The organism is Neobacillus sp. NPDC097160, from assembly GCF_044762155.1.
GTDB lineage: Bacteria > Bacillota > Bacilli > Bacillales > Cytobacillaceae > Neobacillus.
Map to the genome: position 1 here is coordinate 57672 of NZ_JBIWDU010000002.1, position 230686 is coordinate 288357.

Genomic DNA, 230686 nt, shown 5'->3' on the forward strand with positions numbered 1-230686 from the left:
ACAGGCACCATTACTCCTATTTTCATATTAGTAAATACGTTATTGGTGTCAGGCACCATGTTTTTAGACAAGTTTGTGTGATGTTTGTCCCTCATTTGGCATATGGTTTTTATTAAGGGGGAGTGACATGAACACGTCTTTTTCAACTATAAAACTTATACGATATGCTGTGGCATATGTTTTTATTACGTCCGGGTTTATGAAACTGATTAGTACTGAGTTAGCCAATGTCTTTCTCAATTTAGGACTTCCCTATCCCCACATCATGTTATATGTGGTAGTCTTATTGGAGATTGTTTGCGGGATGTTCATTTTGCTAAATAAAGCGGTAAATACTGCGGTGATTCCGCTAATTGCCATCATGATGGCTGCCCTTTTATTAACAAAATTATCATCCTTACACACAGGCTTTCTCCAATTCGCCTTCAACGCGAGATTAGATATCGTCATGATCATCCTGCTTGTCATTCTATACAACCGGTCCCTTAAATAGTAATGAGGATGTCAATGTGACATCCTCTTTTATTTGGGATAACTGTGATAAAATACAGTTAGTAATGGGGGAATTTACATGAACCTAAAAGAAAAAGTAAAGAACCTTCCCTTAACACCTGGTGTTTATCTTATGGAAGATTCCCAGGGAAACATTATTTATGTTGGGAAGGCTAAAAATCTTAAGAATCGTGTCAGTTCGTACTTTCAAAATTCAAAGGCACATTCTCAAAAGGTAAAAAAGCTTAAGGCAAACATTGCTGACTTTAATTACATCCTTACAGATACCGAATTTGAAGCTTTTATGCTTGAATGTAAATTGATTAGAAAAATAAAGCCAACTTTTAATAGAATGATGAAAAATCCAAAATCATACAGCTTTATTTTGATTCAATTGGACGGTAACCATCAGAAGTTCGAAATTACCAATAGTGTTAAAAAAGACGGCAAACATTATTTTGGGCCCTATACTAGTAAACATTTTGTAGCAAAAGCTGTCCAACGGTTAAAAGAATTCTTTAAAATCAGCTGCAGTAACCCAACCCATAAGAATACTCCCTGCTTAAACTATTCATTAGGCCAATGTATAGGGATATGCTTCCAGAAGACCGCAGTTGAACAGTATAAAAACATATTAAACAAGATCATCGACTTACTAAATGGCACTGATACGAACATTCTTGAAGAAATAGAACAAAAAATGGTTGCGGCATCCTTAAACTTTGACTTTGAAACAGCTGCAAAATACAGAGACACTCTAGATGCCATATGTTCCCTCATTTATAAAGAAACAGTGATTGAATTTACTGAAGCGAATAATAATATAGTCATCCTAGAACCCCTAGAAGACAATAGTAATAAACTTTTCTTAATTAAGGGGAACAAGGTTCTTTTTAGCAAAAAATTTAACACTGCCGACTATAACATGGAGCAGCTCGTTAAGATAATCAAAACAAACGTATTGGCCTATTTCAAGAATGATACACATACCCACATAGAAGTTAGCAGGAATGATATTGATGAAGCACAGATTATTTATTACTATTTAAAAAGCAGTACCTGCAATTATATAGTTATGCCTGATAATTGGAATGGGATTGATCCCTATATAAAAATTGAGGATTTGCTTACCAATACTTTAGGTAAAACGATAAGCAATCTGGCCCCTTCCACGACTAAATCATAACCCTATCAATCTGTATTTAATGTTAAAGCCCTCGGTGAGATGTTTCGCCGAGGGCTTTTCATTTTTTCATTTTATAGGAAGACCTGCCGCCAAAGTGTCTTTCCTATTAATCTCTAAGAGTGAAAAAACACCCTAATCAGAATAAATTTACTATTTTAAAAAAACTTTCTTTTACCTACCATTACACATTATTATGTTGAAATATCAAGGTTTTTAACCATTAACCATCTATACTTCAAAAAAAAGTTTTTGACAATTCAAACACACAAAAAGTATTATAGAATAACAAAAGGAGGTTATCTAATGTCAAACACAAATAGACAGAAAATTGTGGAGAGTGTACCTCAGAAGGGATTTTTTGGACATCCTAAAGGACTTTTCACTCTTTTCTTTACAGAGTTTTGGGAGCGTTTCTCATATTATGGAATGAGAGCAATCCTCGTTTTCTACATGTATTATGAGGTCACTAAGGGTGGCTTGGGGATGGACAAAACCCTCGCACTTTCGATCATGTCCATTTACGGATCACTTGTTTATATGTCCGGAATCATTGGCGGCTGGTTAGCTGACCGAATTTTCGGTACTTCGAAGTCCGTTTTTTACGGTGGAATATTGATTATGTTTGGTCACATTGTTCTAGCTATTCCTGGAAGTGTAAGCATGTTCTTCGTATCCATGGTATTGATTGTCCTTGGTACAGGATTGCTTAAGCCAAACGTTTCTAGCGTTGTCGGTGAATTGTACAGCGAACAAGACAATCGCCGTGACGCAGGTTTTACCATTTTTGTTATGGGTATTAACATGGGGGCATTTATCTCTCCACTAATTGTTGGGGCAGTAATGGACTATAGCTTCCACATTGGTTTTGGTATTGCTGCAGTCGGTATGTTTTTAGGACTATTACTTTTTACTTATACAAAAAAGAAAAACCTTGGCCTTGCAGGTACAATAGTAGCAAATCCATTATCATCAACTGAAAAGAAAAAAGTCTTTACTATTTTTGGATTGAGCGTAGTAGTTATTGCTATTTTATGTGCTATTTTAATCCCAATGGGACTTATAACGTTTAAAGGTTTCGTTAATCTAGTCACCATTCTTGGTGTTTTGATTCCAACAATCTATTTTGTTGTTATGTATCGCAGCCCTAAAACAACAGCTGTCGAACGTTCACGTGTTCTTGCGTATATTCCACTATTTATTGCATCGGTTATGTTTTGGTCGATTCAAGAGCAAGGCTCAACCATTCTTGCCAACTATGCAGACGAACGTACGCAGTTAGACTTTGCAGGAATTCATATTTCACCTGCATGGTTTCAATCATTAAACCCATTATTTATTATTATATTCGCACCTATTTTTGCCTGGTTGTGGGTAAAATTGGGGAAACGCCAGCCAACGATTCCTCAAAAGTTTTCGTTCGCCCTAGTTTTCTCAGGGATATCATTCCTAGTGATTCTACTGCCGGCTTACCTTGGCGGATCTGATTCATTAGTAAATCCTTTATGGCTTGTACTTAGTTATTTAATTTGTGTATTCGGGGAATTATTGTTATCACCTGTTGGATTATCAGCGACTACAAAATTAGCACCTGCAGCCTTCTCAGCACAAACGATGAGCTTATGGTTCTTATCAAATGCTGCTGCACAAGCACTCAATGCACAAGTCGTTAGATTTTACACACCTGAGACCGAAATGACTTACTTTGGTGTCATCGGTGGAGCTTCGATTGTACTAGGTATCATTCTATTCATGTTAGCACCAAAAATTCAAGGCTTCATGAAAGGCGTTAGATAATTAAAAAAGGTGCATTCCTCAAAACACATTCAATTGTGTTTGTGGGAAATGCACCTTTTTTATTATCGATTCAACAAATGCTTCACAGAATAGATGGGATGATAAATCATCATCCAAGGCCCTGCGTAACGCATGACAGCTTTCATCTTTTGACGGTATTTTAATTTATAGCAGTGGACTTTACAGTTGGAGCAGGCGGTTTTTTCCTCGCCAAAACGGCAGAATGAGAGTCTTAATAATGCATAAGTTTTTAATTCATGACAGTCTTTACATAGCTCATCACGATGGTGGTTCTTTCGGCAGTAAAGCTCAATCATTTCCTTGACAATTTCTTTTTCCTTTTGGATATTTGGGCCATTATTTGGTTCAATTAAGCGAGCCTTCATGTTAGTAAACCTCCTTTTTAGGATTTACTAAAAATACCTTCTTAATTAAACCCTACCATAAGATCCTTCTTTATAATGGAAGATAAATTACAAATTCAGCACAATTTATTCAAACGAGGCTAGTTATGAAGCCACTCCTCTTCGATGTGCTCTAACCTTCTCAAGCTCTGGATGGGCCTTTATTACAACAGAGGGCCTTGCTAGTATAAGGGTCACACCCACGAACAATGAAGCCGATATAAGAAGAATCCATTGCGCTGGAAAAACATCATAGAGGAACCCATATAGAACCATTCCTAATGGCATCAATGCCATCGACATCGTTTCAAGTATTGAAAAAACACGTCCTTTATAATCATCATCTATTTTCTTTTGCATCATGACCATAATGGGTGTGTTAACGGTGATGACCAATGCACCAAGACTGAACATAATCATCAGATAATACACGAAAATAGAATTATCGGTTAAGCTCATCAATAATGGCCCTGCAACTGCCCCCATAATGACTCCCATGCCAATGATCGCCCTTTTTGATACGAGAAGTGGATAGTTGACTTCCTTTCTTATCGAGAAATAAATCGACAGTAACAGCATTCCGATGGCAAATGCCCCTTGCGTAAAACCAAATCGCTGGGAAGCCATTTTCATTTTTTCTATCAAGATGAAGGAATAGCCAACCTCAAACGCGCCAAAAAGGAAGTTAATGAGCAGGGAGATCCAGATAATTGTCATAAGCAGCGGCTGCAATTTTAAGTAGGAAATCCCAGCCTTTATGCTTTGCCACATTGTTTCTTTAGGCTCCCCTTCTACCTCTTCTTTTCGGTGGGCAAACAGGTTAAAATTCATGGTTGATTCTAATACGATTGCTAAACTCGATGCAGCGATATACATAATTAAAAAAACAGGCATGGAAACTGCACCATATAGAAGCCCCCCCACTGCCGGGCTGGCTATAGCAGCAAATGAAATCGACATTTGATTCAATGACATTGCTTTTTGAATTCTTTCTTTATCGACTAGTCCAGTGATAGATGAAGTAAACGCAACGCCGGAGAACATAGAAGTAAGGGACAAAATGCATGAAGTGGTATAAATGGCGATGAGAGATAGTCCTGATGATAGGGTCACCACTAAGAGCCCCGTGATGGCCACAGTTGTGGCAATTTGTGCAGTGATTGCAATTATCTTGCGTGAATATTTGTCCGTGATGTAGCCTGCAAATGGGGCTGCAAGCGTGCGCGGCAAAATATTGCAGATCAGGTTCGCAGCAAAACTTGTTGCCGATCCCGTCAGTTGTAAAATATAGAAGCTGACAGCGAATGAATATACTTGAGCCCCAAAAGACGAAATCAGCTTACTAATTGTGAAGGTCCACAAATGATATGTGGCTTTTTTCAGCTTATTACTATCTTTCATAAAAACCCCACCTTAAAAGTTTAATCTTATTAAACAAATAATAACATGGAAGCCCCTTCCATTACAAGCAAAAGTTTAATATAATTAAACATAATAAATAACTAAAGGGTGGCTTTTTTGCATGTTAGGTGAACGAATACGAGAAATAAGGAAAAGGAAGAAGATGACATTAGAGGTCCTAGCAGGAAAAGAACTGACAAAAGGGATGCTAAGTCTGATTGAAAATAACAAGGCCAAGCCTTCAATGGAAAGCTTGGCCTACATCGCGGAACGTCTAGGAGTTGAAATCGGGGATCTCTTAGAAGAGGTAAGTACACAGGAATTAAGAGGGATTCTAGAAAAGGCAGAGAAGCTTTATAATGTAGATTCTGAAACAGATAAATACAAACTGCTCATTGGCCTTACCGAACCCTATTTTGAAAAGCTTACACAAGGATATGAATCGGCCCGATTATTAGATATTTATAGCCGGAGTCTTTACCATGAAAAAATGGATGGCTGGCGGGATATTTCCAAACGTGCAGCCAAAATGTATGATGAGATGAACCTTACAGCAAAACGGGCAAACATCGGCATCTTTTGGGCAATGGAGAAATTTGTCGAGCATGATTATACAGAATCATTAACTATCTTATTGCGTGAACGCGCAGAAATCGAGTCAAATCATGTTTATATCGACCCAATGACTCGAGTCGACCTTGATTATCATGAGGCGATCTTACATTTTGCTGTCGGTGATTCTGACGCAGCTACTTTAGTTATGGAAAGTGCCATTCATTTTTCAAAAGAGCATCGCATCTTTTATCGGATTGATGATTTATATAGACTTGCAGTGGCCCATGCATTAATGACACATGACGAGGAAAAGAAAGCCCATTATTCCAAAAAGTTAAAACAATACGGGGAATTTGCGGAAGACATGCGCTCCACGCTTTTTCATGATCTTTTCAATATCATGGCCCTTATTTATGAGAAGGATTATGTAAAGGCATTAGAAAAAATTGACCAGTATTTGTCAGATCCGAAAATGACTGAGGTCTACGAAATATGGTTTCTGCTTGAAAAAGGAAAGGCTTTTTATGGTCTCAGACGCTTTAATGAGGGACTTTCATTTCTCGAAAAAATAAACATCCCTTCGTGGGTACATCATCCGTTTGATTTCACGCTATTATATGTAACGGATTCATACAAAGCGCTTTGTCACTTTGAACTTGGAAATGGGAATGAGGCCATAAAATTGGCGAAAAAGGCCGTGGAGAATTATTCCACACTGGTACATACACCTTACCAAGATTTCGCTAATGAAACGTACAATATGATTAAAGCGAAAATAGAAGTCGACCTGCCTAATGGCAATTAACAGCGTAAGAGCCCGATATATGTATATCAGGCTCTTTCAATGGTTTAAGACTTTTCTTCATTTAATTCATCAATCAGCTGTTTCGTCCTTTTCGCATTTCCCTCGGCAAAGTTTTCAAGGCGTTCCTTTAGTTCATCATCATCATGGATCCGTTCAGCAGTGATTAGGTACGTCCGCATTAAATCTTCTTCGATTCCGATTGAAGTTTTTAGAACCTCTTCCAGTTTGCCCTTTTCTTCTTTATTCTTTCCATTAAACGCATTTAAACCCATTGGGAAAACCTCCTTTTTATCATTATCGTTCACCATTCTATCTTCAGATATCCATTAATGGCGACAACGATATGAAAATGTAGTTCCCCTAATCAAAGAGTTTAAACCCCTATTCATATTGTGATTTATCAACAAAAGCCGTATATAATAAATAGATGACGATACAAATTGCAGTTGTAACAAACCCCCATCCAAGAGTGATTTGCTCAATGACAAGGTAGTTGTTACATAATTGCACAGGTGTTTCAATATATAACCATCCCATTGCTGTGAATAACGCGATAAAAAAGTAAAAAATAATATTTTTTCCGATTGGTTTAAGTTTCTTCCAACTATCATTAAGCGGGATTCCAGCCAAGATTGGTAAACTGATAAATTTAAAGACTTCCATACCCTGTGACGTTAAGGCATCATCCATTGCCCTTGGTATCGTCCAATAGGACACCATGATAAGAAATAATAATATTCCCGGAACACCATTACCATTCCATTTTTCAAAAAAGGACGGGAAACGGATTTGAAAAAATCGTGCCATTAGAAATCCTGCAAATACCAATATAGGCATTTGCATGTGCATGTGAATAATCATAACTGATTCCATTAAATTAGCTACAGGAGGAACCGCAAGGAATAGGATAATAAGTAAGCCGTATACTAATTGCTTCATTCTTACTCCCCCGCTTCCTTATCCAGAATGCTTGTTACCGTATGGTCGGCTTCATCAATTTTTTTATAGTCCATGACATTAATAAGACTGCCTTTTTTATCAACTAAATAAAACGCCGAATTATGCGCGAAATTGCCGTTTTCATCGGGAATCACAATGACTCCAAACGCTTTTAACAACGAATCCAACTCAGCTTTATTTTTAATTCTTGCCATACGCCATGTTTCACCATCACTATTAAAATAGCTCCGGTATTTTTCTAATGTGGCTGGGTCATCTCGTTCAGGATCAAAGCTTATACTTAAAAAGACAATATCTTTGCCGATATATTTGCTTGGTATCTTATCATAAACTCTAGACATGTTCATTTCTAATTGCGGGCAAACCGTTGTGCAGGATGTATAAAGAAAGGTAATAAATACATATTTGCCCTTAAACTCAGAAATAGAATAATTCCGTCCTTTGCTATCCTCAAAAGTCACATCAGGGAATTTAGGTTTATCGTCAATTAGTTTATTGACCCGTGCTGTTTCCGCAGTAAATGCCTGGAAACCATCGGTTCCGAAAAAGAACAGCGCACCTCCAAATAAGATAACAAGCAAACATGCAAATGTAGTATGCCAATTTTTGATCATGAAGACCACTTCCCAAATCTATTTTTTTGCAGTTGTATTAAGCATAAAGAGATAGCCCTGACCAAAGAGCTATCTCTTTTTTAACTTTGATAACTGTCTAGCTGCAGCGCCTAGGGGCTCGGGGTCATAAGCCAATCAGTCAAGAAGGCTAAAGGGCAGCCTTTTCGCCTGCTCGTCTTATGCCTGTCGCCCCTGGGCAAGGCGCTTCCGCTTTTCTGTTTACCATGTTTTGAACGGTGGCGATCCTGGAGGTGCATTTACGATAAACTCTGATAATGGGATGACATATGCCATGGCAACAACCAATAGCATGACGACAATCCACATACCCCAACGGTCTGTCCAATATGGTGTTTTGGTTGCATTTTCTTCTTCTTCTGCAATTGGGAATTCTGTTTCCCCTTTTGGTGCAAAGAACATCATATTGATAATTGCGTACACTTGAAGTAGCACACCAATGATTAATAATGTCCCGCCAACAGCTAAGCACAATAAATATGGGTTCCAGCTTAACGCTGTTGCATTGTCTCCATAAGTTGTAAAAGAAGTTCTACGCGGTGAACCAAGTAATCCAACCGCGTGCATTGATCCAGACATAAAGATCATACCAATTGTCCAAATCCATGTTTGAATGACACCTAAGCGATTGATTTGTGGTGTTAATACTCGTTTAGAAATATACGGAACCAACCAATAACTAATTCCGAAGAATGTCATAACAACGGACATACCTAGTGTTAAGTGGAAGTGTCCAACAATCCACATTGTATTATGAACAACCTGGTTTAATTGGTTGGTGCTTTGCGCAATACCGCCGGCACCAGCTGGAATAAAGGCAATCATCGCAATCATCGGAGCTAAGAAACGAACATCGCCCCAAGGCATTTTTTTATACCAGCCGATTAGTCCTTTTCCGCCTTGTTTTCTTGCAGTCCGTTCAAATACGGCGAACATAGCCCATGCAGTCATTAAGGATGGGAAGCCAATCGCTAAACTCATAAATACGTGCATAAATTTAACAGATGGTGAAATTCCCGGGTCAACGATTTGGTGATGGAATCCACCAGTAATATTCATAACTACTAATGCAATGATAACAACACGAGTTAATGTATCACTCCAGCGTTTGCCGCCAATAATTTTTGGTACGATAACATACCAGGCAGAAACGGCTGTTAAATACCAGATATTAACCAACGTATGGCCGAAAGCCCAGAATAGTGTACGTGCAACCATAACGTTGATCGTCTTAACCCAGCCGAATGACCAAGGAATAATCATCACGATTACTTCGATTGCCACAGGCAGTGAACCGAAGAATAATAGTACAAATACACCAGTTGCAAAGTAAGATAGAATAGGAACATGCTGTCCTTTATGATTTTTTCTCCAATTGGCAACTTGGATAAAGGCTCCGAAAGCACACATCCAAACGCCAACTACAATTAATGCTAAACCAATATAAAACATTGGTGCTGCAGCCATTGGCGGATAGAAAGTATACATAACAGAGGCATCACCCATAATGATTGGGATGACGGCTAAAACAAAACCGACAATCTTCAATCCATAGCCGATCCAAGCCATCGTTCGAACCTTTGGAAGCAGACCGCCTAATGTATGGGAAAGGCCTGCGTAAAAATATCCAATCGTAAAGAAGGCAGTTAATACAACAACTAATAACAAACCATGTGCGGTTAACACTTGATAATAGTTTACCCATGAAGGTAATTCCAACAATCCTGCACGATTCAGCCCTTGCACAAGGCCCAAAATCCCGCCAAGAAGTATTGCCATAAATGCTACAAAAATATATGATTTCGTTAATAAGGCGTCTTCCTTGCTAATCCCCATTACCTTATTTGCTTTATCTTTAAAATTTTGCGATTTTGCTGTTTGCATTTTGCTTCCCCCCCTTTATTTAACCGTAATAGTGGTGCTCATCATTTGGTGACCAGCACCACAATATTCATTACACAACACTAGGTATGTGCCTTGCTTATCAAATTTTTGAGTAATCTTTTGAACATGTCCTGGCACGACCATTGCATTTAAATTCATTTCTGCCACTTCAAATCCGTGAACGACATCTTTAGAAGTTAAGGTAAAATGCACAGTAGATCCGGCAGGCACTTCAATATTTCCCGGGCTAAAACTAAATACTTGCAATGTCATGACGACTTCATATTCATTTTCACCAATCTTAGTAATCCCCGGCTTATCAAATGGTGCTGTTTGATCTACTTTTTGCGGGTCAATGATTTCTTTATTACTTGGCGGCTCCATATCGTAAGCAAATGCCTGGTAGCCTGTGATAAACATAAAAATCATGATCATACCAAAACTTAAGGTCAGCCATATCTTTTCATCAAGATGCATCTTCATCTTTTTTCCCCCTATAATCTAGACATAAAAAGTCCGTACAACACTAAATACGTAAGAAGAATAACTACTCCTACAACGCCCACGGAAATCCAGGTTCCTTTTAGCGGAGCTTCGAACACTTCATTTTTTTTGTTACCCTTTGTAGCTGCCATCCCAGTTCATCTCCCTTAAATTCTTTATACTTACATCATAATTGCGAAGAGTTATCAAAGAAGTGAACTGCATCACGGGAATGAGAATTATTTAAAGAGGATGAAATTTCTTTATTATTTTATTTGCATCAGAATATGAAAAATGAAGATATCTCTTAACGCACTCAAAAGCATTATTATCACTGTTTCAAACTCATTTTCCACGTATTCCCATTATTGTAAAATAGGTTTTTATTGTAAGAATGGACGAAAGCAATAATGACAAATTTGTGAACAACGTAAAAATTTCAAAAAAAAAACTGCCCCCTTGTATGGCAATTTTCTTCCATACTTTGGAGACAGCTTTGTGTTATTTCTTTAGAAAATTAGGTGTTTATCTAAATACCGGCAATGTAACAATAATCATCATCAGAAACATGATGGTTATATAGTTTACAGAATAAAGAAAAATCACATGAGCCCATTTAAGATCGTTCTTCGTGAAAAATCCGGATATACTCACAGCCAGCCAGCCAATATTAAGCAAAGTGGCAAGAACAACAAATGTTGTCCCAAGCGGAGCCAGATAAAATGGTAATGGCAGTAAGCAGGCTACATAGACTACCATTTGCCGCTTTGTCATCGGCAGCCCATATACAACTGGCAGCATAGCAACTCCTGCCGCTTTATATTCATCGTATTTTTTGATCGCAATTGCGAAGGTATGAGGCATTTGAAAAATAAACAAAATGAGTGCCAGCATAATTGGGATGATATGAAAACCAGATTCTATTGCTGTCCAGCCAATTAAAGGAGTAACAGCCCCGGAAACACTCCCAATAACAGTATTAAGTGTATATCTGCGTTTTGACCACATCGTATATAAGATTACGTAGGTAAACCATCCCACAAACCCATAAACAGCTGCTTCAACTGTTGTGAAAAGTAAGAGGATGAACCCAATTATAGATAAGGATATTCCCAAGGTTAAAACCATTTTTAGCGAAAAATGCCCTGTTACTGTTGGTCGGTTCTTCGTTCTGTCCATTACTGTGTCAATATCAACATCGTACCAGTTATTAATTACAAGAGCCCCCGCCATAACAAGCGTACTGCCAATAACCGTTAGTAAAAAGACACCCCAATAATCTTTAATGGAAACATCGGTAAAATAAAGTGCTAACCAAAATCCTGTAAACACAGGCAATACGTTTGCGATTAACACAGGCGCTTTAAAAAGTGCCCGTAAATCAGCAAATAAGGTAGAACTCGATAAAGCAGCTCCCCCACCACTTTGTAGAGCAGCAATGCTATTCTTATGCATCAATAATCCTCCCCAAAAAATCCTTTACTCCTATACTATTTTTCCTCTCTACTATATTAACATAAATCGATGCCTGTTATGCCCTGGTAGCATTATGTAATTATCCCAATTGTCATTTCTTTATAGGACGATATCAGTATCAATGGGATCACTGAACATAATATTGACCTTCAAGCAATTTAATCTCACTATATAGTTCTTTATTTGTTGGTGTAGGAATTCCATACTTTTCACCTAAACTTACGACTGTACCTGCAAATAATTCCACTTCACTTAACCGTCTCGCGTCCACATCTTGAGCCATAGACGGTTTTCCTTCGGGACTTAATGTGCTCAATACTTTTAGCCAATAATTCAAATCTTCTTCAGTTAAACAAACCCCTTCTTTTTCCGAAAGTGCGATAACCTCTCTCATAGCTAAAATCATGGTTTCCCTTGCTTTTCCACTTTTTTGAACTTCACCATAATTACTTTTATTGACGGCAACCGTTTGATTTACCCCTACATTCAGCATAAATTTCCCCCATTGCCTTCTAACCATATTGGAATCGGCCTCATATGGAACGTCCATTTTTTCAAAAAACGCTGCCAACATTTTTACTTTCTGGGAGACATAACCGGATTCTCTTTCTCCAAAGCAAAGCATTCCCATATGGTCATAAGTCAGTTTATTCCCCACTTTAACTGCATCCATACCCTGTGCCACACAATATAGGACTTTGTCCATTCCATAGGTGTCTCCAATAATCGCTTCACTCGTAATCCCATTCAATAAGGATAAAATAATGGTGTGTTCTCCAACATGATGCCTCACCGCTTGAATTGCATCATTCAATCCATTAAATTTAACGGCAAAAATAAGCAAATCCGCTGGTTCGCAGACTTCCTCGGGGGTAACATAGTGGAAATGACAACGTTCCCCATTACAATAAATCTCGTCCTCTTCATATCTTTTGATGCGATCTTTATCCGCAATAATTCTTAAATCCTCAATCTGCATTTTCTTACTTAATTGATTTCCAAATAGTATTCCTAATGCCCCTAGCCCAATAATAGAAACTGTTTTTATCGCCATATGCGCTCTGATTCCCTTTCATTTTTTAAATAATTTGTCGAGTATATTTGTTAATGTTATAACTATTTTATCACATATTTGAATTCTTTCATTTACGCAAAAAAAAGCAAGTAGACTTGTCTAAAAAAAGACCTTGTCTCCTTGCAAGTATCATAATCTATTATTTTTCAATTCTTTTGGACCTGTTGCTGTTTTTACAGGCTCTTCTTTATTAAGTTAATCCAAAACCTTGGCAATGATTCCGATAACAATGACTACAATTATGGCACCAATCAGCGCTGGAACTAGTGAAAAACCTGCTACTATAGGACCCCATGTCCCAAATAAAAGCGGACCAATCCACGCACCGATGAAACCAGCTACTATTGCTCCAGCCCAGCTTCCAGGCATTTTAACAGGTGATACCTTATCCGCAACAGTACCGATTATCAGTGCAATAATAGCAGAAAGGATAAAAGTAATAATACTCATACAACAATCCCCTTTTTGTCAGCATATGCAAGCCCATTCCTGAGTGTTCTACTAACAAAATAGAATCCGCAAGGGCAATTGTGGTTGCTTATCGTTACCCCTATTTCCAGCTTCAGCCCTAAACCTAATGGTCCCGGTTCACAATATAATTCAATAAATGCTTCAGAAAAGCAGTATTCCGCGGTACCTCATGCAACGTTTCCATTGCAAGACAGTAATGTTCCCACATCTCTTTTCTAGCACCCTCCTTACCAAGAATTGAGACAAAAGTCGAATTGTTATTTTCAGCATCTTTGCCAATGGGTTTTCCCATTAAGAGCAGATCCCCTTCAACATCGAGCAGGTCATCTTTAATTTGAAACGCAATTCCGGCATGGCGGGCAAATTTTTTCAAAGCCTCCATTTCGAACTCCTTTTTATTGGCGAGTATTGCAGGCATGATCAGAGAAGCTTCGAATGCTATACCCGTTTTATAAAAGCACATCATGTTCAATTGTTCCAGCGTCAATTGTTTCCCTTTCGACTCCAAGTCCATCGCCTGTCCCTTGCACATCAGCTCTGTCATGTGAGCTGAATATTGAATCAGGTTTAGCACAGTTTTCGAATCGAACTCGTCAAGAGATGCTTGTTCTTCAATAGCCTTCTGGGTAAGGAAGAGACCCGTTAATTCTGCTATTGCAATGTTGTATACCTTGTGTAAGGTTGGACGCCCCCTGCGGGTGGACGCATTATCCTGGGCTGGCAAATCATCGAAGATTAAGGATGCGGTATGCATATATTCCAACGATCTCAAAAGCGGCACGATTGCCGATTGGTTTAATCCATATTCGTTAACACCCATGACCCATGTCATTATCGGTCTTAATCGCTTTCCGTCCCCTTCAAGGCTGTAATTTGCTGCATCGATTATCGGATCTTTCAGCAGAGATACATTCTCGACCTTAGGGATTTTCAAAATGTTGTTGATTTGATCGCGTACCGTTTCAATCGTATCTAAAAAGTCGTCCTGTTCCTTCCGTTCATTTTTCAGAATGACAATCATATGGTCCCGTAGCAATTTATCAAAGAAATCCACATCATCTGCTTTTCGAACCATCCTTTGAATAACACGATTGAATTTAGGATTTTCTGAAGCAAATAGGTTCATCACTTCGTTGTATTTTTCAGTTCCCATCCGTTCTTTAAATCGTTTAAGACCATTTATTGCACGATCCAGAATCACTTCGCAGGTTTTGGAATCTGAGTGATACACATTATGGATCAAATTAGAGATGACCGCCCAGTATAATTCAAAGGGGTTTATCAGATCTGATCGCTTATCATGATATTTCAGATAATATGTATAGGGGGTTACCGCACCTTCCTTCATGTCATCAAACATATCTGCAAAATCATCCGCCAGTTGATTGTAAAGGCCATAAAAGAATGTTCGGCTGTCAAAGCCCTCATCCTCAGGAGCACTGATGACTGAACGGACAATCAAACGTGAAGATGAGGATTTTAAAATGATCGGTATATAAAGCTCTTCATTGGTGTAATTTGAATTGGATAGATCCTTTTCACGATCCACTTCCTGGGAATGGAAAAATACATAGGATTGCTCGAAGAATGATTTCAGTGTCTCTGGCCGCTGATGGGACTTAATATACTCAAAGGCAGATCGAAGTTCCGAATGGATATAGCGGATCAGATCTTTTGTTTTCCCAGTCCATTCGCCTAATTTCGGTACAGACCCTGTGATAAGGGTGGTACGTATCAAAGTGGAGTATTGTTTTTTCTCTTTATCGGATAAGATTTCTGAATCGAGAAGATCGTCAATGAAGGGATATGTCAGACCATAGGAATAACCAAGCCTAATAGCGTTATCAAGTTTCTGAGTACGTTCTACAGGAGTTATCTCCGAACTCATCTCTTCAATCACGTGCATAAGTACACCGGCAATGATTTTGATAAGCTTTCGCTGGGCATGTTCTGCATTCATCCCCTTTGGAATATTGGCGGAAACCGTTTTTAGTTTGTTCATCAGCCAGATAAAGGTGGTTTCAATGCCTTCCTTCTGGGCCCACCGGTACAACCCGGCCACGCTAAAGTCTTTAGATTTATCTCCTCGGCCTGTTGTCAGGTGAGTTTTTAAACTGTCGACTACTCGTCGAATTCTATTCTGAGTGTTAATTGAATCGAGAGATTTGCCCAGATCCCGCATGAAAATATACGAGATGCTTCGATCCAAGTAAGGCTCGAGTTTGCCTGTGTATTCTAGCCATTGAATATAATTGTGGTACTCCTGTGGGTCAGGTTTCTTCTTACCACGCAAAAAAGAGGATAATAATGGATAATGGTGAATATGGTTGTGTTTCCAGGAGTGGAGATCATTTGTTAGGGTAGGAATATAGTTCTGTTGTGAGACCTGGACATAAAGTGATTGAAAATAATGAGCAGCCTTCTGCTCAGCCAGTTCATAGCATGTATCCGCATTTTTTATTAGCTCCTGATTCATACTCTACATTCCTCTTCATAATGGTTTCTTTTAAACTAGCAAATATATATAAATATAGTACTAAAAAAACAACTTTATAACCAATTTGAATAGTAAATTAAAAAATAATAAGCCGAATTTCCACCTGCGACATTAGGAAATTCGGCTTGCGAGTCTTGTTCTTATTAAAGATCATTCCTTGTTTTTGTTCCCTATGCGTCTATATCATGTACCGCAAAATGTTCGGTAAGGACTAGATGATGGCAAAGCTGGTGTGGAATATTCAGCTTGAGCGGAAGTGTGAGCGTACGGGCTTGAAAGAGCCTCAAGAAGCTTCTCCATCACGCAATAGTCCCCTTCTTTCACTGCGGCATCTAGCGCGGCTTCTACCCGGTGGTTCCGAGGGATTAGGGCAGGATTACTGTTCTGCATTAACTCACTTGAGGAGGCTTTCGATTCCTCCTGCCGTTGCAGTCTTTCCTTCCACCGTTCATTCCACTGAGCAAATTCTGGCGTCCCGGGCAGGATCGTTTCCTCCAGCGTATCAAAGGTTAATGCCCGGAAAGTATTGGTATAGTCCACGCGATACTTTTGCATCATACTAAGGAGATCATCTATAAGAGTTTCATCCTGTTTTTCTTCGTTAAATATTCCTAGTTTTGCTCTCATTCCCGCGAGCCAATTATTTTTATACAACTCCATAAAATTTGAAATCGCATCCTGGGCAAGTTTGATCGCCTGTTCCTGATTGTCATGCAGCAGCGGCAATAGGGTTTCAGCAAATCGCGCGAGATTCCACCCGGCCATATACGGCTGATTACCATAGGCATAACGCCCTTGAACGTCAATCGAACTGAATACTGTTTCCGGATCATAGACATCCATAAAGGCGCAAGGACCATAATCAATGGTTTCTCCGCTAATAGTCATGTTGTCAGTGTTCATCACCCCGTGGATAAAGCCAACCAGCTGCCATTTGGCAATCAGGGCAGCTTGACGCTTGATCACTTCTTGAAGAAGTGAGAGATATCGACTCTCATCAGCTTCAACATCCGGAAAATGGCGCGTTAGTGTATAGTCAGCCAGGATCCGAAGTTCCTCAACTGTTCCCCATTTTGCAACGTATTGAAAGGTTCCAACACGGATATGACTTGCCGCCACACGGGTCAGTATGGCACCAGGCAGGTCGGTTTCACGGATGACTAGCTCGCCGGTTGACACCACTGCCAGGCTGCGGGTGGTAGGAATACCAAGCCCATTCATTGCTTCGCTAATGATATATTCACGCAGCATCGGTCCAAGTGCCGCTCGACCATCGCCTCCACGGGAGTATGGCGTTCTTCCTGGTCCCTTTAGCTGAATATCAAAACGTTCTCCCAAAGGAGTGATCTGCTCCCCAAGCAGCACGGCACGACCGTCACCTAACATTGTAAAATGCCCGAATTGATGTCCGGCATATGCTTGTGCAAGCGGCAAAGCTCCTTCAGGAATCTGGTTGCCGGCAAACACCGCTACTCCCTCTTCGCTCTGCAGCCCCTCAACATTCAATCCCAGGGATACTGCCAATGGGCCATTGAGAATGATTAACTTTGGTGAGCGTACAGGGACCGGGCTCTGACTGGAATAGAATGATTTCGGCAGACGGGCGTAACTGTTGTCAAAGTTCCAGCCTAGTTCTTTTATTTCTTTGATCATCATTTCACCTTCCCTTCTTTTTTCTTTCTCTTTCCTAAAAAAATCATAGTCATTCAAACATCTATTTATTACTTTACATATCAACATAAGGCAGCCCTTTTTAATGTCTACTTCTGCCAATTTATTATACCGTTTCCATGCAAAGATGACGACCTATACCAATTTTTATGTTTGCACTGAAATTAGCGATAAAATTATAGATAAAAAAACTTCCCCCAAACCATTCGTCTGAGGGAACAAAAGGAAATTATTAACTTTTTTCTAAAGGATCTTTCAATATTTAAGTTTACACTTCAAAAAATTGCCCCCATTAAGGTAATATTCTAGCAGCACTAGAAAAAGACGAAGGATTATAAGAAGAAATTTTCACAACATCACCCGTTTGCGGGGCATGTATATATTGCCCATTTCCAATAAAAATGCCGACATGATGGGCAGGCGAACCCCTGAATACTAAATCTCCCGGCTGTACTTGACTCGGAGAAATTCTCGTTCCTACATTTTGCTGGTCACGTGATACTCTTGGGAGATTAATGCCCACTGCACGATACACATATGAAGTGAATCCCGAACAATCAAATCCGTTTGGCGTTGTCCCGCCCCAAACATAAGGAACACCCAAAAATTGTTTAGCATACGCAATCACTGCACTTGCCGTAGCAGCGTCAGGTGGATTGGGAGCAGCAGCCGATGATGTTGAATTTGTAGCATTGTTTGCTGAAGATTGCTGTCCGGACTGTTGTTGCGCTTGTTGAGGTTGTTGAGGTTGTTGAGCTTGTTGCGCTTGTTGCGCTTCAAGCTGCTGTTGCGCTAATCGTGCCTGCTCTTCTTCCTCTTGTTTAGCCAGCTGATCCTTTTGGTTTTGTAATTTGTTATTCGCATCCGCTAATTCTTTTGCAACTTCATTTTTAACTTCTTCAATGCTTTTTTGTTCAGCAGCTAATTGATCCTGGCTCTTTTTTAATTTGTCAAATTCATTATGTAATTTTTCCTCTGCATCTTTTAACACCTGTTCTTTTTCGTTTAAACCATTCAGTAAGTCCGTGTCACTTTCCATAATTTGCGAAATGGCAGTAAAACGAGTTAAAAACTCTGAAATATTATTTGAAGAAAGCAAAAGTTCTGCGTATGTAACGATTGACTGTTTCCCCTCTAACTGAATGCTTTTTAGTCGTTCAGAATAGACTTTTTTGTGAACATCTAAGGATTTTTTGGCTTTTTCGATTTCAGCCTCTGTTTCTTCAATTTTTCCTTGTTGTGTTTTAATTTGATTATTCAGATTGTCACTTTTCTCCATTGCTAAGATGATGCGGTCGTCTAATTGTTGAATCTTTGTTTCAAAGTCTTCAATTTGTCCTTGTGTCGCTTCGATTTGTCCTTGTGTTACTGGTGAATCTTCTGGACTTGCAAAAGTAGGTGTTGCTTGAACCATAGTAGCGAGAACCGCAGCTGAAACCGTATATTTAATTAATTTTTTTATCATAACAAAATCTCCTCTTATTCCCTAACTTTATTTCCGTTTCTTAATATATTACTAGTTTATAGTCTAAATAGACTAAAAACAATGAAACTGTCGGTAATGTAATATAATTGTAATTTTTTGTAGAAAAATCGATAGAGAATTATTGGGGAATTTTCAGCACTTGAAGCATTGCCGTAACCACTAAGAAAAAGCCGCCAATAATGGCAGCTGAGAAATTTTAATATTTAGATTTCATATTTACTTTTAAATTCAAAAATTTCTTCAACAGCTTGGTGATATCCACCTGATTTTTTAAAGGATTCCATTATATTTGAAACAGCTTTACGGAAAGATGGGGTGTTTAACACACGATCTGCGGTTTCACGCAGTTGATTTGCAGTCAAGCTTTGCATTTGTAATTGAATACCGGCACCGATATTGGCAACTTGCCCGGCAATGATCGGCTGATCCGCGCTTTGTGGGATTACAATGAGTGGAACCCCGTAATAGAGTCCTTCATGTGTACTGTTCATTCCACCATGTGTAATAAATAATTTAGTACATTTCAGCACCTCAGTTTGTGGAACATAATTTTTTACAATGAAGTTTTCAGGAATCTCCCCCAAATAAGATATTTGAGCTTTTTCCCCAATCGACATGACAACGGTATGGTCAGTGTTCCCAAATGCCTTAAAACAAAGCTTATAAAAATCAATGGCTTGGTTAAAGACAGTACCAAGTGAAATGTAAATAGAGTTTTTCCCCTTGATTGCAGTTAGGTCGAAGTTTTCTTGCGTTAATCGTGAAGAGATGGATGGACCTACAAATTTATAAGTTTGGTCGAATGCTTCTCCGGAAGGTTGAAACTTCCTAGTTGTATAAACAATTGTTAGTGGTGCAGGATTACAAAAAACTTCGTATGGTGAAAGGATTTCGACATCATATTTTTCCTTCACCATTGCCGTCAAGCTTTGATATTCATCGTATATTTCTGCAGGAATTTTTTTAGAAAGCTGTTCCAACATTTCATCGAATGCTGCTTTAGTCTGCGCAAAAGAAGTACACGAATTGATTGCCGGAAGCTTTAGGATTTGGGCAAGTAAACGGCCGCAGCCAAACATGGAATCGTGGATGATGTAATCAAAATGCTCTCCTTCGATTTGCTCTAGTACACTTGGTATCACGATATCCGCAGTACGTAATAGACCGTTGATTCTTTCGAGTAAATAATTTCTTCCACCCGAGATAAAGGCTTTTATAAATTTTTGACCGTCCAATGTTCGTACAGTAGCTCCCGTCTTCTCAATACGCTCTCGAAAATCTTCGATTGTAAAGTACACTACCTCTTCTCCACGCAAAATAAGCTCTTGCACAACACCAATAGTCGGATTGACATGTCCTTCAGATCCAGCATTAATAAATAAAACTCGTGCCATTTTCACCACTCCTTAGCTAAATGAAACTTTCCTAATGCTTAAAAAAGCGCTCCAAACTTACTGAATAATATTTTTTTTGGACGTTTATAATTTTTACACAAACCAACCATTTATATTAGAAAAGCAATTCATTTGAAGTGTAAAGAGTATCACCATAATAAAGGAGATTGTTTTTCAATTATAAATTAAAAAAGGATGGAATTCCTGTTCCCACCCTTTTTCTTCTGCAACTTTTTCACGCTGCCTATATAAAGTTTATTTACTTGTCTCTCTTCGAACGATTGGAGCAATTTTCGTTGCTAACAATTCAATGCCTTCTGCTACATTCTTAAACGGTTGACCACCTATATCTAACTGTGCCAAGAACCGTTGGTGCCCAAAGAGTTCGTGTTGTTGAAGGATCTTTTCGACAATTTGCTGCGGACTCCCTACAAACAATGCAGTATCCGGACTAGCCATTTGTTCGAAATCATTTCTTGACATTCTTGTCCCCATTCCACGCTGACGATTTACATATCCCCAATAATTAGAGTAATAAGGATAAAACTCGTCCTTCGCTTGTTGGGTTGTCTTAGCTATATAAGCATGGCCGGTAACACCAACCTTCAATGTTTCTAGTGAGTGTCCCGCATCCAATCCAGCTTGACGATAAAGATCGACAAGTGGCTTAAAGCGTCTTGGATTTCCACCCAAGATAGCTAAAGCCATTCCCACCCCAAATCTTCCAGCACGAACGGCACTCTCGGGTGTACCTCCAACTCCAATCCAAATTGGTAATTTTTCTTGTACCGGTCTTGGTGAAATTTCAGCATTCCTTAAAGAAGAACGGAACTTCCCCGACCATGTGACGGTCTCATTTTCGGTTAGTTGTAATAAGAGCTCCATATGTTCTTCAAACAATTCATCATAATCGTTTGTACTATAACCGAAAAGAGGAAATGATTCTATAAATGCTCCTCTACCAGCCAGTATTTCTGCTCGACCATCCGAAAGTAAATCCAATGTAGCAAAATCTTCGAATAGACGAACTGGATCAAGTGTACTTAAAACACTTGTTGTACTTGTTAATCTAATTTGATTTGTTACTTGAGCAATAGCAGCCAATAGAACCGCGGGAGATGAAGAAGCATAATCCAATCGATGATGTTCTCCTACGCCAAATACATCTAATCCTGCCGCATCGGCAAGTTTTGCGGCTTGAATGATTTCTTTTACTCTTTCCTTAAACGTTATCGTCTTGGAAGTCAAGGGGTTCGGACCAATATCCGCAAGTGTGTAAATACCAATTTCAATACCGGCACTTTCTTTAGTAGCCAATCAAATACCTCCCATCTTATACAGCTAACTCTATTGCGTTTCCAGAAGGATCAAAGGTGATAAAATTATTGTTTTCTTCTAATACCTCCGCACCAATCTGCTTCAAATTCGTTACTGCTTGATTACGAGCCCCTTCATTATCAAAAATGAGCGTAAACGATTCGAGACCTACACTATTTTTGGCGGGAGCTTTTGCCCCTAAGCCATTCCATGTGTTGACCCCTACATGATGGTGATATTTTCCGTAGGAAAGGAATAAGGCCTGCCCTCCAAATCGATTGACTACGTCCATTCCCAGTCCTTTTTTATAAAATTCTTCTGTCTTATTTAGTTCTGACACATGTAAATGAATGTGACCCATTACTGTTTCAGCAGGCATTTTTTGCCAAGGCTTACCCGGTGTAGCATGTTTTAGCAAGTTTTCAAAATTTAATGTATCAACAGCCATTTCCACTTCAGCGCCATTCCACTTCCATTCTGAAGGAGCCCGATCACGATAAATTTCAATCTCATTTCCATCTGGATCGTGTAGGTACAATGCTTCACTGACAAGATGATCAGAAGACCCAAAGCGAATTCCTTTTCCCACCAAATGAACTACAATATTGGCTAAAGCAGATTGATCTGGTAATAGAATTGCAAAATGATATAAACCAGTAGTTCTTTCCTGTTTTGGTATAACATCTTCAGGTTGTTCTAGTGATAAAAAACTTGTTTTCCCATCCGTTGTTAGTTTTACTGTTGAAGTTGTTTGTTCTAAAATATCGAATCCCAGGACATCTTTATAAAATTCTATTGAACGTTGTAAATTTTCCACTTTAACTTTTACATGCCCAACAAATGTTGTTGGCTTCTTGTGAAATCCCATGGATAACCCTCCTAGAGTATATTTTTTATGATTGAAAAAACATTTGATCTAATGAAATTTTTGATTTCTCAGCAATAATGAAATAAATTGAAATGGCTAATAAATTAAGTTACTTTATGTAAGTAAGTATATTTGTTTAATTAAATAATGTCAAGTAACTAAGTTTTAAATTGTAATTTAATATCTGATTTGTGGTACAATATAAATCAAGAGAGGTGTATTTAATAAAATGAAGCAACCAACAATTTGCCCAAAATTTGAAAAGGCAATTTCGCTATTAAGTCAGAAATGGACAGCCTTAGTTATCTATCAATTATTATTGGAATCACAAAGGTTTAATGAAATTCAATCTTCTATTGGTATAAGTGGCAAGGTATTATCAGAACGTTTAAAGGAATTGGAACACCAAGGGATAGTAAAGCGTGAGGTTATACCCGAAACCCCAGTTATCATTGAGTATTCTTTAACAGAAAAAGGACATTCCATGGAACCCATTATAAGAACTATTGAGAACTGGTCTCAACTTTGGGTTAAGGAGGAATCCGATTCATCTGAAAATAATTAAAGGGAATATACAGATATTTTGAAGTTAATTGAAAATTAAAAAGAGACATTAACATAGTACTCCTTATTGGAGTCGCTTTGCTAATGTCTTTTTCTTTTTTCTGGAGAAGTATTTAATCTTGCAATAAAGGTAGTTTTTTATGGAAGGTTTGAATCATGTGTTTTTTGGGGAGATAAAGAGCAATTCATAAGATTGAATTAAGCTGAAAGGAAAATTGTTACATATGAAATCAATTAATACTAAAGTAGTTAGAAGGATAAAGCTTTGAAACCGTAAAATTCAGTGAAGTGTCTTAAAACACATTAGCCAAAATACACTCTTACACTCTCTTCTTTTTGTGCTGTTGCTAAACAGTTTAGTATAAAATTTAGGATTTGTTTTTGATCCCAAGTTAAGACATCACTTTCTGACGGAGATTCACCATTTTTATAAAATTGTTTGTAGACATTCAAAGCCTTTTCAATTTGTTGTATCGAGAAGGTAGAACTATCGCCCGATCCACTAACTCCTGCATAGTAATTATTTGCATCAAGTACACTGTACAGTATTTTTGCATTATAATTCCCCATGCTAAAACGGGCATAAGCAATTTCTTCTCCTGCTTTATTGTATCCTGATATATCATGACCCATTTATTATCCTCCTTCATACAGGCTGGATGAAAGTGAATATACCTACAATAAAGATTCAGATGAATGGCAGTGCAGCCAAGGAAACACTACGGTAGACAAGAAACGTTACACATCAAAAAGAAAAGAAGGAGTGAGAGAAGGTTATAAATACTACTTCGATAAAGATCAATGTAAGGCTTGTCCTTTACATGATATGTGCGCAAAGAAAAGCGCAAGACGAATACTCGTGGTAGGGTTGAACACATCTGAGTTTTATGAGATATCTCAATATCAAAAAACAGAGGAGTTCAAGGAAAAATATAAAAAGAGAGCGACAATTGAAGGGAAAAATGCGGAGCTCAAAAGATTTCACGGCCTATCTCGAGCAAGGGGGTATGGTCTATTAAGCGTGTCAATTCAATCGAAACTAGCTGCAATAGCAGTCAATATAAAAAGGATAGCCGCAATAGTATCCTAAAAATAGAGAGGATATGAACAGAAATATCCCCTCAATTAGTAGATTTATTGAAAAAAGCCCCTACTTTTCAGATTCAAACTAAAATATTCAAACATTTCATAAAAACTGGAGCAAAAAAAGGTTAGTTTTTCACTGGTCTCAAACCATCCCCTTGCTTTATCCCTTAAAGAAAACAGATTCTTTCATCTTCCATTAAAGCGCCCTCCAAAGACCGTTCAACATTATTAAGGGCCTTCTAACTACTTACATAAGATATTGCAGAAAAGCATCCTAGAAAGTTTAAGAGAAACTATCCTCTCATACCGTCTTTTGGGTTCCATGAATCCTGTATCCACCCAATATTCCCAACAAGCAGGACAGCAAATTCCTGTTTCCTTGAAAGAAATGATACCAAACTAGTCGAAAATACATAAATCATTGCTACTAATAGATTACAAACAATTAATCCGGTATACCCCAGCTTAGTTTCTGTAAAAATCCCTATGGCAGCTCCAATTTTGATCCATGGCTGCTCAATCCATCCTAGTGCTTTATGTTCCTTAACCTTTGAGATATTTAGTCTATTAATTTTCCAGTGATTTTAATGGAGCTGGAAATATGTCATAAAAACTTGAATGTAAATTACTGGTTTGTTTCCAACCTTTAAACTGAATTTCTAATTGTTTCCTGTATAATGTATATACAGCTATAATTTGGTTTTACTATCGGCGGAGGTCTTTAAGGGGATGGTTATTTGAGTAAAACGAATGTAACAGGCAGCAAGAAAACCTATTTGGGGATATTTGCTGCAATAGGGGCATTTTTATTTGGTAAATTAAAGTTTGTTTTAGTAATTTTTAAATTTTTAAAACTCCAAACACTTGTGAGCATGTTCATTTATCTTGGCACCTATGCCCTTTTTTTCGGTTGGAAGTTTGCAGTTGCTCTAGTCTATTTATTGTTTGTTCACGAAATGGGGCATCTATACGCTGCTAAAAGGATTAAACTTCCCGTTAGCCCTGCTGTATTTATTCCTTTTGTCGGAGCGGTAATCGGCCTAAAGGAAATGCCTAAAAATGCAAAGGAAGAAGGATTCGTAGCGTACATGGGTCCTTTATTCGGGTTATTATCCTTCTTGCCTGGCATTCCATTGTATTATTTTACACATGAACCATTCTGGGCACTTCTGATTATTTTGGGAGGGATGCTCAATTTATTTAATTTAATCCCTATTACCCCATTGGACGGCGGAAGAATTGCTGCGGGAATCAGTACTAAACTATGGGGGTTAGGCATCATCATATTATTGGTTTTTTCAATAATGAAACATATTTTTATAGGGTTTATAATTGTCATCTTGGGCGGAATAGAATGGTACAAATTATTTAAAAAACAAAAAGGTCTGCATCACGAGAAAATGGAAGTACAAGAACTTGAACATTTGATAGTAAAAATAAAGCAAGGATCAAATGATTTAGATTTCGTTCAAGAAATTACCGGAAAGGCAAAACAGAAAGTCTCAAACCAGGAAATTACTAAAATATTATATACACTGAATACAGAAATTGAAAAAATGAAAAAGGATCGCTATCTTCAACAATTATCGGGTGTCCCAGTATTAAATGAAGATGACCTTCATCATAATCAACAGGTAATAGAAAATATTCTCATCATATTGGAAGAAAAATTACTAGATTATAAAAAACAGGTACAGATAACGGAAAGTTATTATAAAACTAGCAAAACAACAAAAATGCAATTATTTTTAATTTATATTGGTCTCATCATTGCTCTATCTATCAGTTATTATTATGGCAATGAAATTCTTATGAATCACCCAGAAATACAAGAAGTCATGGGGAAATGAGTATCCCCATAACTTTAGTTAGGGGTTTCGAAAGAGTAGGCTTTAAAAGCCCATTGTCTTTTCGCGGGCTACCACAAGTCCCGCTACTACATCAGGCCAAGGCCTTCAGCTTTGCTTTTTTACTCATTATGATGATTTTCTTAGGGGCTTGAAGGAAATGTTTTCTTTCAAGTCCTTCAAAGGCATCCTTTACATGTTTGCGGACAATATTAAAGGCGCCATTTACATCTGCATGAATGAGAACTTTTGAGCCTTTTATCTTATAAAAAGCTCTACTACATCGATACCCACTAAAATTAGGATGATTTTCATCTCCGAATGTCGGGATTGGATCCTGATCCAAGAAGCTAGACTTGCTGGTGTAGCTTTCTTCACGGTCGATGACTTGAATTCCTTGACGTTCAGCCTTGTATCGAATCATTTCTATGAAAGTTGCATACGGAATTTGAATGAAAGTTTGCTTATCAGACTTCTTCATTTCTGCTCCCGATTTCCAATCAACATTTCTTCCTATAATGATGGTATCGATCGTTCTTTCTAAGGCAACCTCCACCACTTTTGCGCTTGCTTTATGTAAAAAATCCATGACGCGGTTATTCCTTTTTCGATCCAAGGAAAGCAACCGGTTCGTGGTATAGATCCCCTCTTTTGGGCCTTTCCCATTTCTTATAATACACATGTATTTGGCTCTTAATTTGTTATAGTATTGATTGGTTGATTTTAACCCTGTGCCCTTGATAAGCAGAGGTTTCATCCCCGTGTTATCGACGATAGTTGCCAGGTTACTCACACCTAGATCAATACCCATTACCCGTCTGGGCATAAATAAAAATTCATTTTTTTGTTGATCCGTTCTTTTGATTTCCTTTTCTGATTCGCCTTTAAAAACAATCTCTATTACATAGCGACCATAGGACGGTACAATCCGAACCTGTTGTAATTTTCCTTCAGAATGAGAGATTTTCCCCAGGTTTAGTTGAAGATGGGTTCCAGGTAATTTTAGTATATTCCCATCCATTATTTTAGTAATTTGATTCGTCAAATAGCACGTTGTCCGACCATTCTTTGGTTTATATTTTGGGATCTTTGGTTTACCGGAAAAGCCTTCGGGATTGAGTTTATATTTATAAGTAGCTTCAAAATAGCTTTTCCAATCATCATAAACTTTCTTCATTGTTTGTTGATTGGACTGAGAGGGCATTGAGGTGTAATCAATTTGGTTCATGACCTTAAATAGCGCTTCTACAAAGGTATATCCTATGAATGATTTCTCTTGGGTTGGCATTTTGAAGGGTTTCAACTTTGGTTCTATAATTTTGCCTTTTTTATCTACCTTCCTAGGCCTTGCTTTTGCTTTTTCATAGCTTTTTAGACGAATATCATTCATTTGAGGTAAATGAGTTTCAATATCCCTTAACACTTGAAGTTGATTATCATTTCTTATTTCTATTTTTAATGATGTAAAGACCTGACGAATATAGTAATTAGTGATGTTGTACAAATTTTTTGCCTTAAAACATAGAGAATCACAGTATTCGAACAACTCATGTTGAGGATGAATTTGTACTTTATAGGAGCTATACACTGTATTCACCTCCTCCTGACCAGGAACGTGTGTTCTGTTCGTAGTTTAATTATACCAGATTACACCAAAAAGTATAGTAGGTTATTTGGTTTTCAATAAAAAAATAACAAAAAAAAGCTTATATCCCCATATATTAAGAAAGCTAGGGGTTTTACGCTACTTTTTGATAAAATTTAATCATACCCAAAAACCGACAATGTTCGAATATGGCATTTTGTAGAATAGTAGTATACATTACTTGTTTTTAAACCGTGGTAACCATTACTACAATATCAATTGCTTATGGCTAAGATGTTTACGACTGAAGGTCAGGTATGGGGGGAAACTTTATGGAGAGTCCGGTAAATGTTCAAGAAATGGAGAAACAACAAGTAAATTCAGCTAAGTGGTATGCAAACTGGAGGTTTATTACAGCAAGTATCATTCTTATTATCGCGCTCTTCATTGCAGCAGGCAGCTATTATCAGGCAAACCATTTTAATTCACAAATCAAGATTAATGGCATCAAAGTCGGTGGAATGACTGCTGATCAGGCACAAAAAAAATTAAAAGCAACCGTATTAAAAAATTTTGTCTATGTCGGAGATCAGCAAATTTTAGATGGAATCGATACAAAGATGGTATTTTCGGATAAGGACCTGCCCGATGTCAAGAAATTATTAAAGAGCCAGTGGACTTTTTTTCCCTCCTCAAAGGCTAAAGATTATTCAATAATGCCCAGCAATCAGGATCAGTATCGAAATCAGACGTTGAAAAAACAGGTAGAAGAAAAGCTGTTAGCCATGAATCAAAGTTTAAAAGCGCCACAAGATGCCGTGGTTCGTTTGGAACAAGGCAAAATTGTTGTCACTAACAGCATTGACGGAGAGCAGTATGATGTCGCCAGTCTTTTGAAGGACTTCGAAAAGCAAGAATATATTGGTGAAATCCGTCTCAATCCAGCATACATACAGCCAATTAAAGAAGACAGCGAGTTTATAAAAAATCAACAGAAAAAGCTGGAGGAATTCCTTGCACAGACCGTCGATTATCAGGTACAGGATAAAGTTTTTACGCTAAAGGCGGGCGAATTAATTAAAAATGCTTCTATTTCAAAAGATTTGCAGATTAAGCTTGATGATGCTGGTGATATTAAGAATAAGATTGCTGAGATTAACAATTCCCAATCCACATTAAATAAGGATTTCACATTCACAACCCATTCAGGTTCGATGATACCGGTGAAAGGTAAAGGCTATGGCTGGGCCTTAGATGTTGATAAAGAAATACCGAGCATTATGAGCGCTTTTGAAAATGGGGAGAAATCAGTTTCTGCGTCTAATATTTACGGACATGGCTGGAAGGGTGAAGGCTACGGATATGACACAATCGCAAACAATGGTATTGGTGATACGTACGCTGAAGTCTCCATTGCCGAGCAGCGAATTTGGATATACAAAAATGGAAAATTAGTCGTCACAACGAATGTTGTTACCGGCAAACACAGTTCCGGACATGATACATCGCCAGGGGTGTGGTATGTCCTTTATAAGCAAACTAACGCCGTACTAACGGGCAGGGAAAACGGAAAAATCATTTATCAGACACCTGTTAACTATTGGGCTCCTTTTACAAATGATGGTCAGGGGTTCCACGATGCCAGCTGGCGGGGCAATTGGGCAAGTAATGCTTATCTTAACGCAGGGTCGCATGGCTGTGTCAACACACCGCCAAACATTATGAAAACTGTGTATGACAATCTCAGTTCTTATGAGCCGGTAGTTATTTACTGATACATGGATAATTTTCCCAAAAGTATAGCTTTTTAGGAACAGCTGGCTCTTTCATTTCAAAGAATGATTGGTTTTTATGAATAAGAAGGCAACGTCCGGTTAGTTGCCTTCTTTTAAATTGAGTTGCGCGATACACTGGACGTGCGTCAACTTCCTCTTCTTCAACACTCCTGTCACATACTAGATAAAAAAAGCGAGCAATCGTTATTGAAGAATCCGCCCGTTAGCCACCCATGCAGCAAAGCTTCACCACAGAAAATGGAATATACATCGTTCTTCCATGGTAGTTGAAGAAAACAAGGCTATTGAAACAGCCTTGTTAATGAAATTAATACGTAGATTTTTGTAAATTATCTATCCGTTTATATCATTACTGGTTCTTTCAAAACATAAATTAACTGTGCGTTCATTTGAACGAGTTCGATGCATTGTATTTGCTGGAATCGTAAATATTTCACCTGGTTTAAGAGATACTGTTTCATTGTTTTCTAAGTCTATAAATAGTTCACCTTCTAATACATAAAATAATTCATCGCAATCCTCGTGTTTATGCCAGTGGAATTCACCATTTATAACGGCTATTCTAAGAGCGTGGTCATTAATTTCACTTACGATAAAATTGGTATAGTCCGTTTGGTCTTGAATTAATTTATGTAGGTTAAAAACTTCTAATTGACCTTTTTTCATACTGTTTCCCCTTTAGAATTTTTATTCTTAATTGGACTAATTTCGACAACAATTTGAAATAATCCTTCTTCAGCTATTCTGCTCCGTTAGTGCAACAAGAAAAAAGCCCGCACTAGCCTGCTCCTTAGTTCAATAAGAAAAGGCTGCCTTTTTATTAGCAGCCGGCTATTTAAGGAAAGCACCCTATTGTTTAGATATATTTTGTTCACAAAAGAGGATTAATTTCACTAAAGTACAAATACGCATCCAATTAGTTTAAACACGTTCAAGCTTTTTAAAAGGTTTAGGTGGAAATTCAACACGAATGGTATCACCTTGTTTCACTAGTCCACTCTGCAATACTACTCCCATTAACCCTGCTTTTCTTATTAGATTTCCAGCTGAATCCTTATCCAAAACAGCCTTTAATAGACCAGGTTGAAAATGATCAATTTGAGCACAAGGGTTGCGTAAGCCTGTGACTTTAACTGCGGAAGATTCACCTGTATATAGTATTGTATCAGTAGATAATTCAAGAAGATTTATTCCAACAGTTGTAATATTTTCACCCATTTGTCCAGGTTTAATATTAAAACGGTCTGTTAACTCTTCGAATAACTCATTTTGAATTAAATGCACTTGTCTTAGGTTCGGTTGGTTTGGATTTTGTGCCACTCTCGAACGATGTTTAACCGTTGAACCAAAGTGTGCATCACTTTCTACTCCTAACCCCTTAACCAATTTTATAATATCTTGATTTTCTTTACTAAACGTATGCCTCTTACTTAAACTAACCGCTATGACTGTTCCTAAAATTGAACTTTCTTGTTTTTCATCAAACATTCAATCCTCACAGCCTTTCTTTTTTTTCCTTGTTTGTTCATATTCAATAAAAGTTTATTTATTCCTTCTTATTCACTAACCTAGCTCTGTTTCTCCATTATATAACCCTTTGTTTAGGTCGTAAATCCTTTCGAGGAACAAGAATAGGAAACAACCCCAAGGGTTAGTTGCCTTTCTTTAAAATGAGTTGCGACACGCACTCCACATGTCCAGAGTGTAAGTGGCAACACATGGGATGCTGGTGAGACCATAACAAAAATCCCCCCAAACTCTTAGTCTGGGAGAACATAAAACGCACTTTAATATTCTTCTAAAATCCGCTAAAAATATTGATTCCTGCGGGCAGATCCAATTATATAATTAGTAAATTCCCACCGCATCAAATCCGGAATTAGTTGCAGCCACTTCCGCGCTGCCTTCACCATAAAGATCGATTGCAGACTGAACAGCCGCCTTACGCGCGTCGCTAAAATTGGAATTTGGAGTTAAATAAACAGATAAAGCACGATAGAAAATTTTCCCTAATTTTTCCCTGCCGATATCTTGTGCAATCAAGTATGCGGCATGGTTTGTAATCGAAGAGTTAACATGGACACCGCCGCCATCAACTGAAGTTGGCATTTTATAAAATTCATCCATATGTTTCGGATAGACACCGCCATTTGTGCTATATGCCCTTCTTTGCTCGTTTTGTACAATAACACTATGTGGATCTCTTAAACTGCGCAATACTCCATTACCCTTAGCTTTTTCAGCAGGCGCCATAATATCCTCGCCCATTTCCCAATCATCATCGTCAACGAGTGCGCCAAAGATGTCAGCGAATGATTCGTTTAGTGCTCCAGATTGATTTTGGTATACTAAATTTGCTGTATTAGTGATGACGCCATGAGTCATTTCGTGGGCAGCAACGTCAAGGCCGGCTGATAAAGAAATCATGAACTTACCGTCACCATCACCATAGGTCATCCAACGCCCATTCCAAGAGGCATTGTTATAATTGGTTCCATAATGGACTCTGGAGATGATGGCCATCCCTTTACCGTCAAGGGAATTGCGACCATGCTGATTAAGGTAATAGTCATATACCTTTTCCGAATTATAGTGTGCATCGACAAGAGCCCGATCATAGTCGCCAATAAATGCAGCTGAATTTCCAACATATATAGTATCGTTACTGGAAGTATTATCATTTTTAGCATCATACGTGATAATGCCTTGAAGACCCTCATGAGAATAATCAGCCAACGCAAACTTAGTCCCAGAATTCGGTTCCTTCACTTGGGTAATATGTAATTCCCTGTGAGCGCCATGTACCCCTTTCCCAGCACCTTTTTGTGTTTTCATTTCATCCGCATGCATTAAGCCATTATACTTATCGACGACTTCTCCCGTTTTTGCATCCACAAAGACAAACCAGTTTCCAGGCTCATCCCCCATGAAGTTAACATTCACTTTATAAGCCGTATGATTTTCCCCTTCAAAAGGATAGACAACAAGCTCAGAAGTTGGCTCATATGTCAGCTCTTCGGGAGCATTGACAGAGGATAATGCCTTCTGAAGTGCTGCATCACTACTTAAGGTGGCAGTCGTGTCCACTGCATCATCGGCAATCGTCTGATTTACTCTTCCGTTGACGGATACGACTTCATTATCCCTATTAAAATGAACAATAACTTCGGACCCTTCTACATTAACGCCATTGATTGACTGATTAAAGCGGACATGAGTCATACCCAATTCATCTGTTTGTGTATCTTTTACTTTTAGATTTTTACCCGGATTTTTAATTCCGGTTTTACCTTCGTTTTTCTGCAAATAATTAACTGCATTGGAAGGATTGCTAGAAGAGAATTTCTCGGCAAATCGCTCCGTTACAAATAATGGGACGCTTGCCTTCTCATTCCATTTTTTAGAAGCTTGTACACTACTAACCACACTCGAATCAACCGGTTTCGCAAATACATTACTAGCTGGGATAGAACCTACCAACAACGCCGACGACAGAACTGCAGGAACAATAAACTTCTTCTTCAACATTTGATACCCCCTATTATTATCAGTCGGTTTTATTATAAATTAATAAATATAAATTTACATGAATAGTTGTAATTATTTAAATTTTATAAAAACTAGTTATAAAAGCCCAGATGCTATTTTATGGTAGATACAATTCACCACTTGACATGGCGATAAAATTAATATTTCTTCTAAATTTATTGGATTTTCTATACTTTTGTTGTAGTTAATTTAAACTAATTATAAAAAGTAGGATCCTAGCTAGTTAATTTGGAATATGCATTATAATATGTAGAATGATAGTCGATTTGACACTAAAGCTCTGCGTGCATGATGCACGGCCATGCCGCCAGGTTTTAGGAGAGTTAGTGACATTAGGGGCAGCCCAAAGAAAAAAAGTGCCTAGCACCTTCCATTTTAGTTGATTTTCTTCAAATTAATAGAGTATTCGAAATGAAACTCGAATACTCTTATTTTTTCGAATGGAGAATAAGTAATGGCAAATTAAAAACTAATAAATATCTCCTTTTTCAAATTCAAACAGCCCAGTCCTAAGACTGGGCATTATTATTACATTATTTTAAAATGAGCTTCGACACGCACTCGACGTGCGCCGTCTGCGGGAACATGTCTACCGGCTGAATGTATTTGACATCATATTTTGAGCTCAAGGTTTGGATGTCCTTTGCCAATGTCGACGGATTACATGAGACGTATATCAGTTTCTCTGGTTTGACTTGTAAGATGGTTTGAATCAGTTGGTTGTCGAGGCCGGTTCTTGGCGGATCCACCACAATGACGTCCGGCTTCCAGCCTTTTTTGACCCATTTAGGCAGTACTTCTTCTGCTTTTCCTGGAACATACTTGGTATTAGTGAATCCATGACGTTTCGCGTTTTTCTTGGCGTCCTCAATTGACTCAGGGATCACGTCCATGCCACGGACTTCCGCTGCTTGGTCAGCAAGCCATAGCCCAATCGTTCCCACACCGCAATAGGCATCGACCACTTTTTCTTTGCCTGTCAGTGCGGCTGCTTTTTTCACTTCATTATATAGCTTGACCGTTTGAACAGGATTTAATTGAAAAAATGTTCTCGCTGATAGTTCAAATTGCAGATCTCCCAATGTTTCTTGAATAAAATCTTCGCCAGCCAGCTTTACTGTTTCCGCGCCGAAAATAAGCGATGTTTTTTCACCATTTATGTTTTGGACGACTGATTTTACATTTGGAAGCCGTTTTTGAATTTCCTCTATGATGAGTTCCCTTTTTGGCAGTTCTTTTTTTGTTGTAATGAGAACAATCTGCAGTTCCCCCGATTGCACACCGACACGGGTAACAATGGTTCGGACGATTCCTTTTCTAGTTTTTTCATTATAGATTGGAATCTGTAAATCCTCTAAAATCCGTTTTACCTTTAATGTTGCTTCATTTGTTTGCGAATGCTGGACTGCGCATTGATCAATGTTGATCAACTGATGCGAGTTAAGTCCGTATAGTCCTGCAAGTACTTTGCCGTCTTTCTGGCCGACCTGAAAGCTGCTTTTATTTCGGTATCCCCATGGATCTTCCATGCCAATAGTTTCACGGATGTCGAGCTTGTCTAAAAACAGTTTTGTATGGCGTTCAAGCGATTGGATAACGATATCCCGTTTTTCCTTGAGCTGCTGATCGTATTGCAGGTGTTGCAGCTGACAGCCGCCGCATTGATCATAAACAGGACAAAGCGGTTTGACACGATGCGCGGATTTGATGCGGATCTTCTTTATTTTTGCTTCGGCAAATTTGGGGTTAATTCTCGTTGCCTCGACAACAACCTCTTCACCTGGCAGGGCACCCGGCACAAAGACCACTTGTTTTTTAAAATAGCCGACGCCTTCGCCATTAATGCCAAGTCTTTTTATCGTTAACGGGAATGTTTGATTTAGTTGAATTTTAATACCTTGTTCGGTTTTCATATTGTTCACTCCAAATTTTCATCAAGCATAAGTTCCCCGTATTATAGCACGATTTATGGTAAAAAGCCGAATTCCTAAGCGAAATCCGGCCCCTTTGGAAATTATTTAAACTTATCAAGGCTTTTGAATTTGTAGCCTTTTTTCTTCAATTCTTTGATAGCTCTTTCCAGCGCATCTGCGTTGTCTTTGGAAACGGAATGAAGCAGCAGCACGCAGCCGGGATGGATTTGCCGCATGATATTGGCATATGAGTATTCCCAGCCTTTTTGCTGGTTAATATTCCAGTCGACGAAAGCTAGTGACCAGAATACATGCGTGTAGCCCTCTTCCTTCGCGATTTGCATCGTTCTCTCACTAAAAACGCCCCGAGGCGGGCGCAAGTACTTCATTTCTTTTTGCCCCGTTATTTCTTTTGTTTTGATTTTTACCTTTTCGAGCTCTTCGCGAATTTTTGCATCATTGACCGCAGTGAAATCGGGATGACTCCAGGAATGGTTGCCAATGATATGCCCTTCTTTTACCATTTGTTTTGCAAGTTCTGGTTGCGAATTTAAAAAATGCCCCGTTACAAAGAAAGTAGCAGGTACTTTTTCCTTTTTTAAGACCTTAAGAATTTTCGGAGTATAGCCATTTTCATAGCCGCTGTCGAAGGTAAGGTATAAAATCTTTGTGCTGGGGTCACCTTTGTAAAATGCACCATATTTTGCGAGAATCTGGTCATAATTTGCACCTGCTTCCGGCGGCTGCTCATTAACCGCTTTTTTGAATCCCCAGTGAATCGGTTGATTGGAAATGGCTGCATATGTAACATTCGAAATCAATAAGAGCAGCATACTAATGGTGCTTAGTATTCTTTTCATCCATGTTCCCCCTATTTGTTTTTTATAGTGTTTGTATTATGGGGGGAAACATAATTGGTGGATAAAGGAAATGATTTTGGTTGATGGTAGATACTTCCTCTTTTAGATCCTGTGGAGGGTAAATTTAGTAAAGTTAATACGTAGGTAGAGGCTCTTCTAGTTGGAAGATGAAGTAACTCACGTAACTCTGAATTTGTGATGGTAGCTTTAATTATAAGGAAGTGGTCATTAATTGCTTCCAGGTGGGCATTATTTGAAATATGATTACATTTTGGGCACTTCCAATGATTCCTTTTATATTTCATTGGACCAAACTCACATTTTGGGCACCGAACTCCTGTTACAATATCACCTTTATCTATCCCCATTGTTTTCAAAAAATCTGATCTAAATGGAGTGTGTTTATTTAGTAATAGTCTTTTAATTTTTCCGATTGTCTTTTGATCGACACTCTCCTTTCTATAGTATCTCTCTATTTCCTCAATTTTCTTCAAAAGGTTACTGGCCTTACATATCTTTTTCTCTGCTTCTGTATATCCTGGAGCAATGTTTATTTCTGCAGAAGATTTAGTAAACACGACCAGAGTTTCAATTGGAATTGGAGGAATTTGATACTTCTCAAAAAAATAAAGCAAAAGTAATTTATGCCTATTAACTTGTGCTAATGGATTTTCGTAAACCAACTTTGTATCATTTATTTCTTGGGTTAATTGAAGTTTTTCAATAGAGAGTTTTCCAGAGTAGTTTTTCGATTCAATGAGGATGATTAATTTTGTGGACAGTAGATGAGCGTCCGTCTGGAAGAAAGATTTTTCAGCTGGAAGTCGAAGGCCATGAAAAATATGATACTTTTTATCGGGAATTAATCCAAGAAAATAGTGTAACTTTTTCTCTCCTTGATATCCCGAAGCTAATTTCCTTACTTTTACCTCAACTTCATTCCTCATTACATGATTAAAAGATAATCTTCTTTGGGTAGCTTCTGCTTGCTCCAATGTTATTGGTTTCATTAAGTCTAAATCAATCAAAATATTCCCTCCTTTTCTAAATTATTGTATATTTCGACATGTTTTTCACGGATTCCTGCATTAAAAATAAGAAATACAATACTCTTCATTTTATTGTCAAAATTTATCAACAAATTTTGTGTTGATATGAACAAATAATTAATTATATGAACAAATCTTGGAAGGTTATGGACAAATTCACTTAAGTTATGAACAAATTTCATCGACATATGAACAAATGACCCCACTCAAGCGTAAAAATACGCAAAAAAAGGATAGACGCCACAAGCCCGCGCCTACCCCTCATAATCTTATTTAAAAACTGCTTCCTTAAATTGTGCCAATTTTTCCAATGAAGACTTGTCGACGTCAGCGTGCAGACTATTTCCGTGTGAATCCATTGTCACAACGGCTGTGAAGCCCTCGACACGAAGATGCCACATCGCTTCTGGAATACCAAATTGCATTAAATCGACGCCTTCGACACCCTTAATACAATCAGCATAATATTGTGCCGCACCGCCGATTGCATTCAGATACACACCCCCATGCTCCTCAAGTGCTGCCAATGTCCTAGGACCCATGCCGCCTTTACCGATCACGGCGCGAATTCCAAATTTCTTCATGATGTCGCCTTGGTATGGTTCCTCACGGATACTTGTTGTTGGGCCGGCAGCCTTCACGTGCCACTCCCCAGCTTCGTCCTTAAGCATAACCGGTCCGCAGTGGTAGATTACTTGGCCATTTAAATCAACTGGTGCATCGTGGTCGCTTAAATACTTATGAATCGCATCACGGCCTGTATACATTAATCCGTTAATTTGAACGACGTCGCCGACTTTCAACTCACGGATCTTTTCTTCCGTAATCGGCGCCTCTAAAGTAATCACTTCTTCAGACAATGAAGCGGCTGTTTCTTTTTCAGCCTCAGTCTGAGCAAAATCAATGAACTCACCATCTTGGTAGGCCCACTCTTTGATTTCCCCAGTCACAGCATCCACGCTGACACCTAAGCGACGGTATGCCCAGCAATTATAGGCTACGGAAACATAGAAGCTGGCAGGAATTCGGTTCATGACACCGACTTTACATCCAAGCAAAGTTGCTTCGCCGCCAAAGCCCATTGTGCCGATACCAAGTTTGTTAGCATTTTCCATCACGTATTCTTCTAACCGCCGGAGATCTTCATTTGGATTGACGTCATCAACAGAACGGAATAACTGTTCTTTTGCTAAATCATAGCCTGATGAACGATCGCCGCCAATTCCAACACCGATAAAACCGGCGCTGCAGCCTTGACCCTGTGCCTGGTATACGGAATGCATGACACATTTACGGATGCCATCAAGGTCGCGGCCCGCGCGTCCTAGCCCCTCTAACTCACATGGCAGGCTATATTGAATGTTTTTGTTTTCACAGCCGCCGCCTTTTAAAATAAGACGGACGTCAATGTAATCTTTTTCCCACTGGTCAAATTTGATAACCGGGACCCCTGCACCAAGGTTATCACCGCTGTTTTCCCCTGTTAAGGAATCAACAGAGTTTGGACGCAATTTGCCTTCTTTGGTAGCAAGAACTATGGCATTGCGAATCGCTTCTTTTAATTCTAATTGGTTGACACCAACGGGCGTTTTAATTTTAAAAGTAGGTAATCCAGTATCTTGGCAAATTGGTGAAACTTGATCATCCGCCATTTTGATGTTATTTGTGATGGTAGCAAGGCTCATGGCAGCACTTGTACCGGCATTTTCCTTTTCTTTCGCCGCTAAAACAGCCCGGCGAACGTCCTTTGGAAGTTTTGTTGAAGTTTCAACGACAAGCTTGTACATGCTTTCCTGGAATTTTTCAATATTCAATTCGAGTACCCCTTTCCCTTTGTTCCCCAAATTATCTATTTAAATTTTGCAACTTTTTACACGCTTACATTATACTCCTATAACCACTAGATTTAAAGGATAAGCTTGTTAGTGAGGACATGGGATTTCGCGGTAATTTCCGATTAACAGCCGCAAAAAAAGAGCCTGCAATTAAACAGACTCACTTTCTTCACGATTATTGAATTCTCTACATTTCGATTCCATATCATCAAGCATAGAAATTAAACGATCAATATCCTCAAGATCCGCATCTTCCGGATCAATGGCATCAAGTACATCAATAAACATATTTAACCGCTGTTTCAAAAAATCAACCTGCGAATTTTTATCTTGAATTGGATTTCCCAAGCTGTATCTCTCCTTTCACTAACGTTTTCATCCTACCGAAATATTCGTACTTTGACAATTAGTTTATCCTATTTTTCAAAAATAAAAGACCCCTGTTGCCAGGAGTCATTCTACCTTCCGCCCAAATCAACGCGGTCGTTCTGATGCAGCGAAACCAAACGAAACGTAATCCTGAACAGGAATCCAGGCGCCGATCCCTTGTGAGGTAACATTTTTAATCACGATAAACTTTTTGTTACCTTTTAGCATTAAATACACTTCTCCGTAGGTTACTTTTCCTTTTTCATTGACACCGGGTGCATACGCATATAAGTAGCCTAAACGGTTAGCAGGGATGTTATAGATATGATCATTTTTCGTTCCGGAACCGATAATCGTTTCAAATGCGAGCGGGAGTCGTGTCTTTTCCATTGCCTTTAGGAGCATCATTTTTTTCACGTCTTCGGCATTGGCAATTTTGGCTGTCAGCCCGCCACGGACAATTTTTTGTGTCTCTTGAACATACTTAATTTGATATGGCACCTTTCCGCCCCGATTATCAAAGTAATTTGTATTAATCTTTTGGTACTCCCAATTTGGGGAGGTTTCTGATGATTCGTAGTTCAACGGCCACTGGCCAAGGTAAATAATTGCACGGTAGCCAACCGCAAATGGGCTGCTGTTAATACTCGATTCATTGAGCATACGGATCAAATCAGGGTTTTCGATTTTTTCCTTGGATGAGTTGATTAACTTTTTAGTTAAATCACTCGGTTTCAGTAATGGCAGGTCCTGAGTCGAATTCGGATACGTATTTTCCTTCGAAATGTTTCGAACTGATGCCGGGACTTGATATTTTACTGGAGCTGGGGCCTTTTTCACCGGTCCTTTTTGAGCAAAAGCAGACGGAATAAAGGTTAGCATTAATAGCAGTGTCATAAGTAAAGAAATATGTTTCTTCACAATTTAAACTCCTTTCACTAGTAACATTAATAAGTCACTACGTAGTTTTTTCGGAGTTCATAAATATTATCCATTCTAGCAATTATTTTCAAAAATTCGGCTATTAGACTTAATCAATATTTTGCCTGAAGGCGCTTTATTAATTTTTCAAAGTATGGAAAAAACAGTTGGATCGCGGGTCCTACTGTAAATGTAATAATAATCGTTCCGTACGAAATAGGTCCTTTAAGAAAAAAGGCGGGAATTAAGGCTGTAATTTCACCTATTGTTTTTGCTGCCATTAAATTCACATGGAAACGTTCCTTTATTGCTAACATAAAATTATCGATTGGACTTTGCGGGAACTTAGCCTGTAAATAAATTGCCGCTCCAAATCCAATAATCAAGATGCCCACCAGCAGCATTGCCAATTTAACAATAAATTGGTCCACTTTAAATAGGTCAAAAACTGTAATCAGCCAAAAATCAACTAATGACCCGATGAAAATGATCGTTAAGAAAGAAAGTAAATCGGGTCTCTTTTTTGCTAACAGGACATTGACAAAAATTAAAACCGCCCCATCAATCATGACCCATTTTCCAACAGATAACCCTACCTTTTCAGTTAGGACTACATTTAAAGCATCCCAGGCACCGACACCGATATCCGCAACTTTAATTGTCATACATACGCCGAATGTCATAATCGATAATCCGATAATAAAAAATAATAACCGTATAAAAAATTTCATTTGTTGCTCCTTATAAATTGGTAAAAAAGTAATGAAAATGTAATAATCAGATTATTTACAAAATTCCAATTTTAACTTATAATATACTTAACCTTTCAAAAAAGGAGGGCTGTAATCAATCGGCTAACCATTTACTTATTTGCATTTAAGGAGGTTGGGATTCCCGTCTTATATGAAATTCAACACTCGTGTTTTTCTTGGCTTTAACTAACATGAAGGTTGGTGATTGATGGTCCCAAAGAAAACGATTGATTTTTAACCCTAATAACTGTTACATTATAGCACAGCAATGGGGAATCACCCTGTACATTTTAATAAAATGAATAGTATAAAGGCAAAAGAGACTCTACGCCATTTGGCGTAGAGTCTTTATTTTTGGTGCCTTATTTTTGGTGCCTGACACCAATAATGGTATTCCTAAGTTATTTATAGTAGAAAAAATCCAATTCCCATGATGACATAGGCTGCGAGCAGAGTTAAACCTTCAAACCAGTTGGATTCACCGTCGTTAGAGATGACTACCATCAAGAGCACGGATGATACCATTGCAATCAATTCCTGCCAGGTGAATATCAATGGCATCGATTCATCAAAGAAAAGGGAAATTAAAACAAGCACGGGTAATACAAACATAGCCACTTGTAAGGTAGATCCGATAGCAATCTCAACTGCAACATCCATTTTATTTTTAAAAGCCATTAACACTGCTGAGGCGTGTTCCGCAGCATTCCCCACAATGGCGACAATGATTACCCCGATAAAGAGCTCCGTCCACCCGAAAGTCTTTCCTACATACTCAAAGGTATGAACCAGATGCTCGGAAATATAGGCAACAGCAAGTGTTGCGATCAAAAGCACAGCGATCGCCTTGCCTTTCCCCCATTCCGGTGTCTCTTCTTCATGAGCCTCTTTTTCCGTCCCAGACTGATAAACCCCTCGATGGGTGACGAGTTTAAAAAATAATGCCGCTAGATACAGAAGAATAAGGATTACCGATATCCCGATACTTAATGAAAGAGTTTTTGTTTCATTCATATTCATGGAAAAAACCTCTGGAATGACGAAAGCAATCATTACTGCAAACATCAGCAGTCCGGAATTGTGCCTGGCATCAAACACATTAAATTCCTGGCGTTTGAATTTTAATCCGCCGACAAAAAAGGAAAGCCCGGCGACCAGCAGCAAGTTCCCCAGCACGGAACCAGTTAAAGATGCTAAGACAATTCCTACTAATCCCGCTTTTAATGAAAAAACCGAAATTATCAGCTCTACCGCATTTCCGAAGGTTGCATTTAACAGTCCCCCAATTCGTGGGCCTGCCACAATCGCAAGGCTTTCGGTTGCCCTCCCCATATAGCTGGATAATGCAATAATCGTTAAACAATAAAGAATAAATAGAATGATACTTGGCCAATGCATCAGTGACCCGATAACGGAAACTGGAACCCCGATGAACGTTAGCAGCATAAAGATTTTTTTAATCAAAGCATTCCCTCCATCTTCTATTTTTTATCTCATCTTTTTTCTACCCTATATGTTGTTTTCACATGCACCTAAAATTACCGAAAAGGCCATGAGTAAAATGAGCAAAATAATCCAGGCATCTACTTCATGATTTTTCACCGAAATGGCATTTATCTTGTTATAATAAATTTTTGGATACCCAACAAATTTATTTTCTAAAGAGGTAAAAAATGATAAATGCAAATACAAATTATAGATTTTGGATTTTAGTTAGTATCGTAGCTGTTTCAGGATTCAGCCAAGGTATGCTCCTTCCCTTGATTGCCGTTATCTTTGAACACAGTGGTGTTTCGTCATCATTAAACGGATTAAATGCTACTGCGCTTTATATAGGAATTCTTTTCATATCCCCATTTATGGAACAACCACTTCGAAAATTTGGTTATAAGCCGGTTATCATTTTTGGAGGCTTGTTGGTGATTGTTTCATTGGCATTGTTTCCGTTATGGAAAACATTTTGGTTTTGGTTTATTCTCCGACTTTTTATAGGAATCGGGGACCATGCTTTGCATTTTGCTACCCAGACGTGGATTACTTCTTTTTCACCTGAAAAAAGACGCGGAAGAAATCTTTCTCTATATGGATTGTTTTTTGGCATCGGCTTCGCAACGGGACCATTAATGACACCGCTCGTCAATGTAAATGAAGCTCTTCCTTTCATTTTATCTTCTGGATTATGTTTGGTAGGCTGGGTTTTCTTATTTGCTCTAAAAAATGAGCATCCGGATCAAGAAATAAAGGTTAATTCATTCACCGCTACTTTAAAAAGATTTTCGCAAGCATGGAAATATGGCTGGGTTGCATTCTTACCTCCACTTTCATATGGGGTATTAGAGACTTCTCTAAATGGCAGTTTCCCCGTTTATGCATTACGAATTGGCCTTGATGTGAAAAGTGTTTCGTTTCTTTTGGCTTCCTTTGCCATAGGTGCAATTGTATTTCAGCTTCCTTTAGGTATTTTAAGTGATAAATTTGGCCGAAGGAATGTTCTAATTGTCATCCTATTCCTTGGCTCCATATGCTTTACTGCGGCAAGCATCTTGGAGCAATCCTTCTTTTCACTTGCTGTCTGTTTATTTGTAGCAGGAATGTGTGTTGGCTCGACTTTCTCACTAGGTATTTCCTATATGGCTGACTTAATGCCGAAAAATTTATTTCCAACAGGAAATCTCATGTGCGGGATCTTTTTTAGTATGGGTAGTTTAATCGGTCCGACCTTGGGGGGACTTTTTATCCAGTACTTTAAAAATATTAGCTTCTTTCATATTATTAGCACATTATTTTTTATTATCTTTTTAATCATTTCTTTAAATAAGGAAAAGTCTTTGGTTACGGTAAATAATTAATTGTTGAATTAAGCATAAAAACCGTCCCACTAATTGAGCAAAATCATATCTTACAGCATAGTATGTGTGGTAAGATGAAAGAAAATATATGAACCTGCGAGATTTTTTGCTGTCATCACTCTGATGACAGCTTTCGTGTTTTTTAGGGGTAATGAGGTTGATTATCCTTATCAACGGCAAACAAGCCAAATGATAATTATTATTATTTATAATTAACCAAAATTATCATAAATCCATATATTATTAGTAAATCAATCGATACTTATTCTCAATTAAATCTAAATTTTATCAATTAGAATTGACGCAACTTTTTTCTTAGAGTACAATTATATTAATTGGGGGGGATACAAGATGAGTACAAATGCAAAATCACTTACAAAAGAAGTACAGAATATTCGTATCATAGAAAAAATCAAACTACATGCTGAACTGATTGCCGCTGGATTAAGTGGTGTATTGATTTTGGCTGGCTGGCTTTTTGATAAATATGGAAGTGGTGCCGATTCCATCATTGCTTATCTTCTGGCATTTGTCATTGGCGGTTTTGCCAAAGCAAAGGAAGGCATTGAAGCCACATATGAAAATAAAGAACTAAACGTAGAAATGTTGATGATTTTTGCAGCGGTTGGTTCAGCCATTATCGGCTACTGGACAGAAGGTGCTGTGTTAATCTTCATTTTTGCTGTCAGTGGTGCCTTGGAAACCTATACCATGAATAAAAGTCACAAGGAGATTTCTTCTTTAATGAAGCTGCAGCCGGAAGAGGCATTACTTATCACAAATGGTTATGAAAAACGGGTTGCCGTTTCTGAGCTGCTTGTTGGTGACCGAATCCTAATTAAACCGGGCGAGCGTGTACCCTCAGACGGAATGATTATCAAAGGACAAACAAATATTGATGAAGCTGCCATTACAGGTGAGTCGATGCCCGTCTCTAAAGGGGAACAAGCGGATGTATTTGCCGGAACCGTTAATATGACAGGCTCGATTACTGTTCAAGTGACAAAGGCAAGCAATGACACCCTTTTTCAAAAAATCATTCAGCTCGTTCAATCAGCGCAAAGTGAAAAGTCACCATCCCAGCTTTTTATTGAACGCTTTGAAGGAACCTACGTAAAGGTTGTCCTGCTTGTCGTGATGGCCATGTTCTTCCTGCCGTACTTTTTACTTGGATGGAGCTGGCATGAGTCCTTTTATCGCGCGATGATTTTATTAGTAGTTGCTTCCCCATGTGCCCTTGTCGCTTCAATCATGCCTGCTACCTTATCGGCCATTTCAAATGGAGCAAGACACGGAATATTGGTAAAAGGCGGTGTCCATCTTGAAAATTTAAGTCATATAGAGGCCATCGCTTTTGATAAAACCGGAACACTCACAAAAGGAAAGCCCGAAGTCACCGAAGTAATTGTAAAAGAGGGCTTGGAAAAAGAAAATCTAATTTGGAAAGCGGCCTCGATTGAGAGCCATTCAAACCATCCGCTTGCAAATGCGATTGTAAAACACGCGAAGAAGAATATCCGTAAAGAACTATTCCATCCTGACAGTCTTGAAGATGTTCCTGGCTGGGGTGTAAAAGCAGAAATGAATGGAGAACAATGGAAGATTGGAAAAGCCGCTTTCGTTGGAACTGAAAAGGCCGACAGCTTCGCCGATGGTAAAGCTAAGGCTCTCGCAAGCCTTGGCAATACGCTCGTGTTTATTGAAATAAACGGTGAACTAAGTGCTATGATTGCGATGAAGGATGTGGTTCGTGAGGAAACAAAGCTTGGGATCGATCATTTAAAGAAACAAGGAATTCGGACGGTGATGCTTACCGGTGATAGTGAAAAAACAGCCCGCGCTATCGCTGCTGAAAGTCATGTGGATGAATTTTTTGCTGAATGCCTCCCGGAAGCGAAAGTGGAACAGCTGAAACAGCTGAAAGAGAAATATAAAACAGTAGCCATGGTCGGTGATGGTATTAATGATGCACCTGCATTAGCGATTGCCAATGTTGGGATTGCTATGGGGGAAGGAACTGATGTAGCCCTTGAAACAGCTGATATCGTGCTTATGAAAAATGACTTGCCGCGAATTGCAGAAGCTATCCGTCTTTCACAGCGAATGAATAAAATTATCAAACAAAATGTCATTTTCTCCATTACGGTCATCATGCTGTTAATTTCATCTAATTTCTTTCAAATGCTTGATCTGCCTTACGGAGTAATCGGCCATGAAGGTAGTACCATTCTTGTTATTTTAAATAGCCTAAGATTATTAAAATCATAAGGTTCATTTTATAAGCCGGGTGAGAGTATCACCCGGCCATTTCTTTATATGTCGAATCCACTTAGTGGTATCCGTTAGAGCCGTTTGCCGAACTGGACGTTTTATTTCCTTTACTGCCTTTACCTTTTTGCTTTGTACCGCCATCTTTTTTCGTATGCTTTGTCATCGCGTAAAACCTCCCTTAATGTTGGGTTGCCCCTCCATCATAGTTTGGACAGATGAACGTTTTTCATGACGGAAAGTTTTAGCAGTTCGTCCGATTTTTTTCAGTATAAAAGGCATTGATTTCTCCGCCAAGTATAATAATGAACGCGGAAATGTATAGCCAAATCATTAAAATAATAATCGCCCCAATACTGCCATAGGTTAGTGAATAGTTACCAATTTTCCCAACATAAAAGGATAAGCCCATTGATGATATTATCCAACCTAATGTCGCAAACGCTGCTCCGGGAAATGCACTTCGACAGCGCAGCTTCACATTTGGGGCAACCCAATACAATCCTGTAAAAATAAGGAATAAAATAATCGCGCTAACAAGCCAGCTTAACGTATTCCAAAGCTTGATAAACTCAGTTGTATAGCCTAATTTTGTGAAAAGAAAAAGTCCGATTTCCCTGCCAAATACCGGTAGAACAACCGCAAGAATAAACACAAAAATCATTCCAAAGGTTAATAATACGGACATTCCTCGTGAGACAATAAACGAGCGGCTTTCCTTCACATTGTAGGCTTTATTAAAAGCTCTTACAACAGCATTTATTCCATTAGAGGCTGACCAGATCGTCCCAATAATTCCAAACGAAAGCAACCCGCCATTTCGCTGACTCATGATTTCATTAACATTTTTTTCAATTAACTCCATCGCTTCGGTTGGTGCGAAATCTTTGATCATCCCAAGCATATCCTGATGTGGTATCGGAAAATAAGGTAAAAGCGTAAATATGACAATTAGAAGTGGAAACAAGGAAAGAAGAAAAAAGTAGGCCAATTGTGCACTTAATCCTGGCAGGTCATTTTCCTCAATCCGGTGCCAAAGCAGCCTTATCAATGAAGAACGTACATTCGCTTCTTTACCCATTTTCTACCACCTCCATTAAGTTAATTTTTCCCCTTCCACCAATACTTCTTCTAACAATTCTGATTCATCACTCTCTGAGAACGTTTCTTTTGTTTCTTTTAGAATATCCGTAACCTGAGGTGTCAGCTCTTTTAACTCTTCCACCTTATCTGTAATATAAGAAATATCTTCACTAACCTGTTCAAAGGCTGTTTTAATTTTCGCTGCCGTTCCCTTTACTTTATCGGTTATTTCTCCGGGATTTCGAACAATATAGGCAACCTTACTAGAAGTTTTTTGAACGTTTTCCTTCATAGCCTCACGGGTTTGTTTGTCTAATAAGCTAATAGCTCCACCAGCGAGGGCTCCGAGCAGCATGCCCTTCCAAAATTGATTTTTCCTCGTCATCTTAACCTCTCCTTATAGCATATAAATATCATCAAGCGCCCTTCAAAAGGATCTTATCATTATTTTGCTTTATGTAACCTTCCTATGCAAGTCTCACCCGATAACTTTTATTCCCTTTCTTTGGTTAAACTAAACTATACAGAAAGTATGTATTGACAGATACTTTTTAACATGAAAAGATGGGATTATTAATTCGGAAAGGGTGCCCGAAATGAATTTATCAGTAAAATCCGTAGAAAATGTCGAGTATATGATTGAACAAATTAAGGATAAATTAAAAGTGCTAAACCTTGGAGCGATTAAGCCTTCTCACTTTGATGAAGAAATGTATGAAGAATTAAAAGAGATTTACGATATGGTCATGAGAAAGAATTCATTTAGTCCGAATGAAATGCAGGCATTGGTGGAAGAGCTTGGGAGTCTAAGAAAAAAGTAAGGAAAAAACCCGTTATTACATTTGAATAACGGGTTTTTTTTTATTTTTGTTCGGTTAAGATAATGGGGCCATCTTTTGTGATCGCAAGTGTATGCTCATATTGTGCCGAATATTTACCGTCAAATGTTCTTGCCGTCCAGCCATTGTCGTCCATCTTCGTTTGGTATCTGCCGATATTCACCATTGGCTCAATCGTAAACACCATACCTTCTTTAATTCTTGCCCCTTTTCCAGGTAGTCCATAATGGGGAACATCCGGTTTCTCGTGAATCACGGCACCAATACCATGGCCAATAAAGTCACGAACTACAGAAAGACCTTCACTTTCAACATATGTTTGGATTGCATGGCCAATATCCCCAATTCGATTCCCGACAACGGCCTGTTCAATTCCCTTGTATAAGGCTTCCTTTGTTACTTTCAATAAATGATCTGTTTCATCGGTAACTTTGCCAACTGCATAAGACCATGCTGAATCGGCCAAGGCTCCATTGTAATTAACCACCATATCAATTGTTACAATATCACCATCTTTTAATGGTTCCTTTCTAGGAAAGCCATGGCAAACTTCGTCGTTGATGCTTGCACAAGTAGCATATTCATAGCCTTTATAGCCTTTTTGTTCCGGTGTCGCTCCACTTTTACTTAGAAATCCATTAACAAATTCCTCTATTTCCCAGGTTGTTACACCTGGTTTTATTAATTTAGCAATTTCTTTATGGCAGGCTGCAAGTATATCTCCAGCCTTTTTCATCGCTTCAATTTCACGTTGTGATTTAAGGACAATCATTTAGCAGTATCCCCTTCCATTTTTGTTTATTTTTATGTATGTTTAACAATATGGTTCAACGCAGCATCATTATTCGTAAAAAAATAATACTTTAGGTTGGCAACACTTATAATATTACCTCTATCTGCTCATTTTTTCAAAATATCTTAGTTATGAAACGATCTTTCCCAATGTTCATTATATTGTAATATTAACATGTTCTTAATATGGTACTTTTCCATTCTTTTTGGTAGAATATATATATTAATATTAAAAATAGGTGTGTGAGACCCAATGATCGGTGACCGCGTTAAAAAATTTCGCTTAGAAAAGAAAATGTCATTATCCGAACTTGCTGAACAAGCAGGAGTTGCTAAATCTTATTTAAGTTCGCTTGAAAGGAACCTGCAAAAGAATCCATCCATTCAATTTCTCGAAAAAATTGCTGCTGTATTAAATCTTCCAGTTGAGTATTTAATCCATGAGCAAATTGACAAGGATGAATTAGATAGCGGTTGGATGAACCTAGTCAAAGAGGCTATGAATTCAGGTGTTTCAAAGGAACAATTTCGTGATTTCCTTGAATTTAATAAGTGGCGGATCAATCAAAATAATAACGATTAAATAAGCCTTTTTGCTCAAAAAGAAAAGCATTCTACAAAAATGTCGTTTTTTGTAGAATGCTTTCCTTTTTTTAGTATGTACTTGGTGATTCTTGGTGATGGTCTCGATTAAGAAAATCCCGTACATCTTCAATTGATAATCCAAGTTCCTTTGCCTCAAATATGAGTGCCATCCATTCCTGATCGATTACATCCACATCTCTTTCTGTAATAACCATTTTTCTCACCCCTAAAATACATATCGTATTCCAGGTAGCCCGGCCACCGTAGCAAGTTTGATTCTTGCCTTAGATCCTCGGCTTTGCGTCCCTGTTTTTCAACAGGTTTGCCTTTTTCTGTCTCCAGTACAACTTAAGCATTACCGATTACCTTATTTGCTTTTCTCCCGCTAGGTCGATTTACTTAATTCTATATGATATGTTCATTATATCTAGTCCTTTTATAACAGGGTGTTATATTTTGTCACTTTTATTAACTTTCTAACTACTTTTTCATACAAAATATTCCAAAAACCAACATAAAAATCCCTTAATTTAACTTTAACGTAACTCAATTACTGAAGTATTTCTTGAAAGATTCCTGTAATGATTGTTGATTTAATTCAGAACTTACTGTATCACTCGTCTGAAGGGTAATCAACGAACATGATACACCAATTTTACAGGCGTCTTCCGTGCTGAGACCTTTTAAATAACCAAATAAAATCCCTGCAATAAGTGAATCTATTGAGCCAGTCACATCCACAACCGGGACACTTGGCGGTACGATTGCTCCTGCTTCACCATTGTTTGTAAAATAAATGAGGCCTTTCTCCCCTCTTGTGATTACGACTTTCTCAACACCCTTTTTCATAATCACTTCTGCGGCACGGTAGAAATCTCCTTCTGAGGTAATTTCTAGTTTTGACAGGGCCTCAGCCTCTTTATGATTGGCGATTAACCATGTAACACCTTCTAAGGAATCAGGTAATTTATCAGCTTTAGAAACGGATACTGGGGTAATACAAATAGGAATACCTGTATTTTTACAGCTAGTTATCACTTGCCCGATTACTTTTGCAGGAAAATTCGTATCCAGTAAAATCATTTTTGCACTTTGAATATGGCGTATATTGTTTTCAAAGAAATATTCCTTCACTTCATTGTAAATTGACATATTTGCAAAGGCGACCGCCATTTCACCGTCATCATCAAGTACCGCTGTATAGGTTCCTGTGCTTTCTCCGTGGATTATTTCAGTGGGGCTCACATCTACAAAATCTTTCGTGTTTTGCATGAGCCATTCCCCTTCAGTGTCTGCTCCTACATAGGATAATAAAGATGTTTTCAGTCCGATCCGTCCCGAATTTTCCGCAACATTTCTTGCTACCCCGCCTTTAGTTTTCGCACTTATGGCTGGGTTTGATGTTCCGTACGCTAACGGTTTCAATGTTTGAATTTTCCAATCCACATTAGCTCCACCGATACAGATAATATCTATTATTTTTGTTTCCTTCATGTTCATGTCAGCATAACCCCTTTGGAAACATATTTAATTAAGTCAGAGTCTGATTTGCAATCATTTCACCACTATATAACAATTACGCTACTTATCCTTAAAATCCTTTTGAAAAATAATGGAAGAACAAAAAAGTGGGCAGAAAATGAATTTGGAGTCGTGGATTGGTTATAGATAATTTTTATGCTATTTAAATTTGTCTAATTTGTGACCTTTAGCATATAATATAAACAACTTATAAATATACTAAATATTATTAATATTCAATTAATGGTGGTGAAGCATCGCTATGACGATTATTCATGTTTTAAACTATTCGATTCCCATTGCGTTTATTGTGTTTGCCGGTTTTCTGCTTGACCGGATGTGCAAACCAGATAAAACGGAAGAAAAAGCTGGTGAAGAGTGAAAATAAAATTCACTCCTTCAACCAGCTTTTTTAAAAAAAAGATAGAATTCTCTTTTGAAGGTAATTATTTTTCTACTGATTGGGAATGCTACATGCGAAGACGAAAGGAGTGTTGAGTTTGGCACGCGGAGAACATTTTGAACATAAAAAGAAGAACCACCCCGGTAATTTTCCAGAAGACAGTTTAACTGAAAAACATGTAAAAGAAGCCATAGGTGATGAGGAATTCCTTGTGACCCGGGAAGCTTTTAAAAATAGGGTTGAGGAAGATGAAGGGCGAGGAGATACTGCTCGTTTGCTTCCGGAACAGACAGAGTAAAAGGCGTGAATAGTTTCACGCCTTTTTCCTATTAATATTTTTCCGCGCTTAGATTTCTAATAAATTGCGAAAATTCAATAGTCTTTAACCACTCAGCCGCTTTTTCGATATCCTTCGAAAAAATGCGGTCCTGCTTAATTGATGGAACCTGTTCCCGTCCTTTTTCATAGAACATTTTTGTGTGGGATGCCATTTTATCAACACCACGGATTTCTACTGCTTGCATCGCACAAATCAGTTCGATCGCAAGGACTCTTCTGACATTCTGGATAATTTGATAAGCATGTCTGGATGCGATTGTCCCCATACTCACATGATCCTCCTGATTGGCTGATGATGGAATCGAATCAACGCTCGCAGGATGGGCAAGTGTTTTATTTTCTGATACAAGTGCGGCAGCGGCATATTGCATGATCATCGCGCCTGATTGCAGTCCCGGTTCAGGACTTAAGAAAGGCGGCAGGTCATTTAATTGCGGGTTGACTAATCGTTCAATTCTTCTTTCAGAAATATTGGCTAGTTCTGCGACAGCAATTTTCATAAAATCCATTGCAAAAGCGATTGGCTGTCCGTGGAAGTTCCCTCCTGAAATAACCTTTTCACCATCATCAAAAATTAATGGATTATCTGTTGCCGCATTCATTTCTATTTCTAGCTTTTCTTTTACATAATCAAGTGCCTGCCAGGAAGCTCCGTGAACTTGCGGGATACAACGCAGTGAATAGGCATCTTGAACCCTTAATTCGCCCTGTTGGGTGGTTAGTAAACTGTCACTTAAATAGCGGCGAATTCTAGCTGCTGTATCGATTTGCTGTTTATAGCCCCTTGCCACATGCACCTCTTCGGCAAAGGCATCAATAATCCCATTCAGCCCTTCAATGGTCATCGAGGCAATCAGTTCACTTTCATGTGCCATCTGCTCGGCTTCCAAGTAGCCGACAACGCCCATTGCCGTCATCGCCTGGGTACCGTTAATAAGGGCCAGACCTTCCTTTGCATCTAAGGTTACTGGTAAGATTCCCTCTTGCTTCAATGCCTCAAGGGAATCCATACGTTCCCTTTTATAAAAAACTTCGCCTTCGCCAATTAACACTAAAGCGAGATGGGATAGTGGCGCTAAATCACCGCTTGCACCAAGGGAACCTTGCTGTGGAATGACTGGGATTATGTCCTTGTTAACCAATTCCAATAGCTTTTCAATGACAAGCGGTCTAATTCCGGAATATCCTTTTAAAAGTGCGTTTGCACGAAGAAGAACCATTGCTTTAGCAACAACCTCCGGGAAAGGGTTGCCCACACCGCATGCATGGGAACGTATTAAATTAAGCTGTAAGTCTTGTACATGATCTTTATCGATCAGCACATCGCTAAATTTTCCAAATCCAGTCGTTATCCCATAAACGACTCTTGATTCTGAAACGATTCTTTCTACTGCTTCCCGGCTTTTTTGGGCAGCCTCCATACTCTTTTCAGATGCCGTGACCTTTTGTTTGCGGTATAAAACATCTTTCATTTGCTCTAGCGTTAAACTATTCCCTGTCAGCGTTATCATATTTCGCGCTCCTCTACCACTTTAGTATAATAAAGAAAGAGGCTGGATTCCTAATCACATTCGATTTGGATTCCAGCCTCTTTTATAAAAACAATTGAATTTTGAACAATTTTTTGGTGATGCCTCATTGGTATCATTCCATTCATAAAACTATTGGTTTGATAATTATTGTATGTGATGAAAACCTTAATTGTCAATAAAATTTTCTGAATTTTAGCACGATATCACTTTAGCAGGATAATATAGAAAAGCGGAAGCGCCCTGGTCAGCGGCGTATGGCCTGGAGCGCTCCAACTGAGATAAAGGAAACACGAAGAGCCGGAGGCGATTCGATGTTGACTTATCGTAGGGCGGAGAGCGAAGGACACTAGCCGCTAGGGCGCTGGAGCTAGACAATTCTCAAAGTCAATATTTATGCTTACTTATCATTAAGTTAAAAAAGGCTATTCATAAAGATAGTTAATCTTCGTGAATAGCCCCAAGTATGCTGTTAATCAAACTTCAACCCTTTTAATGCTTCGGCTAAAGCATTGTTCAAAGGCTCTTCTTCCTTTTGCTGGTTTTTCAAATACTTTTGTACAGTCCGCTTATCGACTTTACCACCAGATTCTTTTTGGCGGCGAGCTTGGAAGGCAGATAGTTTTTCGCGATATCCGCATTTACATGCAAAAACTTGACCTTCACCTTCACCACGCAGTTCAAGTTTTTTATGGCATTTTGGGCAGCGTGCGTTTGTGACGCGGGCAACATTTTTCCGATGGCCGCACTCACGGTCTTGACATACAAGCATTTTACCTTTTTTGCCATTCACTTCAAGCATCGGTTTTCCGCAGTCTGGACAATTCTTCGTCGAGATGTTATCGTGCTTGTACTTTTTATTACTTGATTTAATTTCAGCAACAATTTCTTTGGTGTAGTTTTTCATTTCGCGAATAAACACATCTTTTTTCAACTTGCCATGTGCAATTTGATCAAGCTTTTGTTCCCACTCAGCAGTTAATGTCGGAGATTTAAGCTCCTCAGGAACTAAATCAAGCAATTGACGGCCTTTAGACGTAATATGAATATCTTTGCCACGATGCTCGATTAAAAATGAATTGAATAGCTTATCAATGATATCCGCTCGTGTCGCAACAGTACCCAGTCCACCTGTGGATTTTAAGGTTTCTGCCAGTTGTTTATTTTTCGTATCCATATACTTCGTTGGATTTTCCATTGCCGACAGTAATGTCGCCTCATTAAAACGGGCAGGCGGCTTCGTTTGACCTGATGTTTGGGCGATTAGTTTGACGTTTAATGTATCACCTTTTTCAATCCGAGGTAAGATCTGTTCTTTCAGATCATCATTTTCATCGTCCTCTTCAAGTCGGTTATTATAAACTTCTTTCCAGCCAAGTGATAAAATTGTTTTTCCTCTAGCAACGAAGTTTTCATCACCGATTTTTGCACGAAGCGTCAATTGCTCGTACTCAAATGCCGGGAATAATACTGCTAGGAAACGTTTAACAACTAAGTCATAAATTTTTCGTTCTTTATCTATAAAGGCTGAAACATTCACATATCCTTCTGTTGGAATGATGGCATGGTGGTCGGATACCTTGCTATCATCAACAAAAGATTTAGAAGCCTTGATCGGCTTTTTTAAGATTTTATTTGTTAGTACGCGATATTCACCAATTCCACATGCCTTCAGACGCTCTGGTATGGTTGGGACAATATCTGATGAAATAAACCGTGAGTCTGTCCTTGGATAGGTTAAAACTTTATGTTGTTCGTACAGCTTTTGCATAATATTTAGTGTCTCTTTAGCGGAGTAACCGAATATTTTATTGGCATCTCGCTGTAATTCTGTTAAATCATAAAGGCCTGGAGAAAAAGACTTCTTTGGCTTCTTTTCAATTTCCGTAACAATTGCATTTTGTTTGCCCAGTTTTTTTACAATCGCATCGATTTTCTCTTTTTCAAAGCTGCGACCGTTACCTTTTGTATCCTGCCAAGTCAGCTTTAATTGGTCTGCCGTTTGGGCTTCGATGCCGTAATAGGTTTGGGCTTTGAAGTTCCTAATTTCATCCTCACGGGCAGCGATGATTGCAACAGTAGGTGTTTGGACTCGACCACAGTTTAATTGGGCATTAAACCTGGTTGTTAATGCACGTGTTGCATTAAGACCGATATACCAGTCAGCCTCCGAACGTGCGACAGCTGATGCATATAAATTGTCATAGGCCTTACCCGGCTTCAAGTTTGCAAAACCGTCTTTAATCGCTTTATCTGTAACAGAGGAGATCCATAGACGTTTAATCGGTTTATTGACTTTTGCTTTATCAATAATCCAACGTGCGACTAATTCTCCCTCTCTCCCTGCGTCTGTAGCCACGATTATTTCATTGACATCATTTCTAATCAGTTGACTTTTAACAGCATTAAATTGTTTTCCAGTCTGCTTAATGACGGTCAATTTCAATTTCTCAGGCAGCATAGGCAGATCTTCTAAATTCCATGTTTTATATTTGACATCGTAACTTTCAGGGTCAGCAAGTGTGACTAGGTGCCCAAGTGCCCATGTAACGATATATTTATTTCCTTCAAGATACCCGTTTCCTTTTTTATTACAATTAAGCACATGTGCAATGTCACGTGCGACAGAAGGCTTTTCAGCAATTACAACACTTTTTACCATTTTAAAAACATCCTTTCGAATTTCCATAAGTTAAATATAGCATACGTCCCTAATGGATTCAGTATTTCCGAATTTTCCAATCCCGGACGTTGAACCGTTATTTTCCTTTTTTTCTTGTATAACATTCCATCTGGATAGTATGATATAATGGCAAACTATCGAAACGAGGATACATAATGAGGATTAGGGATTGGGATACAAATTTAAAGGTGCGCTTGTTTGCTGAAGCGATGATGAATATTACCTTTTGGATGTTTTTTCCGTTTTTGACGATTTATTTTGCCGAGGAATTCGGTAAAAATAAAGCTGGTTTATTATTAGTTTTTTCACAGGTTTTTTCTGTTTTGGCCAACCTAATGGGTGGGTATTGTGCCGACCGTTTTGGAAGAAAACGAATGATGGTGCTTTCCGCAATCGGGCAAGGTCTTTCGTTTTTATGCTTTGCACTTTCAAGTTCCCCATGGTTTCAATCACCTTGGTTAGGGTTTCTCTCTTTTGCTGTTGCAGGGGTGTTCGGTTCTTTTTACTGGCCTGCAAGTCAAGCTATGGTAGCGGATGTCGTGGACGAAAAAGATCGCAGCAATGTCTTTGCCATTTTTTATACATCTATTAATATAGCAGTAGTTGTAGGGCCAATATTGGGAGCCATTTTCTATGTTCACTATCGCTTTCAGCTGTTGCTTTTTGCGGGTGCCGTTTGTATTTTACTAGGTTTGATTCTAGCAAAATGGACACGGGAAACTGTCCCTGTTCAAAAATCAAATTCATTATCCGGCGACGGGAAGTGGTATTACTTTTTACAAAATCAAATAAGGGATTATGCGCTTATTGTAAAGGACAAAACGTTCCTTCTCTTTATTATTGCAGGTGTTCTAGCCGGGCAGACATTTATGCAATTGGACTTATTAATTCCCGTTTATATTAAGGATTTTGTAAAAAGTCAAACCCTCTTTTCCATCGGTGAATGGGCGTTTACTGTCAAAGGTGAGCAGGCTTTTGGGATTGTCCTGGCTGAAAATGGTTTCCTTGTCGCACTATTGACTGTTTTTGTTACAAAGTGGATGGGGAAATATTATGAAAGAAACGTGTTTGTCCTTTCCTCAGTCGTCTATGCCATTTCAATCGTTCTCTTTAGTCAAACACATTGGATATGGGGCTTAATTATCGCGATGGCGGTTTTCACCTTTGGAGAATTAATGGGCGCCGGGCTCCAGCAGAGCTTTGTTTCTAGGATTGCACCGGAACATATGAGGGGACAATATTTTGCTGCAGCAAGTTTGCGATTTACTCTTGGACGGACAATTGCCCCACTGTCCATTCCCATGACGGTTTGGATCGGCTATGGATGGACATTCTTTGTACTCTTTCTGTTGGCACTGGTGAGTGCGGGATTATATTGGGTTATGTTTACTGTGTTTGAAAAGCAAAAAGCGGAAGCGACCGTTATCTAAAAAAGCACTTTATAGTGCTTTTTTTATTTTATCTTCAAAAATTCAAATATTCGTCAAAAAATTGTACTAAATTGTTCACATTTGCCTCTTTTAATTTTATAATTAACGTATTAAAGGTTTCTATTATAAGGGCGGTGGAATTAATGGAATTGTCACAGTTCATGGCTCCAACCTCATTGTCAGGCATTATTACATTCCTAGTATTATTTTCCGCGGGTGTTTATTTTAATATAAAAGTGTACGGCAGCAAGTTACAGTAAAGATGACAATCTTTACTGTTTTTTTGTTTTTAAGGAGTGCTGCTTTCGGTTTCTTTTTCCAAATAAAAACGCTACAATATAAAAAGATTCTGAAAAAGGAGATATACATATGAGCGAATTTCAAAAAAAACTTGAAAAATATGCTGAGCTTGCTGTTAAGGTCGGTGTTAATGTCCAGTCAGGACAGACATTAGTCGTACAGGCAACTTTAGATGCTGCAGAATTTGTCCGTCTGGTGGTCAAAAAAGCATACGAAACTGGTGCCCACAATGTCGTTGTAAACTGGAATGACGATACTGTGACAAGAACAAAATACGACCTAGCTCCAGATCAAGCATTCCAAGAGTACCCTGTTTGGCGTGCAAAAGAAATGGAAGAACTTGCGGACTCAGGCGCCGCCTTTATGTCTATCATATCTAGCAGTCCCGATCTACTTAAAGGTGTGGATCCTGAACGGATTGCCAACTACAATAAAGCTGCCGGTAAAGCATTAGCAAACTACCGCAAGGCATCACAAACCGATAAGGTGAGTTGGACCGTTATTGCAGTGCCTTCCGAGGCTTGGGCTGCTAAAGTATTCCCTGATGAGCCTGCGGAAGCCCAGGTCAGCAAGCTTTGGGACGCTATCTTTAAAGCTGTCCGTGTGGATGTTGAAAATCCGGTTGAGGCTTGGAAGAAACATGACGAAACCCTTCATGAAAAGGTTCAATATTTAAATGAAAAACGATACCAGAAGCTTCATTATACAGCACCTGGCACGGACTTAACGATTGAGCTTCCGGATAAACATCTTTGGATTGGAGCCGGCAGTGTGAATGAAAAAGGCGTTGAATTTATGGCCAATATGCCGACAGAGGAAGTTTTCACCGTTCCATTAAAAACGGGTGTAAATGGAACAGTTGCGAGCACAAAACCATTAAGCTACGGCGGGAATATTATTGATCGTTTTTCCGTTACATTTGAAAATGGGAAAATTGTTGGTGTTAAGGCTGAGGAAGGCGAAGAAATCTTAAAGCGTCTTGTCGATACAGACGAAGGTTCTCATTATCTTGGTGAAGTGGCACTTGTTCCGTTTAATTCACCAATTTCACAATCAAATGTTCTTTTCTTTAATACTTTGTTTGATGAAAATGCATCAAACCACTTAGCGATTGGAAGTGCTTATGCCTTCTGTATTGAAGGCGGTAAGAAAATGACATCGGAAGAATTAGCAGAAAATGGGCTAAACGAAAGTATTACTCACGTTGATTTCATGATTGGCTCAGCAGAAATGGACATCGACGGCATCACTGCCGATGGAGCATCAGAACCAATCTTCAGAGCGGGAAATTGGGCTTTTTAGTAAACATTTAATAAGTAACTCAGAGCAGGTGATGGTGACATCTGCTCTTTTCTCTATAGTAAAAAAGAAGGATTCTAAAGGATAGATATTGCAATTAAATATAGTAAGGGTATAAAATGGACAATTAAGAAAATGACCAATCATTTTGGAGGAAATTAAATATGTGGAATGAATTTAAAAAGTTTGCCATGAAAGGCAATGTTATTGATTTAGCAGTCGGGGTCATTATTGGGGCTGCATTTGGGAAGATTGTTTCCTCACTTGTCGCGGATATCATTATGCCATTAATCGGCATGATTATTGGGGTGGTAGATTTTTCTGATCTTGCCTATGGAAAATTAAAATATGGTCAATTTATTCAAACGATTGTTGACTTCTTAATTATATCCTTCTCGATTTTCCTGTTTGTAAAATTCATCACCCGCTTTAAAAAGAAAGAAGAGGCAGCGCCTGCTCCTGTAAAGGTCGACCGCAGTGAAGAGCTACTAGCTGAGATTCGCGATTTATTAAAAGAAGAGAAAGAAATTTTAAGAAAAAATGAAACATCTTGACCATTTCATCGTATATCTTAAGTAACAAATTAATTTAGAGGTGAACAAATTTGTATACTCAAACGTCAACAGAATATATGCCATCCGTCTTACGTACCTTTGCTCTTTCACTTGCGATTGCCTTCCTTGGGACAATGGCGGGAGTTTATGTACCTCCAAGCTTATTTTTACCGTTAGCCATTTTGGAATTTGTGATGATTCTCGCTGCGGTCTTTTTCAGACGTAAAAAAGCAATCTCTTATTCATTTTTATATATTTTTACGTTCATCTCAGGGATTACGCTGTATCCAATTGTCGCCTATTATGCTGCAACTGCAGGTGCAAATGTCGTCATCATGGCCTTTGCCACCACAACGGTTGTGTTCTCTGGTATTTCGATTTATGCGGCAAAATCAAAACGGAACTTTTCTTTCTTAGGTGGTTTCCTGCTTGCTGCCTTGCTCGCATTAGTGGCGATTTCACTTTTTAATATTTTCTTCCCGCTGAGCACAACGGGAATGCTTGCCTATTCCTTTATTGGCGTAGTAATATTTAGCGGCTATGTTCTCTTTGATGTCAGCCGCATGAAACACCACGGTGTAAGAGCAGAAGAAGTGCCATTAATGGCATTAAGCTTATACTTAGATTTTATTAACTTATTCGTCAGCATCCTTCGTATCTTAGGAATTCTCAATAGTAGAGACTAAATAGAAAAAGGAGCTTGGAATTCTTTCCAAGCTCCTTTTTCTATTTGCTATTATCGATAAGGATTAATCCTCGTTGAATCATTTGTTTAACAGACGAACCCCAGTCTGTCGTCTGCAGCCTTTCTTCAATAAGGGCGATTTGAGGATGGCCACTATGGTGCAATTTATAGAGCTCTAATATTTCGAGCCGCAATAACCATTCCTTAGGATATTGATCATCTAAAATAGCTAATACCTGCGTTAATCTTTCTTCATTCCAATTAGAATCCTCACGTAAACTTCTTATTTCATCATATAAGGTTTCTAATTCATTCCAAGACTGATGCTCCACGACTTCTTCTGTTTCTTCCATTAATGGAAATACATAATAATTGTTCGGGTCAGCAGCCCCCGCAAAGACTGATGTCACCCCAGCCCCAACAGCCATATCAAATGTTCCCCAGGATTTTTCAAACAGCACCATATCCTTATAGGTCACTTTACAATCCTTAAAGGAAATTAAAATGGGCCTCCCCTCTGCTAGCAAAATACTTTTTACAGTCCCCTTTACTTTTACACCACTTTGGAATATTAATTTCGCTGCCTTTTCTTCTATGATTTCTAATTCTCGTAACTGCTCCAAAGAGCAGTCCTCCAGAGCTATATTACCTTTTAATCTGCCAATCGGCGTTCCAAAGCCTTTATGATGCGTTACTTTCCCGTGCCCATCCAGCTGCTTATTATCAAATGATAATGCTGTAGGCCCTTTTGTGCGAAAATAAACTGCTTCGCCCTTTTTATCCTTCAAAATAGTTCCCAGTATACCGGTTACTTGCAGCCCCGATGAAAAAGCCATCGTCGCAACACTTTCCGTTTGCAGTGCTTTATCAAGACTTTCCGTTCCACCTTTTCGAAAGGCCATTGTCGCAGCAAATTGATCAACTTCTGCTACTAAGTCAGCAAAGCTTTCACAAACAAATAACTGCGGTTGAGGCTTGGTCACATCATATGGTGTCTTCGTACATTCTTCAATCGAAAAAGGAATTTTTCGAACATCCTCTTTCAAACAGCTTTGGCTTTCCCCGACTGATGAAAGTAAACCCGCTCCATATATTTTAGGGTTTACGACCTCCCCAATTAACCCATATTCAACTGTCCACCAAAATAGCCTTGAAACCTGATCCGCTTCCGATAACCCTTTTACCTTCTTTCTTGCTTCAGCTACCTGTATCTCCGCTTCTTTTACCTGCTCTGAAGTTGAGTTAGGATCTTCTGCAACGATCGTTAAATGGCGGACTGCCATAAATACTTTCAGTTTTTCTTTACTGGAAAGTGCCTTAGAACCTATTTCTCCAATTTTCCTCACAAACTCGCGGTAAGATTCATCCAATAGTATCGGTGCATGTCCGGCAGCTTCATGAATCATATCGGGGGCAGGTGTATAGGCAATGTTTTGGATGTTCCTTATTTCTGTTGCAATCGGGAGAATCCTATTTGCTAAAAAGCCATAAAATGCTGAACCGGGAATGAGCCCATCAATCGTAACAGCACCCCAGCCTACTTTTGCCAGGCTCGTATTCATATCATCCACCTTCGGAATTGAATCAGTCTTGATCCCCGAATCCATTAAGCCATTTACATAGGCAGGATGGGCAATATCTTTTAAAAAATAATGATTTTGCTTCATGACAAATCGCCAAACTGCATGTTCAATCGGTGTATAGCGATGGTAATATTGCTTTGAAATATATGGCTGTAAATGTGCAGGAATATTCTTTGTTCCTTTTCCAGTCATCTTGACCCTTCCCCTTTTCATAAAAGAGTTGTTCGGAGCCTTTAAGCAAGTGACAGCATTTTTGGTCGTAATCGTTCTTTCGCCCGTTTCATTCTCGTTTTTACGGTCGACATGGGCAGGTTGCTTTTCTTAGCAATTTCCAGAAGAGATAAATCTTGATAGTAATATAGATAAATAGGATAACGGTAAATTTCCGGTAATGTCCTCACTTTTTCAGCCATTTGTTCTGCAGAAAATTTATGTAAGACTTCGTCTTCAGGAATGGATGTTGGCTCGCATGAGGTTGAGTAAGTATAAACCTCTTCCTTCCAAAATTGCTTTGACTTATTTTCCTTCCGCCAGTAATCACGGCATTTATTGACTGCAATCGTAAACAACCAGCTTTTGTATTTACATTGCTCCTTAATGGAAGGATATGCTAAATAGGCGGAGAGTAACACCTCTTGATAAAGGTCCTCTGCCAATTCTCTATGTTTCACTAACGATAAAATATATTTATATATGGCTGTTCCATATTCATTCACTAAGTCCTCAAATGTATTTTTCTTCATTTTCCTTTGTCCTTTCCCTCTGTTAATTCGTCTTCATATTATTAGACGGAAAGAACAGCCCGCCCCCCTACACTTCGAAAAACTTTTTTTAAAAAGAAATTTTTACCTCTCAGTTGCATTTGGAATAACGCCCTTCATAAAAACCGTGACACCGATCTTTTTACAAATCGTTAAATAATGCATCATTGCTAATAAAACAGAGCCAGTATTCATCCCAATAATGACCCCGTTCATCCGCCATTCTGGTGAGGAACCAAGCCAGAGAATGAGCCCAAAGGATATGATCGTTGACCAGATAATATGAATAAAGGCCTCTTTTAACAAATCAAGTCCAATCAAAAAGGCCTGAAGGGGCATGATGAAAAAGTGAAATAAGAAAAACGGCCAAAGCAGCTGCAAAAATACAGCAGAAGTAGCTGATTTAAAAAATAGTGACGTTAATTGCGGTGCAAAAAGGTAGAAAATGGTCACAGCCGCAATACCATATAAAAGGGTAAGCTTCATCACTTGCTGCAGCATCTTTTGTAAGGTTGGAAAATCTTTTTGTGAATGGGTTTTTGAAACAGCCGGGATTAGGACAATCATTAACGAATGAGCAATAAATGCTGGGAAGAATCCGATGGATACCGCAACACCCATTAGCATTCCAAATTGCTCTGTGGCGAGCGTATCGGTCATGCCAGAGTGAACCAAGGCAGCCTTTATAATGAATGGTTGGATTGCACCAGTGAAGGCTGAAAACAAGCGTAAGCCTGTCGTCGGGATTGACACCGCCATTAAATTTTTCCGAACGATCTTTTTATTAATATTGGAAAAAGGCTGACGTTTCAGCTGCTGAAATTGAATGATAAACATGTAAACTAAATAAAGAAATACCACAATCTCACTGCCAATCAGTGTACCAATAGCAATTAACAACGATGATTCTGCATTAAACGCAAAAAAGCGGAACAGGACAAACAGCACTCCAAGCTGAATAATTTTCCGTAAAAAATTCGACACGGCTATTTTCCCCATTTGCTGCAACCCCATAAAATAGCCCCTGGCAACAGAGGTAAAGGCAATCACCGGAATGAGAATCATCACAAGCCATCTAACATATGGATGGTACGTATTAAATACCGGAATATACGGAATAACCGCTGCGGCGACTAAAAATAGAATACTGGTGAAAACAATCGTAATCGTAAGCGCGTGATAAAGGATATTCCGGTGATAGCGTTCCTCTTTTTCAGCAATGAATTTGGAAATCGATACAGGCAGCTCAAAGCTTGACAGTAACACAATTAAAAAGATGGTTGGCAGAATGGACATATAAAGCCCTAATCCATGTGATCCCAGCTCCCTCGCAAGAATCATATTCACCAAGACTTCAATTCCTTCCCCTAAAAAAGCAGCAGCAGCTAAAAAGAATATTCCTTTATAGTAAATAGCCAATTTTACAATCTCCCTTTTATTCATCTCTTTTAAACTTATGAGACAAGTTCCATGAATAGTAGGAGATTTTTTTCTTCCCATAAAAAAAAGAGCTTTGGCAGCCCTTTTAAACATTTGTGGTAATGATTTGTTTACCCTCATTTTTTTTAACCAAGTACGTCATGAAAACAATTACCGCAAGTAATAACAGTTGCGTAATCGTTGTTTCCCATGTAGGATACAATCCGATCCAATCAATAAACGGTAAGTTTTCAACTGTCGAAGTTGGAAGCACATTAGAAATCTGCAAGGCATGAATGCTGATTCCAAGGATTTTAAAGGCCAAGAAGTAAATTAACAGGGTGGCCGCCCTAAAAAACAGACGGATTGGAATTTTTACACTGTACTTAATAATAAGAAAGCCCACTACAACTAAAATACCAACGGCCAGAAGGATTCCTGCAGTTAGCTGGGCCAAACTAATATATGGAGTAATACCGGTATAAAAAATAATCGTTTCTGCTCCTTCACGAAAGACAGACAGAAAACTTATGAAGCTGAAGGAAAGAAGGCTTCCCTTTGCAATTGCCTGCTGCATTTGCTGGTTAATGTATTTATTCCAGTTTCCGATACTCGATTTATTATGAAGCCATGCCCCTACTGTCAGCATCATGACAACCGCGACAACACCGGTTATCCCTTCAATATATTCCCTGCTTGAGGCGGCAACGATTTGTGAAAAAACGATGTTGATGATGACAGCCAGGACCGCACTGGCTAAAATCCCGGCAATGACTCCGGACCAAATCCACTTTTGCTTTGATGACTGCCCCATTTTTTTCAAAAAGGCAATTAACGTAACGACAATTAATAAGCCCTCTAAGCCTTCACGTAATAAAATCAGCGCCGCATCCCAGAAGGAATAATCGGTCTTACTTATTAAGGGTTTAATGCGTGTATTCAGTTCCTTCACGATATCAGAAGCCTTTTCGGCTTTTACTTTTTCAGAATTTAGGATACTAATAGCAGTAGGAATTTTCGTTTCAATATCACTATATAGCTTGCTATCTCTGGTAGAAACATCCCCTTCCACCATCGGCCAAATAGTAAGGAGTTCATTTAATTGGCTGCTGGCTCCTTGATAATCTTTTTCAGAGATTTGCTTTTCTGCTTGAGTTAATAGGTTCGATACATCTGTCAGCGAATAATTTCCTTCAAGCTCTGTCGAAACTTTCCCCGCTAAAAAGTTTTCTACCTCTACTGTTAATTGCTCTGCGTTTTGCTTCGCCTTTACCAAATCGGCGGGCTCCTGGGTAATCGCTATTCGGATGAGTGCCGTGTATTTTTCAATATTCCCGTATGCGGCAATGCTCTCATCATGGACCATTTTTTCTGATGCAGTCCATCCATTCATTAGTTGTTGGTATTGGCCTTTTAAACTAGCAGTATCTTCTTTTTCAATCGACGCCTTCAGATTGTTAATGAGCGGGAGTAACTGTTTTACCTGTTCTTTAGCTTTTTCCTTATCTTGAGGATTTTGTTCCTCCTCATACAGAACGACTGCACTTGAAAGGGACGAAAGGCTTTTTGAAAGTTCCTCTTTTTCTACTTTCCCTGCTGCTAGTAGTCTTTGAACCACTTTCAGTTCATGATCCACTTTTTTCGCCTGTTTGCTGCCTGCTTTCTTTATACTTTTCCATTCATTCGCAAACTGCTCTATGTTTTTCTGAACGACAGCCTGTTCGCCATCCTTGACCTTCATTAAACTATCGCCAATCAGGACGAAAAGTTCATCATGATTTTCTGCTGCTTCCGCCGGTTGTATTGTTTGAAACAAAACTAAAAATGCAGCTAAAAATACTATTTGTTTAACTATCTTCGTTAATCGTGGCATCTATCTCTCTCCTCTGTAAAAAGGCAAACCATTAATTAAAAAGTGTCTCACCTATAAATCCACCCTGCTTTGCTCCAGGTAAGCAAGCAAAAATGGCGCTTCCCCTATGGGATGTATATTCATTTAATTTATCCATTTTGGCTAACCTATTTTGGATTGGGATAAATTGTTTACTTGGTGTGCGCTGGAAACAAAGGAATAGCAGGCCGGCATCAAAGCTCCCCGTTTTCATGTCCATTCCATCAGAGTAGGAGTAGGCCCGGCGCAGTATTTTTTCAGAACCGTTCCCATGTGATAACCGTGTATGTGAGTCAACAGGTATGCTGTATTCTCCTTGTTCATTTTTCTTCTGTAAATCTAATGTTTCAAATTCATCTTTTTGTCCTAATGGCGCGCCGCTGTCGCGATTCCTTCCAAATGTGTTTTCTTGTTCTCTTAAATTCGTCCTGTCCCAAACCTCAATATACATTTGAATCCGGCGGACAACGAGATAGCTGCCATTAACGAGCCAATTGGGGCCATCTCCCGGCTGCACCCATACAGTCTGGTTCATTTGTTTTTCACTGTTTACGTCCGGATTAGCAGTCCCATCCTTAAACCCAAAGAGATTCCTAGGCGTTTCATTTTTCGTATCTGACTGTTTGGTTCGCTGAAAGCCAGTTTGTGCCCATCGCAATGCTGCCTTACCTCTGGCAATTCGAATCAGGTTTCTTACTGCGTGGAATGCCACCTGCAAATCATCTGCGCATGCTTGGATACAAAGATCCCCGCCAGTCCATCGCTCTTCCAATGCATCAAGCGGAAATTTCGGTAAATCCACTAATTCTTTAGGTTGTTTCTGTTTTAAACCAAAGCGATCCTGATTGTCTTTTATAAAAAGACTTGGACCTACCCCAAAGGTAATCGTTAGGTTTGATGCGGATAAGCCTGCAGCCTCCCCGGTATCCTTCGGCGGCATAAATTCGTTCCCGGATAATTCCCCGACTGCCTCTCCCGCTGTCATTAGGGCTGCCGCCTTTGTCCACTCCTTAAATAGTTTTACCAAGTCTTCCTTTTTGGCTGTTGTCACATCTAAGGAGACAAAATAAACATGATTCTGAGTTTTCGTGGTGATTCCGCCTTGATGCATCCCATAAAAAGGCACGATTTCATTTGTATCTGTTGTCGCCGCATTCCCCTCTTTAAGCGAAAGGAAGCCACCCAGCCCTGATGCGCCGAGGATTACACCTACACCACCGACACCGGCAGTTTTAAGGATATCTCTTCTTGATATCTTTGTTCCATTAAGGACAGAATCATCTTGGGTGTTCGTTTTCTCTGTCAATTAAGACGCCTCCGTAACCATTCCTATTTGAGACAGCGGTTCTGCAAGCGCATCAATCGCTTGGCTTAGCTCTTTCACTTGTGCTTCTGTTAATTCTGTATAAAGCTTATAGCCATCACCACTTTTTTGCTGGTTCAATAAAAGATAGATCTCATCAAAACGTGTTTGAATTTCCTTTGACAGCTCATTATCTTTTTTCGTTAATTCCGGATTTAACAGCTGATATATTTTTTCCGCTCCCTCTACATTCGCGGCAAAATCATATAAATCAGTGTGTGAATAACGATCCTCTTCACCCGTCACTTTTGAAGTTGATACCTCATTTAAGAGGTCCACTGCCCCTGTGATCAATAAATCCGGTGTAACCTTAACCGTATCTACTTTGGCTCTTAGCAGGTTAACATCTTTCATCAACTGATCGGCATATTGTTCATATCCCTTTGTTGTGTTTTCCTCCCATAATCCTTTTTCAATTCGGTGATATCCGCCCCACTCTGCCTCTGGGACATCTCCCGCGCGGGCATCGATTTTCGGATCAAGATCGCCAAACACCTCTGCAATCGGTTCTGCGCGCTCATAGTGCATCCGTGCCGGTCCATATAGAGCTTTTGCTTTATCGATTTCACCATTTTTTACAGCCGTGGTAAATGCTTCAGTTGCCTTTACAAATTCTTCAATTTCGCCAATAGCATACTCTCGGTAAGCTTTGGTTATCTCATCAAGAGCGTTTGAAGCTGTATTCTTTGCTTCTTTCACCTTTTCTGTTGATGCTGTTTTATCCGTATTTGCACATCCAAATAATAGACTGCTAGATAACAATAAAATCCCAGATACTTTTAATAGCTTCATATGTAATTAGTTCCCCCAATAAGGTTAATAATGATAATCATTTTCATTACCTATAATAACAGCAATTGAGAATATTTTTCAATTACTTTTTTAAAAATACAAAAAAAAAGACTCTCCAAATATCGGAAAGTCTCCATCCTTACTTTATTAATGAATGCTTAAAGGCATAGATCACTGCTTGGGTACGGTCTTGGACGCTTAGCTTGCTTAATATATTGCTTACATGGGTTTTGACGGTTTTCAAGGCGATGTATAAATCATCGGCAATATCCTGATTGGTTTTGCCCTCGGCCATTAAGAGTAAGATTTCCAGTTCACGGCTTGTTAAATCCTCATGTGGCAGATGTGTATTCTTTTGGCGCATTTTCACCATCATTTTTCCGGTTACTTCCGGTTCCAGGACGGATTGCCCATGGTATGTAGCGCGGACAGCATTGGCGATTTCACCTGCTTTAGAGGTCTTCAGCATATAGCTTGTGGCCCCGGCTTCAAGCGCTGGATATACCTTTTCATCGTCCAAGAAGCTTGTTACGATAATGACCTTTGCTTCAGGCCATTGTTCAATTATTTGCCTTGTTGCTTCAATCCCGTCCATTTCCTTCATCACTAAGTCCATAAGAATGATATCTGGGCGAAGCTCAAGTGCGAGTTCCACACCTTTTTTTCCATCAGCTGCCTCACCTACAACTTCAATGTCAGGCTGCGCCGATAAATAGGAGGATACACCAATCCTCACCATCTCATGGTCATCAACAAATACGACTCTAATCATGGGCACCATCTCCATTTATCATCACTGGAACTTTTACCTCCAGCCTTGTTCCCTTATCTTTAACACTAATCACTTTTAATGTCCCGCCTACTTCAACGGCTCGTTCATGCATATTTTGCATCCCATAGGAACCCGCTTTCATTTCGTTTACTTCAAAACCGATTCCGTCATCGACAATCCTTAAGATGACAAGATCATCTCGTTTGACCATTAGAACCTCGAGTTTACTTGCTTTCGAATGCCTTAAGGTGTTCGATACAGACTCTTGGAGGATGCGAAAAAGGTGATCTTCTACCCCTTTGTCTAATGGAAAAGCTTCCACCTTCCATTTAATGTCCATTGTTACCTTTTGAGATAATTCGATTAAAAGCTCTTCAATTCCTTCTTGGAGTGTTTTATTTTTTAAGGCAACTGGTCGTAAGTGTAAAAGGAGTGCCCGCATTTCGAGTTGTGATTGGTGGATCATCTCTTCGACCAGCTTTAGCTGCTTTGCTTCCCGGTCCGTTTCTGACTGGAGTTTTGTTTCATTGATCGCTGACATCATCATCGATGCAGCAAATAATTGCTGACTCACAGAATCATGCAGTTCCCGGGCAAGACGGTTTCGTTCCTGCTCAATTATTTGCTGGATTCTTTCTTCCGTATCTTCTACCTTTTCGGTTGCTAACCGTTGTGAAAGCTTTGCCTGTTCCGACATTTGTTTGCCGATTTTCTCGATTCGTTCGGCAATCATTTGCATTTCCGTGACGGACGGCTTCTCTTTTACTTCCAATTGTCTGCCTTCCTCCAATTGGTGCAACGCATGTTCAATAGAGAGAAACTGCTTTCGCCAAAAAAATCCTTGCCCTCCGCCTAAAAGAATCCCTATCGCAATGCTAAAGGCAGGCACAAAAATAACAATCGGAATGTCCATGAAATGCCTGCTCCATAATTCTGACCAATCGTTTATTGGGAATACAAAAATAAAAACGGCACCGACAATGATGGCAATGAGAAAGGAAAAGCCGACGCTCCAGACAATTTGACGCCCAGTCGTACTCATATCCGGCTCACCTCTAAATTCCCCACAACGAGCGAAGTGAAAATTTTCACTTTTTGCTCGGACTGATCAAAGCCGGGTGTTTTTAGCTGGAACACTTGATTGAAAATCTTGGATTCGTGGCTGCCGAAAATCGTTGTCGAACCGATCACACAAGAATGATGGATACTTACATCAATTTCATATGGGACAAGGATCTGGACATTGCCAATGATATTTCGGATAAAAATAACTGTTTCCCCTTTTGGCAGCATCGTATAACTGAGATCAATGATGGTATCACCGACCCCGGTCTGAATGTTTACGTCCTTCCATTCATAAACGCCAACAGGAGTTTTTTGCTGTCCTAAAAAGATATTTCCAAACAACGGCTCCGATTTAATCAATGTTTCTTCTTGCTGTGCCGGTTCTGGTTTGATGAAATCAGGAGAGATCCTTTTAGGCTGCTTTTTAGCTGTTAAGAACTGAATGAAAAAGTGCAGTAAAATAGCTAACAATAAAAACTTGAAGGTCATCATATTGACGATGCTAAGGACAAAGAAAATAATCCCGCCGATAAAAAGGATTTTTCCAAGCTTTTTACCTGCCCTTTTCCGCCCTAGATAAATCATTCCACCAGAAATAAAAAGAGAGAATATAAGCCCTCTGTTGAAAAATAATATCTCAAGGAGCAGTATGACAATACCGATGATGGCTAGCCATCCAACATAATCATTTTTTGTATTTTTAAACATTGGCCACCCTCCCTTTTTATTTTTTCTTTTGCCAAAAAGGCGTACAACCTACGCCTTTTTAGCCTATCATATCATATTTGTTATTAAATGGACTTGCTTTCTTCCAATTTCATATCTTTTTCTAATTGGACAATCTTTGAATCAATCGTATTGCGGTAAAAAGAGCTGTTCACTTGGTGCTCTAAGCGGTCCAGGTAGTTTTCAATATCCTTAAATTTTGAGTAGGATTTATCTGAGTAAGTATTGGAATCAAGCACTTGATTGATACGAAGGTTGGCACGAGTGACATTTTCCCGGCCCATTAATTCCATCCTTCTTAGGTTCATATCCTTAAGTTTGTGCTTCATTTCTTCATATTTTTTTTCTAAATCCCCTAGCTGCAGCTTTGTTTGTTCAAGTGATGCACTTAAACGGCTGACACGGTCTGTATATTGCTGATGCTCTGCTGCAGCGAATTGATAAAGCTCCGTTTCCCCTGCTTTAGAAGCGACCTCTGCTTGATACTTTCTTTTTTCGGCTAATTCAACCGCCTGATGGTACTCTCTTGTAAATTCATCCTTCAATGTATATTGACGTTCCAAAAGCTTTCTTACCTTCTCAGTCTCTTGCTCACATTGGCGAAGGTATTGATTAAGTAAAGCTATTGGATTTTGCTTTTCCTTTTGATCAAGAGCCTCGTGTATATCAGCTGTAATTGAGTTTTTAATTCTTGTAAATAAGTTTGTCATTGTTATTCTCTCCTTTTATATTACTAATTTTTTAATTCATTCCATTGTTTTTCAAAATTGACGAACGGATCAGATTCTTGGTTGATTTTAGTGTGCTTGTTCTCGTTCCATTTTTTATAAACGAGGTAAAGCACATAGGCTGCTGCAACGCCAATGATGGCTGGTGCGTTATGGATAGAGGCCATAAGGACGATGAAACCGATGACCCCAAGACCAATTTTTCCACCTGTAGATTCAGCTTTTAAAAATTGCTTAAATATGAAATACAGGAGCACTAGGCTAACAAGTAACCCCACCATTGGACCAATTGTTGAAAGCAGGATGACAGCTGCAATCCCTCCAGCTACCAGTAAACCAAATTTTTTCATTTTGTTTTCACTCCTTTCTTTTCTTGTTTTCATCTTACCTTTTTTCGCTAATTTCCATAATTGCGCCTGAGCTTGATTTTTATATCAGTCTCAAGACGTAGAAAGGGTCAGCCCATTAAGCACCATGCTTAAAAGACTGACCCTTGACTTTATTTTGATATAAACATCTGTACCCAATAATACCGATAGGACCCACCCGTGGCATAACCAACTCCAATACGGGTGTTCGAGCTTAAAATATTGGCTCGATGACCGGAACTATTCATCCATGACTGAACAACTGCCTGTGGTGTGGTTTGCCCGGCTGCTATATTTTCAGCTGCTGAACGGTAGGAAATACCAAAGTTCTTAATCATGTCAAATGGACTGCCATAGGTTGGGCTCGTATGTGAAAAATAATTTTTATCCCTCATGTCCGTTGCCTTATATCGGGCCACCCTTGAAAGCTCCCAATCTGCAACAAATGGCTTCAGTCCATTTTTCGCCCGCTCCTGATTGGTCAGCGAAATGACCTGGCTTTCAATCGATTTAACACCGCCTAAATCAGGAATGTTTACCTTTTGACCGGGATAAATCATGTTAGGATTTTTGAATTGCGGATTTGCTTGAATAATCTCGGTGATCCCAACCTGATACCTGACGGCAATTTTCCAAAGTGAGTCCCCTGGCTGAACAGTATAAATTTGTTGGGCAAAAGACACGCTTGGAATACAGAAAAGAGATAGTAAGAACAGAAAACTAAACCAAAAAGATTTTTTCATTTTTTTCGCCTCCTCCGAATATATAATTTTGATTTCAAGCTCAAAATATACAAGGAAGAATAAATAATATTTCGGCTGTACATTGGCAGAGGTTTCGGAGGCTCAAAATGTGAGAGATATTTCTTGGATGACCTATATCATGTTAATTTTAGCAAGCTATCGTTTAACCCATTTAATTGTTTTTGATAAAATTACCGAGTTTATTCGTAAACCTTTTGTGAAAAAGGTAAAGATTGAAACGGAAGATGGTGTAGAAACAAAGGAAGTTCCAACATCAATGTTTGGGTATCTATTGAAATGTTATTGGTGTGCCGGTGTGTGGAGCGCCATTTTATTGGGCGGAGCGTATTTGCTTTTTCCAAGAGTAACATTTGTGTTCATATTGATTTTCTCGATTGCCGGCGGCCAGTCCATTATTGAAACGTTTGTCGGCGTCAATATTAAGAAAGTCGATTACTATTCAGAACTTAAGAAAAAAGACTAGATAATTGGCAAAATGAGTCCCCCTAATGCATATACCTTTAGAAAGCTTAATTAATCGGTAAGCTTGAAAAGGGGGATGAATAATGACTCTTTTGTGGACGATGACGCTCGGTTTTCTTATTTGTCTTGGTGGTTTCGCCTGGGTAATTTTTCATTTCATAAGAGAGGCGCTTGATTCGGAGGATGCAGTACGGATTGATAAAATAAACACCGATCATGAATAGATTAGCCAAAACCCTGAAAAAACAGGGTTTTTTTGTTACGCCGGAAATTAATATTTTTCCTCCATGACATTTATTTTTCATTTTGGGAAAAATTAAACAGGAGATTATTTTAAAAGCTGGAGGCGTACATATGAGTTCATCCGAAAAAATCCACCAATTTCCAAAAACGTATTGGCGTGAAATTGATTTACCGACTTTTGAGGAATTAAACGAGGATATATCAGTTGATGTGGCGATTGTTGGAGCCGGAATAACTGGTATTACAGCGGCCTATTTTCTGTCCAAGGAAGGACTAAAGGTAGCAATTTTAGAAGCAGGTGGTGTCTTAAATGGGACAACTGGACATACAACTGCAAAATTAACTGCCCAGCACGGCATTATTTATGATGAATATATTAATCATTTTGGAAGAGAAAAGGCCAAGCTTTATTTTGATTCCCATATAAATGCCATACAATTCGTTGAAAGTAAAGTGAAGGAGGATGGAATTGACTGTGACTTCAGCAAGGAAGATGCCTACATTTATGCAACATCCGAAGAATACGCAGGTAAGCTAAAAACAGAATGGGAAGCATATAAAAGTCTTGAAATTGACGGAGGCTTAAAAGATACGATTCCATTTAATATTCCGGCAAAAGCCGCCCTTGTGATGCGCAATCAAGCACAGTATCATCCGCTTAAATTTCTAAAATCACTTTTAGATGATGCCGTTAAAGCGGGCTGTTCTGTTTATGAACATACTGTCGCTTCCGACATTGAGGACGATGATAATGAACCAAAAGTAGTAACCAAGTCTGGCCATAGGGTAACATGCAGGCATGTGATTATTGCATCTCATTTCCCATTTTATGATAAACCTGGTCTATATTTTGCAAGAATGTATGCGGATAGATCCTACGCAATCGGAATAAAAACGGATAAAGACTACCCTGGCGGCATCTATATTAGCGGCGACAGTCCAACCCGTTCGATTCGCACGACACCATATAATGGAGAAAAGTTACTGATTATCGGCGGCGAAAATCATAAAACTGGACAGGGAATCGACACGTTGAAGCATTATGAAGCACTGCAAGCATTTGCAGACGAAGTCTTTGGATTGAAAGAATACCACTACCGCTGGTCTGCACAGGATATGGTCACATTGGACAAAGTTCCCTATATCGGCCATTATACTGAAGGCCGTAAGAACGTTTTAATTGCCACCGGTTATAAAAAATGGGGCATGACAACAGGTATTCTTGCCGGACACTTGTTAACCGATTATGTGATGGACCGGGACAACCCCTACATGGAGCTCTATTCACCATCACGATTCCAGGCCGATCCCGCCTTAAAAAGTGTCATCACCACCAATGCAGATGTTGCTAAGCATCTGCTTAAGGGCAAGCTTGAATATACAGATAAGACTCCTGATGATTTACAAGACGGCGAAGGTTCTGTCGTCGTGTATAACGGAAAAAGAGCAGGAGCCTATAAGGACGAGAATGGTAAAGTGTATGTCGTCGACACCACCTGCACCCATTTAGGCTGCGAATGTGAATGGAATCGCGCTGAAAAGTCATGGGATTGCCCGTGCCATGGTTCACGGTATTCCTATTCTGGTGATGTGATTGAGGGGCCGACAAAAAAAGCTTTGGAATTACTTAAAGAAGAGTAGTGCTGTGGCTTGATTTTGAAGATATGAACAAATTTTTAGCGATATGAACAAATTTCTGGCGATATGAACAAATTTTTCGATGATATGAACAAAATAATCGAAGAAATAAACAATTTTCTATAATTATGAACAACTCCCTTTCTTTTATAAAAAAACGCCTCCTAACTCTACAGGAGGCGTTTCCGTTTATTTACTATTAGGACGGTTTCGTTTTATATCTTCCCCAGGTGTAAATTCAACCAACTCGGAGCTCTCCCTCATCGGCTTTTTCGCGTTGTTGTTACGTTGGGCATTGGCGTTGCCTAGTTTCGTTCTTCCCACACATACCATCTCCTTTTTGAGAAATTCATTGATAGTATGGATATAAAGGAGCTAACTTATTCTAGGACAGGCGCTTTACGGAAGCCTGTCATTTGTTCAAAAGCATACGCTACTTGAATTAAAAGCGGTTCACTAAATGCGGTTCCAGCAAAGGTTATCCCAACCGGCTCACCATGAGACGTAAAGCCAGCCGGAACAGCAATTGTTGGATAGCCTGCTTTAGCGCTGATATGTGAGCCTTCATCGCTTGGAAAAACAATGGCATCCAAATCATATGTTTCTAAAGCAAAATCAATTCCTTGCTGCGTCGAATGGTAAAGGTCGAATTCCAATGCATTGATATAGGCAGCTTCTGTTAACGAACCACTCGTCTTTTCCGATTCCAGCAGCACGGCCTGACCATACTTGAGCATTTTTTCTTCATTCCTTTTATTAAACTCAATCAGATCCGCCAAAGTTCTCACTGGGATTGACGGGTGAAGGCTGCCCAAATATGAATTTAAGTCCGGCTTAAATTCATAGGTTAAAACATCATACTTCCACTCGGCTTTATTAGAAGGGATTTCAATATTCTCAATGACTTCTGCCCCTGACAATTTCAGCGATTCTAATGCTGCCGCTACAACCATTTGCTTTTCCTTACTTAAGAGCTCCATAAATCCTTCAGAGGCGATTCCGATTCTTTTCCCCTTAAGTCCATCCTTAAAAAGAAATTCAGTAAAGTCGAAATCCATGAACGGGTTTGTTTTGGTAATGAAATCTTGCTCATCTTTTCCACACAAAGCAGTTAACAGGATGGCAGCATCTTCAACCGTTCTAGCCATCGGACCTGCTGTATCCTGTGTATGGGCAATGGGGATAATTCCTCTGCGGCTAATAAGACCAACTGTAGGCTTAATTCCCACTAATGAATTTTGGCATGAAGGATTTAAAATAGAGCCCGATGTTTCGGTTCCGACTGCAGCTGCCGCAAAATTGGCGGCAATCGCTGCCCCTGAACCTGAACTAGAGCCGCCGACATCAAATTTCCCCGGTCCGTAGGGATTCAAAACTTGGCCGCCTCGGGAGCTATAGCCGCTTTTCATCCCGATTGCCATGAAGTTTGCCCACTCTGTCATATTTGTTTTTCCAAGAATAACGGCACCAGCTATTCGCAATTGCTCTGCCACAAACGAGTCATTGAGAGCGATTGAATCCTTTAATGCAAATGAACCAGCACTTGTATGCATTTTGTCATGGGTGTCAATATTATCTTTTATTAAAATTGGGATTCCATGCAGCCTGCTGCGTGGGCCTGTTTCTCTCCGTTCCGCATCAAGAGCTTCCGCTATTTGAAGAGCATCAGGGTTTACTTCAAGGATTGAGTGCAATTCTTTATCGAAACGTGAAATTCTATGTAAATACATTAAAACCAGTTCTTTAGATGAAAGCCGGCCGTTCTCCATTTTTTCTTGAATTTCGCTGATTGTTACTTCCTCAAGCCATTCTTCGAGACATTTTTTTAATTTAGAATTTTCCATCGTCATCTCCCCCGTTTCTCTTTTACAATTCAAGATAAAGGCGGGAATTCCTTTTTCTTTTGTTGGTTTCGCAAATAAACTGGCGGGTTTCGCAAATAAACAACGAGGTTTCGCAAATAAACTCCCAATTTCCGCAAATAATGCAAAAAAAGCAGTGGGAGGGGTCCCAGCTGCTTTTATTTTCTCAGTTTTTGGTTTCTTTGTTCTTCTGCAACAATTTGCCCCTGATAAAAAACCCTTTTATGGAGCGGGACATCCAACTCCCGGCAATAGCGTTTAAGTTCACGTTCTTCGCGTTCGGTAACCAGTGAAATAATCGTACCATTTGCGCCCATTCTTCCTGTTCTTCCCGCTCTGTGCACATATTGTGAAATATCCTTTGGAGAGTCAATCTGAACAACATGGGTAACCCCTTGAATATCAAGGCCGCGGGCCGCAATATCGGTAGCAATCAGCATTTTCATTTTTCCATCGCGGAAAGCCTTTAAAGCGGCCTGACGCTCTAGCTTTTTCATGTCACTATGCAGGACCCCGATTGATAATTCTTTAAAAAGCAATTTTTCTTTAAAAACTTGGATTTCTCCAATGTCATTAATAAACGCAAGAGATTTACTTTGATCAATTCGGGTAATTTTTTCAATCAGCTTAATTTTATCTCGTGGCTCACATGAAAAATAAATATGATCTACTTTCCCCGATGAAGCCATTTCATCTTTTTCAATTCTTACTACTTCGGGTTCGTTTATCATTTCTTTTGCCAGCTTTTCTGTCGCTTGTTTCATCGTTGCCGAAAATAATACGACTTGACGGTCGCTCATCGTCGATTTAACAATATGTTGCACCGTGTGCAAATGCTCTGGAATCAGAAGCTGGTCACCCTCATCGAGGACAACCATTTTCACTTCGTGCATTTTTACCTTTTTCTGTTTAATTAGTTCGAGCAAGCGGCCAGGTGTCGCAAAAATGACATGTGGGCGTTTTTTTAATTTTTCCAGCTGCCGCTTTAAGTTTGCTCCGCCAATAATCGAAGTGCCTCTCACTCCGCTTCCTTCCGACCATTTTTGAAATTCTTGATAGACCTGCATAACCAGCTCTTGTGAAGAGGCGAGCACTACAGCTTGTAGGGATGGTACATTCGCATCAATTTTACTTAATAGTGGTAGTAAGTATGCAAGTGTCTTTCCGGTACCAGTCGGTGATTCGGCGATGACATCTTTTCCTTCCAAAATCATTGGAATAGCTGCTTCTTGAATCGAAGTCGGTTGTTGAAAACCGGATTTTTCCCACGACTCTTGTAAAAATGGTTTTAAATTATTTAACATGTTGTACTCCTTATATCCTTTTTCTTATTATTTGTTTTAAGATATCGTATTGATACTATCGTAATAACCTTTGGGTGTCTAGTTGGGATCATGTTGAAGTATTGAAGTAGAGGATAATCCAAACCATATGATAGACAAGAACAGTGAGGTAAAGAACACAGGTCGAGACGATGAGGGTTCTGATCCATCCTTTCAAGGGCCGAAGGTAAAACAAACCAAGCAACAGAAGGGGCAGGAAGATTTTTATCATATAAAAATAGGACCAGCTTTTTTCAATGATATGCTTCATTATCGGATTCCCTTCTTCAACAAAACCTGAAGAGATTCCAAAATGAGTCAACACAGCATCCAGTGCACCTGCAAATAGCAGGAATAAACAGAGTTTCATAATTCCTCCTTACAAATTTTTTCACATAATCAGTGTTTCATTAAATTTATACGCTCATACATTCTTAATTAAGAACTCCTAAAGAACAATTAAGGCTGCTTGTGATTGGCAGCCTCTAAAAACTTCTTCAATTTACATACCTGCCGCTATCCGGCCGGGCAGATTCACCAAAACGATCTTTTACCATTTCTTTTATTTCATCCGCCGACCTAGGCATCCCCGTTTCAATCAGTACAATTTGATTATTATTTGACTGGAAGGAAAAATTATTACTGTCGCAAATATTATCATACCATAAATATGAATTATAACGAACCATAACGTTCTTAATAAAGTCAATTTTTATAAAAAAAACGGCTCCATATAAGGAGCACTTGTTAATCAAATGTTCGTAATGTCAGTTTATAAAGTTTTCGATTAATTTCCTCCGATTGAATGATGTCTTCATTAAAATTAATTCGAATTTTGCCGCTTCCGGATAGTATCTTTACTTTTTCTATCCCGTTGGTTCTTTGTATCTGTCTTTTAATTTTCCCGATACAGCCGCTGCAGGCCACATCATTCAATGCTAATTCGATCATACTCATTTGAACCAAACTCCTTTCAAGCTAAAATGATTTTTCTACAAAAGGATAGGAGTGGTGGAATATGGGCTGTGAACATTGTTGCACTCATCAATCATCATGTATCACATCAGTTCCAGTATTTAAAGGGATGAAAGAGGAGGACCTTCAACTATTACAAAAGGTAACAAGGAGTCGCCACTTTTTAAAAGGGGAATTTATTTTTCGAGAAGGCGAGCGCTCCGAAACGCTATTTGTTGTGAATGAAGGTCTGATTAAATTAACTAAAACGTCAGCTGAAGGAAAGGAGCAAATTGTCCGTTTGCTGTTTCCGGGGGATTTCTTCGGGTTAATTTCGTTATTGAAAAATGAAAAACACTATGTAAATGCGGAAGTTATTGGGGGCCCTACAGTAATTTGTTATATCGAGAAACAGGATTTTCTGAGGACGATGGAGAAAAATGCGGATTTATCATACCGCTTTTTACTGGCAGTTAATGACCGTCTGTATGAGGCGGATGAGTCAGTGGGATTTTTGAGTTTAATGGAGGTCGAACAGAGGCTTGCAAGGGCTTTAGTTCTTTTTCATGAAAAAATGAATGCAGCCAGCGGGGCCTTTACATTACCAATATCGAAGAAGGATTTAGCCAGCTATATCGGAACAACTCCAGAATCGGTAAGTAGAAAGCTGTTAGCGTTCATGTCGCAAAAATTGATTGCCACGGATCGACGCAGACAAATACAAATTCTAGAGTTGGGCCGACTTAAACAAATGGCTGAAATGGATTAAAACTCACCTAATTTTACAGCCATAAGTCTGAAATGCATAGAGTCAATTTCATTGACAATCACGTTCATACCAAAAGATTGCAATGTAGCGATTAACGGCTCCCCGCGATGTGGCAAATGAATTTCAAAAATAGTTCCTATTGGTGCCGCTTTAATAAAATTTAATATTTCTCTTCGAGGATGCTCCCCCTTCGCAACTCGTTCCCGGACATCCATAACCGCTTTTTTATCGATAATTTCAAACATCATTTCCGCTCCCCTTTGGTTATCGTTTATAGTTTATGCTTTAGTTTATCACCCTTTTTAACTATTGAAATTGATATAAATCAATATTGAATCTTAGGGAAAAACTGCAAAAAGCGGCTTGAAGCATTGGGGATACTGGATTGGGATGAATATTTGATTATCTATAATTTCGAAAGGTTTGTGAACATTGCTGGCAATTCGATAAACCATGATGTGAATGATGATAGAATGAACAACAACAAGATAACAATATAACGGAGTTGAAAACGATGTTTAGCAAGATTTCTCTTATCGCTTCGCTGTTGTTTTTTCTATTTGGTTCGAATATTTTTGCCGATTCACATCTAGAAGAATCAGCTCCTATTAACGGTACTGTGCTCACAGATTCATTTCATAGTAAGACAGCTTTTACAGTTGCAACCGTCACAAATAATAAAGCAAATACGGAAGTCTCAGCCACTGATGCCTCCAAAAATGAGACGGAAAAAGCAGCTTTGCTTACGGAAAAGGCAAAAACTGTTGAGCCCTCATTTAAAGACTACATTGTTCCAGTATCTGTTGGACTCGTATTCATCATCGGCTTCGGAAGCTACTGGATCATTTTCAGACGAAAACACATATAAAAGTTTGCTAATTCTTGGTGCCAATTTTGGTGCCTGACACCCTTATTACTACGTAAGTAGTAATAAGGGTGTCAGGCACCTTTTTTCACTTTACCATTGTCTTAATATAGCTCGGACGGGGCTGCCGTCTCCTTCGACTAGTGGCAGCGGGAGGGCGATTAGTTCGTATTCACCCGGTTCGATTGCATCTAGCATTAGTGACTCTAGTATGTGGATCCCGTTTTCATTCAAACTGTGATGGGCCGGCAGTTCCTTGCTGTCAATCGGGTCCACGGAGGGAACATCTAATCCGATTAGCTTAACTCCCTTCCTGGCTAAATACGGAGCAAGGTCTGGTTCAATATGTGGGATTTTCTCAGGGAATACGCTTGGATTTATCCATGAAAGCGTTCGAAATAACACCCTTTTACAGCCATCAAGGTCAATGCCGTTCAAATCCCTAGCACCAATGCTTTCCTTTCCAATCATATCGATGACTCTCGCCGGGCCAATGTAAAGTTCAAGGTCCAGATCAATAATCCTTTTTCCGTTGTTATCAAAATGAAAAGGGGCGTCCACATGTGTTCCTGTGTGCGTACTTAATGCGAGCCTCCCCACATTTACAGATTCACTTTCCTCCATTGGCCACGAAACCTCATATTGAAAAGCGGTATCTCCCGGCCAAACCGGCATCCCGTTTTCCATCTTCCGTGAAACATCGAAAATCCTCATCCTAATCCACTCCTATCCTTCATTTTCCATTTACCCCCATTATTTCATATTGTCCCAGTTCCTTAATACTATTTTTATGAAATTCTAAAAAAAAACGCCAATTTCTTTTGAATGGGCTGCGTAATATAGGAAAAAAGAGGCAATACAGATCGTATCACCTCCTTTTCCTAATTAAATTTATACATAATGACAGGCTACAAAATGACCGCCGCCCGTGTCCCGATAATCCGGAGCTTTTTCCCCGCAAAGGTCTGTCGCCATTGGACACCTTGTCCGGAACTTACAGCCTGAAGGTGGATTAATGGGACTTGGAATATCCCCTTTTAAGATAATTCGTTCTCTCTTAGCCGTTGGATCTGGAATCGGAATGGCTGAAAGCAGGGCCTTAGTATATGGATGAAGCGGATGATCGAATAGCTCTTCCTTAGGGGCTAATTCGACAATATTTCCTAAATACATAATCGCAATTTTCGTACATAGATGTTCCACCACACTTAAATCATGCGAAATAAATAGATATGATAAGCCATTTTCCCGCTGCAAGTCACTAAATAGATTAATAATTTGCGCTTGAATCGATACATCAAGGGCCGCAACAGGTTCATCCATCACAATAAACTCCGGATTTAACGCCATCGCCCGGGCAATCACGATCCGCTGGCGCTGGCCACCGGAAAATTCATGTGGATAGCGATCGATATGGAATGGGGATAGACCGCATTTTTCCATTACCTCCAATACACGCTCACGGACTTCCATTTTGGAGACAAGACCATGCTCAACCATCGCTTCTCCAATTGCGTCACCAACACGGAGTCTTGGATTTAACGAACTAAATGGATCCTGAAAAACCAGCTGTGTTTGGACACGGAGACTGCGCAACTCCCTTTTCGATAATGAAAAAACGTCCTTCCCCTTAAACTTCACTTCACCATCTGTCTTATCATGAAGGCGAAGGATTGTTTTACCAATGGTCGATTTGCCGCTGCCGGATTCACCAACGAGCCCAAACACTTCCCCTTTGGCAATCGAAAAACTAACTCCGTCAACGGCTTTCACTGAGTCGCCAAGTTTCTTAAACATTCCTTTAGAGGCAGAATAATATTTTTTTAGATTCTGAACTTCTAATAATGCTTCGTTCATTGATTTGCACCGTCCTCATATAGCCAACATGCTGCTTTTTGGCCTTTCATAATTTCAGTTAAAGCAGGCTGCTTCATTCGGCAAATATCCATTGCATGCTCACAACGATCCGCAAAATAACATGCCTCATGCAAATCTACTAAATTAGGAACCTGCCCGGCGATCGTATAGAGCCGATCTTTCCGTTCGCCAATTACTGGTTTAGCCTTCAACAACCCTTTTGTATACGGATGCTGCGGATTCTTAAAAAGTTCAAGAACCGGCCCTTCCTCGACTACTTTTCCGGCATACATGACAACCACATAATCAGCCATTTCAGCTACGACGCCAAGGTCGTGGGTAATCAACAATATAGAAGTATTAAACTCCTTTTTTATCTCGCGTAACAGATCTAAAATTTGTGCCTGAATGGTTACGTCAAGCGCTGTCGTTGGTTCATCAGCAATAATGAGCTTCGGATTACAGCTGAGTGCGATAGCAATCATAATCCGCTGCAGCATCCCACCGCTTAATTCATGGGGAAAGAGATTGACAATTTTTTCAGCATTCGGAATTCCAAGCATGGTAATCAGTTCCATTGCCTTTTTATAGGCATCCTTTTTGCTTAGTAATAAATGCTCCTGTATTGGCTCAATCATTTGTTCCCCGATGGTAAATACCGGATTTAAGGAGGTCATTGGCTCCTGAAAGATCATACCAATTTCATTTCCCCTTAGACGGCGTATATCCTTTTTATTCAGCTCCAGCAGGTTTTTCCCGGCAAAATTGATTTGCCCGCCTTCCACCTTGCCGTTTTCCGGAATTAACTGCATTAATGATAATGCGGTAATACTTTTCCCACAGCCTGACTCGCCAACAATACAAACCGTTTCCCCTTCATGGATTGCAAAGCTGACGTCATTTACTGCCTTAACGACACCGCTTTCCGTGTAAAAATTTGTTTGCAGGTGATTTACTTGGAGCAGCATCTCATTCATACAATATCCCTACCTTCTCATTTTCGGATCAAGTGCGTCCCTCAATCCGTCTCCTAGTAAATTGATGGAAACGACTGTTAGAAAAATAGCTGTTCCCGGTGGAATCCAAAGCCATGGCCGTTTCCTAAAATCCATGAAGTTATTGGCCGCATCCATCATATTCCCCCATGAAGGTGTTGGCGGAACCACGCCAAGCCCAAGAAAACTAAGTGCCGACTCACTCAAAATCGAGCCTGCCACATTTAAAGTCGCCACAACCAAGAGAAGCGGGACCGTGTTTGGAATGAGATGATGTAAGATTTTACGGCGGTCACTTAAACCAAGTACTTCAGTTGCCTGCATAAAAGGCTGTTCTTTCAATGATAAAATCTGTCCTCTTACCAAACGGGCAAGGCCTGGCCAGCCAACGAAACTAAGCATTATCATAATAATATAAAGACGATATTCAGCCGGAACCTTCCATTCTGATAATATAGCGGCAAGTATCAAGAGAAGCGGTAAGCCGGGAATAGACATAAGAATATCAGCTACACGCATGATGACCATATCGACAACACCACGATAAAACCCGGAGATTGCCCCTAACAAGGAGCCAATAAGTACCGATAAGAACATCGCGGCAAGTCCGATGGTTAGCGAAATTTGACCCGCCATCATTAATCTTGTTAGAACATCCCGCCCATAATTATCTGTGCCTAGCCAATGTGCAGCACTCGGTGGCTGGTTCATATCTGCTACATTCGTTCTGTCGAGAATGTACGGAGAAAAGTGCGGGCCGATAAAACTAAGCAAAAACATAAATAGTAGAAAGAACAAGCTAATCATAGCTAATTTATTCTTTTTCAACCGACGATAGGTTTGCTTCCATAATGAAGGTGATTTTACAACCATCACTGTCTTTTGTTTCGTAACAATGGGATTTTGTGTTTCCACACGAATTCCCTCCCTTATTTCAATCTAATTCTTGGATCTACAGCAGCGTAGGTTACATCCGCTAAAAAGTTCCCAATAATGGTTAAACACGATAAAAACATCGTAAAAGCCATCAATACAGGGTAATCCCGAAAACTAACAGATTCCAGCTGAATTCTGCCGACACCAGGCCAATTGAAGATTTGTTCCATAATAATCGCTCCGGAAAAGAGACCCGGCAATTCAAAGGCTAGCAGCGTGATCGCTGGGAGAATCGCATTTTTTAATGCATGTTTAAAAATAACAACACGTTCCTTCAAGCCTTTCGCTCGCGCTGTTCGAATATAGTCCTGGCGAATAACCTCCAGCATCCCTGTTCGAAAATAACGTGTTAACGATCCAATGCTAAGCAGGGTTAAGATGATCACCGGCAGAATCATATGCTTGCCTACTTCAAGAAGATAGGCAAGCCCCGTACTATTACTTCCCGTATCAATCATTCCGCCAATCGGTAATATTTGCAGGTCGACACCGAACCATTTAATAAACAGCAAACTGATAAAAAAGGACGGGAAGGACATAGCTGCAAACACAAAAAAAGTTACAAAACCATCAAACCAAGAATATTGCTTAATGGCGGAAAATACTCCCGTAACTAAAGCAATGGACCAAGTTAAAATTAGAGCGAAGATGGCCACAAAAAAGGAATTCCAAACATACTTATTTAACAGCGATAGAACCTTTTCCTGATGTTTTAGTGAATAACCAAAATCACCGTGTAAAGCATTTCCCAGCCATGTAAAGTACCGATGTAACACTGGCTGATCTAACCCATAAAGTGCTTTTAATTCTTGAGCTCTTTGTGGGGTTAAATTGATATTAGAATCAATGTAGTCACCGGGCAGCATCGCAAACAAGAAGAAAATGATAAAGGATGTCCCGAATAAAATAACAATCATTTGTAAAAATCGCTGTAATACATATTGTTTCATGTATTCTCCCCCTTCACAGAACAAAGTGCCCAGCTTAATCCGCTAGGCACTTTATCGGTTACTTTTTAATCGAGATATTCGGCAAGCTAGCACTTATGCCTGTATAGTTATCAGGATTTAAGCCTTGAATTTGACCACTAATTGCTCTTGCACTTTGACGGTAGTGAATTAGAATCACTGGTGGGTTATCATTTAATTCTTTGTAAAGATCGTGATAAATACCTTTACGTTTTTCAATATCCAATGTATTTAATCCCTTTTGGATTAACTCGTCTACTTTTGGATTTGAATAGGCAGCAGCGTTGTTCGGATTATTTGTCGCAAATTCTTCTACCGGATCACTTGGATCTAAAATTTGTGAAGTTGACACTGCGGCAAGGTCATAATCCTTGTCGTTTAATTTTGCAACTAATGCATTAAAATCCATAATTTCAGGTTCAAATTTAATGCCAATATCTCCATAGTTTTCTTTTGCTATTGGAATAATTGGATCTTCCGCTGTTCTCGTTAGGTAACGAATCACGAATGGCTTGCCATCTTTTTCACGGATACCATCTTTGCCGACCTTCCAACCAGCTTTATCAAGTAATTCCTTTGCTTTTTCAGCATTAAATTCATACTTGTTAATTCCTTCATCATCATATGCCCACGAAACTTTAGAAACTGGAACGTTAGCAACCTCACCATAACCTTTAAATTTCACATCAACAATCTTTTGGCGATCCAATCCATAAATAAGGGCTTGTCTTACTTCTTTATCCTTAAATTGTGGACGTGAATTGTTTACATAAATAAAACCAAAGTCATTTACCGGGCCAACTTGGATATTAGCAAATCCTAAGCTTTTTAATTGTTCCACTGTATCATCATCAGCAGAGAAACCTGCATAATCAAGTTCGCCTGTTTCAAACAATTGCAGGGATGTTGAAGTATCAATAACTTTAAAGATTAAATTTTTCGTTTTTGGCTTGCCAGCGTAATAATTTTCATTTGCCACATAACGGACTTCTTGACCAGGAACATATTTTTCAAACTTGTATGGTCCTGCACCAAGTGGTTTTGGATAAAGGTCTTTTAAATAGTCGAGTTTACCATATTGATAGTCTTTACCATAATAGGCTTTAGATAATACTTGTCCGCCCAAGATAAGCAAGGACTTCGCATTCACTTTTTCAGTCGTAATTTCAATTGTTTCTTTATCGATTACCTTAATTCCTTCAATCGATTGTGCCTTACCTTCTTTATACTCTTTCCCGCCTTTGATTGCAGCAAGAGAAATATCCTGGTATCCGGCATATGCTGGATCATGTAATAGCGTTAATGTAAATGCAACATCATCCGCTGTCAGCGGTGAACCATCACTGAATTTCAAACCTTTTCTTAAGTGGAAAGTGTATGTAAGCTGGTCATCAGAAACATCCCACTTTTCGGCGAGAATTCCTACTGGCTTTCCTTCTTTATCTAGATTCACTAATGGAGCAAACATTGGGTCTGTTACGTTTCCATCCCAGCCATTTTCATAGAAATATGGTAAGAAAACTCCACCTGGAGCGGAAATTCCTGCAATGAACAGATCTTTTCTTGCTTTTGCTTTTTCCGGTAGTGCTGCAAGGTTTGTTGCTTTATATTCTTTTACTTCAGTGCTCTTTACGCTAGCACTTTCAGCATTTCCTTTCTTTTCCGGTGCTGATGACTCTTTTTGACTTGAACTATCTAAAGCACAAGCGGAAAGAATCATAGAAAGGATAATCACACTAAATAAACCTTTCAAACTCTTTTTCACCTTATTCACCCCTGTTTACTTGGTTTTTGTTTTTTATAAAAACCAATCATCATTGTGGTATTAGCACAAAACCGACAAATCCGATTGGTTTTATATCACAATAAAAGATTACTAATTCTTTACACAATTGTCAATCAGTATTTTACAAAAATATTATTCTATATCACTAAAGTACTAGAAAGGGCGATTCTTCTTATATCTTTTGACCCAATAAAAATAGCACACATTGTCTAGTGTGCTATTTTTATTATTCTATTATATTTGGTAAAAATCGCCTAAAACGGTTCCCTAATATTGTATTTTCTTAGTATGGTTTCGATTTTCATACCCTTACCAATGTCGCCTTTTGCCTTAACCTTTCCGGTCAACAATGCCACAGCGCCACTCTGTTTTCCCAATAGGAATTTTTTAAAGTTATCATAGGATAATGCCATGGTCACTGTAGGAGCGGCTTCTATTCCTTCTTTAATCGTGAGATTTCCATCATGAAAAAAATGTTGGTATGTACCTTCCGCCTCACCGTGAATGTCGTACTGTACAATTGCTTCAAACCCTTGAATGGGTCCTGGATTTGCATTGAAGATTTCCTCAATTCTATTCATTAGCTCCGGTAAAGAATACTCATCAACTTTTTTAGCCACGTGTTTTTCCTCCTCAAAAAGTAAAAATAGTAAAATATTCCCTATAGTACTATAATACTAATTTGTGTCCATTCCTACAATAACTAATTTTGAACTTTTGCAAATATTTCTACAGTCATTAAGAGTTTGCAAATGGATTTTTGTCTAATGCCCTATATACCGTGCCTCTGGAATCAATTCTTTCCATTCTTGATAGGAAATGATCGTATCCCAGTGGCCTGTCATTTTTGCGATCCCGATGACGATGAAAAACAGAACAAAGAAGGTAACAGGAACGAACCATTTATTGACCTTTTTATTGGCAACTGTCATATTCAAGGTATCCTTCACCGGGCAGGCTTCGACACACGACATGCATGCTGAACAATTAAGCGAATTTACTTTTTCCACCTTATGAACTTGTAATCTTTGCGGACAAACCTTTGTACACATTTCGCAGTTTGTGCAGGTATCTTCATTTCGCTGGATTTTGGTAATTCTAAAGATGGAACCGAGACCAATCAAGGCACCGTACGGGCAAAGGAACCTGCACCAAAAGTTTCTAAAAAATAACGATAGGATAAAGATGACAATAATAAATTTCAAGGTAAAGCCGCCAATGTTAAGGAAAAGCAATAACATTTTTACATCGGAAACTTTATTATAGGGATCCACTAGAAAGCTTTTTGCGCTAAATGTATCCATTTGAATTACCATAGCTATAAAGAATAATAGTAAGACATATTTTATTGGCGTTAAAAACCAGACAAGCCACTGAGGTATGTCAAAGTTCTTTTTAAATATTTTCCTGCCAAGCCAGGCAATCAATTCATTCGCTGTTCCAACGGGGCAAATCCAGCTGCAGAATGATTTACGAAGAAGGATGCCTGCCCCAACAAAAAATGCGAGCAGCACGAGTCCTGCAGGGTGAATCACATCAAACTCACCACTCGTCAGCCAAACCTTCAGCGCCACCAAAGCACTGATTGGCAAAAATCCTTCCACCGCAGATGGCCTTTCGGTAAAAGGCGTCTTTCCAAACGTTTCAAAATGCTGATAAAACTGATAAAACTGCAGACCTACATATAATAAAAACAACAGAAACACTGCCTGAACGGTATATCTTGTGATTTGTATTGGCTTTCGTTTCAACTGTTTTTTATACCAAGCTTTTGACTTCATACCGTTTCCTCCATTTCTTTCGTTACCTTAACTATAAATAACGTAAAAAACAGGGTATGTGATATAAATCATCGAGAAGATTCATTTCATAAAGATGTCACATAAGCAACTTAAATCTGTCAAAAATTTTTTTTATTATTGTAAAATCTTTTCTATTTCTCTGAGTCAAAAATAATGTTATTTTGCTTCCTTGCCTCTTCTGTAATGCGAAGGACGATTTCACTCCATTTTTTTAGCTGTTTATACTCGTCATTATTTTTCGTTTCAATGATTTTAGCCATATTCATACACTCGTACACCATGTTTTGTTCTTCTTGAGTGGTACTCAATATTTTACTTTCCTTAGTATGGCTATCAATGAATTTAATTTCCGAAATTGGCGCAGCGTCTTCAAGGACAAAGGTTCCACCCTCCCCGTGAATTTCGCATGGGAGAACGGAGTGAGATATTTTTGAACATAGAATCGTACAAACAAAATCTTCATAATCCAGCAACAGCGTTCCGCTTCCATCGACACCGCTTCTTAACACCACCGGATGATAGGAAACCTTGTTCGGCTCCCCAAACAATCCAACCGCTAAATACAGTGGATAAACACCTAAATCAACGAGCGCTCCGCCTGAGTATTTGGCAGAGAAGATATTAGGCTCCTCCCCTTGTAAAAATAAATCATACCTTGATGAATATTGAATGTACGGCAGCATAGCGCTTCTAAGCTTTCCCGCCATTTGCAGCTTATTCTTTAAAATATGGAAATTGGGCGTATGGATATTTCGAATCGCCTCGAATAAGTAAACACCATTCTCCTCTGCCGTCCGGTAAGCTTCTCGTAATTCAGCTGTATTTGAAAAAATCGGCTTTTCACAGATGACATGTTTTTTATTTTTCAAAAAGGCTATGGTTTGTTCAAAATGGACAGAGTTGGGAGAGGCAATATAAACTGCCTGAATCTCTTCGCATTTTGCCATTTCATTCAAATCCGAATAATAATGTAGTACGTTATATTGATTGGCAAGTTGTTTCGCCTTTTCCTCTGTCCGCGAATAAACCCCCGCTAAATGCAGCTGTTGGCTAAGACTTGCAGCCTTGATAAAGGATTCGGTAATCCACCCTGTTCCCACTGTAGCAAAGTTAATCATTTCACTACCTCTTTCTTTTATTACTTTCAAGATACCATTTTAGCCTTTTTATTCCTCACTTACCAATGATTAAATTGAAAATTTTTCATATTACGCCTGTTTTGTTCATGATTTGTTGGGAACAATGGAAAAATATCAGTTTTTATGTTATTTATAAGTAATAGAGATTTGTGAAAAGAGGTTGAACAGGGTGGACAATCAAACATCAAATTTTATTAAAGATATTATGATAAAAGATTTGGAATCAGGAAAGCACCAAGAAATCGTAACTCGCTTCCCACCGGAGCCAAACGGTTATTTACATATTGGACATGCAAAATCGATTATTATCAATTTTGGCTTAGCAGATGATTTTAATGGAAAAACCAATTTACGCTTTGACGATACCAACCCGTTAAAGGAAGATATCGAATATGTAAATTCGATCAAAGAAGATGTAAAATGGCTTGGTTTCGAGTGGGATAACTTATTATTTGCCTCCAATTATTTTGAGGAGATGTATAACAAGGCTGTTCTATTAATTAAAAAAGGTCTGGCATATGTAGACGACTTATCAGCTGACGAAATCCGTGAATACCGCGGCACGCTTACAGAGCCTGGGAAGAATAGCCCATACCGCGATCGAACCATTGAGGAAAACCTTGATTTATTTGCCCGAATGCGGAAAGGTGAATTCGCCAACGGTCAAAAGGTCTTGCGGGCAAAAATTGATATGGCCTCACCAAATATCAATTTACGTGACCCCGTCCTCTACCGAATCTCCCATGCTACACATCATAATACGGGAGATAAATGGTGCATTTATCCGATGTATGCTTTTGCCCATCCTCTTGAGGATGCGATTGAAGGGGTCACTCATTCGATTTGTACGATTGAATTTGAGGATCAGCGTCCCCTTTATAATTGGGTTGTGGAACAAACTGAAATGGAGAACACACCACAGCAAATCGAATTTGGCCGCTTAAACGTGTCCAATACCGTTATGAGCAAACGGAAGCTTAAGCAGTTGGTAGATGAAGGATATGTTGATGGCTGGGATGACCCAAGGATGCCTACAATTTCCGGGATGAGAAGAAAAGGGTTTACTCCTGAATCAATTCGGGCCTTTGTTAGTGAAACAGCAATTACGAAAAACAACAGTACCGTTGATTCGCAAATGCTCGAACACTTTGTCCGTGAAGATTTGAAATTAAAAGCTCCTCGAACGATGGGTGTGATTAACCCATTAAAGGTTGTCATCACAAATTATCCGGAAGGCCAAATTGAACTATTAGATGCCGAAATTAATCCGGAAAATCCGGAAATGGGCATGCGGAAAATTCCATTTTCCCGTGAAATTTATATCGAAAAAGATGATTTCATGGAAGAACCACCAAAAAAATATTTCCGCTTGTTCCCAGGCAATGAGGTTCGCCTAAAGAATGCGTATTTCATTAAATGTGAAGATTTCATTAAGGATGCAAACGGCGAAGTAGTGGAGCTGCACTGCACATATGATCCGGAAACAAAAAGCGGTACTGGTTTTACCGGCAGAAAAGTGAAAGGAACGATTCATTGGGTAGAAGCAACCCATTCAGTTCCTGCTGAATTCCGCTTATACGAACCGTTAATTTTGGACGAAACAGAAGAGGATAGTGATGAGGGGAAAACTTTCCTTGACTATGTAAATCCTAACTCATTAGAAGTGCTGCAGGGCTTTGTGGAACCAAACATGCGTGAGAGCAGACCACAGGAAAAATTCCAATTCTTCCGACACGGCTACTTTAATGTCGATCCAAAAGACACAACAGTCGATAAGCTTGTATTCAATCGAATTGTTAGTTTAAAGAGCTCCTTTAAACTATAGAAAAAGGGTGTCAGGCACCAATATGGTGCCTGACACCCTTTTTAATTTTTATACGGTATTGGTATTTCTAATATTATCTTTGTGCCTTTTCCTGGTGAGGCGGAAATCGAAAGTTCGCCTCCGACTGATCGTGCCCGTTCATCCATACTGAAAATCCCAACACCAGGAGAATGATTTTTCATGTCGAACCCCTTCCCATGATCTTCCACCAGAACTCTGACTACATCGTCTATCTCCCTTACCATGACCATTGCCTCTGAAACATTCGCATATTTTCGGATATTCGTTAACGCTTCCTGTATAATCCGATAAATCGTCAGTTCAATACTGATATCAAGGCGGCGGTTTAATACGCAATCAAAATAAACATCAATATGGTAGTTGTCTGAATAGCGGGATAAATAAGAACGGATGGCCGGTACTAAACCAAGGTCATCTAAAACTGATGGACGCAGCTCCCAGGATATTTCGCGGATTTCTTCAATTAATTGTGTCGCTTCTTTTTGCATCTGCTCTAGTAATGGATGCTCCATTTCAGAAAGTAGCCGATTGATGGTTATGAGGTGACTATAAAGATTCTGACCGATTCCATCATGTAAATTTCGGGACAAGCGCTTTCGTTCCTCTTCTTGCACATCAATGATGGTCGTCATCATCTTTTGTAATTCTTGCTCAACAAGTTTTTTTTCTGTAATTTCATAGCGAATCGCTAAATATTGATAGGGCTTCCCCTTTTCGGTTAAGAATGGAACGATTGTTGTATCAACCCAATAAAAAGTTCCATCCTTTGCCAGATTGCAAATTTCACCTTTCCAAACGTTTCCGCTACCAATTGTTCGCCACATCTCTTTAAAAAAATTTTTAGAATGGTGACCGGAATTGATAATCCGATGGTCCCGTCCCAATAGTTCTTCCCGTGAATATTTGGAGATATGACAAAATTGATCGTTCACATATGTAATTATGCCCCGTGAATCAGTGATGGCGACAATCGATGATGCATCAAGGGCAAATTTATAATCTATCAGTTCGTTTTTTGTTTGCTGAATTTCTCTATCCATAATACATCCCCCGCAACATTATAAATGCTCTTTTACTATTTGTTCCAAGGATAACGCAGCTTCCTTTACCAGTTCCTGTTCCTCCTCGGTAAAAGAATATTTCACCCTTTTTCCTACGAGCAATACCCCTTTAGGAACAGTATTGAAAAATAAAGGAACCGCATATGAGGACACAAGTTTTTCAGCAAGTGCGATTGGATAATCGGTCACTTTTCCCAAAATATCCTGCGGAAAGTTTGTCATCATCATCGGACCTCCACTTGAGATAACTTTCCCAGCAATACCTTTCCCGAAACGGACCGTTATTCTTTGGTACTTATCATTTAAATTGCCAGTTGCATAAAGCCATCTGACATCAGGGCCAGATTCATTTTGGAATGCAAGAGCGACAAAATCGCTCTTCACCACAGTCATTAACTTGTGACACACTTCGGTAACTGCTTCAAGTTCCTTAATCTCTTTCATCCCACGTAAATCCCCTTAAATCCCATAACCTAACAACCCTTTTTTAACGGCATATTCCACTAATTCGGGCCGGGTTTTCATTTGTAGTTTTTCCATCAAATTGCCTTTATGGGTTTCAACTGTTTTCACACTAATGATTAGCTGCTCCGCTATTTCCTTATTAGAATAACCCTTAGCTATTAGTGTTAGAACTTCTTTTTCGCGATCAGATAAGAGATTGTACGTATCACTGCCATCTTGTTTGAGGCTGCCCAAATATTCTTCCATTAACCGCTTCTGTGCTGAGGGATGAAGATAGGCATCACCTGCTGCCACGGACTCGATGGCCGACATTAATTCATCGTGGGGTGCACTTTTTAGAATACAGCCAGATGCTCCACCTTGAATTGCACGGAATAAGTATTCCTCATCATCGTGCATGGTTAAAATCAAAATATTGATTTCTGGTTTTAATTTTTTCAATTCTGTCGTTGCCGACAATCCATCTTTTCCATGCGGCATACTTAAGTCCATAACCACAACATCTGGCTCGAGCCTTAAAGCTTTCTTTATTCCTTCATTTCCTTCTGAGGCTTCACCGACTACTTCCATTTCAGGAATCGTATTCAACAGCATTTTTAATCCGCTTCTAACAACAGCATGATCATCAACCAAAAGGATTTTTATCAATTTTTAACTCTCCTTTAATTTCTAAAACGGTAGATATAGTTCAATAGATGTACCTTCCCCTATTTTAGATGATATGGTGCATTGCCCGCCAGTTAGAAGCATTCTTTCTTTCATTGCCGCAATACCGGATGAATGATATTGATCATTATGTTCTTCTAGTTGAAATCCTTGACCGAAATCATGGATCGTAATTTTCAATTCAGCTTTGTTCCAGAAAAAATTCATTTTCACATTTGATGTGTCAGCATATTTCGCAATATTCGCAAGGGCTTCCTGGCAAACACGGAAAACAGCGATCCTGTTACGCTCTGGTATTAATTTTTCCTCACCTGTCGATTCTAAATCAACCAGAATGCCAAATGTCGAAGTATATAACCTAATATAGCTTTTCATTGCCGGAAGTAAACCAAGGTTTGTTAATGCAGGCGGATACAATTCAACAGAAAGCAGCCTGATTTCCTGAATGGTCTTTTCAATAAGCGATTCCATTTCACGCACATAATTTTTCATATTTGGCTCTTTTGTTGTTGATTCTACAAACTGCAAGCCTGTTAAAATACTGTACAGGTTTTGGCCGACACCTTCGTGAAGTTCCAATGCAATCCGTTTAATTTCTTCTTCCTGGGATTGAATAATATAAGAGCTGATCTGCTTAGTGTGCAAATGATCCATTTTACATCCACCTTCCTTCTAAAAAAAAAGGCAGGTTCTTAATTAAAAGACCTGAACCTTTTTTATTATTGTCTAGCTTCTGCGCCTAGGGGCTTACGCTTTCCTTATAGTATAAGTTAATCCACTTTCAGGGTCTGATGCAGACCATTGTTTTTCAGTCTTAGTTACACGACTTGCACGAGGCACTGCGAGAAAATAAAAATCATCAAAATAAAAACGAATGTGGGTGTTGTCAGGACAAAGCTGGACTTTTTTTACTGTTTTCATCACGGCTGGCGCCTGATCGCCTCCCTCTTCATCATGAATGATAATTTCCACCGGTACACCAATAAAACGCTTTACATCTTCTACTTTAATGAGTTCCACAGCTGTTACATCCTCTCTTGGCAGGATAGATGAACAGTTTATATCCCTGCAAATACTCCCAAAACCTCTCTCCGGCATTCTCCTCGATGTACTGAATCGTTTCTTCTTCTGAACCCCAGTCGCTCATTCCCTTAATTTCAGCCACAACCATCTGGGCGCCATCGATTGTTTTTTCTTCGAGAAACCAATTCAGCCGTTTTTTTGCAAAGGTTTGTTTCAATAATTCATCAATTTCCGCTGCAAAACCGCCTGATTCTGGCCGTACAAAACAAAAATCAATATAGGTCTCACTAGTCATTAACATTCACACCTTTTTTATAAATAAGGAAGGCCGTCGGAAATAAGATAACGTTGATGACAGCAGCAATGATTGTGTTTGTATAATTTTCATAAAAGTATTGATGAACCATATATTGCGTAAAAATAATGTTTAACATTAACACAGCAAGAAGGAGCGCGACAGGTACATAACTAAACTTCATAACGTTTCACCCCCACGGCATACACAGCACCGTTTTCAACCTTAACGTGGATTTCCGGAAGCGGGCGTCTTGGTGGACCTGCTGTAGGTGCACCCGTTTCAACATCGAATTTCCCGTGATGGCATGGGCAAAGCATTTCTTGCTCATCCTTTTTCCAAAAAACCGGGCAGCGAAGATGGGTACAAGCATTTTGATAGGCCACGTATTTATTTTCAGAAAGCCGAATTAGAATGGCACTGTCATGCTCTCCTGGGAAGGCAAAATCCACGGCATCACCGATTGGCAATGCGCTAACATCAGTAATTTTATGTTTCGGATATTTTTTATCCCCAAGTCCGTTTAATTCTTTTGCCGCCAGTACTCCCCATGGAAGGGAGGACACTGCGAAAACTCCCGCAGCACCAACCAAGGTTTTCATGAACCCGCGGCGGTCTAGCTTTCTTTCATTATTGCGATTGATATTATGTGTATAGTTATCTTCATTGAACGGGATTTTATTATTTTTATCTGTCATGTTAATCCCTCCTAAAACAATTTCGTGACGCCCTGCAGGATACCAGGGAGATTCACTTTAACGTTAGTTTCGCCTTCTAAGTAAGACATGCTTGTTACCCATTTACCATTATCTAAATTAAATTGCTTTTGTTTCGCTTCTATTTCTTCATCCGTTAACCATTGCAATGTATTCGATGGACATACGCTCGCACACATTGGCGGGATGCCATCCTTTGTACGGTCGATACAAAGATCACACTTATACATTAGATTCTGCTCTGTATCAAACTTCGGTATACCATACGGGCAAGCGATCGTACAGTTTTGGCAGCCAATGCACTTTTCCACAAGCGCTGAAAGCACAGCACCTGTTTCGTGAATTTGGATTGCCTGAGCCGGACAGCTTCGTGCACAAGCCGGATTCACACAGTGAAGGCACATGAGAGGCATCGTTTGACGGTTAACAAGCGGGTTCACATCGTAAACATAGTTACGGTTACGCTCCTCATGCCCTCCGCACTGTGTACAAGCCGCTAAACAAGAGCGGCATCCTATACAGTTTTCAAGTTCTAAATAAAGCCTCTTTTTCATTTACTGCACCTTCTTTATTTTCAGTTTTTCTATCTGAGCGGCACATGCTTTGAATTCCGGCATCCGTGACATTGGATCAAGTGCGGCAATCGTTAAGAGATTAATAGATTTGTCGTGACCAAAGTGGTATGGAACAAAGACTGTATCTTTTCTTATGGCTTCTGTAATTTTCACTTTATATTCTGCTTCGCCTCGACGTGTAAATAGGCGCACATATTCTTCATGCTCAATGTTATATTTTGCCGCTGTTTCCGGATGAACTTCAACATAGGGTTCAGGGCACATATCGCGTAAAAATTGAATTCGGCGAGTTTGGTTCCCTGATAAATAGTGATAAACGACACGTCCAGTTGTTAAGCGCAATGGATATTCTGCATCAGGCTCTTCTGCTGGCGGACGGTACGGAAGGGCACAAATTTTTGCCTTTCCATCTGGATGATAGAATTTTTTGTCTAAAAACATATGCGGTGTTCCTTCGTCGTTTTCATCTTTACAAGGCCAGAACACGCCGTCTTGCTTGTCGATTTTATCCCATGTTGCACCATAATAATCAGCATAACCGCCCTTTGATGCTAAACGGAACTCATCAGCAACATCTCTTGCTGTTTTTAAATGAGAGAAATACTTTCCTCTTCCAAGGTATTCTGCAAGCTCTGCTTGAATCTGCCAATCAGGCTTTGATTCGCCAAGCGGCTCTTGGGCTTTATTTATTTTAATAATCCGTCCTTCTAGGTTTGTAACTGTACCTTCATCTTCTGACCACGTAACTGTTGGAAGTACGACATCAGCAAATTCCGCTGATTCGGAAAGGTAAAAGTCGGCACAAACCATGAAGTCTAAACCTTTCATTGCTTTACGGACAAAGTTTAAGTTTGGTGCTGATACGGCTGGATTGGAACAAAGAAGATACATAGCTCGAATCGTTTTTTGTTCCATCAATTCAAACATTTCATATGCTGAAACACCTGGATGTGGCATTTCCTCTGGTGTAATACCCCAAACCTGACATACTTCTTCAACATGTTTTGGATTGGTAATTTTCCGGTAGCCTGGTAGTAAATCTGACTTCTGACCATGTTCACGGCCGCCTTGACCGTTTCCTTGACCAGTAAAAGTGGCAACCCCTGATTTTGGACGGCCGATTTTTCCAGTTACTAACGCCATGTTTGTATAAGCAGATACGTTGTCGACCCCTTTATGCTGTTGCTCGATTCCGCGGGCAAACATCACGACGGCATTTGGTGCTTTTCCGTATATTTCAGCGGCACGAATGATTTTTTCAGGTGCAACACCAGTAATTTCACTTGTATATTCTGGTGTGAATTCTTTCACTAATTCTTTAGTTTCTTCAAAACCATTTGTATGGTTGTTTACGAATTCTTCATCGGCATAGCCGTTTTGAATTAATAGATTTAAAATTCCATTTGCAAGAGCTAGGTCTGTTCCTGGTCTTAAATCTAAATGAACATCCGCTCTTCTGGCAATCGGGGTTTCACGAGGATCGGCAACAATTAAGTATCCGCCTCTTTCCTGTACTGCCCAAACGCGGAACATCGAAGTTGGATGGCACTCGGCAGTGTTGCTTCCAGCAATGAATAAACAATCTGTTTCATGAAGATCTGTCCATGGTAATGTCGAACCACGGTCAACTCCGAAAGAACGAAGGAAGCCACCAGCCGCACTCGACATACAGAAACGGCCATTATAGTCGATGTAGCGTGTTTGCATTGCTACCCGCGCAAATTTACCTGTTAAATAGCACTTTTCATTTGTCATCGATACACCACTGAAAACAGACAATGTATCTTTTCCGTACTTCCCTTGAAGCTCAGAAAATTTCTTCGCGATTAATTCATAAGCTTCTTCCCATGTTGCTTCACGGAAGCCCTCTTTTGTTCCTTTAAGTGAGGCATCATCACGAATTAGTGGTTTTAATAAGCGATCATCATGGTTCGTTTGCTGGTAAGCGGTAACCCCTTTTGGACACATTTTTCCGACGGTAACCGGCCAGTCATAACGAGGCTCAACCCCGATAATTTTGTTTGTCTTTGTATTAACACGTAAATTCATCCCACATTGCATCCCGCAATAGCTGCAGTGTGTTTTTACGAGAGTTTCATTTGGATGACGCACATTTTCGATTTCTTTAAAAAACTTATCCCTTTGCATTCTGGTTTGCCTCCTTGACTTTCACTTGATGCGTCGCGAATCCTGAGAATCTTGAAATCCGGTATTTCCTGCGGCATGGCAGGCATAATTCAGCAAGATTAAAGCCATCTTGCATATTAAAATCTATCTCATTTACACCTAATACTTGAATGACATCATTTGATTGCTCCACAGATACGAAATGTTCACCGCATACCTTACATTCTTTCATATGTTGTTCCCCATAATGTTCACGGTAATTTCTTGCAAAAACACTCATTGGACGGAAAGGAATGTGCGCAAGCTTTCCGAATGGTAAATAGATTAACGTCACAATGACGGAAAATTGGTGGATCAGTGACATCTGCGGTTGCATCCAGCCATGTAACACAACGTTTTGGAACGTTAATAAAAGTCCAGTAATCGAAATGAACAGTAACAGGTAAAGTGGTAAGAAGTCATACATGAATTTTTGCTCTGATCTGGCCTGCATATTTTTCAAACGGCGGTAAAGCGCCATGCAAACGCCTGCCGTAACCATAATTGCGGCGATGTTAAGGGCATTGTAGGAAAACCAGGCGATAATGCCATCAGCTTTTACATGCATGACATTCATTCCAAATAACACGATTGTATAGTAACCATTGTCTTCCATCGTAAAATACATCCAGCTGAACACGAGTGGGAACGTGACTAAGCAAGCAAGTACACAGCCCCAGCCGATTAAGATATGCTGTACCCAGCGGTAAATTCCACGATTGCGAATGAAATCGTAAATCGCTAAATGATTTACAGCTGTTTTAGGAGTGCTTTTTCTAAAAAGCAGCTTTAATCCTTTTTTGATAAAAATTTTGGTTGGCGGTCTTTCGCCCCAGGCGATAAATCGGTAGAAAAATCCTCCGATAAACACAATGGTTCCAACCATATATCCATAAAGATTCAAATCGACATGTGTGAACATTCTTGTTCCGATAAAAGTTAAGATCAGTAGTCCGACAACTGTTAGAAACATTGATTTCGCAAAATGGGATGCAAATGCATCATTGACAGAGCTTCCCGGTTTTTTAGTTGTTGAAGTATTCGCCTGCATTTCATGCTCCTCCTTATAAAAAAAACACTTCCGTTTTCTTACCTTTATTGTAAGAAAAACCGAAGTGTTATCTTAATAGGGGAACTCCCCCATCCTCGGGGGAAAAAACCCCTAGAAAAATTATTTTAGACAAATCCCTGTCACAAATTAAGTTTTGAGGTATTTTTTACGCCAGGAATTCAACAGCAACAGTAGGAAGATGCCGACCTGCAATGAGAAAACCACAGCATCCCAGAAAACAAGGCTTGTTGGTGATTTAAAATATCCTGGTAGCAGCAGTTTTGCAGCATGGATTATTTCCGGAATATAAAATTTTGCATATAAGAAAATAGTTAATACCACCCCAACAAAACAGAAAATGGCATAATAGAAAATCGTCTTTCTTTCGCTTGCAAATTCGACTTCATCCTTAGACGGATCTTTAAGAAACGGGAACCATTTGCGAATTGTCTGATTAGCATTTTCCATCAAATTATAACAGCCTGAGATATTTTCAAAGACAAAATAGAGATCCGTTTTCATATAAAAGCAGCATTGGAAAGCTACTCGCATAAATATATCAAAAACAGCAAGTGTCGATAATCCCAAGATAAATCCATTTGGAATAACTAATTGACAAATTAGAAAAATGAAAAGGATTACCGTATCGAAACAAAGGCCTGCTAAAAATAACACATTCCGATCTTTAGGCGATAGTTTCCAAATCGATGACATATCCGTTTCAAAGACAACAAAAAATAAACGATGACCAATCTCTAATTTTGTTGGCAAATTATAAGCTCTCATTGCCAAAATATGCCCAAACTCGTGGATTAGCACAAGTAAAAATGTAAACGTCATCCATAAAATCACATTTAGTACCATAATATCAAAAACAAATATATCTTCATGGTGAGGAAATAAGGAAGGATTGATAATGAAAAGGACGATATTTGCTGCGAATAAAGTTATATATATAGGATATGAAAACTTATTAAAGAAAAATTTTCCTAACTTTGGAGAAATCGATAAAAAGCCTAAGGTTTCCTCTGGCCGAAATTGTTTTTCAACCTTGACACCCTCAATTTCATCAATCAAATTCAACTCAAGAAGCTGTTCAGCAAAATCTAGAAGATCAACTTCATCCATAGGATATTTCCCCTTAAGTCTTCTCTCAATCTCACCTAAATGCTCACCTTGATTCATTAAATTGATTGCTTCAATACAAACCTCTGGCATTTCATAAAACTCACCTGAAGCTTTATCTTCAATAATATAGTGTTTTTTATCTTTGCGAATATCAACTGGAACCAACATAAGTTGTGAATCGAGTGTAATGTTCATTTTAACACCCTTTATTTTGTTTTTTTAAACATTAAAGAAGGATGCTTAGCAAATTGCTAGCATCCCTATACATTATGGTTTTACTCCTACCCAAGAACACCACCAACAAGTGGTCTTAACCTTTTTTAATTTCCGGATTTTCATAATTCCACCTCCTTAGGAAATTCCCATCCTTTTTTCCATGGATATTTTTCATGAAATTCAACCCAAGCAGGGAATACTTTTTTGAATACCTCCACTAACGTTGGATCAAATTGGGAACCCTTTCCTTCAATAATACGTTGATAGGCCTCTTCAACCGGCATCGCTGCACGATATGATCGTGAAGATGTCATCGCATCAAAAGCATCAGCAACAGAAGCCACTCGAGCAAGCAAAGGAATTTCCTCACCCTTTAATTGATCGGGATATCCTCTTCCATCCCAGCGCTCATGATGGGAACGAATGACGCAAAGACAATCATTTATTCCTTCGACATTCCTAACCGCTTCAGCCCCTACTCCAGGATGTGATTTAATGATTTCAAATTCCTCTTTTGTCAGCTTTCCTGGTTTCATTAATATTTGATCAGGAATATGAACCTTTCCAATATCGTGTAGTAAGCAGGCATAATAAAAGGATTTTTGTTCATCCTTTGATAATATTCCTAATTCTTGGGCTAATAATAAAGCATAGCTAGCAACTCGTTCACTATGCCCCCTTGTATAAGGATCTTTCAACTCTAGTGTCGCAATAACCCCTTTTACTATTCCCTGCAACTGATTATCATATGAAGTGCTAATCGCACGAACATAACCTTGAAAACGAACTAATAAGTAGAATGACATACTAGATAATATAACAATAAAAACACTTGCAATAGCAACTAAAGAGGAGTTCAAAATAACACCAATTAAAACATATTTTGTGGTAATTCCTAAACTAACTGTCCAAAAAAATCTTTTATCAAGGAAAAGAGGTAAGGAAAAAATTAAAAATATCTCTACTACATTCCCATTTGTATAGGAATCATTACTTCCTACGTAGGTTAAAATATCAACAATAAAAACGGTTATTAAATAGATGATAACAAACACATATTTTATCCAAGATATCTTTTTTACTTTATTTAAATAAAGCGAAACCGGAATAAGTATCAATAAAACAAAATAGGTAATATACCAAAAATTACTAGGTAAACCACTCTTCTTATCTGTTACAAATGCAGGTAAGAGGTAATAATAAAAAAAGTCATATCCTATAAAAATTATATAGAAAAATAAAAGAAACCATTTAAGAGTTCGCTGTTCTTCATGCGGTATCATATAAACCTCCAAGCGTATCTAACACATACTCATGACAGAATTTACAAATATTCGTTATTTTTTAGTAACCATTTACAAAATCTATCAAAAACAAGTATTCTTCTACATTATATCTCATTGAAAAAGACCTTGGAACACTTTATTTTGCGGATTTTTGTATAATTATAGAACTATTTATTGCTATCAGTTTTTATGTGATATCGGTAATGAAACATTAACCTTTGTTCCTTTTCCAATCTCACTTTCTATTTTTAACTCACCACTGTGATCCTTGATAATCTGGTTGGAAACCATTAAACCCAGACCAGTTCCATCCTTTTTCGTAGTAAAAAATGGTTCTCCTAGATTTAGGATATTTTCATCAGATATACCGTAGCCTTCATCCTGAATGGATACATTCATGTTTTGTCCCTCAATCACTTTAACTAGAACCTGAATCCTTCCCCCTTCAGGCATGGATTCAATGGCATTTTTGATCAAATTAAGAAAGACCTGCTTCAGTTGTTTCTCATCACAATCGAGAGGTGGTAATGGACCAACCATAGTTGTTTCAACAGCCACCCCTTGCCTTTCAGCCTGCTGCTGGGTAATGGATAAGGTATAGGCAATAACTTCTTCAATACCCGCCTTTTCAAATTTCATTTCCTTTGGTATTCCCAGATACATTAGGTCATCAACAATAGAATTGATCCGATCAATTTCTTGGATCATTATCGGATAATATTCATTTCCAACCGGATTTCTTTCCTGCTGTAGTTGAGTAAAACCTTTTAAGGAAGAAAGTGGATTCCGAATTTCATGTCCAATTGCTGTAGCCATTTGACCGACAACCGCTAGCTTCTCTTTCTGGTAAAGTTCTTCATAAACATGGGTTAACGAATTAATATATGAATTAAACCGTGTTAATAAAATATAAGCAATTATGGACAAAATCAATAAAACCAAAGCCGGAAAGAAGGGATAGAAATCATGCAAAACTAACCCAATTATTACATCCTTACTGATCAGCCCTACTGCAACAGTCCAAAAGTATTTTTTATTAACAAAAATCGGACTAAAAAGAATAAACAAGATCTCAACAACATTCCCTGAAGCAAATTGTTCTGTTGTTCCAAGATATCTAACAAGATTATCCACTATATCAATACATAGATAGCTGAATATATAGATGTATTTTATAAGATAAGGATTTCCTTTTTTAAGAAAATAAAATGCAATTAGAAGTAATCCAATGATTGGAAGATACAGCCATCCCCCTAGTCCGTCTCTTTGGTTACCATTAAAATTTTTATGTGAATAGAGTGGCAAAATGTAATAATAGAAAATATCAAAAGAGAAAAATATTACATTAAACAACCACAAAAATAGCTTTATCGCCTTTTTCTCTTCAAATATTAGTTTAGGACTATTGCTGCTTTCTTTCATGCTAAGTAGCTCCCTTGGCCTAGTTCTTTGAACAAATAGTCTGAAAACATTAAATAATTATTTCTCCTACCATCTTACCATCTTTTCGAGAAAAAAATGACATAAAATATGAAAAAACTATGATTTTCGACATATTTCGATCTTTTTTAAAAGAAAAAGTGCTAAGAAAATCCTCTCATAAAAAAACATTGACAAATATCCCAGTATCCTGTAATATTAATATTTGTGCTTCACATTTAAGTAACTTGTAATAGATAAGATAACGCAATGGTAGAATTTTTTTCTGGCATTCTGCTTATGTTTTAAAATAAAAACTTATTCACACTGGATCGGCTTCGGAGCCGTTAGGATGTAAGAGAGGTAGGGCTTACATCGTTTAGGTATAAAACCATCAGGTGGAAGAATAACCGCGGCAAACTTGTTTTTATTAACAATTACAATAAATAATGTTTTTACCTTGCGATGGATTTTAAACAATACAACCCATTCACAAGTTACGATATGGATTCTAATTGAATCAAGAGCTAAGAAGGCAGAGGGAAATCCCTCTGCCTTCGTCCAATTTATTCGCCACTTCGTCATTTTTATTTTTCAATCACAATTGCTTGTTTGCCCATTTGCTCCCATGCCTTAATAAAACTCTCACGGTTCAATTTTTTATTTTTCTCCCCATATGGATCATTTACATAAATATAATTTTCATCGTAGCCGGTAATAGCAACACTATGCTCACTAAAGGTAATATCGATTTTTCCCTGCGGAGTATCCCACTTTTGAAAGACAGAGACTGGGGTGAAGTTAGAGGTTGTAATAATCCAGACAGGTAACCCTTGTCCCACTTTTTTTAGTAAATCTGTAAAGGAACTATTGGTTAGATTAACTGCTCGATTGCCAACATATTTCTGCGCCAATTCCAATACTGGACTATTGTAAACCCCTAATCCTGGACCATTTACCATATCTCCGACAAATCCAGCATTAGGATTTCCTTTTTTCCCATTACTATAGTTTAAAGGGACTGTTTTTATATTTTCAGCCAATTCGTTTTTTGTCACTTTTACCCCGTGATAATTGAGAATCATCGCCAAACTCGTTACCTCACAGCCATTGTAAAGTTTAGGTTTGTCCATTTGATTCAAAAGTGGCACATCGAGCTGCATACGATCTGGAAAAATTGGCTCTGTATTATTTTTTGTAACTTCTCTTAAAGGTTCTACTTCATCTTTAAGAAAGTCTCCATTTGCATTTTGCAGCTTAGCGTCTAATTGAGATCCAATCTCATTTGTCTTAGTATGCACAGTCTCCTTCAATTGAACGACAGTCTGCCAGTTAAACTTTCCTTCTATTATCGTTTTTGCACCAATAAATGATATCAATAGGATAATAATAATAAAAAACATTTTTTTCATAGATATGTATACCATTCCTCGTAAAATAATTTGCAGGTAATAGGCAATTAGACTTATAATATACAACTATATTAACCATACCAAAAGATACCTGATCTATAAAGGAAAAGATTTTCCAACTAAATCATATTCCTTCTATCTTAAATTTTCCTTAAAAAAACCTCTTTTAGAGTTTTACTAAAAGAGGTCATGTTCGTATCTTATTTTGATTAATCTTTCTTATAACTTGATTAATAACTTCTGAAAAGACAAGTCCAAAGGCTATGGAACCTGCCAGCATAAGTACTTTTGCTGCTAAGCCTATTGCGGTATTATAATCATTTTCAACAAAGTTCCGCATCGCATCATAGGCCAAACCACCTGGAACTAACGGAATAATCCCTGCGACGCTAAAAATAATCACAGGTGTTTTATTAAACTTCGCCAATTCTTGACTTATAACGGCAACAAAAATAGTTGCAGCCAGGGTTGCCAAAATCGCATCGTCTAAATAGCCATTGAGAAGATAATAAATCAACCAGCCACCCATTCCAATCAGTCCACATTTCACTAATGTTTCTTTAGGTGCGTTAAAAATGATTCCAAACGCACCGGTTGCAATAAAGCTTGTTATTAACTGGGCAAAAATCGCCACCTGTCATCCACCTCACCTTCATAAAAACGATACTACAACGGCAATTCCTGCACCGATGGCGAAGGCCGTCAGAAATGCTTCCGCTCCTTTAGACAATCCTGAAACCAAATGTCCCGCCATTAAATCTCTGATCGCATTGGTAACTAAAAGGCCTGGTACAAGCGTCATAACCGAGCCAATGATGATTTTATCCAATTGATGGCCGACACCCATTTTTACAAATAAAAAAGAGAGTAACCCAATCACAAAGGATGCCAAAAACTCAGAGAAAAACTTGACTGGGACATAGCGGTGGAAGTGAACAAAGCTATAATAACCCATTCCGCCTGAGATCATTGCCGGGATAAAATCATTCCAGCCACCCTTAAACATAATCATGAAGCAACCGCTAGCTAAAGAAGCAGCCGCTACTTGAATTCGAAAAGGAAACGTGACGTCCAGAGAATCAATTTCCTTTAACTCCTCCCAGGCCTCCTTCAGATTAACATCACCACTACTAATACTTCTAGAAATACTATTCACCAAGGCAACCTTCTTCAGATCTGTGGAACGCTCTAATATTCGGATAAGTTTGGTCCTTGTTGGCCCAGAGCTTTCTGCCGAAAAAATAATACCTGTTGGGGTCACATAGCTATGTGTATTTTCAATACCGAAGGAGGCGGCAATCCGCATCATCGTATCTTCGACACGGTACGTTTCCCCGCCGCTTTGCAGCATAATTTTCCCCGCAAGCAGGCAGACCTCCATCACTTCGGATGTTTTTTCAACTTGTTTTTCCATCTATCACTCACCACATTATCTCTACATTTGTTATCTAGTTTAAATCAAAACAAAGGTACGAAGCAATTCGGAGCATGATTCTTGGACATGAGAACGGTGATTTTTTTTTAAAAATGAGGAAAAGTAATTATTTAAAATTTTCTAATTATTAAATATACTTATAGAAATAATAGAGAAAAGGGGGAGAGTTGATTTGAAAGCATTAAAATCAATTATTATCTGGGGCTTAGTTGCAGCACTTGGAGCAGCAGGTTTTGCGGTGATGGCCTTAAACACCGGGGAAAGCATTAATGCCATTTGGCTATTAACTGCTGCTGTTTGTGTCTATTCAATTGCCTATCGTTTTTACAGTAAGTTTATTGCAAATAAGGTTTTCCAGCTTGATGATAAACGGAAAACACCTGCAGAAATACATAATGACGGAAAAGATTATGTTCCAACAAACAAGTGGGTACTTTTTGGGCACCACTTTGCTGCCATTGCCGGTGCCGGTCCATTAGTTGGTCCAATCCTTGCTGCGCAAATGGGCTATTTACCAGGGACTCTTTGGATTGTAGTCGGTGTTGTTTTAGCCGGTGCGGTTCAGGATTTTATTATTCTTTTTGGTTCGATGCGTCGAGATGGTAAGTCCCTTGGTGAAATGATCAAGGATGAGATGGGTAAGGTAACGGGCATTATTTCCATGATTGGTATTCTAGGTATTATGATTATTTTATTAGCTGTATTAGCTTTGGTTGTTGTAAAAGCACTTGTGGGAAGCCCATGGGGAATGTTTACGATCGCAGCAACGATTCCGATTGCTGTTTTCATGGGTATTTACATGCGCTATATTCGTCCAGGCCGTGTTGGTGAGGCTTCTATAATTGGGATTGTGTTATTGCTTCTGTCACTAATCTTCGGACAAACAGTCGCAGAAAATCCAACCTTAGCAAATATGTTTACCTTTAAAGGTGAAACCATTGCGATTATGATGATTATTTATGGTTTTGTTGCATCTGTATTGCCGGTTTGGCTTTTACTTGCACCACGTGATTATCTAAGCACCTTCTTAAAGGTTGGGACAATCTTGGCACTTGCATTAGGAATTATCATTGTTGCCCCTAATCTTGAAATGCCGGGTTTAACAAAATTCATTGATGGGACAGGTCCGGTATTTGCCGGAAATATTTTCCCATTCTTATTTATCACCATTGCCTGCGGTTCTGTTTCCGGGTTCCATGCGTTGGTTTCGTCAGGTACCACACCTAAAATGATTGAACGGGAATCCCATGCCCGGCCAATCGGCTACGGGGCAATGCTGACAGAATCATTTGTTGCCGTTATGGCAATGATTGCTGCCTGCGTTCTTCATCCGGGCATTTACTTTGCGATTAACAGTCCGGCAGCCTTAATCGGTACAGATGTAATTCAAGCTGCTAAAACCGTAACAAGCTGGGGATTTACTGTGACTCCAGATGATTTAAGTACCATCGCTAAACATGTCGGTGAGCAAACGATTCTATCTAGAACCGGCGGTGCACCAACACTTGCCATTGGTATGGCGGTAATTTTTTCAAATATAATTGGCGGTAAGGCCTTAATGGCATTTTGGTATCATTTTGCTATCCTTTTTGAAGCATTGTTCATTTTGACGACAATTGATGCTGGAACTCGTGTGGGGCGTTTTATGATTCAAGATCTAATTGGAACAGCTTATAAGCCCTTCGCAAAAACAGATGCGTTAATTCCAAACATCATTGCCACTGCATTATGTGTCACCTTCTGGGGTTACTTCTTGTATCAGGGTGTGATTGACCCGCTTGGCGGAATTAATACCCTATGGCCGCTCTTTGGGATTGCCAACCAGATGCTCGCCGGAATTGCGCTGATGTTGGGAACAACCATCCTTTATAAAATGGGCAAAAAAGCATATGTATGGGTGACTTTGCTGCCAACAACCTGGCTGTTAATTGTTACCTTAACTGCCGGCTGGCAAAAGCTTTTCCATGAGAACCCGAAAATTGGCTTCTTATCACATGCGAAAATTTTTAGAGGAGCATACGAAGATGGAAAAGTACTTGCACCGGCAACAACAGCTGCTCAAATGAAGCAGGTTCTCGTTAACGACTATGTCGATGCAACACTAACTGCTATTTTCATGTTCGTAGTCATCGTAGTCTTAATTTCAGCTCTAAGGATTTGGTTTAAAGTTTTAACAAACCACAAACTACCATTGCACGAGTCACTCTATGTGCCTCACGATGAAGGAGATTTGAAAAAATATGCTTAATCGGTTAAGGAAGATCAATTCTTACAGAAAGCAATTCCTAAGTCTGCTAGTAGGAGTTCCAAGCTATGAAGTATACGTTCAGCATATGGAATCACACCATCCTGAGGAAACTGTGAAATCACGGAAGGAATTTTTCTGTGAAGCACAAGAAGCTCGTTACAATGCAAAGGGTGGAAAAGTGTCTAGGTGCTGTTGATTAGAAAAGCGCAAGTGCCCTGATAGCGGTGTATGAACTGAAACGCTGATTGTAGTATTCCAAATACGAAAAAACAGTCTGTCACCATGGATACAGGCTGTTTTTTATTTTATTGATGCCAAATCTTCATTAAAACAAGATTTATAACTACCATCAGCCCGTAAATATAGGCGAGCGATTGTTTTTCGATAAAAAACAAAGCAACTGCAGGCAGCCCAAAAATAATAATTTCTAATATAAGGAATGGGAATCCCGTTAATAAATATGATGCCTTAGGAGCTCCAAACATTCCCCATATTGCCGCTGCAAGTAAGGGTGTACCGATTCCTGTGATGATTTTCATAATGGTACCTTGAGAAACTCGAAATCCCCAATATCCCAAAATAATGAGAGCCATGATTTCTAACAAAAATCGCACCCCTAAATTCACTACTTTGATTCCTTCCATTTGTTCCCCACCCCTTTAGATAACCGACTATCTATTTTATATATTTACTCTGCAGCTGGAGTATTCACTAAAGTTAATTCCGACTTCTTCTTTCTTTCCCAAAAAACGAACCCCGTTAAACAGCATACTAATACAAACGGTATACTTGATTTATACAGATCGGCAAAACTAGTGGAAATGGTCTTTTGAGCATAGTCAGTAACTTGATTTCCATAAGTTTTTACCAATTTTCCTTCCTTCGCTATTTCTTCATCCACTTGTTTTTCAACCGTTTGATAAATCTGTCCTTTTGCTAAAGGTCTTTGTTCTTCAGGAATAGCAACCAAGGCCGCTTGAACATTGGCATCGATGATTTGTAGGCGCTCCTTGCTTGTTATTAAAGCAGGATTTGGTTTTAAGTCCTGTTTTCCTGCGTTAATTGATTTTTGCGTTTCGCGTAAAATTGTTTCTTTTACGGACTCGGGCACATCTAGTTTTTCTAGCTTTTGGGCCGCAAAAAGGGCAACATCTTGTTTTTTATCATGAATATTGTTGGATAATCCAGCGACAAAGATGGCGACCGCTAAGACCACCCCTACCTGCCTAAGCATCGAAAATACACTTTGCGAAGCCGTGAGCATCTCCCCTTCAAATGAAGATGTGCTTGCAATTGTCGCCGAAGATATAACAAAGCTAAACCCTAAGCCAAGCAGACTGCAGAGCAGAATGATTTCTTTTGGCGTGCTATTGATCGTTAAATTGTGTAACAAGTAGTAGGCAATTCCCATAATTCCAAAGCCAACAATGACTGGGATGGTATATCCAATTTTTTTTGAAAGCAAACCGGCAAAGTTGGAAAATACAAAGATGGCGGCAGATACAGGTGTGACGAGTAATGCGGCTTGAAGCTCCGTCTTATGCTGGAAGTTAGTTAAAAACTGAGGTAGTAGGACCATAACACCGATGAGGAAGATGAAACCTGTTGTCACTGTTACAACTGAGCCTGTAAACAAGCGGTCTTTAAAGAGAGTTAAATTGACCATTGGTGCCTTTGACTTTTTCTCTGCCACGATGAACAAGACGATGGAGGCGGCTGTCATTAAATAGCAAATGACTGCAAGCGTACTTACCCAGCCCCATGTATTCCCTTTGATCAATACAAGGTTAAGCGGGAAAATAGCCGATACAGAGAAAAATAAACCAAACCAATCTATTTTTGATTTTACACGAGTTTCTTTTTTTAGTGTTAAGATAATGAAGGCTGCGACAATTGCAAGTAAACAAATTGGAACATTGACGTAGAAAACCCAATGCCAGCTTAGTTTTTCAGTGATGATTCCTCCAACCGTTGGACCTAAAGCTGTGGCTAAACCTTGAGTAGCACCAAGCAGTGTTAACGGAAGGATTCTTTTTTCAATTGGCATGGAAGCAATTCCGATCACCATGCTGCCTGGAATTAAGATCGCTGCGCCAATGCTTTGAATAAAACGGGCAGCGATTAAGAAGTCCCCGTTATTCGCGAGCCCGCAGAGTGCTGATCCAAGTCCAAAAACAAACAGTCCTACAATATAAAATTTATTTCTGCCGAACATTTCGGCAAACCTTGCCATCGGAATCGCTAAAACGGCAATTGTCATTGTATAGACATTGAGCATCCATGAGCTCGTTTCCAACGTCGTATGCAGACTATCCTGAATCGCTGGAAGCGTTATGTTCATAATCGTTGAATCCAGCATACAAACAAATACCCCTATACACATGAGCAAAACTACCTTCATTCCACCTGTTCCCTTCATTCAATTACCCCCCTTGTTTTTCATTCAAATTTTTTAGTTCTTCGTCAACCATTCTCAAAATCATCTCAGCTTGGCGAATCCCAAATTCTAAAGTAAATCTTTTGTGGTGTTCCATATCTGAACCACACATATCAGCTATTCTTGTTAAATTGTCATACATCGCCTGGCTCTTATCGCGTTCTTCCTCTAACCAATCTTTAATCTTATCCTTTGTGGTAAATCGTCCAAAAAATATGCGGATGAGGACATCTGACCTTGTAATCGTCGGATTGATTGGACTGTTTAGGTAATGTTGAAACTGTTCCTTTCCCTTTCCTGTAATTACAAATAAATTCTTGTTCGGCTTTCCGTCTTGCTGGATGACCTGTTTTTCCACAAGTCCTTCCTTTTCCATTTTCCTTAGTGCTGGATAAATTGCGCCAAATGAAGCATCAAAAAAGTAAGAAACGGAATTCTCCATCATTTGCTTGATATCATATCCACTCATTGGCTCCTCATATAAAAAGCCAAGAATTACGTCTTGTATGTTCATTTCGTTTTCACCTCATATTATTTATGTTTATATTATCATTGTTAATATTATTGTTGTCAATATGTAAAATGGATATTTTTATCAATTTTTTGCTAAGGACCAAGGAGTAAATCAACTGCTGCAGTTGCTTTATCCCTGAAGTAAAATTTGTAAATACTTTTTTGGGTAAAAAATAAACCTATCCACAATGTGAATAGATTTATTTTTGCTTATAGTAGGTAATCGCCAAGGCAAAGGCCAATACTGCCCCTTTAACAATATCCATGGCATAATACGGAACCGACATCATCACAAGGCCATTTTGCAAAATTCCAATTAGAACTGCCCCAATAAAGGTGCCAAATGCGTTGGGTTTGCCGGCCCCAAGGACAGAAAAGCCGATAAACGCAGCAGCAACAGAATCCATCAAGTAAGGTGCACCAGAGTTGATTTCTGATGTCATAACGCGGGATGCAAGCACAATTCCGCCAATCGCAGCAAAAAGGGCCGAAAGCAAGTAGGCAGCTACCTTATATTTATTGACGGGTATACCGGAAAGCCGAGCGGCCTCTTTATTTCCGCCAATCACATACATATAACGGCCATGCTTAGTGTAGGTCAAAAAGATATGAACAATAATAACTGCCACAGCCATGATGATTATAATCCATGGAACCGCTCCAATTTTTGCAAAAAAAGGGCTGATGAGACCTGTTGCCATCGAGCCATCCGGCATCACCATATTTTGCGAAACCGATGCCCCTTTTGTATAGGTAAGTGCCGTCCCTTGAATGATAAACATCGTTGCTAACGTCATCAGCATATCCGGAATCCTCAGCTTCACGATCATGAATGAGTTTAATGCCCCAACTAATAATGATGCGAGAATGGCAGAAATGATGGCCACTACTATATTTTGCGAAAACCAGACAAACATCGAAATGACGATGGCGTTTGATAACGATGCTACCGAACCGACCGAGAGATCGAAACCGTCGACGGACAACGAAATCGTAATTCCGATGGCAATAATCGTCACAATCGAAATCGATCGTAAGATATTGATGATATTACTTCCTTGAATAAAGGTAGGATTCGCTATTGAAAAAATAACAATAAGTGCAAGAATCGTGATGATCGTTCCGTATTTATATAAAAAATGAAACAGCTCAAATCCCTTTTTCACTGGGGCTCCTTGATTCTTAGCTGAAATTTTTGCTTCCATTCTACCTGCCCCCTGTTGAATAAAATAATACTTCCTCTTCATTCGTTGCCTTTGTAACCAATTCCTTTACTGACCTGCCATCATATAAAACATAGATTCGATCCGTGATTCCGATCATTTCGGATAGTTCAGATGAAGCGTAAATGATGGCCTTTCCTCTTCTTGCCAATTCGATGATTAATTCAAAGATGTCCTTCTTTGCTCCTACGTCAACACCTTTTGTTGGTTCATCAAAAATATAAACATCTGCCTCAGCAACAAGCCACTTCCCGATTGCCACCTTTTGCTGATTTCCACCTGATAGATTTTGCACCTTCGTTTCTTCCGATGGTGTTTTAATACCAAGAAGACTGATCAACTGTTTTGCCGAATTTTTTTCCTTTTTTCTGTCTACAAAACCAAATACCTTTGAAAAACTTCCTAGATTCGCAGCGGACAAATTAGCTTCAACGGATTCAAGAATGAGAATTCCTTCTTTTCTCCGTTCCTCCGGGACTAAGGCAAGCCCGTTTTTTACCGCATCATATGGGCTTTTTAAGGATAATTTGTTCCCATTAATGATGATTTCTCCGCCTGTTAGTTTCTCCGAACCAAATAATGCTTTGCACAGTTCTGTCTTTCCAGCCCCTACAAGCCCTGCAATACCAACGATTTCTCCTGATTTAACGTGCAAATGTAAATCTTTAATTTTTTCCTTATCTGTAAGTCCCTTTACTTCAAAAACCGTGTTTCCAATTGCCGTATTTTTTTCTGGGAACTGTTCCTCCAGCTTTTGCCCAAGCATATGCTCGACAACTTTATTTTGGGTAATAGCGGCAATCTTTTCTTTTTCCACAAATTCACCGTTTCTCATGATGGTTATCACATCACACACTTCAAAAATTTCCGGTAAGCGATGGGAGATAAAAACAATTCCTACATCTTGCTTTTTTAACACTCGAACAATCCGAAAAAGTTCGTTCGTTTCCAGATGGCTCAATGGTGCTGTCGGTTCATCCAAAATCAGAAACTTACATTGATTCGAGATTGCTCTGGCAATTAAGATCATTTGTTTTTCCGCAAGTGTCAGCTCACTCACAAGCTTCTTTGTCGAAAGTGTGATGTTCATCCCCGTTAAAATTTCTGCTGCTTTTTGATGAAGCTTCTTCCAGTTTATCCACTGGCTATTCCCCATGTTATGGACGGTGTCGAGCAGCATGATATTTTCCGCGACAGTTAAATACGGTATGAGGGCAGTATCAACTTCCTGGTATACAATTTGAATTCCGGCATCCTGGGCACATTTTGGCGAACGGATATTGAGATGTTTCCCGTCCAGCGATATCTCCCCTGTGTAATGGTCATAAGCCCCTGATAAAACCTTCATTAACGTTGATTTCCCAGCACCATTTGCCCCAATCAATGCCTGAATAGTTCCCGTTTCCGTTGAAAAATTTACTTGATTCAATGCCCTTACACCTGGAAATTCAATCGAGATGTTTTTCATTTCTAATGTTGAGCCCATCGAACTTCCACCCCCTTATTAAAACGGCACCCCCTTAATCTAGCGAAAAAGAGAGTGCAGCTCACGATTACTTCTTATAATGCTTCTTTAATGTTTTCATCCAATCCTCTTCAAATGCTGTGGACTCGCCCCAGCCTGGAATGATTTTTGAAAGATTAACCATGTTTATAGGATCCTTTGACTTCTGAAGATTTTCTTGTGAAACAAGCGATGCTTCTAAATCATATGTTTTCGGTGTTTCTTCACCGGCTAATTTTTTCGCAAGTAATCTCATATCAACAGCACCGATTAATTTAGGGTCAACCGCAGCTGTATATTTCCAAGCACTGCCTTTTCTTTGGATATCTTGGAGGTCGGCATTCGACACGTCAATCCCATAGATTTTTACCTCTTCACGCCCTGCTTCTTTAAGTGCACGTGCTGCACCGATGGCAAAGGCATCCCAAGTAGCAAAAATCGCATCCAATTTACCTTTCGGATATTTATTCAACATCGCGGCCACTGCATTTTGCGTTTGGACACTTGTATCAGCAGCAGCTACCCCGAAACGCTCCACTTCTTTGATACCAGAGTTTTTTGCAAGCACATCCTGGTAAACTTTGTTGCGGCGGACCATTGGCGGGAAACCGTCTACCCATAGGTAAGCAATATTCGCTTTACCATTCGTTTCCTTTACAAGCTGGTCAAGCGCTAACGTCGCTAATGCCTCGTCATCCTGCGAAGTAATGGTTACACCCTCTACATTTGCTAAGTTTGGATTTGAATCAAACGCTACAACACTTTTTCCTTTTTCAACAATCTTCTTCACATCGTTAATTGTCGCATCATCATCGCCATGGGAGATGATAAAGCCGTCATAGTCTTGGTCTAGTGCCTGATTAATGGCATCATGGAATTTTGCTGTGTCGCCATTTGCCGTAAACACGTCCACTTTTAAACCTAATGCTTCTCCCTCTTCCTTTGCCCCTGCTAGGAATTGGGCAGTATGATCGTCACCGCCAATTTTGCGGATGACCTTGATTTTTAACTGATCCCCTTTGGAAAATGCTTCTGGTACCCCTACAAGCGAAACCTTTTTGTTGCCGCCTGCCTGCTTTGTTTCTCCTCCAGATGCACATCCTGTGAGTAGTAGTGTTGCTGCCAATGCTGATACGAATGTACTTTTTAAAATATTTCTTTTCATTTTAAAACTCCTTCTCTTTGTTTTTACTAATTCTCCGTTTCTCCTATAGGAAAAGTTTGTTTTTATGTAAAATAAAAAACCTCTCCAGAAAAGAGAGGTTTCATCACAAATAGAAGGACTACTCCTCTCTTATCTTTCAAACAAATAATTTGTTTGCAGGATTTAGCACCAATTCCTTTCCGGAACGGTTGCTGGGCGTCATCGGGCCAGTCCCTCTGCCACTCTTGATAAGAGAACGTAATATTCATTTAAAGTATTAAACTTAATTTAAACTCCTATTAATAAGTTGTCAATAGTATTTTGAATATTTCTAATTAAAAATATCCAAAATACTCGTATTAGATTTTCAATTTCCTTGTTTTTTACTTTTGTATTCTATTTTTTCTTAAGCTAAAGTCACAATCTCGATAATAGCTATTTTTTACTAAGATGTTGGGGCCGAGGCAGGAAACTGCTGGACAATGGCAGCTCAAATCTTTAGCCAATGTTGATGATTGCCAAGTTTCGTAGGCATCTTTCAGCTTCGTAGTTTGGATATTTCCTAGCGATGGTGTGTCACCAAAATCAGTGACAATTATGTCACCGTTAAATATATTTACATTTAAACGGGAACGGCCGTCCGGATCGTTTCTGACGGTGACATTCTTACATTCATACAGTCTTTTTAAAAGGTCTAAATCCTCTTGGTTACTGCTGCATGCATAGAATGGCAGTGTTCCAAACAGCATCCATACCTTTTCATCCCGTATATCTAGTAAGTGATGGATAGCCTCTCTAATTTCATCCAATGATAAGGTTTCAAGATTACTAGCAAAGTCGCTAGGGTACATAGATTGTAATGAATCTCTTGGCATTTGGCAATAAAAAAAAAAGAGCGTTACCCTGTTAAAGAGCTAACGCTTTGTTGACTAGTTTATTTAGATTAAGTTCGCCCTCTACTACAACTATAACGCCATTTTTACCTACGAAAATATTCTCTTGCTGCGGCTGCGGTCTTCCTAGTAGCTTTGCGATTTTAGAAGTTTGCTTATCCATCCTGCTAACGCCCTCTTTCGTTGTAATTTACAAAGATAGGCGCAGCCCTTCGCAATATTTGGTATCAATGGACAAAAAAAGAGCGCTAAGGCTGTTAATGCCCTGCGCTGCTTCTTCGTTATTACCTTTTCTCATAATTCGCTAAAACTAACTCTTTGTAACGCTTGTATGCGTTCGCTGCTGCCTTATTACCTAGCCCCTTTTCGTATAGCTTATAAAGGTCGTCTAAGTTAGGCGCTGCCGTGTTATAGCCTGTTAGGTCGGTGGTCATGTAGTCGGCGGTCGTATGTTTTAATACATTTTCGTCTCCTAGGATTAACATATTGTTAGTTATAATAACTCGCAAAATGTCACCCCCTTTCGCTGCTGCTGCGTTATTACATGCCCATTTCTACACGTTTAACAAATTCGCTTTTAGACGTGAAATAAGCGTATGAATTATTGGCATAGTGCTGTGTGTCTCTGCTAATTTCGCCTAATTTTTCCGCTAGAATGGAAGGCACAATGCCCGAATTTAACATAGCTTTTGCTCGTCCTAGTGCCTCTGTAGCCGCCTCTGCGCCTTGTGGCTGCGCTCTCTTGAATAACTCCGAATGAATGGCGCTTAGCTGCCGTTTAGCTTGGTGGCGGTCTTCTACCGTTCCAGTTAGCGCATAGCTTGATAGTTCTAGTACGCTTTCGGCGGCTTGCTTGGCTAGCGTTGGTTGTTCAACCTCTGTTAGCGTTTGAAGCGCCTCTAGTGCCGTCTTAGCGCTGCCTGCAAAGATTACCTTCGCTTTGACTTGCTGCATTTTACTATTGAATAACGCTTGCTCTACGTCGGAAGGTTGTGGCGTTCCTTTCGCTAATAGTCGTTCTGCGTCTACTTTGGCAGATACAACCGCCTCGTCATGCAACCGCTGCATGGCGTGTAAATCCTTCATCGCTTTTACTTCGAATTGGTTTTGTAGCCTCGTTAGTTTGTGCTGCTTGCCTTCGTGCGATAGTAGACGGTCTGAATTAATCTTGGTTCGTTCCGCTCGGTATACATCCATTACAAACGGTCTCATAACTGGAATAACGCTGTCTCGGATTTCTTGTGCCTTCGCTAAGCTTTCGTTAATTTTTTCTACTGTCATAGTGTTTTCGCTCCCTTTTCGTTTTTATAAGTCTGCTTGCTGCTGCAACTTCATTTTTAGGCGTGCATGGCTGCGCTTGTCTGCATCGCCTTCTAATAGTTCCGCAATCGTTACTAGGTCTTCCTCGGTATAACGTAGCGCCTTTTGTAAGCGTCTTATTGTGCTAGGCTGCGGCTCTTGTCTGCCTTTCTCATAACGGTTGATTGTTACAAGCGATACCTCTACCTTCTCCGCCAATTCTTTTTGTGATAAATTAACCGCTCTGCGAATATAGTTTAGTTGTTGTCCGTTCATGTTATCGTTCCTTTCGTTTTTGGTTGTGTAATTTCTATCGTTCGTTAGTCGTCATAGTGTAAATAAAGAAGGGCTAGCTAGCGAACGACTAACGCTAACCCTTTGCGCATATGATACACACATAGAGGGACGAAGCTTTCCCTATTACTAGGTACGACTAATTCCGCCTAACTTGGCGTGTATATGAGATATTCTTATCGTTTCTTAGCTGCTGCTGCGCTTGCCTGCCGCAAACTAAAACGGTAAGTCTTCGAAGTCTGTTGCTTCGCCTGCCTGCGTATCACTCTCACTATTGTGAACGCTCTTAATCTCGGCAAAGTAGCGCTCTTTTTCTTCCCTGCGCTCTTCTACCTTCTTGTATCGCTTGTCATATTTCGCTTTCACTTCGGGGAACTGCGTAAAAAAGTCCTCTCTGCTTAACGGCTTCATTGGTACGTATAAATTTCCTTTTGGTCTACGCACCACTTTAAGCAGCCCTAACGATTCTAGCGACTGAATATGCTTGTCTATCGTGCTTTCTGTTGTGGCGCAATCCGCCGCCAATAGCTTCATACTAGGGAAGGCGCATTTCTTCTCTGAGTTGTAGCGGTGGACAATCATCATATATAAAGTCTCTGCTCCCTTCATAAATTTGGGGTGGTGGCGGTACTGTAGTAAGTCTAGCGGAAAAGGTACGAATCCCTCTTTCTCTTTCCTTTTCTCGGTCTTGTCGAATACTCTCTGTTTCATGCTATTACCTCCTATTTGTTTTCGCAGCCTTTCGTAGCTGCTACGGGGATATAGGCGCAATAAACTTTATAATTTGGTACTCTAATTTTTAGAGTGTGGCTATAATTCTTATCATTACTTCTTTCTCGTTCTTTCGCATTAATCCCTTATGTTTATAATAGTTATTGCGTTAGCTCTTTTGCGTTAGCAAATGACAATATATTCTTTAATTTTTATTCATTAATTCTTATTTAGTAATTCTTATTTAGTGCTAGTCTTACAAGTAGATAACTATAGAAATTAGAGTATGTTCTTATAAAGTTTAGAGTAAGCAATTTAAAAATCTATAGTATCGATAGCCAACTAAAAAAATGCAAAAAGGCTATAACGGTGCCATTTATCCACCCCTTGACTTTTAACCATATTTACGCTTATTGACAATTCACACATTCTGCGCATATCGTATTTCCAGCGTCTCCTCTATCGAAAAAAGACCGCAGCTATAAAATGCCACGGTCGCCAATGAGGGAAAAACTGCCGTGCTAGTGACGGTAAACATATAGGCGCAGCCTTTCGGAAAAATTGGTATAATCATTGTAAATAGTTTGCGATAAATGAAAGGAGTTTTACGAATGAATGAGCGAATGAATGAACCGCAGGACGTACGGCAGCTAATCGAAGAAATAAACAAAAGCCTCGATAGATTTGAGGCGAAAATGAATAGTGGCTTTGACCGCATGGAAAGGCGCTTAGATAGAATTGAGGCGCAAGTCGGGCGAATGGCAGCGCACACGGAACGCATAGACGAACTAGTGGATAGATTGCGGAATAAGTACGATAGAACTAACGGCAGCTAAACGTAAGCTAATATGGAATCTAATGCCATGAGTTTGAAAAATTGTAGCGAAAATATTTAGCAGTTAGCGTAATGGCTGCGTTTAATTACATTGGTAAAATATAGGGTATCGAGTTAAAAAATGAGTTGCGCTATTTTCATACGGTAGATGTAGAGGCGTGGCGCCCCGTGGTTGGGGGGTAGGCGTTTCCCTTGGTCGCTATCGCTCTCTGTGGCTCTCTCTGTGGCTGATTCCTGCGCTTGCGCTCGCTCGTTAATAGCTTCCGGTCACTTCGTTGGTGAAAAGCTTTAGAGCGCTTTTATTCGATTCTCTTCATGCATTAAATACTAATGAACGTTAACGAACTTTTGCGCTGCTTCTCTCGAATCAATCGAAAACAATCGCATATATAACGGCAGCATATCCCCGTAAGTACGGCAGCTATAACGCCCTAGTGCGGTGTGTTGGTGCGCCCTGTTAAACGTGGTCAATTCGTCTAGGTATATAAAGACTATAAAGCGCTAACGTGCAGCTATAGCCGTTGTAGGCGCTAGAATAGGCACTGTAGCCTTGTGAGCCGTTGTTTAGACTTAGCTATCGCATGTATGTATAAGCGCCGTATAACGTCCGTATGTGCAGCCTATAACCCCATATGCGCCCTATCTAGGTATGTGCGGCGTGTTGGTATATGTGACGCCCTATAGCCCCGTAGACGCAAAAAAGAGCGCTATTGGTTAGCGCCCTGTTTTCTCTTCGCCCGTGTTAACGTACTCTTACTAATGCCTGTCATTTTCTCTACTTCCGTATATGAGTTATCGTTTAATAGTTCTAGCGCATGTTCTAGCTGCTTCTTATTAAACTTGTTCGGTCTGCCTTCTCGAAAGTCGTCTCGCTGCTTCGCTATCGCCTTGCCTTCTTGTGTACGTTCGATAATTAGATTACGTTCCATTTCTGCGACGGCTAACAATGTTTGAAGGAAAAAGCGCCCCATTGTCGTATTCTCCAATAGTCCGACGTTTAACACATGAACTTTGACGCCTTTAGCGAATAGCTGCTCTATAACTTCGATTCCTTCTTTTGTGTTGCGTGCTAGGCGGTCTAGTTTCGTTGTTATTAGCGTGTCGCCCTCTTCTAACTTCGCTAGTATCTCTTTAAATTGTGGGCGGTCTGTCTTCGTTCCTGTGAACTTCTCCGAATAAATATTACTATCCTCGCAGCCTTCCGCTTTTAGCGCCTGTAATTGCGCCTCTAGGTCTTGGCTTACCGTGCTTACTCTCGCATATCCGTATTTCATATAAAAACGCTCCTTTTATCGTATGTATTTATGACTATGAGTTATGATTACGGCTCATGTACTGATACTATCACACTCTCTAATCGTGGTCAAATCTATTAAGTTATGACACCGATACAGGCACAGGAACTTGAATATTAATTTTCAATAGTTAAACGCTACCCCATGAGTTATCGACCCCTCGCCTAAAACAGATTTCCAGTGGCTGTTTATTGACGCTATGAGTTCGATATTTGTAAAGCTAGGTACACTGATGCGCCGTTACTTCGATAGCCTTCGTCCTTACAGTGATAACGATTCTCAATAAGATTAGCCATTTTCAGCACTGTTTACAATTCACTATACGTAACTATACTTCGCTATCCCCCACAATTAGCGCTAACCTACTGGCTTATGTAGTGTCTTCGTAGTGTTCGTTGTCTTCGTAGTGAACTCATTCGCAAATAGAAAAACGACGGCTTACATACCGTCGCTTAGTTTCGTTAATATTGCCTTGAACGTGCTACCCTTTTCGCTTAGCAGCGTCTTTCTAGCATAGTAGAAAAGCGCTCCTGTGCCTAGTCCTGCGAATAGGTATATTATGTCCAGTCGTGCGGCTGCTGCGCCTGCTGTGGCGTTTATGCCTGCGAATAATAGTAGTAATTTAGAAAGTCTCTCCGTTCCCATGTTAACGCCCCTCTTCAAAGTTGTTAAACTAAAGCACCCGTTAGTGAAGAAGATACTTTATTCCTTCTTTTTTAACAACCAGACCCTTTACTTAAAGAAACGAAAATAAAGTGCAATAAGATAATTAACTGCTATAAGAACACAATAAATTTTGTACAAAGTAGCAAAAAAACCTTTTTCGTTTCGATTGAAAATTAAATATCCAATAGACATTACTAAAATAATAATGTACAAAGGTGATACTGCAAGGTTTGAATATGTTTCTGTTAAGGTCATTATCTTTCTCCCACTTTTTTATATAAAAAAAAAAATATTACTATACTAATTCCCGTCTTTTATTAGGACACGAGTAAATTCTTCTTGCATAAAAACTATCCCTTTTCTTCCAATCAATTACTACTAAAATTCGACAATATAACAAGGTTCTCCTTCTTCAACTAAACTGCACGTTAGTTCAATAAGTATCACTCAATATCCTCTATGCGTATTACTAACGGTAACTCTTCGATTATGTCCTCTAAGCATACAAGGGGTGGCTGCTCAAATCCCTGCTCGTTCGTGCGCTGCCAGTCCGCATATGCCTTTATAAAGAGTTTAAATTCCCTGCGTACTTCTTTAGGCGCTCCGTCTCTTAAACGCATATTACCGCTTTCATCATAATAAAAATACTCGCTATCTATAAAGTTAGGTCGTGCCATGTACATATGTGCCGCCCCTTTCGGCTTTTAGTCCATTATAACGCAAATTGGCGGAAGCTTTGATAAAAAAAGAGCGCTACTTTGCGCCCTATCTCTTAAACTCTATTAGTATTTCGAAAGGCTTCTCGCCGTTACTGTCGTTCTGCTCTTTCCAGTAATAAACCTTGTCGATAACTTCGTGAAGTAACTTATTCGTCTTAACGGGGTCTGTTGTATCCATTGAAAGAAGTCGCTCTATTTTGAGCTTGGTCTGCTTCTTGCGGTCTACTTCGGCTTTTACGCTAGCGCCCTCTAGGTTCTTTAGCTCTTGCGATACTGCTAACTGTTGTTCTCTGATAGCCTTAATCTCATTCATAGCTTCGTCGTCTGAATAGATACCGATTTTATGCCCGTTCTGTACTCGCTTTTTCTGTTCTTCAAGTGAGCTATATCTGTTAGATAGTTCCTGCTGCTTCGTTTCTACTGAGCTTATGAACGTATTAGCGCCCGATAGTACTGCTTCTATCTCTTCGTCAATTTTAACTAACTGCGCCCGTAGCTTCATAAAGATGGCGTCTTCTACTCTACTAGCTTTTACGCCGTTATTAGAGCAGCGTACTTCTGTCTCTCGCTTTCCTTTCGAAGATTTCGAAGAGTAGCAGTTCAATACGTATAACTCTCGCTCGTCTTTATTAAGCGAATTTCTCGCAGACCGTTTATTATACTTCATACAAAAAGAAAGCGTCTGTCCGCATTTAGGGCAAATCAGCAGCCTAGAAAGCGCATATATGCCCCTCTGTTGCGACTGTGGCACTTTTCTATTCTGAGCTAATAGCACCTGCGCCTTATTGAATGTATCCTCGTCTATTAATGCTTCGTGGGCGTCTATAACATGTATAGGCTCTTCGCCTTCTAGTTCATAGTGAACGATACCCCTATATGCTACGTTACTAAGGATTAACGAAGTAGCTCTACCTGTGAAAGGGCGGCTATCTTTCTTCCCTTGCTTCCGTGTCATATGTCCGTATAGTGTAAGCTGCTCGCATACCTCCGCTTGGTTCATGCCTTGATTAACGTACATATCAAAAATGGATTTTACTATTTCGGTTTCTTTCGCATTAGGTACGAGCTTTTTAGTAGCAGCTTCTTTGTCGTATCCGTATGGCGCAATACCGAACCATATGCCCGTCTTTATAGCTTGTATGCGTCCTCTTCGTAGTTTTCTTTTTGTAATCCGCATTATCTGCTCGTCGAGTTCCGCTCTAATGCCTGTAACAAACATATCGTCGTCGTTAAAGAAGTTATAAGCCTTGTCTAACGTTATAAACTGTAAGCCTTCATTTACCAAAACCCTTCGAAATAGCCCGAAGTCAGTCCTATCTCTTGCTATACGGTCTTGGTCTGTAACTAGCACTCCGTCAAAGATTCCCTTACTTTTAAGGTCTGTTAGCATACGTTGTAAATCGGGTCTATTCCAGTCCTCTGAACTCCCTCGCTCTCGGTAAACCTCATAGTCCATATTGTTTTTCTCTGCATAATCAGTTAAAAGCTCAACTTGTCGGTCTATCTCAAGTGCCTTCTCGTCTTTAAGCCGTGATTTCCTTGCATAGATTGCAACTAGCTTTTTTTGCGTTTTAGTTTTCATTATAATTTCCCCCCATACATTCATTGGCGCTATTAATTCTGCTTTTTGGTATGCCGCAAGATATATAACGTTGTATACATTGGGTGCACCTCATGGCGCTGACACAGCATTTCATCAACAATTTGCCTATGGATTTTTTCCAAATGCTGAAATGTCCGTTTGTTTAACATCGTTTCAGCAGAAACCATTACTCCTGCTTTAACAAGGGCGCGGCTGTTTTCTACCATTCTTGTAAAATATTTTTCACGTTGCCCGAAATCAGGCTTACGCTCCATTCGCGCAAAGCCGCCCTCAACAAAATCATCGACAGTACCCCAGTTATGGGAGATATGTAATACATCCAAGTAAGGAATGATTTGTTCATACCTGGCTAAATCAAGGGTTAAATTCGAGTTTATTTGTGTCCGAACACCACGTTCATGTGCATATTTTAAAATTGGTACAACATAATTATTTACAGATGATAATGATAGCATCGGTTCTCCGCCAGTAATGCTTAAAGTCCGAAGTGCCGGGATTTCTTCCAGCCTTTGTAACAATAACTCAAGTGGAAGTGCATCCGGATCCTTTGTCTGTAACGTATATCCTACCGCACAATGCTCGCAGCGCATGTTACAAAGAGTGGTTGTTGTGAATTCGATATTCGTAAGCTGAGGTTTTCCATATTCCTCTATATCTAAATAAGCTTCCCATGGATCATACTGCGGTGTAATATTTTTCATTTTCAACATATTAAACTCCTTAAAAATCAGTCTTAACAAAACCTTTTCATTATAGCTGATTTGAAGACAAATATACTAATCTCAACTGTTACAACAGTCTATGTCGTTTATTCAATGGATAAAGGTTGTACGAATTTGTCCTGATCATACATATCTCACCACTTATCGATAAAAAATAACCTAATTGTTAAAATGAAAGTTGGAATGGTGGTTATAAAATATGGAAATGCTGCCTTTAGGCGAAGCGGAAAAACTAGCCTTAAAAAAGGTTAAAATATTTCGGCAAAGCGTCCTGCGTTATATCTTACGAGCGATGCTTGCCAGTATGTTTATCGGTTTTGGCGTCATTGTTGCATTCAAGACAGGAAATTTCTTTTACCTTGAACATTCACCATTTGCTTATCCGATGGCGGCTCTTACCTTTGGGGCGGCAATCATTTTAATCGCTTACGGCGGAGGGGATTTGTTTACCGGAAATACATTCTATTACACGTATGCTGCGCTCCGTAAAAAAATGACCTGGACAGACGTTGGGAAGCTTTGGATTGGCAGTTATGCAGGAAATATTCTAGGGGCAGCTGTCTTTGCCTTTATTATTTTTACAACGGGCCTTTACACTGATTCGTCGGTTAATGGCTTTTTACTCCATGTTGTTGAGATTAAAATGCAGGTGCCAACAACGGAGTTATTTTTCCGAGCCATCCTTTGTAATTGGCTTGTCTGCATGGCCTTCTTTCTGCCAATGGGGTTAAAAGGGGATGGGCCGAAAATGTTTGCGATGATGCTGTTTGTGTTTTGTTTCTTTATTTCCGGCTATGAACATAGCATCGCCAATATGTGTACATTTGCCATTGCCTTAGTCTTAAACCATCCGGGGACAATTTCATGGGGCGGCGTGATTCATAATTTAGTACCCGTTACGGTTGGTAACCTCATTGGCGGCTCTGTTTTCATGGCAATGATGTACTATTATGCTAATAAGCCATTTTTAGACGAATATGAAAAAGAACAGGGCAGTTAGTCCTGTTCTTTTTATCGACATATTCCCAGGGAAATATCAACAATATAAGAGGGATATCGACAACTATTATGAATATTCTAAAAATAATAACAATTCACCCAATGACAGCCATCATTCATTTAACGTCCCACATCGTCTTGTATGCCAGCTTCCATGAAAAAGCCGTAACTGCAACAAGCACAATCAAATATATTGGCACACCATATGGAATAAATGTAACCGCCAAATGGATGCCAGTAAAAGCGGCAATACAAAGGGTTGCCAGAAATACTTTTAGTCCCCCACTCTGCAAGGCATCCTCAAATGATTCAGAAAATGGCAGTGTTCCTTTTAGATAGTTCGAGCAAATTACCGAGAATAAAATAGCGGTAACGAATACAATCAATAAATCATCGATTACTTTTCCTTTAAAGATGATGATAAAAATCGCACTTAAAACAAGATAAACTGGCAAAAAGAGATTCACAATAAACACCTTAAGTATTGCGCTGTATAACGGTGCCAGATTTTGAATTGGCGCTGTTTGGAAAATCCAGGCCCCTTTATATTTACCCGAGTATTTCAGCATGGCTATGGCGTTAGGGATCATCAAACAGCTAAAATAAATCGATAAATACCATTTGCTCGATACCATATGTGCATAGGAATTCATTTGGATCTCATTAAACAAAAAAATAAACGGGAATACGAGTGATAATCCTAAGGCGGGATATACCTTTAAACGAAACTCTCTTTCGTTTCGCATCATATCATCAGCAAAGCGGAAAAAGATCCTTTCCTCGTGACGAAGGCAAATTATTTTGACAAGACGACTTTTCCACCGGCGCTCCTTCCGTTTGATTCCACCGCTGTTATTCGTCAGTTTTTGCAGATTTCTTTCAAATGATGGCATCATTCGGCTATAGATGATGATGGAAAAGATCGGTATAACCAATGCTAACAGTGAAAAAGAGACGAGAAAAACGTCAGAGTGGTGCTTGAGAAATAACTCAAATGGCGCTCCAAACCAGATTGGCGGGATGAAGAATTGCCACCAGCTAGGAGTAAAGGTAATTTTCATATCGACAAAGCTAAAGGCCCTAGCCAAGACCTGGTAACCAACCGCAATCGATATCGATAAGCCAATTTGCACGTAATTGATGATATCTTTCAGCTTTTCACCATCAAAAAACCGCAATATGAAATAATAAATAATGGCCGTTAATACAACTATGAATAGATTGACTAAAATAAGTCCGAATATTGCTAGGAATAAAAATAATATCCCGTGTCTAAATGTCCCAACTACCAATGGAATCATCGTGAGTGCGGCGGTTAGAAAGACTAAATAAATACAAATATGAATCGTTTTTGTCACATTTAGAGTCTTTTTATCTACCGGTTTTGTCAGAAGAATCCCCTTGTCCCTAACATCAAGAAGGACATTCGAAAAATCAGAAATCATCGATGTCATCACCAAAAACATGACGATCCCGTAAAAGATACTCATTTGATAAAGAAGGCTGCTTCCAAGTATGACAAATGGAATAAGCATTAGGCTTAGTAAAACATACATCCCTAACGATTTGATGAAACCGTTTTCCTCCGGTTTCTTCTTCTTCTTTGCCTGCTGGTTAAAGATGGTCGGGGTTCTTCGTCCATCCATCGTTAATTTAACTGCTAAAATTTTTCTCATCACTGGGTAATCAATACCAAAACTCTCGAAAATGCGCCGAAACAAATCTAAGAATCTAAGCGTTTGAAAGTTTTTCATTGCATTATACCTCTTGGACGATGGCGACAAATTCCTCAGCCAGCGTCTTATATTCATTAAAACCAGTTAGTTGATTAAAGATTTGTTCCAATGTACCCTCTTTATTTTGCTCCTTCAACTCATTGAAGCTGCCATCTGCGACAATTTTCCCATCATTAATGAGAATAATCCGGTTACTAATTTTTTCAACCACGTCCATGATATGTGATGAGTAGAAAATTGTTTTACCTTGTGCAGCCAAGACTGCCAGGATTTCTTTAAAAACCATGACACTGTTGGCATCAAGGCCGCTTAATGGCTCATCTAAAAATAACAGATCCGGGTTATGTATTAAACTAGAAATGATCAGGACTTTTTGCCGCATTCCCTTGGAGTATGAAGCAATTCTTGAATGGTACACCTCTTCTAAACCAAAGACCTTCATCAGCTTTTGCGCCTTTTCATCCGCTGCTTGAAAATCCATACCGTATAATTCCCCGACAAAGGTTAAGTACTCCATGGCAGTAAGGTTGTCATAGAGTTCAGCGATTTCCGGAACATAGCCTATTTTTCTTTTATAGGCGATATTCGTTTCAGTGACTTCCTCACCAAAAATCTCAAGCTTACCCAAATAGTCCCCTTCAAGGCCGAGTAAAATCTTAATCGTCGTACTTTTCCCAGCGCCATTTGGCCCAATGTATCCAATAATTTGCCCGCGATAGACGGTCAAATTAATCCCTTTAAGCACATTTTTTACCCCATAATGCTTCTCTAAATCCTTGATTGATAATACTACTTCGTTGATGATCATCACCTTCTCTCATAATTGATAGTTTTATATTAACATATTTTACATGTATTCCTAAAAAAAGTATGGCTGGCAAAATGCCAGCCACTCATCACTTCTTTTTACTTAAATAATAAACATAGACTTTAATCATGAAATAACTGACTTCTTCTGGAAGAAGTTCCTTAATCGGTTTTAGCCGTTCACGCCCAGCTTCTTCCACGGCCTTTTCTAAAAGTGGCAAGTATTCATTTGGAACAAGCCTAGAAAAGTCGACATCCAATCCCTGTTGGGCACATTGAAGCAAATGGCTTTCCACTGTGCTGACAGCAAGCTCACGTTGTTCAGCTATTTCCTCTATCGACAAGTGCTTTTGATTTAATGCCAAGGTCTCCAAATGCGTTTCTCCAACCGTCGCTTTTTTAGCTGCCTTTTTCGGTGCTGCTGGTGCTGCTTGAATATCGCTCTGATATTCCGGATTGGTCTCTAAAAAAGCACGAATGGCTTGAATAAATTCAAGTCCGTATTTCTTCAGCTTATGCTCCCCGACACCGCTGACTTGTAAAAATTCTTCGTTTGTTTTCGGCTGCTTGGCACACATATCCTTAATTGCAGCATCAGAGAAAATCACGAATGGCGGCACTTTCTCCGTTTCCGCAATCCTTCTGCGAACATCCCTTAGTTCTTCAAACAGCGGATCATTCTTCGAAACCTGTTTCACCTTCACGGCTTCTCTGCGATAAACCGGCTCATTCCCTAAAAGAACGTCTTTTCCTTTTGGAGAAACATAGATCGTCGGAAATTGCCCATGTTCAATCGCAATTAACTCCTGTGAAATTAAGAATTCAATAAAATCACTAACCTCTTTCGCCCCTTGATCCTTCAAAATTCCATAGGTCGTGAGCCGATCAAAGCCCATTTCGGTAACTTTTTTATTTTTCGAACCCGTTAACACTTGTGCGGTAATGTTTTTACCAAAGCGCTGCCCCATCCGAATCACACAAGACATCACCATTTGTGCTTCCTTCGTCACATCGATACTAACACGAGAATCCAAGCAATTGCCGCATCTGCCGCAAGAATCTGTTTCTGTTTCGCCAAAATATTTTAAAATAAACTCTTGCAAGCAATTTTCGGTATGACAATAATCGGCCATCTGCTGCAGTTTTTCTAATTCCTGTGTGATCCGGCTTCGGTCACTTGATTGGTCAATTAAAAAGCGCTGTACCTGCACATCCTGCGGGGAATAAAGCATGATACATTCACTGTCCAACCCGTCACGTCCGGCACGGCCTGCTTCCTGATAATAACTCTCCATATTTTTTGGCATTTGGTAATGAACGACATATCGGATATTACTCTTATCAATCCCCATCCCGAAGGCGGATGTAGCAACCATAACAGATGCTTTATCTTCTAAAAACCTTTCCTGTTCACGAGCACGGTCTGTATCGCCCATCCCTGCGTGGTAGCGGGCAACATTGATTTTTTCCTTCTTGAGCCTTTCATAAAGCTGGTCGACATTCTTCCTTGTTGCCGCATAAATGATGCCCGCTTCCTGTTCATTCTTTTTAAGATAATCCAAGAGAAACTTTTGCCGGTCCTGTCCTTTAATAACCGAAAAAGATAGATTCTCCCGTTCAAACCCAGTGATGATCGTATTTCTTTCATCAATGTTTAATAGGTGGCAAATATCTTCACGTACTCTTGGGGTTGCCGTTGCTGTTAGCGCTAGGACATTCGGCCGCTGCGGCAGGCTTTTAACCATTTGTTGAATATGGCGGTAACTCGGGCGGAAATCATGGCCCCATTGTGAAATACAGTGTGCTTCATCCACTGCGACTAATGGGATATCCATATTTTTCAAGTCTTCGACAAATTCATATGAATCTAATCTTTCTGGTGCTATGTATAATAGCTTGTATTTCCCTTGCTTTGCATCCCGGATTCGTTCATTTGCTTCACTATAACTTAATGAGCTATTAATAAATGCAGCTGGAATTCCTGCTTGAATGAGGGCATCTACTTGATCCTTCATTAAAGAAATCAATGGGGAAATAACAATTGTGGTACCCGGTAGGACGAGGGCAGGAATTTGATAACAGATGGATTTACCGCCGCCCGTCGGCATAACGCAAATGGTATTGCTGCCGGCTAAAACCGAACGGATTGCCTGCTCTTGGCCGTTACGAAAGGCGCTATAGCCAAAATGTGATTCTAGTAATGGAAGTGCTTTTTCAAACAAGATGGTCTCTCCTTTCATTTTCCAAAAAGTCTATTTAGCTATTCCTATTATACCGCTTTTCCTTCTTTGATTTAGTCTTTATTATAGAAACAAAGAGTGGGTGGAAAAATTTGAATCGTATATTCGCAGTGGAGATATTTATTTTGCGGCTGTAGGGGGTCGGACACTTAGAAGGTGAAAATGGAATTCTAGCTTATTTTAAGAAAAATGGGTACGAAGTTAAGAAAATTATCGAATAAACTTCAAACGCTTGAGAGCAAAACATAACCTCAAGCGTTTTTACTAGCTGGTTTCCTTATTAGGTGATACTTGTGTTTCTTTCCAAACTTAAGAAAACCTGAGGATGTTAGAACACCCAAAATAACCATTATTGTTCCAATCACTTGAATAATTGACACTGGCGTTCCGGTCATGATGGAGAGGATCATTGTGACTACAGGAACGAGGTTAAAGAAGATTGAGGTCTTTCCCACCCCAATGACCTCCATTGCTTTGTTCCACCACAGATAACCTAACACGCTTGTAAAAATGGCCATAAATAAAATGGCACCCCAGGCAGATATCGTAATAGATGATAGTGGTTGCGGACTTGGTGAAAATAGCGCCAAAAGAACGAGGCATCCAGCACCGACAATCATTGTATAGGTGGTAGTCTCCAAGGAAGAACTAGTTTTTAAATACTTCCGCCCCAATACCCCATACAACGCCCAGCACACATTCCCTAACAAAATCAGCATGTCACCTTTTGAAATGGAGAGCGTACGAATAATCTCCCAGGACCCATGAGTTAAAACCAATATTACTCCAAAAAGGGCAAAAATAATTCCTGCTGTTTGTCTTTTGGTTATTGGTGTTTTTAGAATAAAGTAAGCCAAAATGGTTGTAGCCAGCGGATTTGTAGCCATAATTAATGCCCCATTTAATGGAGAAGTATGTTTCATTCCAAAAAAGAAAAAGGCATTAAAGCCGAAAATTCCAATGACCCCTAATAAAGTGTAAATTATGCTATTTTTTCGAATCACGGCCCATTTTACTTTCTTTTGGATCAAAATGATCAAAAGCATCGCAATAGCAGCAATACCAAATCTCCAGCCTGCAGCACTGGCGGCTGAGAAATAATGAACAGCGTACTTTGCAAGGTTAAATGTGGCGCCTGTAACAATGGAAAAACCTAGTAACATCCCAAACACTTTACCGTTCATTTTTTCGTCCTCCGGCCAACATTTCTCGATAGGTTACCAGCTTTTCTTCTGTTAACCCGATGACCATCTCGATTTCTTTCTTTTGTTGCACCAAAGTAACTAAATGCTTTAGCAATATGTCCATTCGTTTTTGTACCTTCGGGGTTCTTTCTTGCTCAGATTCCTCACTTTCCAAAAGACATCCATCCAATAAAAATTCTTGGATATCTTCTAACGACATTCCGGTATTTTTTAACACCTTCATAAACTGCAGCAAACGAATATCGCCAGCTGTATACAGCCGCTTGCCACCCTGCCTAATTGGTGACGACAATAGGCCAATTTTTTCATAGTACCGTAAAGTATGAGCGGTAAATCCAGTTTCCTTGGCAACTTCTGAAATATTATACATTCCATTACACCTCCTATTCACATGCTACAACTTAGAGTTGACTCTAAGTCAAGAAGAAAATAACTGTGTTTGAACTAAAAAAGATCTCTTTTTTACTGAAATCATTACTAAAAAAAATAGACTGCCGATTTATCCTCGACAGTCTAAACTCCCTTTCAAATCAGGATGCCATTCAATATTCCATCGTTATGCTCGCCTTTTTTAGGCGGAGGGGCAATTGTTCCCTGTTCGACGTCACTGTGCATTTTAACTTGATAATCACCCCAAGATGAAGCAAATATAAGCTCCTTCTCTTTGAAATATGGGTTTTCGTTTAACTCCCCTACCTCAAGAACTGGCGCCATGCAGCAATCTACCTTTTGGGCAAACTCAATCCACTCATAGAAGGTTTTTCCTTTAAAAAGGGCTGTAACTTCTTTAAAGACAAGGTTAGCCGCATCCGTTTTTGAAAAATGGGCCTCTATCCAGTCTTCATGCCTGTGTGCCAGACAAAAGTTCTGCCAGAATTTTGGCTCCAGTGCTCCCAAGCTCATATACCTTCCATCCATAGTTTCATAGATGGCGTATGAAATAATGCTTCCGTTAAGGACATTAATGCCTGTGCCCTCTCCGGTTTCTTTTTCCACGATGACATGGTTCCCAAGCAATGATGCCAGTTGATCAGTGATGGAAATAGAATGGTAGCTTCCTTGTCCACTCAAAAAGCGGGAGACCAGCCCAGCAAGTATGCGTTCATTTGCGGCAAACCCGCCCAAATAATCAGCTATTGTGATGGATGGATGGACTGGCCTGCCTTGTGAATCCTTTAACTGTGCTAAGACTCCGCTTAAAGCCATATAATTGATGTCATGGTTGCCAAGCTTGCTAAGGATTCCATTCTGTCCATATCCGGAAATAGAGCAGTAGACGATATCAGGCTTCACCTTCCGTACAGCATCATAACTCAATCCGAGTTTTTCCATCACACCCGGTCTGAAACTTTCGATAACCACATCGGCATTCGCAATCAGTTTTAGCGCCGTTTCGACTCCCACTTTTTCCTTTAAATTTAGGGTGATGCTTTTTTTCTGTCGATTGTTTGCTAGAAAAACAATCCCCGTGCCCTGTTTAGAAATTCCAGTGTTCCGAGCGGGATCCCCGCTAGGCGGTTCCACCTTGATAATTTCCGCACCCAATTCTGCTAACCGCAACGTCGCAAAAGGGCCTGGCAGATAGTTTGTAAAATCAATGACCTTAACACCTTTTAGCATAATCAGGACCCTTTCCTACGAATTCGTTGAACCGGGAGTAAATAACTCCTCCAGTTGTTTTCTCAGGACAAATTTCATGATTTTCCCACTGGCATTTCGCGGCAAGGCCTCACAGAAAACGTATTTACGCGGTCGTTTATAATTTGCAAGACTATCACTATCTTTGCAGAATTCATCCAATTCTTGTTCAGTGACATTTGAATCCTTTTTTACAACAAAAGCAGTAACGGTTTCACCCCAGCGGTCATCCGGCTGCCCGACAATCGCGACATCCAGTACACCCGGGTGAGCGTGTAAAACATCTTCAACCTCTCGCGGGTAAATATTTTCGCCGCCGCTAATGATCATATCGTCGACACGGTCATTGACAAAAAGGAAACCATCTTCATCGAGATACCCAATGTCGCCCGAATGGTACCAGCCTTTATACAAAGCTTTTTCTGTCGCTTCCTCACGATTGAAATAGCCGATCATCATACATGGCCCTTGCACAATAATCTCACCGGTTTCCCCTGCTGGTACTATATCATCAGGCTCTGATGGTCCGTCTTCTCTAGTGCGGACGACGCGAATATCGTGACTTAGTGCTGCTTGCCCTGCAGAACCTGCTTTTCTCAGCTGGTCAGTTGCCGATAGAAAAGTAATGGCTGGACCCATTTCCGTCATCCCATAGGCTTGAATCAGTGAGATGCCTAAACGGTCATGCAAAGCATGAACCAGTGATGGCGCCATTGGAGCCGCACCATATAAACCAAGTTTCAAGCTTGAAAGGTCATATTGACTTAAATCTTCCTGAAGGAGCATGTTCCACATTGTTGGTGCTGCGAAAAACTTTGTGATATTTTCTTGTTCAATTAAACCAAGGATTGCTTTTGGATTAAATTGGTGCAGGATGACATTTTTTGCCCCTATATGCACCCTCGGCAGGAAGGCACAATGAAGCTCGGCGCAATGGAACATTGGTGCAGTCACGAGACCTACATCCTCTGCTTCAAGTTTCTGTGCTGCATTACAGAGCAAACTTTGATCGACCATATTGCGATGGCTATGCATCACTCCTTTTGGTCTTCCGGTTGTCCCACTTGTATAGATAAATGCATAGATGTCGTTCTCATTTACTTCGGCATGTACATCTTCAGTTGATGAGGAGTTGACTTTTTCTTGATAGCTGGCGGCATACTCCGGTTTGCCATCATCAATGAACCAGAAAGCAATTTTGTCAAACCGGTTCACTATCGCCGACACAACTGGCTCTAACGCTTTTTCAAAAAGAACAACCTTAGGGGCGGCATCTGCTAAAATATAGGCCACTTCCTCCGATGTCAGCCGGAAATTAATCGGATTAAAAATAGCTCCAATTTTGGCACATGCAAAAAATGCAGTTCCTAATTCTTCGGTATTGAACATAAACGTAGAAACGCGGTCGCCCTTTTTAACGCCTTCTTTTAACAAGGCATTGGCGAGCTGGTTGACCTGATTGCTCCACTCTTTATAGGTGTAGCGGACATTTTTTCGAACATCATACAGGGCATCCTTGTTTGGAAACCTTTTTACCGTTAAATCAAAGATTTTTCCGATTGTTGTGGTCATTGTTTCGCCTCCATTTTTGGGTTTGAGAAGGCAATCGGGGGTAGGCCGATTGCCTTATTGAATTTCTGATTACAAAACACTTAAATGTCGCAATTTCTTAAAAGAATTCAGGTGAATTTTCCTCTGTTTTTGGTTTTTAAGGTCAACCGAACTAATTTTCTTGAAAAAGAAAGTTTATTTGCTGGATTTACTTTTTTATTTGCGAAACTGAATGAGTTGTTTGCGAAACTCACTGATTTATTTGCGAAACTGGATGCTTTGTTTGTGAAACCCACTGATTTGTTTGCGAAACTAATTTTTATTACGATTAAATCTTAATCTATCCGCTCAATAATCGTCGCGTTTGCCATGCCGTGTCCTTCGCACATCGTTTGCAATCCATATCGGCCTCCGGTGCGTTCTAGTTCGTGCATCATTGTCACCATTAACCGAGCACCACTTCCTCCTAATGGATGACCAAGGGCAATCGCACCGCCATTGGGATTAAGTTTCGCTGGATTAGCACCTGTATCTTTCAACCAGGCAAGCGGTACCGGAGCGAACGCTTCATTTACTTCAAAAACATCAATATCATCAATCGATAGTCCTGATTTTTCCAGTGCCTTTTGCGTGGCGGGGATCGGCCCGGTCAGCATCATGGTTGGATCTGAGCCCACCACTACACGGGTATGAACACGGAAGCGCGGTTTCAAACCGAGTTCTTCCGCTTTTTCGCGAGACATGAGTAGCAAAGCTGCCGCTCCGTCACTAATTTGACTAGCGTTACCCGCATGAATGACGCCATCTTCCTTGAAGGGCGGCTTCAAACCTGCCAAAGCCTCCAGTGAAGTCCCTTTTCTTGGTCCTGAATCATCTTTGATAACAGCAGCTGTTCCATCTGGAAGTGTTACTTCAAGTGGAAAAATTTCTCTGGCAAAATATCCTTCCTCTTGCGCCTTTAGTGCTTTTTGATGGCTTTCAAGCGAAAATTGGTCAAGCTGTTCACGGGTAAAACCGTAGTTTTCGGCAATCCGTTCTGCGGACAAGCCTTGATGAATCATTTCGTACTTCGACTTTAAATTTGGGCTAAACCGTACTTCTGCCCCTTTATAGTTGGAACCCATCGGCACACGGGACATACTTTCAACACCACCAGCAATAACAACATCCATGTCGCCGGCAAGGATAGCCTGGGCGGCAAAATGAACAGCCTGCTGGCTTGACCCGCATTGACGGTCAATCGTGGTGCCTGGCACCTCTATTGGAAACCCCGCGATTAATGCTGCGACTCTGGCAATATCGCCTGCTTGTTCTCCCGCTTGTGTCACACAGCCTAAAATGACATCGTCAACGAGTGCAGGATTAATGCCAGCACGGTTTACTAGTTCCTTTAATGTTAGTGCTGCCAGATCATCCGGACGGATATCCTTTAGCACACCATTTCTTCTTCCTACCGGGGTACGAACCCCTTCAACAATGACTACTTCACGCATCTCCATCTTCCTTTCTATAATCCTAAATTTTTAGCAATAATCGTTTTCATAATTTCATTTGTACCAGCGTAAATGCTAGAGACAGGAATATCACGGAATCTTCTCGCAATCTCGTATTCTTCCATATAGCCATAGCCGCCATGGAGCTGCATACATTCAGAGGCTATTCTTTTGGCAATGTCAGTTAGCTTCCATTTTGCCATTGAAACCTTCGTTACGACGTTTTTCCCTTCGATATGCTCGGCTATTAACTGATCCAAGAATGCCCTGCCCATTTCAACGTCAGTCGCCATTTCAACAATTTTAAACTGCGTATTTTGAAATTGGCTAACCGCTTTTCCAAACGCTTCACGACTTTTCACGTAGTCAATGGTCATTTTGAGCATAACTTCCGACGCCGTTTGCGCCCCAATCGCGACAAGAAGCCGTTCCTGTTGGAGCTTCTCCATTAAATAAAGGAAGCCTTTCCCATCCTCCCCAAGCAGGTTTTCTTTTGGAACACGGCAGTCTTCAAAAATCAATTCAGCTGTATCCTGGCAGTGGAGCCCAATTTTGTTCAGTTTCCTTCCTCTGGAGAACCCAGGGGAGTCACGCTCGATGACGAGCAGGCTAACACCTTTGTGCTTGGGGACCGCTTGCGTGTCAGTCTTAACCGCAACAACAATTAGATCTGATTGGATGCCGTTTGTGATGAACGTCTTCTGGCCATTTACAATATAGTGGTCACCGTCAAGCTTGGCAGTTGTTTTGATGTTTGCGAGGTCAGAGCCTGTTCCTGGTTCCGTCATCGCGATAGCAGTAATGATTTCACCGGTGACACACTTCGGCAGCCAGCGCTGCTTTTGTTCCTCGGTCCCATAAGCGGTAATGTACGGCACAACGATATCATTGTGAAGCCCGATGCCAATTAATCCAGAACCAACGCGCTCCAGCTCCTCGTTAATAACAACGGCAAATCCCCAATCAACCTCACTCCCCCCGTATTTTTCGTCAATATCGGGGCAGAGGAATCCCTGCTCGCCCATTTTCCGCCAAAAAGAACGGGGAATCATTCGGTCTTCTTCCCATTGTTCATAAAAGGGATATGCTTCTTTTTCCAAAAACTTTCTTAAGGATTGGCGGAAAATTTCGTGATCTTCGTTTAGGTATGGGTGTTTCATTCGATATACCTCACTTTTTATTATTGAAACGCTTTCATTTATGCGCAGATATTTCTGATTAATGTCTTATGGACAAATTTTATGACGATATAAACAATTTTCATGTGGTTATGAACAAACTTTGAGTCGATATGAACAATTTTAAAGAGGATATAAACAAAGTTTGGGCCATTATGAACAAATCTGCCCTCTAGGGACTACGTTAACTTCTCACTACTCACCTGATTCATTTTCTGGCGCAGCTGATATTTTAGTATTTTCCCAGAGGCATTTCTCGGCAGCTGCTGTTCCATAAAAATCCGCCTTGGAACCTTATAACCAGCTAACTTTTCACGACAGAAGTTCCGCAATTCTTGCTCATCAATCACAGCACCTTCTTTAGGTACGATGACAGCACAGACAGCCTCGCCCCAAACCTCATCCGGCAAGCCAATAATCGCCGCTTCAAGCACTGCTGGATGTTCATACAAAACACCTTCCACCTCAACGGAGTATACATTTTCCCCGCCCGAGATAATCATGTCCTTTTTCCGGTCAACTAGCGTAATATAGCCTTCGTCGTCAATCGTTGCCAAGTCGCCCGTATAAAGCCAGCCACCCTTCAGTGTGCTCTTCGTTTCTTCCGGCTTTTTATAATACTCCTTCATCACCATCGGACTGCGGACAATAAACTCCCCAATCACTCCTGGCAGGACATCTTTCCCTTCCTCATTAACAACCCTTGTTTCGGTCATGAAAATTGGCTTTCCGCCCTTGCCAAGATGCTGCTTATGTCCCTCCGGATCAAGGAGAATTCCGCCCGGCCCCGCTTCGGTCAAGCCGCAAAGATTATAAAATTGATCCGTTTTAAATAGCTCCATGCTTTTTTTAACAACCTCTGGCGCCATGGGTGCGGCACCGTAACCGACTCTCTTAATGGAAGTTAAATCGTAATCACCTGCATTCGGCACTTGAAGAAGAAAGTTATACATGGCTGGAACAGCAAAAAGATGAGTAATTTTATGTTCTTGGATCGCTTGAAGAGTTTTAACCGGATGAAAATCGCGATGGATAATATGGGTGGCACCAAGGGCAACCCCGGATATAAGGAATAGGTTCAATTGTGCCGAGTGGAACAGCGGTGCTAAATGGAGAATCCGCTCGTGCTGGCTAATTTCCATATTTATGACGACAGAAATTCCAACTTTAAAAATTTGACTATGATCAAAGAGGGCTCCCTTTGGACGTCCTGTTGTACCCGAGGTGTACAAAATCTCGACATCATCCTTCTCGGAAACCTCAATTTCCGGCTCAACAGTGCGGTCAGATAATATTTTTTCATAAGAATAGAAACCCAATGTTTCCGGCTCGCCTACCGTGATAACCCTCCGGACATCTGTCCTCTGTTTGGCTTCGGCAATGATTTGTTCAAATTCTTTATCGCACACGATAAAGGCTGCATCTGATTGCTCCAAAATGTACTGAACCTCTGTAGCAGTCAAACGGAAGTTCACCGGGACTGCGACAGCGCCAATTTTAGCAGCTGCAAAAAAGGTAAAGACAAAGTGGTCGGAGTTTTTCATCATTAAAGCAAGCTTGTCACCTTTGTTCACACCCTGCTGCAGCAGTCCATGAGCAAGTCTGTTTACTTCTTCATTAAACTCGTGGTACGTATAGCTTCTTCCTTCACATTCGATTGCTAGTAATTCCGGAAACTTGCGGGCACTTTGTGACAAGAGACTTCCAATATTCATTCAAGGGACCCCCCTAATTAAAAATAATCTCTATCTTAAGTATGCAATTATTATGCCAATATTCCAAAAACTAAGTCAACAACCATTGCATGTACCAATCAAGTCACTATTTTGTATATCAAAAATACACCATATACAAAAAGTGTCCAATATATGGACACCGATCTTTTCCCATTACCGAGAAGAAATTTCCCCCAAATTTTCTTATACTAGTTTATATTTCTTAATTTTTTCATATAATCCAGAGCGGCTAATCCCTAGCAATCTGGCTGCTTTCACTTTATTTCCCTGTACCTGCACAAGTGCTTTTTTAATTGCCTCGAGTTCAGCATTTTCCACCATAGACACATTTAGGGCAGGTTCATTAATTGGAACCTTCTTTATTAAATAATCCGGAAGGTCCTCGTATTTAATTTTTCCAGTTTCGGAAAATGTCATTGCCCGTTCCATGACATTCCGTAATTCGCGGACATTTCCAGGCCATTCATAGCTAAGCATCACTTCTCTTGCTTGATTCTCGATTCCTGTAATGCTTGTGCCTAAAATTTGATTGAATTCAATCATAAACTGACTGATTAAATGGTCAATATCATATGGACGATTTCGAAGGGGTGGAATATGAAGCGAAATGACGTTTAGGCGATAATATAAATCCTCTCTAAAAAGACCCTCTTTAACCATCTCTTCTAAATTCCTGTTCGTTGCGGCAATGATTCGAACATCTACTTTTATCTTGGCTGTTCCGCCAACTCGATAGAATTCCCGCTCTTGAAGGACGCGAAGCAACTTGGCTTGCAAGGATAAGGACATGTCGCCAATCTCATCAAGAAAAAGTGTTCCTCCGTTGGCCAGATCAAACTTTCCAAGTTTACCTTTTTGCCTTGCACCGGTAAATGCACCTTCTTCATAGCCAAAAAACTCAGATTCTAGCAAATCCTCAGGAATCGCTGCACAATTCACAACGACAAACTTACCCGAGCTTCTCGCACTACTGTTATGAATAGCATGGGCAAACAATTCTTTTCCTGTGCCGCTTTCACCGCGAATGAGCACCGTTGATCTGCCTTTCGCCGCCTTCGCTCCACTTTTCTTCAATTTTTCCATCAATGGATCCGTACTTAAAATATGCTCCCAGGTGAACCGGGCTGTTTCCGATTTCTGATATTGCTGATGATAGAAATTTGCTTTGTTCTCCGCCTTTTGCAGCTTTTTGAACAATTCGCTTACCTCGTTCAATTGTCGGAAGACAACCTTGCCAATTGCCCCAATGACTTTTTCATCCTCAAGGATGGGGATGCGATGAACGATATATTTAATCCCATTGATTTCTAAAAACCCGCTAACCTCCGCTGTTTCCGTTTCATAAACCTTTTCTAAATCCAGCTGCGGCAATACCTTCAGGGCTGGCTTGTACAGTACCCCGTCCAATGGAAGATTGAACAATTCCAGAAGCGGCGGGCTGACCATCGTGATGACTTTCTTTTCATCCGTCATGACAATTCCATCAAAAGCATGGTCAATCGCTGTTTCCAATGTTCTTTTTAATTTTTTTATCGTTTGCAGCTCTTGTGAGGTTTGCAGAAGGGACATGACCATATCGGTTTTCGTCAGGATGCCGACAACTCGATTAAGCTTATCAACGACAACACCTGTTCCAACCTGACTATTTTTAACGATTTCTTCAATTTTTTCATATGGCGTATCAACACTTATCTTTTCAACCTGCTTTTTTATGTAATGTTTAATTGGAGTTGAAAGTGGGGTTTCTTCTGTCACCATTTGATGCAGGCTGCTTCGGGTAAAAACTCCGACTGGATGTCTGCTTGAGTCTGTAACAGGCAAAAGGTTCCACTTCTTTTGGTACATAAGGGTAATCGCTTCTTTTAGAGTTGTTTCTATGGTAACAATAAAATCAACTGGCGTAATAATTTCTTTAAATTGGAGCATATCATCACTCCCTACTTTTTACATATCTCTATTGTAACAAATTTGCGTGATACTTTTGAATATTTTAACAACAATCAAATTTATATTTGAATCTTTTAAACTTTTTAATCGTAGATATTTAAAGAGAATTTATTGAGGAGTGAAAAATGATGAGCGAAAAAGGTTGTATTAAATGTGGAAGCAGAGATACCGGCACAAAAGATGTGGCTATGACTGGAACAGGTCTATCAAAAATTATGGATATCCAGCACAACAGCTTTACGGTAGTTTTTTGCAAGAAATGTGGTTATTCTGAGTTTTATAATAAGAAAACTTCGACAGCATCGAATATAGTTGATTTGTTTTTTGGAGGTTGATTAAAGATTTGGGGATTTGTATAGCAAAGGGGCTCAATAAATTAGAGCCCTGATTTATCTTTTAAACCCACCCTCTGAATGAATAATTTGGCCGGTAATCCAAGCGGCATCATCACTTACTAAAAACTTTATCATTTTTGCAACATCATCCGGATGTCCTATTCTACCGAAAGGAAACAATGGCTGCAGGTCACTCTTTATCGTTTCTGTCATCCATCCTGTGTCGGTTGGTCCTGGGTTTATGGCATTCACCGTAATTCCCAAAGGGGCGAGTTCTGCCGAAAGCGTAATTGTCAGTGCATCGACTGCCCCTTTTGTTGTTGCGTATGCTAATTCTCCAGGCATTGGTCCCCGAAATTGACCTGAAGTAAGGTTAACGATTCTTCCGCCATCTTTCTTATCAAACCTTTTCGCAAATTCAGTGCTTAAAAGTGTTGTAGCACGAACATTCACCATATAATGCTTATCTAGTTCTTCTGCTGTTAGGTTAGAAAAATTATTATTAGTTGAAAATGCTGCGTTATTAATTAAAATGTCAGGATGACCAAGCTCTTCATTAACTCTATTAAAAAGATGTACTGGCGCATCTATATTAGATAAGTCCAACTCCATACAAGATGCCTTGACACCTTTTTGCAATAATTCTTCTTTTAATTTCATTGGCTCATTCATTTCAATACTCCAAGGCATTTCTTTATCATATTCAGTCCAATAGGTAAAAAATATATGATATCCTTCATCGGCTAACACTCTGCAAATAGCCGCTCCAATCCCTTTAAGCCGGCTTGCTCCTGTAATAATTGCTACCTTTCCTTTAACATGTTTCATACATTATTCCTCCAAATTGTCTTAATAAAGTTGTCGACTTTGGCATTTATTGTATTTATTTTACTACTTTCTATAGTAAAATTAATACTCACTTGGTAATTTATTATATATTAAGATTAGAAACTAATAGATTGTTGGTGTTTTGAATTGACGATAAAGATTTTCATTATAATATTTTTGACTATTATTATTCATGGGACTGAAACGTTATCCTATAGTATTCGCTTGGGTGGAATTAGGCTCAAGAAGATTGCAGTATCATTATCACTGACTGGCATTGTGCTCTTGATTGCCCGAACATCAAATATGTTTCAGGCTCCTTTATTAGGGGCAATTGTGGATAACGCAAAGGATAATTCCTCAATAGATGTGCTAAATGTGTTTCGTATTGCTTTGCTGGCTGCATCCGCTGGAACACTCATGGCTTTATTTTTTTATCCTACTTTTACTCGATTGGCTATGCTTATGATTAAACGATTAGAGATAGACGGTTCCGTCATTTCCATGATGAAATTGTCTAATATTCATAAATTAAGAAGAACAGAAACGTATATAAGGCGACCAAAAGTTTCAATGCTGCATCGACTCCGTATTGGCGGAATCCCGAAACGAATCATGCTCATCAATATTATTGTTACCGCCATTTACACTTCAGGAATATTGGCTGCATTGTATGCATCTGTGTTGAATCCTGGTCATAGTGCTACCTCTAACATGGCTACAGGTGTAGTAAATGGTATTGCGACTATCCTCTTGACCCTATTTCTGGACCCGCAAATTGCTCTAATGACTGAACGGGCGCTAAATGAAGGGGATGGAGATGACAAGATGACAAAAACCTATGCATGGCTTATGGTGGCAAGATTCTTTGGTACGCTTCTGGCTCAACTTTTATTAGTTCCGTCTGCGTATTTCATTTCTTGGGTAAGTAGTTTGTTGGCTTAACACATTAGTAATACAAAAAGGGAAAGCCACCGCTCCTTACGGGTTCTGTTTCCTATTGCAAACATTAAAAATGTAACCAAAAAAATAGTTTGGAGAGTCAATTTTTATATAAAAAGAAATGGCTTGTAATTTCTTTATTAGTAGGGATCCTCAAAGAGAAACTGTATAGATGTTAATATTTATACATGTCTCTGAAGCTGTTCTTTCTGTACTAACGGGCAGGTTACTTTAAGAATGATTATAATTGAATAAAGAACTTAACTCAGAGGTGTTGCTGTTTCTTAATTAAGGAGGTATATGATGAAGTTTTTTATAAAGTTAAATACTATTAGTGCCTTATACGCTATAGCGTTGTTTATAGCAATCGAACTCATAGTAAATGTATCTCATATTAGTACGTTAACTGGCTGGGAATGGGATAATGTTTACTTTGTAATTGCTGTTATTAATGTTATTGGACTGCTACTTTCGACAATTTTATTCATTTGCTTAACAAAAAAATGGACTATAGGTAGAAGATACAGCTATTTGTCACTCCTTTTGTGGGCACCATATTTTATTCTTTTTTTCTCTTTTTTCCCTGTTGTTTTTCCTATTAATGCAGGAGTAACACTTTTTCCGAGATTTAGCCTTCTGATTTATGGGTCTGTCATTCTGTATCCTGTTTACATATTATTTATTAATCTATATGCTTCACCTCTACGTACAGATTATGAGGAATAAGACGTTAATAATGAAGGTCACTTTTTGCACCTAATTCATCTCGCTTATTGAACTCTAATGGGGGGCTTTAACACAGTAATGAATAAAATTACTATGCCTAAAACATGCAAGTTTTTATGCACAACTTGCATATTTTGTCTTTTTTTTCATTAATAAAATTTACTGCCATATACATCATTTTTTAATTGCCAAATACACCCATAGGGCTCCAAGACAAGACCTTAAACGCTTATCTATGGATACATATAAACAAAGATAAAAAGCACATCAGATCAAGGTTTTTATGCTAATACTGTAATAAGGGTACGTTAGTAGATGAAGCTTTAAAATAAAAATCTGGAGTAGCTCAGTTCAAATAGGACTGTGCTTTTTTACTTTCACATTTAAAAGCACCGCAAAATGCGGTGCAATTTCATATACATTTTCCTAAGGATCTTCAGTTACAAAAACACATTTTGCGATAGGCAACGGAACCTGTTACGCCGCTCCCCCCTTCTTTTCATTTTATTTCGGCTGCATCCGAATCGCCCCATCGAGTCTGATTGTTTCTCCATTCAGCATTGGATTTCCGATGATACTTTGGACGAGCTGGGCATACTCTTTTGGATACCCGAGTCTTGGCGGGAAAGGAACCATTTTTCCTAAAGAATCCCTCGCTTCCTGTGGCAGGGTATCAAACATTGGTGTATGGAAAAGTCCTGGGGCAATCGTCATCACACGGATTCCATATCTGGCTAGTTCTCTCGCAATCGGCAGTGTCATTCCGACAATTCCACCCTTTGAGGCACTATAGGCAGCCTGGCCGATTTGTCCGTCGTAAGCTGCAACCGAAGCGGTATTAATAATAACACCTCTTTCGTTTTGGTCATTCACTTCGTTACTCATCATCTTCTCTGCTGCCAACCGAATGACGTTGAAGGTACCAATTAAATTGACATTAATTACTTTTGAAAATAGTGCTAGATTATGTGCGCCATTTCGTCCAAGCACCTTTTCCGCTATTCCAATTCCAGCACAATTCACAACCGTATTCACTCCACCCATAAATTCAGCAGCATTATTAACCGCTTCTTGAATATCCTCTTCCTTCGTTACATCTGCTTTTAAAAATAATACAGCTTCCCCTAATTCATTTTGAAGCCTTACTCCATTTTCTTCTGATTGATCAAAGATGACTGCCTTTCCGCCATTTTGAACAATATTGCGAACTGTTGCTTCACCAAGTCCTGATGCGCCTCCTGTTACAACCGCACGACAATCTTGTAATTTCATAACTCTTTCCTCCTCACTTAATTTCCTAACCTCCTATTTTGCAAGAATTGTGCCAGATACGTTTTTTCGACGGAAACCCTGGTACGAATAGTTCATCCCTTTCAAATGTATATGGTTTGGACAGTTTTTTAAAAAAATGCCCAGAAAATGTACAGTGTATAGAAAAAAGGCCAGATCCTCATAATCAAAATGAGGTTCTGACCTTTTTCTTAGGAACCAAGCTTTCCCGTGATGCTATCCGTTTCTTTCTTTCCATAAATAAAACTAAGACAATGGCGAAAATGAGAAAAAGACTCGCAATCCGAAAGATGGATGCTGTCTCAACAAATTGCGCGAGTACACCAAAAATAATCCCACTTAACCCTATCCCCAAATCGATAGACGAGAAGATCATCCCATTTGCCACTCCGCGACGTTTTGACGGTGTCATTAACAATGCCCAGGATTGCAGTGTTGGTATCAAACAGCCGAATCCAACACCAAATAATACACCGGCAATGGCAATAAAAAGACTCGAATGGGCAAAGGAGAGCACCCACATTCCGATAAACGTCATTGAAGTACAGAACAGCACCAATCCTATCGGGCCTTTCTCATCAAACCATTTTCCAGCAATTGGTCTTGCTAAAGTGGCCATTATCGCATTAAACACATAGAATAAAAAGATTTGCTCAATTCCCCGTTCCTGTCCAAAGATCACGATAAATGTTACTACCGATCCATAGCCAAGATTAATGATGATCGTTATAAATGCCGGAAACCAGCTTGATTTTTCTACCGATGATCCTACATAAGAGAATTTCAGTTCTTCTTTTCGTGTGTTTAATACTGCCTCAGGAGTTTGATAACGGACAATCGTAAGCAAAAATATTGCGATGACTCCTAATGCCGCTGAAATGTAAATAAGATTTGTAAAAGAAGTAATATTATATAAAAAGATTCCTAGACTTGGAGCAATAATCATGCCAATGGTAATCGAAAGACCATAATAGCCCATCCCCTCACCTAGCCGTGAATTAGGAATCACATCGACCGCAGCTGTGCCATTAACCGTTGTTGACCAGCCCCAGACAAGGCCATGTACGAAGCGGAATAGCAGGAAAATCAACACTACTTGCGAAAACGGATATAAAATCGTAACGAGTAAAAGCATGATAGCTCCAGTTATTACAAGTGACTTCCTAGGCTTGTATTCCAGCATAAAGCCGATAAATGGCCGGCTAAGTACAGCACCAATCGAAAACAATGCAGTCACTAAACCAATTTCTAACCCTGATGCCCCAATTGATTTGATATAAGGCGGCAAAGTTGGAATAAGCATTTGAAATGACATAAACACAAAAAGGTTCCCCACCATAAGCATAATAAACGACTTTGTCCACAAACGCTCCTTCAATTAATCCCCACCCTTTTACAAAAAAAGAACCTTCGCAATGAAGATCCGCTTACTTTTAATTTATTTAGTATCGCTAAATAATAGCACATGAGTTAGAAAAGGGAAAATCAGAAGATTTTTCAAAATATGTTAATAATTCCGCTTACTTACGTTATCATTATTATATATATATATATTCAGAACGGAGGAATCGTATGAATAAAAGGAAAATGGTCATCGCACAAAAATTAGAGCAGGATCAAATCGAACAAATTAAGAACGTCATTCCTGATTGGGAATTGATTGTAAGCAAAGATAAAGAGATCTTTCAGGAGCATGCCAAAGATGCTGAAATTATTGCCGGCTGGAAAAAAGGCTTAGAAGATTATTGCCTTGGCCAGCAGTCAAAGCTTAAATGGCTGCAAACATGGAGCGCGGGTGTCGATTCCCTGCCGCTTGAAACATTACAATCTAAAAACATTACCTTAACAAGTGCAAATGGTGTACACGCCTATCCCATTTCCGAAACCATTTTCGCGTTAATGCTCGGCTTAACAAGAAAAATCCATACATATGTCAAAAACCAACAAGCGAAAACATGGCATCATGCCCACATGGGTCTTGAAATTCATGAAAAAACAATTGGAATTATTGGCGTAGGAGAGATTGGCAAAGAAACTGCGAAAATTGCCAAGGCCTTTAGGATGAACGTACTTGGTGTAAGAAACTCAGGCAGGCCCGTTGTCTATGTAGATGAAATGTATACACCAGATCAGTTAGACCTTCTATTGCCAAAGTGTGATTATGTAGTGGTTACCTTGCCACATACGAAGGAAACACATCAATTATTTGGTGCTGATCAGTTTAAGCGGATGAAGTCCTCTGCCTTTTTTATTAATATCGGCCGCGGAGAAATCGTGGTGGAGGAGGAGTTGGTTCAGGCATTACAGGAAGGAACGATTGCCGGAGCTGGCCTGGATGTTTTTGAAAAAGAACCATTAAGTACGGAAAGTCCGTTATGGGAAATGGAAAACGTCATAATAACACCTCACACTTCCGGTTCCACCGAGCATTATAATAAGCGGGTAATCGAAAACATACTAATCCCTAACCTAAAAGACTATCTTTCCGGAAAAACGCCAACAATTAATCTTGTTGATTTTTCAAAAGGATATTAAAAAATAAAAGCGTAAGCGCCCAGGTCATCGGCGTATGGCCTGGAGCGCTCCAACTGAGATAAAGGAAACACGAAGAGACGGAGACGATTCGATGTTGACTTATCGTAGGGCGGAGAGCGAAGGACACTAGCCGCTAGGGCGCTGGAGCTAGACAATTCTCAAAGTCAAAATTTATACTCCCTTTCATCTTTTAACAAAAACTCGTCTAAATGGACGAGTTTTTTCAGTAAAAGAGATTGTTCCTGCGAAACTAGTTAACATCCACTTTTTCAATATTCCTAATGGCAAAGTATGCGATTAAGCAGCCAATGGCAGCGAGTGAAATGGGGATTGCAATAAACGAGAAAACTGTTACATCATTATTCGTTGAGTTTGTAAGTGACGCCAAGATGATCGCAGATATAATCGTTGCAGGAACTGACTTTTTCCTCATTCCAAAAAACAGTGGAATTAAGGCTATACCTGCCGCCGCAATGGCTCCAAGGATCATACTGATCATTCCGTCCTTTACTACTTCAACAGTTAAGGCCTTAGGAACAAAGTGGAAATAGGAATCGGCTAAATAAAAGGCGCCGCCTATAAAAATATTTGAGAAGAATATCGTAAAAAATGTAAAACAGGCAACGATTAGCAACTTCGCCATCATAATTTTCTTCCGTTTAATTGGGTACATGAACATCAACGTGATGGAGTTACTTTTATACTCTTCAATGAATAGCCTTGCAATAAGTACCGAAGCAAAAATAATAAATGCTGCTCGAATTAAGACGCCGAAATCTGTAAAGGCTGTTTCATAGCTTACGAAGGCAATGTTGCCATCACTTTTTTCTCCGAAATAAATCAAACATAAGAAGCCCATAATCACGAAATTGGTAATTAGTATCCCTTTTAAGTAGGAATATAGTTTGAATTTTTTTATTTCAAGACTGATTAATTTACGCACTGATTCCACCCCCATTCATTAATGTTAAGAAATAATCTTCAAGTGAATGATTCTTTTTATTGATTTCCTCAATCATGACTCCATTTAAAATAAGAGCCTTAGATATTTCTGACTGCGATGTTACTGTATCATAGATTCTGAAGCGCGATTCACCGATTACTTTAAAGTTTGTTAGATGGAGAATTTCATCCAGAACATAAAAGGCCTTTTTCACATCGTTAACAAAAAGCTCGATATACTCCGTATTTTGTTCATGGATTTCGTCCATCGAAACTTCTTTGATTAATTTTCCGTCATTGATTACACCAATTGTATCGGCAATTTGCTCCATTTCTCCTAAAATATGCGATGAAATCAGCATGGTAATTCCATATTCACGGCAGAGCATATGAAAAAGGTCGCGAAGTTCTTTAATACCCACTGGATCAAGACCGTTAATCGGTTCATCTAAAATTAACAATTCTGGCTTGGTGATAATTGCCCGAGCGATTCCGAGACGCTGCTTCATTCCAAGTGAGAAATCTTTCACTGATTTATCCTCGATATTTTTTAATTTGACTAATTCAAGGGCTGCATCAATCGCCTTTTTGTCGTAATAACCCATATACTCGCAGTGGAGCTCTAGATTTTCACGTGCCGTCAGCCTGTCATAAAAAACAGGATATTCGATAATGCTCCCCATCCGCTTTAACACTTCATAGGAGGTATTGGTTAATTTTTCACCAAAGATTTCAATTTCTCCGCTCGTTGGCTTCACTAGATTGGTCAGCATCTTCATGATCGTTGTTTTACCCGCACCGTTTGGCCCAAGAAATCCGTAGATCTCGCCTTTTTTTACCTTCATATTGACATTCGTAACAACTCCCTTGCCCTTATAGGCTTTTGTTAGTTGGTTTGTTTTAATAATGTAGCTCATAAATTTTCAGCTCCCCTTCGTCTTTAACTACTTTTATTTTAGTCAGCAGTATTTTCTTTTTTATTAATCAAATCTTACGAAATTCTTAAGAAAGAAAGGATGACTCTTAATTGAGGCACCCTTAGCTGTATTAGTATGTAATTCGCTTTAATTGAACGGTAAAAGTTGTTTTTTCATATGGCTTGCTGTTGAGAAAAATTTGTCCGTCCATTTTTTCCACGAGGCGTTTGGTAATGGTGAGACCGAGCCCGCTGCCTTGATAGGATTTATTTCTTGAATCCTCCAGTGTGTACATTCGTTCAAACACTAAATCCTTGTGGAGCTCACTGATTCCCTTGCCATTATCCCACACGTCAACGTAAACCGACTGTTCATCACTTCTCAGCGTCAACCCCAGGGACTTTCCTTCTCCTCCATATTGAATCGCATTGGAAAGTAAATTATTTAAGACCCTGTCGAGTTCTTCTTCATTCCCAAGCGCATAAAGCATCGTTTCAGGCAGCTCAATCGCTACGTCAAAGCCCTTTGTGGTCAACACCTCATAAAAATGTAAAATATTCTTCTGGCACACTTCATTCATATTCACCCTTGTTAGCGGCAGATCTTTATCCCCGGACTCAAGCTTGGCTAAATCAAAGAACTTCTTAATTAAGTCTAAAACTTCGACCGTTTTACCGTGTACTTTTTGCAAAAGCTCCTCAGTTTCCTCTTGATTTCTATTCTTTTCATTCAACATAATCTCAATATAGCCTAGGACCACGGTCAGCGGCGTTTTTAAATCATGCGAGATATTGGAGAGCATTTTTCGCATCGAGATCTCCGTTTTATTGTAGCTCGCCATCATTTTTTGATTATGTTCTAAGAGACGGTTGATTTCGATTAAAACCTGTTTAAGTTCCACATCATCCGTTTGCAATAACAGCTTTTCATCCGTTTTTCCGTCGATCATCTGCTTCAGCTTTTTGTGTATGTACGTTAGGTTTTCTTTATGGTGGCTTCGTGATTTATATTGCAAAATATTTAATCCTACTAAGGCAAATATGATAATGAGTGAAAAAATAACCATCGTTAAAACTCCCCAAGTTTATAGCCGATACCCCATAAAGTTTTGATGTACTGCGGTTTAGACGGGTCTTCCTCGATTTTCTCCCGCAGTCTTCTCATATGAACGTTAATCACATTTTCATCACCGAAATACTCGTCTTCCCATATTAAGCTATAAATTTGCGCCTTTGTATAGACGCGGCTAGGGTGTGAGATAAATAGTTTCAGAATATGAAACTCCTTAGCGGTCAGCTTGATTTCTTTCCCACCTTTTTGTGCTGAAAAATTGTCTATATCAAGGGTCAGGTCTCCCACAGTCAGAAGTTTGTTCTCCTGCTTTTGCTCCGTTCGCGAATAGTGAGTTGCTCTTCTGATTGCTGCTTTCACCCTCGCTGTCAGCTCGATCATTGAAAACGGCTTAGCGATATAATCATCCGCCCCAAAGCCTAATCCAAGTGCTTTGTCTAAGTCCCCGTCCTTAGCCGACATGATCAGCACGGGTATCATACTTTTTTCACGGATAATTTTTAAAAATTCCATTCCATCTAGCTTAGGCAGCATGAGGTCTAGTAAGATCAAATCAAACGTGTCGTTTGCAAACACCTCAAGCGCCTCTTCCCCGTCAAATGCCGGCACGACCTCAAAGCCATCTTTGGTAAATTGACCTCGGACCATTTCACTGATGGCCGCGTCGTCTTCTACTAATAAAATTTTATGTTTCATGGTATCCTCCACTTGGTCATTCCTATATGGTTAATTTCCATATTATCTCTGAAAAATCCTTTTTTTGTCGAAAAAAGAGAGACTACTTTAAAGTCTCCCTTGTGTAATAATACTATGATTTTTTATATCTACTAGGATTAAATTTTTCACTCGCTTTAAAGTTATATACCGGTTTGATAAAGCTCACAATCTCAACTGTTTCTACGACTTTTTCTAAAATTTCATTCATCGATTTGTAGGCCATTGGCGCTTCATCCACTACCGTCTCCTGGATATTTGGGCAACGTATTTTTGGGGCAAAATCATCACTTGAGGATAATATAAAAACTACTGGCTTATAACGACAAACCCCAGCCAACAACCTAATAAAAAATTGGGTATAACCATCAAAACACCAGCCCAAATCATTTTCTTTGTTATCAATTTTGCTGCACCAAGGTAAGGATTGGAAAAATTAATCCCCATCCCAAGAAGAGGGGAGTAGCCGCCAGATATAGTGACATTGGCAGTATTAGAATTGAAGATAGAACAAGAAGTTTAGGTTTCCTTGTACATAGGGCTATAATGGAGAGAATTAGGGAGGCAATCGTACAAGGCCAAAATAATAACTGCATAAAACACCTCCAGAATTTTAATGGTCTTTATATTTATTCAGGAAGAATAAGTAGATACCTATTATTCGTTACTTTTCTTAATAAAGGCAATAAAATCCAGTATGCAAACACTAGAAGGAACCTTTTCATGCAACGAAAAGCCTGCTTTCTTAAAAAATCACACCAAATACAAAGACGCCAATCATAATGAGCTGAATCATCGCTTTTGCTAACGTCCCGCTAAAAAAGGCAATTAAGGTTGCAAAAGCCACTTTTCTGGATTCTTGGAATGTTTTCTTTTGCATCATTTCAGCAAATAATACCAATGCAAATGGCACAATAATGACTCCAAAAGGCGGGATCACAAAGCTTCCAACAATTAAACCAATCGTAGCTGCTCTCGTTCCCCACTTAGATCCCCCAGCTTTATCAACAAAGTGAAGATTTGCTAAATAATCTGCTAAAAACAATAAAACCGTCAATAACCCGAGCATGGTCCACGTTATCCAAGTAAGCTCATTTGGATTAATCCCAAAATGATATAACACCACTCCAGCCCAAATCAGCAAAACAGAAGGGATAATCGGGTAAACGAGTCCAACAAAACTAAAGATAAAACATGCAATAATAATAATCCAAAATAGTATGTTTAGGATATGAAGCACCTCTTTTTCCTATTCCGATTTAAAGTCAATCTTCTTTGCTTGGTACATCTTATCCTTAAACTCATAGGTAATTTCAACTGACCCAATGAACATGGCAGGAGTAATCTGAGCTGGAATGGAAGCCACCAATTGATGATCAACCACGTCATATTTGATGATGCTGCCAAAACCAACATCATTAAACATGTGCTCTGGCGGAATTTGAAACTTGTCTATATTAATGACTGTAGTCTTCCCACCAATGGTCACTTTAACCTTATGTTGTGTCAGCTTGGTTTTAACATTTTTCAAAATAACCGCGATCGGGTTGTCTACTAAAACCTCATGATAGTTTTCCCCTATATTGGTTTGAATTTTATGCAATACATGGACTTCACTGTCTAGAACACCTGTCCCATAGCCCTTGGTCAATACAAAAATCAAATCCTTCTTGCCATCATGGTTTAAGTCATTGTACAAAATTATTGGCGCATAGGTAGGATTGGTTACATTGATCCAAAAAGGAAAAAACTTGATTCCCCCTCCTATTTTCATCTCAAATCCTTCATACATACCATCTACTTCAGTCGCATATAAAATAACATTGGCTTCTTCTGATTTTGATATAACCTTTTTAGGATTGGAGCTGGCTTTTGCCACACTTTGACCATTAAAAAAAATGTTAATTATCATAAGTAAAAACAGAACTTTGTTCCGCATATAAACCACCTCATGATTAACATGTCTTCGGGCAAATATTACTATACTGATCCTTTTTATGAACAATAAAAGTTTACTTAAACACACAATTGTTCATTAAAAACAGTTATGGAATGAACCTTTTGATTTAATAATCTATCCACTATTTTCCTTATTACGATTGTCTCACGAAGGTCATTATTATCAAAATTCATAAGTTCAGTTACCTTTATCCATTTGCTATCGATAATTTCGTCCTCCTCAATCTTCAATGAACCTCCGGTAATTTCGCCAGTGAAATGAAATAAAATCACTTGATCATTTGAATTACTGATAAAGTTATATATCCCAGTTGTACCAGTAAGATTCACATCCAAACCTGATTCTTCTTTTACTTCCCTACAGGCAGCATCGAGTATGTCCTCTTTATACTCAATACGACCGGATGGAAAATTCCACTTATTAATTGCAGATGGTTTATTTTCTTTAATAATCAAAACTTCGTCGCCTTTGATTATTGATACACTTACAACTAAAACAATGCCATTTTGAGTCATTTTTCTTATCCTCAATTTTTTATTATTAAATCTCTTCCTATCATCTTCTATTATTTATTTTTTTGATTTAATGGAATAAATCGCTTGCTCAACTCCAAATCTACTAATTGTTCTTTCCAATTCCATCCCTACTCTCTCTAAAAGCCTACAAGAGGAGGTATTGGCAGTTTGTGTTTCAGCAACTACTTTTGCAAGATTCAATTCATTTAATGCAAAATTAATTATCACTTGAACTACTTCTGTTGCATAGCCAGATCCCCACCAATTCGGTAAAAACTGATACGAGATTTCCAGGTAAACTCCATCGTGGTGAGGGTCAAGAGAAAATAAACCAATAAAATTCTCTGTGAGTTTTTCTCTTACAACCCAATAATAAGAGTCGTCACTTGTATTAAACATATCATCTAAAACTATTCCAATCGAATCTTCGTGACGTATACCACCCAGAAATCTTCTTACTTCCTGATTTACAAATAATTTTTTCACATCAACATAATCCGATTTTTGAAAGGCATTAATAAAACATCTCTCTGTTTCAAACAAATAATTCAGCCCCTTTAGTTCTAGGAAAACTCTCTTAAACAAGATTATCCTACAAATGACGCGAATATTTAATCATTTTAGTTATTGTGGAGAAACCGTTGTTTATGCTGAGAATATGTTTGCAAAGGGAAAAACTTTAAAAATGAATGTAAATTATTCAATCCAAAACCTTTTGATAATATTTCCATCTTCCTCAATAAAGTCAGTATCTGATACCCCACCATTATTCAATATAGTTTTTTTCGACCCTATATTACTTTCGTCACAAACAACAAGAACTTTATGAATCCCTAATTCTTTAGCTTTTTCTAATGATAAAGATAAAAGTTTAGTAGAATATCCTTTTCGCCTCTCAGAAGGACGGATACCGTAACCAATATGTCCGCCACAGTTAAATAGCTTGTCCGTGAGTCGATGCCGAATATTAACAGCTCCAACAACTTTATTTAGTTCATTAACTAACCAGAACGTGGAGTCAGGTACCCAATTTTCAGGGAGATTTATTCCTTTCTCGGAATCGAGTAAAAATTGAATCATTTCTTGGAAATTTGAAGGGTCTTTACTAATGACCCAAGGGATCATTTCTTCCCCACTTTCTTTCCATTCCTGGTAAAAGGATAGATATTCAGATTTTAATTCTATTGTTGGTCGAGTTAAATATACATTTGGCTCTATTGGATTCACCTTCTAACAAATTTTTTCGAAAATCTTCTGACTCTATTATTTTTTAGAATATCATTACTGCAGTGACAATTAAAAATTTTTCATTATCTTTAATTTATTGATGTCACAACGTCGATTAGCTCATCAATGGTTCCAATGCATAAAACTTCATTTTTTCTATCTCCCTTTTTTAAAGAAAAACCACACGCTTTGAATCATATAAACCCTGCAAAAAAAAGAGCCAACCAGCTCTTTTTACAGGTCAATCCTTCACTAACCCGCCTCTTAATTGATTCACTCCAAATTCTAGATATCCTTTTAAACAAGTAAGCATGAAAACCCAGCCCTCTTTATTATCTAGCAATTGAGGGATTAACTCATTATCGCTTTCATTAAACCCTTCTTCTTTAACTTCAATTATTGTAGTTGAGTGATCTAGTTCATTCAACGTTATCGAAACAATGTGTCCTTCACCATTTGCCCCCCACCGGAAAACAGTCTTTTTATTTACTTCGACTTCCATTACTTCGATTTCAAGTTGCGCATTGTATTCATCATATCTCAATCCAATCGTCTTGCCCTCTTCCCATCGTTCCGAACTTGAAGAGAACCAAAAATTCCCGATTTTAGAAGGATCAACGAACGCCTCAAATACTACGTTTGCTGGTTTGTTTATTTTCATTTTTGTCAGGTTGTTCATTCACATTCATCCTTTATCTGTATTCTAGTTATTTTTGATAATTAAGCAGCCACCCAATGCCAAAATGATCAACAACGTTTGCATGAATCGCACCCCAAAACGTATCCTGTAGTGGGGCAGTAATTTTTCCAGATTGACTAAGCGTATCATACACTCTTCTAATTTCTTCTTCACTATCACATTCCAAGCTGATTCGTACGTTATCCCCTTCATGGGTATTACCAAAGGTATCTGAAAAGTGAATGATACTACTCCCCAGATGAAGCTCAGCATGCAAACACTTTCCGTCACCGCTTTTTTGAACATTTGTGATTTCCCCGCCAAATAGATTTTGGTAAAACTCCATTACTTCTTTACAGTTATCTATAAACACATATGGACTTGCACTCTTCATCATTGTTCCTCCAAGTATCTGTATATATCTTCATTTAAAAAAGGACTGCTTCAAAAAATTAGATAAAATAATAGAGCTGCTTGAAAAAGATAAATCAAATTAATCAATTAACTGCTTAATATTTCTCCCTTTAAGGTAATGCATGAGGTGTTATAAAAGCAAAAGGAAAAGAAGATCAACAAACCGACCACCCCTCCAATATTCAGTTGCAACTCCATTCTAACATTTTCGACTACTTTAAAAACCTATCATTCTTCGACAAAATTCGAAGTGTACCAAGCGACTCGATTTTTCAAATTTCTTTAGTTAAATGAAGGACTTTTTCAGGGAAAATCCAACGAGATTAGTCCTTCATCAGGTGATGAAGGACCTTCCGGTTCTGCCTTATATAGATTAAGCGGATAATTGTTTGTGGAACAGTAATTTAAGTTGTTTCCTTGCTCTGTAAATTCTAGTTTTAACAGTGCTGGGCTTTAGATCGAGGATGCTAGCAATTTCATTCTCTTTTAAACCGTTTCCAAGCTTAAGCATTAGCACATCCCTATACTCATGCGTCAGCTTCCCAATGGCACAGTTCAATTCCTCCACCAAAATACCTGTTTCCACTTCATCTTCTACGTTTTGCTTCATTTCTTTCCCCAAGAATTCTAGCATTTCCTGCTCCATCAGAATCGCTTTCTTCTTCCTTTCACTGCGAACAAAATCAATCGCTGTTCTGGTAGCAATGACGGATAACCAAGCACCTACTTTCGTTTCATCTTCAATCGTTTCAACTTTTTTCATTGCTTTAATAAACGTTTCCTGAACGACATCCTCCGCCAGGTGCAAATCTCTTGTGATGGAATAGCTTATATGAAAAAGACGTTTATAATACATTCTATATACCTCTGAAAAATCAATCTTATTCACGATTTATCTCCCCTATCATGTCCTTTCTAAATGGTTCACCCGTCCAGCAAATTTAAAGAAATTTTCACTTTAAACAAATCGCCATCCGTTTCAATCTCAAGTCTACCGTCATGGAGGTCGACAATCGATTGAGCAATGGCCAGTCCTAAGCCTGAGCCTTCCGTATGGCGCGATGTATCGCCGCGTTTAAACCGTTCAAATAGCTCATCACTATTTTCGTTTAGTTCATATTTCGAGACATTCTTAAAAGTGATTATAGCTAGGCCATCTAATGTCGATACCCCAATATAGACACGTGAGTGTTCTAAAGAATATTTAAGGATATTTCCTATTAAGTTATCAAAGACACGCCAAAGCTTTTGTCCATCAACAAACGAATAAACTGGCTTCTCAGGTTTTGTCACTCGAAACTGCAAATTGGATTCGTTAATGGTTTCGTCATATTCTGCCAGTGCTTGTTGTAACAGCTGTACGAGATCGACTTTGTCCTTTTTCAATTCCATATTTCCGCTTGCCATTTTTGATACCTCAAATAAATCATCTATTAGCACCTTTAAGCGCTTCGATTTCCGATCGATAATTTCTAGATAGGCAATCCGTTCATCACTCGATACATCTGCTGTTTTTAATAGCTCTGTATACGTAATGATAGAAGTTAGTGGTGTCCTCAGGTCATGGCTAACGTTCGTAATTAACTCGGTTTTAAGCCGTTCACTCTTTGCCTGCTCGTTTTGAGAGGTTCTTACCCCCTGCTTTAACAGATTAATATTGTCCGCAAGTTCTGCCAATACCGATTTTCCTGTCACCGGCAAGTTCTCTCCAAGCTTGCCCGCGGCCAGCTCATTCGTTTTTTTAACAATTCGGTTAAAATAACCCATTTTACTGACCAATACCATTACCATTGGAACCCCAATTACCGCTAGAAGGATTAGATAAAAAACAATAAAAATGGGATGGATGATAATCAAAATGGCAGCCAACCCCAGACCAAATACAATGGCTAACAGTATAAACAATTGCGTACCTGTAGTTTGGTTCAAAAAGGCTTCTGTTAAGCTTTTTCTTGATTTTTGAAAAAGCTCCCTCATTTTCCTATATGCCGTATGTAAAAGTGCCTTTTCCCATTGTTTTTTTACATTTGGCCAATCTTTAATTTCTGTCATAAGGTAATTCCACTGTATAAATATAAGGGCAGAAATAAACGCAGCTATAATCAACCCGATTACCATCTCTACACCTTTATAGGGATTATCGAATACGTAAATCATTTGATCGCTTACAACATATATACCGGTGAACGCTACAATAGCAGCTATACTAAAAAAAAGCATTCTTATATCAATAGGAATCTTGTAATAATAAGGCCGCCATTTTTCTGCTGCTGCAGGAATAGCTTTAGCCTTTTTTAGAAGAAGAATGCTTACAACAAAAGCAACAAGACCCGCCAAAGTATAAATCAATAAAAGCATTTGATTACGTTTATAATTTTCATATGCACTCATAATGAAATTGGTTGAGGATAACGATGCTGGTACAGCAATTTGTCCTTCAAATGCTCCGGCCGTTGTTGGAATAAAAGTATCCAATGGCTCTCCATTTAGTGGAACAACAAATGTTGCATCATCTTTTGTAACTTTCGTATTTGTTACAAATAACGTGTTGTACTCACTAAAATCCTTTTTGATTGCTTTCTCATCTGTATTTTTTAGATTTGTATAGACCTTACCGGTTTCGATATTTTTAACATTATAACGAAAGGCTTCTTTGTACTCCAGATACATCGACCGATAGTTTTCTCTTTTTTTATAGTAATCTTCTAATCGTTTTTCTTTTTCTTTTATTACTTTCGGCTCAACATACTCATCACTTTTAAAGTTCTTGGTAATATCCTCGATTTTTGCGTCCCTTTCGGATGTGAAAGCATCCACAGCCTCTTGGTTACCTTCACCCGTTACTGTCTGAATCTTTTCTTCATACTGTGCTTTTATGTTATTGATTTGATCTGTCAGATTTCCATATCGATAACGGTGCTCAATAATATCGTCCTTTGTAACCTTTATTTCTTTCTTTGCTTCCTCAATTGGCATATTGTACAGCTCAAACGTACTTAAATACCCTTTGAATTCATCAAGTTGCATTTGGAACTCAGGGGTGTGGAAATAGTCACGATGGAGGAAATTGCTTCCATGGATAAAAAATGCTAGGATTCCGTCTAAACCAAAAGTAAACAGGAATGCGGTGATAGCGACGGTAATTCTATTTCTCCATTTTGTAGCCAATCCCCCACACCACCTTCAAGTATCTTGGATTTTTCGCATCTATTTCAATTTTTTCACGGATTTTTCTTATGTGAACGGCGACAGTATTTTCAGCGTTATAGCAAGGTTCGTTCCAAACACGTTCATAGATTTCATTGATGGAGAACACCCTTCCGGCATTTGTCATCAGTAGTTCGACAATTTTGTATTCAATTGGTGTCAGTTTCACCGGCTCGCCATGTACCGTCACTTCTTTTGCTTCTTGATCAAGTGTGAGACCATTTAAGTTAATCACCTTTTTTACCCCTTCAAAGGTACCAAACGTGACATACCTCCTTAGCTGAGATTTCACTCGGGCAACGAGTTCCATCGGATTAAACGGCTTAGTTACATAGTCATCGGCTCCCACCTGCAGCCCTAATATCTTATCGGTATCCTCACTTTTTGCGCTCAAAATTATAATCGGTATGTTTTTCTTCTCACGAATTTTATATGTAGCAGAAATCCCGTCCAGCCGAGGCATCATTATATCTAAAATTATCAAATGGATCTGGTGTTCATTTAAAATCTCTATTGCTTCTATCCCATCCTTGGCCTTTAACACGGTGATTCCTTCATTTTTTAAATAAATCTCTATCGCATCACGGATTTCCTTTTCATCATCGACAACCAGCACAAAATATTGATCCATATTCACCCAACTCTCTCACTTCTCTATCATTATCTTAATAGTAAACGGAAAATCTTAACATTCATTTATGATAAATCTTAAAAATTTCTTAATATTTCATAAGAAGCACGCTTTCTTTTCTTGTGGACTTTTCTACTAAAAAAGGAAGATGCCCGTTTGGACATCTTCCTTCTTTTAGTAGATTGTTTGCATTCCTTTTCCGGCCACTGTCATCCATTCGAATTGACGAAGTCTTACTTCAAACAGTGTCAATGGATCACGGAACATTTCTGGGTTGGTATTCATATTATTAAGCATTTCTTGATTTGTCTGTATTCCGGAACGAGCCTCTTCGACAGAACGGTTTAACACAGTTAATGAACTCCTGAAAAAATATGTGATGTCCCGCTCCAGCGATTTTTCAAATAGCTCAAACGGCTGGAAAAATTGCTTATTGACTGCTGCAATGGCATCGGAATAATCTTCATTCTCCACAAAGGATTTGTATTTGTTATATAGGAGCGCCTTGTTTTGTGATATTGCTCCAAACAGTTTTCCGGCGCTTTTTAATAAAAATTGTGATGGTGTACGGCGGAGCAGAATATTAACGTTTTCAAGCTGAAAGCCGCTCGTCATCCGGTCAGTGTCACGAAGCCAATCATCGAGCACCTTAAAATCACATTCGAGCTTGATACGCTCTTCCCCATACATATGATTAAAGCCTTCACCCATCTCATTAAAAAATTCTTGGCTTTGCTCGAATTCCTCTTTGCAATGTTCAATCCAATCCTGCAGTGAGCTGTAAAATTTCGGCATGACCTTTTCTTCCAAGTAATCTTGAATTCTTCGATTCATTTCATCATTGAGCTCTAAGTGAATTTTACTGAAATTGCTATCTTCCTTGATTAAGGAAGAACACTCCTGAAGCATTTTCGAAACGTTTTCTGAAATATCCGTTTCAATCGTTCGTTTGATGGCTCGATAGGATTTCGTGATTGTCTTGGTCTTTTGTACTTCCGTATCTTTCAACTGGTTTACCGCTCCATTTAATTTCATTAACATTTCTTCATTCCAGCGCACTGATTCAACCAGCTGATTTTCTACATCAATCCGTTTTTGCAGCAGGCTGGCAATCGTGGTACGGATAAAATACAGCAGCTTCGCCAGACGCTTATCCTCAATATTTCTTGTATTCCTTATCGAGCGAATAAATTCTGTTAATTCCTTCAGCTGCTGACCATTATCGTATTGTGAAGAAAAAGCAAACACTCTTGCATCTGGCAAATAAGAATGAATCATTGACCTCGTTTCGTCAAAGATACGAATAGCTTCCTGCTCACCGACAATCGTATCCATTTTACTTAACAGAAAATGAACCGGAATATCAGGTGCTAATTCCTGGATTTGCTTAATGGCCGCTTGTTCCTTTTCGGTAAACGGGGCATTCGCATCAAGAACAAATAGGACAGAATCAGCAACTTGCAAATTTTTCAACACTTCATAGCGATCATAATGAAGGGTCCCCTTTAACCCAGGAGTATCAATGAGTGCCACCCTGCTTTCCTGTAAAAATGCACTTGGCAGCTTAAATTCAATCACTGATTCCAGTGCATTACGGCGGCGATCCATTCGTTCTTGAAAATCAGAAAAGTCAGGTAAGCTAGTGATCTCTCTATCCGTTATTTCAGTAATTTCTAATGAAGGAGCATGTGTAAACATTACCATCGATGATGTCGGACTATCCTGTAAATCTTCTCCTAAAACACTATTCACAAAAGTGGATTTTCCTGTTCCGCTTAATCCGGTAATAAAAAGATGCTGCGTTTCAAAATCAACTAATTGATCGACAAGCCATTTGATGCGATTATTCTCACCCATATCATGTACCCCGGCCCAACTCATAATGGAATCAAAAAGTGAAAGGCACTCGTCAAGTTCATCCATATCTGTTTCTGTCATGCTGATCATTTTTTCCGCATCACTGACGATTGACGTACTTATGCTTGCCGGAAAAAGCTCATTCCATGAAAGGACAGCAGCTGAGGATAAAACTACATTTGCATGATCCGCCAACCTGAGCCAATTTGTTAACAAATCGGGAATAAAATCCTGAAGTACTTTAATGAAGTATCTTCCTTCAATTAATTCAAAATACGCCTCTTTATGAAGCCTTGAAAGCTCCGTCCAGTTTTCATCCCGGTTGATTTCAAGGTTTAATAATAGATGGTTGATTTCACTTAACCATGTAAAATAGGATTCTTCATTCTTGTAGCTATCCCACAACGACGAAATGAGCTGCTCAAATTTCTTTTTGTCCAGACTAAACAGAAGAATTAAGACCTGGGAAAAATAACTCGGAGCATGGCTTTTGGTGACACCTTTTTGAACATACGCGTTTAGTATATCAAACCATTCCAGCGAATCCGTGCGCTTTGCTTCGGTTACGGCCAATTCAACGGCATTCTCCCAATCTTGCTGATCCTCAAAAAAGGTACGTGCGATTTCAGTGACATTCGGATAATCCGGATTAGCAACGATTGTCTTTTTAATCGTCGAAACAGCAGCATCTACCTTCCCGCGCTCAATATATAGCGAAAATAACTGTAAGGCCACCTCCGTGTTTAATGTGGAATTATCAGTATCAATCGCAGTATAAATATCCTCAGCCGTTGAAAGCAGTCCAAGCTCGTAGTAGGCATCTGCGGTATTTTTCTTGGCCCACGGCTCAAGCTCGTTAATGATGTTTTCCCATTTAAAAATGGCTGTTTCAAAATCTTTATGATGAAAATATACTTCCCCCTGCGCAAAGCGGATAGAAGATAAATCAGGCAGATCCTGTTTTGCCTCCTCCTGAAACGCCTCGCCAAGAACGCGAATTGGATGTATATCTTCTTGCTCATTAATGAACATTTTATAATAGGTCTTTTGTATCAGTTGCTTCTCTAACGTCATTTTCTTTCCCCCCAATTGCAAACACTCTATGTCATTCATATGGAAAAGAGTCATAATTATTCCATATACTATTCGACGTATATACGGATTTTAAGTCTCAATTATATCGATTCTAACAAAGCTTTTTTTAAAATAGATGTCAGTTGTGTTTCAATTTAAAGACAAACGATATGAGGCGTACCCATTTTCCTTTTCGGGCAACGAAACGAACATTCATTAACAACGAAAACTTCCATTCTTCCCTACAGGCAAAGTATAATGAAACCAAACCCCTTAAGGAGATTAGTGATTTTGGAAAAGGATCAGGCTATTTATTTAGCAAATCATATTGAAAAATCAAAACCTGTCTCGTATGAGATAAGGAAACTAGAAACGGTTGGCGGCACCTTGCCTAAGTTTCATCAATGGACGAACGGCAAGAAAACGTTAGCCGCTTATGAAGTCAACCGTCCGGAAAGTGACACGGGCTATTACTTTTTATTCATTGATTGGCACCGTAATGACAATTATTATTTAGTCATCTATGCACATGATCGGTCGACGACCTGCGCGGAGATCCGGCAAATTCAAGAGCTTGACGATGGGCCGCATCTTGTCTGGGCATACAAACCATTTAAAAGAGATGGGAAAAATGATCAACGAAAGGCCTATTTTAAGCAAATGTTTGGTTCGACTGCAGTTCAGATCAAACTCCCATCCACACCACTTGAAGTGGAGGGATTTTTCACGCAATTGTTTAAGCTTTGTCAAAACCGAATTAGAGCGGACAAAATTGTAGATGTTTTTGATTTTTAAGGAGTGAAATAAATGACAAACTATAAAAACTGTCAAAGCTGTGGAATGCCTTTAGCAAAGGATGAACTAGGCGGGGGGACGGAAAAGAACGGTACAAAAAGTACTATGTATTGCAGCCACTGCTATATGAATGGAGAATTCACTCTACCAAATATTACAGTGGAGGAAATGAAAGAAAGAGTAAAACAAAAAATTGTTGAATTCGGTATGCCAAAGTTTATCGCTGGCTTGTTTACAAAAAATATTCCAAAGCTAGAAAGATGGAAAAGATGACAATTAATCGTGTCGTCTTTTTTTCTTTTTCCAAAAGATGCGGGACACGTAACATAATTTTCGCCCAAGCATATTTTTAGTAAAAGGCTTCTGAAGGATCAGATTGAAAAACAAGCACGAAGAATGGCAGATACCTTTTCAGACGGAATCATTAAGAAATTCCCAAATCGATTTTAAAAAACGAATGAATTCTCATCCGTTTTTTTTTTGTTTATTCAACGCCCATTTTCCAGTAGGTTCTTGTGCCGTTATTCCTAATTATTGCATCTTTCGGAACTTGAACGAATACCAAGAAAAAGCCAAGGATATCAACGGACGCACCAAGTGCATTAAACAAAATAAAAACTAGTATTTTTCCTTTTAATAATCCGGAGATAGATAGAATAAGAGGGAACAAAATAGACAGAAACAAAAAAGGCGCCACAGATATGAACATGAACCTCACTTTTGTTATTATTTGTTCTGTATGCACAAACGCTCCAAAAAAAGTTAGCCCAATAATGATATCCTTTGACTTCATAAAGTTAGGAATAAAGATTAAATGGAAAAATTCATGGACGATTAATACTAACACCATCGCAAATATAACACCTAAATCAATCGTTACGATGATTGAATCTCCAGAAAAAAATGAAATTAGTTGCAGCAAATAATCGGAAAAGTAGTAAATGATTCCCATCGGAATAAGGGCATTGATAATCATAAAAGGTAAGGAGAGTAACATAGCACCGGTCAGGCTCTTCGGCTCTTTTAGCGGCTTCCATCCCTCTTTCATTAATACGGAATGTGTTTGGTCATTAAATTTCGGTAGTTTAGTCGTAAATTTAATAGGATCAGCCCCTTTTTAAATGGAAAACTCACCCATTCATCATACCAAAAACAGGGAGCTGCTGTAAGCCCCCCTTTACATACTTATAGTACCTTACTCAAAAATGCCTTTGTTCGTTCTTCTTTCGGATGATCAAATAACTCACTTGGGACGTTTTCTTCAACAATTAAACCGCCATCCATAAAAATAACCCGGTCGCCTACTTCTTTGGCAAAGCCCATTTCGTGTGTCACCACGACCATCGTCATTCCCTCTTTGGCAAGCTGTTTCATTACTTCTAAAACCTCGCCGACCATTTCCGGGTCAAGCGCGGAGGTTGGTTCATCAAACAGCATGATTTTCGGCTCCATCGCTAAGGCCCTTGCGATTGCGACACGCTGCTTTTGCCCGCCGGATAATGAGTCAGGATAGGCTTCCGCCTTATCAGCCAAGCCTACCTTTTTCAAAAGCTCCAACCCTTTTGCCCTCGCTTTTTCTGAAGGGACATTCCTTACCTTCATCGGCGCGAGCATAATATTTTCGATGACTTTTTTATGTGGAAAAAGATTAAACTGCTGGAATACCATTCCCACTTCAGTACGAATTTTATTGATATCCGTTTTTTTATCTGTTATGTCGATTCCTTCTATAAGGACATGACCACCGGTAATCGTTTCGAGCATATTGATGCAGCGAAGAAACGTTGATTTTCCCGAGCCGGAAGGACCAATCACAACAACGACCTCTTGCGGATTAACGGACACATTGATATCCTTTAGAACTTCATTGGTACCAAAGGATTTTTTTAAACTTTTCACTTCAATCATTCTGTCGCCAGCCTCCTTTCAATGCGGTTTAACAGGAAGTTCAGGGTAAGAGTTAATACAAGGTAAATAACTGCTGCTGTGAGATATGGCTCCCACGGACGCATATATTGACCCTGCATTGCTCGCCCCCAGTACATCAGTTCCGGAGCGGCGATTAGTGCTGCGAGCGATGAATCTTTAATTAAGACAATAAATTCATTACCAAGTGGTGGTATCATTCTTTTAATCGCTTGTGGCAAAATAACAAATCTCATGGCTTGTCCATGTGTCATGCCGAGTGAACGTGCTGCCTCCATTTGCCCTTTATCAATCGATTGAATCCCGGCACGGAATATTTCCGCCACATAGGCTGCCGAATTTAAGGAAAGGGCTAAAATCGCTGCCACGATCGCATTAGTCGTTCCTAAAAATGCCGGAACTACCGCGAAATGAATCAATAAGATTTGCACCATTAACGGTGTGCCGCGAAAAACGTTGATGTACCAGTTAAATGGCAGGGCCCACAGTTTATTACGCATCATTTTTCCTAAACCTATAAATAAACCTAGTACGGAACCGATTATAATACTTGCGAGCGAAAGGCCAACGGTTATCAATGTTCCCTGTAGAAATAAGGGAGCATATTCCGCAATAAGATCCCACCTAAAATCCATGATTGAACCCCCTGACTAGTGTGTATTTTGCTATGTAGTAAAATCTAATCAAAAATTGCGTAACTGATATAGAAAACTAGTTACGCAATTTTATCCCCTATTGTTGGTCTTTTAATAGTTTAATATCTGGCTTAGTCTTAAACCATTTCTCATAAAGTTTTTCGTAGGTTCCATTTTCTAACACTTTGTTCACTGCCTTGTCGAGGTCTGCTTTTAACTTGCTTCCCTTCGGTAACAAAAGACCATAGAATTCTTTTTCAAACGCTCCATCGTCTTCGATGAATTCAAAATTATCATTAGGATTATTTTTTATATAGGTTTCAACTACCGTGTTATCCGCAACAACGGCATCTACGCCGCCTTTTTTCAACTCTAAGATTGCTAGATTGTTATTCTCAAACTTTTTAAGTTTATCGTTATTCTCACCAAAAAGTTTTTCAACAGCTTCCTGTCCTGTCGTTCCATTTTGTACAGCAATCCTTTTGCCCGCTAAATCTTTGGCACTCTTAATCGAGCTTCCTTTTGGAACTAAGATTTCATTTTTAGATAAAAAATATGGGACTGTAAAATCATAGCTTTGCTTCCGTTTGTCCGTGATCGTAATCGAAGAAACGGCTAAATCTGCTGTCTTCTTTTCAATTTCAACAAAGATGGGATCCCAGCCAACATGCTCAACCTTCACGCCATAGCCAGCTTCTTTTATGACCGCCTTAACGAAATCAATATCAAACCCAACAACTTCCCCTTTATCCTGGTACTCAAATGGTGCGTAAGCGGCATCGGTAACCACTCTTAGCGTCTTCTTTTCTCCACCTGTTTTACTAGTTCCGCAGGCTGATAAAAGTAAGAGAAATGCTACCATCAATACTGTTGATACTAACTTTAATTTCTTCATTTTTGACCTCCTATTATTTTCTTATGAAAGTAATTTATTAAAAAATTGATAATATTTTGAATATATCTAATTATATCTTTTTTTGTTTTATTATTCAATATTATATTTTTTTACTATATTAATACGTTAATTGATTAATGTGAAAATAGTATCTTATAAATATTTATTTTTTATATCATACGTCAGTCCCATTCAGGATATTCAGACTTTTTACATATCTATCATTTTTCCCTTTCAAAACTATTTAATGAATGAGTTTTTCATTTGATCTTTAGGCATTCGCCGTTACCCACCTAAAATGGCCACATAATCTATAGGGTACTATCACATAAGGAGAGATGCCCAGATGAATCCCTATGGCTATTATCAATTACCACAAATGCAAGTTGAATACCATTCGTATGTTCCAGCAGAGCAAGTATATTCCCAACCAGAGCAATACCAGTCCAATGCACCAGTAGAGCAAAATTATTATCATGTTCCACTAGACCAATACGATCCCAACAGGCAGCCGCAACAACTCGAACGTCGAGTCAATCAGCTTGAAAGGCAAAATGAGCGGCAAGAACGAGAAATCAACCAACTGCAGCGCCGGCTCCAACGCGTCAATCAACGGCTCAGAGCGGTGGAAAATCGTTTCCACCTCCCATTTACACCATTTGATGGGGAATATTAACGGAACACTTAGAACCGGACTTATGTGAGTCCGGTTCTCTTTTTTATAAATCTATGTTAGAAAATCTAACATAAATGATTGAAAAATCTAAAATATCTAATACACTATACTAAAAGTAAAATGTGGTGATCTTGGATGGGAAAAGATTTGTCTTATAAAGATAAGAAGGTCATAACAATTGGAATTGTCAAGGAACTCACCGGTCTATCGGAAAGACAAATCCGTTATTATGAAGAACGGAAACTGATTTTCCCTGAAAGGTCTGCAGGAGGAAGTCGTAAGTATTCTTTTTCTGATGTAGAATTATTGATGGATATTGCCAACAAAATTGAGGATGGAATTCAGACTCACGAAATCAGGAAACAAATGCTGAAGGAACAAAAGAAACAAAGTCAGGATGAAATCCGTCGTAAAATGATCCAAGGACAGATTAATGCACAGTTCGGATTACGGAAAAATGAATAAGCTGCTTTTACAACCTCATCCACGTTTTTAGGAATGAGGCTTTTTTGTCCTCCTATTTCAACCTGCCACCTCAAAAACCATGTTAGATAACCTTACAAAATTATAGATACTTCCTCCCAATTCATGTAAAAATACAACTACACAAAATGTTATAAAAGTTAACACAACTATAAAGGAGGAGAAAAATTGAATACTATATTTTTAATGAACAGTCTATGGGTTATGGTAGGTGCAGTGCTTGTCATCTTAATGATTGGAGGCTTCATTCTTCTTGAAACAGGATCAACTAGAATGAAGAATGCTGGGCATATTGCTGGAAAAACAATCCTTACGTTCGGAATTAGCTCCATCATGTTTTGGGCAGTAGGATACGGCTTAATTTTCGGCAAAGGGAATCCTTTAATCGGGTTCTCCGATTTCTTATATTCAGGCTATGAAATTGATGGATTACCATTATCAGGGTCAGTCTTCTTCTTATTCCAATTAGCATTTGCAGGTATTTCCTTAACGATTGCCTTTGGTGGGTTTGCTGAACGGGCTAAATTAAGTGCCTACCTCGTATTTGCAGTCCTCTTCTCAGCAATTGTTTATCCACCTATTGCACACTGGATCTGGGGCGGCGGCTGGTTAGCAGAGCACGGAAAACAAGACTTCGCGGGTTCAACAGTGGTTCATTTAACAGGTGCCATGGCTGCGCTGGCGGCGACTATTCTCTTAAAGCCGCGAATGGGAAAGTTTAATAAAGACGGCTCGGCCAACAACCTAGCTGGTCATAACCAGGTTTTTACCGCTTTGAGTGTATTGCTTTTATGGGTAGGCTGGTTTGGCTTCAACGCTGGCAGCACTTTATCGGTTGACAAGGCTTTCTTTGGGTTTGTTGCTATTAATACGAACCTCGCAGCCGCAGCTGGAACAATCGCTGCGATGATTATTTCTTGGATAGTATTAGGCAAAGCCGATGTACCGATGATGTTAAACGGCGCCTTGGCAGGTTTGGTTGCCATTACTGCTTCCTGCGCCTTCGTTGATACTTGGGCGGCTGTCTTAATTGGATTTATCGCCGGAATTTTAGTTTTCTACAGCATGCGCTTTTTTGAAAAAGTGAAAATTGATGATCCAATTGCAGCCCTTTCCGTACACGGTACAGCGGGTGTATGGGGGACATTATCAACTGGGTTGTTTGCTACAAAAGAATTAGCGACAGTCGGTCAGCCTGGATTATTTTATGGTGGCGGCTTCCATCAACTGGGTGTTCAAGCATTGGGTGTCATTACCTGTGCGGCTTTCGCATTTATTGTTTCCTTCTTCCTTCTCGCAGTAATGAAAAAAGCAATGAATGGATTACGTGTGACAGAAGAGGAAGAAATCATTGGTCTTGATATGAGCGAGCACGGCAGCTATGGCTACCCTGAATTGGTGAAGGCTGAGCAAAAGGTTAAAGCTCAATAATGGTCGTAGCCAATCACATATTATGCGGGATTGGACTACTTTTGATTTTTATACAGAGGAGGTGGTAATAGTGACTGATAATCCTTACTTAGCGGCTGCGGAATATCGCACTGCCCATATGGAAGAAGCAGCTCGTAATCACTTTAAGTTGAACGAGTTGCATGATGCAATTATGAATCAAGTAATGAAAATATCTATTAATCAACTATCCATTCGATATGGCCCCCCGCCGTCGCCCTTCTCTATTTTTGCAATGGGAAGCGCTGGACGGCAGGAACAGTCGGTTTGGAGTGACCAAGATCACGGAATCATCTATCACGATCAAAACAATGATGCCAAGTCCTATTTTTTAGCATTAGGAAAAGAAATTTCTCAAGGGCTTCATATTGCTGGATATCCCTATTGTGACGGCGGAGTGATGGCAAGTAATCCCTTCTGGTGTAAATCGATAGATGAATGGCAGCTGCAAATAACGAATTGGCTGTCTGAGTCCACGTGGGAATCTACTCGGTATCTATTAATTTTTCTGGATGGAAGGTCCATCCTTGGTGAGAGCGAATATGTAGAAAGCTTAAAAACACATCTCTTTCAAACGGCGAATATCGAACGCCTCCTGTCCAAATCTTTACGTAATACCCTCCATATTAAAAAGGGGATCAACGTATTGGGCCAGCTATTAACGGAAACACACGGACCACATTCGGGATCATTACATATAAAAGAAATCGCCATTCTCCCATATGTAAATGCTCTGCGCCTTTTAGCTATAAAAGAAAGAGTAACGGAGACACCTACCCTTTCTCGATTTGAAAAACTATCAGCTGCCTGGTTCCCTGGACATGACAAACAATTATTTCAAGAGCAATTTTTAAAACTGTTAAACTACCGTTTATTGTTTGGGGATCTCACAAACTATGATTCCGGTCATTATTTGGTTGTTAACCGGCTCACGAAGCAGCAAACGAAAGAAGTAAAAGAAATCATCAAAAATGGTTATGCCCTTTTTCACAATGTTAGAAGGTTACTAGAAAAGAAATAGTTCAAGGGGGATGGGTAAGATGATGCAATTTTTCCGGCAAATATCAGGAAAACTAAACTCAAACATATTAGCTGGTTTACTAGGGCCATCATCTACTCCGCAGCAAATGGCTTTTCTAAGGGAACTTCAAAGGGAAATGAAACAAACAAACAGCATGGAAACCCCGCTTAATGAATTGAAAGTTACCGTATTCGATCTAGAAACAACAGGATTTTATCCAGATAAGGGTGATCAAATCATCTCAATTGGCGCAATAAAAATGAAGGGGAGTCAAATCAAGGAGCGGGAAACATTTTATTCTCTGGTAAAATCAGACCTCCCTCTTTCAAATGAAATATCAGCATTAACCAATATTCAAGATTCGGAATTACGCAATGCACTACCTGCATCGGAGGTACTCATGAATTTTTTCAAGTTTGTAAAAAGTGATATTCTTGTGGCACACCACTCAAAGCATGAGCAGTCTTTTATGCAAAAAACAGCACAGGAAGCATTCCGAACGAAATTTAACCATCGAATAATCGATACCTCATTTTTAATCCGCTTATCAGGTTTATCCATGAAAGCAGCATCACTTGAAGACGTTTGCTATGAATGCGGGATTGAAATAGAGAATCGGCACCATGCCTTAGGCGATGCGATCATGACCGCAAAAATTTGGAAGCACTATTTACAACTCGCTCAAAGGAATGGATTCCAATATTTACAGGAAGTATATGAATTTCTCGCTAAAAATGACTAGAAAATACTATTTTAGCCTATAAATATTTTAATTTTTTCAGCCAGTAAATGATGAAACTTTCCAACACTTCCATCTTACTAACTACTGAATTTTCCTCGTTTCTTCCCCACAATACTTTCAATAGAAAAAATTTTTAAAAAATTTTTTCATTCGAATTCCTTATTATAACAAGATTGTAAACGCTACCATCTTTTTTGATTTATTTGAATTGTCAGATTTTATTGTTGACCATGTTATCGATTGGTTGTATGATTATCGAAAATAATCATCTAAATTGAACAGTGCCTTTGTTCATTCCTAAGTGGGGATGGGGTAAGGTCATTATTTTTAAAGTTTTGTTTAATCATTTGAAGCGTTTTTACACGAAAGAGGAGTGGTTAGGTTGGGAAGTCAATGGATTTTCCTTGGCGGAGAGTTCGTCAAGAAAGAGGATGCTGTTATATCCGTTTTTGATCATGGTTTTTTATATGGTGATGGAGTATTTGAAGGAATTCGCGTTTACAGCGGAAACGTCTTCAGACTTGATGCCCACCTGAAAAGACTATTTGAATCAGCACAATCCATTATGCTGAGGATTCCATACTCACAGGAGGAAATGACACAATTAATCGTTGAAACTATTAGAAAAAATCAGCTAGAAAGCGCCTATATTCGTGTCGTTGTTTCACGTGGCAAAGGAAATCTCGGACTAGACCCTACTTCCTGCTCGATTCCAAACGTGATCATTATCGCTGAGCCATTATCCATGTATCCAAAAGAGTTTTACGATAATGGAATTAAAATTGCATCGGTTGCAAGCAGACGGAATCGCCCAGATGTGCTAAGTCCACAGGTTAAATCATTGAATTATTTAAATAATATTCTCGTAAAACTAGAAGCGAATCAAGTTGGAGTCCAAGAAGCATTAATGTTGAATGACCAGGGTTATGTTACCGAAGGTTCAGCAGACAATATCTTCATTGTAAAGAATGGTGTCTTGTACACCCCGCCTGTTTACTTGGGAGCATTAGAAGGCATTACCCGTAACGCAATCATTGATGTAGCTAGAGCCAAGGGCTACGAAGTGAAGGAATCACCTTTTACAAGACATGATGTATATGTCGCTGATGAGGTGTTCTTAACCGGTACAGCTGTTGAGGTCATTGCTGTTATTGATGTAGACGGCCGAGTCATTCGCGATGGTAAGCCAGGAAAAGTAACAAATGTTCTTTTAGAGGAATTCAGAAAGATTGTAACAACAGACGGAGTGGCTTGTTATCCACAAAACACAAACCATGCTGTAGTCAGTTAGGAGATAGAAAAATGCGAAGCGATATGATTAAAAAGGGGATTGATCGTGCCCCCCACCGCAGCCTATTATACGCAACAGGGGTAACCGTTAGAGACTTAGAAAAACCGTTTATCGGTGTCTGTAACTCGTTTATTGAAATTATCCCAGGACATAAACACCTTAATCATTTCGGTGAGATTGTTAAAGAAGCCATCCGCGAAGCCGGCGGCATTCCTTTTGAATTTAATACCATTGGTGTCGATGATGGCATTGCCATGGGGCATATCGGCATGCGTTATTCACTTCCAAGCCGTGAAATTATTGCAGACAGTGCCGAAACAGTCATCAATGCCCACTGGTTCGATGGTGTATTTTATATTCCAAACTGTGACAAAATCACACCAGGAATGTTAATGGCCGCCGCAAGAACCAATGTTCCATCAGTATTTGTTTCCGGAGGTCCAATGGAGGCAGGTGTTTCCTCAACAGGGAAAAACCTTTCCCTTACTTCTGTTTTTGAAGGCGTTGGTGCTTACCATAATGGCTCGATGACCGAGCAGCAATTACTCGAGATTGAAACAAGCGCCTGCCCTACATGTGGATCTTGTTCGGGGATGTTTACCGCAAACTCGATGAACTGTCTTATGGAGGTTTTAGGGATGACGGTTCCAGGAAACGGAACAATCGTCGCGACTTCTGAAGAAAGACATGAACTTATTCGTCAGGCAGCAAGACATTTAATTGAACTTGTGAAAAAGGATATTCGTCCGCGCGACATTATTACTCGTGATGCTATCGATAATGCCTTTGCACTTGATATGGCAATGGGCGGATCAACCAATACAGTTCTTCATACACTTGCTATCGCTCATGAAGCAGGTATTGAATATGATTTACGTGATATTAACAAAATCGCGGAGAAGGTCCCGTATTTAGCAAAAATTATGCCGGCATCTGATTATTCAATGGATGATGTGCACCAGGCTGGCGGCATAAGTGCTATCTTAAATGAGCTTTGTAAGGTGGACGGGGCATTACATCAAGATTGTCTGTCGATTACAGGAAAAACATTAGCTGAAAATGTGAAGGATGCAACAATCCTTAATGAAAAGGTCATTCGCCCGAAAGATAATCCTTACAGCCCTGTTGGCGGTCTCTCCATCCTTTATGGAAACATTGCCCCAGATGGTGGTGTTATCAAAGTTGGTGCTGTTGACCCATCCATTAAAACCTTCTTGGGTGAAGCAATTGTGTTTGAATCTCAAGATGAAGCACAGGAAAACATTAATAACGGCACCGTTAAGTCAGGTCATGTAGTTGTTATTCGCTATGAAGGCCCTAAAGGCGGACCGGGGATGCCGGAAATGCTCGCTCCAACGTCAGCAATTGCGGGGCGGGGTTTAGATAAAGAAGTTGCGCTAATTACCGATGGCCGCTTCTCAGGTGCAAGCCGCGGAATCTCCATTGGACATATTTCACCTGAAGCAGCAGAAGGCGGACCAATCGCCTTAGTGCAAACTGGTGACAAAATTCTTATTGACCTTGAGGGTCGTTCCATTGAACTTCTCGTTGATGAGGAGGAATTGGCTGAAAGACGCAGCTCATGGGTGCAGCCGGAGCCAAAAATTAAATCTGGTTATCTCGCAAAATATGCAAAGCTTGTTACTTCCGCTAATACTGGCGGGGTTATGAAAATATAAAGAAAAGTGTGAAGTACACTAGCCGCTGTTGCTGGTACTGAACATTTTTCAAAGTTATTGAATACAGGGATCCACTAGTACCCCTCCCCTTCCTGAGAAGTTAAGGTACTAAAAGTGTAAATTGGCATACCATTGACAAAAAAATAGCAATAAATCGATGACGGGAATAAAGGAATAAGAATTTGTATTTTCAGAGAGCTGGGGTTGCTGGAAGCCCAGTAATACAACTTATTCTGACATCATCCCTGAGTGTTGGGCCGAACGGTTAATCTCATTAGGCTCAATCGGGTGTTTCTTAACACCTGTTACAAAAAGAAGCGTTTTTTGATTTAGTTGTCGCTTCATAAGGCAGTATTTGTAAGGATACTGTAAAACCGGGTGGTACCGAGAAAAAGAAAGGCCTTTTCTCCCCGATTATTCTGCTCATGATGTTCTTGACTGCAGTTTATTCGGAGACGAAAAGGCCTTTTTTAGTATGTATTAACAAATTTTAAGAAGTTATTAACAAATTCTGTCTGATATGAACAAATTTATAGACTTTATGAACAAATATCGGAGTTTATAAACAATTTTCAGACGGATATAAACAAATCCACAATTTTTATCAAATCACAGTCACACGCTTAATTTTTCAAATATTCACTTATCCACAAGGAGGGATTACGACGTGAAAGTAGAAGCAAAAAAGCTGGAATTCCAAACCAGTACCGCACCAAAAACAGGTGCAGACCTTCTTATTGACTTATTAAAAAATGAAGGTGTTGATACGATATTTGGGTATCCCGGAGGTGCTGTCCTGCCGATTTACGATGCAATCTATCGAGCACAGGGTACGATCAAGCACATCCTCTTCCGTCACGAGCAAGGAATGATTCATGCCGCCGAAGGATACGCCCGAATTACCGGCACTCCTGGTGTAGTCATTGCTACTTCAGGCCCGGGTGCAACAAACTTGGTTACTGGAATTACAGATGCCATGATGGATTCCTTACCGCTCGTGGTATTTACCGGGCAGGTTGCACGCAGCGTTATCGGAACAGATGCTTTCCAGGAAGCTGATGTGATGGCGATTACAACACCAATCACAAAACATAATTATCAGGTGCAATCTATTTCCGATTTACCAAGAATTGTGAAGGAAGCCTTTCATATTGCTTCTACCGGCCGGCCGGGACCGGTTTTAGTCGACATTCCAAAAGATATATCGGCAGGAATTCTAACGGAAGAACCTGAAGAAGCAAGCATTCATTTGCCAGGCTACCAGCCAACAACAAAGCCAAACCCATTGCAAATTAAAAAACTTGCCGATTCGATTGCGAAAGCAAAAAAGCCAGTTATACTCGCAGGTGCAGGTGTACTTCATGGAAAAGCATCTGCGGAATTAACCGCTTTTGCAGAAAAACACAAACTTCCGGTCGTGACGACATTACTTGGAATTGGAGCCTTTCCAGCGGATAGCCCTCTCTCTTTAGGAATGGGCGGCATGCACGGAACCTATGCAGCAAACATGGCTTTATATGAAAGTGATTTACTTATCAATTTGGGCGCACGATTCGATGACAGGTTAACCGGCAATCTCAAACACTTTGCTCCACATGCGAAGGTTGCCCATATCGATATCGATCCAGCTGAAATTGGGAAAAATGTTCCAACGCAAATTCCAATTGTCTCCGATTCCAAAGAGGCATTGATTGAACTAATCGATCAAACAGCTGAATCACCCGAGCACGAAGCATGGCTAGAGACGCTCAACCAATATAAACAAGAATATCCATTCTGGTATAAACATAATCCTAACGGAATGTGTCCACAGTGGGTAATCGAAGCCGTTCATAAAGTCACAAATGGCGATGCAATTGTTGCAACAGATGTCGGCCAACATCAAATGTGGGCCGCCCAGTACTACACCTTTAAAGAGCCGCATCGCTGGATTACTTCCGGCGGGCTTGGCACTATGGGCTTTGGCTTCCCTGCCGCCATCGGAGCACAAATTGCATCACCAGAAAGTACCGTTGTTGCCATTGTCGGCGATGGTGGTTTCCAAATGACACTGCAGGAGCTTTCGGTCATTTATGAACGAAACCTGCCTGTCAAAATCATTATCGTTAATAATGGTGCACTTGGAATGGTTCGCCAGTGGCAGGAATTATTACACGGAAACCGGATTTCTGAATCCATTCTTCACACACAGCCGGATTTTGTAAAACTAGCTGAAAGCTATTCGATTCGTGGATACAAGGTTGAAAGTCAAGAAGAACTAATCACTGTTTTACCAGAAGTATTTGCCTATAATGGCCCTGTTCTTGTTGATTGCCGTGTCCTGCAGCAGGAAAAAGTTTTTCCTATGATTGCTCCTGGAAAAGGGCTGCATGAAATGATAGGGGTGAAACCACTATGAAACGAATCATAACCTTAACAGTTCAAGATCGCAGCGGTGTCCTAAATCGTGTTACCGGTCTCTTGCAAAGGAGGCAGTTCAATATCGAAAGTATCTCAGTCGGTCCAACCGAAACAGAGGGGATTTCAAAAATGACCCTTGTGGTTCAGATTGAAGATGAGCAGCGTCTCGAACAGGTGACAAAACAATTAAACAAGCAAATTGATGTGTTAAAAGTTTCCGATATTACCGATAAAGCAATTGTCGCTCGCGAGCTTGCCTTAATTAAAGTAGCCAGCTCGAGCCAGCTCCGCAGCGAAATCAACGGCATCATCGATCCATTCCGTGCCTTGATTATCGACGTGAGCAAAGACAGTTTAGCCGTTCAAATCACAGGACGTCCTGATAAAATCGATGCCTTGATTGAATTGCTCCGCCCTTACGGAATCAAAGAAATTGCCAGAACTGGACTAACAGCATTACAACGCGGGCACCAACCGCAAGTAAACGAACTAGCAACATATTCACAAATAAAATAATACTATTTCTGAAAGGATGATCAATAATGGTAAAGGTACTTTATAACGGAGATATTCAAGAGGAAGTTTTACAAGGGAAAAAAATCGCGGTAATTGGTTATGGCTCACAAGGTCATGCCCATGCTCTTAACTTAAAGGAAAGCGGTTTTGACGTTGTAGTTGGATTACGCGGTGGAAAATCATGGGATAAAGCAGTTGAAGATGGTGTTGACGTTCGCTCGGTAGCTGAAGCAACTGCTGCAGCTGATGTAGTAATGGTTCTTCTTCCGGACGAAATGCAGCCAAAGGTTTATGAAGAAAGCATCAAACCAAACCTTGAAGCTGGAAATGCTCTAGTATTTGCCCATGGCTTCAATATTCATTTTAGTCAAATCGTCCCACCTGCAGATGTTGATGTATTCCTTGTTGCCCCTAAAGGTCCTGGACATTTGGTTCGTCGCACGTACACAGAAGGCGCAGGTGTCCCTGCACTTTACGCAGTATATCAAGATTATACAGGTCAAGCACGTGATATTGCCCTTGCATATGCAAAAGGAATTGGCGCAGCCCGCGCAGGCGTTCTTGAAACGACATTCCAAGAAGAAACGGAAACGGATCTGTTCGGTGAGCAGGCTGTCCTTTGCGGTGGTACTACTGCCCTTATTAAAGCCGGTTTTGAAACTCTTGTAGAAGCAGGTTATCAGCCTGAGGTTGCCTACTTTGAATGTTTACATGAATTAAAATTAATCGTTGACCTTCTATATGAAGGAGGATTAGAAAACATGCGTTACTCTATCTCTGATACAGCTCAATGGGGCGATTTCGTTTCAGGACCACGTGTTGTTAACGAAGATACAAAAGCACGCATGAAAGACATTTTAAAAGATATCCAAACAGGTGCATTTGCAAAAGGCTGGATTTTAGAAAACCAAGCAAACCGTCCGCAATTTAATGCAATCAACCGCAGTGAAAACAATCATCAAATTGAAAAAGTCGGCCGTGAGCTTCGTGCATTAATGCCGTTTATTAAAAAAGCAGAAACCGCGAAGAAAGAAGTGGTGGTAAATGGTTCACGTTAACATCTTTGATACAACCTTACGCGATGGCGAACAGTCCCCTGGTGTAAATTTAAACCAGCTTGAAAAAGTAGAAATTGCCAGACAGCTTGAACGTTTTGGCGTTGATATTATGGAGGCCGGCTTCCCGGCTTCCTCCCAAGGGGATTTTGAAGCGGTAAGAGCAATTGCCCGGACGATTAAAAATTCTTCCGTCACTGGCTTAGCACGCGCAACAAAATCGGACATTGACATTGCGTGGGATGCTTTAAAAGATGCGGCAGAACCAAGATTACATGTTTTCATTGCTACCTCCCCTATTCATATGCAATATAAGTTGATGAAAACACCTGAGCAGGTTATGCAGTCAGCTGTAGACATGGTCAATTATGCAAGGACAAGATTCCCTCATATTGAGTGGTCTGCAGAAGATGCTTCACGTTCTGACCTTGATTTTTTAGTACAAATCATTACCAAGGTCATCGATGCCGGAGCTACCGTCATTAACCTTCCTGATACTGTGGGGTATACAACGCCTCAAGAATATGGACGGATGTTCCGTTACGTGCGGGAAAACGTTCCAAATATTCACAAGGCTGCTTTATCCTGTCACTGCCACGATGACTTAGGCATGGCGGTTGCGAATTCACTTGCAGCGGTCGAAAATGGTGCTACTCAAGTAGAAGGTACAATTAACGGAATTGGGGAGCGCGCCGGTAATGCAGCTTTAGAAGAGATTGCAGTTGCTTTAAATATTCGTAATGACCGATACCCGTTCACAACGAATCTAGTTTTAAAAGAAATCAAACGAACAAGTGACTTGGTAAGCCGCTTTACCGGGATGAAAGTCCCTGGTAATAAAGCGGTCGTTGGAAAAAATGCCTTTGCTCATGAATCAGGAATTCATCAGGATGGCGTGTTAAAAAATGCCTTAACCTATGAAATTATTACTCCTGAATTGGTCGGAGTTCAGTCCAATGATCTTGTTCTTGGAAAACACTCAGGCCGCCATGCCTTCAAAGACAAGATTGAGCAGATGGGCTTCGAGCTATCTCAAGAAAAGCTTAACGAAGCATTTAAGTCGTTTAAGCAATTAACAGACCGCAAAAAAGAGGTAACAGACGAAGATTTGTATACGATTTTACTTGATATCCAAACAGCTTCTATTGATGTAAAAATATATGAGCTTGTCGCTTTCCAAGTTCAGAGCGGGTCCGGAAACCTGCCCACCGCCACTGTTGCACTAACGACTCCTTGTGGAGATCGGGTAGAGACCGCACGAACTGGCAGTGGAAGTGTTGAAGCATTATACAACACATTGGAAGCATTAATTGAAGAAAAAATCCATCTCACTGATTTCAACTTGAGCTCCGTCGGCAAAGGACGAGATGCACTTGCAGAGGTTCATGTGAAAATGACGGTTAACGGTACTGCAGTCAGCGGACGAGGCTCAGCCCAGGATGTTCTAGAAGCAGCAGGAAAAGCCTTCCTAAACGCAGTAAACCGCGTATTCTTCAACCAAAAAGCAAACGCAAAAGAACCAGCAGTACTGTAAATTTATACTAATTGGTGCCTGACACCATTAACTGTATACAGGTAGTGCAAATGGTGTCAGGCACCGTTAACTGTATACGGGTAGTGCAAATGGTGTCAGGCACCAACAAATTTTTTACTAAATAAGGAGGTTGCTTCTAATGAAAAAGCGTATTGTATTACTTCCCGGTGATGGGATTGGTAAGGAAGTTATTAATTCTGCAAAAGATGTATTGCATGCAATTGCTGAAGAATATGATCATAGTTTTAGCTTCGAAACCCATGAAATCGGAGGAGCAGCCATTGACCTTTACGGCACTCCTCTACCGGAATCAACCGTTGATGCCTGTAAACAGGCAGATGCAGTATTACTTGGGGCTGTTGGCGGGCCAAAATGGGATCAAAATCCATCACACTTACGCCCAGAACGCGGCTTGCTTGGAATCCGAAAGGCACTTGATTTATTTGCAAACTTAAGGCCAATCAAAGGGTTTAAAAACCTGCTCCATGCATCGCCTTTAAAGGAAGAAGTGGTTTCAGGAAGCGACCTCCTTATTGTTCGGGAATTAACGGGCGGGCTATATTTCGGAACACCAAGTGAACGACGTGATAACGGAAACGCCGTAGTAGATACGCTCGCTTATACCCGTAAAGAAATAGAAAGAATTGTTGATAAAGGCTTTCAAGCCGCTCAAAAGCGTCGCGGACAGCTTACATCGGTTGATAAAGCGAATGTACTTGAGTCCAGCAAGCTTTGGCGTGAAGTTGTGGAGGAGAAAAAGGCACAGTATCCAGATGTGGCGGTTGAACATGTTCTAGTGGATGCTGCAGCGATGAAATTGATCACAAACCCAACCCATTTTGACGTCATTGTGACAGAAAATCTCTTTGGAGATATTTTAAGTGACGAGGCTTCTGTATTGACGGGGTCACTCGGTATGCTCCCTTCCGCCAGCCTGCGTGAGGATGGGCTTGGTCTTTATGAACCGGTTCATGGCTCTGCTCCAGATATTGCCGGCAAAGGTATTGCTAATCCAGTCGCGATGATTTTGTCTGCTGCCCTCATGCTAAGGTACTCTTTCCAATTGGAAGATGAGGCTAAAGTTATAGAGAATGCTGTTCAATCGATCCTCGATGCCGGCTTCCATACTGGCGATCTCCAGGTTGCGGATGGCCGCCTTGTTGGAACAGTGGAAATGACCAAATTGATTGTCGATTACATTAAATCACAAAATGCTTCAAAGTGTATCGCTAGCTGTTATTATTAAGTAATTTTGGGGGTAAACCGTCTAGGATTGTTTGGGCGGTTTACCCTTCCATTCTATTGGATGGAGGTATTCGCTGATTGGCGAGTGTTATCCGCCGATTGAGGCGGGTTATCCGCTGATTAGAACGTGGTATCCGCTGATTGACACGGTTTATCCGCTGATTAGAACGTGGTATCCGCTGATTGACACGGTTTATCCGCTGATTGGAACGTGTTATCTGCCAATTAGACGATATTAAATCTATTAACGTGAGGAAGGAAGCTATGCAAACACCAAAAACGATTATCCAAAAAATTTGGGATCAGCATGTTGTCTATCAAGAAGATGGCAAGCCAGATCTACTTTATATTGATTTGCATCTCGTTCATGAAGTGACCTCTCCTCAAGCATTTGAGGGCTTACGAATGAACGGGCGCAAGGTTCGCCGCCCAGATCTTACCCATGCGACAATGGATCATAACGTTCCAACACGCCAAAGACTAACAATCAATGACCCCATTTCGAAAAAACAAATCGATACATTGCAACAAAATTGTCAGGAATTCGAGGTAACGCTGGCAGACATACACCATCCGGATAACGGGATTGTCCATGTAATCGGTCCGGAGCTTGGTCTGACACAGCCGGGGAAAACAATTGTTTGTGGAGACAGCCATACCTCAACACACGGTGCATTCGGTGCCCTTGCGTTTGGAATTGGCACGAGTGAAGTGGAACATGTCCTTGCAACGCAAACGCTTTGGCAAGCACCGCCTAAAACGCTTAATGTCAAAGTTAATGGTAAACTTGGGACAGGCGTTACCGCTAAGGACTTGATCTTAGCGATTATTGGAAAATTTGGTGTTCAATTTGGAACCGGCTATGTGATGGAATATACAGGTGAAGCAATTCGCGCCCTTTCGATGGAAGAACGGATGACGGTATGTAACATGTCTATTGAAGCAGGCGCAAGAGCAGGACTAATCACTCCGGATGAAACTACTTTTGAATACTTACGAGGCAGACGCCATGTCCCTCAAGGTGAGGCGTTTGAAGAAGCAGTGGTCCAATGGCGTGCCCTTGCTACTGATGACGGTGCCACTTACGATGCTGTGGTTGAGATTGAGGCATCGGAAGTTGAGCCGCAGGTTACTTGGGGAACAAACCCAGGCATGTGTATCCCGGTCACAGCAAATATTCCAAGTCCGGATGAAACAGATAAGCCTAGTGAGAAGGATGAAATTAACCGTGCACTTGAATACATGGGGCTTGAAGCCGGAGAGCCAATTTCAAATGTAAAAATTGATCATGTATTTATCGGTTCTTGTACGAACTCAAGGTTAAGCGACCTGCAAAAAGCGGCCGAAGTTGTCCGCGGCCGAAAGGTGAATCCTTCTGTTACCGCGATCGTCGTACCAGGTTCGTTTAGTGTCAAGCTTGCTGCCGAAAAAGAAGGTCTTGACAAGGTATTTAAAGAAGCAGGCTTTGAATGGCGTGAAGCCGGATGCAGCATGTGCCTTGCTATGAATGATGATATCGTCCCTGCTGGTGAGCGCTGCGCCTCCACATCAAACCGTAATTTTGAAGGCCGGCAAGGAAACGGAGCCCGTACCCACCTTGTTAGTCCTGAAATGGCCGCAGCTGCCGCTATCACCGGTCATTTTGTAGATGTCCGTCAGTTCACTGCACAGGAGGTTGGTTAATTCATGGAACCATTACGTACTCACCAAGGCCTTGTTTGTCCGTTGAACCGGACAAATGTTGACACAGATCAAATCATTCCGAAGCAATTCCTAAAGCGCATTGAGCGCAGCGGCTTTGGGCAATTTTTATTTTATCACTGGCGTTTTGATGACAATGGAAATCCACGTCCTGATTTTCCACTAAATGATGCAAAATATAAAGACGCATCAATATTAGTAGCGGGAGAGAACTTTGGCTGCGGCTCTTCTCGTGAGCACGCTCCCTGGGCTGTTCAGGATTATGGTTTCAAAGTCATCATCGCTCCAAGCTATGCCGATATTTTTAAAAATAACTGTGTAAAAAATGGGATACTTGCCATTCAAGCAAGCGAAGAACAAGTTCAAACCATTATGAAAAAAGCAGAATCCGTAGAGTATCGATTAACCGTGAACCTGGAGGATCAAGTTGTTTACGATCAGGAGGGTTTTGAGATTAAATTTGAGATTGCTCCTTATCCTAAAGAAATGCTCCTTAACGGCTGGGACGAGATTGGGGTTACTTTAACGTACGAAGATAAAATTAAGGAATATGAACTTGCAAAAAATTAAGTGTTTGAAAATGAGCTTGGAAATCCAGGCTCATTTTCATTATTATTTGGTGGATTCAAGAATAAAATTTTCACTTAAATACCTTTGATAAGCCATTAAAAAACCATAATCATGTATAAATGGATTTTTGAATAAATAAAAGCCCTACCCCTTTTGGAGTAAAGCTCGTTTGAGGCCGCTAGAATTCCGGCAATTGATCGAGATTATTTTCCTTTATCCCATCTGGTTCGCTTCGGATAATATCTCTGCCGTATTTGTGGAAAACATCGATATGAGCAATCTTCCCTGCCTTCGCTTCAGTAAGAGCCGAAATATAATCCAGCTCCCTTCCCGTTATTGTTTTAAAAGCAATTAGATCTCCGTCATCATTTTTCCTGACTGCGACAATTTCCTCTTTGCCATCCTGATTCGGGTGGTTCGCTTCCATTTGCGCCTGCTGCTCAGTTTGCTGCTTATATTGTTCGTATATTTTTTCAAAATCTTGTTCCATCTTGTCACCTCCGAACATTTGTTAGTATTTTTCTTTTTTTTAAAATTATCCTGTATCCTGAAATTGTCAATAACTGTTCAATATTATCCTAATCTCATAAAATCCACCTTTAACCGAACGTGGTATAATTTACCTGATTGGGGGTAATAACATGGAATCACTGGAAGGAAATGCATGGTTTTATATTAAGAATCATCAACAACAGGGACCTGTGGGTTTGTTTGAACTGAAAAAATTGTTCGAACAAGGGATACTGCCGACAGAAACCTTCATTTGGTCGAAGGAGATGAATTGCTGGCAAATGGCCAAAAGTCTAAATATGTTGCCTGATTCAGTCTTCATGTCCAAGAAGTTAGAACAACCTGAAGAAAATTTAGCTAGCGTTTGGCAGGAACTTGAAAAGGATACCTATCCAAACGGTAGACCATTTGTACGATATTTGGCTAGATTTTTTGACCTTTCTTTATTTTCACTAGTCTTGATGACGTTTGTATCAATCTTCTCCCCGAAATTCATCTTAGAATCATCCGGAATCTTTATATTTATGCTTAGTCTCATTCTCTATGTATTGGTAGAGGCTTCCATCCTCTCGATATTTGGAAATACATTAGGAAAATCCATCTTAAATGCACGATTGCGAACAACTAATGGTGAACCATTAAATTTTCTTACTGCACTCAAGAGAAGTGTTTTTGTAACCGCAGCCGGGATGGGTTTTGGAGTTCCCTTTATTAATTTCATTTGCTTTTATTACTCTTATTTCGATCTTAAAAAGAATGGAAAATCCACCTGGGATCAACAAATTGGCACTGTTGTTTTATATGGTCAAGTAGGTTTGGCACGAATTCTGTTCGTCAGCCTGTTTCCGATTACACTTTTAATAGCTGGGATGATGATCTAATCCCCTCATTTGTGAAGAACTGAACATTATAAAAAATGAGCCCCGCCATACACCAAAATGGAAGGGCTTTCATTTCGCCTATTCTAATGATAAAAATCAACTGTCCACCCTACGTGGAAACGTGTCCACGAGTGGTGCCTGACACCCTTTCTACTGTTTCCCTGATATTTATCATGATTAAATATAGCCAAAAATTGCTATTTCACTTATCAGCACTATCTTGTTCATAAAAAGTTCTGAATTAAACTATGTTCACTTTTTATGATAAACCCTAAAAAAACCGGGCCTTTAAAAAAGCCCCGGTTTACCTGTTATAAAATTATCGGCCGCTATATATACCAATCGGATTCCCGTCAAGATCCAGGAATTGTGCAAATGTACCGCCGCTAGGAATCTCCGTTTCAGGTATGATCACTTTACCGCCAAGTTGGGTTACTTTTTCTAGACATGCTGTGATGTCCTCCACTCGAATATAAAGGGTCAAATAAGGAGGCTGCTCAAAGGTCCAATTGAAAAGATGACCATCTAGCCCTGCGTCTTCTTCTGAAATACTCATGACTGGGCCGTCATCGGTAATTCGCCAATTGAAAACAGCTTCATAAAACCTTTTCGAATGATCCCCTTCTCTAGCTGCAATTTCGAAAAAACCAATTGGATTAACATCGATCTCCGCTTTGCTCCGACTCTCGATATGTAAATTGCCATGGTAAGAACCAATGATAATCCCATCCGGATCAACGAATTGGGCAATCGATCCGCCTGTTGGAACTGCCATTTCCGGGAGAATCACTGTCCCGCCCATTTCCTCGACTTTTGCCAAACATTCCTGAATGTTTTCCACATTTATATACATGCTTGTATGTGTCGGATGGTCTTTATGTGGCCATTTTAGAATATGACCGCTAAGTCCCGCACCAGAAATTTTCAGTAACGGACCCACATCAGTAATTTTCCATTTAAACAGACTCTCATAAAAGTGTTTCGCTAGATTTCCGTCCCTTGCAGCGATCACAAACATTTCAATCGTCGTTCCCATATATTCATCTCCACTTCCTATTAACTTCTACTCCCAGTTTACAGTATGAACATCATTTACCAATACTTAAACTTCGACAAAATGGGTACTTTTTCCTTTATAACATAAAAAAGATATACTATTGGTAAATAGGAGTGAATCAAAATGGCCACTTACGATAAAAGACATGACCCAGGTAAAAATAAAAAATTGCTTGCGCAAATTACCGGAAAACAACTTGATTTGAAACAGGTACTACAAGAAACGAACCGGTTATTTGAGGAATGCCGCCGGATCCCACAATCACTAATTCTTGAAAATGGGCAGTCGCGTTCTTTTTTAGAAAAAATCCAGGAAGGCTTATTTCGTCTTACAGCTAAACGTTCACGGATTTTGGAACCAACGCGGCTCTTTGTAGATGATGATGGAAATGTCATTCCTGATTGGAAGGACAAGCTCGATCAAGAGTACGACCAGTTGATGAAAAACATAACAAAAGAAGTGAATGTTGAGGATTATGGTGCTGTTGGGGATGGAAAAACAGATTGTACGGCTGCATTTAAAAGAGCTATTGGCAAAGGGCGGGTTAAGATTATTGTCCCAAAAGGAGTATTTATAACAAAAGAAATTCACCTGCCCTCCTGGACATGGCTAATGGGCTCAGGAAGAGGAACAACGACGATTAAACTTCATGACCAAGCTTCAAAAGGCACTCGGCTTATCACAAACGCTAATCATTGGGGAGGCAATCATCATATTTTTGTCCAAGGAATGAGTTTGGACTGGAATGTGGAGAGGCTCGGGGAGGCTGTAAAAACAAGTACTTGGGGCAATCATTCAAGCTGCCTGACCTATGCAAATGTTACGTATGGCTGGGTTAAGGATGTGGAAGGTATTAACCCGGGACTTCATTGTTTCGACATTTCCTCAACCTTGTACAATTATGCAGGGGACGGGTATCGTGCCCGGGGAGGCAGCAAATTTATCTGGCTCGACCATGTAACCGGCTATGGCTTCGGTGATGACGGAATCACGACACACCATAGCGATTATATCTTTATTTCTAATTCCCATATGTGCGACCCCAGCGGACGAGCACATCAAAAAGGTTTTTCAAATTCCAATGGAATTGAGGTTGATGATGGTTCGCGAAATGTGTTATTAGTGAATAATTCTTCAGCCAGGTGCTTTGGCGGGGTGGAAATTAAGGCTCACGAAAATTCCTCCGCCGCCTCCAATGTGAAAATTTTCGGACATATTTCTGTTCATGATAATCGGGCATTTAACTTCCGACATATCGGGCACCATAAAATCACTGATGCTGAGTCTAAATCAGCCTTCAATATTATCGCAGTGAACCTCTTAGTGATGGCACCGATTTTCACTGAATTATATAAAGATTCCACACCGCGGGGAATGGTTGTTTCTGCCTACAAAAATGTGGTAGTTAACCATTTTACGTTGGTTGGTGATCCTGATTATGATTACAAAGGAAATCCTGTAATTGCCCTCCAGTATCGGGCGAGAAATGTAATTCTAAATAATATTTCAGTCGCTGATTTTAACAAGGCCGGGGCCGCTATCAAGGTTTATGGGGGCGAGAATCGGGCGGATTCTATTAAAATTTACAACTGCTCTCCTGAAAAAATCGAAATCGGGTCTGGAATACATGATTTTATGATAGAAACCTTGGAAAGCGCCAATGTTTATTTTTGACGCTTTCCTTCTTTTTCAACCACGATTTCATCCACGAGCTTTTCCGCTACTCTTCGAAATAGATTACTCATATGAACAAGTGAAGAAATCATTAAAACTTGCTCAAGATAGGCGGAACTCTCCTTTTCAGTTGCGGCAATTTCCTCTTTAACATCCTTTACTCTTTCCTCGATGTCCACTTTAAAATCGGCTGCATTTTGGCTTGTCAGGTGCAAATAGCTCGAATAAAAAGCATCTACATCTATCTCTTCATTAATAATCTTTTTATTTATATCATTTAGTGTGACTTTAATATCATTTATCGAAAGTGCCCCTTTAAGCTGGTAAATCAAGCTCATCAAAATCAGGTGCTCTTTTGAATATTTCTTATTTTGAATCGGAAAAATCAGCTTCCCCTTGGCATAGTTATTTATCATCGTTTTGGTCAAGATCTTTTCGTCTTCATTTCGCTTCGATTCATTAAATTTATTTTCGAATAATTGAATGACTTGATCCATATATAAATCGATCTTTGGAATTTCATCCAAGGTTAAGCTAGTTTCCAGACCAAGTGAATCGATAATTTGTTTAATATTTTCCATTGTAAAAACCCCACTGTTTATAATAGATATTTTTATTATACATGATGAAATATGCATTGACTAGGTTTCGTTTTATTAGTATTATTATATGTAGTTATTAAAACCACATGATGTGTTAGGGGGATTTATAATGAACAATTACATTCGAGAACCTATTAACGGATTAACCCATTTAACAGGGGCAATTTTAGCGTTTGTCGGGCTGCTAGCGATGGTCATTAAAGCGGCAATGACCACTCCAACCCCGCTCGCACTCTCTGCGGTGATTATTTTTGGCGTTAGTATGATCCTGCTTTACTCCGCATCGGCGACCTATCACATGGTTATTGCCCGCGATCAGGTGATTGCTTTTTTAAGACGGCTTGATCACTCGATGATTTTTGTCCTGATTGCCGGTACATATACACCTTTTTGTTTTATTAGTCTGAACGGAAAAACGGGTGCGATTCTGTTTTCGATTATCTCGGGTGTTGCTATCAGCGGTGTTGTTTTTAAAATGGTATGGTTTAACTGCCCGCGCTGGATTTCTACCGCCTTGTATATTGCTATGGGCTGGATGATTGTGTTTGTCTTCTCACCATTAACAGGAAGCTTAAACCCTGTCGGTTTGTTTTTACTCATTCTTGGAGGAATCTTCTATACCATTGGCGGGGTCATTTACGGGGCAAAACCGAAGTTTTTAGAAACAAAGCATTTGGGCTTCCACGAGATTTTTCACATATTTATTATGCTTGGCAGCTTGGCACACTTTTTATCAGTGTATTTATACGTCATTTAAAACGCCTGCTGTTGGCGTTTTTTTGTTTTATACAAGCTCGGTGCATCTACTGTTCACAAAGTCTTTTTAACAATCTTATGACATTAAAATTATTTAATTGACTCACACTACTAAGAGGTGTTTAATGAAAAGGCATAAAATGGATAGAGGTGTTTTGTTTGTTCCGTTTAATTTTTCAAATTGTCGTCATAGGACTTTGCTCGCTTCTGTTTGGATTTGCCTTTAATACATTCCTTATTCCACATAAACTGACCTCTGGCGGTGTAACAGGCATCGCCTTTTTTATTCACCATTTTTCACAAATCAACACCGGTTGGGTTATTTTAGCCATCAATATTCCATTATTTTTTTTAGGAATGAAATACTTAGGAAAAAGATTTGTTTTACTTACAGGTTACGCTGTTGTTGTTTTATCATTTAGCATGAAATTTATTCCGATCCATGCGATTAGTCCCGATATTCTGCTTTCATCGATTATTGGCGGCGCCCTATACGGGATTGCCGTTGGGATTATCATCCGGCTTGGCGGGTCAACTGGCGGAACGGATATAATCAGCCTAACCCTATCTAAAAGAAAGAATATGCAGGTGGGTTTATTAAATACGTGTATGAACCTTTTAGTAGTGGGGATTTCCGGGCTGATTTTTGGATGGAATATTACACTGTACACCATCATTGCCATCTATGTAGCCGGCCGAGCGGTGGATATGGTGTACACCACGCAGAACAAATTAACTTTAACGATTGTGTCGGAAAAATTTGAAGAGCTTAGTGAGGCACTAATCCGGCTCCATGCTAGGGGCGTTACGATTACGGATGCAGAAGGGGCATATACCCATAAGCCGAAAAAGGTGCTAACAACCGTAATTACCAAATTCGAACTTAGTGAAACGAAGCATACTATTCGAATAGTGGATCCGAAGGCATTTGTTAATATTACCCAGACCATGGAAGTAATGGGGAGTTTCCGGAAGGACTAAAAGGCAGTGGGCATTTAATCCCAGCTGCCTTTTAATATTGTAATCTACTTAGTTCTTCCATTAAAACTTGGGCGTGATTATAGATTGGATCTTTTGCACCATAGAGAAGTGTTACCCTTTCATTTAAGGCAATCTCAAAAATTTGTTTGATATGCCCTTGCTTTTGTTCATCGGTACGTAGTTCATCAAGGTATTTGACTTTAAATTCATCAAACAGCTCAGGTTTATGGCAAAACCATTTCCGCAGTTCAGGGCTTGGGGCAATCTCTTTAAACCAAAACGACAGTCTCGCAGCATCTTTCGAGATTCCCCGCGGCCATAGCCGGTCTATCAAAACCCGGCAGCCATCCGTCTCATCATATGGTTCATAGACTCTTTTTAGAAAAATATTAGACATGTTAATACCCCCATTAAACTATCAGGCATCAATGAAATACGCTTTAATCTTTTATATTCATGTCCACTCCACGCGGACAGTGTCCACGAATGGTGTCAGGCACCACAAAAGGGCACCAATTAATCCTCATCCTTCACATCGATGCTTTCCGGAATTGGTTCGTTTAGGATTTCTTCGATGAGTTGTTTGTATTTCTCCACTTGTTTTAGGTGGGTGTTGAATTGTTCTTTATAAATTAAATACTCGCTGCCATCGAATAGGGCACGAATCTTTTTTTGTTGGATAAGGCTTTTGACGGCAGCCTCTGGTACTAATAAATATTCTGCTGTTTCTTTTATTGTAAGGTACAACGTTTTTACTCCTTTAAATTGTTTTTCATTTTGACAACCTCTAACATCGAACCTCAGCGTCCGAACCCAGGCCGATGGTTCAGGAAGTTTTCGAAGGCAAATCCCCTTACTTCTTCCTCTTTATAATGCTTTAACAGTTCATTTATGAGATTTTGGCTCATAGAGGCATCTTCTAAATTCGTGACAAAGGTCGAGATTCCATCGAAATCCGATCCAAAGCCAATTTGTTTCACACCGCCTAATGAGCAGAAATGATCAATATGCCTAACAAGGTCTGAAATCGTAGCCTCGCCAGCTTCCTTTATAAACGGTGGATGATAAACAACATGAATCAGACCATCTCGAGCAAACATCGCCTTGGCCTGTTCGTCCGTCAGGTTACGAGGATGATTACAAAGTGCCCTTGCGTTTGAGTGACTCGCAATCGGATATTTGGCTAATTCAATGACCTCCCAAATCCCCTTATCGCTCAAATGCGATACATCGGTCAGGATTTGATGCTCGTTATTAAACGCAACTATCTCTTTCCCAAATAACGTCAATCCTCCGCCGCGTGGTTCGCCAGCACCGTCTGCTGCAAGATTTGCCGGGTTCCAGGTCAGACCTACGGAGCGAACCCCCAGCTGATAAAGAATATGGAGCTTCGCTAGATCGTTGCCGATGGCATCCACACCTTCCAGAGTTACCATGGCACCTATCTGGCCAATTTTTAAACGGTCAAAATCAGACCAATCCTTTATATGAACCATATCAGGATTTTTTCCAAGCACTTCTTTGTAAAAATAATCAATTTGCTCGAGGGCAACCTGAAATTTCTGATCCCCCTTAATAATGGGTTCAATAAAAATCGCAAAGCATTGTACCTTTATCTTGCCTTGATGCAGCCGGGTTTTATTTGTATGTAATTCCGGCGAATCCACAAACCTTAATGCCCCATTTGCTTCTTGGAGTTTCATCAAGGCGTCACAATGAAGGTCGATGATATTCATGTTCCCCACCCCCCCCCCCCTTTTTTAAAAATTTTACCACAATAAAGAGAGCTGGGTAAAAAATTCCCAGCCCTCACATTAGTGTTGTTCCGCCATTTCTTTTACCCTCGGCAGCACTTTATCCCAAATCTCAGCACTTGCATCTCTGTACTTTTTACCATCCGTCATCACAGAGAAATCCCCTTGTAAAATGTGAAGCGTCGTCTTTCTATTATCCTCAGACATTTTAAAGGTGATGCCATCCTCTTCCGTTACCGGCGGTCTTTCCAGGCTCCGAACGTCAAATACGGTAAAGCGAAGTAATTTGTTTTGCTCTACAGCCGTGACATTCCCTTCGACGATCACAGTCCCGTCCTGTCCTTTCCAAAGTACAGGACTTCCAAGTTCCCACGTGGATTCAAGGTGAAACTGCGGTCCGCCGCTTGAGAACTCCAGTGCCCACTGGCGATTATACTCACTGATTGTCAGGACATCCCACACCTTTGAAGCCAGTGCATTGATTTCAATCGTTTTATCTACAAAAAGTTTTGACATATGTATTCTCCCACCTATTATAAGATAAGCTATTTCCATTATATCCTAGGGGAAATCATTTCAACAATTTAATTAATTGTTATTTGTACTATCTGAACCTTTCTTTTCCCGAAAAAGCACATGTTCGAGTAATAAACAAAAAATCAGTCCAACAAGCAATCCATTGGCGACAATATTGCGTAGCCATGGTGCAACACTTTCAAAGCTTTGAGGAGGCATAAACATCATGCCAATTCCGACCATTAACGGGAGGCCAATGACAAGTAAATTTCGTGAAGATGGCTCCTGCCCCATTAGATCGCGAATTCCAAAGCCCATCATTTGCGAAAAAGGAATAAACAAGGAAGCATATGCAACCTCTAATGGAAGGGTGGATAAAAATTCAGCGATATAGGGGAGAAATCCTGCAGCCATAATGATGACCGCCCCAATAATCAACGGACGCATTTTTTTAATTCCTGTTGTCGTAATAAATCCCGCCGAAACGGACAAAGGAACAACACCGACCACTGAAAAGATACCGGAAACGAACAAGTTGACCCCGTTACCGAAAATCCCCTTTGAATATTGATTTGGTTTTACTTCTTTTTCTAAAGCAATGCCCACAACTAAAATGCTAGCAATAACGTTCGATATTAACACCACAGAGGTAATAATTGATGTCAACACAATTCCTACATCAAATTTAGGCGAACCCCAATTTAATAATTGGGGTAGCGTAAACCAGCTTGTCGGCTCATGAGCCTTTTCGAGATGAATTAACCCGAAAAAATGAAACAGTGACCAGCCGACAACAATCCCAATGAGCGGTCCCATGCTCTTCCATATTCCATTAGCTTTTAAGGAAATAAGTAAGATCATGACAATTTCAATCAGGCAAATCAACACAATTTTCCCATCTAACTGGCCAGTAGCAGAAATTCCAAGAATGCTTTTAAAAAATGAGCCGCTCAGCTGAGCGACAAGGAGTATCAAATATACACCAGTCACAATCGGGGTAAATAATAGGAGTATGTTTTCAATAATCGGTAAAAATCCTAAAATGGCTAAAAATATACCGGCGATGATAAGGCCCATTTCTAATTGCTGCAGTAAAAGTCCCTGCTCTCCCGGAGCACTCATCGTGCCAAGCAGAATAAAGATTGCCCACCACATTCCTGCGGCACCTTCGACAACAGGCAGGCGGTGACCAATGAATAATTGAATTAAGGTTGCGGCACCAGATACAAATAACATCCGCTGCATGAAGGTTGAAATCTCTGCCGGCGACATATGAAAAGCCGCTCCAACTACAACAGGCACGGCGATGACATTTGTAAGCATAAAGACAGCCCACTGGAGGCCTTGCACCCCTGACAGTAATCCGTTTTCCCTATTAGTTATGTCATTCATAAAAAACACCTACTTTTCGTAACACGCTATATTGTGCAGGTTGATACCGTTAAATTAATGTCATTAATCTTCCCTTAAATGGATATATGACATTACTAAGAATACCACGATTTCTTTTAAGAGAAGGAGAAAAATCTTTCGGATACCGAGAAAGCGTGAGGTCTATTATTTAAATACACCTTAAGTCTTAGATAAAAATAAATCTCCGGTACATGGAGGAAAGATGGAGGATTTCCTATGATATATATAGAAGGAGTACGAAAGAAAAGGGGATGTAAAAATGAAGAGAATATTGGTACTGTTATTGGTGATTGCCGGCTTATATATAGCGTTTAATCAGGCCTATCGCTTCGATCTATTTGGTACGGATAGTGAAGGGAATAAAGACGGTCAAGCGGCCATTTCAAATGATATCAAGGTAATTAAAGTCGATGTTTCGAGTGTCAGTACAACGATTATTCCCGAGGATCGGTCCAATTTAAAGGCAGTTTATAACGGGAAGCAAATATTAAAGGTTACGGAAAATGGAGGTACCGTGGAAGTTTCCGTAAAAAGCAAGGGCTTTAATTGGTTCGACTGGACACCATTTTCGGAAAAATCCAAGCTAAAAATCTACATTCCTGTGGATTATGACCGAAATATGACTATTGATTTAGGCTCAGGGAATTTGAATTTTTCCGGTAAGTCTAAAGAAAAGCCAATGAAATTAGATGAGTTAACCCTTGATATTGGTTCTGGGAACATGGATTTCAGAAATCTGATCGTTAAACGCTGGGTGCAGGACATCGGTTCTGGAAATGTTAAAATCGACTCGTTAAAAACGGAAACAGGTACATTTGACCTTAGTTCCGGTAACCTTGATATCAAACACTATATTGGTGCGATTGAGGCAGATGTTTCGTCGGGAGAGTTAAATATACAAATGGATAAATTAGCAGATTCAGTTAAAATTGATGTGAGCTCAGGGAATGTGGGGCTGGATTTACCTGATAACGCTGATTTTACGCTTAATAGTGATGTTAGCAGCGGCAATATTTCTTGTGATTTTCCATTGACCGCAAAAGAGCTAAAAAAGCACAGTATAGAGGGCAAACATGGCTCTGGTAAGTATAATATTGACCTTGATGTATCCAGCGGTAATATCCGTATTCATTAATATAAGAAAAGCGCAAGTGCCCTGGTCAGCGGCGTATGGCCTGGAGCGCTCCAACTGAGATAAAGGAAACACGAAGAGCCGGAGGTGATTCGATGTTGACTTATCGTAGGGCGGAGAGCGAAGGACACTAGCCGCTAGGGTGCTGGAGCTGGACAATTCTCAAAGTCGAAATTTATACTTTCTTATCTTGAACAAAAGCCATGGATTTTCAAAATCCATGCGCTTTCTTTATTAATCTAAGCTGCTTCGCCCCCCATGCCACTTGCCATTTGCCAAATGGCCCACTCTTGATTTTATTGCCCCATGACCGATATAGACCCTTGCTTCACTAATAAAAGCGAACAATCCTGTTCCTACAGATTTGTATCACGTTTCTGTTCAAAATTCTAGGGAACCAAAAATCCCAAAATCTCATACCGTATATTGCCTTGTGTTTTTTCATATTGGAAGGAGAATAAAGCATGTTCTACAGCCCTTTTCATTATCCGGTTATTCCACCGGTGTCCCCCTATCCACCATATATGATAAACTACCCCATTCCCCGTACGTATCCCGCAGTGGATACTAAAATATTTGCAGGTTCGGTTAAGTCATTTCGCCTATTAATGGAGCAAGGAAGTATCCTACTAGACCGTTTAGATGATGTTGCTTTTTCAAAAAAAATGATGAGTGCCGCCCAACAGGGGAAAAATGCCGAAGTCGATCAATTAATTAAAAGTATTGGCCTAAAAGTCCCGGTAGTAACCAAGTTTACCCCCACCGGTGTAAATTTCATCCTGACAACACAAACAACCCAGCAACAACCAACAAATTGCTGTACCTTAACAGTAGCGATGAAGTGGGGGCAGTAAAACGATTGCCCACATGGTCACCACCGTACTAAATTAGATAATAGATAATACCTGCTGACTTTGATAATTTAATGAAGTCAGCAGGTATTTTTTATTTAAATTCTTACTGCGACTTGATCTGAGTATGATATGTTAAAGCGGTAGTTCACAGAAACATCTTTTTAAAACTTACAACCCTATTTTTACTAGCCGGTTAGGTGTACAATGGAAAGATATTTTAATAAGTTAATAGGACAAAGGAGTATTTACGCTTTGGAGGAACAATCAAATAAATATCAGGAACAATCGTTATTCAGCATTTCTTGGCCGCTCTTTATTGAGCTGGCCCTCCATATGGGAATGGGCATCATGGCAACGTTTATGTTAAGCCATTATTCGGATGCCGCAGCAGCCGGAGTAGGCGTAGCAAACCAGCTATTGAATATTTTTATTTTAGTCTTTACGGTTACATCGATTGGAGCAACCGTTTTGATTAGTCAAAGCCTTGGAGCCGGTCGCTTAAAACAGGCAAGACGGCTGTCACGTTCCGTGTTTGGGCTGAATTTTTGGTTTGGCATCGTGGTGGCGGTGTTCGTATTCCTCTTCGGAGAACAGCTTTTACGTTTATTCGACATTCATGGAAAAGTTTTTGATTACGGGCTTATATTTGTTCGGATTTGTGGAATTTCTCTCTTTTTTGAGTCTATTTCCCTCGCATTAAGTGCCGTCCTGCGCAGTCATGGGTATACGAAGGAATCGATGGTTGTAACCGTGGTCATGGATTTCATCAGTATCGCCGGAAATATCATCGCCATTTCGGGGATTTTTGGCTTACCGATTACAGGCGTAACAGGGGTTTCGTGGGCGATTGTTATTGCACGGGCCTATGCGGTTTGTGCATTAATCTACCTAGTGTATAACAGACTTTCTTTAAAACTGGCTATCAGTGATATTTTTAAAGCAAAAAAGGAAGATATCAAGGGGTTGCTGGAAATTGGAATTCCATCAGCGGGTGAAAATCTTTCCTATCAACTCTCCCAGCTGATTATTACGAGCTTTGTAGTTTCCATGGGTACGGCATCCCTTGCTGCCCGTGTGTATATATTAAATATTAATATGCTCTGTTTTTTATTCACTCTAGCGATTGCCCAAGGGACGCAGCTCCTTGTGGCGCGTGACATTGGCGGCAGACAGTATAATCGTGCACTCAAACGTGGCATCCGTACACTGAAAATTTCCATGATTGCCTCGCTGATGACGTCGCTAATGATCGCCCTCACTGGCTCACCTATCCTGGAGATGTTCACAAAAGATCCAAGTATTATCGCTGTCAGTCTGCCAGTATTATGGGCGATTGTATTTGTTGAACCCGGCAGGGCCATGAATATCGTCTTGATGAGTTCTCTCAAGTCCGCTGGTGATGTCCGCTTTCCGGTCATTATTGGCATGATATCGATGTGGGGCATTGCCGTTTCTCTTAGCTATCTGTTGGGGATTCATTATGGTTTAGGATTGTTAGGCATATGGCTTGCTCAAGGGGCTGATGAATGGCTGCGTGGCTGCTTCGCCTTAAGAAGATGGCTTATGAAACCATGGGAAAAGGTAAGGAAAATGCGTGTATCTGTATGATAAAGAAGTGGTATCCAAATTAATTCCGGATACCACTTTTTCTATTTCTATTAAAAAGATATTCTTCCATTTGACCTGCTGGTATAGGCTTGCTAAAAAGGTTCCCTTGACCAATCTTACACTCATTTTTCTTTAAAAAGGAAAGTTGTTCATCTGCCTCAATGCCCTCAGCAATGACGGTAAAATTCATATTCAACCCCATATCAATAATTGTTTTAACCATCACACCTTGGTTTGAATGGTACAGAATATCATCGACAAAGGATTTATCAATTTTAATTTTATCAATTGGAAGATGCTTCAAATAACTTAACGAGGAGTAGCCTGTTCCAAAATCATCGATGGAAAGCAGCACACCGCGGTTTTTAAGTTTATTTAAAATAATAGTGGAATTCTCTAAGTTTTGCATAATACTTTCTGTAATTTCCAATTCTAATTGATTCGCTTCAATCCCCACTTCATCCAAAACGGTTGAAATATATTCTACAAGATGATCATCCTCAAATTGGCGGACAGAAACATTGACGGCAATGGGAACATCACAAAGACCGGCACTTTCCCATGCTTTCCTTTGATTACAAGCCTCCCACAACACCCATTTTCCAATTGGAACAATTAGTCCGGTTTCTTCTGCCAATGGAATGAAATCGGAAGGGGCAATAAACCCATGATGCGGATGCTGCCAGCGAATTAAAGCCTCTATTCCTACTAATTCCCCTGTTACCAAGGACACCTGGGGCTGATAATGAAGCGTCAATTGATTTTTTTCCAGTGCCTTTCTTAAGCCGTTTTCCAGTTCCATTTTTCTAATCGATATGCCATTTAGATTTGAGGAATAGAAACGGAAATTATTTTTCCCACGTTCTTTGGCTTGATACATTGCCGTATCCGCATTTTTTATTAACGATTCCTCATCTCTTCCATCAGTCGGATAGAGGCTAATTCCAATACTTGGAGTAACAAAAAATTCTTGATGATTCACTTCCAAAGGCTTAGAAAATTCATATAGAATTCGCTGGGCTATTAAAGTGGCTCTTTCTTTATCCACATCTTCTAGTAAAATAATAAATTCATCCCCGCCCTGCCTTGAAACAAACCCTTCATTTTGTATGGCCATTTCTAACCTGTTCGCTACCCTTTGGAGAATCGTATCCCCAACGGTATGGCCCTTTGTATCATTAATAATTTTAAAGCGATCTAAATCTAAAAATAAAACAGCCAGCATTTTATTTTCTTGTTGTCGATTTAACACTTTGTTAAGATGATCCCTAAAGTTATTGCGATTGGGCAAACCTGTCAATGAATCGTGATAGGCCATATATTGGATTGTTTTCTCGGTAATCTTTCGTTCTGTGATATCCCTGCCAACCACTTGCACAGCAAACCTGCCTTCATAAAAGATGGGAGCAGAAGCCATTTCCACATCAATTGTTTCTCCATTCAGTTGTTTTACCTGAAACTCGAGTCTTGTTCTTTTTTCGCCATGTTTGGCTTCCTTTATTTTAAATGCCTCAACAATTTCTGCAGGTACAAATTTCAACGGAGATAGTCCAATTAACTCTTCCGGATGGCTAGCCCCGACTAACTTCCAGCCAGCTTCATTAATATAATCAATTTTATCTTGGCTGACGACAGCAATAATGTCGGGGGACATTTCTACTAAACTACGATACCGATCTTCACTTTCTTTACGGTCGGTTATATCAAACAAAACACTATTAAAATCGACAAAATTCCCGTTACTATCGAGCGTTGGAAAACCCCTGTCCTGGATCCAACGAACTTCACCATCAGGACGCACAATCCGATACTCACTCGTTACTGTCTCGCCTCTGGCTAATTTCTTCTCTCTATCATCTAAAAGATGCACATCATCTGGATAAATTACCTTTTTCCATAGATCGAGATCCTGATAAAAATCGATATAAGAATAGCCATACAATTTTTCAATTCCTGGCGTAATTAATAGCGTACCAGACCTTAAATCATGCGACCAGATGGCTACATCCAGTGTATCAAATATATTTTTCAATTTCAGTTTGCTTTGCCTGAGTTCTTCGTCACTTTTCCTCAATCCTTTAATCGTTGCAATCAGAAAAGGCAAGGCACCAATTAGAATGATAAAGGTAGCATATTTAATGAACTTACTAGTGGGGACAAGACTAGAAGTTACAAAACCTAGCAACTCCGTAATGACGATTAGACTAAAAATGAGTATCCAATAACGTGGATCGTATATTTTTTTGGGATTCCCCATGTTTGTTTTCTCCCTTGTTCTATGCATTTTGTTGATTAATACAATCTATAACTTTAAAATACCAAAATTAGTCTAATTTCACAATTGAAGGTTTTGCCAGATGCATACCTTTTCATAACCTTCATGACTTTTGCTTTGTTTAGTGAGAGAAAGCAGTTGATTATTGGTTTATTTCCTTTTGCGGATACCAAAAAATATGGTCATTTTGAGCTGTTCATTCATTTGTCAAAACATTTTGAACAAACTTTGAACTTATCACTATTGTCATGTTTTTTATCTGAAAATCTAATATATTGGAAGTAGAAAGAAACAAATAATAAACGAAAGGCGGAATGATTTATGTTTAACAAATTTTTGAGAGAGAATAAAATCTCTGCCGTCCTCTTAACTGTCATACGTTTATATCTCGGATATTCTTGGTTCACAGCAGGGCTGCACAAAATAACAGGAGGATTTGACGCATCCGGATTTTTAAAAGGTGTTACAGCTAACCCGGTTAAAGGGCCAGATGGTGCTGTTGTTTACGGCTGGTATGTAGAATTCTTAAAAGCCTTTGCCTTACCAAATGTTGATATTTTCAACTTCATTGTCCCTTGGGGTGAATTATTAATAGGCTTAGGATTACTCTTAGGCTGCTTAACCACCGCTGCCATGTTCTTTGGCCTAGTAATGAACTTTAGCTTCTTCCTAGCAGGTACCGTATCTCACAACCCAACAGACATCTTTCTTGGTTTTATCATCTTAACTGCCGGCTATAACGCAGGACGAATCGGTTTAGACAGATGGGTGGTTCCTTTCGTAAGAAAAATAAGCAAAAAAGGGATTGGCAAAGAAAAGACAAAAGTCACAGCATAAACTAGCCACTTAGAAAAGCGGAAGGCGCCCGCCAATCGGCGTATGGACTGGAGCGCTTCGACTGAGATAAAGGAAACACGGAGAGCTCAAGCGTCCGATGTTGACTTATCGTAGGGAGAAGAGCGAAGTACACTAGCCGATGGCGCCTGGAGCTGGACAATTCTCAGAGTCAAAATTTATACTTTCTTATATCAACAAAAAGACGATTCGGGAGCCCGGATCGTCTTTTTTCTATATAAAAAAGGGGCAAATGCGCCCCATGTTTTACTTCAATAAATATACCCTTGTTTCATACGGTTTAAGAGAAAATTCCCTCCGTAATTTATGTCTAGCCACTTCATAATTGTGAAGAACAAGTTCAGAAGTGGAGTAGGAAACACTGGACGGTACTTTAAACCTAGTTTCTTTTTCACTGAAATTATTAATCACAATTGCCTTACGGCTGCCTAATCTACGTGTGTAAGCAAACAATCTAGGATGGTTAGCTAACAGTAATTCATATTCGCCATAAACAAACAATGGATTGTCTTTACGTAAGCGAATTAATTTTTTATAAAAAGATAATATCGAGTCAGGATCGTTCACTTGTTTCTCAACGTTGATTTCAGTAAAGTTTGGATTTATTCCCAGCCATGTTTGATCTGCAGTGGTAAATCCACCCTTGTTGCTGGCGTCCCATTGCATCGGAGTACGGGCATTGTCACGGCATTGTTTCCAAATAATTTCCATGATTTCTTCGTGAGGACGACCCTTTTCCGTTTCAACCTTGTAATAGTTGACCATTCCAACATCATTATAATCTTCAATAGATGGGAATTGAACATTCGTCATCCCGATTTCCTGGCCTTGATAGATAAATGGCGTCCCCTTCATGAGGAAGTATAAGGCGCCCAGCATTTTGGCACTTTCCTTCCAATATTTCTTGTCATCACCCCAGCTTGAAACCCGGCGTGGCTGGTCATGGTTTTCAATGAATAACGCGTTCCATCCCATACCTTCCAGACCTTTTTGCCATTTGGTTAAATTCTTTTTTAACGCGCGTACGTTGACACGGCCCTCTGTATCTTTGTCCCAAAGTCCTAAAAACTCAAATTGAAAAATCATATTGAAATATCCATTCTCTTCACCAACCCATCGGTCGGCATCATCAAGACCAACACCGTTTGCCTCACCGACGGTCATTACATCGTATTTCTTGATGGTTTTTTCTGAAAGTTCCTTTAACCACTCATCAATTCCATCCACATTCATCATTTTTGGAAAACAAGGAACGTAATCTAATTTGTCCGGGTTAGGCATATCTGGGAATCCTGGTTCCTTTTTAATATGGGAAATTGCATCAACGCGGAACCCATCGATGCCTTTATCCAGCCACCAATTTACCATGTTGTGCAGTGCATCTCGAACATCAGGATTTTCCCAATTTAAATCAGGCTGGCGGGCAGAAAAGATGTGCATGAAATATTGATCTGTTTCTTGATCATATTTCCATGCCGGGCCGCTGAAAATCGATTCCCAGTTATTTGGTTCCTTTCCCTCTTTACCGTCTCTCCAAATGTACCAATCCCTCTTTGGATTATCTATTGAAGTGCGGGATTCAATAAACCATGGATGTTCATCGCTTGTATGATTGATAACCAAATCTAAGATCAATTTCATACCACGCTGGTGAACGCCTTCAAGGAGCTCATCAAAATCAGCCATTGTTCCGAATTCATCCATAATATCCTGATAATCGGAAATATCATAGCCATTATCATCGTTCGGTGATTTGAACATTGGCGACAACCAAATGACATCGATGCCCAGCTCTTTTAAGTAATCTAATTTGGACGTTACCCCTTTTAAATCGCCAATCCCGTCCCCATTGCTATCCATGAAGCTGCGGGGATAGACTTGATAGGCGACACTTTCTTTCCACCATTTTTTACTCATGATGCACCTCATTTTAAAAATTTCCGATTAGACCCACCACATTTGCGAAACTGGTTCTTCAATTAATACCGATTTTAAATTCACAATGGCACGATTAAAGCCTTCATTAATCGACATGATTGGATCCTCATGCTCGATGCTGACGACATAATCATAACCGAACGTACGAAGAGCACTCATCATGTCGGACCATTCTTTTAAACTATGTCCGCAGCCAACAGAACGGAAGGACCATGCACGCGTGCGAACCTCCCCGTACGGCTGCATATCAGTCAAACCGTACATATTTACATTTTCCTGATCAATGTATGTGTCCTTAGCATGGAAATGATGAATTGCATTTTCTTTTGCTAAGATCTTAATGGCAGCAACCGGGTCAATCCCCTGCCACCACATATGGCTTGGATCTAAGTTAGCACCAATGGCATCACAAGTTTCCGCACGTAATTTTAATAACGTATATGGTGTGTGAACTAAAAATCCTCCATGAAGCTCAAGACCAATCTTCACATTATGATCCTTAGCAAATTGGCCAACCTCTTTCCAGTATGGGATCAGCTTTTCTTCCCACTGCCACTGTAAAACAGAGCCATATTCATTCGGCCATGGAGTAACGGGCCAGTTAGGATATTTCGCCCCTTCATGATCACCTGCTGTACCTGAAAAACAATTGACAACGGGTACACCCAGTAAAGAGGCCAATTTAATTGTTTTTAAAAGAGTATCATGGGACTGCTTTGCAAATTCCTTTTCCGGAGAAATTGGATTCCCGTGGCAGCTGAAAGCACTGATCATCAGGCCGCGTTCTTCGACCTTTTGAATATACTCGCGGCGTGCCTCATCACTTTCTAATAACGCATCTAAATCACAATGGTTGTTTCCCGGATAGCAGCCGGTTCCGATTTCAACCGCATGAAGTCCAGCCTCTTTTACAGTATCCAACATCTCTTCGAATGACTTTTCCGCAAACAATACAGTAAAAACGCCTAGTTTCATAATGAACTCCTCCCATTTTCGTATATCCGATCAATAATTTGTGATACTTGAAGTGCCTCCTCAGGCTTTACAATCAGTTCATCTATTCCAAGACAGGCATCGATAAAATTCTTCGCCTGGGGCAAATCTGGATGATCCTCACCCGGAATCCATGCAGCCTTACTATTTAACAACATTCCGTTCTTTGTCGTATACAGTTCAAATGGGAACACGTTTATACCGCCGTCCACACCTGAAATACTGACATTTGCCACATCATCTTTAATATTCGCGGCCCAAGATGTTTCAAACAACATCGAAGCGCCATTTTCAAATTTCACATAAGCGGTCACATGGTCATCGACATTAAAGGTTTCATGATCAAATGTGCCCCATTGGTTTACTTGGTCCGGCATTCTGCTTAATGTATTATACGTAGTGCCTGACACCGCGATTTCCTTCGGGTTCCCCATCAGCCAAAGTGCTAAATCAAGAAGATGGCAGCCAAAGTCAATCAGGCTGCCGCCGCCTTGAAGGTCTTTATTGGTAAAAACACCCCAGCCAGGTACTTTACGACGTCTTAATGCTTGGACTCTGGCAACAAGCGGTGTCCCCACATCACTCATCGCCTTTTTAGCTGCCTGTGCTTCCTTCATGAAACGGTAATGGTAAGCAATCGCCAGTACTTTTCCCGCTTTTTGGGAAGCGGCAATCATCGCCTCGCTCTCATTTGCACTTAGAGCCATTGGCTTTTCACACAGAACGTGGACTCCTGCCTTAAAGGCAGCAATCGTAATTTCTGCATGAAATTTATTCGGTGTACAAATACAAACTGCATCCACTTTCGAAAAAAGCTCACTGTAATCCTCAAAAACATAGGAGATGCTATGCTTTTCCGCGATCTCTTTTGCTCGTTTGATATTTACATCACTTAAGGCTGTTATTTCACAACTATCACTTAATTGAAGAAAAGCTGGGATATGGCGGCCCTGCGCGATGCCGCCAACACCAATTATTCCGATACGAAGTTTTTTCATCGTTCGTTCACTCTAACAATTTGTTTAGTTTCATTTGACTCAAGCGCTGCTAAAATAACCTCTAATGATTTCATACCTTCCTCACCAGGAACAGGTGGCTCCTCATTAAGTAGAACACAATCGACAAACTTTTCAATCACATGAGTGTTATTTTGACCGCCTTCATCATTGGACTGGATTTTTCCAAGCTCATACTTAACCACTTCTCCATTTGCATATTGAGCGACGAGTGAGTGGGTTGGGTCATCCTCTAATCGAAGAATAGCTTTTTCTCCATAAATAATCGTTGAATTATCTTCCTTACTTACATAAGCCCAGCTTGCAGCGAGAGTTCCAATGATGCCGCTTTCTGTTTTTAATACACAAACCGCATTGTCATCAACCGTTGCGAAGTCCTTCGCGCTCGTTTCTACAAAGGAGCCAACTTCGACGATTTCTTCTCCTAATACATATCGCAGTAAGTCTGTTTTATGAACACCTAAATCGCCCATCGCCCCAACAAATGCCTTTTCTTTTTGGAAAAACCAGCCCTCTTTTCCTTCCACACTCCAGCCTTCCGGGCCGCCATGACCAAAAGCAGTACGGAAGCTGTAAATTTTGCCGATATCGCCGCTGGCAATTAACTGGCGTGCCTTTTGATGCGAGGGTACAAATCGCTGATTATGGGCGATCATTAACTTTTTCCCGCTTGCTTTCGCTGTAGCAATCATTGCCTCTGCTTCTGGCTTCGATGTGGCCATTGGTTTTTCACAAAGTACATGTATGCCTGCTTCTAATGCCGCAATCGAGATTGGTGCATGAAGATAGTTTGGTGTACAAACGCTGACCGCATCCACTGTGCCGCTAGTTAATAGCTCTTCATAGCTAGTGTAGGCAACGGCTCCAAATTTTTCGGCTACTTCCTTTGCACGCTCTTCATTGATATCACAAACCGCAACGATCTCTACATTTTTATTTGCTTTATATTCAGGTAAATGACGGTGCTGGGCAATACTGCCGCATCCAATTACCCCAACTCTTAATTTATCCATGTTTATTTTCCCCCTTTAATTTCCTCTAAAGGCTTGGCATTTCCATAGACGGGGCGTTCCCGTTTCACTGGCTGTGCCCATTTCACCGCATTGATAATGACGCGCTGAATTTGTTTATTATGATAGGTTGGATAGGTTTCATGACCAGGACGGAAGTAAAATACTTTTCCATTGCCGCGTTTATATGTGCAACCGCTGCGGAATACTTCGCCGCCTTCAAACCAGCTTGTAAAAATCAACTCATCAGGCTGGGGAATATCAAAATGCTCTCCGTACATTTCTTCTTTTTCCAATTCAATATATTCAGAGATTCCTTCTGTAATCGGGTGGCTTGGGCTGACAACCCATAGGCGCTCTTTTTCATCTGCTTCACGCCACTTCAAATCACAACTCGTTCCCATTAATGTTTTAAAAATTTTGGAGAAATGACCGGAGTGAAGAACAATCAGCCCCATGCCATCAAGGACACGCTGCTGTACCTTTTGAACAATCTCATCTTTCACTTCACCGTGAGCGAGGTGACCCCACCAAACCAATACATCCGTATTAGCTAATACTTCATCCGTTAAGCCATGCTCTGGTTCATCAAGTGTAGCCGTTCCTGCTTCGAATCCTTCAGTCTTAAGAAAATCAGCAATGGCACCATGGATTCCGTTGGGATAAGTATCTCTTACAACTGGATTTTTTTGTTCGTGACGGTTTTCATTCCATACGGTTACTTTTAACATCATTAACACTCCTTTTTGATCGTTCACTTTATCTATTATTTTAGAGAATAGAATTATTATTGAAACTGCTTACATTGACAGGTAGGGTGGAAAATATTGAACTAGATAGATTACATAATTCCAATCTTTTTTAAGTAATTCCTACTGATTTCAATGCTTTCAAACGGGGAACGACGGGTTAGATCTTGCTCAACTATCCACCACTGGACACCGGCTTTTCCCCCGATATTTAGAATTGCTTCAATATCAACTCCGCCTGTTCCAAGCTCTGCAAAAAATTGTTCGGCATCTTTCGTCATATCTTTTAAATGAATTAGCGGGGTTCTGTTTTGATATCGATTCACCCACTCCACCGGATTTTGGCCCGCTTTTGTCAGCCAATACACATCCAGCTCCGCCTTTACATTTTCTCTATTGGTGTCATCAAAAATAGTTTCAAGTGCCATTCTGTCATCTGATAAGCGTTCCAGTTCAAAATCATGATTATGATAGCACAGGGTAATCCCTTCACTTCGACACGTTTCACCAGCTTGATCCAAAAACGAAATAAGTTTTTTATAATCCTCTTCATTACGATGATCGGGCAATAAGTATGGACAGACAATGTACTTACTTCCTAATACTTTCTGGTCTTCAATGACCCCACCCAAATTGTTTTCCAACTCATTAAGCGGTACATGGCTTGCCGCTGCTTGAAGTCCAAATTCCTCCAATAACGCCTTTACGTCTTTTGCTGTCAACCCTCCATAGCCAGCAAATTCAACGCCATCGAAGCCCAGTTCCGCCACTTTTTTCAAGGTGCCGACAAAATCTTGCTCGCATTCTTGTCGCAATGTATACATTTGTACAGCTACTGGTATGTTTGACATCCTTAGCTACCACTCCTTTGAACATCACTTATTTGATTACATCCTACAATATTTATAGATAATCAAACATAGATGATATAATTAAAACATCTACTATTTTGCTATTATTTCAGAAGGTGAACATATGACAACGAATATATATTATTGCGGCTATTCTTATCACACAACGGGATACCACTCCCAACATAAATCCGGATACCCCTCCTACTTATTCCGTCTCCAAACAGAGGGGCTTTGTGAGGTAGTGGTGAAAGGAAGAAAAATAGAGATAAGAAAAGGAGACCTTCTGCTCATCAAACCAGGGGATCACTATGAATTACTAGTTAAAGAGGGACAAATCAGCGGGGACTATCACTTAGTGTGTGAAGGCGCTTGGATTGACCAATGGTGGAGCCGTTCCACCAAGCCAGATGTCTCCCGAATTGAACTGGACGAAAAGCTGTTAACCTTATGGCGCTATATCATGATTGAAAAACGCCGTCCGGAATCAAGCCAAAACGAGGAACTAGCAGGCTATTTGCTGAGAGCTCTCTGTTTATCGCTTGAACGGGCTGTCGAAGAGACCGTCCCTTCTTTCCCGTATCCGGTAACAAGGATGATGCGGTACATTGAAGAACATGCTACCACTGCATTTAAAGTTGAGGAGGTTGCTAGGCATGCCGGTCTAAGTATCTCCCGGTCTGTTCATTTATTCAAAAAAAGTGTCGGGAAAACAATGATGGAATATGCACAGGAAATTCGGCTGGCGGCAGCTGTCGAGCGGATGAAATATACTACCATGACACTGGAGCAGATTGCTGTGGATTGCGGATTTGGAAGCTACCCTTATTTTCATAAGGTATTTAAAAAGAAGTATGGGATATCCCCTGGTGCATACAGAAGTTTAGAAAGATTATAGACCATAATTCGCTTATGCCGATAAGTTGACCGATGAAGAAACAAAGTATTTAGGATAGCGAGAATCTGTATTTCATTTAACCAATTGTCAACCTTTCGACTTTTCCAAAGTAATGATGGGGAGTATTGCAAGACGAGGTAACATAAACGAAACTAGCTCCTTACTCGTAAAAACGCAGGTTAATTTGGTTACACTGTTACTGAAAAGATAAACCAAATCAGAGCTTCATTACGAAAGGAGCTAGTTATTATAAAGGATACCTTTAATATGAAGGTTTTGACGTGTATCCATCCACCTATTGGTGTTCTTTTCTTATTGCCTTTAATCGCTTCATGATATCTTTTGAATATTTCCCAAAGTAGTCATATAACGTAGAATATTCACTGTACAAACGATCATATATTTCTACATTTTCAGGAATTGGATAGTAAACTTTATCATCCAATTTTCCCATTACTTTTCCTGCTTCAAAGACATCGTCATAACCACCTAATACTGAACCAGCCGCAACTGCACCAAATATGGCACTAGCTAGAGCAGGAGCTTGGGATGATCCACCAACTTTCACCGGCATATCAATTACATCAGCATAGATTTGCATCATTAAGGAGTTCTTCCGGGCGATTCCACCAGCAGCAAAAAATTCATTTACTGGTACACCATTATCCCTAAAAGTTTCAATTATTTTCCTCGTTCCATATGCAGCTGATTCAATTAATGCGCGATAAATTTCTTCCGGCTTTGTTTTGAGTGTCAGTCCTACAATCAACCCAGTTAAATCAACATCTACCAAAGTGGAACGGTTGCCATTCCACCAGTCCAACGCTATTAATCCATTTTCACCGGCACGTAACTGCTGTGCTTTTTTTGTCAAATAGTCATGTATACCCATTCCTTCATGTTCCGCAAGTTTAGTATACTCTGCACTTACGCAGTTATCGACAAACCAGCCAAACGTATCGCCAACACAATTTTGACCGGCTTCATATCCAAAAAATCCTGGGACTATACCATCTTCTACCACTCCACAAATACCCGGTACGGACTCCTCTTCCTCGCTAAGGATTAAATGACAACTGGAGGTACCAATGATATTAAGCATTTTACCTGGGCCATCAATTTTCAGTGCCGGGAAGCATACATGGGCATCGGCATGGCCAACGGCTACTGCGGTGCCGGCACGTAATCCAGTCATGTCAGCTGCCCTCCCGGTGATTTCCCCTGCTTTTTCTCCAATCGGAGTAATAGAAGTATGAAGCTTTTCTTCCACAACATTTTCTAAACGCGGATCGAGTTCCTTAAAGAATTCCGGCTGTGGATAGCCATCTTGTTTATGCCAAATTGCCTTATATCCTGCCGTACAGGCGTTACGTGTATTGTTACCTGTTAGCTGCCAAACCGCCCAGTCTGCTGCTTCAATAAAATAATCCGCTTCCTTATAGATGTGTGGTGCCTCATTTAAAATTTGCCATACCTTCGGAAATAACCATTCAGAGGAAATTTTACCTCCATAGCGATTAAGCCATTTCTGCTGATTCATGTTCAAGGCGATCTCATTTAATTTATCTGCCTTATCCTGAGCTGCATGGTGTTTCCATAGTTTCACATACGCATGTGGTTCATCTTTATATTCATCCAAAAAGCAAAGTGGTGTTCCATCTGATTTAATAGGAATGATTGTGCATGCTGTAAAATCAATACCTATTCCGATTATATCGTCAGGAGCCACACTGGCTTCTTGTATAACCATTGGTATCGTCGTCGAAAGTACATCCAGGTAGTCTTGCGGATGCTGTAAGGCCCAATCCGAAGGAAGTTTCTTTCCACTTGGTAAAGAATACTCCATAACCGCATGCTTATATTCTAATGTACTAGTCGCCAATTCTTCTCCTGTGTTCACATCAACAAGAATGGCACGCCCAGATAATGTACCAAAATCAATTCCTATCGTATATTTTGACATGTATCACACCTCCAAACTAAACTTCTCCGTTACTGTTAAATTTTTTGAATGTCTACTATAGCTTTTCATTCTTTCCCTTCAACGTATTTCCAACCTTTCCACCTGGATGAATGACAGCAAATTCTTCTTTGGTAAAGCCTCTAAATCTAGTGATAGCAATACAAATGGCATCAAAAACGGAAATCGTTGCTAAAATACTAGACGTAGCCAGCATATTAAAATCATCGGGTTCTTTACTAACTTTTACTTTTAATAATGCATCAGCCTCGCGTGCGATATATGAATCTTCTGATTCGGTAATAGCAATGATTGTTGCCCCTTTTACCTTGCAGCTGGGAATGATATTATTAATTTCCCCAGTTTCACCACCTTTAGAGAATACAACCACGATATCCTGATTTTGCACTACTCCTAACCCGCCATGAACTGCATCTGAAGGCGATAAAAACAGTGCAGGGCATTCTATGCAACTGAGGGTATGTGCGATCTTTTTAGCCGCTGCTGCAGAAGTTCCACAACCGGTTGTAATAATTTTCCCTTTACAATCCATTATTAGTTCAACAACTTTATTAACTTGTTCTTCATCCAAGTTACCTTTAATTTCTTCAATTGCTGCTGATTCTTTACTAAGTGTATCATTAACTGAATCTATGATTCTTGAAAACATTGGTAATCACTCACCTTTCGTCTGATATCAGATGATATTTACAGATCTTGTAAAGTTACCCCATTCCCATAAACATCCTCCCAATCACGTTTAAAATTACTTACCGCATCTTCAATAGCCGGCATTTTAAGCGAATGATGAAGCAAACTAGGGTCAACGGTTGCACAATGTGCACCACTCTCAAACGCCCGCATTACTTGCCCAATATTCTTAAAACTAGCTGCTAATATCTTTGTTTCCATATTATATTCTTTGATTAGGGTACTAAAATGGTTAATAACGGAAGTTGAGTTAATGTTAATATTCTCCATTCTATTGAAATATGGAGCTATGTAATCTGATCCGGCCATGATGGCAAAATCACCTTGAGCCATGGTGTATATCGCAGTTGCTGTAATTTTTAGTTGCTCCCTTTTGAGAATCCGTATCGCTTTTAGACCTTCCTCATTAACAGGGATTTTAATGTAAATATCCTTACCGAGCTTTTCCGCTATTGTGTATGCTTCCTTCACCATTTCCTCACTTGTATCAGTTGTCACCTGGACATGTAAGGAACTAGTAGTTCCGATGATGTTTCTGATTTTCTTCAGATGAGTAAATACGTCTAAGCGTTCTTCCTTTTTAAGGATACTTGGATTCGTAGTTACGCCTTTAATTGGGAAAATTTTCGAATAATATTCAATCTCATTTAAATTTGCAGTGTCAAACATTAATTCCATTTGAAATCCTCCTTTTCCAACTACTTTTGCTCTTTCATTCTGAAGATTCCTATTTTGTCACTTCATAGAAATTTTCATAAGCCTGATTACATGCTTTCAATAAATCGTCATCCAAATTGAACAATCCAGAGGAGCCAAGGACAAAAACATCTGCTCCAGCATCTTTTAACCTTTTAAATGTTTTTTTATTAACAGCACCGTCTACCTGAATTTTATAGGTATATCCGTTCTCTTCTCTTAATCTTGCTGCGGCTTTTATCTTATTGAGCATTTCATTGATAAATGGCTGCCCAGCAAATCCAGGATCGACGGTTAGAATAGTTAATAACTCAACCCGTCCTAAGTAGGTTTCCACAAAACTTATTGGCGTTGCCGGATTTAACACAACACCCACTTTACAGCCTTCACTTTCTATCATGTTGAAAATGCGAAAGGCATCATTACTTATAGTTTCCACATGTGGTGAAATATAGGTTGCTCCTGCCCTAGCACAAGGTTGAATCCAGTGTTCAGGATTAGTCGTTGCTAAATGAGCATCCATCGGCTTCATTGTTACTTTAGAAAATGCTTGGATAAGATCGGGTGACAAAGAAAGGTTTTTGCTGTAATGACCGTCAATGATATCAATATGAAAATACTCTACAAATTCATTTAATATTTCTATCTGTTCCTTCACATGTAAAAAATCCATACACATGAGTGAAGCTGAAAATTGTGGTTTCATTTTCTTACTCCTTCCCAAAAACAAATTAATAAGGATGATAAATAAAATAGATTAAGATTATTCGAGATTCGCATGGCATTGCCATAAATCGTCTAGTACAATTTGTTTATCTTCTAAAATCATTGCGGCAGTGATATCGCCAAAAAGTAAAAGCGATTGCTCAAACAAAGAGGTCATCGGCTGCTTGGATTGAACTTCATCTGAATGTTTTAGTTTACTCGCCACAGGGATCCTTAGGAAAAAATCTGTATATTCTTTCATACTCCCCTCTGGGTTGCTGCCAATATGAATGACCGCTGCCCCAATTTTCTTTGCTTTCTTGGCAATTTCTAAAGGGATTAAGGTATTCCCGCTGCCGGAACCAACGACTAAAATATCTTTGGCTGTGATAGCGGGCTCTGTTATATCCCCAACAACGACTGAATGAATACCAATATGGGCATACCGCTTACAAATCGCTTTTAACGAGAGTAATACCCGGCCCACGCCAATAAAGAAAACTTTTTCTGCTTTTTCAATCATCGTTATATACTGGACAACGCCTTCAGAATCTATTGATTTTAGTGCTTGCATACATTCATTAAGGGCAATCTCCCTTTTTTCTTCGTACATCTGCACATTTACCAAACAAGACCCCTCCTAGTATTCTAATAAAAGATTAACCTAACAATTGTTTGATCGTTTTCGCACTTTCTTTTCGATCTTCTTGACCAGTAATCCCGTTACCTACAATCACAATTTCAGGTTGAAACGGGACAACCTTATCGACGGAATGAATCGTAATCCCTCCCGCAATCGCGCTATGCTGTGATCCCACCGTCCTTTGAACTCTTGATAAGGAATCGAAAGGACTTTGTGTGTCTTGTACATCGAAGGCAGTATGGACACAAATATAACCAACGCCTAGTTCTAGCAATTCTTTCGCTCTTTCTTCTACATTCTGTACGCACATCATATCAGCGAGTATTTTTCCGTTACTATTTTTAGCGGCCTTGACAGCACCTTTAATGGTTTCATCATGAGTGATTCCCATAACGGTTACGATGTGTGCACCAGCCTTAAAGGCTATTTCCGCTTCAAATTCACCTGCATCCATAATTTTCGTATCCGCTAATACTGATTTAGCGGGGATCTCCTTTGAAATGACCCTTACAGGTTCCATTCCATAATCAATGATCATCGGGGTTCCAATTTCTATCACGTCAATATACTCTGCTACATCATGAAGAATCGCCAAAGCTTCTTTTGTATCACACGTATCTAATGCAAGTTGTAATTTCATCGCAACCCTCTCATGAATAGATGATTTCCCTAAATTTATGACAGTTTTCGATAATCGAAGATTCCTTGTGAAAAATGCTTGAGGATCCTCCGACGTAAATATTTGCTCCTTTTTCATGCATAAGCTTGGCATTTTCAAAGCTCACATTCCCATCAACTTCGATTAAAATGTGTTGATAACCGCTTTCGTCTAACATATTTCGCAGTCTAGCAATCTTATCTAGTGTGCTAGGAATTAGTTTCTGTCCGGCAAATCCTGGATCAACCGTCATAATCAAAACCATATCCAAATCAGGTAACAAATCTTCAATTACTCCAATAGGTGTCCCTGGATTTAACGCAATACCAACCTTTGCACCTATATCCTTTATCATTCCCAGTGCTCGATGCACATGCGGTGTTGCTTCATAATGAATACAAATGATATCTTCCGGGCTGCAATTCGTAAGATAATGAAAGCTGTTCTCAGGATTATTGATCATTAAATGAATATCTAACGGAATCGAAGTAACTTTCCTAAGTTCATTGATAAAATCAAAACTAAGCGTAATATTAGGAACAAAGTGGTTATCCATAATATCTACATGGAGATAATCTACTTTTGCTTTTTCCAATATGCGCAGATCATGCTCAATGTTCATTAAATCGATGCACATTAAAGATGGTGCCATCTTCCTTTCCATACCAATACCTCCAGGATATTTTTCGAAAAATAACCATTTTCAATTAATTCAATTTAGCACTTCTTTTATTTGCTTGTAAAAATTCCTCAACTTCTCCCGCATTAGGTATGGAGCTTTGGGCTCCATTGCGGGAGACGCAAATGGCTGCTGCAGCCTGGGCAAATTGAATACCCGTTTCCATTGGATAACCCTGACATAGTTTGATCGCTAATGACGCATTAAACGTGTCGCCTGCTCCTGTAGAATCAACGGCATCCACTTTGAACGGGGCATACATCTTTCCCTCTGTGCCATCGTATACATAGGCCCCCCGGCTTCCCATCTTTAAAATGACAAACGTTGGAGTGACCCTCTCATAAAGCTGCTGAGCTGCTTGAAGCGCTTGTTCTTCACTATCAATCGATATCCCTGTCAAGGCTTCCGTTTCTGCCTCATTTGGTGAAATAATATAAATCCCTTTTAAGCGTTCCAACGGAATATTCATCGCAGGACCAGCATCTAAGAATACTGGAATGTTGTTCTCTTTAGCAATTTCATATGTTCGATAAACGGTTTCTAAAGGCATTTCTAATTGCATCAACACCATATCATAGTCCTTTGCAGCAATTGCCTTCATCACATCCTCTGCACTCAAGTGATTATTTGCCCCAAGCACCGTTAAAGAAAAGTATTTGCCTTCGTCGTCGACCATAATAGGGGCAATTCCCGTTTGCGCCTCTTGATCAGTGAAAACAAAAGTGGTATCAATGCCCACACTACTTAATTCCGTTTCAATCGTATGCCCATTGTGATCATCACCAATTCTGCCTACCATGCTTACGCTTGCACCTTGTAACGCCGCGGCATAGGCTTGATTAGCCCCTTTCCCACCTGTTGCATAGGTATAACGGCCGCAAGCAATGGATTCCCCAAATTTAGGAATTTTCGGAACACCATAAACGATCAAATCCATGTTAATACTTCCAACGACAAGAATCTTCGTTTGTTTCATACCGGTCACCACACCCCTATTGACTCATTCTGATTAACTTTGCTTCTTTCTTCTTATCCAAAACAAAGTTGACAATTAAAATGGCAATCAACGCAATACCAAAAATCATATCTCTATAGAAATTGCTGATTTGCGGGAACATATTTAAATAGGAAGAAATCAGTTGGACAATGACTGTAGCTAGAAAAATACCGTAAATCTTTCCTTTCCCTCCGTCGGGATTCACTCCCCCTAACACAGCAATCAAAATGGTCAGCATGACAAAACTGGAACCGAAGTCTGCCTTTGCTGAATTTATTCTTGCCAAACTTAATAATCCGGCAGTTGCTCCTAATACCCCTGACAGCATATACGCTTTAACGATAATGTTATCATTCTTGATTCCGGCAAACTTAGCTGCTTTCCTATTGGTTCCTAATAAATAGACGCGCGTTCCGAATTTGGTTTTGGCGATCACATAGGCCACAACGATGACAGCTAAAATATAAATAACAAATGATAGAGGGAAAATTCCAAATACGAGCGTTGACCCTAACAGAGTAAATGGTCTTGGCAAACCACTGACAATCCCTCCTTTAGTAATAACAATGGCAATCCCCATATATAATTGCATCGTTCCCAATGTCGCTAACATCGCTGGTATACGAAGACGGGCGATTAAGAATCCATTTAATGCTCCACATAGAATGCCCGTTAGGATGCCCAGCAAAATCGCCAGTGTGATAAACAGAACCTGTTCAGGCCCAGTTGCCATCAATGCGAACTTTTGCATAAACATTCCCGATATGATGGCACTGAGATTCGCGATATACACAACAGATAGATCAATCCCTCCTGCAATCATCGCGATACTTACGCCGATGGCCATCAACCCATATTCAACCAGCTGTTTTTCCATTGATAGAAAGTTAGCTAACGATAGAAAACTGGCAGGTTTCGTCACACTAGCAATCACAAAAATAGCAAGCATAATCGTTACTAATCTCAAAATATTTCCATCCAAACCATTAAGCTTAAATTGTTCTCTTTTTTTCAGATAAGGTGTTCTGTTTAATTCACTGTTCATGTTAAGCTACCCCCATCTTCTTCCGCCTTGTACCTTTGAGACCCTTTAGGTTATATACCTGAATGACTGAAACGGCTGTACCAATAATAATAATTGCCCCAATGATAAATTTTTGCCAATAAATCGGTACACCAATAAGAATTAAACTATTCGTTACAATCGTCAGCAATAACGTCCCTAAAACACAACCTGTCAGTGTTCCCACACCACCCATTAATCGGGTACCGCCAAGGATCACCGCAGCAATAACAATCATTTCTTTCCCGGCAAACTCAGTTGGTAAAAAATACGTCGATTCAACGGAATAGCAGACACCTGCAATCGCTGCAAGTCCACCGCTAATCGTAAACACACCGAACCGGGTTCGCTTCACATTAAATCCGGCTCTTTCTGCTGATGTTGCATCCCCGCCCACGGCAAATACACCGCGGCCTGCCATCGTATAGTTTAGAATGAGATACGTAATCAGGTACAATCCAACAGCAATAAGAAACGTTACTGGAAGTGATGATCCTAAACCAGTTTTTGCATTTGTAACGGTAATGAGCGATTGTTGTCCAAATTCAATCATCGAGCTGGGAAGTTTAATCCGGCCGGCTTCAAAAACACCTAATAAAATGCCACTAAATATGGATGTAGTCCCTAATGTGACGATCAAACTTGGAAAATTATATTTTGCGATAATAAAGCCGTTAATGGCACCCATCAATAAGCCAAAAAAGATAGCTACCAGGAATACCACAACGATTGGACCGCTATAACCCGTTTGAAAAACAAACTCAGTGGCTAAGTATCCACTCAATGCAGCAATTAAAGGAAATGAGACATCCGGGCCCGTACTAATAAAGCCAAGATAAGCACAAATCGCATAAATTAATGGAACAGTCATGGAACGCAAGAGATCGACGATATTATTATTTGAAAAGAAAAGGCCCGATTTAGCCTGGATCATCATGCTCAGCAAAATAATAATGAGGAAAACATAGAATTCCGGTCTTGTGGCAGTTTTTTTCAGGTTCTTGCTGGAAAATACACTCATGATTCACACCCCTTGTTCACTAAATATATTCAGATAGTACATCGGCATTTAAATCTTCACCGGCAATTTCACCTGTTATGGTGCCATTTTGCATCGCAATGACCCGGTCACAAGTCGTAAGAATTTCAGATATATCATCAGACGCGACGATAATTCCCATACCTTCATTGGCTAATTTACGTAACAATTTATGTATGTCATACTTAGCCCCGATATCAACGCCTACTGTGGGACCATTCAAGATCAATACTTTAGGGCCGACAGCAATCCAGCGCGCTAAGACCACTTTCTGCTGGTTTCCGCCTGATAAGGTGGATACAGGAAACTCATCATTTTTGGTTGCAACACCAAGATTTTTTACCCCTTTGCGTGACTCTTCATTAAATGCATGGCTATTGATTACACCTAGAGAATTTGACAGGTCCTCTAATTTGGTAACGGTTATATTTTGTTTGATGGATTGTGGTAAAAATAGTCCTTCAGTTAATCGATCTTCCGGCACTAACGCAATCCCGAGCTCTTGGGCTTTTGATGGATTCGGGATATCAACCTGTTTATTTTCGAGTAAAAGTTCCCCTCCATATGGCCGTTGTAATCCAAATAACGCCAATGTTAATTCCGTCCTTCCTGAACCAAGCTGTCCAGTAATTCCTAGAATTTCACCCTTTCGTAATTGGAAACTAGCATTCTCAAAACCTTGGGAAGAAAGATTCTTCGCTTCCAGTACGGTTTCTCCCATACTCGTGCTTTTACTTAAGCCCTCTCCATCAAAATGACGGCCGGTCATATGATAACTGAATTTCTCTTCATCCATCTCCGTAACGGGACAAGAGATCACATTTTCACCACTTCTTAAAATCGTCACACTGTCACAAATTTCAAAAACCTCATCTAATTTGTGGGAAACAAAGAGAATCGTTACTCCCTCTTTTTTGAGCCTGTCGATGATTTCAAACAATCGTTTGACTTCCTTCTTTGTTAATGCGGTGGTCGGTTCGTCCATAATAATAAGTTTTGAATCATCAAGTAATGCTCTGGATATGGCGATTAATTGTTTGTCAGCAACCGGAAGGGTTTCGACTAAGGCATCTAAATCAACATCAAAGTTAATTTTACTGACCGCTTCCTCGGCAATTCTCCTAAACTCTTTCCGATTCACAAATTTCTTCTTTTTAGCTAAAACCTGATTAAAAGCTAAGTTTTCGATAACTGAAAGATTCGGAAATACAGAGAAATCTTGATAAATAATTTGAATGCCTTGCTTTATTGCCTCAGCTGGGGTCATATTGGTAAATACGTTTCCATTTATCTTGATTTCACCTGCATCTGGCTGGTGTACACCCGAAATAACTTTAATAATGGTAGATTTACCGCAGCCATTTTCTCCAGCCAGGCAGTGTACTTCACCTTTCTTTATGTGTAAGTCAACACCTTTTAAAGCATGAACTCCTCCAAAGGATTTTTGAATACCTTTTAAAGAAATGATATTTTCTGCCATGTTACCCCTCCTTAATCGTAGAATGTAATATCAGCAACTTTTTCTATAAAGAAATACCGTAACCACCTTCTTAAAACAAATAACAAAGGGTACGGCACTTCTTTATAGCTCATTATTTAAATAGAATATTATGTTTCATCAAATCTTTTTTTAGAAATCGTATTGATCAATGTTTTCTTTCGTAATTTCGAGTGGTGCATTACCAATAAGGGTTTTATTCGCGCCTTTAACGATTTTTACACTTTCATACCCTTTAATGCCTAAATCTGCACCTTCATTAATTTCCTCACCTGCCAGAATCTTGGCAGCGACGGAAACCATTGCATATCCAGCGTCTGCCGGATCCCAAAGTAATAGTTTATTAATAGTGCCTGCCTTTACATAGGAAGAGAATTCATTTGGTGTTCCTACCCCTACAATATTAACTTTTCCGGATAAACCTAACTCCTCTACCGCATTCGCTATCCCGGGACTGTCAGTAGAAGCTACTCCTGTAAAGCCTTTCAAATCTGGGTTCGCTTTTAAGATTTGTTTTGCTTTTTCATACGCTACATCGACACTTTCCTCCGATTCTGCACTTGGAACTTCACCCTTACTTATCAGTTCCATATCCTTATATGCTTCTTCCTGACGTGCTTTTTGAGCATTAGCGTACTCCATGTGTGTGGTGCTTGTGGTATAACCTACCATTACGGCATATTTCCCTTTCTTACCCATCGCTTCTGCGAGGGAATCCATAATCTTTGCACCAAAATCTTCAGATGTGAAGGCTTCAACATCGAATAATGTATTCTTTTGGTTAGAAGCTTCATGTGTAACAACAACGATACCCTTTGATAAAGCATTTTCTAAAGATGCTTCAATTGCACCCGGATCAATTGGTACGACAGCAAGAGCATCTACACCTTGGGCAATAAGGTCGTCAATGACTTGTACTTGGGAAGCGGCATCCGCATTAGCAGGTCCTTTCTGAATAACCTTAATATTCATGTCCTTCCCATACTTATCTACTCCAACTTTCATTCGTTTAAACCATGCTGCCGTGTTATCTTTTGTGACAACACCAATGGTCCATTCTGATTTGTCTTTATCTGATTTGTAGTTTGCCGGATCTAATAGATCCCCATTCCCACTTGCTGTTGAACCTTTTCCTGTTCCGCCTGTTTCTTCATTGGAACACGCGACCATGGCGAACATCATGACCACCATTAGTATCATTGCAAAAAACTTTTTCATATTAACCCCTCCTGCTTTTATTTTTATATAATTTCAGTTGCGACTCATTTAATCGCAACTGCCATAAAGGCCTCACTCAAGATTGGCATGATTTTGAAACATTTGATCGGCATCTTTCGCTTTTACTGCCATAAGTTCCATAATGAGCCCGTCCAAACAAATCAATAACGATTGTTCAAACAGTGCACCCATTGGTTGAATCGATGTAATGTCGCTCGTTTTATCAGACTTTGGCGTTGGAGCAGGTATTTGCAGCGTGATTTCTGCCAAATTTCCTAAAGTAGAATCTACGAAACTAGTTAGCGTAATGACCTTTAATCCTAATTTCTTTGCTTTATTGGCATATGTGATTAAACTTCCGGTTTCTCCGGATCCAGTACCTAAAATGAATAAGTCCCCAGATCTTGCATTAGGAGTGATAACGCCTCCAATTATATGAACATCAAAGCCCATGTGCATCAGCCTCATAGAGAACGCTTTCATCATTAACCTGGATCGGCCTGCACCGGCTACAAAAATACGGGGAGCGTTCTGGATAAGCCCAACAACCTCAGCTGCTTTTTCTTCGTCTATTCTGTCAAATACCTCAGATAACTCTACTGTTATTGCCTTTAAATTGGATTTAAACATATCAGAAGCCTCCTTAGTGACATACCAACCTTCATTACCTGTTAGCGTTTACATCTGATGGGATAAAGCTTTATTGATTCCAATTATAGATGGAATATGTCCTTGTTCCTAGGAGGCGATATTCAGGTTGGGGGGATAATATTCGGAAGGTTCGGAAAAAGGCGACAAAAAAAGACCCCCATTTGTTGGGAATCTCATGAAATGATTATTTATACAGATAGGTTGTGGTACTTCTCGCGATATTGCGATGGTGACTGACTTGTCCATTGTTTAAAAAGGCGGCCGAAATATTTCGTATCCTGGTATCCAACACGTACTGACACATCATAAATTTTCAAGTCCGTTTTTTCCAGCAGTTCCATCGCCTTTTTTAATCGGGTTTTCGTGACATAATTCAATACCGTTTCGCCAGTCTGGGCCTTAAAGTACTCGCATAAATAAGTCGGGTTTAAATACACCTGATCCGCCACTTTTTTTATGGTAATACTTTCGCTAAGATTATGATGAATCCATTCCTTTGCCTTAGAGATGGGGTCGGAATGACTAGCGTCCTTTTCCTTCAACTTATTCACGAGGCTTGTCACCCAATCCTTGATCCCTTCTTTTAATTGCGTTAAATTAGCTGCCTTTTTTGTTAGTTGAATCGCCTTCATTAGCAAATTAATCTCTTCACCGAATCCATCGTTTTCCATCCAACATTTAATAATCCGAATACATAAATATTGGATCGATTCCTGAATTAATACAGGCGATTTCACCGTCTCCAATTCATGGAAAAAGCCGCTTATAGCCTTTAACACTTTCCGTTCATTTTTTTCACGAACAGCATGTACGGTCTGTTCTGTATATTTGTACACGGAGGATGGCATCATTACCGTTTTTTCGTTTGAAAGATGGTTCAAGGTGCTTAGATGAAAGATTTTATTCCCGCCTTCAATAATGCGAAATTGCATTAATGACACTAATTGATCTCTCATCGCAGGCAAAAGGGAAAGATCTTCAAATTCATTTCCATATGCGATGGACACGGTAAATGGAAAATCCCGTTGAATTGTCTTTTTTAACTGTAATAAGTATTCTTCCATTGTAAAGGTAAAAGAAGGGCCTTCTCCCGCTGGTTCATCATGCAACAGCAATAACCAAAAACTTACATTTCCTTTTTTCCAGATCCAATGTTTTACCTCTTGATGACCCAGTCCATCCACCAGCAGCTCATTCATCATCTTTTCAACGGCAACATGCCAATCCCTCAACACAGAGGGTGAAACCCCGTTAACTTTTGCCAACATTTGATCAATATCGATATGCACTAATTTGTAATGACCTTTTGGAAACTGGAACGTCCAGTCCATTAACGAGAAGTCTGTCTCAACATTCCATGTCAATTCACTTAAATGGTGAATTTGTTTGGCATACGTTAGCTGCAGTGCCCTTTCCTCGATGTCTTTCCGTCTTTCTACTTCTTTTTGTTTATTCCTGATTTTTTCCTTTACTTCATCTAATTGTAGTTGAAATTTCTCTCGATCAATTGGTTTTAAAATATAATCGATGGCCCCTTCGCGGATTGCTTCTTGTAAATACTTGAAGTCATCATAGCCGCTAATAAACATGGTAAAAAAATCATGTGACTCGCTGTTTAATTTTTTGATTAATGTTAAGCCATCCATAATCGGCATTTGAACATCGGTTATTAATAAATCAATCGATTCAACTTGATTCACAATCGCTTCATACGCTTCCTGTCCATCTGAAAATACACCGACTACTTCCCACTCTTCCCCATTTGAGAGAACCAGCCTTTCAATCCCCTTCCTAATTCTTGGCTCGTCATCTACAATAACAGTTTTAATTCCTCTCATTGTGCGCTCCCCCTTGCGAAATTAGCATATTTTACGGTTCAATGGTTTTAGGGATTCTAAGTACGACTTCCGTTCCCTTGCCTACTTCACTATTAAGCTGCAATCCATAGGTTTCTCCAAACATCATCGCAATTCTGGCATATACATTTATTATCCCGAATCCGGAATCCCTGCTTTTCATTGGATCGGATGACAAAAATTTCCTTAGCTTGACCAATGTATTCTCCTCAATACCGGGTCCATTATCTCTAATAATAAAAAGAATAGCTGCAGATCCGTCTGCCATCAGTTCTTCCACAACTTCTATCTCAATAACGATTTCTTTTCTTTTCTCTAAACCATATTTGATCGCATTTTCAATGATTGGCTGCAGTAAAAATTTTGGAGTATAGTACTTGCTGCTATCGACATCCTCACGAATTCGGAAGGATAACCGGTCTTCAAACCTGAACTTTTGGATAGTCAAGTAGTCTTGAATATGCTGAACTTCACTAGAAATAGGAACGAGGCTGTCTTTATTGCTAATTGAAAACCTCATCATTCTTCCTAAAATAGTAATCATTCGAACAACCTGATCCCGCTCCCCATCTTCAACCGCCATCCCAATTGTCTCTAATGTATTGTACATAAAGTGGGGGTTAATCTGGGATTGCAGCGCATATAACTCTGCGTTTTTTTGACGAATCTCAATCAGGTAGTTTTTTTGAATCAACTCTCGTATTTTTGTCAGCATCGTACGAAAACTAGTCGCAAGCATTCCCACTTCATCACCTGAATGGATCGGTACTTCTACGCTAAAATTTCCTGTCTCCACATCTTTCATGATGAGACTTAATTGCTTAATAGGTCTTGTCACGGTCCAGGCTAAAAAGATTGAAATGAGTGTGGTGATACAAATAACGACAAGAAAGAGGAACACAGTGACATTCCGGACACTGCCTGTTTGTTCTGTTAAATTTTTCAATGGAATACTATGGACGAGAATCCAGGGAAATTCCTTTGCTTCCCCTAAACTAATCAGGGTTTTCTCACCATTGCTATTCATACGGAAGCTGCCATTCAACAGTGGATAGTCATGGATCGCTTCCACCTTTTTGCCGATTTCCTGATCATTTGTGTGATATATGATATCCCCTTGCTGATCCATGATCCACATCGTGGAATTATCTTTCCTTTGCAAGTCTTTTAGAAATTTTTTAAAAAAAGTCACATTAACAGCTACATATAAGGTACCTAAATTCTTTCTATTATCAAAATCTGTTATTTGTTTAGCTAGTAAAAAATAGGATGGATGGTTTTTAAATGTTAAATTAAGTTGAGACGGCAGCAGTAACTCCATACCTCCTGCTTGCGGCGTATCCTTTTGGTATTCATCCCAGCCGTCTTTAAAGCTGAATCCCATATAAGAGCTTCGTGTGCTGGCAAATAACCGATCCTTTGATACTAAAAAGGCGCCCAAAATATCAGGATTATTGGAATTGAGATAAATGTTCGTCAAATAACTTTGGACCGTATACTGCCCTTGCCGAAGGGTCGATTTAGGTTGATCCTGATTATTCCTTAGCACTTCCATCACTTCCCCAGAGCTATAGAGGAGTTCAGATAAGCTTTCAAGTTTCCCAATCTCGTTTTCTATATTATTATTAGCTTGACTTAATAATTGTGGGATATATTCTCCGACCTGCATCTCGATGGATTTGGAATATTGGTTATACATGACAGCTCCTAATACAGCCATCGGAATGACCGTCAGTAAAACATAGGTAATAATCAGTTTGCTCGATAATCTTAAATTGTTAATTTTTATTTGTTTATTATGTTTAAAAATCATACTGATCAACATTTTCCTTTGTAAAATCAATGGGCTGGTCCATTATAACGACATCGTTGTCAAATTCAATTACCCCAATTTTTTGTATCCTTTGCCCGCTATGCGGCATTTCCCCGTTCAGTAAATCTTTAGCCAGCCTGACCGTTAAATACCCTAATTTTTGCGGACTCCATAGTGTGGCCGTTTGGGCAGATCCGTCCTTTAAGGCAGTTTTCATTAATTGGGGGGTTGATACCCCCACCACTTTTATTTTACCGATCTTACCGGTATCTTTTACAGCATAGGCAGCCCCTGGCGGATTGAGGGTCGATACACCAATGATCCCTTTTAAATCCGGGTACCTTTCTATTAAATCTTTTGCGGCCAAATAAGATTTGTTTTTATCTTCATTAGTGGGTACAATTTCAACCAGCTCCATATTCGGATAATATTCTGCATTATGGACTTTAATCCACTTAATCCAATCATTTAAGTTGGCTGCAGTGGGCGAACCCGTCGTAATCGCATAGCTTCCCTGCTCATTAACTTCCGATGCAAGCGTATCCAAAAGATGCCGGCCATATATTTCCGGATCAACCATATTAATATAGAAACTTCGGTACTCCGGATTCGTATCCGCATCCCACGTGATCACCTTTATTCCACTATCTCTTGCCTTTTGCAATACAGTCCCTAATTTTTCTGGATCATTAGCAGCAACCGCAATACAATCGACTCTTTGTTCAATCAATTCCTCTATGATTTGTTCCTGTTCTTCCCAGCTGGACGTCGAAGGCCCTTTAAATAGAACATTTACACCAAGATCTTCCCCAGCTTCCAATGCACCAATTTTCGCAGCATTAAAGTAAGGCGCTCCCTCAATTTTAGTAACAAGTGCAATCGTATACGGTCCACCAGGTCTTGGTTCCTTTTTTTCAACTGCCTTCTTTTGACTATGTACTTCCCCATTATAAACAATCTCATACTTTGAAGATTTATTCCCAATTACTCCGCAACCGCTCAAAATAAAAAGGATTAAAAGGAAAAGGAGATATTTATTTCGCATAGAATTACCCCCATCAACTAGTAGATGCTTAAGAAAAACAAGAGGTACAAATACGATTGAAATATATAACTAAATGTTAATACTATTATCTTTTTCTACAAAAAATAGTGAAATATGCCATAATTCGATTATACTATATCTATCAATAAATAATAATGAACAGTTTTTCCTATCAACTTATCTATTACTTGAACTCCACGGGAACGGTTCTCTAAAAATAAGCAGAATCCGAATTCGATTCTGCTCATTTCTGGATCATATTCATTTCCCGATACTCATTTGGTGTAACACCCACAACTTTCTTAAACACCTTCCGAAAGTATTTATCATCCTGATAACCAACCATGTTCGCTATTTCATAGATTTTCAACTGACTATTTTTCAACAAGGATTTTGCCCGTTCCATACGGATATTTACGATATAGTCAGAGATATTTACGTTAAACTCCTGTTTGAACTTTCTTGAGATGTACTCCCTGCTTATATAAAAATGATCCGATATTTCCTGCAATTTCACATCACGGTCGAAATTGGCCTGTAGGTATTTTTCGATATCAACAATTACATTACCATTTTTCTGGTTTGCTTTTTGTTTTACCTTTTTCAAAAAGTATGAAATCTCAAGCTTCATTCTTTGTTTAAATTCATCCAATTGAAAAGTGCCGTTTTTACCCAAAAATCCATCAATTCGTTTTTCAATATCGTCCGCTACTTTGACTGGAATGTCATACTTCTTATACCATTGATTGCTGATGACTAAATATTCATTTTCAAAATGAAGTAGCTGCTTTAGGGACAAATAATCATTTTCCGTATAATCCCCTGCAATTTGCTCCATCAATTCTTCAAATGCCCCGATTTCCCCGGCTTGTACAGCTAACTCGATTTTAGCTGAATAAGCCATCAGGCTCCTTAGTGTTTCCACGGATAGCACATCCTGCCGATACACTCGGTTTTCTGTTTTCTCCAATAAATTGCTATTTAACAGAACCTGTTTCGCATGCTGATAGGAATCGACTAATTTGGTACTTTTATCAACGGCTTTTCCAACTGCAATCGGGCACGAAATATGAATGACATTCTTAATCGTCTTATAGATTTGTGCTAACAGTTCCTCAACCCGTTCAAACTGGTTCCAGAAGATAATAACAATTTCACCCTTATTACCTAAATAACGAAATCCAATCCCACATTCATTTTCCAGCAAAAGTTCATTAATAATGTTCAAAATCGTAAAATAGGCTAAATCGCGATCACCTTGAAAGGCCTCGCTAGCCTTTCGATTGATTCGGACAAGAGCGACTGTATAATGTTGTGAGGGATGAAAGCCGAATTCCTCATACAAATCTTCCTCAATGCTATCGCTATTGATTAACTGGGTAAGCTTTCGATCCCGGTAAACAGGCTTCATCTCATTCATTAATTGCGCGCTGCTCGCCTTTCGCTCCCTATCTGCTTCTTCTTTCTTCCATTCATTAACCGCATTTTCCAATGTATGATTTAGAATCTCTGGATCAACAGGCTTTAATAGATAATCCATACTCCCGAAATGGATGGCTTTACGCATATAATGGTAATCATCATAGCCAGTTACAACAATCGTTTTGCTTGCGGGCTGATTTTCTTTAATCCACTCTAGCAAGAGTGTGCCATCCATTTTCGGCATTTTCATATCTGAAAAAATGATCTGTGGCCTGTATGTTTGAATCAGCTGGATCGCCTCTTCGCCATTTGCCGCCTCATAAATTTCTGTGATCCCGTTCTGCTCCCATTCTCCTAGCAGTTTAATCCCTTCGCGGACATGCTTTTCATCATCAACGATTAATACTTTCATGGATGCTCCACCTCTTTTTGCATAACCCTTGGAATCTGAATCGTAACTGTAAATCCGCCTTCTTCCATACTTTCAACGGACATAGCTGCCTGGGTGCCGTAATAAATCTGCAGACGATCAAAGATGTTTTTTAGGCCGATGGATTCTCTTTGTTTTCCTTCAATGATGTGGCCTCCAAATAATTCCTGACGGATCCTGTCCAAATGTCCCTCTGTTACGCCGACTCCATTATCCTTGACACTAATGCTAACCATATCATCATCGTTTAAGTATGCTTCGATATGAATCACTGCTTTTTCGACCTGTTGATCAAAACCATGCTTAAAACAATTTTCCACAATCGGCTGTAAAATCATTTTGGGGACAAGGATCTCTTCAACCTCTTTTTCTACTGTGATATGAAAGTCGAGCTGCTCGTCAAAGCGCTGTTTTTGTAATGAAAGGTAGGCTTTAACATGCTTAATCTCTTTTTCAAAGGGAACTATATCTTCCTTCATGTTCATGCTGTATCGCATGATATTAGATAAGGACGTCAACAACGAATACACAGGGACGGCATTCATTTTAAGCGCTTGGGTGCCAATCGACTGAAAGGCATTATATAAAAAATGCGGATTGATTTGCGATTGCAGAACCCTCAGCTGGGATGATTTATTTTCAAGTTCTAATTTATATTCTCGTAAAATTAATTCGTTGATTTGATCAATCATTCGTTTAAAATGGCGGCCAAGCATGCCGATTTCATCGTTCCCCAACGAGTCAAAATCTGCCTCAAGCTCACCCTTCTCTACCTTTTTCATATTACTAATCAATACTTTAATTGGAGCGGTAATCTTGAATGAGATGGCCATAGTGGCAAATAAAACAACCACAAGCGTAATCAATCCTATTACAATATTGATTATCGCCGTTTGTCTGGCGCCTTGATAAAGAACATCATAAGGAATACGTTTTACAATATACCAATCCTTATATGGCGCGGAAAAACTTTCATAGACAATGACACCTGAAAATTGTTTATCCTTCCATTCTATGCTTTTTTCCCCATGCGGTCTCTGCTTCACATCTTTGTACCACTTTTCATTGTTCCTTTTTCCAATGTCTTTCTCTTTAGAAGAGTAAATAATTGTACTATTTTCATCCATTATGTATAGGTCTTCTACATCTTTTGTATATAATCGACCGGCAATTGCACTAATTTTTGAAAGATTGATATCAATGGACAAAAAACCTAAAAAACGGTCTGATGGTAAGTCAATTAGAGAGTTATGGAAGCTTAACACATCCTTCTTCTGGGAATTTGGAATAACTGATTGCTGATTATAGCTATAAATTTCATGCGGTGGCTGAATCACCGAAAAATCATTAGAATGATGTAACCGAGCGTAATAAGGATGTGAAAATATATTTTCATACTTCCCGCGGCCGCTGATTCTTGAATGATAATTGGTATAAGAATCCTTTCCTTTATCAATATAAATATGCATTTGTTCAATTTCAGGGCGGGAATTAAATAAATAGGCTAGTGCTCTGCGTACCTCTTCCTGATTCGTAATGAAGTCCTGTGAGATCCCATCTCTCATCACGCTCATAAACGGTGTATAGCGATAAAGCACCGTTGACATTTGCGCGACATCGTCTAAATAAACGGTAAGCTCCTCTTCCCCTTTTTTTATCAGCTCATGATTTGTTGAAACAAAGCGCTTATTGAGTGATTGGGTCGTCTGATAATAGGTAATGGCGATGGAGGTTCCAAACGGGAGAACCGTTGCTGCCATTAAAAAAATAATTAATTTTTTTCGGATGCTCCATCCCATGTCCTATTGGTTAGTTTTCCTACTTGAATTAGGACCTAACCTTCCTCCCTTGCTAAACATTTTTCAGTGACCTTCCTTGTAAAAAGGGGATTTCCCTTATAGTATCATAATTTAGCAAGGCCTTTCATATAAGGGGGGAATATTTTGAATCTTAAAGACTGTTCAATATTTTCCACCCTTTTGGTCAATGTAAGCCGTTTCATAAACTTCTAAAATCACTAAAATAAAGGTATAGGAGGTGCGGTCGTGAATAACCAAAGTAAAGTAGAAACCGTAGAAAATGCGGCCTTAAATCATCGGACAAACTCGAAAATCCAAGAACCAGTTTCCTTAAATAAACGGAAGAAGCTGAAAGATGCAGGGTTATTCGCCCTATTCGTTGGACCAGTCTTCCTTGCGTTTACGTTGATCGTCTTAGTCCCTTTCTTTACAGGTATTTATTATTCCTTTACAGACTGGAACGGCATCACAGGGGACATCAAATGGGTTGGACTGGATAACTTTAAATATTTATTTACCGAGGACAAACAATTTCAGCAGTCCTTCCTTCTTACAACAAAATATACAGTAGTTGCCATTATTTTAACGAATCTCATTGGATTTGGATTAGCATTGCTAGTCACCCAGATGTTGAAAACGAGAAACATCTTGCGAACCGTTTTCTTCATGCCAAATATGGTGGGTGGCCTTTTACTAGGTTTTATCTGGCAGTTCATTTTTGTAAAAGGCTTTGCTTCTCTCGGACAGTTAACCGGGATCCCATTTTTTGAATTAGCATGGCTTGGGGATGCCAATACAGCATTCTGGGGAATTGTCATTGTCAGTGTTTGGCAAGGTGCAGGCTACATTATGATTATCTATATTGCTGCATTGCAAAATGTCCCGCAGGAATTAATTGAAGCAGCGAAAATAGATGGAGCGAATAGATGGCAGATCCTCCGCCACATCACGATGCCACTTGTAGCACCGGCCGTAACGATCTGTTTATTTTTAACAACAGCTTCATCATTTAAGATTTTTGACGCAAACCTGTCGTTAACAAACGGAGGTCCATTTAAATCAACAGAGATGTTAGCGCTTAACATTTATACAGAAGCTTTTGTCAACAACCGCTATGGTATTGGTGAAGCAAAGGCATTAATTTTCTTCATCGTTGTTGCAGCGATCACCGTCCTTCAAGTAACGATTTCGAAGAAGCGGGAGGTTGAATCATAATGGGAAACAAGTATACAGGAAAGACATTTATTGGTGAAATCTTTGCCATCCTGCTTGGACTTGTCTTTTTAGTTCCATTCTATTATTTGATTGCAAACTCCTTGAAACCGTTCGCTGAAATACTAACGAACACATCTGCCTTACCAAAGGTATTAATGTTAGACAACTATGTGAACGCTTTTGAAAAATTGGACTATCTAAAGGTTTTTACCAATTCATTGATTATCACAGTTGTGAGTAATGTTGTCTTGGTTATCTTTTGCTCCATGGCAGCGTACATGCTCGTTCGAACAAAAAAGAAAATCAGCAATATCATTTTCATGACTTTCGTTGCGGCCATGATTATTCCCTTTCAATCGATAATGATTCCGCTGATCAAAACAGCAGGCAATTTGGGAATGTTAAATAGCGTTTGGGGTCTTGTCA

General features: G+C 39.6%; 221 protein-coding genes, 2 pseudogenes and 2 riboswitches (1 of these 225 running past the window's edge). Of the genes and pseudogenes, 58 read left to right on the forward strand and 165 right to left on the reverse strand.

The genetic code is table 11. The features are described from left to right. The first annotated feature begins 127 nt into the window (after positions 1-127). The 3 genes from ACIQXV_RS02230 (at position 128) to ACIQXV_RS02240 (ending at position 3472) form a co-directional block, all read left to right on the forward strand. Positions 128-493 (forward strand): DoxX family protein, encoded by a 366-nt coding sequence (locus tag ACIQXV_RS02230; protein ID WP_402955426.1) that lies wholly within the window; start codon positions 128-130, stop codon positions 491-493. 78 nt (positions 494-571) lie between these two features. Then, positions 572-1678 (forward strand): GIY-YIG nuclease family protein, encoded by a 1107-nt coding sequence (locus ACIQXV_RS02235; RefSeq protein WP_402955429.1) that lies wholly within the window; start codon positions 572-574, stop codon positions 1676-1678. A gap of 303 nt (positions 1679-1981) precedes the next feature. Then, positions 1982-3472, forward strand: coding sequence for a peptide MFS transporter (locus ACIQXV_RS02240; protein ID WP_402955431.1), 1491 nt, complete (start codon positions 1982-1984; stop codon positions 3470-3472). A gap of 62 nt (positions 3473-3534) precedes the next feature. Here the strand turns inward: ACIQXV_RS02240 and ACIQXV_RS02245 are convergent, their stop codons facing one another. Then, entirely contained in the window at positions 3535-3858 is a 324-nt protein-coding gene (locus ACIQXV_RS02245) for a nitrous oxide-stimulated promoter family protein (RefSeq protein WP_402955434.1), read from the reverse strand. 123 nt (positions 3859-3981) lie between these two features. After that, positions 3982-5277 carry an MFS transporter gene (locus ACIQXV_RS02250; protein WP_402955436.1) on the reverse strand — a complete coding sequence of 432 codons (1296 nt, stop codon included), beginning with the start codon at positions 5275-5277 and terminating at the stop codon, positions 3982-3984. Between the two features lie 121 nt (positions 5278-5398). Here ACIQXV_RS02250 and ACIQXV_RS02255 point away from each other — a divergent pair, with 121 nt between their 5' ends. Beyond that, the gene (locus tag ACIQXV_RS02255; RefSeq protein WP_402955439.1) at positions 5399-6637 is read left to right on the forward strand and encodes a helix-turn-helix domain-containing protein; all 1239 of its coding nucleotides are present in this window, start codon (positions 5399-5401) and stop codon (positions 6635-6637) included. 44 nt (positions 6638-6681) lie between these two features. Here the strand turns inward: ACIQXV_RS02255 and ACIQXV_RS02260 are convergent, their stop codons facing one another. The 15 genes from ACIQXV_RS02260 to ACIQXV_RS02330 form a co-directional block, all read right to left on the reverse strand. After that, positions 6682-6909 carry a hypothetical protein gene (locus ACIQXV_RS02260; protein ID WP_402955446.1) on the reverse strand — a complete coding sequence of 76 codons (228 nt, stop codon included), beginning with the start codon at positions 6907-6909 and terminating at the stop codon, positions 6682-6684. Between the two features lie 109 nt (positions 6910-7018). Further along, positions 7019-7576 (reverse strand): hypothetical protein, encoded by a 558-nt coding sequence (locus ACIQXV_RS02265; RefSeq protein ID WP_402955453.1) that lies wholly within the window; start codon positions 7574-7576, stop codon positions 7019-7021. 2 nt (positions 7577-7578) lie between these two features. Continuing rightward, positions 7579-8211: an SCO family protein gene (locus ACIQXV_RS02270; protein ID WP_402955456.1), complete on the reverse strand. Its 633-nt coding sequence runs from the start codon at positions 8209-8211 to the stop codon at positions 7579-7581. Positions 8212-8430: 219 nt separating this feature from the next. Further along, entirely contained in the window at positions 8431-10113 is a 1683-nt protein-coding gene (locus ACIQXV_RS02275) for a cbb3-type cytochrome c oxidase subunit I (RefSeq protein ID WP_402955459.1), read from the reverse strand. Positions 10114-10128: 15 nt separating this feature from the next. Continuing rightward, on the reverse strand, positions 10129-10596 hold the full coding sequence (locus ACIQXV_RS02280; RefSeq protein WP_402955462.1) for a cytochrome c oxidase subunit II: 468 nt from the start codon (positions 10594-10596) through the stop codon (positions 10129-10131). Positions 10597-10607: 11 nt separating this feature from the next. Then, positions 10608-10748: a cytochrome c oxidase subunit 2A gene (locus ACIQXV_RS02285; protein WP_402955465.1), complete on the reverse strand. Its 141-nt coding sequence runs from the start codon at positions 10746-10748 to the stop codon at positions 10608-10610. 373 nt (positions 10749-11121) lie between these two features. Next, entirely contained in the window at positions 11122-12051 is a 930-nt protein-coding gene (cyoE, locus tag ACIQXV_RS02290; protein WP_402955468.1) for a heme o synthase, read from the reverse strand. Between the two features lie 148 nt (positions 12052-12199). Beyond that, positions 12200-13126, reverse strand: a complete 927-nt coding sequence (locus tag ACIQXV_RS02295; protein WP_402955471.1) for a ketopantoate reductase family protein — start codon at positions 13124-13126, stop codon at positions 12200-12202. Positions 13127-13342: 216 nt separating this feature from the next. Then, on the reverse strand, positions 13343-13597 hold the full coding sequence (locus tag ACIQXV_RS02300; protein ID WP_402955474.1) for a GlsB/YeaQ/YmgE family stress response membrane protein: 255 nt from the start codon (positions 13595-13597) through the stop codon (positions 13343-13345). A gap of 124 nt (positions 13598-13721) precedes the next feature. Beyond that, complete coding sequence (locus ACIQXV_RS02305; RefSeq protein WP_402955477.1) at positions 13722-16094, reverse strand: polyprenyl synthetase family protein; 2373 nt, start codon at positions 16092-16094, stop codon at positions 13722-13724. A gap of 204 nt (positions 16095-16298) precedes the next feature. Further along, complete coding sequence (locus ACIQXV_RS02310) at positions 16299-17771, reverse strand: protein adenylyltransferase SelO (protein ID WP_402955480.1); 1473 nt, start codon at positions 17769-17771, stop codon at positions 16299-16301. 307 nt (positions 17772-18078) lie between these two features. Further along, entirely contained in the window at positions 18079-19251 is a 1173-nt protein-coding gene (locus ACIQXV_RS02315; RefSeq protein ID WP_402955483.1) for a C40 family peptidase, read from the reverse strand. Between the two features lie 224 nt (positions 19252-19475). Next, positions 19476-20666 (reverse strand): macrolide family glycosyltransferase, encoded by a 1191-nt coding sequence (locus ACIQXV_RS02320; protein ID WP_402955486.1) that lies wholly within the window; start codon positions 20664-20666, stop codon positions 19476-19478. A 255-nt stretch (positions 20667-20921) separates the two neighbouring features. Beyond that, positions 20922-21983: an LLM class flavin-dependent oxidoreductase gene (locus ACIQXV_RS02325; RefSeq protein ID WP_402955489.1), complete on the reverse strand. Its 1062-nt coding sequence runs from the start codon at positions 21981-21983 to the stop codon at positions 20922-20924. Between the two features lie 16 nt (positions 21984-21999). After that, complete coding sequence (locus tag ACIQXV_RS02330; RefSeq protein WP_402955492.1) at positions 22000-22851, reverse strand: VOC family protein; 852 nt, start codon at positions 22849-22851, stop codon at positions 22000-22002. Between the two features lie 229 nt (positions 22852-23080). Here ACIQXV_RS02330 and ACIQXV_RS02335 point away from each other — a divergent pair, with 229 nt between their 5' ends. Next, the gene (locus ACIQXV_RS02335; RefSeq protein ID WP_402955495.1) at positions 23081-23416 is read left to right on the forward strand and encodes a winged helix-turn-helix transcriptional regulator; all 336 of its coding nucleotides are present in this window, start codon (positions 23081-23083) and stop codon (positions 23414-23416) included. A 302-nt stretch (positions 23417-23718) separates the two neighbouring features. Here ACIQXV_RS02335 and ACIQXV_RS02340 read toward each other — a convergent pair whose 3' ends face one another. After that, a complete protein-coding gene (locus ACIQXV_RS02340; protein ID WP_402955497.1) occupies positions 23719-24048 on the reverse strand; it encodes a hypothetical protein in 330 nt (109 codons plus the stop codon). Positions 24049-24061: 13 nt separating this feature from the next. Between ACIQXV_RS02340 and ACIQXV_RS02345 the strand changes: the two are divergent. Both ACIQXV_RS02345 and ACIQXV_RS02350 read left to right on the forward strand, forming a co-directional pair. Next, a pseudogene (locus ACIQXV_RS02345) lies at positions 24062-24502 on the forward strand (transposase); the annotation flags it as partial. 736 nt (positions 24503-25238) lie between these two features. After that, a complete protein-coding gene (locus ACIQXV_RS02350) occupies positions 25239-26351 on the forward strand; it encodes a site-2 protease family protein (RefSeq protein WP_402955499.1) in 1113 nt (370 codons plus the stop codon). A gap of 91 nt (positions 26352-26442) precedes the next feature. Here ACIQXV_RS02350 and ACIQXV_RS02355 read toward each other — a convergent pair whose 3' ends face one another. Beyond that, the gene (locus ACIQXV_RS02355) at positions 26443-27936 is read right to left on the reverse strand and encodes an RNA-guided endonuclease InsQ/TnpB family protein (protein WP_402955502.1); all 1494 of its coding nucleotides are present in this window, start codon (positions 27934-27936) and stop codon (positions 26443-26445) included. 329 nt (positions 27937-28265) lie between these two features. On the opposite strand from ACIQXV_RS02355, the gene ACIQXV_RS02360 reads away from it, so the two are divergent. Further along, positions 28266-29708 carry a L,D-transpeptidase family protein gene (locus ACIQXV_RS02360; protein WP_402955505.1) on the forward strand — a complete coding sequence of 481 codons (1443 nt, stop codon included), beginning with the start codon at positions 28266-28268 and terminating at the stop codon, positions 29706-29708. A gap of 354 nt (positions 29709-30062) precedes the next feature. Here the strand turns inward: ACIQXV_RS02360 and ACIQXV_RS02365 are convergent, their stop codons facing one another. From ACIQXV_RS02365 to cax, 11 genes are all read right to left on the reverse strand, one after another. Then, positions 30063-30395: a cupin domain-containing protein gene (locus ACIQXV_RS02365; RefSeq protein WP_402955508.1), complete on the reverse strand. Its 333-nt coding sequence runs from the start codon at positions 30393-30395 to the stop codon at positions 30063-30065. A gap of 255 nt (positions 30396-30650) precedes the next feature. Next, on the reverse strand, positions 30651-31217 hold the full coding sequence (locus ACIQXV_RS02370; RefSeq protein ID WP_402955511.1) for an MOSC domain-containing protein: 567 nt from the start codon (positions 31215-31217) through the stop codon (positions 30651-30653). A gap of 360 nt (positions 31218-31577) precedes the next feature. Beyond that, a complete protein-coding gene (locus ACIQXV_RS02375) occupies positions 31578-33257 on the reverse strand; it encodes a M4 family metallopeptidase (protein WP_402955513.1) in 1680 nt (559 codons plus the stop codon). Between the two features lie 554 nt (positions 33258-33811). Then, positions 33812-35191 carry a 23S rRNA (uracil(1939)-C(5))-methyltransferase RlmD gene (gene rlmD, locus ACIQXV_RS02380; RefSeq protein ID WP_402955516.1) on the reverse strand — a complete coding sequence of 460 codons (1380 nt, stop codon included), beginning with the start codon at positions 35189-35191 and terminating at the stop codon, positions 33812-33814. A 101-nt stretch (positions 35192-35292) separates the two neighbouring features. Further along, complete coding sequence (gene pdaA, locus ACIQXV_RS02385) at positions 35293-36051, reverse strand: delta-lactam-biosynthetic de-N-acetylase (protein ID WP_402955519.1); 759 nt, start codon at positions 36049-36051, stop codon at positions 35293-35295. 11 nt (positions 36052-36062) lie between these two features. Continuing rightward, positions 36063-37079, reverse strand: coding sequence for an NERD domain-containing protein (locus tag ACIQXV_RS02390; protein ID WP_402955522.1), 1017 nt, complete (start codon positions 37077-37079; stop codon positions 36063-36065). Positions 37080-37369: 290 nt separating this feature from the next. After that, positions 37370-38914, reverse strand: a complete 1545-nt coding sequence (locus ACIQXV_RS02395; RefSeq protein WP_402955525.1) for a fumarate hydratase — start codon at positions 38912-38914, stop codon at positions 37370-37372. A 171-nt stretch (positions 38915-39085) separates the two neighbouring features. Continuing rightward, positions 39086-39283: an SE1561 family protein gene (locus tag ACIQXV_RS02400; RefSeq protein ID WP_402955528.1), complete on the reverse strand. Its 198-nt coding sequence runs from the start codon at positions 39281-39283 to the stop codon at positions 39086-39088. Positions 39284-39409: 126 nt separating this feature from the next. Next, positions 39410-40186: a YfkD famly protein gene (locus tag ACIQXV_RS02405; RefSeq protein ID WP_402956306.1), complete on the reverse strand. Its 777-nt coding sequence runs from the start codon at positions 40184-40186 to the stop codon at positions 39410-39412. A gap of 152 nt (positions 40187-40338) precedes the next feature. Next, positions 40339-40956 (reverse strand): YczE/YyaS/YitT family protein, encoded by a 618-nt coding sequence (locus ACIQXV_RS02410; protein WP_402955531.1) that lies wholly within the window; start codon positions 40954-40956, stop codon positions 40339-40341. A gap of 426 nt (positions 40957-41382) precedes the next feature. Beyond that, entirely contained in the window at positions 41383-42441 is a 1059-nt protein-coding gene (gene cax, locus ACIQXV_RS02415; RefSeq protein ID WP_402955534.1) for a calcium/proton exchanger, read from the reverse strand. A 209-nt stretch (positions 42442-42650) separates the two neighbouring features. On the opposite strand from cax, the gene ACIQXV_RS02420 reads away from it, so the two are divergent. Together ACIQXV_RS02420 and ACIQXV_RS02425 are read left to right on the forward strand one after the other, a co-directional pair. After that, complete coding sequence (locus tag ACIQXV_RS02420) at positions 42651-43826, forward strand: MFS transporter (RefSeq protein WP_402955537.1); 1176 nt, start codon at positions 42651-42653, stop codon at positions 43824-43826. Between the two features lie 351 nt (positions 43827-44177). Further along, entirely contained in the window at positions 44178-46094 is a 1917-nt protein-coding gene (locus ACIQXV_RS02425) for a heavy metal translocating P-type ATPase (RefSeq protein ID WP_402955540.1), read from the forward strand. Positions 46095-46338: 244 nt separating this feature from the next. Here the strand turns inward: ACIQXV_RS02425 and ACIQXV_RS02430 are convergent, their stop codons facing one another. Next, complete coding sequence (locus ACIQXV_RS02430; RefSeq protein ID WP_402955543.1) at positions 46339-47175, reverse strand: YihY/virulence factor BrkB family protein; 837 nt, start codon at positions 47173-47175, stop codon at positions 46339-46341. Between the two features lie 15 nt (positions 47176-47190). Next, positions 47191-47562 (reverse strand): YtxH domain-containing protein, encoded by a 372-nt coding sequence (locus tag ACIQXV_RS02435; RefSeq protein WP_402955546.1) that lies wholly within the window; start codon positions 47560-47562, stop codon positions 47191-47193. A gap of 211 nt (positions 47563-47773) precedes the next feature. Between ACIQXV_RS02435 and ACIQXV_RS02440 the strand changes: the two genes are divergently transcribed. After that, positions 47774-47998, forward strand: a complete 225-nt coding sequence (locus ACIQXV_RS02440; RefSeq protein WP_402955549.1) for a DUF1128 domain-containing protein — start codon at positions 47774-47776, stop codon at positions 47996-47998. Positions 47999-48038: 40 nt separating this feature from the next. On the opposite strand, the gene map is transcribed toward ACIQXV_RS02440, so the two are convergent. After that, complete coding sequence (map, locus tag ACIQXV_RS02445) at positions 48039-48788, reverse strand: type I methionyl aminopeptidase (protein ID WP_402955552.1); 750 nt, start codon at positions 48786-48788, stop codon at positions 48039-48041. A gap of 273 nt (positions 48789-49061) precedes the next feature. On the opposite strand from map, the gene ACIQXV_RS02450 reads away from it, so the two are divergent. After that, entirely contained in the window at positions 49062-49391 is a 330-nt protein-coding gene (locus ACIQXV_RS02450) for a helix-turn-helix domain-containing protein (RefSeq protein ID WP_402955555.1), read from the forward strand. A 70-nt stretch (positions 49392-49461) separates the two neighbouring features. On the opposite strand, the gene ACIQXV_RS02455 is transcribed toward ACIQXV_RS02450, so the two are convergent. Then, a complete protein-coding gene (locus tag ACIQXV_RS02455; protein WP_402955558.1) occupies positions 49462-49608 on the reverse strand; it encodes an anti-repressor SinI family protein in 147 nt (48 codons plus the stop codon). Positions 49609-49638: 30 nt separating this feature from the next. Beyond that, a riboswitch (cyclic di-GMP riboswitch) is annotated at positions 49639-49730 on the reverse strand. Positions 49731-49939: 209 nt separating this feature from the next. Continuing rightward, positions 49940-50893 (reverse strand): carbohydrate kinase family protein, encoded by a 954-nt coding sequence (locus ACIQXV_RS02460; RefSeq protein ID WP_402955561.1) that lies wholly within the window; start codon positions 50891-50893, stop codon positions 49940-49942. Between the two features lie 512 nt (positions 50894-51405). On the opposite strand from ACIQXV_RS02460, the gene ACIQXV_RS02465 reads away from it, so the two are divergent. Beyond that, positions 51406-51615: a hypothetical protein gene (locus ACIQXV_RS02465; protein WP_402955564.1), complete on the forward strand. Its 210-nt coding sequence runs from the start codon at positions 51406-51408 to the stop codon at positions 51613-51615. A 31-nt stretch (positions 51616-51646) separates the two neighbouring features. Here ACIQXV_RS02465 and hutH read toward each other — a convergent pair whose 3' ends face one another. Both hutH and ACIQXV_RS02475 read right to left on the reverse strand, forming a co-directional pair. Further along, entirely contained in the window at positions 51647-53167 is a 1521-nt protein-coding gene (gene hutH / locus ACIQXV_RS02470; protein WP_402955567.1) for a histidine ammonia-lyase, read from the reverse strand. A 490-nt stretch (positions 53168-53657) separates the two neighbouring features. Further along, entirely contained in the window at positions 53658-55847 is a 2190-nt protein-coding gene (locus ACIQXV_RS02475) for a DNA topoisomerase III (RefSeq protein WP_402955570.1), read from the reverse strand. A gap of 176 nt (positions 55848-56023) precedes the next feature. Between ACIQXV_RS02475 and ACIQXV_RS02480 the strand changes: the two genes are divergently transcribed. The 4 genes from ACIQXV_RS02480 to ACIQXV_RS02495 all read left to right on the forward strand — a co-directional run bounded on the left by ACIQXV_RS02480 (position 56024) and on the right by ACIQXV_RS02495 (position 60137). Further along, complete coding sequence (locus ACIQXV_RS02480) at positions 56024-57298, forward strand: MDR family MFS transporter (RefSeq protein WP_402955573.1); 1275 nt, start codon at positions 56024-56026, stop codon at positions 57296-57298. A gap of 369 nt (positions 57299-57667) precedes the next feature. After that, on the forward strand, positions 57668-58900 hold the full coding sequence (locus ACIQXV_RS02485) for an aminopeptidase (RefSeq protein ID WP_402955576.1): 1233 nt from the start codon (positions 57668-57670) through the stop codon (positions 58898-58900). Positions 58901-59061: 161 nt separating this feature from the next. After that, positions 59062-59451, forward strand: a complete 390-nt coding sequence (gene mscL / locus ACIQXV_RS02490; protein WP_402955579.1) for a large-conductance mechanosensitive channel protein MscL — start codon at positions 59062-59064, stop codon at positions 59449-59451. A gap of 50 nt (positions 59452-59501) precedes the next feature. Then, a complete protein-coding gene (locus ACIQXV_RS02495) occupies positions 59502-60137 on the forward strand; it encodes a Bax inhibitor-1/YccA family protein (RefSeq protein WP_402955582.1) in 636 nt (211 codons plus the stop codon). Between the two features lie 40 nt (positions 60138-60177). Here ACIQXV_RS02495 and ACIQXV_RS02500 read toward each other — a convergent pair whose 3' ends face one another. The 12 genes from ACIQXV_RS02500 to safA all read right to left on the reverse strand — a co-directional run bounded on the left by ACIQXV_RS02500 (position 60178) and on the right by safA (position 72347). Beyond that, the gene (locus ACIQXV_RS02500) at positions 60178-61911 is read right to left on the reverse strand and encodes an aromatic amino acid hydroxylase (RefSeq protein WP_402955585.1); all 1734 of its coding nucleotides are present in this window, start codon (positions 61909-61911) and stop codon (positions 60178-60180) included. A gap of 41 nt (positions 61912-61952) precedes the next feature. Then, a complete protein-coding gene (locus tag ACIQXV_RS02505) occupies positions 61953-62462 on the reverse strand; it encodes an RNA polymerase sigma factor (protein ID WP_402955588.1) in 510 nt (169 codons plus the stop codon). 102 nt (positions 62463-62564) lie between these two features. Next, on the reverse strand, positions 62565-63899 hold the full coding sequence (locus ACIQXV_RS02510; protein WP_402955591.1) for a polysaccharide biosynthesis protein: 1335 nt from the start codon (positions 63897-63899) through the stop codon (positions 62565-62567). A gap of 106 nt (positions 63900-64005) precedes the next feature. Continuing rightward, the gene (locus ACIQXV_RS02515) at positions 64006-65772 is read right to left on the reverse strand and encodes an FTR1 family iron permease (RefSeq protein WP_402955594.1); all 1767 of its coding nucleotides are present in this window, start codon (positions 65770-65772) and stop codon (positions 64006-64008) included. 31 nt (positions 65773-65803) lie between these two features. After that, positions 65804-67096: an iron uptake transporter deferrochelatase/peroxidase subunit gene (gene efeB / locus ACIQXV_RS02520; protein ID WP_402955597.1), complete on the reverse strand. Its 1293-nt coding sequence runs from the start codon at positions 67094-67096 to the stop codon at positions 65804-65806. Beyond that, positions 67097-67945: an iron uptake system protein EfeO gene (efeO, locus tag ACIQXV_RS02525; protein ID WP_402955600.1), complete on the reverse strand. Its 849-nt coding sequence runs from the start codon at positions 67943-67945 to the stop codon at positions 67097-67099. 139 nt (positions 67946-68084) lie between these two features. Then, entirely contained in the window at positions 68085-68717 is a 633-nt protein-coding gene (locus tag ACIQXV_RS02530) for a response regulator transcription factor (protein WP_402955603.1), read from the reverse strand. Next, positions 68710-69759 carry a sensor histidine kinase gene (locus ACIQXV_RS02535; protein ID WP_402955606.1) on the reverse strand — a complete coding sequence of 350 codons (1050 nt, stop codon included), beginning with the start codon at positions 69757-69759 and terminating at the stop codon, positions 68710-68712. Before ACIQXV_RS02535 ends, ACIQXV_RS02530 begins: the two co-directional genes overlap by 8 nt. Beyond that, positions 69756-70490 (reverse strand): cell wall-active antibiotics response protein LiaF, encoded by a 735-nt coding sequence (liaF, locus tag ACIQXV_RS02540; protein ID WP_402955609.1) that lies wholly within the window; start codon positions 70488-70490, stop codon positions 69756-69758. The genes ACIQXV_RS02535 and liaF overlap by 4 nt, the downstream gene beginning before the upstream one ends. Positions 70491-70573: 83 nt before the next feature. Next, entirely contained in the window at positions 70574-71218 is a 645-nt protein-coding gene (locus ACIQXV_RS02545) for a PspA/IM30 family protein (RefSeq protein WP_402955612.1), read from the reverse strand. A gap of 23 nt (positions 71219-71241) precedes the next feature. Then, on the reverse strand, positions 71242-71586 hold the full coding sequence (locus tag ACIQXV_RS02550; protein WP_402955614.1) for a lmo0954 family membrane protein: 345 nt from the start codon (positions 71584-71586) through the stop codon (positions 71242-71244). A 149-nt stretch (positions 71587-71735) separates the two neighbouring features. Continuing rightward, entirely contained in the window at positions 71736-72347 is a 612-nt protein-coding gene (gene safA, locus ACIQXV_RS02555) for a SafA/ExsA family spore coat assembly protein (protein ID WP_402955617.1), read from the reverse strand. 109 nt (positions 72348-72456) lie between these two features. Here safA and ACIQXV_RS02560 point away from each other — a divergent pair, with 109 nt between their 5' ends. From ACIQXV_RS02560 to ACIQXV_RS02570, 3 genes are all read left to right on the forward strand, one after another. Continuing rightward, complete coding sequence (locus tag ACIQXV_RS02560) at positions 72457-72831, forward strand: DUF1360 domain-containing protein (RefSeq protein WP_402955620.1); 375 nt, start codon at positions 72457-72459, stop codon at positions 72829-72831. A gap of 82 nt (positions 72832-72913) precedes the next feature. Further along, positions 72914-73054, forward strand: a complete 141-nt coding sequence (locus tag ACIQXV_RS02565; RefSeq protein ID WP_402955623.1) for a hypothetical protein — start codon at positions 72914-72916, stop codon at positions 73052-73054. A 130-nt stretch (positions 73055-73184) separates the two neighbouring features. Continuing rightward, positions 73185-74714 (forward strand): FAD-dependent oxidoreductase, encoded by a 1530-nt coding sequence (locus ACIQXV_RS02570; protein WP_402955626.1) that lies wholly within the window; start codon positions 73185-73187, stop codon positions 74712-74714. Positions 74715-74900: 186 nt separating this feature from the next. Here the strand turns inward: ACIQXV_RS02570 and ACIQXV_RS02575 are convergent, their stop codons facing one another. The 5 genes from ACIQXV_RS02575 to ACIQXV_RS02595 all read right to left on the reverse strand — a co-directional run bounded on the left by ACIQXV_RS02575 (position 74901) and on the right by ACIQXV_RS02595 (position 78852). Next, positions 74901-75035 carry a hypothetical protein gene (locus tag ACIQXV_RS02575; RefSeq protein WP_402956341.1) on the reverse strand — a complete coding sequence of 45 codons (135 nt, stop codon included), beginning with the start codon at positions 75033-75035 and terminating at the stop codon, positions 74901-74903. A 56-nt stretch (positions 75036-75091) separates the two neighbouring features. Continuing rightward, on the reverse strand, positions 75092-76555 hold the full coding sequence (locus tag ACIQXV_RS02580; protein ID WP_402955629.1) for an amidase family protein: 1464 nt from the start codon (positions 76553-76555) through the stop codon (positions 75092-75094). Between the two features lie 176 nt (positions 76556-76731). Further along, positions 76732-77877 (reverse strand): DEAD/DEAH box helicase, encoded by a 1146-nt coding sequence (locus ACIQXV_RS02585; RefSeq protein WP_402955632.1) that lies wholly within the window; start codon positions 77875-77877, stop codon positions 76732-76734. An 88-nt stretch (positions 77878-77965) separates the two neighbouring features. Beyond that, on the reverse strand, positions 77966-78265 hold the full coding sequence (locus ACIQXV_RS02590) for a DUF5658 family protein (protein ID WP_402955635.1): 300 nt from the start codon (positions 78263-78265) through the stop codon (positions 77966-77968). Positions 78266-78642: 377 nt separating this feature from the next. Continuing rightward, positions 78643-78852, reverse strand: coding sequence for a heavy-metal-associated domain-containing protein (locus ACIQXV_RS02595; protein ID WP_402955638.1), 210 nt, complete (start codon positions 78850-78852; stop codon positions 78643-78645). A gap of 61 nt (positions 78853-78913) precedes the next feature. On the opposite strand from ACIQXV_RS02595, the gene ACIQXV_RS02600 reads away from it, so the two are divergent. After that, positions 78914-79618, forward strand: coding sequence for a Crp/Fnr family transcriptional regulator (locus tag ACIQXV_RS02600; RefSeq protein WP_402955641.1), 705 nt, complete (start codon positions 78914-78916; stop codon positions 79616-79618). Here ACIQXV_RS02600 and ACIQXV_RS02605 read toward each other — a convergent pair. Next, on the reverse strand, positions 79615-79866 hold the full coding sequence (locus tag ACIQXV_RS02605) for an amino acid decarboxylase (RefSeq protein WP_402955644.1): 252 nt from the start codon (positions 79864-79866) through the stop codon (positions 79615-79617). The two genes, ACIQXV_RS02600 and ACIQXV_RS02605, sit on opposite strands and share 4 nt — an antisense overlap. A 266-nt stretch (positions 79867-80132) precedes the next feature. On the opposite strand from ACIQXV_RS02605, the gene ACIQXV_RS02610 reads away from it, so the two are divergent. Then, complete coding sequence (locus tag ACIQXV_RS02610) at positions 80133-80486, forward strand: hypothetical protein (RefSeq protein ID WP_402955647.1); 354 nt, start codon at positions 80133-80135, stop codon at positions 80484-80486. A gap of 90 nt (positions 80487-80576) precedes the next feature. Here the strand turns inward: ACIQXV_RS02610 and kynB are convergent, their stop codons facing one another. The 9 genes from kynB to ACIQXV_RS02655 form a co-directional block, all read right to left on the reverse strand. Then, positions 80577-81197 (reverse strand): arylformamidase, encoded by a 621-nt coding sequence (gene kynB / locus ACIQXV_RS02615; protein ID WP_402955650.1) that lies wholly within the window; start codon positions 81195-81197, stop codon positions 80577-80579. Between the two features lie 177 nt (positions 81198-81374). After that, positions 81375-82340: an ABC transporter ATP-binding protein gene (locus ACIQXV_RS02620; RefSeq protein ID WP_402955653.1), complete on the reverse strand. Its 966-nt coding sequence runs from the start codon at positions 82338-82340 to the stop codon at positions 81375-81377. Next, the gene (locus tag ACIQXV_RS02625; RefSeq protein WP_402955656.1) at positions 82337-83317 is read right to left on the reverse strand and encodes an ABC transporter ATP-binding protein; all 981 of its coding nucleotides are present in this window, start codon (positions 83315-83317) and stop codon (positions 82337-82339) included. The genes ACIQXV_RS02620 and ACIQXV_RS02625 overlap by 4 nt, the downstream gene beginning before the upstream one ends. Before the next feature lie 9 nt (positions 83318-83326). Beyond that, on the reverse strand, positions 83327-84250 hold the full coding sequence (gene opp4C / locus ACIQXV_RS02630; protein ID WP_402955659.1) for an oligopeptide ABC transporter permease: 924 nt from the start codon (positions 84248-84250) through the stop codon (positions 83327-83329). Positions 84251-84264: 14 nt separating this feature from the next. Continuing rightward, positions 84265-85221, reverse strand: coding sequence for an ABC transporter permease (locus ACIQXV_RS02635; protein WP_402955662.1), 957 nt, complete (start codon positions 85219-85221; stop codon positions 84265-84267). A 58-nt stretch (positions 85222-85279) separates the two neighbouring features. Continuing rightward, the gene (locus ACIQXV_RS02640; protein ID WP_402956308.1) at positions 85280-86959 is read right to left on the reverse strand and encodes an ABC transporter substrate-binding protein; all 1680 of its coding nucleotides are present in this window, start codon (positions 86957-86959) and stop codon (positions 85280-85282) included. Positions 86960-87279: 320 nt separating this feature from the next. Beyond that, a complete protein-coding gene (locus ACIQXV_RS02645; RefSeq protein ID WP_402955665.1) occupies positions 87280-87645 on the reverse strand; it encodes an SCP2 sterol-binding domain-containing protein in 366 nt (121 codons plus the stop codon). 144 nt (positions 87646-87789) lie between these two features. After that, positions 87790-88806, reverse strand: a complete 1017-nt coding sequence (locus tag ACIQXV_RS02650) for a 4Fe-4S binding protein (RefSeq protein ID WP_402955668.1) — start codon at positions 88804-88806, stop codon at positions 87790-87792. A gap of 152 nt (positions 88807-88958) precedes the next feature. Further along, complete coding sequence (locus tag ACIQXV_RS02655) at positions 88959-89945, reverse strand: Gfo/Idh/MocA family protein (protein ID WP_402955671.1); 987 nt, start codon at positions 89943-89945, stop codon at positions 88959-88961. 190 nt (positions 89946-90135) lie between these two features. Here ACIQXV_RS02655 and ACIQXV_RS02660 point away from each other — a divergent pair, with 190 nt between their 5' ends. After that, a complete protein-coding gene (locus tag ACIQXV_RS02660) occupies positions 90136-91791 on the forward strand; it encodes a glutamine--tRNA ligase/YqeY domain fusion protein (protein WP_402955674.1) in 1656 nt (551 codons plus the stop codon). 41 nt (positions 91792-91832) lie between these two features. Here ACIQXV_RS02660 and ACIQXV_RS02665 read toward each other — a convergent pair whose 3' ends face one another. The 17 genes from ACIQXV_RS02665 to ACIQXV_RS02745 all read right to left on the reverse strand — a co-directional run bounded on the left by ACIQXV_RS02665 (position 91833) and on the right by ACIQXV_RS02745 (position 106705). Continuing rightward, positions 91833-92852, reverse strand: coding sequence for a PAS domain-containing sensor histidine kinase (locus ACIQXV_RS02665; protein WP_402955676.1), 1020 nt, complete (start codon positions 92850-92852; stop codon positions 91833-91835). 18 nt (positions 92853-92870) lie between these two features. After that, the gene (locus ACIQXV_RS02670; RefSeq protein WP_402955678.1) at positions 92871-93317 is read right to left on the reverse strand and encodes a GAF domain-containing protein; all 447 of its coding nucleotides are present in this window, start codon (positions 93315-93317) and stop codon (positions 92871-92873) included. Positions 93318-93332: 15 nt separating this feature from the next. Further along, positions 93333-93986: a response regulator gene (locus ACIQXV_RS02675; protein WP_402955680.1), complete on the reverse strand. Its 654-nt coding sequence runs from the start codon at positions 93984-93986 to the stop codon at positions 93333-93335. A 21-nt stretch (positions 93987-94007) separates the two neighbouring features. Then, complete coding sequence (locus tag ACIQXV_RS02680) at positions 94008-94658, reverse strand: sensor histidine kinase (RefSeq protein ID WP_402955682.1); 651 nt, start codon at positions 94656-94658, stop codon at positions 94008-94010. A gap of 93 nt (positions 94659-94751) precedes the next feature. Then, positions 94752-95024: a hypothetical protein gene (locus ACIQXV_RS02685; protein ID WP_402955684.1), complete on the reverse strand. Its 273-nt coding sequence runs from the start codon at positions 95022-95024 to the stop codon at positions 94752-94754. Beyond that, complete coding sequence (locus ACIQXV_RS02690; RefSeq protein WP_402955686.1) at positions 95011-95322, reverse strand: hypothetical protein; 312 nt, start codon at positions 95320-95322, stop codon at positions 95011-95013. Before ACIQXV_RS02690 ends, ACIQXV_RS02685 begins: the two co-directional genes overlap by 14 nt. After that, positions 95315-95506, reverse strand: coding sequence for a hypothetical protein (locus ACIQXV_RS02695; RefSeq protein ID WP_402955688.1), 192 nt, complete (start codon positions 95504-95506; stop codon positions 95315-95317). The genes ACIQXV_RS02690 and ACIQXV_RS02695 overlap by 8 nt, the downstream gene beginning before the upstream one ends. Then, positions 95496-96020, reverse strand: coding sequence for a Rieske (2Fe-2S) protein (locus tag ACIQXV_RS02700; RefSeq protein ID WP_402955690.1), 525 nt, complete (start codon positions 96018-96020; stop codon positions 95496-95498). The genes ACIQXV_RS02695 and ACIQXV_RS02700 overlap by 11 nt, the downstream gene beginning before the upstream one ends. Positions 96021-96031: 11 nt before the next feature. After that, the gene (locus ACIQXV_RS02705) at positions 96032-96592 is read right to left on the reverse strand and encodes a 4Fe-4S dicluster domain-containing protein (RefSeq protein WP_402955692.1); all 561 of its coding nucleotides are present in this window, start codon (positions 96590-96592) and stop codon (positions 96032-96034) included. After that, on the reverse strand, positions 96593-98761 hold the full coding sequence (locus ACIQXV_RS02710) for a molybdopterin oxidoreductase family protein (protein ID WP_402955694.1): 2169 nt from the start codon (positions 98759-98761) through the stop codon (positions 96593-96595). It abuts the gene before it with no gap. Beyond that, the gene (locus tag ACIQXV_RS02715; protein ID WP_402955696.1) at positions 98748-99830 is read right to left on the reverse strand and encodes a hypothetical protein; all 1083 of its coding nucleotides are present in this window, start codon (positions 99828-99830) and stop codon (positions 98748-98750) included. Before ACIQXV_RS02715 ends, ACIQXV_RS02710 begins: the two co-directional genes overlap by 14 nt. Positions 99831-99977: 147 nt before the next feature. Beyond that, positions 99978-101153, reverse strand: coding sequence for a hypothetical protein (locus ACIQXV_RS02720; RefSeq protein ID WP_402955698.1), 1176 nt, complete (start codon positions 101151-101153; stop codon positions 99978-99980). Positions 101154-101293: 140 nt separating this feature from the next. Continuing rightward, a complete protein-coding gene (locus ACIQXV_RS02725; RefSeq protein WP_402955701.1) occupies positions 101294-102457 on the reverse strand; it encodes an HD-GYP domain-containing protein in 1164 nt (387 codons plus the stop codon). Positions 102458-102640: 183 nt separating this feature from the next. After that, the gene (locus tag ACIQXV_RS02730) at positions 102641-103882 is read right to left on the reverse strand and encodes an ATP-binding protein (RefSeq protein ID WP_402955704.1); all 1242 of its coding nucleotides are present in this window, start codon (positions 103880-103882) and stop codon (positions 102641-102643) included. A 584-nt stretch (positions 103883-104466) separates the two neighbouring features. Continuing rightward, the gene (locus tag ACIQXV_RS02735) at positions 104467-105291 is read right to left on the reverse strand and encodes a C39 family peptidase (RefSeq protein ID WP_402955707.1); all 825 of its coding nucleotides are present in this window, start codon (positions 105289-105291) and stop codon (positions 104467-104469) included. Positions 105292-105478: 187 nt separating this feature from the next. Continuing rightward, positions 105479-105925 (reverse strand): threonine/serine exporter family protein, encoded by a 447-nt coding sequence (locus ACIQXV_RS02740; RefSeq protein ID WP_402955709.1) that lies wholly within the window; start codon positions 105923-105925, stop codon positions 105479-105481. Positions 105926-105943: 18 nt separating this feature from the next. Further along, complete coding sequence (locus ACIQXV_RS02745; protein ID WP_402955712.1) at positions 105944-106705, reverse strand: threonine/serine exporter family protein; 762 nt, start codon at positions 106703-106705, stop codon at positions 105944-105946. Between the two features lie 193 nt (positions 106706-106898). Between ACIQXV_RS02745 and ACIQXV_RS02750 the strand changes: the two genes are divergently transcribed. Together ACIQXV_RS02750 and ACIQXV_RS02755 are read left to right on the forward strand one after the other, a co-directional pair. Next, complete coding sequence (locus ACIQXV_RS02750) at positions 106899-108974, forward strand: carbon starvation CstA family protein (RefSeq protein ID WP_402955715.1); 2076 nt, start codon at positions 106899-106901, stop codon at positions 108972-108974. After that, positions 108967-109170, forward strand: a complete 204-nt coding sequence (locus ACIQXV_RS02755) for a YbdD/YjiX family protein (RefSeq protein ID WP_402955718.1) — start codon at positions 108967-108969, stop codon at positions 109168-109170. Before ACIQXV_RS02750 ends, ACIQXV_RS02755 begins: the two co-directional genes overlap by 8 nt. Positions 109171-109279: 109 nt before the next feature. Here ACIQXV_RS02755 and ACIQXV_RS02760 read toward each other — a convergent pair whose 3' ends face one another. The 12 genes from ACIQXV_RS02760 to ACIQXV_RS02815 form a co-directional block, all read right to left on the reverse strand. Beyond that, on the reverse strand, positions 109280-109618 hold the full coding sequence (locus tag ACIQXV_RS02760) for a YrdB family protein (protein WP_402955721.1): 339 nt from the start codon (positions 109616-109618) through the stop codon (positions 109280-109282). Positions 109619-109662: 44 nt separating this feature from the next. Next, positions 109663-111393, reverse strand: a complete 1731-nt coding sequence (locus tag ACIQXV_RS02765) for an MFS transporter (protein WP_402955724.1) — start codon at positions 111391-111393, stop codon at positions 109663-109665. A 4-nt stretch (positions 111394-111397) separates the two neighbouring features. Then, a complete protein-coding gene (locus tag ACIQXV_RS02770) occupies positions 111398-111925 on the reverse strand; it encodes a PadR family transcriptional regulator (RefSeq protein ID WP_402955727.1) in 528 nt (175 codons plus the stop codon). A gap of 199 nt (positions 111926-112124) precedes the next feature. Then, positions 112125-113129, reverse strand: coding sequence for an ABC transporter permease (locus ACIQXV_RS02775; protein ID WP_402955730.1), 1005 nt, complete (start codon positions 113127-113129; stop codon positions 112125-112127). Between the two features lies 1 nt (position 113130). Further along, a complete protein-coding gene (locus ACIQXV_RS02780) occupies positions 113131-114633 on the reverse strand; it encodes a sugar ABC transporter ATP-binding protein (RefSeq protein WP_402955733.1) in 1503 nt (500 codons plus the stop codon). A 67-nt stretch (positions 114634-114700) separates the two neighbouring features. Then, on the reverse strand, positions 114701-115816 hold the full coding sequence (locus ACIQXV_RS02785) for a sugar ABC transporter substrate-binding protein (protein WP_402955736.1): 1116 nt from the start codon (positions 115814-115816) through the stop codon (positions 114701-114703). A 126-nt stretch (positions 115817-115942) separates the two neighbouring features. Next, a riboswitch (SAM riboswitch) is annotated at positions 115943-116050 on the reverse strand. Between the two features lie 128 nt (positions 116051-116178). Next, a complete protein-coding gene (yfkAB, locus tag ACIQXV_RS02790; RefSeq protein WP_402955738.1) occupies positions 116179-116670 on the reverse strand; it encodes a radical SAM/CxCxxxxC motif protein YfkAB in 492 nt (163 codons plus the stop codon). A gap of 31 nt (positions 116671-116701) precedes the next feature. Continuing rightward, positions 116702-116851, reverse strand: a complete 150-nt coding sequence (locus ACIQXV_RS02795; protein WP_402955740.1) for a hypothetical protein — start codon at positions 116849-116851, stop codon at positions 116702-116704. A 121-nt stretch (positions 116852-116972) separates the two neighbouring features. Beyond that, positions 116973-117197: a hypothetical protein gene (locus tag ACIQXV_RS02800; RefSeq protein ID WP_402955742.1), complete on the reverse strand. Its 225-nt coding sequence runs from the start codon at positions 117195-117197 to the stop codon at positions 116973-116975. A 31-nt stretch (positions 117198-117228) separates the two neighbouring features. After that, positions 117229-117885 (reverse strand): hypothetical protein, encoded by a 657-nt coding sequence (locus ACIQXV_RS02805; RefSeq protein WP_402955744.1) that lies wholly within the window; start codon positions 117883-117885, stop codon positions 117229-117231. 108 nt (positions 117886-117993) lie between these two features. Further along, positions 117994-118263, reverse strand: a complete 270-nt coding sequence (locus ACIQXV_RS02810; RefSeq protein WP_402955746.1) for a helix-turn-helix domain-containing protein — start codon at positions 118261-118263, stop codon at positions 117994-117996. A 234-nt stretch (positions 118264-118497) separates the two neighbouring features. Further along, positions 118498-118992 (reverse strand): helix-turn-helix domain-containing protein, encoded by a 495-nt coding sequence (locus ACIQXV_RS02815; protein ID WP_402955748.1) that lies wholly within the window; start codon positions 118990-118992, stop codon positions 118498-118500. Positions 118993-119603: 611 nt separating this feature from the next. Here ACIQXV_RS02815 and ACIQXV_RS02820 point away from each other — a divergent pair. Next, entirely contained in the window at positions 119604-119828 is a 225-nt protein-coding gene (locus ACIQXV_RS02820) for a hypothetical protein (protein WP_402955750.1), read from the forward strand. A 706-nt stretch (positions 119829-120534) separates the two neighbouring features. Here ACIQXV_RS02820 and ACIQXV_RS02825 read toward each other — a convergent pair. The 5 genes and pseudogenes from ACIQXV_RS02825 to yfkAB (ACIQXV_RS02845) all read right to left on the reverse strand — a co-directional run. After that, positions 120535-121101 (reverse strand): recombinase family protein, encoded by a 567-nt coding sequence (locus ACIQXV_RS02825; RefSeq protein ID WP_402955752.1) that lies wholly within the window; start codon positions 121099-121101, stop codon positions 120535-120537. A 459-nt stretch (positions 121102-121560) separates the two neighbouring features. Beyond that, positions 121561-121767: a hypothetical protein gene (locus ACIQXV_RS02830; protein WP_402955754.1), complete on the reverse strand. Its 207-nt coding sequence runs from the start codon at positions 121765-121767 to the stop codon at positions 121561-121563. Between the two features lie 464 nt (positions 121768-122231). Beyond that, complete coding sequence (locus ACIQXV_RS02835) at positions 122232-122471, reverse strand: hypothetical protein (protein ID WP_402955756.1); 240 nt, start codon at positions 122469-122471, stop codon at positions 122232-122234. Positions 122472-122553: 82 nt separating this feature from the next. Beyond that, positions 122554-124089, reverse strand: coding sequence for a recombinase family protein (locus ACIQXV_RS02840; RefSeq protein WP_402955758.1), 1536 nt, complete (start codon positions 124087-124089; stop codon positions 122554-122556). Positions 124090-124163: 74 nt separating this feature from the next. After that, positions 124164-124820 (reverse strand): annotated as a pseudogene (yfkAB, locus tag ACIQXV_RS02845) (radical SAM/CxCxxxxC motif protein YfkAB); the annotation flags it as partial. Between the two features lie 211 nt (positions 124821-125031). Here yfkAB (ACIQXV_RS02845) and ACIQXV_RS02850 point away from each other — a divergent pair. Then, positions 125032-125832, forward strand: a complete 801-nt coding sequence (locus ACIQXV_RS02850) for a formate/nitrite transporter family protein (RefSeq protein WP_402955761.1) — start codon at positions 125032-125034, stop codon at positions 125830-125832. A gap of 115 nt (positions 125833-125947) precedes the next feature. Here the strand turns inward: ACIQXV_RS02850 and ACIQXV_RS02855 are convergent, their stop codons facing one another. The 11 genes from ACIQXV_RS02855 to ACIQXV_RS02905 all read right to left on the reverse strand — a co-directional run bounded on the left by ACIQXV_RS02855 (position 125948) and on the right by ACIQXV_RS02905 (position 141341). Then, positions 125948-127585: a hypothetical protein gene (locus tag ACIQXV_RS02855; protein WP_402955764.1), complete on the reverse strand. Its 1638-nt coding sequence runs from the start codon at positions 127583-127585 to the stop codon at positions 125948-125950. A 4-nt stretch (positions 127586-127589) separates the two neighbouring features. Then, positions 127590-128375 (reverse strand): ABC transporter ATP-binding protein, encoded by a 786-nt coding sequence (locus tag ACIQXV_RS02860; protein ID WP_402955767.1) that lies wholly within the window; start codon positions 128373-128375, stop codon positions 127590-127592. Positions 128376-128463: 88 nt separating this feature from the next. Beyond that, positions 128464-130596 carry a DNA helicase RecQ gene (recQ, locus tag ACIQXV_RS02865; RefSeq protein WP_402955770.1) on the reverse strand — a complete coding sequence of 711 codons (2133 nt, stop codon included), beginning with the start codon at positions 130594-130596 and terminating at the stop codon, positions 128464-128466. Between the two features lie 269 nt (positions 130597-130865). Further along, complete coding sequence (locus ACIQXV_RS02870) at positions 130866-131798, reverse strand: DMT family transporter (protein WP_402955773.1); 933 nt, start codon at positions 131796-131798, stop codon at positions 130866-130868. Next, entirely contained in the window at positions 131788-132189 is a 402-nt protein-coding gene (locus ACIQXV_RS02875) for a MerR family transcriptional regulator (RefSeq protein WP_402955776.1), read from the reverse strand. The genes ACIQXV_RS02870 and ACIQXV_RS02875 overlap by 11 nt, the downstream gene beginning before the upstream one ends. A gap of 155 nt (positions 132190-132344) precedes the next feature. Next, positions 132345-133439 (reverse strand): CaiB/BaiF CoA transferase family protein, encoded by a 1095-nt coding sequence (locus ACIQXV_RS02880; protein ID WP_402955779.1) that lies wholly within the window; start codon positions 133437-133439, stop codon positions 132345-132347. Positions 133440-133454: 15 nt separating this feature from the next. After that, complete coding sequence (locus tag ACIQXV_RS02885) at positions 133455-135029, reverse strand: fatty acid--CoA ligase (protein WP_402955782.1); 1575 nt, start codon at positions 135027-135029, stop codon at positions 133455-133457. 314 nt (positions 135030-135343) lie between these two features. Further along, positions 135344-136501, reverse strand: coding sequence for a thiolase family protein (locus ACIQXV_RS02890; protein ID WP_402955785.1), 1158 nt, complete (start codon positions 136499-136501; stop codon positions 135344-135346). Positions 136502-136515: 14 nt separating this feature from the next. Beyond that, a complete protein-coding gene (locus tag ACIQXV_RS02895; protein ID WP_402955788.1) occupies positions 136516-137661 on the reverse strand; it encodes an acyl-CoA dehydrogenase family protein in 1146 nt (381 codons plus the stop codon). A gap of 197 nt (positions 137662-137858) precedes the next feature. Further along, a complete protein-coding gene (locus ACIQXV_RS02900) occupies positions 137859-139394 on the reverse strand; it encodes an acyl-CoA synthetase (RefSeq protein ID WP_402955791.1) in 1536 nt (511 codons plus the stop codon). A gap of 204 nt (positions 139395-139598) precedes the next feature. Then, positions 139599-141341, reverse strand: coding sequence for a sigma 54-interacting transcriptional regulator (locus ACIQXV_RS02905; RefSeq protein WP_402955794.1), 1743 nt, complete (start codon positions 141339-141341; stop codon positions 139599-139601). 149 nt (positions 141342-141490) lie between these two features. Between ACIQXV_RS02905 and ACIQXV_RS02910 the strand changes: the two genes are divergently transcribed. Further along, positions 141491-141697 carry a zinc ribbon domain-containing protein gene (locus tag ACIQXV_RS02910; RefSeq protein WP_402956310.1) on the forward strand — a complete coding sequence of 69 codons (207 nt, stop codon included), beginning with the start codon at positions 141491-141493 and terminating at the stop codon, positions 141695-141697. 54 nt (positions 141698-141751) lie between these two features. Here the strand turns inward: ACIQXV_RS02910 and ACIQXV_RS02915 are convergent, their stop codons facing one another. Continuing rightward, positions 141752-142525, reverse strand: coding sequence for an SDR family oxidoreductase (locus ACIQXV_RS02915; protein WP_402955797.1), 774 nt, complete (start codon positions 142523-142525; stop codon positions 141752-141754). A gap of 147 nt (positions 142526-142672) precedes the next feature. Here ACIQXV_RS02915 and ACIQXV_RS02920 point away from each other — a divergent pair, with 147 nt between their 5' ends. After that, entirely contained in the window at positions 142673-143470 is a 798-nt protein-coding gene (locus ACIQXV_RS02920; RefSeq protein ID WP_402955800.1) for a lipid II flippase Amj family protein, read from the forward strand. 1227 nt (positions 143471-144697) lie between these two features. On the opposite strand, the gene ACIQXV_RS02925 is transcribed toward ACIQXV_RS02920, so the two are convergent. Then, positions 144698-145465: a 3-hydroxyacyl-CoA dehydrogenase gene (locus ACIQXV_RS02925; RefSeq protein WP_402955803.1), complete on the reverse strand. Its 768-nt coding sequence runs from the start codon at positions 145463-145465 to the stop codon at positions 144698-144700. Between the two features lie 184 nt (positions 145466-145649). Further along, positions 145650-146861 (reverse strand): MFS transporter, encoded by a 1212-nt coding sequence (locus ACIQXV_RS02930; RefSeq protein ID WP_402955805.1) that lies wholly within the window; start codon positions 146859-146861, stop codon positions 145650-145652. Positions 146862-147055: 194 nt separating this feature from the next. Here ACIQXV_RS02930 and ACIQXV_RS02935 point away from each other — a divergent pair, with 194 nt between their 5' ends. Continuing rightward, positions 147056-148018, forward strand: coding sequence for a D-2-hydroxyacid dehydrogenase (locus tag ACIQXV_RS02935; RefSeq protein WP_402955808.1), 963 nt, complete (start codon positions 147056-147058; stop codon positions 148016-148018). Between the two features lie 250 nt (positions 148019-148268). Here the strand turns inward: ACIQXV_RS02935 and ACIQXV_RS02940 are convergent, their stop codons facing one another. From ACIQXV_RS02940 to ACIQXV_RS03015, 16 genes are all read right to left on the reverse strand, one after another. Next, positions 148269-148961, reverse strand: a complete 693-nt coding sequence (locus tag ACIQXV_RS02940) for an ABC transporter permease (protein WP_402955810.1) — start codon at positions 148959-148961, stop codon at positions 148269-148271. Then, a complete protein-coding gene (locus tag ACIQXV_RS02945) occupies positions 148954-149877 on the reverse strand; it encodes an ABC transporter ATP-binding protein (RefSeq protein WP_402955813.1) in 924 nt (307 codons plus the stop codon). Before ACIQXV_RS02945 ends, ACIQXV_RS02940 begins: the two co-directional genes overlap by 8 nt. 130 nt (positions 149878-150007) lie before the next feature. Next, positions 150008-150943, reverse strand: coding sequence for a sensor histidine kinase (locus ACIQXV_RS02950; protein WP_402955816.1), 936 nt, complete (start codon positions 150941-150943; stop codon positions 150008-150010). Positions 150944-150945: 2 nt separating this feature from the next. Beyond that, entirely contained in the window at positions 150946-151644 is a 699-nt protein-coding gene (locus ACIQXV_RS02955; protein WP_402955819.1) for a response regulator transcription factor, read from the reverse strand. A 112-nt stretch (positions 151645-151756) separates the two neighbouring features. Continuing rightward, a complete protein-coding gene (locus ACIQXV_RS02960; RefSeq protein WP_402955822.1) occupies positions 151757-151903 on the reverse strand; it encodes a hypothetical protein in 147 nt (48 codons plus the stop codon). A 504-nt stretch (positions 151904-152407) separates the two neighbouring features. Continuing rightward, positions 152408-152893 carry a DUF456 domain-containing protein gene (locus ACIQXV_RS02965; RefSeq protein WP_402956312.1) on the reverse strand — a complete coding sequence of 162 codons (486 nt, stop codon included), beginning with the start codon at positions 152891-152893 and terminating at the stop codon, positions 152408-152410. A gap of 18 nt (positions 152894-152911) precedes the next feature. Beyond that, positions 152912-153601 (reverse strand): hypothetical protein, encoded by a 690-nt coding sequence (locus ACIQXV_RS02970; RefSeq protein WP_402955825.1) that lies wholly within the window; start codon positions 153599-153601, stop codon positions 152912-152914. A 77-nt stretch (positions 153602-153678) separates the two neighbouring features. Further along, entirely contained in the window at positions 153679-154137 is a 459-nt protein-coding gene (locus ACIQXV_RS02975) for an NUDIX hydrolase (RefSeq protein ID WP_402955828.1), read from the reverse strand. Positions 154138-154191: 54 nt separating this feature from the next. Next, on the reverse strand, positions 154192-154680 hold the full coding sequence (locus ACIQXV_RS02980) for a GNAT family N-acetyltransferase (protein ID WP_402955831.1): 489 nt from the start codon (positions 154678-154680) through the stop codon (positions 154192-154194). A 153-nt stretch (positions 154681-154833) separates the two neighbouring features. Continuing rightward, positions 154834-155355, reverse strand: a complete 522-nt coding sequence (locus ACIQXV_RS02985; protein ID WP_402956314.1) for a GNAT family N-acetyltransferase — start codon at positions 155353-155355, stop codon at positions 154834-154836. 250 nt (positions 155356-155605) lie between these two features. Then, a complete protein-coding gene (locus ACIQXV_RS02990) occupies positions 155606-156043 on the reverse strand; it encodes an SRPBCC family protein (RefSeq protein WP_402955834.1) in 438 nt (145 codons plus the stop codon). Between the two features lie 28 nt (positions 156044-156071). Then, positions 156072-156440 carry a VOC family protein gene (locus ACIQXV_RS02995; RefSeq protein WP_402955837.1) on the reverse strand — a complete coding sequence of 123 codons (369 nt, stop codon included), beginning with the start codon at positions 156438-156440 and terminating at the stop codon, positions 156072-156074. A 390-nt stretch (positions 156441-156830) separates the two neighbouring features. Then, entirely contained in the window at positions 156831-157346 is a 516-nt protein-coding gene (locus ACIQXV_RS03000; RefSeq protein ID WP_402955840.1) for an RNA polymerase sigma factor, read from the reverse strand. Between the two features lie 35 nt (positions 157347-157381). Beyond that, entirely contained in the window at positions 157382-159625 is a 2244-nt protein-coding gene (locus ACIQXV_RS03005; RefSeq protein ID WP_402955843.1) for a sensor histidine kinase, read from the reverse strand. Continuing rightward, a complete protein-coding gene (locus ACIQXV_RS03010; protein ID WP_402955846.1) occupies positions 159603-160295 on the reverse strand; it encodes a response regulator transcription factor in 693 nt (230 codons plus the stop codon). The genes ACIQXV_RS03005 and ACIQXV_RS03010 overlap by 23 nt, the downstream gene beginning before the upstream one ends. Before the next feature lie 174 nt (positions 160296-160469). Then, positions 160470-163226, reverse strand: a complete 2757-nt coding sequence (locus tag ACIQXV_RS03015; RefSeq protein WP_402955849.1) for a dynamin family protein — start codon at positions 163224-163226, stop codon at positions 160470-160472. A 291-nt stretch (positions 163227-163517) separates the two neighbouring features. Here ACIQXV_RS03015 and ACIQXV_RS03020 point away from each other — a divergent pair, with 291 nt between their 5' ends. Together ACIQXV_RS03020 and ACIQXV_RS03025 are read left to right on the forward strand one after the other, a co-directional pair. Next, on the forward strand, positions 163518-164021 hold the full coding sequence (locus ACIQXV_RS03020; RefSeq protein WP_402955852.1) for a hypothetical protein: 504 nt from the start codon (positions 163518-163520) through the stop codon (positions 164019-164021). A gap of 12 nt (positions 164022-164033) precedes the next feature. Next, entirely contained in the window at positions 164034-164294 is a 261-nt protein-coding gene (locus ACIQXV_RS03025) for a zinc ribbon domain-containing protein (RefSeq protein WP_402955855.1), read from the forward strand. Between the two features lie 211 nt (positions 164295-164505). Here ACIQXV_RS03025 and ACIQXV_RS03030 read toward each other — a convergent pair whose 3' ends face one another. From ACIQXV_RS03030 to ACIQXV_RS03045, 4 genes are all read right to left on the reverse strand, one after another. Further along, complete coding sequence (locus tag ACIQXV_RS03030; protein WP_402955858.1) at positions 164506-165018, reverse strand: DUF3267 domain-containing protein; 513 nt, start codon at positions 165016-165018, stop codon at positions 164506-164508. Positions 165019-165206: 188 nt separating this feature from the next. Next, on the reverse strand, positions 165207-165929 hold the full coding sequence (locus ACIQXV_RS03035; RefSeq protein ID WP_402955861.1) for an amino acid ABC transporter ATP-binding protein: 723 nt from the start codon (positions 165927-165929) through the stop codon (positions 165207-165209). Beyond that, complete coding sequence (locus ACIQXV_RS03040; protein ID WP_402955864.1) at positions 165926-166582, reverse strand: amino acid ABC transporter permease; 657 nt, start codon at positions 166580-166582, stop codon at positions 165926-165928. The genes ACIQXV_RS03035 and ACIQXV_RS03040 overlap by 4 nt, the downstream gene beginning before the upstream one ends. Positions 166583-166679: 97 nt before the next feature. Next, complete coding sequence (locus tag ACIQXV_RS03045) at positions 166680-167477, reverse strand: basic amino acid ABC transporter substrate-binding protein (protein ID WP_402955866.1); 798 nt, start codon at positions 167475-167477, stop codon at positions 166680-166682. A gap of 346 nt (positions 167478-167823) precedes the next feature. Here ACIQXV_RS03045 and ACIQXV_RS03050 point away from each other — a divergent pair, with 346 nt between their 5' ends. The 15 genes from ACIQXV_RS03050 to leuD all read left to right on the forward strand — a co-directional run bounded on the left by ACIQXV_RS03050 (position 167824) and on the right by leuD (position 183839). Next, complete coding sequence (locus tag ACIQXV_RS03050) at positions 167824-168153, forward strand: hypothetical protein (RefSeq protein ID WP_402955869.1); 330 nt, start codon at positions 167824-167826, stop codon at positions 168151-168153. Between the two features lie 135 nt (positions 168154-168288). Then, positions 168289-168618 (forward strand): MerR family transcriptional regulator, encoded by a 330-nt coding sequence (locus tag ACIQXV_RS03055; protein ID WP_402955872.1) that lies wholly within the window; start codon positions 168289-168291, stop codon positions 168616-168618. A 186-nt stretch (positions 168619-168804) separates the two neighbouring features. Continuing rightward, positions 168805-170067 carry an ammonium transporter gene (locus ACIQXV_RS03060; protein WP_402955875.1) on the forward strand — a complete coding sequence of 421 codons (1263 nt, stop codon included), beginning with the start codon at positions 168805-168807 and terminating at the stop codon, positions 170065-170067. A 70-nt stretch (positions 170068-170137) separates the two neighbouring features. Next, positions 170138-171106 (forward strand): DUF294 nucleotidyltransferase-like domain-containing protein, encoded by a 969-nt coding sequence (locus ACIQXV_RS03065; protein ID WP_402955878.1) that lies wholly within the window; start codon positions 170138-170140, stop codon positions 171104-171106. A 19-nt stretch (positions 171107-171125) separates the two neighbouring features. Continuing rightward, positions 171126-171848: an exonuclease domain-containing protein gene (locus ACIQXV_RS03070; RefSeq protein WP_402955881.1), complete on the forward strand. Its 723-nt coding sequence runs from the start codon at positions 171126-171128 to the stop codon at positions 171846-171848. A 382-nt stretch (positions 171849-172230) separates the two neighbouring features. After that, the gene (ilvE, locus tag ACIQXV_RS03075) at positions 172231-173139 is read left to right on the forward strand and encodes a branched-chain-amino-acid transaminase (RefSeq protein ID WP_402955884.1); all 909 of its coding nucleotides are present in this window, start codon (positions 172231-172233) and stop codon (positions 173137-173139) included. A gap of 11 nt (positions 173140-173150) precedes the next feature. Next, entirely contained in the window at positions 173151-174818 is a 1668-nt protein-coding gene (gene ilvD / locus ACIQXV_RS03080; protein ID WP_402955887.1) for a dihydroxy-acid dehydratase, read from the forward strand. A gap of 667 nt (positions 174819-175485) precedes the next feature. Then, a complete protein-coding gene (gene ilvB / locus ACIQXV_RS03085) occupies positions 175486-177216 on the forward strand; it encodes an acetolactate synthase large subunit (RefSeq protein WP_402955890.1) in 1731 nt (576 codons plus the stop codon). After that, positions 177213-177734: an acetolactate synthase small subunit gene (ilvN, locus tag ACIQXV_RS03090; protein WP_402955893.1), complete on the forward strand. Its 522-nt coding sequence runs from the start codon at positions 177213-177215 to the stop codon at positions 177732-177734. The genes ilvB and ilvN overlap by 4 nt, the downstream gene beginning before the upstream one ends. A gap of 26 nt (positions 177735-177760) precedes the next feature. After that, positions 177761-178792 (forward strand): ketol-acid reductoisomerase, encoded by a 1032-nt coding sequence (gene ilvC, locus ACIQXV_RS03095; RefSeq protein ID WP_402955895.1) that lies wholly within the window; start codon positions 177761-177763, stop codon positions 178790-178792. Next, positions 178779-180323 (forward strand): 2-isopropylmalate synthase, encoded by a 1545-nt coding sequence (locus ACIQXV_RS03100; RefSeq protein WP_402955897.1) that lies wholly within the window; start codon positions 178779-178781, stop codon positions 180321-180323. Before ilvC ends, ACIQXV_RS03100 begins: the two co-directional genes overlap by 14 nt. Before the next feature lie 139 nt (positions 180324-180462). Further along, positions 180463-181569 carry a 3-isopropylmalate dehydrogenase gene (gene leuB / locus ACIQXV_RS03105; RefSeq protein ID WP_402955899.1) on the forward strand — a complete coding sequence of 369 codons (1107 nt, stop codon included), beginning with the start codon at positions 180463-180465 and terminating at the stop codon, positions 181567-181569. 31 nt (positions 181570-181600) lie between these two features. Further along, entirely contained in the window at positions 181601-181807 is a 207-nt protein-coding gene (locus ACIQXV_RS03110) for a hypothetical protein (protein WP_402955901.1), read from the forward strand. Between the two features lie 25 nt (positions 181808-181832). Continuing rightward, on the forward strand, positions 181833-183251 hold the full coding sequence (gene leuC / locus ACIQXV_RS03115; protein ID WP_402955903.1) for a 3-isopropylmalate dehydratase large subunit: 1419 nt from the start codon (positions 181833-181835) through the stop codon (positions 183249-183251). Positions 183252-183254: 3 nt separating this feature from the next. Continuing rightward, positions 183255-183839: a 3-isopropylmalate dehydratase small subunit gene (leuD, locus tag ACIQXV_RS03120; RefSeq protein WP_402955905.1), complete on the forward strand. Its 585-nt coding sequence runs from the start codon at positions 183255-183257 to the stop codon at positions 183837-183839. A gap of 178 nt (positions 183840-184017) precedes the next feature. On the opposite strand, the gene ACIQXV_RS03125 is transcribed toward leuD, so the two are convergent. Beyond that, the gene (locus ACIQXV_RS03125) at positions 184018-184329 is read right to left on the reverse strand and encodes a DUF3892 domain-containing protein (protein WP_402955907.1); all 312 of its coding nucleotides are present in this window, start codon (positions 184327-184329) and stop codon (positions 184018-184020) included. Between the two features lie 151 nt (positions 184330-184480). Here ACIQXV_RS03125 and ACIQXV_RS03130 point away from each other — a divergent pair, with 151 nt between their 5' ends. Next, complete coding sequence (locus ACIQXV_RS03130) at positions 184481-185230, forward strand: RDD family protein (protein WP_402955909.1); 750 nt, start codon at positions 184481-184483, stop codon at positions 185228-185230. 319 nt (positions 185231-185549) lie between these two features. On the opposite strand, the gene ACIQXV_RS03135 is transcribed toward ACIQXV_RS03130, so the two are convergent. After that, positions 185550-186266, reverse strand: coding sequence for a VOC family protein (locus tag ACIQXV_RS03135; RefSeq protein WP_402955911.1), 717 nt, complete (start codon positions 186264-186266; stop codon positions 185550-185552). A 144-nt stretch (positions 186267-186410) separates the two neighbouring features. On the opposite strand from ACIQXV_RS03135, the gene ACIQXV_RS03140 reads away from it, so the two are divergent. Further along, positions 186411-187961, forward strand: coding sequence for a glycosyl hydrolase family 28-related protein (locus ACIQXV_RS03140; protein WP_402955913.1), 1551 nt, complete (start codon positions 186411-186413; stop codon positions 187959-187961). On the opposite strand, the gene ACIQXV_RS03145 is transcribed toward ACIQXV_RS03140, so the two are convergent. Next, entirely contained in the window at positions 187952-188542 is a 591-nt protein-coding gene (locus ACIQXV_RS03145) for a DUF1836 domain-containing protein (protein ID WP_402955915.1), read from the reverse strand. The two genes, ACIQXV_RS03140 and ACIQXV_RS03145, sit on opposite strands and share 10 nt — an antisense overlap. A gap of 130 nt (positions 188543-188672) precedes the next feature. Here ACIQXV_RS03145 and trhA point away from each other — a divergent pair, with 130 nt between their 5' ends. Continuing rightward, a complete protein-coding gene (gene trhA, locus ACIQXV_RS03150; RefSeq protein ID WP_402955917.1) occupies positions 188673-189320 on the forward strand; it encodes a PAQR family membrane homeostasis protein TrhA in 648 nt (215 codons plus the stop codon). A 158-nt stretch (positions 189321-189478) separates the two neighbouring features. Then, a complete protein-coding gene (locus ACIQXV_RS03155; RefSeq protein ID WP_402955919.1) occupies positions 189479-190300 on the forward strand; it encodes a YitT family protein in 822 nt (273 codons plus the stop codon). Positions 190301-190331: 31 nt separating this feature from the next. On the opposite strand, the gene ACIQXV_RS03160 is transcribed toward ACIQXV_RS03155, so the two are convergent. The 5 genes from ACIQXV_RS03160 to ACIQXV_RS03180 all read right to left on the reverse strand — a co-directional run bounded on the left by ACIQXV_RS03160 (position 190332) and on the right by ACIQXV_RS03180 (position 193962). After that, positions 190332-190697: a DUF488 domain-containing protein gene (locus ACIQXV_RS03160; RefSeq protein ID WP_402955921.1), complete on the reverse strand. Its 366-nt coding sequence runs from the start codon at positions 190695-190697 to the stop codon at positions 190332-190334. Positions 190698-190816: 119 nt separating this feature from the next. Beyond that, complete coding sequence (locus tag ACIQXV_RS03165) at positions 190817-191047, reverse strand: excisionase family DNA-binding protein (RefSeq protein WP_402955923.1); 231 nt, start codon at positions 191045-191047, stop codon at positions 190817-190819. Between the two features lie 53 nt (positions 191048-191100). After that, on the reverse strand, positions 191101-192036 hold the full coding sequence (locus ACIQXV_RS03170) for a dipeptidase (RefSeq protein ID WP_402955925.1): 936 nt from the start codon (positions 192034-192036) through the stop codon (positions 191101-191103). A gap of 78 nt (positions 192037-192114) precedes the next feature. Next, positions 192115-192570 (reverse strand): SRPBCC family protein, encoded by a 456-nt coding sequence (locus ACIQXV_RS03175; protein WP_402955927.1) that lies wholly within the window; start codon positions 192568-192570, stop codon positions 192115-192117. A 72-nt stretch (positions 192571-192642) separates the two neighbouring features. Then, positions 192643-193962, reverse strand: coding sequence for a purine/pyrimidine permease (locus tag ACIQXV_RS03180; RefSeq protein ID WP_402955929.1), 1320 nt, complete (start codon positions 193960-193962; stop codon positions 192643-192645). Positions 193963-194242: 280 nt separating this feature from the next. Between ACIQXV_RS03180 and liaG the strand changes: the two genes are divergently transcribed. The 3 genes from liaG (at position 194243) to ACIQXV_RS03195 (ending at position 197577) form a co-directional block, all read left to right on the forward strand. Further along, a complete protein-coding gene (gene liaG, locus ACIQXV_RS03185) occupies positions 194243-195118 on the forward strand; it encodes a LiaG family protein (protein ID WP_402955931.1) in 876 nt (291 codons plus the stop codon). A gap of 461 nt (positions 195119-195579) precedes the next feature. Continuing rightward, a complete protein-coding gene (locus ACIQXV_RS03190) occupies positions 195580-195969 on the forward strand; it encodes a YuzC family spore coat inner layer protein (protein WP_402955933.1) in 390 nt (129 codons plus the stop codon). Between the two features lie 252 nt (positions 195970-196221). Next, complete coding sequence (locus ACIQXV_RS03195) at positions 196222-197577, forward strand: MATE family efflux transporter (protein WP_402955935.1); 1356 nt, start codon at positions 196222-196224, stop codon at positions 197575-197577. Positions 197578-197596: 19 nt separating this feature from the next. Here the strand turns inward: ACIQXV_RS03195 and ACIQXV_RS03200 are convergent, their stop codons facing one another. Continuing rightward, entirely contained in the window at positions 197597-199834 is a 2238-nt protein-coding gene (locus tag ACIQXV_RS03200) for an EAL domain-containing protein (RefSeq protein WP_402955937.1), read from the reverse strand. Between the two features lie 339 nt (positions 199835-200173). On the opposite strand from ACIQXV_RS03200, the gene ACIQXV_RS03205 reads away from it, so the two are divergent. Next, positions 200174-200689, forward strand: a complete 516-nt coding sequence (locus ACIQXV_RS03205; RefSeq protein WP_402955939.1) for a DoxX family membrane protein — start codon at positions 200174-200176, stop codon at positions 200687-200689. Positions 200690-200953: 264 nt separating this feature from the next. Here the strand turns inward: ACIQXV_RS03205 and ACIQXV_RS03210 are convergent, their stop codons facing one another. The 6 genes from ACIQXV_RS03210 to ACIQXV_RS03235 form a co-directional block, all read right to left on the reverse strand. Continuing rightward, positions 200954-202624: a glycoside hydrolase family 13 protein gene (locus ACIQXV_RS03210; protein WP_402955941.1), complete on the reverse strand. Its 1671-nt coding sequence runs from the start codon at positions 202622-202624 to the stop codon at positions 200954-200956. 27 nt (positions 202625-202651) lie between these two features. Continuing rightward, the gene (locus tag ACIQXV_RS03215; protein WP_402955943.1) at positions 202652-203620 is read right to left on the reverse strand and encodes a sugar phosphate isomerase/epimerase family protein; all 969 of its coding nucleotides are present in this window, start codon (positions 203618-203620) and stop codon (positions 202652-202654) included. Then, positions 203617-204636 carry a Gfo/Idh/MocA family protein gene (locus tag ACIQXV_RS03220; protein ID WP_402955945.1) on the reverse strand — a complete coding sequence of 340 codons (1020 nt, stop codon included), beginning with the start codon at positions 204634-204636 and terminating at the stop codon, positions 203617-203619. The genes ACIQXV_RS03215 and ACIQXV_RS03220 overlap by 4 nt, the downstream gene beginning before the upstream one ends. Beyond that, on the reverse strand, positions 204633-205667 hold the full coding sequence (locus tag ACIQXV_RS03225) for a Gfo/Idh/MocA family protein (protein ID WP_402955947.1): 1035 nt from the start codon (positions 205665-205667) through the stop codon (positions 204633-204635). The genes ACIQXV_RS03220 and ACIQXV_RS03225 overlap by 4 nt, the downstream gene beginning before the upstream one ends. 2 nt (positions 205668-205669) lie before the next feature. Beyond that, positions 205670-206395, reverse strand: coding sequence for a ThuA domain-containing protein (locus ACIQXV_RS03230; protein WP_402956316.1), 726 nt, complete (start codon positions 206393-206395; stop codon positions 205670-205672). A gap of 110 nt (positions 206396-206505) precedes the next feature. Continuing rightward, entirely contained in the window at positions 206506-207264 is a 759-nt protein-coding gene (locus ACIQXV_RS03235; protein ID WP_402955949.1) for a sugar phosphate isomerase/epimerase family protein, read from the reverse strand. Positions 207265-207388: 124 nt separating this feature from the next. Here ACIQXV_RS03235 and ACIQXV_RS03240 point away from each other — a divergent pair, with 124 nt between their 5' ends. Beyond that, positions 207389-208162: a helix-turn-helix domain-containing protein gene (locus ACIQXV_RS03240; protein WP_402955951.1), complete on the forward strand. Its 774-nt coding sequence runs from the start codon at positions 207389-207391 to the stop codon at positions 208160-208162. Positions 208163-208457: 295 nt separating this feature from the next. On the opposite strand, the gene araB is transcribed toward ACIQXV_RS03240, so the two are convergent. The 18 genes from araB to ACIQXV_RS03330 form a co-directional block, all read right to left on the reverse strand. Next, the gene (gene araB / locus ACIQXV_RS03245) at positions 208458-210125 is read right to left on the reverse strand and encodes a ribulokinase (protein ID WP_402955953.1); all 1668 of its coding nucleotides are present in this window, start codon (positions 210123-210125) and stop codon (positions 208458-208460) included. A 55-nt stretch (positions 210126-210180) separates the two neighbouring features. Next, the gene (locus ACIQXV_RS03250; RefSeq protein WP_402955955.1) at positions 210181-210792 is read right to left on the reverse strand and encodes a KpsF/GutQ family sugar-phosphate isomerase; all 612 of its coding nucleotides are present in this window, start codon (positions 210790-210792) and stop codon (positions 210181-210183) included. Positions 210793-210830: 38 nt separating this feature from the next. Beyond that, a complete protein-coding gene (locus ACIQXV_RS03255; protein WP_402955957.1) occupies positions 210831-211511 on the reverse strand; it encodes a fructose-6-phosphate aldolase in 681 nt (226 codons plus the stop codon). 49 nt (positions 211512-211560) lie between these two features. After that, the gene (gene alsE / locus ACIQXV_RS03260; protein WP_402955959.1) at positions 211561-212235 is read right to left on the reverse strand and encodes a D-allulose 6-phosphate 3-epimerase; all 675 of its coding nucleotides are present in this window, start codon (positions 212233-212235) and stop codon (positions 211561-211563) included. A gap of 57 nt (positions 212236-212292) precedes the next feature. Continuing rightward, positions 212293-212853, reverse strand: a complete 561-nt coding sequence (gene hxlB, locus ACIQXV_RS03265) for a 6-phospho-3-hexuloisomerase (RefSeq protein WP_402956318.1) — start codon at positions 212851-212853, stop codon at positions 212293-212295. A gap of 40 nt (positions 212854-212893) precedes the next feature. Beyond that, positions 212894-213517, reverse strand: coding sequence for a 3-hexulose-6-phosphate synthase (gene hxlA, locus ACIQXV_RS03270; RefSeq protein ID WP_402955961.1), 624 nt, complete (start codon positions 213515-213517; stop codon positions 212894-212896). A gap of 10 nt (positions 213518-213527) precedes the next feature. After that, complete coding sequence (gene rpe, locus ACIQXV_RS03275) at positions 213528-214199, reverse strand: ribulose-phosphate 3-epimerase (protein ID WP_402955963.1); 672 nt, start codon at positions 214197-214199, stop codon at positions 213528-213530. 43 nt (positions 214200-214242) lie between these two features. After that, positions 214243-215190 carry a ribokinase gene (locus ACIQXV_RS03280; protein ID WP_402955965.1) on the reverse strand — a complete coding sequence of 316 codons (948 nt, stop codon included), beginning with the start codon at positions 215188-215190 and terminating at the stop codon, positions 214243-214245. 16 nt (positions 215191-215206) lie between these two features. After that, complete coding sequence (locus ACIQXV_RS03285) at positions 215207-216256, reverse strand: ABC transporter permease (protein ID WP_402955967.1); 1050 nt, start codon at positions 216254-216256, stop codon at positions 215207-215209. 1 nt (position 216257) lies between these two features. Then, positions 216258-217295: an ABC transporter permease gene (locus ACIQXV_RS03290; RefSeq protein ID WP_402955968.1), complete on the reverse strand. Its 1038-nt coding sequence runs from the start codon at positions 217293-217295 to the stop codon at positions 216258-216260. Between the two features lie 19 nt (positions 217296-217314). Then, positions 217315-218793 (reverse strand): sugar ABC transporter ATP-binding protein, encoded by a 1479-nt coding sequence (locus ACIQXV_RS03295; RefSeq protein WP_402955970.1) that lies wholly within the window; start codon positions 218791-218793, stop codon positions 217315-217317. A gap of 150 nt (positions 218794-218943) precedes the next feature. Beyond that, complete coding sequence (locus tag ACIQXV_RS03300) at positions 218944-220029, reverse strand: autoinducer 2 ABC transporter substrate-binding protein (RefSeq protein WP_402955971.1); 1086 nt, start codon at positions 220027-220029, stop codon at positions 218944-218946. Between the two features lie 72 nt (positions 220030-220101). Further along, the gene (gene hxlB, locus ACIQXV_RS03305) at positions 220102-220659 is read right to left on the reverse strand and encodes a 6-phospho-3-hexuloisomerase (protein WP_402955973.1); all 558 of its coding nucleotides are present in this window, start codon (positions 220657-220659) and stop codon (positions 220102-220104) included. 209 nt (positions 220660-220868) lie between these two features. After that, a complete protein-coding gene (locus ACIQXV_RS03310; protein ID WP_402955975.1) occupies positions 220869-222518 on the reverse strand; it encodes a response regulator transcription factor in 1650 nt (549 codons plus the stop codon). 31 nt (positions 222519-222549) lie between these two features. Then, positions 222550-224349 (reverse strand): sensor histidine kinase, encoded by a 1800-nt coding sequence (locus ACIQXV_RS03315; protein WP_402955977.1) that lies wholly within the window; start codon positions 224347-224349, stop codon positions 222550-222552. Then, positions 224339-225394 carry an autoinducer 2 ABC transporter substrate-binding protein gene (locus ACIQXV_RS03320; RefSeq protein WP_402955979.1) on the reverse strand — a complete coding sequence of 352 codons (1056 nt, stop codon included), beginning with the start codon at positions 225392-225394 and terminating at the stop codon, positions 224339-224341. Before ACIQXV_RS03320 ends, ACIQXV_RS03315 begins: the two co-directional genes overlap by 11 nt. Before the next feature lie 244 nt (positions 225395-225638). Continuing rightward, positions 225639-227228 carry a response regulator gene (locus ACIQXV_RS03325; protein ID WP_402955981.1) on the reverse strand — a complete coding sequence of 530 codons (1590 nt, stop codon included), beginning with the start codon at positions 227226-227228 and terminating at the stop codon, positions 225639-225641. Next, the gene (locus ACIQXV_RS03330; protein WP_402955983.1) at positions 227225-229045 is read right to left on the reverse strand and encodes a cache domain-containing sensor histidine kinase; all 1821 of its coding nucleotides are present in this window, start codon (positions 229043-229045) and stop codon (positions 227225-227227) included. The genes ACIQXV_RS03325 and ACIQXV_RS03330 overlap by 4 nt, the downstream gene beginning before the upstream one ends. Positions 229046-229291: 246 nt before the next feature. On the opposite strand from ACIQXV_RS03330, the gene ACIQXV_RS03335 reads away from it, so the two are divergent. Then, a complete protein-coding gene (locus ACIQXV_RS03335) occupies positions 229292-230260 on the forward strand; it encodes a carbohydrate ABC transporter permease (RefSeq protein ID WP_402955985.1) in 969 nt (322 codons plus the stop codon). Then, on the forward strand, positions 230260-230686 hold the 5' portion of the coding sequence (locus ACIQXV_RS03340) for a carbohydrate ABC transporter permease (protein ID WP_402955987.1). The gene runs 401 nt beyond the window's last position; 427 of the gene's 828 nt are visible here — the first part of the coding sequence; it begins with the start codon at positions 230260-230262; the stop codon falls past the right edge of the window. Before ACIQXV_RS03335 ends, ACIQXV_RS03340 begins: the two co-directional genes overlap by 1 nt.

Coding starts and splice junctions, on each gene's coding strand:
- ACIQXV_RS02230 (WP_402955426.1), top strand. CDS start 128: ATGAACACGTCTTTTTCAACTATAAAACTTATACGATATGCTGTGGCA.
- ACIQXV_RS02235 (WP_402955429.1), top strand. CDS start 572: ATGAACCTAAAAGAAAAAGTAAAGAACCTTCCCTTAACACCTGGTGTT.
- ACIQXV_RS02240 (WP_402955431.1), top strand. CDS start 1,982: ATGTCAAACACAAATAGACAGAAAATTGTGGAGAGTGTACCTCAGAAG.
- ACIQXV_RS02245 (WP_402955434.1), bottom strand. CDS start 3,858: ATGAAGGCTCGCTTAATTGAACCAAATAATGGCCCAAATATCCAAAAG.
- ACIQXV_RS02250 (WP_402955436.1), bottom strand. CDS start 5,277: ATGAAAGATAGTAATAAGCTGAAAAAAGCCACATATCATTTGTGGACC.
- ACIQXV_RS02255 (WP_402955439.1), top strand. CDS start 5,399: ATGTTAGGTGAACGAATACGAGAAATAAGGAAAAGGAAGAAGATGACA.
- ACIQXV_RS02260 (WP_402955446.1), bottom strand. CDS start 6,909: ATGGGTTTAAATGCGTTTAATGGAAAGAATAAAGAAGAAAAGGGCAAA.
- ACIQXV_RS02265 (WP_402955453.1), bottom strand. CDS start 7,576: ATGAAGCAATTAGTATACGGCTTACTTATTATCCTATTCCTTGCGGTT.
- ACIQXV_RS02270 (WP_402955456.1), bottom strand. CDS start 8,211: ATGATCAAAAATTGGCATACTACATTTGCATGTTTGCTTGTTATCTTA.
- ACIQXV_RS02275 (WP_402955459.1), bottom strand. CDS start 10,113: ATGCAAACAGCAAAATCGCAAAATTTTAAAGATAAAGCAAATAAGGTA.
- ACIQXV_RS02280 (WP_402955462.1), bottom strand. CDS start 10,596: ATGAAGATGCATCTTGATGAAAAGATATGGCTGACCTTAAGTTTTGGT.
- ACIQXV_RS02285 (WP_402955465.1), bottom strand. CDS start 10,748: ATGGCAGCTACAAAGGGTAACAAAAAAAATGAAGTGTTCGAAGCTCCG.
- cyoE (WP_402955468.1), bottom strand. CDS start 12,051: ATGCATAAGAATAGCATTGCTGCTCTACAAAGTGGTGGGGGAGCTGCT.
- ACIQXV_RS02295 (WP_402955471.1), bottom strand. CDS start 13,126: ATGGCGATAAAAACAGTTTCTATTATTGGGCTAGGGGCATTAGGAATA.
- ACIQXV_RS02300 (WP_402955474.1), bottom strand. CDS start 13,597: ATGAGTATTATTACTTTTATCCTTTCTGCTATTATTGCACTGATAATC.
- ACIQXV_RS02305 (WP_402955477.1), bottom strand. CDS start 16,094: ATGAATCAGGAGCTAATAAAAAATGCGGATACATGCTATGAACTGGCT.
- ACIQXV_RS02310 (WP_402955480.1), bottom strand. CDS start 17,771: ATGATGATCAAAGAAATAAAAGAACTAGGCTGGAACTTTGACAACAGT.
- ACIQXV_RS02315 (WP_402955483.1), bottom strand. CDS start 19,251: ATGATAAAAAAATTAATTAAATATACGGTTTCAGCTGCGGTTCTCGCT.
- ACIQXV_RS02320 (WP_402955486.1), bottom strand. CDS start 20,666: ATGGCACGAGTTTTATTTATTAATGCTGGATCTGAAGGACATGTCAAT.
- ACIQXV_RS02330 (WP_402955492.1), bottom strand. CDS start 22,851: ATGGGATTTCACAAGAAGCCAACAACATTTGTTGGGCATGTAAAAGTT.
- ACIQXV_RS02335 (WP_402955495.1), top strand. CDS start 23,081: ATGAAGCAACCAACAATTTGCCCAAAATTTGAAAAGGCAATTTCGCTA.
- ACIQXV_RS02340 (WP_402955497.1), bottom strand. CDS start 24,048: ATGGGTCATGATATATCAGGATACAATAAAGCAGGAGAAGAAATTGCT.
- ACIQXV_RS02360 (WP_402955505.1), top strand. CDS start 28,266: ATGGAGAGTCCGGTAAATGTTCAAGAAATGGAGAAACAACAAGTAAAT.
- ACIQXV_RS02365 (WP_402955508.1), bottom strand. CDS start 30,395: ATGAAAAAAGGTCAATTAGAAGTTTTTAACCTACATAAATTAATTCAA.
- ACIQXV_RS02370 (WP_402955511.1), bottom strand. CDS start 31,217: ATGTTTGATGAAAAACAAGAAAGTTCAATTTTAGGAACAGTCATAGCG.
- ACIQXV_RS02375 (WP_402955513.1), bottom strand. CDS start 33,257: ATGTTGAAGAAGAAGTTTATTGTTCCTGCAGTTCTGTCGTCGGCGTTG.
- rlmD (WP_402955516.1), bottom strand. CDS start 35,191: ATGAAAACCGAACAAGGTATTAAAATTCAACTAAATCAAACATTCCCG.
- pdaA (WP_402955519.1), bottom strand. CDS start 36,051: ATGAAAAGAATACTAAGCACCATTAGTATGCTGCTCTTATTGATTTCG.
- ACIQXV_RS02405 (WP_402956306.1), bottom strand. CDS start 40,186: ATGCTAACCTTTATTCCGTCTGCTTTTGCTCAAAAAGGACCGGTGAAA.
- ACIQXV_RS02410 (WP_402955531.1), bottom strand. CDS start 40,956: ATGAAATTTTTTATACGGTTATTATTTTTTATTATCGGATTATCGATT.
- ACIQXV_RS02420 (WP_402955537.1), top strand. CDS start 42,651: ATGATAAATGCAAATACAAATTATAGATTTTGGATTTTAGTTAGTATC.
- ACIQXV_RS02425 (WP_402955540.1), top strand. CDS start 44,178: ATGAGTACAAATGCAAAATCACTTACAAAAGAAGTACAGAATATTCGT.
- ACIQXV_RS02430 (WP_402955543.1), bottom strand. CDS start 47,175: ATGGGTAAAGAAGCGAATGTACGTTCTTCATTGATAAGGCTGCTTTGG.
- ACIQXV_RS02435 (WP_402955546.1), bottom strand. CDS start 47,562: ATGACGAGGAAAAATCAATTTTGGAAGGGCATGCTGCTCGGAGCCCTC.
- ACIQXV_RS02440 (WP_402955549.1), top strand. CDS start 47,774: ATGAATTTATCAGTAAAATCCGTAGAAAATGTCGAGTATATGATTGAA.
- map (WP_402955552.1), bottom strand. CDS start 48,788: ATGATTGTCCTTAAATCACAACGTGAAATTGAAGCGATGAAAAAGGCT.
- ACIQXV_RS02450 (WP_402955555.1), top strand. CDS start 49,062: ATGATCGGTGACCGCGTTAAAAAATTTCGCTTAGAAAAGAAAATGTCA.
- ACIQXV_RS02455 (WP_402955558.1), bottom strand. CDS start 49,608: ATGGTTATTACAGAAAGAGATGTGGATGTAATCGATCAGGAATGGATG.
- ACIQXV_RS02460 (WP_402955561.1), bottom strand. CDS start 50,893: ATGAACATGAAGGAAACAAAAATAATAGATATTATCTGTATCGGTGGA.
- hutH (WP_402955567.1), bottom strand. CDS start 53,167: ATGATAACGCTGACAGGGAATAGTTTAACGCTAGAGCAAATGAAAGAT.
- ACIQXV_RS02475 (WP_402955570.1), bottom strand. CDS start 55,847: ATGGTAAAAAGTGTTGTAATTGCTGAAAAGCCTTCTGTCGCACGTGAC.
- ACIQXV_RS02480 (WP_402955573.1), top strand. CDS start 56,024: ATGAGGATTAGGGATTGGGATACAAATTTAAAGGTGCGCTTGTTTGCT.
- ACIQXV_RS02485 (WP_402955576.1), top strand. CDS start 57,668: ATGAGCGAATTTCAAAAAAAACTTGAAAAATATGCTGAGCTTGCTGTT.
- mscL (WP_402955579.1), top strand. CDS start 59,062: ATGTGGAATGAATTTAAAAAGTTTGCCATGAAAGGCAATGTTATTGAT.
- ACIQXV_RS02500 (WP_402955585.1), bottom strand. CDS start 61,911: ATGACTGGAAAAGGAACAAAGAATATTCCTGCACATTTACAGCCATAT.
- ACIQXV_RS02505 (WP_402955588.1), bottom strand. CDS start 62,462: ATGAAGAAAAATACATTTGAGGACTTAGTGAATGAATATGGAACAGCC.
- ACIQXV_RS02515 (WP_402955594.1), bottom strand. CDS start 65,772: ATGCCACGATTAACGAAGATAGTTAAACAAATAGTATTTTTAGCTGCA.
- efeO (WP_402955600.1), bottom strand. CDS start 67,945: ATGAAGCTATTAAAAGTATCTGGGATTTTATTGTTATCTAGCAGTCTA.
- ACIQXV_RS02530 (WP_402955603.1), bottom strand. CDS start 68,717: ATGATTAGAGTCGTATTTGTTGATGACCATGAGATGGTGAGGATTGGT.
- ACIQXV_RS02535 (WP_402955606.1), bottom strand. CDS start 69,759: ATGAGTACGACTGGGCGTCAAATTGTCTGGAGCGTCGGCTTTTCCTTT.
- liaF (WP_402955609.1), bottom strand. CDS start 70,490: ATGTTTAAAAATACAAAAAATGATTATGTTGGATGGCTAGCCATCATC.
- ACIQXV_RS02545 (WP_402955612.1), bottom strand. CDS start 71,218: ATGACAAACTTATTTACAAGAATTAAAAACTCAATTACAGCTGATATA.
- ACIQXV_RS02550 (WP_402955614.1), bottom strand. CDS start 71,586: ATGAAAAAATTTGGTTTACTGGTAGCTGGAGGGATTGCAGCTGTCATC.
- safA (WP_402955617.1), bottom strand. CDS start 72,347: ATGAAAAAATCTTTTTGGTTTAGTTTTCTGTTCTTACTATCTCTTTTC.
- ACIQXV_RS02565 (WP_402955623.1), top strand. CDS start 72,914: ATGACTCTTTTGTGGACGATGACGCTCGGTTTTCTTATTTGTCTTGGT.
- ACIQXV_RS02570 (WP_402955626.1), top strand. CDS start 73,185: ATGAGTTCATCCGAAAAAATCCACCAATTTCCAAAAACGTATTGGCGT.
- ACIQXV_RS02580 (WP_402955629.1), bottom strand. CDS start 76,555: ATGGAAAATTCTAAATTAAAAAAATGTCTCGAAGAATGGCTTGAGGAA.
- ACIQXV_RS02585 (WP_402955632.1), bottom strand. CDS start 77,877: ATGTTAAATAATTTAAAACCATTTTTACAAGAGTCGTGGGAAAAATCC.
- ACIQXV_RS02590 (WP_402955635.1), bottom strand. CDS start 78,265: ATGAAACTCTGTTTATTCCTGCTATTTGCAGGTGCACTGGATGCTGTG.
- ACIQXV_RS02595 (WP_402955638.1), bottom strand. CDS start 78,852: ATGAGTATGATCGAATTAGCATTGAATGATGTGGCCTGCAGCGGCTGT.
- ACIQXV_RS02600 (WP_402955641.1), top strand. CDS start 78,914: ATGGGCTGTGAACATTGTTGCACTCATCAATCATCATGTATCACATCA.
- ACIQXV_RS02605 (WP_402955644.1), bottom strand. CDS start 79,866: ATGATGTTTGAAATTATCGATAAAAAAGCGGTTATGGATGTCCGGGAA.
- ACIQXV_RS02610 (WP_402955647.1), top strand. CDS start 80,133: ATGTTTAGCAAGATTTCTCTTATCGCTTCGCTGTTGTTTTTTCTATTT.
- kynB (WP_402955650.1), bottom strand. CDS start 81,197: ATGAGGATTTTCGATGTTTCACGGAAGATGGAAAACGGGATGCCGGTT.
- ACIQXV_RS02620 (WP_402955653.1), bottom strand. CDS start 82,340: ATGAACGAAGCATTATTAGAAGTTCAGAATCTAAAAAAATATTATTCT.
- ACIQXV_RS02625 (WP_402955656.1), bottom strand. CDS start 83,317: ATGAATGAGATGCTGCTCCAAGTAAATCACCTGCAAACAAATTTTTAC.
- ACIQXV_RS02635 (WP_402955662.1), bottom strand. CDS start 85,221: ATGAAACAATATGTATTACAGCGATTTTTACAAATGATTGTTATTTTA.
- ACIQXV_RS02640 (WP_402956308.1), bottom strand. CDS start 86,959: ATGATTCTTTCCGCTTGTGCTTTAGATAGTTCAAGTCAAAAAGAGTCA.
- ACIQXV_RS02650 (WP_402955668.1), bottom strand. CDS start 88,806: ATGAAGTCAAAAGCTTGGTATAAAAAACAGTTGAAACGAAAGCCAATA.
- ACIQXV_RS02655 (WP_402955671.1), bottom strand. CDS start 89,945: ATGATTAACTTTGCTACAGTGGGAACAGGGTGGATTACCGAATCCTTT.
- ACIQXV_RS02665 (WP_402955676.1), bottom strand. CDS start 92,852: ATGGATAGAGAAATTCAGCAAACAAAAAACGAACTGATAGATTATAAA.
- ACIQXV_RS02670 (WP_402955678.1), bottom strand. CDS start 93,317: ATGAAAGAGATTAAGGAACTTGAAGCAGTTACCGAAGTGTGTCACAAG.
- ACIQXV_RS02680 (WP_402955682.1), bottom strand. CDS start 94,658: ATGGATCATTTGCACACTAAGCAGATCAGCTCTTATATTATTCAATCC.
- ACIQXV_RS02690 (WP_402955686.1), bottom strand. CDS start 95,322: ATGACTAGTGAGACCTATATTGATTTTTGTTTTGTACGGCCAGAATCA.
- ACIQXV_RS02695 (WP_402955688.1), bottom strand. CDS start 95,506: ATGAAGTTTAGTTATGTACCTGTCGCGCTCCTTCTTGCTGTGTTAATG.
- ACIQXV_RS02700 (WP_402955690.1), bottom strand. CDS start 96,020: ATGACAGATAAAAATAATAAAATCCCGTTCAATGAAGATAACTATACA.
- ACIQXV_RS02705 (WP_402955692.1), bottom strand. CDS start 96,592: ATGAAAAAGAGGCTTTATTTAGAACTTGAAAACTGTATAGGATGCCGC.
- ACIQXV_RS02710 (WP_402955694.1), bottom strand. CDS start 98,761: ATGCAAAGGGATAAGTTTTTTAAAGAAATCGAAAATGTGCGTCATCCA.
- ACIQXV_RS02715 (WP_402955696.1), bottom strand. CDS start 99,830: ATGCAGGCGAATACTTCAACAACTAAAAAACCGGGAAGCTCTGTCAAT.
- ACIQXV_RS02720 (WP_402955698.1), bottom strand. CDS start 101,153: ATGAACATTACACTCGATTCACAACTTATGTTGGTTCCAGTTGATATT.
- ACIQXV_RS02725 (WP_402955701.1), bottom strand. CDS start 102,457: ATGATACCGCATGAAGAACAGCGAACTCTTAAATGGTTTCTTTTATTT.
- ACIQXV_RS02730 (WP_402955704.1), bottom strand. CDS start 103,882: ATGAAAGAAAGCAGCAATAGTCCTAAACTAATATTTGAAGAGAAAAAG.
- ACIQXV_RS02735 (WP_402955707.1), bottom strand. CDS start 105,291: ATGAAAAAAATGTTTTTTATTATTATTATCCTATTGATATCATTTATT.
- ACIQXV_RS02745 (WP_402955712.1), bottom strand. CDS start 106,705: ATGGAAAAACAAGTTGAAAAAACATCCGAAGTGATGGAGGTCTGCCTG.
- ACIQXV_RS02755 (WP_402955718.1), top strand. CDS start 108,967: ATGCTTAATCGGTTAAGGAAGATCAATTCTTACAGAAAGCAATTCCTA.
- ACIQXV_RS02760 (WP_402955721.1), bottom strand. CDS start 109,618: ATGGAAGGAATCAAAGTAGTGAATTTAGGGGTGCGATTTTTGTTAGAA.
- ACIQXV_RS02765 (WP_402955724.1), bottom strand. CDS start 111,393: ATGAAGGGAACAGGTGGAATGAAGGTAGTTTTGCTCATGTGTATAGGG.
- ACIQXV_RS02770 (WP_402955727.1), bottom strand. CDS start 111,925: ATGAACATACAAGACGTAATTCTTGGCTTTTTATATGAGGAGCCAATG.
- ACIQXV_RS02775 (WP_402955730.1), bottom strand. CDS start 113,129: ATGGAAGCAAAAATTTCAGCTAAGAATCAAGGAGCCCCAGTGAAAAAG.
- ACIQXV_RS02780 (WP_402955733.1), bottom strand. CDS start 114,633: ATGGGCTCAACATTAGAAATGAAAAACATCTCGATTGAATTTCCAGGT.
- ACIQXV_RS02785 (WP_402955736.1), bottom strand. CDS start 115,816: ATGAAAAGAAATATTTTAAAAAGTACATTCGTATCAGCATTGGCAGCA.
- yfkAB (WP_402955738.1), bottom strand. CDS start 116,670: ATGCCAAGAGATTCATTACAATCTATGTACCCTAGCGACTTTGCTAGT.
- ACIQXV_RS02795 (WP_402955740.1), bottom strand. CDS start 116,851: ATGGATAAGCAAACTTCTAAAATCGCAAAGCTACTAGGAAGACCGCAG.
- ACIQXV_RS02805 (WP_402955744.1), bottom strand. CDS start 117,885: ATGGATGTATACCGAGCGGAACGAACCAAGATTAATTCAGACCGTCTA.
- ACIQXV_RS02810 (WP_402955746.1), bottom strand. CDS start 118,263: ATGAACGGACAACAACTAAACTATATTCGCAGAGCGGTTAATTTATCA.
- ACIQXV_RS02815 (WP_402955748.1), bottom strand. CDS start 118,992: ATGAAACAGAGAGTATTCGACAAGACCGAGAAAAGGAAAGAGAAAGAG.
- ACIQXV_RS02820 (WP_402955750.1), top strand. CDS start 119,604: ATGAATGAGCGAATGAATGAACCGCAGGACGTACGGCAGCTAATCGAA.
- ACIQXV_RS02825 (WP_402955752.1), bottom strand. CDS start 121,101: ATGAAATACGGATATGCGAGAGTAAGCACGGTAAGCCAAGACCTAGAG.
- ACIQXV_RS02830 (WP_402955754.1), bottom strand. CDS start 121,767: ATGGGAACGGAGAGACTTTCTAAATTACTACTATTATTCGCAGGCATA.
- ACIQXV_RS02835 (WP_402955756.1), bottom strand. CDS start 122,471: ATGTACATGGCACGACCTAACTTTATAGATAGCGAGTATTTTTATTAT.
- ACIQXV_RS02840 (WP_402955758.1), bottom strand. CDS start 124,089: ATGAAAACTAAAACGCAAAAAAAGCTAGTTGCAATCTATGCAAGGAAA.
- ACIQXV_RS02850 (WP_402955761.1), top strand. CDS start 125,032: ATGGAAATGCTGCCTTTAGGCGAAGCGGAAAAACTAGCCTTAAAAAAG.
- ACIQXV_RS02855 (WP_402955764.1), bottom strand. CDS start 127,585: ATGAAAAACTTTCAAACGCTTAGATTCTTAGATTTGTTTCGGCGCATT.
- ACIQXV_RS02860 (WP_402955767.1), bottom strand. CDS start 128,375: ATGATCATCAACGAAGTAGTATTATCAATCAAGGATTTAGAGAAGCAT.
- ACIQXV_RS02870 (WP_402955773.1), bottom strand. CDS start 131,798: ATGAACGGTAAAGTGTTTGGGATGTTACTAGGTTTTTCCATTGTTACA.
- ACIQXV_RS02875 (WP_402955776.1), bottom strand. CDS start 132,189: ATGTATAATATTTCAGAAGTTGCCAAGGAAACTGGATTTACCGCTCAT.
- ACIQXV_RS02880 (WP_402955779.1), bottom strand. CDS start 133,439: ATGCTAAAAGGTGTTAAGGTCATTGATTTTACAAACTATCTGCCAGGC.
- ACIQXV_RS02885 (WP_402955782.1), bottom strand. CDS start 135,029: ATGACCACAACAATCGGAAAAATCTTTGATTTAACGGTAAAAAGGTTT.
- ACIQXV_RS02890 (WP_402955785.1), bottom strand. CDS start 136,501: ATGCGTGAAGTAGTCATTGTTGAAGGGGTTCGTACCCCGGTAGGAAGA.
- ACIQXV_RS02895 (WP_402955788.1), bottom strand. CDS start 137,661: ATGAAACACCCATACCTAAACGAAGATCACGAAATTTTCCGCCAATCC.
- ACIQXV_RS02900 (WP_402955791.1), bottom strand. CDS start 139,394: ATGAATATTGGAAGTCTCTTGTCACAAAGTGCCCGCAAGTTTCCGGAA.
- ACIQXV_RS02905 (WP_402955794.1), bottom strand. CDS start 141,341: ATGCTCCAATTTAAAGAAATTATTACGCCAGTTGATTTTATTGTTACC.
- ACIQXV_RS02910 (WP_402956310.1), top strand. CDS start 141,491: ATGAGCGAAAAAGGTTGTATTAAATGTGGAAGCAGAGATACCGGCACA.
- ACIQXV_RS02915 (WP_402955797.1), bottom strand. CDS start 142,525: ATGAAACATGTTAAAGGAAAGGTAGCAATTATTACAGGAGCAAGCCGG.
- ACIQXV_RS02925 (WP_402955803.1), bottom strand. CDS start 145,465: ATGAAATTACAAGATTGTCGTGCGGTTGTAACAGGAGGCGCATCAGGA.
- ACIQXV_RS02935 (WP_402955808.1), top strand. CDS start 147,056: ATGAATAAAAGGAAAATGGTCATCGCACAAAAATTAGAGCAGGATCAA.
- ACIQXV_RS02945 (WP_402955813.1), bottom strand. CDS start 149,877: ATGAGCTACATTATTAAAACAAACCAACTAACAAAAGCCTATAAGGGC.
- ACIQXV_RS02950 (WP_402955816.1), bottom strand. CDS start 150,943: ATGGTTATTTTTTCACTCATTATCATATTTGCCTTAGTAGGATTAAAT.
- ACIQXV_RS02955 (WP_402955819.1), bottom strand. CDS start 151,644: ATGAAACATAAAATTTTATTAGTAGAAGACGACGCGGCCATCAGTGAA.
- ACIQXV_RS02970 (WP_402955825.1), bottom strand. CDS start 153,601: ATGCGGAACAAAGTTCTGTTTTTACTTATGATAATTAACATTTTTTTT.
- ACIQXV_RS02975 (WP_402955828.1), bottom strand. CDS start 154,137: ATGACTCAAAATGGCATTGTTTTAGTTGTAAGTGTATCAATAATCAAA.
- ACIQXV_RS02990 (WP_402955834.1), bottom strand. CDS start 156,043: ATGAACAACCTGACAAAAATGAAAATAAACAAACCAGCAAACGTAGTA.
- ACIQXV_RS02995 (WP_402955837.1), bottom strand. CDS start 156,440: ATGATGAAGAGTGCAAGTCCATATGTGTTTATAGATAACTGTAAAGAA.
- ACIQXV_RS03010 (WP_402955846.1), bottom strand. CDS start 160,295: ATGGATCAATATTTTGTGCTGGTTGTCGATGATGAAAAGGAAATCCGT.
- ACIQXV_RS03015 (WP_402955849.1), bottom strand. CDS start 163,226: ATGACGTTAGAGAAGCAACTGATACAAAAGACCTATTATAAAATGTTC.
- ACIQXV_RS03025 (WP_402955855.1), top strand. CDS start 164,034: ATGACAAACTATAAAAACTGTCAAAGCTGTGGAATGCCTTTAGCAAAG.
- ACIQXV_RS03030 (WP_402955858.1), bottom strand. CDS start 165,018: ATGTTACTCTCCTTACCTTTTATGATTATCAATGCCCTTATTCCGATG.
- ACIQXV_RS03035 (WP_402955861.1), bottom strand. CDS start 165,929: ATGATTGAAGTGAAAAGTTTAAAAAAATCCTTTGGTACCAATGAAGTT.
- ACIQXV_RS03040 (WP_402955864.1), bottom strand. CDS start 166,582: ATGGATTTTAGGTGGGATCTTATTGCGGAATATGCTCCCTTATTTCTA.
- ACIQXV_RS03045 (WP_402955866.1), bottom strand. CDS start 167,477: ATGAAGAAATTAAAGTTAGTATCAACAGTATTGATGGTAGCATTTCTC.
- ACIQXV_RS03050 (WP_402955869.1), top strand. CDS start 167,824: ATGAATCCCTATGGCTATTATCAATTACCACAAATGCAAGTTGAATAC.
- ACIQXV_RS03055 (WP_402955872.1), top strand. CDS start 168,289: ATGGGAAAAGATTTGTCTTATAAAGATAAGAAGGTCATAACAATTGGA.
- ACIQXV_RS03070 (WP_402955881.1), top strand. CDS start 171,126: ATGATGCAATTTTTCCGGCAAATATCAGGAAAACTAAACTCAAACATA.
- ilvD (WP_402955887.1), top strand. CDS start 173,151: ATGCGAAGCGATATGATTAAAAAGGGGATTGATCGTGCCCCCCACCGC.
- ilvN (WP_402955893.1), top strand. CDS start 177,213: ATGAAACGAATCATAACCTTAACAGTTCAAGATCGCAGCGGTGTCCTA.
- ilvC (WP_402955895.1), top strand. CDS start 177,761: ATGGTAAAGGTACTTTATAACGGAGATATTCAAGAGGAAGTTTTACAA.
- ACIQXV_RS03100 (WP_402955897.1), top strand. CDS start 178,779: ATGGTTCACGTTAACATCTTTGATACAACCTTACGCGATGGCGAACAG.
- leuB (WP_402955899.1), top strand. CDS start 180,463: ATGAAAAAGCGTATTGTATTACTTCCCGGTGATGGGATTGGTAAGGAA.
- leuC (WP_402955903.1), top strand. CDS start 181,833: ATGCAAACACCAAAAACGATTATCCAAAAAATTTGGGATCAGCATGTT.
- leuD (WP_402955905.1), top strand. CDS start 183,255: ATGGAACCATTACGTACTCACCAAGGCCTTGTTTGTCCGTTGAACCGG.
- ACIQXV_RS03125 (WP_402955907.1), bottom strand. CDS start 184,329: ATGGAACAAGATTTTGAAAAAATATACGAACAATATAAGCAGCAAACT.
- ACIQXV_RS03130 (WP_402955909.1), top strand. CDS start 184,481: ATGGAATCACTGGAAGGAAATGCATGGTTTTATATTAAGAATCATCAA.
- ACIQXV_RS03135 (WP_402955911.1), bottom strand. CDS start 186,266: ATGGGAACGACGATTGAAATGTTTGTGATCGCTGCAAGGGACGGAAAT.
- ACIQXV_RS03140 (WP_402955913.1), top strand. CDS start 186,411: ATGGCCACTTACGATAAAAGACATGACCCAGGTAAAAATAAAAAATTG.
- ACIQXV_RS03145 (WP_402955915.1), bottom strand. CDS start 188,542: ATGGAAAATATTAAACAAATTATCGATTCACTTGGTCTGGAAACTAGC.
- trhA (WP_402955917.1), top strand. CDS start 188,673: ATGAACAATTACATTCGAGAACCTATTAACGGATTAACCCATTTAACA.
- ACIQXV_RS03160 (WP_402955921.1), bottom strand. CDS start 190,697: ATGTCTAATATTTTTCTAAAAAGAGTCTATGAACCATATGATGAGACG.
- ACIQXV_RS03170 (WP_402955925.1), bottom strand. CDS start 192,036: ATGAATATCATCGACCTTCATTGTGACGCCTTGATGAAACTCCAAGAA.
- ACIQXV_RS03175 (WP_402955927.1), bottom strand. CDS start 192,570: ATGTCAAAACTTTTTGTAGATAAAACGATTGAAATCAATGCACTGGCT.
- ACIQXV_RS03180 (WP_402955929.1), bottom strand. CDS start 193,962: ATGAATGACATAACTAATAGGGAAAACGGATTACTGTCAGGGGTGCAA.
- liaG (WP_402955931.1), top strand. CDS start 194,243: ATGAAGAGAATATTGGTACTGTTATTGGTGATTGCCGGCTTATATATA.
- ACIQXV_RS03190 (WP_402955933.1), top strand. CDS start 195,580: ATGTTCTACAGCCCTTTTCATTATCCGGTTATTCCACCGGTGTCCCCC.
- ACIQXV_RS03200 (WP_402955937.1), bottom strand. CDS start 199,834: ATGGGGAATCCCAAAAAAATATACGATCCACGTTATTGGATACTCATT.
- ACIQXV_RS03205 (WP_402955939.1), top strand. CDS start 200,174: ATGTTTAACAAATTTTTGAGAGAGAATAAAATCTCTGCCGTCCTCTTA.
- ACIQXV_RS03210 (WP_402955941.1), bottom strand. CDS start 202,624: ATGAGTAAAAAATGGTGGAAAGAAAGTGTCGCCTATCAAGTCTATCCC.
- ACIQXV_RS03215 (WP_402955943.1), bottom strand. CDS start 203,620: ATGAAACTAGGCGTTTTTACTGTATTGTTTGCGGAAAAGTCATTCGAA.
- ACIQXV_RS03220 (WP_402955945.1), bottom strand. CDS start 204,636: ATGAAAAAACTTCGTATCGGAATAATTGGTGTTGGCGGCATCGCGCAG.
- ACIQXV_RS03225 (WP_402955947.1), bottom strand. CDS start 205,667: ATGGATAAATTAAGAGTTGGGGTAATTGGATGCGGCAGTATTGCCCAG.
- ACIQXV_RS03230 (WP_402956316.1), bottom strand. CDS start 206,395: ATGTTAAAAGTAACCGTATGGAATGAAAACCGTCACGAACAAAAAAAT.
- ACIQXV_RS03235 (WP_402955949.1), bottom strand. CDS start 207,264: ATGTCAAACATACCAGTAGCTGTACAAATGTATACATTGCGACAAGAA.
- ACIQXV_RS03240 (WP_402955951.1), top strand. CDS start 207,389: ATGACAACGAATATATATTATTGCGGCTATTCTTATCACACAACGGGA.
- araB (WP_402955953.1), bottom strand. CDS start 210,125: ATGTCAAAATATACGATAGGAATTGATTTTGGTACATTATCTGGGCGT.
- ACIQXV_RS03250 (WP_402955955.1), bottom strand. CDS start 210,792: ATGTTTTCAAGAATCATAGATTCAGTTAATGATACACTTAGTAAAGAA.
- ACIQXV_RS03255 (WP_402955957.1), bottom strand. CDS start 211,511: ATGGAATTAATGTTTGACACTGCAAATTTAAATGAGATTGAATATTAT.
- alsE (WP_402955959.1), bottom strand. CDS start 212,235: ATGAAACCACAATTTTCAGCTTCACTCATGTGTATGGATTTTTTACAT.
- hxlA (WP_402955961.1), bottom strand. CDS start 213,517: ATGAAATTACAACTTGCATTAGATACGTGTGATACAAAAGAAGCTTTG.
- rpe (WP_402955963.1), bottom strand. CDS start 214,199: ATGGAAAGGAAGATGGCACCATCTTTAATGTGCATCGATTTAATGAAC.
- ACIQXV_RS03280 (WP_402955965.1), bottom strand. CDS start 215,190: ATGAAACAAACGAAGATTCTTGTCGTTGGAAGTATTAACATGGATTTG.
- ACIQXV_RS03285 (WP_402955967.1), bottom strand. CDS start 216,256: ATGAACAGTGAATTAAACAGAACACCTTATCTGAAAAAAAGAGAACAA.
- ACIQXV_RS03290 (WP_402955968.1), bottom strand. CDS start 217,295: ATGAGTGTATTTTCCAGCAAGAACCTGAAAAAAACTGCCACAAGACCG.
- ACIQXV_RS03295 (WP_402955970.1), bottom strand. CDS start 218,793: ATGGCAGAAAATATCATTTCTTTAAAAGGTATTCAAAAATCCTTTGGA.
- ACIQXV_RS03300 (WP_402955971.1), bottom strand. CDS start 220,029: ATGAAAAAGTTTTTTGCAATGATACTAATGGTGGTCATGATGTTCGCC.
- hxlB (WP_402955973.1), bottom strand. CDS start 220,659: ATGTTTAAATCCAATTTAAAGGCAATAACAGTAGAGTTATCTGAGGTA.
- ACIQXV_RS03310 (WP_402955975.1), bottom strand. CDS start 222,518: ATGAGAGGAATTAAAACTGTTATTGTAGATGACGAGCCAAGAATTAGG.
- ACIQXV_RS03315 (WP_402955977.1), bottom strand. CDS start 224,349: ATGATTTTTAAACATAATAAACAAATAAAAATTAACAATTTAAGATTA.
- ACIQXV_RS03320 (WP_402955979.1), bottom strand. CDS start 225,394: ATGCGAAATAAATATCTCCTTTTCCTTTTAATCCTTTTTATTTTGAGC.
- ACIQXV_RS03325 (WP_402955981.1), bottom strand. CDS start 227,228: ATGAAAGTATTAATCGTTGATGATGAAAAGCATGTCCGCGAAGGGATT.
- ACIQXV_RS03330 (WP_402955983.1), bottom strand. CDS start 229,045: ATGGGATGGAGCATCCGAAAAAAATTAATTATTTTTTTAATGGCAGCA.